Below are 228,885 nucleotides of genomic sequence, written 5' to 3'. Positions count from 1 at the left end.
TGAAACGAACGTGCGTAGCGGCGGATTGGGCGCGCGCTATCTCGGCATCGGAGTGTCTCAGGAGTACCGGGTCGATCAGGTGACGGTCAATCTGCGTGCCGTGGATGTGCGTAGCGGACAGGTACTCTCGAACGTGATGACGACCAAGACCATCTACTCGATCGGGCGCAGTGCCAACGTATACAAGTTCATTGAGTTCAAGGAACTGCTCGAAGCCGAAGCGGGCTACACGACCAACGAGCCGGCGCAGCTGTGCGTACTCTCTGCGATTGAAGCAGCTGTTGCGCATCTGATCAATCAGGGTGTGGAGCGGCGGCTCTGGCAGGTCGCCGCCGCCCAGTAGTCAAGGAATGGCATTCAGCAAAGCCGCTTAACAGCGGCTTTTTTATTCCAAACAAAACGCCTATTCAGATGATTTTTCAATCCTTTGATTGATGTTCCTTGCGACGCTTTTGATCGACCATTGAATCAAGACGTTCAATGCCGAGTCGCTGCAGATGAATTACTCAACACCTTCGCTTGCGCCGCTTCTTTTTTGCCTGGTGGCAACTTTATTTACCTTTTTTGTGCCGCCTGTCAAAGCTCAGGGCTCAGCCGATCTGGCTCCATCGGAGTTGATGTTGTCAACCGACTTGAATGCTCCAGGGTCACGCGGCGCTGGCGCGGAAAACAGCTTCGCCACGATACATCAGTCCGGTAACTTGCTCGACGCCCATATTGCGCAGACGGGCGCAGAACTTGAGGCTGTCATTCTGCAAACAGGTTATCTCAATTCCGCCTTGATCGATCAGGACGGCTTTGGTCACGAGGCCGCCATCCTGCAGTCGGGCTCGAACAATGAAGCGCTGATCAAGCAACAGGGGGCGTTCAACAATGCCCTTATCGAACAGACTGGATCGGATAAAAGTGCATCCATTGCGCAGTCCGGCCAGCTTGTAAACATATTGGTTCGCCAATATCGCTAACGTGCACTTCCTTATTGATTCCAGGATTCATCAGGAGAAACAACATGTTCAAGATCAAACCGCTGGTTGCCGCTCTGCTTGCACTTGGTGTCGCTCAGGCTCATGCCGCGAACAACAGTGAGGCTTACGTTATTCAGGAAGGCGACGAGCAGCAGGCGACTATCTATCAGGCCGGTGCGCATCAGTACTCCAGCACCGTTCAGGAAGGTGAACTCAACCGGGTCAACGTCGACCAGTTCGGTCGTGGCCAGGAGCTCGACGCCTATCAGGAAGGCAAGGGTAATACCCTGGACTCGCTGCAGACCGGCCGCGGCAACTCGGTCGACACCTCCAGTATCGGAGACTGGCACGATATCGACGTCGAGCAGCGTGGCCTGGGCAATGATCTGAAGGTCCGGCAGACCAAATGGAACAACGATGCGGTGGTCGTGCAGCATGACTATTACAACGACGCTGTAATCGACCAGTCCGGCTGGAACAACAAGGTTCTGGTGGAACAGGAAGGCTGGTACAACGACGCGCTGGCCGAGCAGGTGAACACCGAAAGCAGCAGAGCCAACATTTATCAGAAAGGCCAGGGTAACGATGCCACAACCTATCAGTCGGGCTCGCACAGCACTGCAACGATTGATCAGGACGGCACGCTTAACCAGGCGCGCGCGGTCCAGACCGACTCCCGCAACCTGGCGGAAATCGAGCAGGACGGCGTGACCAATATCGCGTCCTCATCGCAATCAGGGACCGACGGTATCGTCAATATCGATCAGGTGGGCGGCGGCAACTACGCTGACGCATCGCAGTCGGGTTCTGATAATGATTCGAAAATCGATCAGGCTGGCGGTGTGAACATTGCGTATAGCGCACAGGGCGACCACGATAACGATTCTTCGATCGACCAGACCGGCACTGGCAACTGGGCGCGCTCCAGCCAGTTTGGTGATAACGGCACCGTCGATATCGAGCAGACTGGTGAATTCAACGTCGCTACTGCCGAGCAGCTTGAGAGCGGCAACGACGCCACCATCTTCCAGGACGGTTTTGCCAACAAGGCCACTACCGGACAGTGGGGCTCGGACAACATCGCCGCCGTTGAACAGTACGGCGATCGTAACGTGGCTACAGCGACCCAGTGGGGCAGCGACAACCTGGCGGACATCTACCAGAGCGGCTCCCGCAACGTCGGGGTAGTTGGTCAGTCAGGCAACTACAACGAGGCGCTGATGACCCAGACCGGAACGGCGAACGTTGCGTCCATCACTCAGTAAGCAGCAATAACCAAGCCGCCGGCCATCGCGCCGGCGGCTTGGTTCATATCAGCGACTACCACCAGTGCTCGATCTGCACCCCCACGTTCGATCCATGCCGGGCATCGGCAAAGGCGCCGCTGGTAGACAATGCGGTTCCCGCGGACAGCTCGTCCGCCGCGCGCTGCGCTGCGCGGTTCCAGGACGCATAGGTGTAATACAGACGTATCTCAGGACGATCTGAAAAGCCTGGCCCGGTAGGCGACCAGGTGGGTGCGAGAGTGAACTTGCTCAGCTTGCGCGTCCCATCTTCCGCATCAACCTGATCGTGTCCGAGTTCTGCGACCAGCTTGAATTGCTCGCTGAGGGCGTAGGTGGGCCGTATCCCGACCGACCACCATTCCTGATCGCCACCATCCCGGCGCTGGTCTTTCTGGTAGACCAGTTGTACGCCGCCGCCAAAACGCCTTGTGGTCTGCCATTGCAGATATTCCACCACGCGCCAGGTGCGGGCCTGAGGGCCGACCGACTCATTGCCGGTGTAGCCCAGGGCGTTGCCCGGCACGCGTCCGTACTGCAGCGCCAGCGTGTTGGTGCCACCCAGCACCTCTTCCTGGAGATGCTGCACCGTAAGCGCCCAGCCGCTGGTAGCATCCCCCTCGTCAGGCTCGTCGACATAGCTGAGGCCGAGCTCGATTTCGCCTTGCTCACCCGCGCCGATGGCGCCCAGGCGCACGTCGTGCCGGTAGTGATAGCGCTGGTTGAGAATGCTGTCCTCGCGCAGATATGCATAGCTCAGTTCGAGATCGCCCAGCGGGAGCTTTTCGATGCCCCCGCCCAGTGCGCGCTGGTCCCAGTAATAGAAGTCGGTCAGGTAAATGTCGTTGCGGTTGTAATACCGTCTGCCAAACCAGACGGATGCTTCCCCCAACGCGGGCACATCGTCCCATTCGCCATACAGCTGGACCATGCGTGCGCTGCCGTGCTCGCCGGTGAACGTAGGGGAATGGTTGTAATCGCTGATCAGCTCGGCCATGCCGGTCAATCTCAACGACGAACCGTTGTCGAATGCCAACACCTGCTGTGACAGTATGAGCTCGATCAGCTGCTCGCATTCGTTCCCCAGGCGGTACTTGCTCAGCGCTCCGACCAGCTGGAAGCAGGCCTGGGTACCTCCGGACGTCGATTCGCCCATCCCGCTGCGCAGATACCCGCTGAATTCCAACGCATACCCCTGTGCCGACGCGCCGCAGGCCAGCGCAAGTGCCCCCGCCCGGACAGATCGTTTGCAGTTCATCTTGCCTCCCGTCCATTAGCCAGCGGTTTTCAGGAACGGCGGCATCCGGGCGTCAGATCCGGACGCTGCTTTCGCTCAAGGGTAGTTCACCGGCCGGCATTGCGCAGAGGGGAAGCGGTCAGTCGCGTGCGACCGGGGCGGACGAAGCCGGCAGCACCCTGGCGGCCAGCAGCAGATTGATGAGCGCACCTGAGATGGCGTAGACGGCAACGCAGGTAATGACATCGGCGCCGAGGGCGGCGCACCCGAGCAGCAGCGACAAGCGTACCGCCGCACTCCAGCAGGTGAGCTGCAGGTGGAAGCGCTGCATCCGCAGGACTGGAAGGGCGGCGAGACAGGGCATGGTGATCAATGTCACGTAGAACCATAGCGCCAGCCAGCGGGCCTGTTCGCCAGCCGGGCGCCACTCGGCACCGAACAGCCATTCGAACAGTATCGGCCCCGCGATGATGACCGAGAGCATCGGTAACGCGGCGGTGGGTGCGAGACCCAGCATGGCCTTGCGGAGCAGGGGTCGTAACGCTTCTCCGCGGCGTGAAGCCTCCGCTAGGCGAGGAGTCAGCACGTCGGTAATGGCCTTGCCGATCAAGGTAACCGGAGCCGTTACCACCACGCGGGCGAGGACATAGAATCCTGCAGCAGCAGCGCCGAACCAGGTTCCGAGTATCAGGACGGGCAAACCCAGTGAGAGACTGCTGACCAGAATCTGCGGCGCGCGGTACACCGGGAAATCGAAGTGGGTCGCGGCGAGTTGGCGCAGAGCCGTGGTCGACTCATGCCTGCGCTGGAAGGCTTCGACGACGACCCGGCGCAGCGATGCGAGATACCACGCGCACGCCACCACCTCTGCAAGCAGCGCCATGCCGACCAGCGTCCCCGCGACAGGAAACGCCAGACCGCCGCCGATCTTTCCGCCATTGGCCGTTACGGACTGAGCCACCGAGACGCGCGCGGAGACGGGAAAGCGCCCAAGGCGATGAGCCCATTGCTCGAGTACCTGGCGCAGTGCCCCGAGTAGCATGAATACCGGCAGCAGGAGCAGCCACGATGCCGTCATTCCGGTGCGTTCGAGCAGAGGCTGGCCGACCCACACGCAGGCGAGTGTCAACAGAGCAAGGACCAGTGCAATGGTCAGCGAAAGCACGCTCAGCCCCTGCGCATCACGATCCTCTCGCGGCAGTACGATCGCCAGCGGGTAACAGAGCGCCGCCACCGGCACCAGCATGGAGACCAGCGCGAGGAAGCTGCCGGCAGCGCCGTAGGCCTCGGGCCCGAACATTCGGGTGATCAGCGGCGTTGCGGCCAGAGTCAGTATTTGCGCGGTGGCGGTTCCACCAGCAAGAACCGCGACATGGCGCAGCGAGCGACCGCTCAGGTGCGTCAGCGAATTGCGCATGACGGCGGTGCCAATCATGCCAGCCGCGCCGCGTCGAGATCGCCCCAGTCGTCGTGTTGTTCAGCAGCTACCGACACCGGCGCAGTCTGGGGGTCCATGACCGGCACGGGCCGGGGCGGTTCGGGCCACCTGAAGAGTGATCCCAGCGTCCAGTCCCACTGTTCAGGCAAGAACCGGCATTCGCCTGCGCCCGGGGTGAAGGTAAGCTCGCCCACATGAATCTGGCCTTCGAACAGGTACATGTCGACGCGGCAGTAGCCGAACGGGCGCGCGAGGCGCTTGGCCAGCCTGACCATTTCCGGGAGTTCGGCGGGCGGCTCGATGATCTGCGGGTCCAGACTGCCCGGCAGCCGACCGCCGATACGGAACGGCATAACCAGCCAGTCCACGGAATACAGGTTTTGCGTAGTATCACCGAAACGGCCATCAATCACCTGGAGAAAGCTGAAGCTTCGACCGTTGGCATCATTGAAGACGTGGATCTTGTAGTCGGGCGCGGGCTTGCCGCTGATCAGCAGCGCTTTCTCGAACAGCACGCGCGGGCGAATATCGTGATAGTGCTTCTCATGGTTGTACTCGGAGAAGTCCACCTTCAGCCATTCATTGGCAGCTTTCGACAGTTCGACCACGTCGCAGCAGGACTTGTCGTTGATGATCCGCAGGGCGCCGCAACTGTGATTGGCCTTGATGACGAAGGAATCGGGAAGCATGGCAAAGTGCTCCGGTCGCACCTCGTCAACCACAGCGTACAGCGGAACATTGTACTGATCGCCAACCACGTCACGGATGTAATCGCGTACCAGCACCTTGTCGGCCAGCCGCGAGAACTCCGGTCTCGGGTAACGCATGCGATGAAAGATCTTTTCCGAGAAGGCGCGGGGGTTGTCGAAATTGCAGAACCGGCGGTGAATCCGGAAGTACTGCCACTGGTACAGTGCGGTCTCGCGCAAATCATCGATCAGATCGACCGCCGGCGGGAGGAGGGGCTGAGCTTCCTGCTGGCCGTGGACAAGGCTTTTCAGTGCCATGTTTCGCTCCTTGTTATGGTGGTCCTTCAGGCGACTCTCGCGAGGGTTCGCCTGGCTGCCACTCTGACCCTAACGTGAGACATATCGTTGCCCCGCAGATCTAACGGATGGCTAACGCAAGCATGCCGTTCGTCGCCAGCAAAGCAAACAGTCCGAACTACTGGCAGTTTGAGATGACGAAGCTTCAAATGGACTGAAAATGTCGGTCAAACAGGGAAGTCACCCCATGCCAGCGTCACTGCCTTCGCCCCGCCGCGTACCGCCCCGTTACCATTTTGGTTGCGCCGAGTTCTGTCCGGAAACGCTGCAACTGTCAGTGCTGGGCGAGACAGTAACGCTTGAGCGGCGTCCGCTTCGCCTACTGCACGTTCTGCTGCAGAATGCTGACCGCGTGGTGCCCCATGAGGAACTGCTGCAGGTGGTGTGGGATGGCCGCATCACGGTCCGCAACGTACTGCCCAATGCCATGACCAAGCTACGCAAGGCGCTTGGGCGCGATGCCAAGCTGATCGTCACCATTGCGGGAGTGGGTTACCGACTGAACGGTCCGGTACGCTTCGATGGCGTCGGCTCGGCGGAGGGGGCAGTAGTCGACCGGGCGACCCGGATGGCACCAGACAGCAGCCTGACGACGCTGGATGTATTGCCGCTGCGCATCCGCGCTGCGTCGACCGACGAGCCAGCCGACGCGACCTCCCGGCCGGCGTCGGAAGCCCTTTCCCGATCGCTCATCGACGTCCCCTTGCCGAAGCGACTGGAGGCCTTTCGTCAGTTTGCCGCGTCCGTCGCCAAACGCCATGAGGAGGGTCTGGGCTACACCGGCATCTCGGGCGTCAACGTCAATTTCTTCGCCGATGGGCGCCTGCTTCTGCTGGCGCGTCGGCCGCGCGACACAGCCCCCCCGGCGCCGGCGTACGCGATCAACCCCTACCGCGCCCCGGAACTGTATCGCGGGTATCCCGGCGATGCCCGCAGCGATATCTACTCGCTGGGCGTGATTCTCTATCAACTGTGCAGCGCGGATATCCATCGACCGTTGCTGGGTGACTGGCGCATCGATGTACCCGATCCACGCAGTCAGGCACTGATCGAGGCAGCCACCTGTCCTGATCCGAGCAAAAGGGCCGCGTCCGTCGCCGAATGGCTGGATGCCGCTCCAGCCGAGGGGCCGTCGACCGGGTGGCACAGACTGCTTGGGTTGCCCATCCGGAGGCCCCGCCGCTCGCGGGTCTGAGAGCCTGACTGTCCGGCGGCGCTTCAGGCGTCGAGAGACGGTCCGATCATGTTCGCGAGCTGGTCATAGACCTTCGGGCCCGCCACCAGGAAGGGGTTTCCCTCGGTCAGCCCGTTGCCGCGAAAGAAATCGTTTCGCCGGCCGCCAGCCTCGTCGATCAGCACCAACCCCGCCAGACAATCCCAGCTCTTGAGTTGCGTTTCGTAGTAGCCAATCAGCCGGCCCGCTGCGACATAGGCGGTCATCAATGCGCCCGAGCCGTTGCGAATGAACATGCCGCCTTCATCCAGCAGGCACTGCAGAAACGGCATGAAGTGTTGCTTGCCGGTCGGGTGGAAGGTCCCCGTGCCGGTCAGACCTTCACGGACATGTTGCGCCTGGCTGGCACGCAGCGGCGTGTCGTTGACCCAGGCGCCACGTCCTATGCAGCCATGAAACAGCTCGTCGTGATTCGGATCGGCAATGGCTCCGATACAAGGCTTGCCATCGAGCATCATGCCGACCGATACGCACCAGGTATGCAAGCCGTTGACGAAGCACGCGGTGCCGTCGATCGGGTCGATGACCCATACGCAGCGGGCCGACAGATTGGCCTGGCCACTTTCCTCGCCAAGAAAGCCGTCTTCCGGAAACGCCCGCTCCAGCTCGGCACGGATGAACGCCTCGAGTTCGCGATCGGCGATGCTGACGACATCCTGCTCATCAGCATTCTTGAACTCCACGGTCAGCTCGCGGCGGCCGCTGTAATACGCCATGCCCCGCTGAGCGGCGTCCAGCGCGACATGGCGGGCGAATGCGTAGCGAGAGGTCAGATCGATGTCGATGGCGTGCGGGTCGAGCGGAGACGATGTCATGGCGGTCCTGATCCGGATCGGTGATTGATGATCGGTGGGCGGGATAGTAGAGCATCCCACCGAATTTCGAGCGTCGCGCAGCCGCTAAGTTGCACCGTCAGACAACCCGTCGGTTGTCTTCCTGGGGCATCATGCCCCCAGCAATGTCGACGGCACTGTGCGTCTCCTGTGCCCGGTCACCCCGCGCCAGTCGGCCTCAACGCCACCTCGCGTCGGTGGGCCGCATAGAGCAGCAGCATGCCGATACACATTGCCACTGCCGCCATCCATAACGCCCCATCGTAACGTCCGGTAGCCGTGGCGATGTACCCCGCTATCGCCGGCGCAATGATCTGCGCGATGCCGTAGCTGATGGTTAGTCTGGCCATCGCCTTGGCCGGGTTGGCGGGAAAGCGTCTGCCGATGATCGACAGCGTCAGGCTGACGATGCCCACGAAGGTATTGCCGAACAACACGGCGGCAAGCAGGTTCGAGGCGGTTGCGTCGCTGAGAACCGGCAGCACGATCGACACGATCTGCAGCGCGTAGGCCAGCAGCAGGGCAGGTAGGCCGCCCGTGAGGTTGGCAATGCGGTCCCAGAGAAAGGTCGACGGAGCAGCGGCGACGCCGAGCAGCACCCAGACCCAGCTTCCCCAGCCGGCGAATGCCGGCAGCCGTTCCAGGATAGCCACGATGAAAGTGGCGCTGATGACGTAGCCGGCGCCGGCGCAGAAGTACGCGGCAATGAGCAGGCGGGTCCAGCGGCCGTCCGGGGCCGGCACCGTCGGGGTGTGGCCAGTGGACTGCGCCGCCACCGGTGTCGGGGGCGGCAGCCACAGCCACGCCGGCACGGCAAAGAGCAGCCCAAGCAGTCCCAGCCCAAGCCACTGCTCGGCCCAGTCGAAGTGACCGATCATCAGGCCTACTGCGGCGCCCGAGACGGCTATCCCGACTCCCAGGCCGGCAAAATGTACGCCCAGCTCAGGTTTGTGCTCGTGGCGGATCAGCCAGTTCAGTGCCAGCCCTGAAGCCAGCAGCAGACCTGCCGTGCTGGACAGGCCGGAGAAGTAGCGCAGCAGCGTCCACAGATAAACGTTGTCGGTCAGCCCCATCGCAGCGGTGGTTACTACGCCGAGTACGAGACCGATGCGGTACAGCACGAACTTGCGTTGCAGGCTTCCGGTCGTGGCGGCAATCAATGCGCCGGTGATGTATCCGAGATAATTGAAGGTAGCCAGCCAACCACCAGCCAGATCACTGAGCCCGGCGCCTTCGCGCATAACCGGCAGCATCGGGGTGTAGGCGAAGCGCGCGAGTCCGACCGTGAGGATCAGTGCACAGATGCCCGCAAGAATGACCTTCACCGGGCCAGGGTCTGGGCGAACGACGGCGAAAATGGATGTAGTGCCTGGCATGGGGCGTCCGGGTGTCAGAACTGGTTGGCCATGCTAGCCGACCTGCCAGTGATATTGCATCTGGCGCGCAGTAGCGGCGGCCGTGTCCGGGCCGAGGATGCGCCCTACCAGGTGCAGGCTCATGTCGATGCCGGCTGAGATACCCGCGGAGGTCAGGAGATTGCCCAGATCGACGAAGGGAACCGATTCGAGCACCTGCAGATCAGGATAGGCGCTGCGCAGATCGGGTATATCTTCCCAGTGCGTAGTCACGCGCCGGTTCGCCAGAAGACCGATCTTCGCCAGCAGAAACGCGCCGGTGCAGACCGATGCGACCAATGCCGCGCGCTGCGTCGCCTGGCGGAGCCATGCCAGCGTCGCTTCATCATTGAGCGGCTGGTCGACGACGCCGCCGGGAATGATCAGCAGGTCGGCAGCCGGGACGTCGTCGAACCCGTGATCGGCGATTACCGTCAGGCCATGCCGCGCGGGCAGAGGCGCGGTGGCGGCGGCAACGGTCTGCACGTCGAACGGCGGGTGGGCCATCAGCCCATCGCGTTGTGCTACCCGGGAGGCGACGGAAAAGACCTCGTACGGGCCGGCGAAGTCGAGGATCTCGACATCAGGGAACAGCAGAATCTGCACGCGCAGCGGGCGCTGTCCAACTTCTCGTGCGAGCCATTCCCTGTCTTCGGCGCTCATGCATGTACTCCTGCAGTAGCCGGCGCTTGACGCGCCGGGGGCTGCGGCCGTAAGGTCAGGCTCATGACTAACCCGACGTCGTTGCACGCAACCATGATTATGACCGCCATTGGAGCTTTGGCGGGTTAGCCTACGTCCCCAAACCCGCCTGGAAGGCGGGTTTTTTCATGATTCGTCTCCCAGGCACCCAACGAGCCAGGAGAGCCGAACATGCAGTCCCCCGCATCCCTTGTCACACAGGAACCGGACCAGCCTCCGCCATTCGCGTCGGTGCCTCGCGCATCATCGCCGCCGCCGGACGATCTGATCAAGGCCTGCGTTGCGCGCATTCTTGCCGCACCGGTGTACGACGTTGCCATCGAAACCCCGCTGCAGCCGGCCGCCCGGTTGTCGTCACGCTTTGGTAATCAGGTGCTGCTCAAGCGCGAAGACCTTCAAACGGTGTTCTCATTCAAGATCCGCGGCGCGTATAGCCGGGTGGTGCGGCTGAACCGTTCGGCGCGCAGCCGAGGCGTGGTGGCAGCCTCTGCAGGTAATCACGCACAGGGCCTGGCCCTGGCGGCCCAGTACCTGGGCATTCAGGCACGGATCGTCATGCCGACCGCGACGGCGCAGATCAAGGTCGACGGCGTTCGCGCCCGAGGCGCTCAGGTAATCCTGTACGGGGACTCCTTCGCCGAGGCATTGCGGCACGCGCTGGAGTTGGCAGGGGCATTGCAACTCGAATTCATCCCGCCCTATGACGACCCCGATGTGATCGCGGGTCAGGGGACGGTAGGCATGGAGCTGCTGCGGCAGTGTCCGGGTCAGCTGGATGCGGTTTTCGTGCCGGTGGGCGGCGGCGGTCTGATCGCCGGTGTCGGCGCGTACATCAAGTATCTGCGTCCTGATGTCCGTGTCATCGGTGTGGAGCCCGAGGATTCCAATTGCCTTCAGGCGGCGCTGGCTGCCGGGGAGCGGGTCGTGTTGGGGGAGGTCGGTCGCTTCGCCGACGGTGTTGCCGTGGCGCAGGTTGGCGCCTTCAACTTCGAGCTGTGTAGACGCTGCGTGGATGAGGTCATCACCGTGAGTACCGCCGACCTCTGCACCGCGATCCGTGACATTTTCGAGGACACCCGCTCGATCGTCGAGCCGTCCGGCGCGCTGGCGGTGGCGGGGCTCAAGCACTTTGTCGCACGCGAGAACTGCAGAGGGGCGGTGCTGGCAGCGATCAACTCCGGTGCCAATGTCGACTTCGATCGCCTGGTGGATATCGTCGAGCGTTCCGGACTGCGTCAGATCATGGCCTGAGGCGAGCCAACTGAACCGCCATTGCCGACATGCTGTCAGAGCTCCATTACCGCAGCGGAAGGCAATCATGCAGACGATCGAACTGGGCGGGAAGAGGGTACCGCGCATCGGCCAGGGGACCTGGCGGATGGGTGAACGGGCAGACCAGAGGCAGGCGGAGGTCCGCGCGCTGCGCTCCGGGCTGGATCTCGGTCTGACGCTGATCGACACCGCCGAGATGTATGGCGAGGGCGGCTCCGAAGATGTGGTGGGCGAGGCGATCCGCGGTCGCCGTGATGAGATCTATCTGGTCAGCAAGGTGTATCCCCACAATGCCAGCATGCAGGGCGTTCAGACGGCCTGCGAACGTAGCCTGCGTCGCCTGGATACCGACTGCATCGACCTGTACCTGCTGCACTGGCGCGGCCAGTATCCGCTGAGTGATACCGTCGAGGGCTTCGAACGGCTGCGCGAGCAAGGCAAGATCCTCCGTTGGGGCGTCTCGAACTTCGACGTCGCTGACCTGGCGGAACTCGACGATTCACGTTGCGCCACCAACCAGGTGCTGTACAACCCCGAAGCGCGCGGCATCGAACATGACCTGCTTGGTTGGCAGGCACAGCAGGGAATTCCGCTGATGGCGTACTGTCCGGTGGGCCAGGGCGGCGCGCTGCTGTCGGACCCTGCGTTACGGCAGGTCGCCGAGCGGCACGCGGTCTCTACCGCGCAGGTCGCCCTGGCGTGGGCGCTACGCCAGCCCGGCGTGATCGCCATTCCCAAGGCGGTCGGTCTCGAGCATCTGCGGCAAAACGCTGAAGCCGATGCCGTCCGACTCGATGAACAAGACCTGGCGTTGATTGACGCGGCGTTTCCGCCGCCCAACGGCAAGCGGCCGCTGGAGATGGTATGAATTCCCGCGGCGGTGCCTATCTCGATCTAATTTCGCTGACCCAAGCGCAGGCGGACCAGCCGGTATACGTAGATCATCGCAATGATTGCCACTACGGCTATGGATACCGGGTCGAGATAATCGGCGACCTTTTCGTACTGCGCTTCAAGGATGAATCCGGCCAGCGCCAGCAAGGCCGTCCAGATCAGCGAGCCGGCGGTCGAGTAGCCGATGAATCCGGCCATTGGCATCCGGGCAAGGCCAGCCGGCACTGAAATCAGTGTGCGGATGGTAGGCAGGAGCCGGCCGAAAAACACTGCACTGCGGCCGTGACGCCCGAACCACTGATTCGCCTTTTCGATGTCCTCCGGGCACATGGTCAGCCAGTACCCATGCCTGCCTGTCCAATGCATCAGCCGATCCTTGCCCAGCCGTGCACCTGCGTAGTACCAGGGAAGAGCACCGGCGACCGAACCGGCGGTTCCGGCCACGACCACCCCATAGATGTTCAGCTCGCCCTTGGCAGCCACAAAGCCGGCCAGGGGCATGATCAACTCGGACGGTATGGGCGGGAAGATATTCTCCAGCAGCATCAACAGGAACACGCCGGCGTAGCCAGCGCGAGACACCACATCGACGATCATTTCGAACATCTTTTACCACTCCGTGAATTGAAAATCGCCCGCCCCGCTGAACTGGACAATCAACCGCCAGCGCGCGCCTCGCAGCGCTTGCGGCGTTCATCGACCCGATTGGCGAACCAGGCGGTCGTCAGCTCACGGGTAATTTTCGGACTCTCCAGCCTGATGGTGGGGATCATGGCGCGTGCCAGGGGTCTGCCCTCCATCCTGTCGGCGTATTCGTAGAGTCGCTTGTACAGACGGGTGTTCTCGAATTCGAGCGAATCGCCTCGCTCCAGATCGCGGCGAATGGCGCCGTCGTTCATGTCCAGCTGACTGGCCAGCGATCGCACAGCGCGCTCCGTAGCGCCTGCCTCGCGGCTGCCGTGGATGATCAGGTCACCGTCCAGCGCCAGCTTGATGCCCGTGGCATGCGTGACGGCATGCTGAAAAGCCGCGTTGCGGCTGGCGTACCAGCCGGCATTGAAGTCCGCATAGCGGAACACCGGCCGGTCATAGTTGACCGGATAGTCCAGCAGGTGCGCGATGCCAAAGAACATCCCACCTCGGCGGCTGAAGACCTCTTCGCGAATCGACGTGTCGATCGAGTAGGGATACTTGCTGCGGTATGACTCGGCGAAGGGGATGCTGACCTGCATCGGTCCGCCAGTCTGCACCGGATTTAGCCCGGCGAACAGTTGCCGGCCAAGCGGTACCATGCCGATGAAGTCGTCGAAAATTGCATTGAGCTCCTTCTCCGTGCGCACACGGGCCAGCCGCTCCGTATAGGTCTTGCCATTGGGCGACTTGAGATTCAGCGCTGCGTTGACCACGAATTTCGGCACATACAGCCGCGCTGCCCGGCGGTCGATTTCCTCCCGGGCGATCCTGGACAGACCCGGCACCGGCGGCGCCACCTGAAACGTGGATTCCTGCTGCGTCACTGCCAGCACCGAACAGATATTGCGCGTCGAGGGCTCGATATCCAGTGTGGAGAAGGCGGTAAAGATGTCTGCCGCCCAGCCCTGACGGTCCGGAATTTCGCTGGGAATCAGGCGGACGATACGTGCGCGCACCTCGTCTGGCTGGTAGGCCGGTCCCTGCGCGGGGCGGGTCCCGCAGCCGACCATCAATACGAGCGACAGCAACCAGAGCAGGTGCCAGCCATAGCCGCGAACGTAACGCGATCCGTGGCTGCAGCGGTGGAAGGGCGTGCGGGTACGGAAGATGGGCGTCATGTCTCGCTTCAGTCGCAGGTTGTAATCGGGTTGCCGCCAGACTTCAGAGCGGCGCAGCAGCATGCCGCACTTCTTCGGCCAATGCCAAGATCTGCTCGGCAAGCACGTCAGGGTGGTCCTCTGGCGTGAAATGCAGCCCGCCATCAATCCGGTGCAGTGGCGCTCCGAGATCGCGGGCGAAGCGCTCGCCGTATTCGATCTTCTGAAACGGGTCTGCGGCGCCCCATACAACGCGGGCTGGTATCGCCAGTCCTGGCAGCGCGTCCTGGATGGCCAGCGTGTCGTGTACGTCGAGTGCCTCGACCTGTCGGATCAGGCTGGCGGCGCCGCCATGTCTGGCGTAGGGCTGCCAATGCTGTGCCAGCGATTCTGCGGCCATGGCCTTGTCGTCATGGCCGCGAATCATCAGCAGCCGCAGGATCTGCTTGCCGGCTGCGCCGGGGAGATGACTGATGATCGGTCCGCCTGCGCTCAGTGCCTTGACGCTGGGGATGGGCCAGGAGTCGTAACCGATCGCGTTGGTAAGCAGCAGCCCGGCGCACAGGTCGGGACGTCGCACCGCGGTAATCTGTGCCACGCCACCGCCAAGGTCGTGCCCGACCAGCAACGCACCGCTGATATCCAGGTGATCCATCCACTGCGCGAGGTACTCGGCCTGGTGGGAAATAGACAGATCCTGCCCGACACCGGCGGGAATCGACTCGCCATAGCCGATCATTTCGAACGCCAGACACCGCACACCCTCGAGCTTCGGCATGACATGACGCCAGAGGGTGGGCGAGGTAGGGATACCATGCAACAGCACGACCGGCAGCCCCTCACCCTGCTCGAGCCAGCGCATGGTGACGCCCTTTACATTCGCGGTCTCGCTGCGCATTTCCTGCTCCCGGGGTTGCTTCAGATGTTCATGTGGACTCGACAACGCGGGCAGTGTTCAACCTTACGATCCGTTCGATGGATTCGGCGTGCTGGCATGACAGTGCATGCGGCTCGGTCAGCGGAGGAACGCCACCAGCGCCTCCCTGAAGGCGGGCTTGGTCAGAATGTTGGTATGGTTGCCCGGCATGAGCTGAAGCCGCGCGCCCTCGATGGCTCGCTGGAGTACCTCAGGCTGATGGGCAAATGGATCGTCGTTCCCGGCAATGATCAACGTTGGCGAGTCGATGCGATCGAAGGCGATGCGCTTGTTGTGGAACGCCAGAGCCTGAGCAGCCAGCGCCTTGCGATCAGCCCATAGCGCATCGGCCATTATCCGGAAACCGGCAAGCATCGGATCGCGTACCGAAAAGACGCTGGGCGCGAGCATCGCCTTGGCCAGTCTGCTTCCGAAACCATTCTTTCGACCGCGTCCCAGGCGCGTTGTATGCGCGCCGATCCCACCGACAGCCAGGCGCCGTATCCGCGGATCTTCGGATGCGGCGATCAATGCGACGGTAGCGCCCATCGAATAGCCGACCAGATCGACCTGGTCCAGTGACAGATGATCCAGCAACGCAGATACATCCTGCGCCATGGTTGCCTCGCCATAGCGTGCCGGGTCATGGTGTTTCGTGGAGCGTCCGTGACCGCGCGCATCGAGGGCGATGACCTTGTGTCCGTTGGCGGTGAGCCGACCGACAATGCCGGTCCAGAGCCAGTTGGCACGTGCGTTGGCAACGTAACCGTGATGCAGTACCACCGGCGGCCTGCTGCTGCTGCGGCGGCCCCACTGCTGGTAGAAGATCCTGGTGCCATCGAAAGACGTGAATGTGCTCATGTGCTCCCCCAATTCGCTGCCGCCGCTGCAACCCAGACAGGCGCATGCTATTCGAGGAGGTGTCGAGGCAAAAGTTTCGATTGTCTCAGGGTGAGCTGGAAGCTCGGGTTGCGTGCCAGATCGCTCTGTCGAGCTGAGCCTGGGTGAACGGCTTGGACAGACGCGTCAATCCGATCTCCCTGGCTGCAGCGAGTTCGGCGTATCCGGAGGCAAGAATGATGGCAACGCCCGGGTAATTGCGCCGGATCTCGGCCACCAGCTGCAGGCCGGTCATATGCGGCATGGCATGATCGGTGATCACCAGGTCCACACGGATATGCTTGAGCAACACCAGCGCCTCCCGCGCTGACCGGGCCATCAGCACCTGATGCTCCTGCTCTCGCAGCATGTCGGCAGTGCTCATCAGCACCAGATGATCATCGTCAACGGTGAGGACCGTCAGCGGCGCAACCTGCGGTACCGGTTCGGCGGGGGTTGCGGGGCGGGGTTGGTACTCGGCCTGGACATCCAGGGCCGGCAGCCAAAGCGACGCTACCGTTCCTTTCCCGGGCTCGCTGCCGAGAACCAGTTGCCCCCGTGACTGTTCAGCGAAGCCATGCACCATCGAAAGGCCCAGGCCGGTGCCCTTGCCGATGCCCTTGGTGGTAAAGAACGGCTCGGTGGCGCGCTTGAGCGTGGCATCATCCATGCCTTCACCTTCGTCCCGGACGTCCAGGCAGACGTAGCGCCCGCCGGGAAGCGTATCGGTAACATCGTCGACGATCGTCTCGCGCGCCGTGATGCAGATCCGGCCCTTGCCCCCCATTGCATCGCGCGCATTCAGGGCGAGATTGAGCAGAGCGGACTCAAGCTGGTTGGGGTCGGTCTCGACTAGCGGCAGGCGCTCGGCAAAGTGCGTTTCGATGGTAACCATTGCGCCGAGCGAGCGCTCGAGCAGCTCTGCCATGCCGGCGACCAGAGTCCGCAGGTCGACGTGTTCGGAGCGCAGATCCTGTTTGCGGGCGAAGCTCAGCATGCGCGAGGTCAGCGCGGCACCGCGCTCGACGCCGGATCGTGCGTTATTGACCAGGCGTACCAGCGAGGGGTCGTCCGGCATGCGCTTGCGCAGCAATTCCAGGCTGCCCTGAATCGCCATCAGAAGATTGTTGAAATCGTGCGCAATGCCGCCGGTGAGGTTGCCCAGCGCTTCCATTTTCTGTGCGTGCTGCAGCGCCTGCTCGGCACGCTTGCGAGCGGTGATTTCCACTGCCTCGAGAACGATCGCAACCACTTCGCCTGCTTCGCCCAGTACCGGACGCATGGCGAAGTCGAACGAGCGTACACCGGTCGGCAGATTCACTGTCATGTCGAGACTGACAACATTGCCAGCTGCAACCTCTCCGACTGCCTCGCGAACCTGCTCAGGCACTCCCGGCGTGGCTGTGAACCAGGGGGTGTCCCAGAACAGCAGGCCAGTCACCTCCTCGGCGCGCGCGCCGATTCCGCTTAACGCGGTGGAGTTCATGTACAACAGGCGTCCGTCTGGCGCGATCAATCCCTGATACATGTGCGTGGTTTCCGAGACCGCACGGATATGCGCCTGGCTCTGGGCCAGCGCGGCGGTGCGTTCAGCCACCTCGGTTTCCAGCGCTTCGCGAAAGCGCTGCTCGGCAAGACGCATTTCCGTCTCGGCACGGACCCGCTCGATGTGCGCCCAGGAGCGTTCGATTACCTCGGTGACCAGCGCCATTTCGCTGGCGGTCCATAGGTGGGGTTTGTCGTCGTGCACCGCCATCAGCGCCGTGAGCCGACCTTGCTTGACCAGCGGCAGGCATACGGTCGCGGCAAGGCCCAGGCCGAGAAAGGTGTCGGCTTCTTCGGCAGGCAGCTGTGCGCGCACGTCATCCAGCACCAGAGGCTTGCCGGAACTGAGGTTGCGCACTGCCAGTTCACCGAAGTCCGCCAGATTGTAGTGTCCGATGATGCCGCTCGCGCCCGGTTTGGCCCAGTTGCCGCGGATGGTGAAGCCGTCTTCGTCGGGATCCATGTCGGCGTAGGCGCACAGCGCTACGCCCATATGGCTGCCGAGCATGGTGGTGGTGATTTCCAGTACGGAATCGGCATCAACCCGGTTGGCCGTAGCCTTGCCCAGGCTGTCCAGAAACCGTGCGCGCTCTTCCGCGTGTGCCCGTTCGGTGACATCGTACCCGGCGATGAAGATGCCACTGACCTCGTCATCGCTTTGCGCAATCGGCTGAAAGACGAAATCGACCACCCGCGTCTCGTGTGTCCGGTCGGGCCCTCGGAGGAGTTCCACAGCGGAGGTGCTGGCGTAGGCCTGACCGCTGCGGTAGACCTCGTCGAGTCGATCAACGAACCCCTGGCGGACGATCTCGGGCAGCGCCTCGCGCATCGGCAGGCCGACCAGTGGCCGTTCTCCGACGAACTGTCGGTACGCTGGATTGGCGAGTTCGAATACGTGGTCAGGGCCGCTTAGCATCGCCATCAGGCTCGGCGCCTGCGCGAACAGACGCTCCAGCCGCGAGCTTTCAAACTGCAGCCGCGCCCGGGTATTGACGCTGTCAGTGGTCTCGACCACTACGGCAATGACGCCTGCCGGCTCGCCGTACTCGCCCAGTACAGGGGAATAGTCGAGGTTCAGCCAGACCTCCTCGGCGCCGCCATCGCGCAGCAGCGTGAACGGCTGATCGCGATAGGACAGCGTATCGCCAGCGAGGCAGGCGCGCATGACCGTGTCATTGAAGTCGGCGATCTCTGGCCAGCCCTTGCGCACCTCGGAGCCGAGCAGCTCCGGATGCCGTGCGCCGGCAACCCGGGAATAGGCATCGTTGTAGATCATGATCCCGTGCGCGCCCCATAGAAGCACCATGGGGACCGGCGACAGCAGGACCACGCCGGTCACTGTGCGCAGGCATTGCGGCCAGGTCTCGAGCGGGCCGAGATCCGTGGCAGACCAGTCATGGCGGCGAATGAGCTCGCCGGTTTCCCCCCCGCCTCGCAGGAACGAGTAAAAGTGCGGGTGGTCTGGCGCGCTGGAGTCGACGCTCGTCATGTGTGGTATCCGGACCTTGGTCAGCCAAGCATAAGCCACAACACACATGTTGAACAAAGCGAAGCGGGGCGAGACGGCGATTCCGGCGATGATTAAAGCCGGCAAGCCCACGGCCGATATATACGTTGCAGGTTGCCGATTCCGCCATTCGGGACGGAGTGGCCCCAGCGTCACAAGCATGGCACGCTCACCCATGGCAGCAGGCTGTGAATTGCTCTAGATTAGGCACCCGATCATGCGACCAAACCTGCACGAGCCGGAAGCTCCGGCCCCTTCCGGACCCCGCCGGGCCTCTTCGCTATCCAACAATAACGCGCTGCATGTCATTCGAGAGACTCCCATGCGTTCATCACGATTCCTACCGTTTGGGTTGACCCTGCTCCTGTCCGCCGCCGGCAATGCTCAGGCAATCGAGCTTTTCAATGGCAAGGTCGCGGTCAACGGCTTTGGCACACTGGGCATCGCCCGAAGCACGGACTCGGACGCCGAGTTCATCCGGGACATTACGCAAAAGAGTGGCACCGCGGGTGACTGGGACGGCGACGTCGACAGTCGCTTCGGGTTGCAGTTGCGCGGAACCCTGACCGACTCACTCGATGCGGTGGTGCAAGGCGTCTCGCGCTACGACCCTACCGGCAGCTACGAACCCAAGCTGACCTGGGCCTTTCTGCGCTACAACCCGGACCCTGCGGTGACGTTGCGCCTCGGTCGGGTGGCGCTCGATACATACATGCTGGCCGACTCCAGAGACGTTGGATATTCGTACCTCTGGGTGCGCCCGCCGGTGGATTACTACGGCACTCGCCACCTTACCCATATCGACGGCGGGGACATCGTACTGCGCCGGCCCCTGGGCGATGGACTGCTGTGGGGCAAGCTGTACGCGGGTCTGGCAGACGAGAAGATCAACTCGGATATCGCCGGCGTGGTGCTCGACGCCGCCGATAGCCGCGTCTACGGCGGGCATATCAACTACGAAATCGGCAGCTGGCGCTGGCAGGCCGGCGTAGGTGCGATCGATTACAGGCTGGAGGCGCCGGAGAGCTACCTTCGAGACCTGGATCAGTTGCAGTTCTTCCTCCCGCAGCTGGCAGATGCGCTCCGCGAATCGGTGGAGCCCACGACCATCCAGATGAGCTCGTTGGGGGTCGCCTACGACCGTGGTCCGCTGCAGATACAGGCCATGCTGGGCCAGTTCAACCGCCCCGGTGACGAGACCGACCTCACCTCGGCGTTCGTTACAGCGGGGTATCGTCTGGAGCCGTTCACGCCGTTCGTTTCCCTGTCCGGTTCACGCACCCGTGGCATACCGCTGAACGAGTTGGGTCTGCCGTCGAACGACAAGGCCGGTCTTACGCAGCAGACGCTATCGCTCGGCGCACGGTATGACGTTGCTCGCAATGTCGCGCTGAAAAGCCAGGTAGACTTCATCAACGTCGATCAGGTCGGCCTGACCTGGCGCCATGTCGACCCTGACTGGGACAAGGACACGACCGTGTTCAGTCTCGCTCTCGATTTCGTTTTCTAGGGGGGAATATGAAGAAATATCCGCTTCTTCTCGCCCTCCTGGCGGTATCGCTCTTGGTGCCGGCCTCGCTACGTGCCGAGCTGGTTGTCATCGCAAACCCGGAATCTCGTGTCAGCGAGCTAACCCGCAGGGAACTGATCAACATCTTCATGGGGCGTTATCGCAAGTTGCCGTCGGGCATCGCTGCATTGCCCGTGGACCTGGGTCCGCTCAGAGCGGAGTTCTACCGGGAGCTGGTCAACAAGGACATGGCCGAGATCAATTCGTACTGGGCCCGGCTGATGTTTTCCGGGCAGGCATCGCCGCCGCTGCAGATCGAAACTGAGAAGGATCTGCTCGACTATGTGCGCCGCAATCCGGGCGCTATAGGATTCGTCGACAGCGCCGAGGTACCGGACGATCTGGTGGTGGTCATGAGCTTCGCGGGTCAACCGGCCCCGTGAAATCTCTGGTCAGGCTGTTTCGCACCCGGCTGGCGCTGCGCAGTGCAGCGCTTACGCTTATTGCGGTCGGTGTTCTGGGTGCCGTGTCGTTGATCGGCGCCATGCTCGTCAGTGAGCGGCGCGAGCGCAACGAACAGCACCAGCGTCTGGAGGAGTTGCTCGACACCGTCGAGCGTACGGTCCAGATCGCCTGTTTTCTGGATAACCGCGATCTGGCGGCCGAAGTGGCCAGCGGCCTCATCAGCAATGGCGTGGTCGGCAGGGTACAGATCGTGCAGGCGGGGGCGGTCATGCTCGAGATGGGTACTGCCCAGGCTCAGGCAGCCAGCCCACTTGAACGGTCGGTCATGTCACCGTTCGTGGACGATGAAGAAGTCTGCCGCATCGTGCTCACGCCCAATGTCGAGCAGATACGGCAGTCGGTATATGAAGCCTCCCTGTTTACCGCTGTGCTGCTCATCCTGCAGTTGCTCGGTATCGGCGCGGCCGTGGTCTGGGTAATCGTTCGGCTGGTCACCCGGCCGATCCGGGACGTGTCGCGTCGTCTGCGCGAACTGGACGGGGAGAGCGGCGAGAAGCTGGTGGTGCCCCCTGGCAACGAGCGCGACGAATTGGGCCGGCTGGTCATGAGCGTCAACTCAATGATTGACCGGTTGGTCTCCTCGCTTCGGGGCGAGCGTGAGTTGCGCGTGCAAAGGGAAATCGAGGAGCGACGCTTCAGAACCATCTTCGACAACGTCGAGACCGGTATCTTCGAGGTCGACAGGGCAGGCCGACTGTCATCGGCCAACCCCGCGTTCAAGCGCATGTTCGGTCTCGCTGCGGACATCGACCTTGGTGCGCAGGCAGTGCGGCTCTGTGATTTGTGCGAACTGCCCACAAGTGACGTCGAGGAGGTGCTCGCCACCTGCGAGATGGATCGCAAGGCGCAGCAGCTGGAGGTGCGCATCGGCAGTGACGAGCGCCCGCGCTGGATCGCCATGCTGTTCAATGCCTACGAGCGGGACCGCTACCAGGGGGTCGCCAATGACGTGACCGACCGGCACCTGGCGACCCAGGCCGCCGAAAAGATGGCACTGACCGATTCGCTCACCGGCCTCGGCAACCGCCGCGGCCTGGCTCGTCGCCTGGACCAGGCGCTCAGCCACTTCGAGCTGGATCCTGAACAGCGCTGCGTGCTGATCATGCTTGATCTGGACCGCTTCAAGCAGGCCAACGATACGTTTGGCCACGCGACTGGCGACAGGATCCTGCAGCATGTCGCCGGGCTGCTCAGTGGTCTGGTGCGCAAGGATGACTTCGTGGCGCGCCTGGGCGGCGATGAGTTCGTGGTGTTGCTGCAAGGTCCGGTCAAGCGCGAAGGGCTGGAACAGATGCTGCTGCGCTTCCTTGAGCTGGTCAATCGACCGATTCCTGTAGACGGGGAGCAAACCGCGCAGGTTGGAGCCAGCCTGGGCATCGCCATGCCGGGCGGGGATACCCACAGCGCCGAGGTACTGCTCAGCCATGCGGATGCCGCGATGTATCAGGCCAAGCGTGCCGGACGCAATCGCTATCAGTTCTACGGCGATCCGATCTGAGCGCGCGGCGTACCTACGGTCAACCGGGCTGGGTGCTTCGCCACAATGCTGCGCCCCCGCTGATGCCGGCGGCGTCCGGTTTGATCACTACGCTCTCGGGCAGATCAAGATCGACCAGGCGCGCATTACCCCCCGCGAGAATGATGCTATCCGGGCGCAGGATGCGTTGGAGGATGTCCAGGGCATAATCCAGCCGCGCGTTCCATCGGGTTCTGCCGACGCGCTTGAGCGCCTCATCGCCGAGGTACTGGTCGTAGGTCAGGTTACTGCGAATGGGGTGATGGGCGATTTCCAGATGCGGCATCAGCTCGCCATGCCGGAACCAGGCGGTGCCGAAGCCCGTCCCGAGCGTGATCACCAGCTCCAGACCGGTGCCCTCGATCAGCGCAAATCCCTGCATGTCGGCATCGTTGAGCAATTGTGTCGGCTTCCGCAGTTGCCGGGCGATCGCCTCTTCGAGCGGATAGTCCACCCAGGGCGCGTTCCCCAGATTGGCAGCGGTCAACACGCGGCCATCGCGCACTGCGCCCGGGAAGCCGACCGCGATCCTGTCATAGGCCGGCAACGGCTGTACCAGGTGGCCGACCAGCTCGAGCAGCCTGTCAGGAGGGCAGGGACGGGGCGTCGGCACCCGGACCCGTTCGCACAGCGGCGTACCCCTCTCATCGAGTACCGCGGCCTTGATCGACGTGCCGCCTATATCGATTGCCAGTATTCCGGGGGACATTGGTGCTCCGTGTGGTCAGCTCACGCCGGTGGGGCCATCCAGTACGATGCGTACCTTCCTGGCCAGATCGCCCGGCATGTAGGGCTTTGAAATGACATCGAATTCCGTACCGCCGAGATCGGTGCGTTCGATCGAGTTTTCAGCATAGCCCGTCGTCAGCAGAACCTTGATCTTCGGCTTGCGCCGGCGGACTTCTCGAGCGAGCATCACTCCGTTCATGCCGCCCGGCATGATCAGGTCGGTGAAGAGCAGGTCGAAGTGCCTGCCCTGATCGAGAATGGCCAGCGCTTCCCGGGCGTTCAGGGCAATGTCCGACTGATAACCGTAATCTTCCAGCACCATCCGGGCGAGCTCTGCCACGTCCGGACGGTCCTCGACGATCAGGACGGTTTCCTGTCCGTTTCGGTCTTCCGGTCGAGACTCCGCGCCCTTGGCCGAGACGCTGCTGTCATCAGCCGGGAAATACAGCCGCACGGTGGTGCCGACGCCTTCTTCCGAATAGATGCGTGCACTGCCACCGGATTGTTTGACGAACCCGTACACCATCGACAGGCCCAGTCCGGTGCCTTTGCCTTCTTCCTTGGTGGTGAAGAAGGGATCCATCACCCGATCGCGGATGCTCGAGGGCATGCCGGAACCGTTGTCGGTGATTGCCAGACTGACGTAGCGTCCGGGCATCAGTCCATCGTAGGACATGCTGGCCAGGTCACTGACCACGATGTTCCGTGTCTCGATGCTGACCGAGGGCTGCTGACGGCCTGACAGCGCATCGCGGGCGTTGAGCAGCACGTTGAGCAGAGCGACCTCCGCCTGCGTCGGGTCGATGCGGCAGTTCCACAGGTCAGTTGCCAGCGCCGTACGCAGTTCGACGCCGGGCAGCGTGCGCTCGGCCATTTCGTCGGCGTTGCGGATCAGCGTGTTGAGATTCAGGACCCGACCTTCCAGCTTCTGCTTGCGTGAAAAGGCGAGCAATTGCTGTGTCAGCGTGCTGGCTCGTTCGGCTGCCGCCTTGGCATGGCTGGCGCTGCGCACCAGTCGCTCCTGCTCGAAGTGAGGCTTGGACGCGGTACGCTGAATGATGTCGATGTAGCCCATCATGACCTGCAGCAGATTATTGAAGTCATGGGCTATGCCGCCGGTGAGCTGCCCCAGGGCTTCCATTTTCTGTGCCTGGCGCAAGGCTTCTTCAGCGTCGCGCCGACGGCTGACATCCAGCTGCGAAGCGAAGAAGTAGATCAGCTCGCCGTCATCGTTGTATACCGGCGAAATGAACAGGGCGTTCCAGAATGTCGAGCCATCCTTGCGGTAGTTGATGATTTCGACAGAGATTTCTTCACGGGCCTCGATCGCCTCGCGAATACTGGCGACCACGCTGCGGTCGGTCTCGGGCCCCTGCAGGAATCGGCAATTGTGCCCGAGAATTTCAGCAGGACGGTACCCGGTCATTTCGACGAAGGCGTTGTTCGCGAAAATGATCGGGTTGTCGTCCTGGTTGGGGTCGGTGACGATCATCGGCATGCGCGTCGTTTCGACGGCGGCGAAGAAGATGTCCTTTCCGGGCTTGGTGATGTCCAGTGGGGAAGAGGAGTTGTCAACGCGGGTATTGGCGGGTTTGAAATCGTCGGACAAGATTGCGTTCTCGAGCTTGGACGTCAGGGAAAGGATCGGCGATGGGGCGATAGTCTAGGCAAGCGCAAAAACTTTTTCCACGCAGGGAGCGTCTCGTGTCCGTGTCGGGCGTCATCCTGCCTGGTTATGCCGCACGATCACCGCCTATGCGGTGGCGCACATGACATGTCTTTTGGCTGATACAGCCTTTGGTCGATGGCAGGTGCCGTCTACGCTGGAGCGCGACAATCATAACAAGGATCATCCCATGCCCCGCCTCACGCTCGCCGGCCTGACGCTGCTCACATTGGCAGCCTCCCAGGTTCATGCCCAGCCGACGCTGCCACCACCCGAGTCGGTGCGTCTGGACCAACTGCGACTGATGCAGGGGTTCCCGCCGCCAGCGGACAAGCAGGTGACGGCGGCGACCTTTCTCAGTCAGTACCCGCAGATCCGCTGGGCTTTCCACCATATGCGTGAGCTGATTCCCACGCGCGCCATTCCCAGGGGCAACGGCGGCGTGGCCGAGTTGCCGCGCGGTGAGGACCTGACCAAGGCTATCGAGGCCATGCGCTTCGAGGGGCCGGACGGGGAAATGACCTTTGCCGAGTATCTGGAAAAGACCTACGCCGACGCCACCATCGTGCTCAAGGATGGCAAGGTCGTTTATGAGTCCTACCACGAAGGGATGCCGGACGATCATCCGCACATCATGTGGTCGATGACCAAGTCCTTTGCCGGGCTGTTGGCCACGCAACTGATCGAAGAGGGCGTGCTCGACGCAGAGGCGCAAATCACCGATTACCTGCCGGAGCTTGCCGAGAGCGGATGGAACGGTGCGACGCTGCAGCAGCTGCTGAACATGACCGCGGACATCGATTACAGCGAAATCTACGCCAACGCCGATTCCGATGTGGTCAAGTACGCTCTGGCCGCCGGCATGATGCCGGCCCCGGAGGGCTACGCCGGGCACCGTGATCTGTACAGCTATCTGCCTACTATCGGGCCGGTTGAGGAACACGGGCGGTACTTCCGTTATCGCACGGTGCATACCGAGGTGCTCGGCTGGATACTGCGCCGGGCGACCGGCAAGCACATGGCCGAACTGATCAGCGAGCGGATCTGGCGCAAGCTCGGCGCCGAGCATGACGCGTACATTCTGCTTGACCGCAATGGCACCGAATGGGCCGGTGCTGGCATGAACGCCACGCTACGCGACCTGGCCCGCTTCGGCGAGATGATGCGCCGCGAGGGCGAGTTCAACGGGCAGCGCATCGTCAGCCAGGCGGTGGTACGCAGCATTCTAGAAGGCGCCGACCGGGAAGCCTTCAAGGCCTCGGGGCGCGACTATCAGCCCGGTTACTCCTACCGCAACCAGTGGTGGATCAGCCACAACGATGACGGTGCCTACGAGGCGCTGGGTGTGCACGGCCAGATGATTCATGTGAACCCGGCGGCAGGGCTGGTCGTGGTGCGGCTTTCATCTCACCCGGTAGCGACTACCGGACAGACCTTCCCCATGACGCGTCCGGCATTACAGGCACTGGCTCAGCTGCTGCGCTAGACCGGATGCCGGGCTAGTCGTCGCTGTCCAGCGCGTCGAGCATCTCGCGCGGCACGTCGCGGCGATGGGCCAGGCTGGTATCGCCGGTGTCGGGATGAAAGACAATGACCACCTCGCGCCGCTCGATCTGCCGGCGCAGGCGCTCGACCCGCTGTTCGAGCGATGCCTCGTAACCATTGTCGGTGCCGTCGCGGGTGACGAAGTCTTCCAGCAGGCGTTGCAGCGTCTCGGTGTCGAGCAGCTCGTGGGGTATCAGCATGGGTCTACTTCCCGGATGACCAGTACGAAGGGTGGTCCGCGCAATGCTACACTGCCGGGCCTGTCGAGTTGAACCAGGCCGTCATGATCACCGATCCGCTGTTCTATCTGTGCGCCATCCCTGCCGTGCTGTTCTATGGCATTGCCAAGGGCGGCTTCGGCGGCAACATCGCGATCCTCTCTGTGCCCCTGATGGCGCTGGTGATCTCCCCGCAGAAAGCGGCGGCGATCCTGTTGCCGATTCTCTGCGTGATGGATCTGGTGGCGCTGCGCACCTTTCGTGGCCGCTGGGACGCACCCAACCTGCGCATCATCATTCCCGCTTCACTGGTCGGCGTGGTGCTGGGTGCGCTGACCTTCCGCGTGCTCAACGATGCCCATATTCAGGTGATGATCGGCGCCATCGCGGTGATCTTTGTGCTGAATATCTGGCTCAGACGCAGCGTGCCGCCACCGCAAGGCGTGAGCCGGATGCGAGGTGGGTTCTGGGGGATGGTCTCGGGGTTCACCAGCTTCGGCATTCACGCCGGCGGCCCGCCGATCAACATCTACCTGTTGCCGCAGCGGATGGAAAAAACCATTCTCATGGGCACCATCGCGGTGTTCTTTACCGTGGTCAATCTGGCCAAGGTACCGGCGTATGTGTACCTGGGCCAGTTCACCTCGGATAACCTGCTGACCTCACTGGTGCTCTTGCCACTGGCGCCCATAGGCGTGCGGATGGGCTTCTGGATGTTGCAGAAGACCAACGAGCAGCTGATATACAAGCTCTGCTACATCTTCCTGTTCATCACCGGCGGCAAGCTGCTGTACGAGGGCATCCTGACGCTGACGGCTGCCTGATCAGTTGCGCTTGCCGCCGCGAATGAGCTCTCTGAGCAGAAAGCGCGACGGGTGAACCGCCTCACTGACGGGCCTTGGCAGGGGAAGCGGTTCGCCGTCCAGCCAGGCCGCGATGAGCTCCCCACTCAGCGGCGCACTCAGCAGTCCGCGCGAGCCGTGCGCGGCGTTGACATACAAGCCGTCCAGCCAGGCCGCCGGGGTGTCGATCCGGCGTGCGGCATCCTTGCGGAGGATGGCGTAGTGCTGATTGAACGCTTCCGGATCGACCACCGGGCCGATTACCGGCAGATAGTCCGGCGTCGTGCAGCGCAGCGCCGCGCGGGCCTGCAGACTCGCCGGGTCGAGTGAGTGCGCCTCGACAGCGTCGGCGAACGCCGCGGAGAGGCTGGGCAACAGTTCCAGGTTGGAACGGCTTTCTTCAACGCTCGGGTCGCAATCGAGCCGATCGAAGCGAAAGCTGGCGCCGACATGGTGCTCCCCGCCGCGAGCCGGCGACACGTAACCCTCGGCACACAACACGCTGCGTAGCGAGCGGCTGGCCTCGGTAGCGGGCAGGTGGGTGATCTGGCCACGGATCGCCTTGAGGGGCAGATGCGCAGTCTGCTGGAAGTGTCGGCTATCTGCTGCCGCGCAGACGACCACCACCGACGCGCTGGCAATCGGCGCGGCACTGGCAGAAGTGGCGGTCCACCGGTCCGACTGCTGATCCAGGCGCATGGCTTCGTGACACGTGAGCAGGCTGATGTTGGGATGATCCAGCAGGGCGCGACACAGCGCCGGGGGGTGTACCCAGCCGCCGCCAGGAAAATGCAGACCATTGCGATCGACCCGGATGCCAGCCAGTTCGCTGGCCTGAGCGCTATCGACCCAGCGCAGGAACGAAGCCGGGTAGCCATTGGCGGCGATGGCTCGCAACCGCGTTTCCTCCTTCTCATCCGCCGCCAGCTGCAGGATGCCACATGGGTCCCAGCCCGATTCGCCTTGCCGCAGTCGTTCGCGCAAGAGCCGCAGGCAATAGGCGTAGCTGGTCTGCACGAAGCGCGACAGCGGCGTCGGGTGGGCCGAGAGCTTGCAGTACAGAATGCCCTGGGGATTGCCGGACGCTTCCTGCGCCTCACCGGCGTGACGCTCGATCACGCTGACCGTCCAGCCACGCTGGGCCAGGGCGAAGGCCGTGCTGCAGCCTGCCAGCCCGGCGCCGATGACCAGGGCGCTGCGCTCGCCAGAAGGGCGAAGGGGGCGGGCGTACCAGGGCGGGCTCCAGGTAGATTCGTCCACCTGTTCCAGCTGGCCGGCAAGCATCTCCCGCTTGCGGCCGTACCCTTTTACTTTCTGCATGGCAAAGCCGGCCGCCTGCAGGCCCCGGCGCACCTCGCCAACGCTGGTAAAGGTCGCCACCGTCGCGCCAGGCGCGGAAAGACCTGCCATCAGCTGATACAGCTGGGGCTGCCACATCTGCGGGTTCTTCGCCGGAGCGAAGCCATCGAGAAACCAGGCGTCCACCGCTGCATCGAGTTGCGGCAAGGTGTCCAGCAGATCGCCTATCAGCAGCGTCAGGGTCACGCGCCCGCCATCGAAACAGAAGCGCTGCCATCCACTGGCCATATCCTCGTATTGGGCGAGCAACTGCTCCGACCAGTGACGAAGCTCCGGCCACAGCGCCAGAGCGCGCTGCAGGTCCTGTAGCGCAAGCGGGAATTTCTCGGTGCTGACGAAGTGCAAGCGGCAACCCTCTGCCGCGCTCTGATCCCATAGCTGCCAGGCGCAGAGAAAGTTCAAGCCGGTGCCGAAACCTGTTTCGGCAATGCAGAACGCATCGCCTGGACCGAGTGCTGCCCAGCGCTCATGCAGCCGATTGTGGTGGAGGAATACGTGGCGCGTTTCTTCCAGACCTGACTCGCGGGAAAAGTAGACGTCACCAAACGCAGCGGAAAACGGCTGGCCGTCGTCTGTCCAGGTCAGGTCTGCTTGGGGTGGGGAAGAGGTCACAGCGGCTCCGCCGAAATCGATCGGCGCTTATTGTAACGCCAACTGCCGGCGTCAACGTACCGCGGAGAATCAGCTCATGTTGGGAAGAATGAGCAGCAGCCAGGTTGCGAGAAATACCAGCGCCACCGTCGACCATTTGGCTTTCGGGAATCGTTTCATAACGTACCTTGTTGTTCTTGTTTGGGGCGGCTTGCTCAGCCGCCGGCACATCCAGTCCGTCAAATCATCCTTCAGACACCAACCCGGTGCCTCTCAATCCGGATGAACGCATAACGCCCAGGTATAGCGTGGGAGTCAGCTGCCACAGATCCGTTCCATCATCGTAGATGTCATTCGGACGATCTATTAGATGAATTGGCTACAACGACCGCGACCATTGTCGCCATCCACTATGACGACGCCGTGACGCTGCAGTGGTCGCGGCGATTATCGAACAACGACGGGGACAAATCCACGGATGGCCTTTGGCTGGCATGCGCGGGCAGTCAGGGCTGCGGGCCGTGAAGCCGATCTGTTCGCGCCGCCATGATCGCATCGTTGCGCAGCACGCCGCCTCTGGAATGCGTCCACCAGGATACGGTTACCTTGCCCCATTCAGTCAGCAAGGCAGGATGGTGGTCGTGGGTCTCGGCGAGCTCGCCAACGCGGTTGGTGAACCCCAGCGCCCCGGCGAAGTCGGCGAAGGTGTACGTGCGCACCAGTCGCGCCACGCCTTCGGTCTCGACGAGTTGCCAACCGGGCAGTTCGCCAAGCAGCGTTCTGATTTCGTCGCGATCCAGTGGTCGCAGCGCGTTCTGTTCAAGGGTGTCGTCGGCGAGGGCCATGGGTACAGTCCGTTTATGAGCGTCCAGTGAGCGTAGCAGTTCGTGCAAGCGGTACTGCTGCGGTGGGTTTCAGCGGTATCATCATCACTTTTCGGCAGCGGAGGCGTGATGGCGCGTAAATGGTGGGCAAGGGCGTTGCGGTTCATGGGCTGGCGCCCCGATAACACCTCGCACCAGGAAAAGCTCATCTCCGCGGTTGGCGCCACGCTGTCGCTGCTGCTGGTTTACTGGGTGACGCACCTGGGGCTGGCAGGTGAAGGCGCCCTCTGGGTGACCGGGTCAATGGGTGCGAGCGCCGTGCTGGTGTTTGCCATGCCACACGGCGTGCTCTCCCAGCCCTGGTCCGTCATTGGCGGGCATGTGGTGTCTGCCGCCTTCGGTGTCGCGTGCCTGCTCTGGTTGCCGCCTGGGCCCTGGGTCGCTGCGCTGGCAGTTGGCGGCAGCATCGTGCTGATGATGTACGCCCGCTGCCTGCACCCACCCGGTGGCGCGACGGCGATGATTGCGGTCCTCGGTGGTCCCGCGATCGAGTCGTCCGGTTTTGGCTTCGTGTTCTACCCAATTCTGCTCGATGCAGCGGTGATCATCGCCGCAGGCATGCTGTTCAACGGTCTTTTCGCGTGGCGGCGGTATCCGCTGGCGCTATCGCGCTTCGAGGTCAGCCGGGCGCCGGGTATCGCGCCGGAGGACTTCCAGCACGCCCTCAAGCAGATGAACCTCTACACCGATATCGAATTCGACGATCTGCTCAAGGTGATGGACCTAGCCGGCAAGCATGCCCGCGCTGAGGGCCTGAATGATCGCGACCTGTTCGAGGAGGCCTTCTACAGCAACGGCCTGCCGGGTGAGAACTGGTCGGTGCGGCAACTCACGCAGATTGTCCATACCCGGCCGGGGCGCGCGGGCCGGGTGCGCTATAGAATAGTCAAGGGCAAGGGCGAGGGCGGCAACGGCATCGCCAAGACCACGGAATTCCTGCGCTGGGCTCGTTATCAGGTCGAGCAGACCGAAAACGGCTGGCATCGCATCCCGCCGAAGGCACCTGCAGAGCAGCCTGCAACCAAGGTCTAACCCCGATCATACATAGGTCGTATGGCCGCAGGGGTGACCGAGGCGGAGACTACGGGCATGGTCTAGGAGCATCAGAGCGTGCTGGCGACGCTGGCATGGTCAACGTGCAGCTCCCCCGATAGCGGCTCCAGAGCTCTCGTTCGCCGCCGCCCCGCAAGGGCCGGCGGCTTTTTTATGTCCTGACGCATCACCGCTTCCTTTACCCGCTGTAGGAGCGGACCTGGCCGCGAAGAAGCATGCACGCAGCCCCTTTGCACCCAGAATCTCTCCGCTCTCTCTCCCCGTAGGAGCGGGCATGACCGCGAAGAAGAATGCACGCAACCCTTCGCGCCCAGATGCGCTCCTACATCAAAACCCCAGGCCAGCCGGCCCCGTTGCCCAAGCTCACCAATACAGTTCCCCCCGTCACCGCCGCCTCATCTGTGCCTATCGACACCCCCATCCGAGCCCTACAATAGTGCAGTCCGACACACCTCTTCCCTCGAGTCCCTCCATGCATATCACTTCCGGCCGCTGGGTTTACGGTTTCCTGCTGGCGCTGACCACCACCATGCTCTGGGGCGTACTCCCGATCATGCTCAAGGAAGTACTCAGCGGCATGGACCCGTACACGGTTACCTGGTACCGCTTGTTCAGTGCAGGCATCGTGCTGTTCATCTGGCTCGCCGCCCGCGGCAAGCTGCCCTCGGTTCGTGCGCTGTCGACCACCAACCGCTGGCTGCTGGTCGTGGCCATCCTCGGGCTGGCCTGCAATTACGTGCTGTACCTGATGGCGCTGAACCGCCTGACGCCCGGCACCATGCAGCTGATGATCCAGACCGCGCCGATCATGCTCATGCTCGGCAGCATGCTGGTGTTCCGCGAACGCTTCGGCATTGGCCAGTTGATCGGCCTGCTCACACTGCTGGTCGGCTTCGGGCTGTTCTTCAACCAGCGCCTGGAAGAACTCTTTACCCAGCTCACCGACTACACCCTCGGCATCCTGATCACCCTGGCGGCCGCGTTCACCTGGGCGCTGTATGGCCTGGCGCAGAAGCAACTGCTGAGCATCTGGTCGTCGGTCACTGTCATGATGGTGATCTACCTTGCGTGCTCGGTGCTGCTGTTTCCGCTGGCCTCGCCGCTCCAGGTGCTCGAGCTGACCCCATTGCAAGGCTGGTTCCTCGTCGGCTGCTGCCTCAACACATTGGTCGCCTACGGCGCTTTTGCCGAAGCACTCGCTCACTGGGAAGCATCGCGCGTCAGCGCTACCATCGCGACGACGCCCTTGTTCACCTTCAGCATGGTCGCGCTGGGCGCGATGATCTGGCCGGGCGTGGTAAAACCGGAGCTGCTCAACAGTCTGGCCTATCTCGGCGCGCTGCTGGTCGTCAGCGGATCAGCGCTGATCGCACTGGCGCCGAGCCTGATCCAGAACCTGCGCAACCGCCGCTTGCGGCGCGTCGCTGAAGCCCCGCCGCCACCGGCCAGCTGAGGCTAACAGGCAATGGTATCTGCCACCCGAATAGGTGATTGGGTTGGCAATTGGAAAAGCCGTAGCGCTGTAATATGCTCGATCACAGGCCAGGGACGCCTTCGACATACCCGCCTCACGGCACGGACAGCCGTTTCCTTCCCCAGCCAAATTTACGGATGTTCGCGATGCCCGTCAGCGCAGGGTAGGGCGGTAGCATGTCTGACGCCAGTCAGCCCAGCGGGCTCTGTACCCCGGCGAAGGCCTGACCGAGCACATGGGTATAGATCTGTGTGGTGCGTACATCCGAATGGCCCAGAAGCGTTTGTACGGTACGAATGTCACTGCCGCGCTTGAGCAACTCGGTGGCAAAGGTATGGCGGAATGTATGGCAGCTAGCGGGCTTGGTCACCGAGGATCTCCGCACAGCCGCCCGCACAGCCTTTTGAACAGAGCTCGCATGCACATGATGGCGGACCATTTCCCCATCGGCATCAAGGCACACGCCGCGAGAGGTGAACAACCACTGCCATTCGAAGGACATGCCTGCGTTGGGGCATTTGCGCTTGAGCGCAAAGGGAAGGCTGACCGGGGACCTGTAGAGCTGCTGCTGATGCCTCCATTCGTAGTGAATCGACTCCGTGTGCCGTTGCAGAGGAACGATCAAGGCGGTGGGCAAGAGCGTGGTCCGGTCCTTTGCACCCTTGCCGTCGCGTACCGTGATCACGTTGCGGTCGAAGTCCAGGTCCTTTACCCGGAGCCGCGCAGCTTCAACCACGCGCAAGCCGGCGCCGTACATAAGCGATGCCAAAAGCCGATACGGCTCGTGCAGCAGCCCGATGACCTCCATCGCTTCGGCATGGGTAAACACGGTGGGAATGCGACCGGGACGTTTCACCCGAACCACATCGCCGATCTCCCCGAGCGGTGTCTCCAGCACCCGAGCGTAGAGAAACACAATGGCGTTCAACGCCTGGTTCTGCGTCGCCGCTGCCACGTGGCGCTCGACCGCAAGCCAGGTGAGAAATGCATTCACCTAGCTCGGGCCCATCTCCACCGGATGGCGCATTTTGTGCAAGCGAATGAAATAGCGAATCCAGTACCAATACGACATCTCGGTGCGGATGCTGTAGTGATGCAGACGGATCACCCCACGAAACTGCTCCTGCAGGCGCGGCGCGGAAGAGGGTTGGCTCATACCGAATCCTCTGCTGTATGGACGTACAGTAGTATTAAAATCAGAAAATGTGGAAGTCAAGCGATTACGGCCAATGGTGTGACGCGGTCGATAGGTCGTTGATTCGAGTGCTTTTTGGATGAGCCCTCATTGCCGGGAGGGTGGAGTTATCGAGAAGCAACCAATATGCAATATGATGGAATTCCATCTAATCACTGTTAAGCATTCATAGCCATGATCACTAGAGAGCAAGCTGAAGAGTTGGTATCCAGGCAGGTATGTGGCCCGCATGAATGGTTGACTCCTGACGATGAGATTGTGATAGTCGATAGCGCAACCATAGAAAAGTCTTGGGGTTGGGTATTCTTTTATACCTCTAAAAAATGGAGCGAGACAGGGGATATACAGTATGCCATGGCCGGAAACGCCCCCGTCATTGTCGAGCGCGATACAGCAAAACTAATAGAAACCGGTACGGCTTATAGCGCTGAGCATTACATCGACCGTTATGAGCTGACGGGTGATCCACATGGTTAACAATCGCAGGCACAGGGACAAAATTTCCGCTGCGCTACAATTTTGCGCGTGCTGCGGGCGTTAAAAAACCATGGAAAAAACCGAGCTGATATTCAACTTATTCCTGTTCCTCTGCGCTGTCCAACTTCTATTTCCGGTGCTAGCAGGAAAGATCAAGAGGCGCTTCCGAGAACTTGGCTACCGGATGAACTCTGAGCCCATATGGTCGATGTTCAATGTCTCAAAATTTTGGGCTGAAGCGCGCAGCAAATATGAAGAGTTTCAGGACCCATTGATTACGAAGTGGCTTAAGCTTCGGACGGCTTGGTGGGGGCTTGCGATTGCCACATTTGCGTGCGTCTTGTTAGTTGGTTTTTAACAAATAGCTCAATCACGTTGCGGGCCTTCGGCCCTCCACCGGACGCCCTTCTCAGGGCGCCGCTTAGCTTGTCGTTAAATGTATATGAATATCGAGCCGTTTTTTGACAAGCACACTGATGCGTTGATTTCTGAGCTACAGGAGCTGATCTCTAGAGGTTTGCCTGATGGTGTTAGGTGTATTCAGGTAATGGTATTCAGAGAATCTTTACCTAGCGTACCGTTTAGGGTTTATTTCCTAAATAGGTTTCAAGGCTCTGCCAAAGGCATTAAACCCTTTGAGCTGTTAACCAAAATTGGTGCCCTCATCGATGATGAGGAGTATGTATCCAGAGAAGATGCTATATGCGATTGTCTTGAGCTAGAAAATGAGAGTGATCAAGACTCTTGCATGGACTCCGTGTATGAAAAATACGACGCCGAAAATCTGCTTGCAGCAAAGTGGCTTGCAAGTTGTTGGCAAAAAGCCGGGGGCTCAGAGCTCTCTGTTCCAGCCTTTGTCGTCGAAGAAGATTTTCAATTTAATCCTATCAATTTAAAAACAGGCCAACCCGTAAAACACATGGCTGAGTACAACGGCGTATTCGATGGGTAGCCAGAAAGCATTTAAAAAGTGGGTGAAGCTGACCGGTACTACGCTGCGCTCCGTCCCGGCAGCTTACCCAAGGCGTTAGAGTTTCAAGCAGCTATGAAAAATTTAATATCACTTGTCATTGTTTTTTTACTTTCTGGCTGTGGCGTGCCGCCAGAAACTGTTTGCGATGACGAAGATGAGATGAGTCAATTTTTCTGCGAGGCATCAAAACACTATTATCCTGGTTGGCAATATGAAGAGAGCGGCGCTTTCTATGTCACGAACGATCCCGCTGATGAAATCAGAACTCGCGCCACTTTGGAGAAAACACTAGTCGAAGGTGCACGGGCGAGCAAACGAATTGATATTGGCGGAATAGAGCCTACAGTGACTAGAAATAGCCTGCTTGCTGTACTTGATAACTTGGGCCAGTCCAAAATTAACTTAGAGGGCTTGCATGTGGTTTACCTGGGACCAGAATCACAAGCGCAAGAAGTGTTGTATACTTTGAAATCGTCGGGAGCAAAAGCGAAGTTTGTTATTTTTGAAAGCAAGTAAAGCTATAACAAGTCAGTGTAGGCCGACCCGCGTAAGCATCGGCCTTGAAAAATAGGCCTCAAAGCGCTCACGGGTCGGCTAATTTGGGCGTTATATGGCTGCTAATTCATGAAACGCGTGATCGGCCTGGTAATGTTCATCCTGGGGCTCGGTGTAGGTGCGGCGCTGACGAAAGGAATCGATTTAACGTCAAGCGACTCCACCGAAGTGTGGACTGCTAGTGTCGCGCTTATCTCTCCGGGTGGGGTGGTCATTCCGGCCGGAACTGAGCTTGTTGTGGTCGAGTATATGCCCGAAGGATTCGTTACCTAAGCTTGGCGTCAACGTCGAAGGTGCAGCGCTACAAATGTTTGATCGCCGAAGTGAGCCCGCAGCCTCGTTGAATGCTCCTCAATTCTTCTATGAGACTGGCTATGAACAGTAGGCCATATAACCATGCGCAGCAGCTCGCGCCCTGCGGTCGCCGGACGGCCCTGACGGGCCGCCGCTGTGCTTCACGTTATGCATCACGTCCGTCTTGACGTACGTGTCGGGAGGCGTACACTTGGTGAAAGTTGAACACGCAAGGGGTGCATCATGACCGGAATCACAGCAACTGAGGCGCGCAGCAACCTTTACCGGTTGATTGACGAGACGGCCGAATCCCACCAACCAATCGTCATCATGGGCAAGCGAAACAAAGCGGTTCTAATCTCGGAGGATGACTGGTCTGCCATTCAGGAAACGCTTTACCTACTTTCCGTACCGGGTATGCGTGAGTCTATTCGTGAGGGAATGGATACCTCCGTGGACGAATGCGATGAGGAGCTGAACTGGTGACATGGAAGTTGGTTTACACCAAACAAGCCCAGAAGGACGCAAAGAAGCTGGCTTCCAGCGGCCTCAAGCCAAAAGCCCAAGAGTTGTTGGCACTAATTGCAGAAAATCCGTACCGCAAGCCGCCCCCGTTTGAGAAGCTCATTGGTGATCTTGCGGGTGCCTATTCCCGCCGCATCAATATCCAGCACCGCCTGGTATACCAAGTGCTCGAAGACGAAAAAGTGGTAAAAGTCCTCCGCCTCTGGAGCCACTACGAATAATGCATAACCAGGCGGTCTTGTCGGACAATTTCTCCACCGCTTCGCAGCTACAAAATTGCCTCAAAGCTCACGTTGTGCGACACAAGAACAAGAGGGAGCATTCGCGATGAAGGTGTACGGGGACTTGCAGTCGGGCAATTGCTACAAGGTCAAACTGCTACTCAGCCAGCTTGATCTCCCGCATGAGTGGATTCACGTCGACCTCCTGAACAAGGAGACGCACGGGCCGGAGTTCCTCGCCAAAAATCCTAACGGGAAGATTCCCCTGCTTGAGCTTGAGGGAGGCCTATACCTTCCCGAGTCCAATGCAATCCTCCACTATCTCGCCGACGGCACACCGCTGCTGCCGACGGCGCGCCTCGAGCGCGCGCAGGTCCTTCAGTGGCTTTTCTTCGAGCAGTACAGCCACGAGCCGTACATCGCGGTAGCGCGCTACATCGTCCGCTACTTGGGTAGGCCGGAGCGCTTTGAGGCGAAGCTCCAGGAGAAGATGGCGCCGGGGTATGCCGCACTGCGCGTAATGGAGCAGCATCTTGCCCAGCGGACGTACTTCGTTGGTGAGCGCTACAGCATCGCGGACATAGGGCTCTATGCCTACACTCATGTCGCCCACGAAGGTGGGTTCGATCTTGAGCAGTTCCCGGCGGTTCGGGCCTGGCTCAGCCGCGTCCGGGGTCAGCAGCGCTACGTCGACATGCACGGCGAAGCCGGCGATCCCGGCATGAGTATCGAGCCGACAGCTTAAAGGCAGCCGCTCACGCTCGCTGTCTAGTGGTCACTGGATGAACACTCGATCCAAGCCTCGATGAGCTCGATTTGTTTGAGCGTCTGCGATCGCTGTGCTTGGCCGGGGGAGGGTGGCTTTCAAGGTTGGCGCTGATCGCGCTAGGGCGTTCAGCCGGGTTCTCTTTGGACGAAATCGCGCGCATGTTGGGTGCTGACGGCCGCCCCGAAATAGACCGGCAGCTGTTGGCAGACAAAGCAGAGGGGCTGGAAGCTCCATTCGAAAGTTGAGCGCGATGCGCGACGGTCTTCGACACGCGGCGGTGTGTTCTGCGCCAACCCATATGGAGTGCCCAACGTTTCACCGCCTACTCGGCTTGGCAGCGTCTGGAGCGATTGGCGGGCATAGCAAAAAGCGAAAAGCTCTTCTTAACCGGCGGCCTGAATAAACATCACACGAACCAAATGGCTGAACCGGGGGAGGAGGGCTATGGAAAGCACCGTGCTGGTGATAGCAACGTGGGCGGTGTTGTGTCTGGTCCTGGTCGCTTATGTTATCTATCGCATCCTTACTGATAGGCCGTCCGGAGCGACGCGTCATCCCTTATACCCGCTGGTGAGCAACCCAGGGGACGGCATGATGCCCGGGAAAGAGCCTGTCCTATTGGCTGGCTATGTATCGCTCGTTCTCGCGTTGATCGGCTTGTTGGCGGTGTTGTACCTGGACGTAGTGCACAGGAACTCCACGGTCATCAGCAGCGTCAGCGGTGGTCTCTGGGTGTTGGGGCTGCTCTTGATAGCGGTCGGCAAACGTAAGCAGGATCGAAGTTGACTCGACGTTCGCGTGTCGAGTGCGCCCACCTTCGCCTGATCACTCGATGCGCTTCAAGCATCATTTAGCACTGCATGTTTAGGAAGGAGACCCTGTCTTCAGGGCCTCCTGTGATCGTCTCCGGACCTAACCGGCTCTTAGGCCCTGCGCAATGCGATCGCCAATGTTCTGGTCAATCTTGCGCCAGTACTCGATCGCACGTGACAACACCGGCTCCTGCACGCCATCCATGAGATGGCCCACGACGTTGCTGACCAGACGGCCCCGCGCGGCATCGTCGAAGACTTCGCGCACCATGGTGCCGGCCTGACCGAAGTCATCGTCTTCAGGGTGCAGCGTGTACGCCTGGCGCACCATGTTGCTGCTCGCACTCCACACGTCTACCGGCGGGTTGAGGGTTGGGTCCGCAGCCGGGCCGCCCTTGGAATTGGGAGCGTATACCGGGTCTGTGACGTTATCCATGCGCATGGCGCCGTCCTTGCTGTAGCTGTGCACCGGGCTCTGCGGGCGGTTGACCGGGATCTGCTTGTAGTTCACCCCCAGCCGCGCGCGATGGGCATCGGCGTAGGCGAATACCCGGCCCAGCAGCATCTTGTCCGGGCTGAGTCCGATGCCGGGTACCAGGTTGCTCGGCTCGAAGGCGGCCTGTTCGATCTCGGTGTGGTAGTCGGTCGGGTTGCGGTCGAGCGTGAGCTTGCCGACCGGTATCAACGGATAGTCACCATGCGGCCAGACCTTGGTGAGGTCGAACGGGTTGAAGCGATAGTTATCCGCGTCGGCGAACGGCATGATCTGCATGTGCAGCGTCCAGCTCGGGTGTTCGCCACGCTTGAGTGCTTCATACAGGTCGCGGGTGTGGTAATCAGCGTCTTCGCCGGCCAGCTTGTCGGCTTCTTCCTGGGTCAGGCATTCGACGCCCTGGTCGGTCTTGAAATGGTATTTCACCCAGAATTTTTCACCCTGGGCGTTCACCCACATGTAGGTATGGCTGCTGTAGCCGTTCATGTGACGCCAGGTTTTCGGAATACCACGGTCGCCCATCAGCCAGGTCACCTGGTGGGCCGACTCGGGGGAGAGCGTCCAGAAGTCCCATTGCATGTCATGGTCGCGCAGGTTGGTATCGGCACGACGCTTTTGCGAGCGAATGAAGTGCTGGAATTTCAGCGGGTCGCGCACGAAGAACACCGGCGTGTTGTTGCCGACCATGTCGTAGTTGCCCTGGCTGGTATAGAACTTGATCGAGAACCCGCGGGGGTCGCGCCAGGTATCCGGGCTGCCCCGCTCGCCTGCCACCGTGGAGAAGCGCATCAGCACATCGGTTCTGGTGCCCGGCTGGAATACGGCGGCTTTGGTATACGCACTCACATCGTGGGTCACTTCGAAATGACCGAACGCGCCACCGCCCTTGGCATGGGGCTGGCGCTCCGGAATGCGCTCGCGGTTGAACTGCGCCATCTGCTCAATCAGATAATGGTCATGCAGGACAATCGGCCCGTCCGGGCCAATTGTCAGCGAGTGCTCGTCGCTCGAAACAGGAATGCCCGCGTCGTTTGTCGTGGGCTTTGGCTTGTCGTCAAACATATAAGGACTCCGTACGTTTATGGCGGGCCGATCGACAGGGTTACGCACTGCCGGACCGTCGGCCCGTTACGGTCATCAACTCCTACGTAGCTGATGTGTCCTGACTGGTATAGATGCGTAAAAACGATCCATCCACTACAAGCTGATCGAGATCTTCTATCGATGCGATTGAGCATTCGATTCAGCTTGCTCCCTACAGCATCTTCTCCGGCTTCACCGCCTCATCAAACTGCGCCTCATTCAGGTAGCCCAGCTCCAAGGCTGCCTGCTTGAGTGTGGTGCCTTCGGTATAGGCCTTCTTCGCGATGTCCGCTGCCTTGTCGTAGCCAATGACCGGGTTGAGCGCGGTGACCAGCATCAGCGAGTTGTCCAGATGCTCGCGCATGCGCCGGGCGTCCGGCTCAAGCCCCTCTATGCAATGTTCACGGAAGCTGTTGCAGCCGTCCGCGAGCAGGCGGACGCTCTGCAGGAAGTTGTGAATGATCACCGGTTTGAACACATTTAGCTGTAGCTGGCCGTTGCTGGCGGCAATGGTGAGGGTGGTGTCGTTACCGATGACCTGGCAGGCGATCATGGTCAGGGCTTCGCACTGCGTCGGGTTGACCTTGCCGGGCATGATCGAACTGCCCGGCTCGTTGGCCGGCAGGCGCACTTCAGCGAAGCCGGCGCGGGGGCCGCTGCCGAGCAGGCGCAGGTCGTTGCCCAGCTTCATCAGGGTGACAGCAAGCTGCTTGAAAGCAGAGTGCAGCTGCACCAGCGGTTCGTGCCCGCTGAGCGCGGCGAACTTGTTCGGTGCGCTGGTGAAGGGCAGGCCTGCGAGCGCCGCCACTTCTTCGGCAAGCCCTTCAGCGAAGCCTTGCGGAGCGTTGAGGCCGGTGCCGACGGCGGTGCCGCCCTGGGCCAGCTCGCACACCAGCGGCAGAGCTTGCTCGATTGCGGCCAACCCCATGTCCAGCTGCGCAACGAAGGCGGACAGTTCCTGACCGAAGGTCACCGGGGTGGCGTCCATCATGTGCGTGCGGCCGATCTTTATCAGCTGCGCGTGCTGCCGGGCCTGGGCATCCAGTGCGTCGCGCAATGCACGTACAGCTGGCACTAGTCGCTCGCCGGTTTCCTGCACTGCTGCAACGTGCATAGCGCTGGGGAAGGTGTCGTTGGAGCTCTGCGACTTGTTGACATGGTCATTCGGATGGACCGGTGCCTTCACCCCCAGTGGTTCACCGGCCAGTTCGTTGGCGCGGTTGGCGATCACCTCGTTCACGTTCATGTTGCTTTGCGTTCCGCTGCCGGTCTGCCAGACGGATAGCGGGAAGTGGTCATCCAGGCTGCCGGCAAGGATCTCGTCGGCAGCCTGCTCGATCAGAGACGCCACCTTGTCATCGAGATTGCCGAGCTGGCGGTTGGTGCGTGCGGCGGCTTTCTTGATCAGTGCCAGTGCATGCACCACGGCAAGCGGTATCCGCTCCTCGCCGATGGCAAAGTGGTGCAGAGAGCGTTGGGTCTGGGCGCCCCAGTAGCGGTCGGCCGGTACCTCGATGGGGCCCATGCTGTCGGATTCGGTGCGTGTGCTCATGATCTCTCCGCGGTGGTGAAGGGTGGCTGTGGGTGTCAGTATAGAAACCCTGGTCCTGACTGGAGTCGACATCGTGCCCGCTCTTTTGTTGCTGATGATCTGTCTGACGGCGTTCCCCGTCGCTGCGGATGACGCGAGCCACCGCGCCAGTGCCGAGCGCTTCCTCAAGCTCGCCAATGCCGAGCGCATGACCCAGCCGGTGTATGACGAGGTCGCCCGCGCGCTGCATGGGCATTTCGCCCAGTCAGGCGGGAGCATGCGTCAGGAGAAGGTGCTGCGCAGCTATCAGCAACGTGCCCGTGCGGAGGTCGACAAGCACCTGGCCTGGCCGGTGATCAAGGACGAGTTGGTGGATGTCTACCTGCCGCTGTTCAGCGAGGCGGAGTTCAACGAACTGTCGGACTTCTATGAGTCGGGGGTGGGTCGCAAGCTGCTGGAGAACCTGCCGCAGCTGACCGAGGGTTCGATGGAGGTCGTTCGCAGCCGGACCCGTGATCTGATCTCGCCGCAGGTCGATGCCATGCTCGTTGAGATGGCCAGGGAGATCGAACCTGGGCAGCGCGGCCTGCGCTGACGCGCCGCGTCGTTTACACTAGCGCATCGTTCGAACCTATCGGAGTACGACCATGGGCCCGACCCAGTCCGCACTTGAACAGGCCCTGCAAGGCCTGGCGCCCAGCCACCTCGAGCTGGTCAATGAAAGCCATATGCACAGCGTGCCGCCCGGATCCGAGTCGCACTTCAAGGCGGTGATCGTCAGCGAGGAGTTCGCGGGTCTCAATGCGGTCAAGCGGCACCAGGCGGTCTACCGCACGCTGGGTGACTGGATGTCACGCATCCACGCGCTGGCGCTGCATACCTACACCGCAGAGGAGTGGGCCGCGCGCATGCAGGCACCGGATTCACCCAATTGCCTTGGCGGCAGCAAGTCCGACCGGCACTGATTCACCGCTGGCGGCAAACTTGCTAGACTCCCGCGCTTTCAATGGTGCGCCCTTTACGTGGGCGATTACTGAACACGAGGTAAGTCATGTCCCGCATCGTCGTCGTGGCGTTGTACAAGTTCGTCACGCTTGAAGATTACCAGCAGCTGCGCCAACCCCTGCTCGATACGCTGACCGCCCACGGCGTCAAGGGCACGTTGCTGCTCGCACTGGAAGGCATCAACGGCACCATCGCCGGTTCGCGCGAGGGTATTGACCAGGTACTCGCCTGGCTGCGCCGGGGTCCGCGTCTGGCCGATCTGGACTGGAAGGAGTCGCTCTGCGACGAAATGCCTTTCTACCGAACCAAGGTCAAGCTGAAGAAAGAGATCGTTACGCTCGGCGTGCCGGGCGTGAGTCCGAATGAGAAGGTCGGTACTTACGTCGAGCCGAAGGACTGGAATGCGCTGATCAGCGACCCTGAAGTGCTGCTCATCGATACGCGCAACGACTACGAGGTGTCGATCGGAACCTTCGAAGGTGCGGTTGATCCGAAAACCAGAACATTCCGTGAATTCCCCGAGTACATAAAGCAGCATTTCGACCCGGCGAAGCACAAGAAGGTCGCCATGTTCTGCACTGGCGGCATTCGTTGCGAGAAGGCTTCGAGCTACATGCTCCAGGAAGGTTTCGATGAGGTGTATCACCTCAAGGGAGGCGTCCTGAAGTATTTCGAGGAGGTGCCGGCGGAGGAGAGCAAGTGGGATGGCGAATGTTTCGTGTTCGACAACCGGGTGACCGTGCGGCATGACCTGGCACCGGGCTCGTTCGATCAATGCCATGCTTGCCGCCACCCGATCTCCGGTGAGGACCTCGCGTCGCCGCAGTATGAACTGGGCATCAGCTGTCCACATTGCTACGACAGCCTGCCGGAAAAGACCCGTCGCCGTGCGGAGGAACGCCAGAAGCAGATCGAGCTGGCGCGCCGGCGCAACCAGCCGCATCCGATCGGCCTGCCGCAGGAACTGGCCTCGCCGAACGCCAAATCGTGACGGAGTGATCGCATGTCCCAGCGCCTGATCTATGTGATGGACCCGATGTGTTCCTGGTGCTGGGGTTTCGCTCCGGTCATCGATTCGATTCTCGCGCTCGCTCCGGAACTGCCGCTGCATCTGGTTGCCGGTGGGTTGCGGCCGGGCAATGGTCAACCGCTGGACGAGCGCACCTGCGCGGCGCTGGCCGAGCACTGGCAAGCGGTCGAGGCAGCCTCCGGCCAGACGTTCCTGTCGCCTTCCGACTTGCCCGATTCATTCATCTACGACACCGAACCGGCGTGCCGCGCACTGCTGGTTGGCCGAGGCCTGGATGCTGGCCGCGCCTGGCCTTTCGTCCGGCTGATGCAACACGCGTTCTATGCGCAGGCGCTGGATCTGGGGGATGCTCGGGTGTTGCTGGAGCTGGCGGTTCAGGCCGGCTATGACCGGGCGCAGTTCGCCGAGGCGTATGGTTCGGAGCTGGCGCGCGCGGCGATCGCGGCGGATTTTTCCTGGACCCGGGACCTGGGCATCGCCGGCTTCCCCACGCTACTGGCCGAGCGCAACGGACAACTGGCACTGCTCGCCAACGGCTATCAGCCTCAGGACGTGGTCCTTCCTCTGTTCGAGCGCTGGCTGGCAGCTGGTAGAGGTATCGCGTCGGCGTGATCAGCCTGTCGATGGTCATTCATCTGGCGCTGCATGCGCTGCTACCGCTTGCAATCGCCTGGCTGTTCTTTCGCGGCAGCTGGAAACGTGCGTGGGTGATCATGCTCGCCACGATGCTCGTGGATCTGGACCATTTGCTGGCCGACCCCATCTTCGAAGCCAACCGCTGCTCGATCGGTTTCCATCCGCTGCATACCTACACCGCGATCGGGGCGTACCTGTTGATGTCGCTCTGGTCACCAACACGCCTGGTGGGCCTCGGCCTGCTTGTTCACATGCTGGTCGACGCCAGCGATTGCTGGCGGATGTCCGGTTTCGCGATGCCGTGATCCGGCTCAGGCCGGGGCAAGCGCGTTCCATGCCGACGGCGCCGATACCGCATTGCCTTGTGCGGCATGGAAACCGAGTTCGCTCAGAGCGGCGAGCTCCTCGCTGGTCTGGACCTGCTCCGCTACACAGGGCAGCTCGAGCTGGCGGGCCATGCTGAGTATCGCGCGCAGATACAGGCGGCGCGATGGATCGCTGTCCAGGTCACGAATATGGTCAGGATCGACCTTGATGTACGCCAGACCCAGTGTCGCCCAGCTGGCCAGGGCAGCCAGATCCCGACCGCAGTGTTGCACGGCTATCGCACAGCCGAGTCGGCGCAGGCGCTGCAGCTGCGTGATGAGCTCGGGGGCGGGCGAGACGCGGCGAACGTCGATCTCGATGGTCAGCCAGCGGCACAGCTCGGGCCGCCCGGCCAGCATGGCCTGTAACGCGGGCAGTGCGTCACGTTCGAGCAGGCTGCGCGCGGTGATGCTGACCGCGAGCGGGGCCGGGCGCCGCTCGAGCTGAGCGAGCGTCATGGCCACTACGCAGCGGTCAAAGTCAGCCGCCAGCCCCAGCCGCTCCAGGCGCGGCAGGAACTCGCCGGCCGGCAACAGGCGTTCGTCGTCTCCGAGGGGCAGACGGGCCAACAGCTTGTGGCGGACCGTTGTGCCATCGACCAGCGTCCTGATTGCCTGAAAATGCAGAACGAAGCCGCGTTTTTCACAGGCGTCACCAAGCATTGCTCGCCAGCCATCGGGGGTAAGCTGTCCGAGGATGCCGAGCTCTTCGGCTGCGATGATGCCGGGTTCGATGCCGCGAGGGGTGCTTGCCGACTGCTCGATTGCCTGATCGATGCGCTCGAGCACCAGGCTGCGCTGATCGCCAGCCCGATAGCCGGCGATGCCCAGGCTGACGGGGGAGGCGCCCGCATCGCTCGCCCAGTCCAGCGTCAGTGCCAGAGCACCGAGTCGCTCGGCGATGTCTTTCAGCTCGGCGGGACGGCTGCCGGGGGCAAGCATCACGAACTCGGCACCGCGCGAGCGGCAGCAGCTCCAGTGCGGATACTCTTCGGTCAGCGCACGTAGCGGTGCGGCCAGCTGGTGAAGCCGCTCATCGACCGCTACCGAGCCTATCTGCTGATTCAGTTCATCCAGCGCGTTGACCCGCAGCGCGAGTACCGCTCCGCCCGGCGCATCGTGGTCCAGCGCACTGGCCAGCGCCCGCTCGAAGGCCAACCGATTGGGCAGGCCGGTGAGTGCATCTTCGAACGCCTGGCGGCGCAGCTGCTCGGCCGAGGCGCTTTCCTCGGCGAACAGCCGCTTGAGGCGGCTGGTCATCAGGTTGAGGGTGGCGCCGATCTGCCTGAGCTCACGGGTGCGCGGCAGGGGCTCCACCTGATAGTACTCGCGGCGGCTGGCGGCTTCGGCCTGTCGGGCCATGGTATCGAGAGGACGTAGCTGACGACGCAGCAGGACGATGCCGGCAGCCGAGCTGATCGATGCGCAAACCAGCAGCCAGGCCAGCGTCTGCTGCGCCGCATGCCACAGGCTTTCGATCGCCAGATGCGGGTCACTGGTGACCTGTACCTCACCGAACTGTTGCCAGCCCTGCATGAGCAGCGCCTGCCCGCGCTCCGGGTTCAGATTCGCCAGGCGCGAGAACCACAGCGGAGCGGGCAGCGCCTGCGCGACGCGTTCGCGTTCGACGAGCACGCGGCCATCGGCGGCGGAACGAATGCTGATGTGGCGGAAATACCCGCTGTCGAACATCGAGCTGACCATCAGCTCGACCATCGGCGCGTCATCCAGATGGGGTGTCAGAGACAGGGCTAGGGCACTGGCAGCATCGTCGGCATGCGATTGCAGCTGCGCTTGGAGCTGACCGCGGGAATGCTGAAGATTGATCATGAAGCTGCCGGCAAAGGCGATCGCCAGAATGAAGCAGATGGCCAGGCTCAGTTGTTTTACCAGCGACATGGTGTGTCCTCTTTTCTTATGGTGACCGCGGGCCGAAAAAGCCCTCGTCACTCATCTTCCGTGTCAGTTCCTGCCATCGCGGCAGCGGTGTGGTGGTCGCTGCGCGGCTGTCGAAGCTGGCGCTGCCCAGCCATAGTCCGCGGGCGTTGAAACTGTAAACCGGAACCAGATCGTCCCGTTGCGTAGCGGTGAGTATCGGGTCGATCAGGTTGTCCAGGATCAGCGGCGTGCTGGTCGGGCTGGCGTAGTACGCCAGTACCATGTGCGCCTGATCCTGCTCGGTCGCCTTCACATAGGTTAGCCGCAGGCGCGTCTCATCAATGCCAAGTTGACGCAGTGTGAAGTATTTGGCAATGGTGAAGTCCTCACAATCTGCCGCGCCGGCGACGAGTGACTGCATCGGGCTGGCCCAATAGTCGCTCTGGTTCCAGATTGCCAGGTCGTGCTCGAACCGCAACCGTTCGTTGAAGAAACGATTGACCGCGTCGAGTTGCTGATCAACGTCCAGCGAGGCGTATTCGTCCATCAGCGCTTCCCATTGCGCCAGTCGTATCCGGCCGCGGTGGTCGGGCTGGTAGAGTTCGCCGACACGCTGCATGAGCTGCGAAAGATCCCACGGGCCGGAGCTGGACGCAGCCGCGAACGGCAGAAGCCCGGCCAGGCCGAGCATCAGTATCAGCCGCTTGCACGGCATTCGGAACAGGATAGTCAACCAACCCGGATGGGTTGGCCTGCAGGCCGGCCCGGGCGCGCTATGGTGCAAGGCCAGCGCTCGGGACGGTCAGTGGCGGGGCGTCAGCAAAGCCGGCTTTGGCTTGTCTTCGGGTGCATGGAACAGCAGGAACAGCTGGGTGAGCACATCGGGAATGTGATCCATCATGTCCTCGACCACATCCTGATCCTTGGCGATCTCGATGAACTCCGGCTGATCCTCGAACAGGCCGGACCCGACCATGATTGGCAGGAGCAGCTCGCTGACGGTTTCCTCATCCTGGCTGAACCAGGCTTCCTCACGCAGAAACACACCCTCGAGAAAGCCGACACACCAGCTGCGCAGATCCGAATAATCGGGCTCGTCACCCAGTGTCAGCTCGCACGGTGGCTCGAACTCTTCATCGCTGGCCAGTTCGCGGGCAATCTGCGACTTGAGCTCGATGAGGGTGCTCTCGATTTCAGCCTTCTGCTGTTCACTGGCGTAGTTTGGCTCTTCGGCGAACAGCTCAGGCATCCACTCGTCCTCGGGCACCTCGACCGGGCTGATGCACAGCGCAGTCAGATAGCCATGGCCGGCAAGAAAATCGAGCGCTTCGTCATGCAGGTCGTCAGCATCCAGAAACTCCTGCAGGCGGTCGAGTCGGTCGGCAAAGGACATGGGCACACCTCACAATGATTGATGGGCAGATTGTACGCACGAACCCGAATATTTGCCAAAGCGATGAGTGAATGCGGCAGGCGACACGAATCGACCAGCCGGCGCTGGTATAATCGCCGCTTTGCCGGCGTCAGCCGGCCTCGATTCAGGCAAGGGGAACCATGCGCGAGCAGGCTTTGCAGCGGCTGCGGGACGTCTTCGGCTACAACGCGTTTCGCGGTAACCAGGCGGACATCATCGAGCAGGTGGCAGGCGGCGGCGATGCGCTGGTACTGATGCCCACCGGCGGTGGCAAATCGCTGTGCTATCAGGTTCCCGGTCTGCTGCGTCCCGGGCTGACGGTCGTGGTCTCGCCGCTGATCGCGCTGATGGACGATCAGGTCGCCACGCTCAACGAGCTCGGACTGCGCGCTGCGGCGCTCAATTCCACGGTCGACGAACAGGGCCAGCGTGACATTGCCGCGAGCATGCGCAGCGGCGAGCTGGATTTTCTCTACATGGCGCCGGAGCGCCTGCTCAAACCTAGAACGCTGCAATTTCTGCAGTCGCTTGACATCGCCCTGTTCGCCATCGACGAGGCCCATTGCGTCTCGCAGTGGGGGCATGACTTCCGGCCCGAGTATCTGCAACTGGGGCAATTGGCTGAGCTGTTCCCCAGCGTGCCGCGCATGGCCTTGACTGCCACGGCCGACGAGCGCACCCGCCAGGAAATCATCCAGCGTCTGAAACTCGAGCAGGCTGCCTGTTTCATCTCCGGTTTCGACCGACCGAACATCTTTTACCGCATCGTGCCGAAGGACAAACCCCGTCAGCAGCTGCTCTCGTTTCTTGCGCAGCACAAGGGCAATGCCGGCATCGTCTACTGCCTGTCGCGCAAGAAGGTCGAGGATGTCGCCGCCTGGCTGATGGGGCAGGGCTATCCGGCGCTGCCCTATCACGCGGGTCTGGCGTCGGACCTGCGCGCCAGTCATCAGCGGCGCTTCCTCAATGAGGAAGGGCTGATCATGGTCGCGACCATCGCATTCGGCATGGGTATCGACAAGTCCAACGTGCGTTTCGTGGCGCATCTCGACCTGCCCAAGAGTATCGAGGCGTATTACCAGGAGACCGGCCGGGCAGGGCGTGATGGTCTGCCCGCCGATGCCTGGATGGCGTACGGCCTTCAGGACGTATTGATGCTCAACCAGATCATGGCCAATTCCGAAGGCGACGAGCGCCACAAGCGCATCGAGCGGCACAAGCTCGATGCCATGCTCGCGCTGTGCGAGATCACCACGTGTCGGCGTCGATCCCTGCTGGCCTACTTCGGCGATGAGCTCGAGGAGCCCTGCGGTTACTGCGACAACTGCCAGGATCCGGTCTCCACCTGGGATGGCAGTGAGGCGGCGCGCATGGCGCTCTCGACCGTATACCGCAGCGGCCAGCGCTACGGCGTCGGCCATCTGGTGGACATCCTGCTCGGGCGCGACAATGAAAAGATACGCACCGCCGGGCACCAGCATCTGTCTACCTACGGCATCGGCAAGCAGTGGAGCGAACAGGAATGGCGTTCGGTGTTCCGTCAGCTGATAGCGCGCAACCTTGTGGAGATCGACCTCGACGGCTTCGGCAGCCTGCGCCTGACCGATGCCTGTCGGCCGCTGCTTCGCGGGGAGCAGGGCCTGGACCTGCGCAAGGATGTATCCAAACCGGCTCCCACTTCCGGGCGCTACGCCGAGAAGGCGGTCATTGCCGAAGCGGACCGTGGAATGTGGGAGTCATTGCGCGCGCTGCGCAAGCGCCTGGCTGAATCGCACGGCGTGCCGCCCTACGTGATCTTCCCGGACTCGACCCTCGTGGACATGCTGCGGCAGAAGCCGGGAACACTGCAGGACATGGCGCTGGTCAGCGGTGTGGGCTCGCACAAACTCGAGCGCTATGGCGCCGATTTTCTTCAGGTGTTGCTCGGCGATAGCGGCGAACGGGGGGCGGATATCGACAAGGCGCAGGAAGCGCAGACGCTGGCGCTGGCCGGCATGGGCGCCGATCAGATCGCCCGTCAGCTCGGCCAGCCGGTAAAGCAGGTCTATATGCAGCTGGCGCAGGCGATCAGCGCTGGTCAGATCGAGTTGCACCACGCCATCGATCTGCCGCCAATGCAGCTGCAGCGTATTCAGGATGCCTTCCTCAACGAAGCCGAAGAAGACCTGCCGGGCGTGCGTACCCTTGCAAGCCAGCTCGACGAGCCGGTGGAGGAAGGCATCCTGCACTGCATCCGCGCGGCGTTGATGTTCGAGATCAGCGGCTAGAAGGTCTGGCCGAGCTTCAGATACAACGCACTTTCGCCTTCCTCGTTACCGCCCAGGCCGAGCATCAGCGGCCCGAGGAAGGTATCCAGGCCGAGCAGCACGCTGCCGGCAGTGATGTACCCGGTGTCGAAGCCGCCGTCTTCGCGATTGTAGACCCGTCCGTACTCCAGTGTGCCGCCGAGGTACACGGGCATGTTCACCGGCACGTAGCGGCCCGGATTCAGCCGGCGGTAATACACGCCGCGAAGCATGTTGTAGTTCTGTCCAGCCAACCCGTTCTGTCTGAAGCCGGAGAAATTTCCTGGTCCGCCAAGGGTGAAGGCACTCTGAGCAACCTGAATCTCGTTGTTGGTGCGCCCCAGGAAAGCGCCGAACTGGAAACTGTCCGAGCCGCTGGACAGGGCCTTGTTGGCGCGAAGTTCGAATTGCTGATAACGCTCGTCCGCGCCCAGATCAGGCTCGGACTGCCGCCACAACAGACGGGCCTCATCACCTGAGCGAGGGAAGTTCACATCGTCGAGCGTGTCGCGATCGAGCTGAATGGAGTAGAACGCCTCCTCGAAGCTGAACGATGGCGAGCCGGGGTCGCCAACGCGCACGTCGGCTTCACCCCAGTAGCGTGACAGGCCCAGCCGTATCTCCCCGTTGTTGGATATCTGTCGGCCGACATTGAGACCACTACCGTAGCGCTGCTGTCGGTAATCGACGACGGGGTCGTTGTCGATAATCACCTCGACATTGCGCGACTCGGCATCCAGGAAGGGCGCGATGAAATAGCGTGAGCCGTAATCAAGCGGTTGATAGAACTCGGTATACAGCAGCTGGTGCTCGCCGACCTGCGCGCGCGTCAGCCACTCTGCGCCCAGCGGGTTTACGCCGTTCACGCGGAAGCTGGCGCCAAGGTTGAACTGGCTGCCGCCACGGAAGTCGTCCACCAGGTTCAGGCCCAGGCGCAGGTAGTCGGTGCCGGTTTCCCGCCCACGGGTCCGCACCAGCAACGTATTGCCGGTTGCCCCGTGGACTACTTCGTAATTCACCCGGCTGAAGTAGTCCGTCCCGTAGATGGTGCCCATATCGGTTTCCAGCCGGCCCAGATGCAACGGCTCGCCGATGGGTTGGCGGATCATGCTGCGAACGACCTCATCAGCCACCTTGCCGGTGTTCTCCACCTCGATCGCATCGATCCGCGGCTGCCGTTGGGGCCTTGCGCGTGACAGGTTTCCACCGACCACCTGTTGTTCGGCGGGCGCGGTGAAAGCCTGCAGACGGGCCGAGCCTTCCAGGCTTTGTTCGCCTGCTGCGATCGCATCTCGCACTTCGGCGAAGCTGCTGAAACCGATGTCGCCCAGTTCGGGCTGGATGAGCAGGTCCTGCGGGCCGAGTGTGGCCAATTGCTCTTCGGTGTTGCGACGGGTCAGCAGGCCGGTGGTCTGGTCCATCACATCGATGATCGACTTGAGCTGGTCGGCAGATTTGAGTGGCGTGCCGATATCCACCACGATCACTCGGTCCACGCCCATCTGCCGCGCAACGTCCACAGGCAGGTTGTTCGACAGCACGCCGTCGACCAGCAGACGCTCGTCCACCTTGACCGGGGCGAAGAAGCCGGGCAGGGCGATGCTGGCGCGGATGGCAAGCGGCAGATGGCCCTTGTCGAAAACGACCGCTTCGCCGGTAGCGATATCGGTGGCGACGGCGCGGAAGGGGATTGGCAGCTTGTCGAAGTCGTCGATATCGTTGGTGTGGACCAGCAGCGTTTCCAGTACCAGCCCCAGATTCTGTCCCTGCAGGATGCCCAGCGGGAAGGCCAGCCGGCCGCGGTCGAAGCTCAGCCGCTGTTTGACCAGAAAGTCGCGGTCATCCTGCTTGCGGCGAAACGGCACATCCTCGCGGGCCGGGTTGTCGCTGAGAGCGTCCTGCCAGTCCAGGTCCAGCGCGATCTTTTCCAGCTCGGCGGCGCTGTATCCCGCGGCATACAGTCCGCCGATCACCGCACCCAGGCTGGTGCCGGCTATGGCATGGATCGGAACGTTCTGCGCTTCGAGTTGCTTGAGTACGCCGATATGAGCCAGGCCGCGAGCGCCCCCACCGGACAGAACCAGCCCGGTGCGGATTTCCTCTGCCTGCGCCATGGGCGCGAGGACCAGCAAAAGCACGCTAATAAGGCGTTTGAACATGATGAGTCCGGGGATGCTGAAAATCGAATCGTGCGATTGTATACGAGCGCTTCGCTGGTGGGGATGACCTGTCCTGCGAGTGATCCCTGGCTAGATGATCACCTTGTCGCGCAACTTGCGCGCGGCCTGCTCCAGCGCCTTGACCACCTCGTCCTTGTCGTAGTTGCGAATGTGATTGGTATCCAGATACATCGAGAAGCCGGGCAGCTCGCGCTCGATGAAGGTCGGGGCAGCGCCGAGATCGCGACGGAGTCCGACCACCTGATAGATCTGCACCGGCTTGGAGAAGCCCTTCACGGCCACCTGGCCCTTGTCGCGGCACATGATCAGATCCTTGATCAGCGAATAGGTCTCGTGAGGGATGAGGATCTCGCCGGCCTCGGCTGCCGATTCCAGTCGGCTGGCAAGATTCACTTCGCGACCGATGATGGTGTAGTCCATGCGGTTATCGGCACCGAAGTTGCCGACCGTGCAGTAACCCGTGCTCAGACCCATGCGAATTTCGAGTGGTTTGGTAATGCCCTGGCTACGCCACTGCTGGCGCAGTACCTTCATGTGCTTGCGCATGGCGATGGCCATCGAGACCGCCGCTTCCGCATCCTGCTTGGCGCCCTGACTGACCGGGTCACCGAAGAACACCATGACACTGTCACCGATGAACTTGTCGATCGTGCCGCCATATTGCAGGGCGATGCGCGACATCTCGTTCAGATAGTTGTTGAGCAAATCAGTCAGCGCCTCGGCTTCCATTTCCTCTGCGAGCTCGGTGAAGCCGCGGATGTCCGAAAAGAACACCGTAAGCTTCTTGCGACGGGTTTCCAGCGTGACGGTCTGCTGGCCCGAAAAGATCGATTCCCACACCTGTGGCGAAAGGTACTTGGAGAGGTTGCTGGCGAGTCTGCTGGTCTTTTCCTGATCGGCCTGGATCTTCTTCTGAGCCAGCTCCAGACTTCTTCCCTGACGGTATACGAATGCCGCTACCACCACAGTGAACGCACCGCCGCCAAGCAAACTGGCAAAGGCTACCAGCGGCGACGTAGCCAGCACCGGGTCGGGAGTGAGCACAACCGAAGCAAGCGAGAGCCCGGCCAGTGTAATGAGCCAGGCAGCCAGCATGTACAGCGGGCCGCCGATGATGATGCTGGCGAAGCTGATCAACAGCAGAAACACCATGGTCGGCACCAGACTGAAGCCGACCAGGGTGATGAACACGCCGGTGTGCAGCCCGTCGAGCACCAGCAGGGCGAGACGACTCGACAGGCCTTGCAGGGAAGCCAGCCTGTCTGTCGCAAGGCGGGTCAGGTGCGGATAGACCAGCGAGTAGGCAACCACGCCGAGGTTGAGCGGCGTGAGACCGTGGTCATAGCACATAGCCAGGAAGGTGAAGGCGACGCACAGATAAGCCATGACGCGCGAATAATGGCCTTCCAGCGGCGGTCGAACAGGCGTGAGTCGGGTGTTGAGGCTCATGATCAGCAGTTTCCTTGGCCAGACGGGCGGCCATGGCTGATCAGTCTTTGTTATGGGCGAACTTGCTGCAGCGAAGCTCTGGGATCTGATCGGCCAGGTGAGAATCCCGACCGATCATAATCCTTGTGCCTTCGAGGGGAAAGTCTCGAGGCGAATCAGGAGGCTTCCTGAACCGCCTTGTAGATCGAATTGCGCGGGCGCGCGAATACGCGACGCATCATCGGCTCGAAGAACTCCAGTGGCTCGGACTTGTAGTCCGGATCAAAGGCCGGTGCATCGTACTTGGCGCAGAATTCGGCGGTGTACTGATACAGCGGATGATCCTTGAACTGCTCGCGCAGATGCCGATCCATGCCCAGATGGTGAAAGAAGTAATAACCCTGGAACACGCCGTGCTTCTCGACCATCCACAGGTTCTCTTCGGAGACGAACGGCTTGAGAATGGCCGCAGCGACATCCGGATGATTGAATGAGCCCAGCGTGTCGCCGATGTCATGCAACAGGGCGCACACCACGTACTCTTCATCGCGACCGTCGCGGTGAGCGCGGGTAGCTGTCTGCAGCGAATGCTCCAGGCGATCGATGGGGAATCCGCCGTAATCGCCGTCAAGCAGCTTGAGGTGAGTCATGATGCGCTCGGGCAGGCCCTTGGAGAACGCCTTGAAGTGGCCGGAAATGATGTTCCAGTCTTCAGGGGTGCCTTCCTGCATGGCGCGGAATTGTGCGCGTTCTTCACTCATGGCTCATCTCCTCTTGTTCGGCTTTATCAGAGAACTATAGAGCGTCGCGGCCGCTGCGACTGTCGCAGTGCTGACAATCGCCTCAGAAACGGATACGTCCGGTGAGAGCATCGCGCAGCATCACCCAGTCGCCCATGAAACTGTACAGCGGATACTTGAAGGTGGCCGGCTTGTTCTTTTCGAAGAAAAAGTGGCCTACCCAGGCGAATCCGTAGCCCGCCACTGGCAGGACCAGCAACCAGGTCCAGCTCTGCGTGATCAGGGCGTAGGCGAGGATGGTCAACACCAGCATGCTGCCGATGTAGTGCAGCCGGCGGCTGGTGTCGTTGGCATGCTCGGCCAGATAGAAAGGGTAGAACTCTTCGAAAGATGCGAAGGTCTTCGGCGCCGGCTGCTCCAGCGTTGATGAGTCCTGCATGGCGTGCCTCACGTGGTAGGAATGAGCTATGACTTCATTCAACTATAGTGGAGGCGAATCGAGATGCCATGACCAGCGCGGCCAAAGCCTTGCCCTTGTGTGCGGAGCGAGGCTCGGCCTATCATCCAGGCCATTGAAATAACGATAAATTGTGCCGCAGCCACGGTTGCGTGCCGGGAAACTCATGTCGAACACCGAACGCACCACATCGTCGAGCTGGGCCAACGCCATCGTCCAGGCGCTGGCACTCGGCGGGCTCGATGGGCGTGAGATGTTCAGCGAGTTGCAACTCGATCCCTTGCTGCTCGACGACCCCGATGCGCGCATACCGCAGGATCAAATGACCCGCCTCTGGCAGCGTGCGGTCAGCCGCTCGGGGAATCCGGCGATCGGTTTGAACATGGCGCGGGTTATCCGCCCGGCACATTTCAACGTCGTGGCCTTTTCACTGATGTCCAGCAGCAGCCTGCGTGAAGGCTTTCTGCGCATTGTCCGTTACCAGCGCATCATCGGCGAAGCAGCCGACATTGCCCTGCAGCCGCAGCCGGACCACTACCGTCTCGAACTGGCCATCCATGGCGACACCCTTCCGGCTGCGGCGCAGAGTCATGACGCGGTGATGGCCTATGCCATCGCCTTCTGTCGCTGGATGACCGGGCAGCAGCTGATTCCGTTGCAGGCCAGTTTCGTCTATCCACAACCGGCAGACACCGGCCCGTACGAGGCGCTGTTCGGTTGCCCGCTGGTATTCGATGCGCCGCGCTACAGCCTGAGCTTCTCCCGTGAGGTGATGGAGGCGCCGCTGGCGACCGGCAACGCCGCGCTGGCGCAGGTGCACGACCGGCTTGCAGGGGAGTATCTGGCACGGTTCGAGCAGTCACGGGTCACGCACCAGGCGCGCCAGGTGCTGTGTCGCCTGCTGCCGCAGGGTGAGCCCAAGCGTCTGGCAGTCGCCAGCGCGCTGCGGATGAGTACCCGCACCCTCCAGCGGCGGCTGCAGGAAGAAGGCAACAGTTTTCAGCAGCTGCTTGACGAGACGCGCCGTGAACTCGCGCTGCAGTATCTCGGCCAGCCGCAGCTGACGTTGCTGGAGGTCGCGTATCTGCTGGGTTTTGCCGATCCGAGCAACTTTTTCCGCGCGTTCAAGCGCTGGTTCGGTATGCCTCCGGGCCAGTACCGTGAGCAACTCAAGACGCGCGGGGAACCCGGCACGAATGAGGTGAAGTGATGGATGCGCTAGATGCTCTGCACCAGCGTGTATCGGTTCCTCGCCTGGTCGGCCCTGCGCCTACCGCAGAGCAGCGCCAGGCCATGTATCGCGCCGCCCTGCGCGCGCCCGATCATGCCTACCTGCGCCCCTGGCGATTTCTGGTGGTGGAAGGCGACGGCCTGTTGGCGCTTGGCGAGCTGTTCGGTCGTGCGGCGCTGGCCAAGACAGACGGCGACCTGTCCGAGGACGTGCTGACGCGCTATCAGGGGCTGCCGTTGCGCGCTCCGCTGCTGATCGTGGCGATCTGTGCGCATACCGAGCACCCCAAGGTACCGGCTATCGAGCAGGACATGGCGTGTGCGGCGGCCGTCAGCAACATGCTGGTGGCGGCGCACGCGCTGGGGCTTGGCTGCGTGTGGCGCACGGGCGATCTGGCCTACGACCCGATCGTCATGCAGGGGCTGGGACTGGCACCCAACGAAGCGATCGCAGCGTTTCTCTATGTCGGGCATCCTGCGGGCGAGTTGAAGCGTGTGCCGGAGCTGGATCCTCAGGATTTCTTCGTTACCTGGCCACCGCCGCAGGGTAGCGCCACCCGTACCTGAAGCCCCCCGCCAGGCGCGTTGGTGAAACTCAAACTACCGTTGTGGCGGGCAATGGCCCTGCGGGCAATGGCCAGCCCGAGCCCATGACCACTGTCCGGCGGCTGCCCGGCTACCCGCGCAAACGGCTCGCCGAGCCTGCCCAGCCAGTCTTCCGGGACACCAGGCCCGCGGTCGCGAATCAGGATTTCGCAGCGGTTGCCGCTTCGCCTCAGGCTGACTGCAATGAGCCCTTCAGCCGGGGAAAAACGCAGCGCATTGCGCAGCAGGTTATCCAGAGCGCTGGCCAGTTGATCTTCCCACCCATCGATGCGGCAACCGGTCGTCCCGTCCAGTTCGATTCGCTGCTGATCGGCAGCAAAGCGGGCGTCGTCTACCGTCGCCGCTACGAGCGTATCCAGTTCCACCGGCTGTGCGGGTGCATCCTGTGTATCCAGCCGGCTCAGGGTAAGAATGTCATCGATCAGGTGATCGAGCCGCGTGCACTCGCGATCAAGTCGCGGCCATAGCGGATCATCTTCGGCGGGTCGCTGCTTGCTGCCGATTGCCAGCCCTATCCGCAGACGCGCCAGCGGCGATCGCAGCTCGTGGGAGATATCCCGCATCAGTTGCTGTTGACTGTCGAGCAGGCTTTGCACACGACCAGCCATGCTCTGGAAGCTGCGCGAGAGGTCGCCGATCTCATCACGACGCTCGACGACGCCCGCGAGAGACGCTTGTTCGAATCTGCCATGCCCAAGCGCCTGCGCTGCCCTGCCAAGACGTTGCAGAGGGCGCGTCAGATAGCGGCTGAGCAACAGGCTGATGATCGCCAGCACCGCCATGGCCAGGACGACGTTGGCGATCAGCGCGAAAGGGGTGCGTTGCCAGCGAAACAGGGTAGGCGGCGGGACATAAACCATCAGTTGGTAATCAACGGTTCCGGAGTTCCAGGCCAGCTGAAACAGGCGGCCGTGCCGTGGCCGCTGTTCCCCTTCTGCCGGAGCATGGTCGAGCCCGAACCGGTTGGAGTTGGGCAGCGTACCAGCCAGGAGCGCGACGTTGGACTGGTCATACAGCTGAGCGCGCAGTCGATACTCGCGGCGCTGTTCTTCGAGCCATTGCTGGGCCGCGGCGGCTCCCTCGCGTTCATAGCGGGTGACCACGCCTTCGGCGAAGTCACGCAGTTGCGGGTGAAACTGCAGCAGGAGCCAGTCCTGCTGAAGAGCGCGGCTGACCAGAAAGCCCGAGCCACCGACCAGCAATGTGGCCAGCCAGAGAACGGCAAAGACTTTCCAGAACAGCCGCATTGCAATCAGTTGCTATCGTGCGACTGATGCTTCTCGCCGTACTTCTTCTTCATCTCTTCCTTGCGTTCCTTGTGCATCTCTTCCAGCTTCTTTTCCTGTTCGTCGTTGAGCACTTCGCTCATGCGCTTCTTGCCTTCTTCCTTGATTTCCTTGTGCTTTTCCATCTGCTCTTTATAGATGGACTTCACCTGCTCCTGCTGCTCGGGTGTCAGATCGAGCTTCTCGGTCAGGCGTTGCATGTGTTTCTCGCCATGTTCCTTGTCCATATGTGCACCGGCCATTGTTGGTGCAGACATGACGGCAGCCAGCGCGAAGGCGCTCGAGATAAGGATCTTTTTCATGGGTGTATCTCCTTGCGATACAGACCGGCGTATCCGGTCAGTCCTAGAGGAGTCTAGTCATTGCTGTGTCAGCGCGCGTCCGGGGTAGGTAAAGACTGTGTAAAGCCTAGAGCGCGTCGTCAGCTATACAGGTAGCCGCGCCCCCGGACCGACTGGATGCGGTTCCGACCGTCGGCATGCAGGCCGAGTTTGCGGCGCAGGTTGCTCATGTGCATGTCCAGGCTACGATCATGGGGGCCGAGCGATTTGCCCAGCGCCTGCCGGGAGAGCGCCTGGCGGTCGATGAGCTGCCCGGGCCGCTCGATCAGGGTCCGCAGGATCAGCGCTTCGGTCTGCGTCAGTGCGAGTGGATCGTCACCCAGCCAGGCCAGCAGCGACTCCGGATCAAGTCGCAGGTCACCCACCTGCAGCACCGTGCTGGGGGCGGGCTGCCCGTGGCTGCGGCGGAGCAGGGCACGCAAGCGGGCCACCAGTTCACGGGGATCGCAGGGTTTGGGCAGGTAGTCATCGGCGCCGAGTTCCAGACCGAGAATCCGGTCTATCGGTTCGCCGCGCGCGCTGAGCATAAGCAGCGGCGTATTGCTGGTCTGGCGGAGTGTGCGAAGGACTTCCAGCCCGTTCATGCCCGGCAACATCACATCCAGGATAATGGCGTCGAATTGGCCGCTACGGGCAGCCTCCAGTCCGCCGGGCCCATCGTGAGCGCACTGCAGCGAGAAACCTTCGTCCGACAGCCAGGCAGTCAGCAGATCGCACAATTCGAGATCATCATCGATGATCAGCAGCGGGTGCTCACTCAATTGAGCCATTCCCTGCGCTGGCCCCTCCTGCCCGTTCTACCGAGAATGAAGCCGATCAGCAGACAGCCCGCCACTGTGCCCCCGCCGATCATGAACCAGCGCTGCCGCTGCTCTTCACGCTGCACAGCGGCAAGCAGATCGGTTTCCTGTAGTTGCTCGCGCAGCGCGCGGTTTTCTTCGCGGGCCTGCTGCAGCAGGTCGCTGCTGCCGCCCGCCAGCTGATCCGCCAGGCGCTGACGCTCGGCTTCGACCCGCGCGAGCTCTTCCTGGAGTACCCCGAGGTCCTGCGGGGTGGACTGCTCAACCCGCTCTGCGCCAGCTGGAATCGACTCGGTCGGAGCAGGGGCTTCGGCTGCTGTCTGCGCGAGCGCGAAAGAGGAGACGAAACACAGACATAGCGAGCATGCGAGCAAACGGTGGTGGTGCATCGACTGACTCCTTGTCAGGCCGGAAAGACGCGCTTGAAGGGTTTGACGGTTACGTGCTCGTACACGCCGGCGCTCACATAGGGGTCGGCATCGGCCCAGCTCTGCGCTGCGCCAAGGGACTCGAACTCGGCGACCACGAGACTCCCGGTGAAGCCTGCCGCTCCGGGGTCGTTGCTGTCTATCGCTGGATGCGGGCCAGCCAGCAGGAGCCGGCCCTGCGCCTGCAGCGTCTGCAGGCGTTCGAGGTGTGCGGGGCGGGCGTCGGCGCGCCTGGCGAGACTGTCCGGTACATCGCGAGCCATGATGGCGTAGAACATGTCGAGTCCTTGTTTTGAGTGCTGTCGATAACTTATGCCATTCGATTAGGCGTTGTCAGCGTTCGCAGCCCATAATGGACAAATAAATTCATGCGTAACAATGCCCTGGAGTCCAATTTGCTTGCCGATCTGCACATGCACAGTACCGCCTCCGATGGCGTGCTCCAGCCGGCCGAGCTGATGGCACGCGCGGCGGATGCCGGCATCGAGCTGATTTCATTGACCGATCACGACTGTCTGGACGGGCAGGCTGAGGCCCGGTGCGCGGCGCAAGCCCGAGGAATGCGCTGGATCAACGGCGTCGAATTGTCCGCCCAGTGGCAGGGACACACCCTGCATGTACTGGGCTATGGCTTCGACGGCGAATCGGCGTCGTTGCTCGAAGCGATCGAAGGGGTACGGCTGGGTCGCTGGAAGCGCGCCGAGCAGATAGCCGACAAACTTGCAGCCAAGCGCATGCCCGGCGCGCTCGAGGGGGCGCTGCAGGTTCAGCGCGACGCCGGTTCCGACCTGAGCAGTCCGCCCGCCCGGCCGCATTTTGCCGACTGGATGGTACAGGCCGGGCATGTGCAGGATCGCGGCGAGGCGTTTCGTAAGTGGCTGGGTGCTGGAAAACTCGGCGACATCAAGCAGCATTGGCCAAGCCTGACGGAAGTCGTGGGAACATTGCGTGCCGCTGGCGGGGTGGCCGTCATGGCGCATCCATGGCACTACGGTTTCACCCGGCAGCGGCTGCGTCGGCTATTGCGCGACTTCGCCGAGGCCGGCGGCCAGGGCATCGAAGTGGTCAATGGGCAGCAGCCGGTTGATCAGGTCGCCTATCTTGGCAAGCTGTCGAGTGAGTTCGGCTTTCTGGCCAGCTGCGGCAGCGATTTTCATAATCCCGACTCGCCCTGGATGGCGCTCGGACGCATGACCGCCATGCCGCCGGACTGCACCCCTCTGTGGGATCACCCGCGCTTTGCCGCGGCTACGGCCTAGATCGAAGGAAACGCATTGTGAGCCAGTTCTTCAGTATTCATCCGGACAACCCTCAGCCGCGGCTGATACGCCAGGCGGCGGACATTATCCGCGCCGGTGGGGTGATCGCCTATCCGACCGATTCAGCCTACGCGCTGGGCTGTCATCTCGGCGACAAGAATGCGCTCGAGCGCATCCGGCGGCTGCGTCAGCTCGATGACAAGCACAACTTCACGCTGGTGTGCCGTGATCTGTCGGAGCTGGGCGTGTATGCCAAGGTCGACAACGTCGTGTTCCGCCTGCTCAAGGCCAATACTCCGGGTCCCTATACCTTCATTCTCAATGCCACGACCGAAGTGCCCAGGCGCCTGATGCATCCCAAACGGCGGACCATTGGCCTGCGCATTCCCGATCACCAGATCACGCTTGCACTACTTGAAGCTCTGGGCGAGCCGATGATGAGCGTTACCCTGATGCTGCCTGGCGACGAGCTGCCGCTGAACGATCCGCAGGACATCAATGACCGGCTCGGCAAGCAGCTGGACCTGATCATCGACGGGGGTGCGTGCAACCTGGAGCCAACCACCGTCGTCAGTCTCGAGAACGGCGATGTCGAGGTGCTTCGGGTCGGCCTCGGCGACCCGGAGCCCTTTGGAGGTTCGCCTGCCCGCGACGATTTCTGAGGGCAGATGGCGAAGCGGCTGACGGCCCGGCCAATACGGGTATAATCGCCCGCTTATCACTGGTATGTTGCCTCAGTCCAATCTCTGTCAGGAGTTCCCTTTGAGTTCCGTTGAATCCCAGCGTCGTGTTCTGTCTGGCATGCGTCCTACCGGGCGCCTGCACCTTGGTCACTACCACGGCGTACTGAAGAACTGGGTAAAGCTGCAACATGAATACGAGTGTTTCTTCTTTGCTGCCGACTGGCATGCACTGACCACTCACTACGAGAACCCGCAGGGCATCGAGCAGGCCGTATGGGACATGCTCATCGACTGGCTGGCCGCGGGAGTCAGTGGAGGCTCTTCGACCCTGTTCATTCAGTCCCAGGTGCCCGAGCATGCCGAGCTGCACCTGCTTTTGTCGATGGTCACCCCGGTCAGCTGGCTTGAGCGCGTACCGACCTACAAGGATCAGCAGGAAAAGCTCAAGGACATGGACCTGGCTACCTACGGCTTCCTCGGTTATCCCCTGCTGCAGAGCGCGGACATTCTGATCTACCGTGCCGGACTGGTCCCGGTAGGTGCCGATCAGGTCGCGCACGTGGAGATTACGCGCGAGGTCGCCCGTCGCTTCAACCATCTGTATGGCAAGGAAATCGGCTTTGAGGAAAAGGCCGAAGCGGCCATGCACAAGATGGGCAAGAAGGCGGCCAAGATGTACGCCAACCTGCGCCGCGCCTATCAGGAGCAGGGTGACGCCGAAGCGCTGGAAACTGCCCGGGCCCTGCTCAAGGAGCAGCAGAACATTACGCTGGGCGACAAGGAAAGGTTGTTCGGTTTCCTCGAAGGCGGTGGCAAGGTGATCCTCCCCGAGCCGCAGGCCCTGCTGACGCCGGATTCGAAAATGCCAGGGCTGGACGGTCAGAAGATGTCCAAGTCCTACGGCAACACCATCACCCTGCGCGATACGACCGACGAGGTCAGCGAGAAGGTCCGGCGGATGCCGACCGACCCGGCGCGTGTCCGCCGTACCGATCCGGGCGAGCCGGAGATCTGCCCGGTGTTCCAGTTGCACAAGGTCTATACCGATCAGGCGACTCACGACTGGGTCAGGCAGGGTTGTCGTACCGCTGGCATCGGTTGCCTGGACTGCAAGAAGCCGGTGATCGATGCCATCGCCGCCGAGCTGGCGCCGATGCAGCAGCGGGCTCGGGAGTACGAAGCCAACCCGGATGCTGTGCATGTGATCCTGAATGAGGGTACGGAGCGCGCGCGCGATGCTGCGCGCGATACCCTGACCGAAGTTCGGCAGGCCATGGGCCTGCACTACCGCCAGTAACGCAATCATGACCGAGCCAGAGCAGGACCGCCCCGCAAATTCCGTCATCGAGGATCCCGTAGCGGCCGCGGCAACTGCTCAGGCGCTGGTCCAGCCCGGCAGGCAGCAGGAACTGCCGTTCGCCATGGTCTATGGCCAGGCTGTTACCGAGATTCCGCAGGACCTCTACATTCCCCCGGAAGCGCTTGAGGTCTTTCTCGAAGCCTTCGAAGGTCCCCTCGACCTGCTGCTCTATCTGATCCGCAAACAGAACATCGACATTCTCGACATCCCCGTCGCCGAGATCACGCGGCAGTACATGGGTTATGTCGAGCTGATGAAGGTCGTGCGGCTGGAGCTTGCTGCCGAATACCTGGTAATGGCCGCGATGCTGGCCGAGATCAAGTCGCGCCTGTTGCTGCCCAGGCATCAGGAAGACGAGGACGAGGAGCACGATCCGCGCGCCGAGCTGATCCGGCGGTTGCAGGAGTACGAGCGGTTCAAGCAGGCCGCCGAGGATATCGACAGCCTGTCGCGGGTCGGACGTGACGTGCACCTGGCCAGCGCTGAGGCCCCGGTAGCGCCGGCGCAGCGCGCCCACCCGGACGTCGACATGCAAGAGCTGCTGCTGGCGTTGTCCGAGGTGCTGCGTCGGGCAGACATGTTCGAAAGCCATCAGGTTACCCGTGAACTCCTGTCGACCCGCGAGCGTATGGCCGACATTCTCGATCGGCTCAAGGGCGGACACTTCGTGCCCTTTGTCAGTCTGTTCACGGTCGAGGAAGGCCGCCTGGGCGTGGTCGTCACCTTCATGGCAGTGCTCGAACTCGTCAAGGAGCAATTAATCGACCTGGTGCAGACAGAGTTTCTGGCACCGATTCACGTCAAGGTGAGGGGAGAGGATGAACCAGCCGCCGCTTGAACACATTCTTGAGGCCGCCATGCTGGCAGCCGGCAAGCCCCTGTCGCTGGACAAGTTTCGCGAGCTGTTCGACGAAGAACGGGTGCCCTCCAACGATACGCTGCGTACTGCGCTGGCACGGTTGGGAGAGGCCTATGCCGATCGATCCTTCCAACTGAAGGAAACGGCCAGCGGGTGGCGCCTGCAGGTGCGCGAATCCATGTCACCCTGGGTCAGCCGCCTGTGGGAGGAGCGCCCCCAACGTTATTCCCGCGCGCTACTCGAGACGCTCGCCCTGATTGCCTATCGCCAGCCGATTACCCGCGGCGAGATCGAGGACATTCGGGGTGTGGCGGTGAGTAGTCACATCGTCAAGACGCTGTTGGATCGCGAATGGGTCCGGGTGGTTGGCCATCGCGACGTTCCAGGCCGGCCGGCGATGTACGCAACGACCAGACAGTTTCTCGATCACTTCAACTTGCGTAGCCTCAACGAGCTGCCACCCTTGGCGGACATCCGCGACCTCGATCAGCTTGAACCGGAGCTGGCGTTGCAGGATGAGGGCGTCGATGCCGCCGAAGATCGGAATACGCCGTGGATGCCCGTCGAGCCGCTCGCCCCGCTGGACCGGGCCGCTGGAGAAAGCAGTTTCCACAATCTGCTCGCGGAACTCAATTCGATGGAAGCGAACCTGAAAACCGACTTTGATGATCTCGAACCGGACACGCCTGACGACGGCCCGGATGAGGACGACTTCGAATCGGACGACGACCGGCCCTGAACTCCGCTGGAGCTGGTTCATGGCCGGTGCTATCCTGCCGCCCTCTGTCCCACATGAATTACGCCGGGAGGTGCTTGCAATGACAGACTCAGATGAATCGATGGTCCCTGTATCCGGGGAAAAGCTGCAAAAGGTCCTGGCCCGGATGGGGCTTGGCTCCCGCCGTGAGGTCGAATCCTGGATCCAGGCTGGACGCGTCAGCGTCAACGGTCAGCCGGCCACGCTTGGCTGCCGCATCGACAGTCTCGATCAGGTCAGCGTCGATGGACGTCCGTTGCGCCGTGATCTGGCCAGCGAAGTATCCCGCCGCGTCCTGATCTACAACAAGCCCGAAGGTGAAGTGTGCACCCGCGACGACCCTGAAGGCCGTCCGACCGTCTTTGCGCAACTCCCGCGGCTCAAGCAGGGGCGCTGGATCAACATCGGCCGACTCGATATAAACACCAGCGGCTTGCTGCTGTTCACCACCGATGGCGAACTGGCCAACCGGCTGATGCATCCCTCCTACCAGATGGACCGGGAATATGCGGTTCGCGTGATGGGCGAGGTCGATGAGGAAATGATCGAACGGCTCAAGGAAGGCGTGATGCTTGACGACGGTCCGGCGCGTTTCACCGATATCGTTTCCTCTGGCGGCGAGGGTATCAACCGCTGGTACCACGTCTGTCTGATGGAAGGCCGCAACCGCGAGGTCCGTCGTTTGTGGGAATCCCAGGGCGTGCGTGTGAACCGGCTCAAGCGGGTCCGCTTCGGGCCAGTCTTTCTCGGTTCTGAGCTGCCCGTCGGGCGCTACCGCGAAATGAAACAGAACGAGATCGATACGCTTAGTGCGGAAGTAGGCCTTGAGCCGATCGCGTTGCCGGTCATGAGCGTGAACGAGAAGGAAAAGCACAAGCGACAGGCGCGCAAACCTTCCATGCATCAGGCGCGTACGGTCAGGCGTACCAAAGTGCCGCGTCAGAGCTCCTGAGCAAGCGCTCTCGGACTGGATCGCCGACAGAAAGTTCAATTTTCTGTCGGTAAAATTGTAAAAATGCGTTGAGTGGTGGCTCATTGACGGTTTAGAGTGCGCGATCGGAACTCTAAGTTGACAGTGAGGTTGACATGCGTGCGCGCAATTCGTCCGTCCAGGGCGGCCGTAAGGGATACGGTTCTTCCAAACCATTCACTCGCCACCCCCTTACCGCGCTGATGATTGCATCGGGCCTGATGCCCGGTTGGTCATACGCCAACAACATTGTCGATGATGGCCGAACGGCTACCGATATAGCGGTGTCCGGGTCGGTTACCGACATCACCACCGGAACGGTTCGCGGCAAGGCCGGCTTCAACTCTTTCCACCATTTCGAACTCGACCAGGGCAACACCGTCAATCTGCATGTGCCGGGTGCGGCGAGCCATCTGGTCAACCTCGTCCATGATTCCCGCACCGTCATCAATGGCACGCTCAACGGGCTCAAGGGCGGCAAGATTGGCGGACACATCATCTTCGCTGATCCGCATGGTGTGGTGGTCGGCAGCAGCGGCGTGGTCAATGTCGGCAGCCTGACGGTCAGCACGCCCAGCGCCGCTGCGATGGACGAGATGCTCCATCATGCGACCAGTGGATTGTCCTCGGCCAGCGCGGCGGATGAATACGTCGACAAGCTGGTGACGGGCGATGTACCTATGGCGGATCTGGCCGCTGACGGCAGCAACGCCATCGTCATTCAGGGCATGATCAATACCAATGGCTCGATCAATCTTCACGGTGCTTCCGTGCTGGTGGGAGCTACTGCGCATCTTGAGGCCGGCACCGATGCGGCGCGGGCGGTGTTCAACAGCACGGTCAATACCGACGGCGTAGCCATTGGTGACGGTGTCTCCCGGCAGAATGGTGCCATCGTCATTACCGCCAGCAACGGCGTGGAGATTTCCGGCGAACTCGCGGCGCTGATGAGTGACGACAGCGGCGCGAATGTGCAGATAGCTGGACGCAAGTCGGTGGTCCTCAAGGGCGACGCGCAAATCGCCACGAGCGGCAAGGCCGGCAAGAACAGCGGTGACGTTACCATCGAGGCGCCGTCGATCAAACTGCAGGACAATGCCCGGGTCGTGACCCGGGCGACGGGTGCCGGTGAGTCCGGCGCGATCAATGTTCACGCCCTCAGCGACATCAGCTGCACCTTCTGCGACGAGGCCGCGACGCCTGAAACCCTGGATCAGCTGAAATCCGGACTGGCCACACAGGCCAATCCGTGGCTGTCAGCCAATCTTGGTACCGCTGAAGTGGTGATCGGGGAAAACGCCTCCCTGGACGCTGGCCATACCGATGCGACCAAGGCGGGCGACGTCAGCATTCAGGCCTACGCCGTCAATCGGCAGATGGCGGGCTACGCCAAGGCCACGGCCAGCATCGATATCGACGGGTCCGTCAGCGGACGCGACATAGCCATCGCCGCAGACGCGCGATCTGGTGTCTCGCGGGATATGCTCGGCATGATCCTCAACAGCTATGGCATGAAGCAGGATATTGCCAGACTCGCCCAGCTGAACAACTGGACCGAGGAGGAGACATGGGCAAACATCCTCGACACCCTGTATGAGCCGATCAAAGCCTACGCCGGCACGACCGATACCAACGCCTTTCTCTCGACTCCGACCAATTTCACCGAGCTGACCATGCTCGTGCCGAATCTCTCGGCTTACATTGCGCAGGCAGACGCGACCGTGGATATCGGTGCAACCGCCGACATCGACGCCGGTAATGACCTGGACATCTGGGCGCTGAGCAACCGCAACGTGGACAGCTCCACCTGGAGCATCCCGGTGCTGGGCTCGAAGATACCCTTCGGTTTCGACGCCGCGTACGGGCAGATATCCGGCCTGACGCAGGTCAAGGTTGCATCCGGCGCCACACTGAACGCCGGCCGGGACATGGCACTCGCCGCACACAGCGACAACACGCTGAACGTCACTGCTGCCGCCGAGAACAGCGTCGATGGCAATGGCAATGCGCTCAAGACCATGGGTCTGGGCTTCGGTATGGCGATGAGCGATATCGAGACCAGCGTCATCGTCGCCGACGGGGCGAATGTTACGGCCGGACGGGATGTCGATGTGGCCGCCCTGACCGAGCAGAGCATCGAGAACGACGTCAGTTTCAAGGCCAGCGGTGAGGGCGCCACGGGCGGCCCGGCAATCGGCATTTCGATTCTGAAAAGCAAGACTCGCGCAGAATTCAATGCCGACCTTGTCGGCGCTCGCGATCTCAAGCTGACCGCAGCCAACGTGGTGTCCCGCCAGATCAGTTCCGTGACGGTATCCGCCGGCGCCGCCGTGCCCGGCTACCTGGACAAGTTGAAGGCCAGGGCCAAGGAACAGGTTGCAAAACCGGTTACCGACTACGTCGGCACCGCCGTCAAGAACTTCTTTGGTATCGCACCCAGCGCGGAGACGACGCCTGAAGCGACTGACAGCAAGTTCCGTCTGGCCTCGGCACTGGGCATTACGCTGGCCGATCACGAGGTCGAGGCAGTGCTTGGCAAGGGTGGATCGGCGCCGAATATCGATGTGACCGGTGATGTCGCCGTGCAGGCCTGGCAGGATCAGAAGAACCTGCACAACAGCGCCCAGAGCAAGGTCAATGCCTCGGCCAAGCGCGACGACGGAACCACCGACGGCGCTGCGGTCAGCCTTAGCGTAGCGGCGGTCTATACCGAGCTCGACAGCAAGACGCATGCTCTGGTTGGTGATGGCACCACCGTCACTGCCGGTCGTATCGGCGTCGGGGCCGAATACCGGCAGCCGATCGGGCTGCTTGGCCTGGATCGCTGGGCATCGCTGAAAAACGTCTATGCCAACCTCAAGCTGCTCGCGGGCGGGCCCAATGCTGTGGTGGGCAAGATCGCTACCCAGTATGCCAACTCCACCGGTGAGGCTGACAAACTGGGCATGGCCGGCTCGCTGTCTGTATTGCGCAACACGATCGACACCACGGCCTGGATAGGCGATAACGCCACTCTCACCGCGACCTCGGCTGACGATGCCGCCTGGTCGAACAATGTATTCGAGGATCTGTTCCCGGCGATCGACAGCACAGCCGTGCTCGAAGCGCGGCGCAACGCCTTGCGCGCCGTGAGCATGGACTGGAACGCACCGCTTGCCGTGCACGCGGAGAACCAGCTCGAACAGCTGGCAATCGCCGGCAACTTCGACGCTCTGTTCGGCCTTCAGGGCAATGATGGCGGTGCAGTCGGGGCGGGCCTGAACCTGCAGTTGATGAACAACCGTGCCGTTGCCGGTATCGGCGCAAACGGCACCATCACCGCGGAGGCGGTGGATGTCAGCGCTTTGCAGGACGATTTGATCATTGGGGTCAGCCCGTCTGCAGGCAAGGGTGCCAGCGTGGCCGGCAACGGTTCGGTGGTGGTCAGTGTGATGGACGGCAGCGCGCATGCCTCGATCCATAACAGTACTGACGTAACCGCTGATCGTGTCAACGTCGAGGCCGAGCATCAATTGGGTCTGTGGAGCGCTTCCGGCGCCATTGCCGCCTCGGAAAACGTCGGCGTTGGCGTTGGGGTTGCGGTGAACGTCGTCAACACTGACGTCTACGCTCTGATCGGAGACAACAACGCTCGCACCAGCGACGTGAACAACTGGCGTCCCGAGTCGATGGGGGACGGCCTCGACGCTGCCAGTCGCGGTGCCTGGCTGGTCAACGATCTGGATCTCAGCGCACACAGCTCCGGCCAGAGTGGTGCTTTCGCCATCGCCGGTGCGCTGTCGCGTTCCGAGCAGGAACAGCAGCAGCAGGATCAGGTCGCTCAGCAGAGCGGCGGCGCTGACAAGGGTGCGCAGGACAAGGCGGGTAGCCTGGGCGAAGCGATCAAGATGTCGCTGACCAACGGCCTGGCCTTGATCACTGGCGAAGTCAGCAGTGCCAAGACCAAGGCCGCGGGTGCCGGCGACGCCGCCATGGACAAGCTGTCCGAGTACTGGACCAAGGTGCAGAACCTGTTCAGCGGCAGCAGTTCCGGCAATCAGGATGGCAGCAATAATCCGGCCGAGGGCTTCAGCCTGGCGGCGGCAGCCTCTGCCAGCGTCAACGTGTCGGCGCAGAAGAACCGCGCGCATCTCGGCGATATCGTGCTCGACCCGCGCGATGCCGGGCAGGGTAGCGAGGTCGATGTCCTTTCGCTGAACCAGACCCACCAGTTCAGCGGTTCCGGAGCTGGAGCCCTGACGCTGTCCGGCGGCGACAAGAGCAAGCACAGCTCGGCACTCGCTGGCGCCATGGCCTACAACCACCTGAAGAACATCACCGAGGCGCAGGTCGCACGCGTGACATTCAGGGCCAACGACCGGCTTGATGTTACCGCTGCCAGCAGTGGCGATCAGATCGCGCTCGGGCTCGGCCTTGCCGCTGCCACTCAGGGCGAGACCAACGTCGCTGTAGCGCTGTCGGGTTCGGCTGGTGTGTTCGAAAACCAGACCCGTGCCAGCGTCATCGACGCCGTGATCAATCAGCGTGCCGCGGCGCCGGGCAGCATCGGCGTCAACGCCTATGACCGTTCGCGTTCTCTGCTGGGCGGTGGCTCCTTCGCCTTCAGCAAGGACAAGGGTGGCAGCGGCGGCGGCTCGTTCGTTGTTGGCGTCATGGGCAATCAGCTCGAAGCCGAATGGCTGGGCAGCACGGCCAGCGACTTTGCGACTCTGGACGTGAAGGCCAATAGTGCCTCACGCGTACTGGCCGGCGCTCTGGGCGTTGCGGTCAGCACTGGCCAGGAAAGCGGTGCGGGTGCTGGCTCGGTGTTCGTGGTGGTCATGAATAACCAGGTCAAGGCCACAGTAGACGAAACCGACAATCGCGATTCGTCCCTGACCGGCGGCGCCGTGACGGTTGCGGCGGCCAGCGTGCCGGGTATGGACGCGCTGGATGGCGTGTTCAGCCACGATACCGCGGCGGGCACCACGACGGCCGAGGCCGGTCTCGACCTTGACGGCACCAGCACCACTGCCGACATCGACGTCAAGGCTGAAACCAACGATGGTCTGTTCAAGGAAGACGGGGTCGATACCAACGCCGGTGAAGGCTCGGCGACGGCCGAGACGACCACGCACAATCTCTTCGACAACGGCTCCATTGCCGGCGAAGCGATTCTGGGCATCGCCGGGGCGCTCGGCGCCACAGGCGGCAAGGCCGGCGTCGGCGGCGCCTTCGGCGTGGTCTACACAGGCAGCGAGTACGCAGCCAGTGTGGCCAACACCGACATCAACCTGACGGGCGACCTGAACATCGCCGCGCGGAACGAGACCGACGTGCTCGCCGCCGCGATCGGCGCAGCCGGGGCGCAGAATGTGTCGGTGGCCGGTTCGGCCGCGGCCCTGGTCGGCCGCGGTACCGTCAGCGCGAACCTGGACATGACCGGTCGTACACTCAAGGCGGACGATCTTGTGGTACAGGCCTTGAAGACAGGCGGGTTCTATTCGCTGGCAGGCAGCATTTCGGGCAGCACCAACACCGCTGCAGTGGGTGCGGCCATCAGTATCAACGACATGGAGCAGTCGGCCACCGCAGCCATAACCAATGGCACCTACGCGCTGACTGGCGATGCAACGCTGAGTGCTGCGCAGCAGAGCCGCATCATCACCGCCGCCCTGTCCGGGGCCGTGTCGGCGAGCGGTACGGGGGTCGGCGCGGCATTCACATACAATCGTATCGCTGACACCACCCACGCGCTGCTGCAGAGCGCCGCACTTACCGCGAACGATATGACGATCTCCGCCAGCCAGCCCAATCTGGGCGCGAGCATCTGGTCGCTGGCGTTCAACCTGGCCGCCGGCGGCGGCACGGCGGGTGTAGGCGCCGGTGTAGCGGTCAACCTGATCGATGCAGAGCGCTCGGCGAAGCTGGCAGGCAGTACGGTCAACCTGTCGGGTGATGCGAGCATGACGTCCGCACTGGACGGTGAGATATGGAGCATCGGTATCGACGCAGCCGGTGGCGGGACTGCCGGTGTTGGTGGCTCCTTCGCTGCAAACAACATCAACGGTTCTGACGCCGTGGTGATCGAAAATTCGACCCTCATCGCCACCGGAACGGGCCAGGCCCTGGATCTGGACGCCAGCGCTGGTAACGGTCTGACCATCGCTTCGCTCGCCGGCTCGGTCACCGGCGGCGGAACCGCGGCGGTCGGCCTGGCCGCTTCGGTCAACCGCATCGCAGCCGACCGTACGGCGCTGATCAGCGGCAGTAGCATCACCGATTTTTCCGACGTCAACCTGAAGAGCGGTGTCGAGCAGGCGATCTATTCGATTGCAGTGGCCGGCGGCGGAGCCGGAACCGTGGCGGTGAACGGCGCTACCACAACCAATATTCTCGCCGGTACCGAACGCGCCGCTATCGAGAACAGCGTACTCACCGTCGGCAGCCTCGATGTGACGGCCGCGCAGGGCAAGCGCACCATCTGGGGTCTGGGCGCGGTCGTCAACGGCGCTGGTACCGTTGCTGTGGGTGCCGCCAACGTCAACAACATCATCCTGGCCAAACGCGTCGCCGAGATCCAGGCATCGACGCTGAATATGACCGGTGCGCTGAATGTTGCCAGCGGCGGCGATGCGCTGATTCGCTCGGCTGCCCTGGGCGGCGGCGGCGCAGGTACCGCCGCGGTCGGCGCGTCGGTGGCAGTCAATGTGGTCGAGGGCGAAGAAACGGCGCGGCTTGACGGAGTCACCGTCAGTGGCGCCACCGGGTTGACCGTTGAAGTCACTCACGGCGAGGCCGATATAAAGACCCTGGCTGGTAACGTCCAGGGTGGCGGTAGCGGTGCCGGAGCAGGTGCGGTGGCGGTCAGTACCGTCGCCCAGACCCGCCAGGCACTGGTGAACGACAGCGTTCTCAGCCTTGCGAGCGGGGCCTCGGCGCGTGTCGAAGCGCTGACCACGGCGCGAATCGACACGCTAGCCCTGAGTGGCGCTGGCGCTGGCGCTGGCGCCGCGGTGTTCTCCAACACCAGCAATAACATCGATGCCAAGACTTATGCCCGGGTCACAGGCAGCCGCGGCTCGGCTGGCGCCATGCACATCAAGGCGCGCGACGCATCGGCCATCAACTCCCTCGCCGGTGGTGTAGCCGCTGCGGGGAACGTGGCAGTGGGCGTCGCTAGCGCGGTCAACCGTATCAACAACGACATCCAGGCCCAGCTCAGCGGCAACCGCGCTGGCGTCGGGTTCAGCCTGGCCGATCTGGCGGTCCAGGCCGAGTCGGATGCAGCGATCCGCACAGCATCGGTTTCGGCGGGTTTCTCGGGCACCGTGGCGGTCAACGTAGGGGTGTCGACCAGCCTGTTGAACACCGCGACGCGTGCATTGATTGATGATGGCGCTCGGGTGGTCGCGCAGAACAATGTCATCGTCACTGCGCTCAACCGCGACGTGATCAACTCCTATGGCGGCATCGTCGCCGGTAGCGGCAATGCGGCGGTCGGCGGCCTGGCCAGCGTAAACCTGATTCAGAGCTCCACCGAAGCGGCGATTCGCGGGACGACCACGCGCGTCACAGCCCTTGCCAAAGGGGCCGGTGCAAGCGTGGACAACGGTACGGTTAGCAACGCGCCAGACCCGGACGCCTGGGCTGATGCCGAGCAATTCAATCCGGAACTCGACCTGAGCACCGGTAGCGAAACCGTGCGCGGACTGGCTGTGCGCGCCACCTCCCTGCAGCAGGTCGGACAGGTCAGCGCCAGCGCGGCCGTGGCTCTGGTTCCGCTGTACAGCGGCGCAGTGTCCGGCCTCAACAACACCAGTGTACTGGGCGGCTCCACGCTGGCTGCGATCGATCAGGCGCAGATCAACCAGGACAATGTCGGTGCCGACGCGGCGCAACAGGTAAGCCTGGGTGCCTACAGCCATAGCTACACCTTCGGTGGCGTGCTCAACGGTGCGTTGTCGCTGGGTGCGTTTGCTGGCGCGGTCACCGTGGACAGCGGTGTCATGAGCCGCGATGTCACCGCGCGGGTGCGTGGAGCAACCTTGACCAGTCGCGGCGCAACGGATGTCGAGGCCGCGTCGACGCAGGCGGCCAGCAGCATCGTGGTCAGCGCTGCCGGCGCGATAGTGGGTCTGGCGGGCAGTGGCAGCATTCTGGTGCTGGAGAACAACACCGAGGCGCTGGTTGACCGTGCTAGCCAACTGACCGTGGGCAGCCTGTCACTCGACGCGTCTGCGATCAATTCACTGGCGCCAAGTGCGAATACTGCCAGCGGCGGCGCGGTAGCCGGCGGTGCGGGTGTGGCCTTCGGTTACAACGGCAGTACGGTCCGCGCCTGGCTTGGCGCGCAGGACGGCAGTACCGAAGGAAGGACGCGCGTCATCACGGCCGGAGCCGTAAACGTCGAAGCTGACAGCGTTACCCGGATACTGGGCAACAGCATCAGTGCCAGCGGTGGTGGTGCGGCCATGGCAGGTTCGGTCAACGTTTTCGTTGTGGAGAACGTCACTGAAGCCGGTGCCGGCAAGCTGGATCTGGGCAGTGCGGGCGCGCGTGCTGCCAGCCTCAGCATCGATGCCTATGACAAGCTGATCGCTCTGAGCAATGCTGGCTCCGCTGCGGTGGGCGGCGTGTCCCTGGGGGCTAGCGCAAACGTGCTGGTCGCCAACAACGCCACCCGCGCGATGGTGCTCGACAGCCAGATCTATACCGCGGGCAAGGCCGATGTGCTGGCCCGTCGCGACACCGATGTCCAGCTCTATACCGTCACCGGTGGCGTCGGCGGCAGCGCTGCCCTCGGTGGTAGCGTCGGCTTGCTGCTGCTCGGGTCCGGTGCGACTGCGGTTGATGGGTCGGATCCGATGAGCGAGCTGGATAAGGACGGTAATGGCACGCTGTCGATGGTCAACAGCTTCACCGATCGCGACGCCGAAGCTACCGAATACCAGACCATGGTGCTGGATGCCGATACCGGCGAGTACGTCCTGGTCACTCGCAGCAATGCTGGCGACATCGTCACCGTCAACGCCAGTGGCAATGTCGGTGCTGCCGGCGACCGACTCAAGAGCGGGACCACCTACAAGCATGAAACGCTGGCTCGGGTCTCGGGCGGGCGACTCGATGCCCAGGGCGCGGTGAAGGTCGAGGCTGCGGACTATCTGGCGACGCGCAATCTGGCCGGCTCGGCACAGCTCTCCGGCACCGCGGCGGTGGGCGCCGCCGTGGCCTATACGTTGTCCAACTCGCGCGTCAATGCTGAAGTCAACGGTCTGGTCAACGCCGGCTCGCTGACCATCAACGCTCTGTCCGGTGCGCTCGATGCAACCAAACCGGCGGTGAAGGTCGAGACCTACACCGGCGCAGGAGGTTTTGGCGTCGGGCTTGGCGCGGCAGTGTCGGTGGCGGAGATGAACAATATCGTCGGCGTCAGTCTGGGCGGAGTGCAGACCTACAGCGGCAAGCTCGACGCGTTGGCGCAGGATGATCTGGATCTCTCGGTCTATGCCAACGGCGCGGCGGTGGGTGCTGCTGCGGTGGGCATCGTGGTCGGCACCGGCATCCGCAACAGCGGAGTAGGCGTTGCGGTAGCCGACAGCTCTCGACTGACGGCTACCGGCATCGAGCTGGAAGCGAAGGGACTCGGTGGCAGTTCAGTGCAGAGCATTGGCGCCGCCGGCGGTCTGTTGGGGGCCGGCACTGCCGTCGTATCGGTTGCGCTGGACGGCACCAGCGTTCAAACGCGGGTTGGCGACAATGTGCTGCTTCACGGCCGTAGCGCCGGGGTATTGGTCAAGGCCAGTGCACTGCCGGAGGTATACGCCAGCGCGATCGGCGCCACGGTCGGCGGCGGTGCAGGGGTCGGTGCATCCTATGCCCGGGCCGAGGCGTCCACCCTGGTCAACGCTGCGCTGGGCAATTTCGTTGACGTGCAGGGCAGCGGTGGTCTGACCGTGCTGGCTGGGCTGGAGAACAACCGCTCCGGCACGGAGATCGATCCGAATCGGGCAACTGTTCGCGCCGAAGCGGTCGCAGGGAGTGGCGGAATCTATTTCAGCGCCAACGGTACGGTGGCCGAGGCGATCAACGCCTCACAGGTCTATGCCACCACCGGAACGGATCTCAAACTGCCCTCCGGTCGCGTCGAAATCAACGCGTCAAGCCGCACGCAGCAGTACGCCGACGCACTGGGCATCGCCGTGGGCGGTCTGGCAGTCGGCGCCTCGGTGGCGGAAGCGAAATCCACGACTGTCACGCATGCCAAGCTGGGCGACCGTGCGAACGATCGCAATCGAGGGTCGTTGGTTGACGACTTGATCGTGACCGCCATAGGTGAAGACATCAATCAGGCGAAGAGCGTCGCCGGAAGCGGCGGGCTGGTCGCGGGCAACGCTTCTGTGGCGATTACGCGTACCCATGGCACCACCCACGCGGAAATTGGTCAGGCCGTGGACGTCGCCATGCTCAGTCTGGCACTGACCTCCAAGTACACCGCGCTCTACGGCACGCACGCCGATTCGGTCAACGCCGCACTGGCCGGCGCGAGCGGAGCCGCGTCGAAGAACTACATCACCACGAACAGCAAGGCCTCCGTCGGCCGTGACGCCAAGCTCTACGCCGATAACGACGTACTGCTCAGCGCCAACAGCAATATCTTCAGTCGACATCTGGGCGAGGCGGCCTCTGGAGCGGGCGGCGGCGTCATCAGCGGTCAGGCGGTGTTCAACACCACCACAGTCACCTCCGACACCCTCGTCGATATCGGCGAGAACGCGGCGCTGCTGGCAGGCGCAGGGGCCCAGAATGCTCCGGGCAAGTTGATTGCTCGCGCCTTCACGCGGCACGAAGTGGACGAAGAAATCACCCTCAGCACCGGGGGCCTGCTGGCTGGCGGTGGCGTGGAAAACACTCACACCGCGGCACTGACCAATCACGTCCGCGTGGGCAACAACGCTCAGCTGACCTCATTCGGCCAGCTCGGTCTGGGGACCTATACGATCTCGGCCGCGTCCATCGATGCGCTAGCCAGCACCTGGGGCGCAGCGGGTATCGCGGTGGCCAAGGCGAAATCCACTGTCGTCAGTAACCAGACCGTTGAAGTCGGCGACGGGGCAGACCTCTCGGCGCTTTCCAACATCGAGCTGTCCGCCGGACGCGACCCGGAAGGCCTGTGGCAAACCCGGATCAATAGTAACGCAGTGGCGCACAGCGTGGTGCGTGGAATCATCGCCATTCCGGACGCCACCGCCGAGTCCTACATCGTCAATAGCGCCAATGTCATGGTCAAGGCGAACGCCAACGTGCTGGCGGCGCGCAATATCACGGTCGGCGGCTACAACGGCATCAATCATGCGGGCGCTGACGGCGAGGCTCGTGGCTACCAGCTGGGCTTCATTCCGGTGACGAGCCGCGACAGCCGTTCCAATGTGCTCAAGGACAGTGCGGCAACCCTGAACGGCAACTTCCTGGCCGGTCGGTACAACGAGCTGCTCATTAACATCGATGCCAGTGGCAACCTTACCCAGAACGCCGGGTTGCCGGTGCTGTGGGTGAATGAGGCGAGCTTCAACCCGACCCAGTTCCTCAATTCGATTCCAGGCATGGACGAGGTCACCAAGCGCATCCTCGGAAATACCATCGCCAACAGTGTCACCGGCGCTATTGCGCTGGGGCCAATGCTGGCGGCGGGCGGCAACATCACCATCAACGCCGATCGTCTTGCGGGCAACGCCACGCTGACGGCTAACGGCGGGCCGAAGATCGAGGTGATCAACCGTAGCAGCAAATATCTGCTGGTTGGCGATGCCCTGATCCCTGACCAGCCGGGCGGACGCGTGCTGTTCACCGGCGGTGCCGGGGCAGCGCAGTTTGCCGGGGCGACTATCAATCAGGTCAACGCCGACCGTCGCGCGTCAATCCGTATCGACAACAGCTACGCTGGCTCGTCGGGTAACGTCAGTTATGGTCCCGCGATCTTCCTCACCGGGGATCTCTACAACCTTGGCGGCCTGATTCACATTTCCAACGCGAAGGGCTCGCTGGGCCAGTTCGGCTCCACCTATGGTCAGCAAGTGCTCGTGGAAGTGCCCGAAGGCTCGATGTCGGTATTCCAGCCTAACGACTACTGGCCGGTAGGCGGCAACCCGTTGTCGGAGTGGAAGAACTTCGCGGGGGTGCCGGGCTCTGCCAACTATGCTATTCAATTGGTCGCCAACTACGTGTACGGCCCCGGCGCATTGCTGGTCAACAACTCCGGGGTGTTGCTGCAGGGTCCCATTTACGGCAATGCGTCCGGCAGTAGCGTGGTGCTGTTCGGCGCCTGCCTCCCGGCTTCGCTGAGCGCCGGAGCCAACTGCAACGAGGGTACGGCCAAATCGTATACGGGCTTCGCCGTCCAGTTCCGCGGTATAAGCAATGCCGACTCCTGGATGCCGGTCATCCCGGTCCTGAGTCTGCACAAGAGCGCGGCCAATTACGAGATGGCCGACCTGAGCGGCAGCGCGGCGAGCAAGCGCATCGTGGGCGGCCAGGTGGGTATCCAGGCCAAGTACATCGATATCAACGGCACCATCTCCAGTGGCCTGGCGACCAACCGATCGATCACAGTCGGTGCCAGTCTGGATACCTGGCTGGCCAGCCATCACTGCGCCACGAACACCTGCGTCACCGCAGTAGATATTCCGGTCGAGTATCTGAGCGCCAGCGGCGGCAGCAAGCTGATCAATGCCAAGTACGACTTCGTCAACCAGCGCATTCTGGTCGATGACGTCAATGCATCGGGCGGTGGCTTCGTCTATATGAAAGGCGGGATCATCAGTACCAATCCGCTCGGTCGTATCGAAGTCAACAACGGCTACGGCCAGGTCAGCGTAAACAATCTGTCCAGCGCCCAGCTGCAGCTGGGCAATATCGATACCGGTGCCGGTTCGGTCGGCATCGTGCAGATTGTCGACACCTTCAAGTCGCCAGCTTATGGTCAACCGGCAACGACCTGGTATGTGCACACGCAGGGCAGCGGGCTGTCGATCTTCGACAATCGCAACGGTGGCAGCTCGATCTCCAGCGCATATCTTGTCAGCAGCAGCGGGGCAAACAGCGCTACCTATAATCCAAGCGCCAACCTGCGCTATCAGTGGTCGCAAACGGCTACCCTGCAGCGTCAGATCGAGCGGACCGAGAACAGCATTTCGTCAAGTGACTGGGTCTGGTCCTATCCTCAGCCAAACGATCCGTGGCAGCTGAACGCCGGTTCGGTGGTGCAAGGCAATGCTGGCCAGGGCGTTTACGAGCAAAACATCAGCGGCTCGCTGGGCTCCGAATTCCGCCAGGGTGTCAATTACCATGGTTGCGACGACAGCATCGGGTCGAACTGCAACTGGGACTTCAAGGCCAGCGGACAGTACCCGGCCGATCATGCGCGCAAGGGCGAGTTCTATTCCAACTGGACCTATCGCTTCCCTGAGTGGGCGTCGATCACCGTCAGTCATTCGGTCAAGGCGGACAATCCGTTCCAGATCGCCTTTATCGGCAATGCTACGGGTTCGATCAATGCATCCACGACCAATGATCTGTTGCTCGGCGGCAAGCTGAACAACCCGGGCGGCACCACCACGCTGACGGCCGGCGGCAGCATCCTCAACATGCCTGAGGCGAACATATTCGCCAAGGACGTGGCGCTGACAGCGGGCGGGGCGATTGGTAACGCAGCCAGCGCGCTGCAGGCCAGCCTGGCCGCAGGCGGATCATTGCTCGCCAAATCGGGCGCGATGGGCATCAATATCCAGTTGGGATCGGATGCCCTGGTCCGCCAGATCAACGCGGGCGACGGCACCGGTGACGTGGTCATTCGCAGCCTTGGCAACCTGTTCGCCAGCCAGAACCTGGCCGCGACCGACGCACATGTCGTCGGTCGCAACATCGACCTGACGAGCACCAGCGGTAGCGTCGGCGAGAGCGGCAGGGCGCTTCGTATCCACGCCAAGGAAGTCTACAGCGCGAATTCCAGTAGTACTCACGGGGTGGTCAATGTGACGGCTAACCGTGACATCTTCCTTCACGAGATTACGGGCGACACCTGGGCTGGCAAGATCGCATCGGAAACCGGCAATGTATGGCTCAAGGTGGAAAATGGCTCGCTGTACGACGCCGGTCGCAGGCTGGCTTCCGACACGCTTGATGACACGCAGCGCGAAGCGGTCTGGCAGAAGCTGAGTCTTACCGAAAGCTTCGGGGCTCAGGCGAATATCTATCGCACCTCGGTGCAGCCGTTCGAAGATCAGGTTAATGCCAGCTACCGCGAGTTCTGGCGCCTTTCCGCGCTGGGTATCGTGAGTAACGGCGTTTTCGAACTCGACGCCGCCAACCTGGCATTCCTGCGTCCACTTGCGGAGTTGCGTCTCGGCGAGACCGGCCTGACCGATCAGCAGGTCGCGGACTACGCTGCCGGACGGTACGCCGAGCTGGAAGGTTTCTTCACGGCGAAGGTTGATGCGAACTGGCGGCAGCGAGCCGAATTTCAGAGCTTCGATACCGCTTTTGCCTACACCGCTTCGGCGGAGCAGGTGCGGCAACTCACTGAAAATGCCATCTGGACGGAAGGCGAGCTTCGCTACGCTATCGACAAGACCGCCCTGGGCCCGGCGTCGGGTACGGCGGTTGGCTCGGCTGACCCGAACCTGTCCGGTCGCACCGTGACGGTCCAGGTCGGCAAGAGCATCGGGCAGCTGGCGGACAGCCTGACGATTGACGCCGCGAAGCTGCGTTCCGGCGACCTTACCGCTCAGGAAGCGGCGGCGCTGGCAGTGGCCAACGCGCCGGGTGATGTGGTTCTCAATCGCAATGCAGGCGGTGACATAGTCAGCCTCACCGTGAACCGTACGCTGCCGTTTTATGTCGCAGCATCCGATCGATTCGATGCGACGGTTGGCGGCTCGATGTACCTGCAATCAGCCGGTGATCTGAAGGTGGGTTCGGTGAATGTCGCCGACAATGCCCGGCTCGCGGCTGCGGGCAGCATTCTCGCCGCCTCTGGCGCCCCAGGCAGCTTCACCGTCGGACAGGACATCACGCTGCTTGCCGGTACAGGTAGCCTTGGTACCGCCGACGCGGTGAGCAATATGCTTACGCTGGATGTGGGCGGGCGTCTGCTGGCTGCTTCTGCCGGCCAGGATGTGGCGCTGCGCTGGACCAATGGGGACTTCCGCCTTGGACAGGTATTCGCGGTAGGCGACATCCATCTGGACGCGCTCGCTGGAAGCATGCTGGGTCAATTCGACGGTCTGGCAATCAGTGGCCGCAACATCAACCTTTTCGCCCGTGACGACATCCGTAGCCTCAACGGAGCTCTGCAGGTCGAACTTGAGTCGGCCAGCAGCGGGCGGGTGTCGGCGCAGGCGGGTGGGGACGTATCGCTGACCAGCGGCAAGGCGCTGTCGGTCTCTCAGGTTTCTGCAACGGGTGCGCTGAGCATTGCCTCGCTTGCCGAGCTGCTGGTGCAGTCAGCCACTGCCGGCGGCGACCTGACGCTGAATGCAGACGGTGACATGACCCTCGGCCAGGCGCAGGCTGGCGGCGATCTCTTCGTCAATGGTCTGGGTGCGGTCAGCCTGCAGGATTCTCTGAGCGCGAGCGCCGATCTGACCCTCAGTGCGGCGTCGCTTGTCATGGCGCACGGTTCGACGATGAAGGCGGCCGGCACGCTCGCGCTGAGCACCGACGGCGATATGGTGCTGGGCCAGCTGCAGTACACGGGCGATGGCTCAACTGATCTGTTCAACCTCAGAGCCGGTGGATCGCTGACGGTCAACGGGGACGGCCAGACCAACCTGCTGGCCTCTGCTGCGGGCCGTTCGATCATTGAGGCTGGCTTGGGCATCGGGACCTCGGCAGCTTCGCTGCTGGTCAATCTGCCCGAGCTGACCGAAATCCGCGCGTTGGCTGGTGACATCCATCTCACCCATGCGCAGAACCTGTCGGGCAGCCTGATTCAGGCTCAGGCCGGCAGCGTTTCACTCATCAATGATGGTGGCGAGCTTGACTACGGCACGCTCGATGCTCGCAATTCATTGAGCTTCGGCGGGGGCAGCCTGACTGCAGGGCGCGTGACCGCGCAAACCGGAAACGTGCTGGTCCGCGCAACAGGCGATGCGGATGTCGATAACCTGAGCAGCGCCGGCTGGCTGGATGCTGAAGTCCGCGGCGCTGCGTCGCTCGGCCAGCTCATTGTTGGAACGCAATCCCGGCTCGATATAGGCAATGATCTACAGCTCGGTTCGCTGACTTCGGGTGGCGATGCGCAGCTGGCGCTGGGTGCGGCTGGGCTGATCGACCATCTCGATGTTGGCGGTGATCTGATGGTGTCGGTCATCGGCGCGCTTGAGCTTAACGAGGGCACCGTTGCCGGTGACGCAACGCTGCGCCATGTAGGCGCAAGCGGGACGTCTCTCCACTATGGCGAGCTGGCTATAGGACAGACCCTTACGGTGTCCGGTGCCGGTGACTGGACGGGCGATTCCGCGCGGGTTGCAGGTGACATCAGCTTCGACGTGGGCAACGCCGAACTGGGATTGCTGGAAAGTACTGCAGGAGAGCTGACGCTCACAGTCGATGGGCGGCTGACTGGGCAAACACTGCGAACCGGGCGTGGAAATATTGCAGTTACCGCTGATACCGCGTCGCTCGCCAATGTCGATGCCGCGTCTTCGATGAAATTGCAGACTGGCGGTGACATGACGATCATCAATGGCCGCAGTGGCAGCTCAATGGTGATCAGTGCAGGCGGGTCGGCAGCACTGGATCACTTGGTAGCGGGCGGTCACGCACAGTTCGACATCGACGGTGACCTGCGTCTGACGTCGCTTGTCGGCGCCGCCAACGCAGAGCTGCATCTGGGATCTGCTGCGCAGATCACCACACTGGACCTGGGCGGCGACCTTGCATTGTCAGTAGCAGGGCCTCTGGATCTCGATCTGGCTCGGGTTTCGGGCCGCGCTTCCCTGACACATACCGGCAGCGCCGGGACGGCGCTGTCCTACCGGCAGCTGAACATTGGTGAAAGCCTCGCAGTGTCAGGCGCTGGCGACTGGTCAGGCGCGCTTGCCCAGGTATCTGGCGACGCCCGTTTCGATGTTGGCAGTGCACGGCTCGGGTTGCTCGAGAGCACCACAGGCGTGCTATCGCTCGAAGCGGCCGGTTCGTTCGCAGCGGATGAGCTCCACAGCCGTCAGCAGTGGGTACAGCTGGTCGCGCGTAGTGCTGACCTGGGTAACGTCTCGGCCGCCACGACGCTCGATGCTCACACCGCTGGAAATCTGACCATCTTGACCGGTCGCAGCGGCGCCAACATGGCGTTGACTACCGAAGCAGGCTCGCTGGGCACCATCCGCTTCGGTCAACTGGCGGATGCCAACGCCGCGGGTGTGCTGGACGTGGCTCACCTGCAAGCCGGTGCAGATATGCTGGTGCAGACCGACGGCGATGTATTCGGCGGCAACGCCGAGGCGGCTGGTGAACTGCGCATGATTGGTCGGAATCTGTTCTTCGGGCGCGCCCAGAGCCTCGGTACCGATGTATACCTGCAGGCCACTGGCGCCGCGCCGGAAGGCAACGGCAATATCACTGGCCTGCTGGTCGATGCCAAGCGTGACGTTGCGATTCTTGCCAACGGTAATCTCAACATGCCGACCGTTCGCTTTGGAGGCACCTATTCGCTGAAGGCGGGACGCGACCTTGTCGTAGGCGTTGGGCAGGACCTCAACGTCGGTGGCACGGCCGAGGCCGGGCGTGATCTGACCTTCGTTATCGGCGGCAGCGTTGATCTCGAGGGTGTGACGGCGGGCCGTCATGTCAGCATCCGCTCCGGGGAATACATCAACATCCATGACAGCGTCACTGCGGGTGGGAACATCAGTCTGAATGCCAACGGTGGCGACATCACTGTCGGCAACGGCATTACCTCGACCGCTCAGCCCTATCTGGGCCAGGCGCTGCGCGGAGATGTTCTGCTCAATGCAACGGGCAACATTTCCAGTGGACTGGTCCGGGCGGCGGACGGCAAGGTTGTCGCTGACGGAAACAATCTCTCCTTCGGCAGCATCAATTCTGCTGAAACCGTTGACCTTCTTGCACTCGGCGCGATTCGCGTCGGCAACAGCGTCAGCCAGGGCGATCAGCAATGGACTGCCGGGGCCGGGATCGGCTTCGACAGCCTGCTGACACAAGGGCAGGCGCTGCTGGACAGCCTGTTGGACACGCGTGGCGGCAGCATCCAGGCCGCTCGGGGTATTGTCGCCAACGCAGGCTGGCGCAACGGAGTCGCGACGCCAGCGTCGCTGGTGCTGCAGCAGACTGTCGCACCCACGCTGAGCCTGTTTTCCGGCAACCTGATCAAGGTGATGGATGCACAGGTTGGCGAATCGGCTGATCTGCACGCACAGCACATCGAGTTAGTCGGCAAGCATACTGGCGCAGGGCAACTCGACCTGACCGTAACCGGCTTGAACAACAATGGGTTGGCGGGAGAGACCTTCCGCGCCGGGCTGGACGCGCGGAAAATCGTCGTGAGCCTGCTGGATACTGCCTTTACGGAGTTCGATACCACCGCAAGCCAGGTCGATTTCGTGGACGCGCGCAACGTGGATGTGCTGCTGCTGACCACGCCTCAGGCGGTAGTGAGCGTGGACAACGTCTCTCCGGCGCATCGCTTGACTGCCGATGTACAGGTGCATGAGATGGACAAGAAGTTCTGGCTCAAGCAGAACGGCATCGAAAGCTACACCGATGGATATGTCTTGCACCGCAACGCGACGCACCTGGTTCGTGTGCCCAACTTCGCCGAGGGTCATGTCGACGGTGGTGTGGACTACCAGGCGATTACCTCGGCCGATCACGCGGACATCCTGCTCTCTCGGCAAAACGTGCGTCTGCGGCTTGGCCACCTGATGAACCGGACGGCCGGGTACGTCACACCCAAGGCAACCATCAAGGACCAGGATCCAGCCGTAGCCCCGCTGAATACTGACTGGCAGGCCTTTCAACAGGCCGCTCAAGGAGAGCAACAAACGTGGGGAATCTGAAGCGTAAAACATTGGCCAGGAAAGGAATCGTGCTGGGGGTCATGGTCGGTGCCGAGTTGTTCGGCGGCTCGGCATGGGCCCAGGCCCTGCCCCCGGGGCAGGTCGATCCCGGGCTGGTGCGTGATCAGATTGAGGAGCAGCAGAGACAGCGAGTCATCGAGAATCGTGCCCGGCGCATCGAGGTGCCGGCGCTCCGCGGCGAGCAGCCGGCAGAAGGCGATGCGCTGCCGTCGGAAAGTCCTGAGTTCGAACTGGAGAGCATCTCGTTCAATGCCTCGACGTTCCTCGAGAAGGCCGAGCTCCAGGCGGTTGCCGAGCGATATGTAGGTCGGCCGATAACCTTTGCCGATCTGAATGAGCTGGTTCGCACCATCAACAGCCAGTACAGCGAAGCGGGACAGCTGACCGCGCGAGCGATCATTCCGCCGCAGTCGTTGGAGAACGGCATCCTGCGTATCGTCCTGGTCGAATCGAAAGTTGACGGTGTGCAGTTCTCGGGCGAGCGCAGGGTTCGCGACGCCTTCTACCGCCAGCGTTTGCAACTTGAAGAAGGTGCCACGCTTGATAGCCCTATGCTTATCGAGTCGATCCGCCGCTTCAATGCCACGACTCCTGGCCCGCAGCTCAGCGCGGGACTTGCTCCCGGCGAGCGCTTCGGCACGACCCGGGTGGACATCGAAGCGTTCGAGCCGGACCCCTGGGCCTGGTCGCTGTTCGTCAACAACTACGGTAATGAAAGTACGGGTCGTGAGCAGTACGGCGGCACACTGAACTGGTTTTCACCTACCGGCGTGGCAGACAATCTGGGGGTGATGCTGGTCGCCACCCGCGGCACTCAGTACTACAACCTGCGGTACTCGCGACCGGTAAACCGCAGCAATGGTGTCGCCTGGGTCGAGGCTGGCGCAAACAGCCTGCAGATCGAACGTGGTCCGTTGGCCGATCTGAACATCGAGGGTGATTCGACCAACTATGGGCTGGGCTATGACCACCCGTGGCAGCTGTCGGAAAAGTGGCTGCTGTTGGGCGGGGTGGCCTATACATTCCAGAATTCCGAGACGACAATCGAAGGCGTTCCGCTGAGTGAAGTCGATATTCAGGAAGCCGTACTGAGCGGTCGCTTCGAGTACCGCGCGGCGCCCTGGTATGTCAGATACGAGCAGCGCGTGCGTCAGGCTGCGACTGACAACAAGGTCACCGGCGACAGTGGCAGCTTCACTCTGCTTGATGGTGATACCTACGCGGCACGGCCGCTGGGAGAGCGCTTCGAGCTGGTCGGCAAGTTGGGCTGGCAGTACGCGACCAAGGACGACGAGCTGCCGTCGGCCCTGCTCAAGCAGTTCGGCGGATTGAGCAATATGCGCGGCTACGACCCGGGCATCATAGCCGCCCCGTGGGGAGCGCATGTTTCTCTGGAAACGCATTGGAATATCAGCAAACGCTGGCGTCCCTATGTGTTTCTCGATTACGGACGCGCCATGCAGCTGGGCAGCGAGGATGTCGATCTAGCCAGCGCCGGACTCGGGCTGAACATGCAGTGGGGCAAGCATGTATCAGCCAATCTCATTGCGGCCGCGGCAATGGAAGAGGTGGTACCAGATCAGGACAGCGGCCAGGCGATGCTACAGATCGTCATTCGCTAGAAATCATCAAAGTGTTTTGGAGAAAAAAGGATGTCAACGCTGCTGCTGTACAAGGAAATCAAGGCACTCAATCGCGACGAGCACAAGTCGCTGAAGCTGAAGACTACCGGCGATTGCCGTTTCGCCGAGTCGACACATATCGTTCCCCTGGCTGGCCTGGAATTCTTTCAGGCGGCACGTGCGTATCCGATCGTCTTCGTCGGCGAGGGCGAGAGCACCAGCCCGATCGCTCTGCTCGGGCTCAAGGAAGGCCAGAATAGCTACCTGCAGAAAGATGGTCAGTGGCAGGCCAACACTTATGTACCGGCCTTTATTCGCCGCTATCCGTTCGTGCTGGCGCAGGGCGAAGACGAGCAGTTCACCGTCTGTTTCGATGAGGCCTACCGGGGCTGGAACAGCGAAGAAGGCCGCGAGTTGTTTACCGAGGCGGGCGAAAACAGCGATTATCTGAACGAGATGATTCAGTTCCTGCAGAACTTCACCGCTGAGATGCAGCGTACCCGGCAGTTCGTTGCAACCCTAATCGAACTGGATCTGTTGGCACCGCGCACCCTGAAGCTGGCCCATGCCAGTGGTGAGACCTTCATGCTGCGCGACTTCCTTGCCGTGGATGAGGAAAAGTTTTTGCAGCTGGCGGAAGACAAGGTTCTTTCGCTGCATCGGCAGGGCTTTCTGGGCTGGATCTACGCCCATCTGATGTCACTCGGTAACGCCAATCAACTGTTCGAGCATTACCTGGAATCCAAAACCAGCGCCTCGACCAGGCACTGATAGTCGACAAGGAGCCGAGCCCTGCGTTCGGCTCCTGAATCGGGTCAGACCATCACCCGGTTCCGTCCGGACTGCTTGGCCAGGTACATCAACTTGTCACAGCGGTCGATGAGGTCGCGGCTGGTCTCTTCAGGCTGGCGCATGACCGCACCCAGGCTTACCGTCATGCATATCGGCTGACCATCAATTTCAAACTGCATCGCTTCGATCGCGCGACGGATGCGTTCTGCAACGATGCGCGCTGAAGCAAGATCGGTATTGTTGAGCAATACCACGAATTCCTCCCCTCCCAGCCGGAACAGACTGTCGACCGCCCGGAGACAGTCGTGCGTGCAGCTTGCCATCGCCTTCAAAGCCTCATCGCCGTAGGCGTGGCCGAAGCGATCATTGATCTGCTTGAAATGATCGATGTCGACAACAAGCAGCGATAGTGGCGTGCGGTGCCGAATGGATAGCTGCACTTCCCGATCCAGAGCCTGGCTGAGCGCCAGGCGGTTGCCGGTATTGGTGAGCGTGTCGCTCAACGCGCTGCTCACCGCCTCGTGATACATCAGAGCATTGCGCAACGGATATAGCAGGCTGCCAATCAACGTCTCGAGACTCGCCAGCTGGACTTCACCAAAACGCTTCTGGCGGCTGAACTGCAGGTCACCGAGATACTCGCCGGCGTGGGTAATGCGATAACTGCAACGGTGCGTGGCACTCTGACCGTAGCGGAGATGAAAGCGCCGGCCATCATTGCGATACTCCATGCCGTCCACGGCCAGACAGCGAGCCAGCTCCTGGTGGAAGATGTCCAACAGACGATCAAGCTCCAGCGTGGTCTGCAGTAATTGCGTCAGACGTTGCAGGACGGCGGCTACCGGCACAGGCCGCGATACGGCCCGCTTCGGCGGCGCAGCCGCAGAGTTGGCCTGGCTCAGCTTGAGCCTGGCGGAGTCGAAGTCGATAGTATTGCCCTGGATTGATGACATCACGGGTGTCCTTGACGTGAAGCAGCGAATGGCGATACCTCTGCAGGTTGTGTGCCATCACGGGCAAGGCTATTTAATTCAGAGGGTTACGGCGGTTCGAAGGCGTGTGAACCAAGGAGGGCGGCAAGATCTTGCCGCCTGCTGGAGGGCCGTTGCGACGTTCAGCGCTGCCGCGTCAGATTATGGGCGCCCCTGTTGCGCATCCAGCGCCTGTCCGTTCACCGAGGCGCTTTCAGGACCCAGTAGATACAGGAAAGCCGGAGTGATCTCTGCGGGTTCAGGGTTCTTCTCCGGCGGCTCACCAGGGTAGGCCTTGGCTCGCATGGCCGTCCGTGTGGCACCGGGGTTGATGCTGTTGACGCGTATGGCACTGGTGCCATCCTGTTCGTCCGCCAGTACCTGCATGAATCCCTCGAGTGCGAACTTGCTTACTGCATACGGGCCCCAGTAGGCACGGCCCTTGCGGCCAACCGTGGACGACACGCAGACAATTGACGCGTCACTCGCAGCACGCAATAGCGGCATCATCGCCTTGGTCAGCATGAACGGGGCGTTGACGTTTACCTGCATGAGCTGCAACCAGGCGTCGGTCTTGACGTTGTCGAGCATCGTTCGCGGGCCCAGCAACGCGGCGTTGTGCACGAGCCCGTGAAGTTTGCCGAATGTCTCGAACAGCTGGTCGGCCAGATCGTCATAGTCCTTTTCGACCGCCGTCTCGAGATTCAGTGGGCAGATGGCGGGTTGAGGATGACCGTTAGCCTCGATCTGGTCATACACTTCTTCAAGCTTGGCGAGCGTCTTTCCCAGCAAAACCACCGTTGCGCCATGGGCCGCGCAACTCAGCGCGCAGGCTCGACCGATTCCATCTCCGGCTCCCGTAATCAGAATTACCCGACCCTTGAGCACGTCTGCGGGCGCTGAATATTCGAACATTTGCTACTTCTCCTTGAGGCGCTGTTCCAGCCACGGCCGAAGATCGGCGGCGCTGGTGACACTGTGCGACGCTTCCCACAGGGCGGGGTCGTCGCCGATCGGCAAATAGCCATACAACGCAGCGACGGTCGGCATGCCGGCGGCGCGTCCGGCCTGAATGTCGCGCAGATGATCACCAATGAAAACCGAGTGTTTCGGTTCGACCCGCATCGCACTGCATGCCTTGAGTACCGGCTCCGGGTGGGGCTTGCTCATGGTCACCTGATCGGGACAGACCAGCGCGCTGCAGCGCCGTGCCAGGCCCATCTCTTCCATGAGCGGCATGCTGAATCGGCTTAGCTTGTTGGTGACAACGCCCCACGGCAACTGTTGATCGTCCAGCCAGTCGAGGAGCGGGGAAATACCCGGGAAGGGCCGGGTGAACAGCGCCAGGTCAGCTTCATAGCGATTCAGAAAGTCGTCGCGCAGCTCGTCAAAACCGGGTTGATCCGGGCGGATGTCGAACGCTGCGCAGATCATCCCCACGGAGCCATTGGACACGGCAGGCCGCACCCGCTCCGGATCGACTGCGCAAAGCCCGCGATCGGCCCGCATTGCCTGGATGATGGCCATGAAGTCACCGGCAGTATCGAGCAGGGTGCCATCCAGGTCGAACAGGACGCTGGTGAGCATGATCAGACTCCGCGCTGGCAGTGAATCATGTAGTTCACGTCAACGTCGGGAGCCAGCTTGTATTGACGCGTCAGCGGGTTGTACGTCAGACCGGTAATGTCCTGCAGCGCCAGCCCGGCATCCCGGCTCCAGGAGCCGAGTTCGGCAGGGCGGATGAACTTGGCGAACTCATGTGTCCCCCGTGGCAGCATCCGCAGCACGTACTCCGCGCCGACAATGGCAAACAGGAACGCCTTGGGATTGCGATTGATGGTCGAGAAGAAGACATGGCCGCCGGGCTTGACCAGCTGCGCGCAGGCACGAATGACCGAGGATGGGTCAGGCACGTGCTCGAGCATCTCCAGGCAGGTCACGACATCGTATCGGCCGGCGTGCCGCTCTGCGAAGGCCTCGGCGGTGCTCTGTTCGTACTCCACCTCGACGCCTGATTCGAGCTGATGGAGGCGAGCGACCGCCAGTGGCGCTTCGCCCATGTCGATGCCGGTTACCTTCGCACCGCGCAGCGCCATCGCTTCGGCAAGGATGCCGCCGCCGCAGCCGATGTCCAGCACTTCCTTTCCGGCCAGCGGAGCGCGTTGATCGATCCAGTTGGTTCTCAGCGGATTGATCTCGTGCAACGGCTTGAACTCGCTATTGCGGTCCCACCAGCGGCTGGCCAGTGCTTCGAACTTGGCGATTTCTGCCCGATCGACGTTAATCGTCATGCTGATCCCCCTGTTTGATGTCTCGCGCCCATTCGCGGGCTTCGGCGAGGATGCCCGGCAGGTCCATGCCGAGCAGTTGTCCGTCCTTCACACGGGCCTTTCCGGCTACCCATACGTGGGACACCTGAGCCGCGGAAGCGCTGTACAGAATCTGCGATAACGGGTTGTATACCGGCTGCTGTGCGACGCCCGACAGGTCGATTGCCACGATATCGGCCGACTTCCCCGGCTCAAGCGAGCCGATCTCATCGCCCAGGCACAGCGCCCGCGCACCGCCCAGCGTGGCCATGTGCAGCGCGGTATGCGCATCCACGGCGGTAGGCTGTCCGGTGAGCCCCTTGGCCAGCAAGGCGGCGGTGCGCATCTCGCCAAGCATGTCCAGGTCGTTGTTGCTGGCTGCGCCATCGGTACCCAGCGCCACGTTGACACCTGCATCGAGCAGCCGCTGTACAGGGCAAAAGCCGCTTCCCAGTTTGAGGTTCGATTCCGGGCAATGGATGACGCTTACGCCTAATTCTCCCAGCATCGTCACGTCGTCATCGTTGACCTGGGTCATGTGCACGGCCTGCAGGCGCGGGGTCACCAGATTCAGCTGGTCGAGCCGCTGCAGTGGCCGCAGCCCGGTCTGGCGCACACCTTCCTCGACTTCGAATGCGGTCTCGTGAATATGCATCTGAATCGGCAGGTCCAGCTCGTCGGCAAGCGTGCGGATCCGGTTGAGCACCTCGTCGCCGACGGTGTAGGGCGCATGCGGGCCGAAGGCAACCTGCACCAGACCATTGTGCTTGACCTCGTCGTGCAGCCGCAGCCCCTTGCTGATCGCCTCGGCGCTGTCCTTGGCCCCGGGAATGGGATTGTCAATGATGGGGAAGGCTACCTGTGCGCGTATGCCGCTTTCCATGGCAACTCGTGCCGTTACCTCAGGAAAGAAATACATGTCGGCGAAACAGGTGGTGCCACCGCGGAGCATTTCGGCTATGGCCAGTGAAGCGCCGCAGCGCACGAAGGCTTCGTTGACCCATCGTGCTTCAGCAGGCCAGATGTGGTCGTTGAGCCAGCTCATCAGGGGCAGGTCGTCTGCCAGGCCGCGAAACAGGCTCATCGCCGCGTGGGTATGGGCGTTCACCAGGCCGGGTATCAGCACCTGCTCCCCAAGCTGCAAGCGTTTGTCGGCATTGATGTCGGCAGCGCTGGCCTGGCTTGGCAGGCCGACGATGCGGCCCTGGTGGATGGCCAGGCAGTGGTCCTCGAGAATCACCCCGGCAGGTACCACGGGCACGATCCAGCGCGCCTCGATCAACATGTCGATGCGTTCAGGTAGCGCAGTCATCGGTAATTCGCTCTGTTTCATAGCCGCGCAGTATAGCGCCGGGCCTGCTGGCATGCAGTCACAATTCATTACGGAAGCAGTCAGGAGCGGTATACTGCCGGTTTGCTTCTGGAGTCCGGTATGCAGCCTCAACAACAGCTCGTCGCAGAACCTCAGGTGCGGGCCATCGAATGGCGGGGGGACTCGCTGCGCCTGATCGATCAACGTCTGCTCCCGGGTGAAGAAAGCTATGTCGACTGTTCAGATGCAGCCGAGGTGGCCGAGGCGATCCATGTGATGGCTGTGCGCGGAGCGTCCGCAGTCGGCATCGCCGCTGCTTACGGCATCGCGCTCGCGGCGCGGCGGCTGGGTGAGGCAGAGGACTGGAGCAAGGCTCTGGAGGCGGATTTCACCCTGCTCGCGGCCACGCGTCCCGCCACGATGCACCTGTCATGGGCGCTGCGCATGATGCGCGAGCGCCTTCAGCGGCTGCTCCCCGGTGCGGATGTCCCGGCCGAGCTCGCTCGTGCGGCGGTGTCGATACATGAGAGCGACCTGGAAGCCAATCGCACCATGGGCAAGCTCGGCATGCAGCTGATCCGCCGGCATCACAAGACACGTCAGCGATTGCTCACGCACTGCAACGCAGGTGCCCTGGCCTCCGGAGGCTATGGCACTGCGCTCGGAGTGGTGCGTGCGGCGCACGATGCCGGGCTGGTCGAGCAGGTCTATGTCGATGAGACGCGTCCATGGTTGCAGGGTGCACGTCTGACCGCCTGGGAGCTGGCGCGAGAGGGCATTCCGGCGGTGCTGAATGTCGACGCCGCAGCAGGCCATCTGATGAAAACGATGGATATCACCTGGGTCATTGTCGGCGCAGAGCGCATCGCGGCGAACGGAGACGTGATAGCCAGGATAGGCACCTACGCGCTATCGATCCTGGCCATGCATCACGGGCTGCGTTTCATGGTTGTCGCGCCCAGTTCGGCGATCGACCCGGCGCTCGAGGTCGGGGATGATGCCCAGCTTGACGAAGGCGATTCCGACGACGTGCTGATCGTCGGCAATCGTCGGCTCGACGCCGGTGTGCCGGCCTTCAATCCCGCCTTCGACGTCACACCTGCGGATCTGATCGACGCCATCGTGACCGAGCGCGGCATTGTCGAGCGCCCTGATGCGCGAAAGCTCGCTGATCTGGTCAGTCATCGCCATCTGCACTGACCGGACCGTGCTTGTTCTGCACTCGCCCTGGTCCCGCTTCCACCTGTCATGCGGCTCCCTGCACAGCACTCTGTGTGGTATGATTTCCGGCTTTGACCGAGCCTCTGCCACGGGGCCGCATGCGCCGCACTAACGCTAGGGGCAGCGTCAGGTTGCCGACAATAAAAGGAATGCCGTTTCATGGGTGAACTGGCCAAAGAAATCCTTCCAGTCAATATCGAAGATGAACTGAAGCAGTCGTACCTCGACTACGCCATGAGCGTCATCGTCGGCCGCGCGCTGCCCGATGTGCGTGACGGTCTGAAGCCGGTTCACCGTCGTGTTCTGTTCGCCATGAGCGAGCTGAACAACGACTGGAACAAGCCATACAAGAAGTCCGCGCGTGTCGTCGGCGACGTGATCGGTAAATATCACCCGCACGGCGACTCTGCCGTATACGACACCATCGTCCGTATGGCGCAGCCGTTTTCACTGCGCTATCTGCTGGTCGATGGTCAGGGCAACTTCGGCTCGGTCGATGGCGACAACGCCGCGGCGATGCGTTACACCGAAATCCGCATGACCAAGCTCGCCCATGAGCTGCTGGCGGATCTGGACAAGGAAACCGTCGACTGGGTGCCCAACTATGACGGCACCGAGCAGATCCCGGCGGTCCTGCCCACCAAGGTGCCGAATCTGCTGGTCAACGGGTCCAGCGGTATCGCGGTGGGTATGGCGACGAACATTCCGCCGCACAACCTGACCGAAGTCATCAGCGGCTGTCTGGCGCTGATCAAGAATCCGGACATGACCATCGACGAGTTGATGGAGCACATCCCGGGTCCGGACTTCCCGACCGCGGGCATCATCAACGGCCGCGCGGGCATCGTCGAAGCCTACAAGACCGGCCGTGGCCGGATCTATGTACGAGCGCGCTGCGAAATCGAAGACATCGACAAGGTCGGTGGTCGCCAGCAGATCATCATCAGCGAGCTGCCGTATCAGTTGAACAAGGCTCGCCTGATCGAGAAGATCGCCGAGCTGGTCAAGGAAAAGAAGCTCGAAGGCATCAGCGAGCTGCGTGACGAGTCCGACAAGGATGGCATGCGCGTGGTCATCGAGCTGCGTCGGGGCGAAGTCGCCGAGGTGGTGCTGAACAATCTGTACGCGCAGACGCAGATGCAGAACGTCTTCGGCATCAATATCGTCGGCCTGCTCGACGGCCAGCCGAAAATCCTCAATCTGAAAGAATTGCTCGATGCATTCATTCGTCACCGCCGCGAAGTGGTTACCCGCCGCACGGTGTACGAGCTGCGCAAGGCGCGCGAACGCGGTCACATTCTCGAAGGGCAGGCGGTCGCCCTGTCGAATATCGACCCGGTCATCGAGCTGATCAAGCAGTCGCCGACTCCAGCGGAAGCCAAGGAGCGTCTGATCGCCCACGCCTGGGAGCCAGGCGCGGTGGTCGAGATGGTCGAGCGCGCCGGCGCCGAATCCTGCCGCCCGGACGGTCTGGCCGAACAGTTCGGGCTGCGCGAGGGCAAGTACTACCTGTCGCCCGAACAGGCCCAGGCCATTCTGGAACTGCGACTGCACCGTCTGACTGGCCTCGAGCACGAGAAACTGCTGACCGAGTATCAGGAAATTCTGGTGCAGATCGGCGAGCTGCTGCGCATCCTCAACAGCCAGGAGCGGCTGATGGAGGTCATCGTTGAAGAGCTCGAGCAGATTCGGGACAACTACGGTGATGCACGGCGCACCGAGATCGTCGCGTCGCGCCTGGATTTGAGTCTGGCGGACCTGATCACCGAAGAAGATCGCGTGGTGACCATTTCTCATGGCGGTTACGCCAAGAGCCAGCGCCTTGCCGACTATCAGGCCCAGCGCCGGGGTGGCCGTGGCAAGGCGGCGACCGGCGTCAAGGACGAGGACTATGTCTCGCATCTGCTGGTCGCCAACAGCCACACCACGCTGTTGCTGTTCTCCAGCAAGGGCAAGGTCTACTGGCTGAAAACCTACGAAATTCCCGAAGCTTCGCGTACCGCGCGTGGTCGTCCATTGGTCAACCTGCTGCCGCTGTCCGAAGGCGAGCGCATTACTACCATGTTGCCGGTGGATATCGACGCGCTGATCAAGCAGGCCGAAGAAGAGGGCACTGCCGGCGACGAGACGGATGCAGCCTCGGTCGTGCTTGAGGTGGAAAGCGAGGAGGGCGACGACACGGTCGCGCCGATCGAGAAGACCCGCGGTCCCTTCGTATTCATGGCCACGGCATGCGGCACGGTGAAGAAGACGCCGCTGAAGGAGTTCGCCTTCCAGCTGCAGAAGGGCAAGATCGCCATTCGTCTGAGCGAAGGCGATGAGCTGGTCAAGGTTGCCCTGACTGACGGAAACAGTGATGTTCTGCTGTTCGCCTCCAACGGCAAGGCGGCGCGTTTCGACGAGGCCAAGGTTCGCTCGATGGGTCGTACTGCAGCCGGTGTGCGCGGCATTCGGCTGGCGGAAGAGGCTCGCGTGGTGTCGCTGATCGTCGCTGCGGAGGGCACCAGCGAAGGCGAAATCCTGCTGGCCACCGAGCGCGGCTTCGGCAAGCGGACGCCGCTGGAAGAGTTCACCAAGAAAGGTCGTGGCACCCAGGGCATCATCGCGGTGATGACCAACGAGCGTAATGGCAATCTGGTCGGTGCGGCACAGGTACTCGAGAACGAAGAGATCATGCTGATTTCCGACCAGGGTACGCTGGTTCGTACCCGGGTTTCCGAGGTGCGCGTGATGGGGCGCAACACGCAGGGCGTGACGCTGATAAAGCTGGCTCCGAGCGAGAAGCTGGTCGGCCTTGAGCGTGTGCAGGAGCCATCGGAGCTGGAAGAGGGTGACGTGATCGAGATGGTCGGCGAGCTTGACGAGGGCGCGCCGGCATTGGGTGATGAAGATATTGTCGACGGCGGCGACGAGACGCCTGCGGCCGACGACCGGGATCAGGAGTAATTCTGACGTGAGCAACCGACTGTTCAATTTCTGTGCAGGTCCGGCGGCGTTGCCGGAGCCTGTGCTCCAGCGGGCTCAGGCGGACCTGCTGGACTGGCAGGGAAAGGGCTTGTCCGTGATGGAAATGAGCCATCGCAGCGACGAGTTCGTCGGTATCGCCGAGCAGGCGGAACAGGACCTGCGTGATCTGTTGACGATACCTTCCGACTACAAGGTGCTCTTCCTGCAGGGCGGGGCCAGTCAGCAGTTCGCTCAGATTCCGCTGAACATCATGCCCGAGGGCGGAAGCGCGGACTATATCGACACTGGCATCTGGTCTGCCAAGGCAATCGAGGAGGCGTCCCGCTATGGGCACGTCAATATCGCCGCATCGGCGAGGTCGACCGACTACTTCGCGATTCCCGGGCAGAATGACTGGCAGCTGTCCGACAAGGCCAGCTATGTCCATTACACGCCGAACGAAACCATTGGCGGTCTCGAGTTCGGCTGGATTCCTGAGGTAGACAAGCCGCTGGTTGCAGATATGTCGTCGACCATTCTGTCGCGTCCGCTGGACGTGTCGAAGTTCGGCCTCATCTATGCGGGCGCGCAGAAAAACATCGGTCCCAGCGGGCTGGTGGTGGTCATCGTGCAGGAAGATCTGCTGGGCGACGCGCGCGCCAGTTGCCCGACCATGCTCGATTACAGCGTGGCGGCCAAAAACGGCTCCATGTACAACACCCCGCCAACCTTCGCCTGGTATCTGTCGGGCCTGATCTTCCAGTGGCTGAAGGAGCAGGGCGGCCTCGAGGCGATGGAACGGGTCAATCAGGCCAAGCAGCGCAAGCTGTATGCCGCTATCGACGCCAGCGGGTTGTACAGCAATCCGATCAATATCGCCGATCGTTCCTGGATGAATATCCCGTTCCGGCTGGCTGATGATCGCCTGGACAAGCCATTTCTTGCCGGAGCCGAACAGCGGGGCCTGCTGAACCTGAAAGGTCATCGTTCAGTTGGTGGCATGCGTGCCTCGATCTACAACGCGGTGCCGGAGAGCGCAGTCGATGCTCTGATCGACTACATGACCGAATTCGAAAAGCAGCACGGTTGATCATCATGTCAGACGAAGCTCAACTCAAGGCCCTGCGCAATCGCATTGACTCGATCGATGAACGGATCATGGAGTTGATCAGCGAGCGCGCGGCCTGCGCTCAGACTGTGGCCCAGGTGAAGCAGAAGTCACTGCCGGAGGGCACCAAGCCCGTGTTCTACCGGCCGGAGCGCGAAGCCTGGGTGCTCAAGCACATCATGGAGCTGAACAAGGGCCCGCTGGACAACGAAGAAATGGCGCGTCTGTTCCGCGAGATCATGTCCGCCTGCCTGGCGCTTGAGGAGCCCCTGCGTGTGGCGTATCTCGGTCCTGAAGGCACATTCACCCAGGCAGCTGCGATCAAGCATTTCGGGCACTCTGTCATCAGCGTCCCGATGGCGGCTATCGACGAGATTTTCCGTGAAGTGGCAGCAGGTGCCGTACAGTTCGGCGTGGTTCCGGTGGAGAACTCTACCGAAGGTGCCATCAACCACACGCTGGACAGCTTTCTCGAACACGACATGGTGATCTGCGGCGAGGTGGAGCTGCGCATTCATCACCACCTGCTGGTCGGTGAGAACACCAAGACCGACAAGATTTCGCGGGTGTACTCGCACGCGCAGTCTCTGGCCCAATGCCGGAAATGGCTGGACGCGCATTACCCCAACGTCGAGCGTGTTGCAGTCAGCAGCAATGCCGATGCCGCGCGCCGGGTAAAGGGCGAGTGGAATTCGGCGGCGATTGCCGGCGACATGGCATGTGAACTGTACGGGCTGACCAAGATTGCCGAAAAGATCGAGGATCGTCCGGACAACTCCACGCGCTTTCTGATCATCGGCAGTCAGTCCGTGCCCCCGACTGGCGACGACAAGACCTCGATCATCGTGTCGATGCGCAACAAGCCGGGTGCATTGCACTCGCTGCTACAGCCTTTTCACACCAATGGCATCGACCTCTCGCGGATCGAAACGCGGCCGTCCCGAAGCGGCAAGTGGACGTACGTGTTCTTCATCGATTTCTTTGGCCACCACGCCGACCCGTTGATCAAGGATGTACTGGAAAAGATCAACGAGGAGTCGGTGGCGCTGAAGGTGCTCGGGTCCTATCCGAAAGCGGTTCTCTGAAACGCCGCCTCAAGCCATGGGTGACATGCTGCAACAGACAGCCAACGTCGCTTGTGGCTTGAAGCTTTTAGCTTGAGGCTTGTGTAATGAGTTGTGATTTTCTCGCCCTGGCCCAGCCGGGCGTTCAGAAGCTATCCCCCTACGTTCCCGGCAAACCGGTTGAGGAACTGGCGCGCGAGTTGGGTCTGAATCCGTCAGACATCGTCAAGCTCGCGAGCAATGAAAACCCGCTCGGCCCGAGCCCGCTGGCGGTCCAGGCCATCCAGGCTGCGCTGCCTGAGCTCACGCGCTATCCCGACGGCAACGGCTTCGCGCTGAAACAGGCACTGTCCGAGCGTTTTGACGTCCCTCCGGCGATGATTACGCTGGGGAACGGCTCGAACGATATTCTCGAACTGATCACCCGTGCCTTTGTCGGCCCTCAGCATGAGGTGGTGTTCAGTGAGCACGCCTTCGCCGTCTATCCGATCGTGACTCAGGCCGTTGGGGCCAAAGCGATCGTCGTGCCAGCAAAAAACTGGGGGCACGACCTGTCCGCAATGGCCGATGCGCTCACGCCTGCCACGCGGCTGGTGTTCATTGCCAACCCGAACAATCCGACGGGTACCTGGATCAGCCGTGGCGATCTCGAAGCGTTTCTGGAGCGCGTGCCTGAAAACGTCATAGTGGTGCTGGACGAGGCATACACCGAGTACGTCGAAGCCAGCGATATGCCGAGCGGGCTCGACTATGTCTCCAGCCGTCCGAATCTACTGGTCTCGCGCACCTTTTCCAAAGCCTATGGCCTGGCGGCGCTGCGCGTCGGATACGCCATAAGCGACCCGGCTATTGCCGATGCCATGAATCGGGTCAGGCAGCCGTTCAATGTCAACAGTCTGGCACTGGCTGCGGCGGTGGCTGCGCTGGGAGATGTCAACTATCTTGGCGAAAGCCGTGTCGTCAATCGGCAGGGAATGCTGCAGCTGGAAGCCGGCCTCGCCGACATGGGACTGGACTGGATTCCATCGCGCGGCAACTTCATCGCCGTCGATCTGCGGCGCGAGGCGGCTCCTGTGTTTCAGGCGCTGCTGCGCGAGGGTGTAATCGTGCGTCCCGTGGCCAACTACGGTATGCCGAACCATCTGCGCGTCACGATAGGCCTGAAGAACGAGAATCAGCGCTTCCTCGACGCGCTGGCCAGGGTACTTGCCAGTGTCTGACGTAAGCGCACTGTCACGCTCGAACGCCATAATCGGCCGTCTGGCCGTGGTAGGCCTGGGTCTGATTGGTGGCTCCTTCGCCAAGGGGCTGCGAGAAAGCGGGCTGTGCGGCGAAATTGTCGGGTGCGATCCAGACCCGCTGACGCGACGCCTGGCTCAGCCGCTGGGTGTGGTCGACCGAATGGCGGCGACCCTCGAGGAGGCGGTGCATGAAGCGGACGTGATCATGCTTGCCGTCCCGGTTCTGGCCATGGAGAGTGTGCTGTCGCATCTCGCCAAGCTTGATCTGGGGTCTGCGGTGATCTCCGACGTTGGCAGCACCAAGGGGGCGGTCGTCCGCGCTGTAGAGCAGGCATTCGGCGACGTGCCCGCGCTGTTTGTGCCCGGGCATCCCATAGCTGGCTCGGAGAAGAGTGGCATCGAGGCGGCGCGAGGCACTCTGTTCGGTCGGCACAAGGTCATTCTTACGCCGCTTGAACACACCAGTGATCAGGCGGTCGCACTCATCACGCGTTTGTGGCGTTCATTGGACGCCGATGTCGAGCTGATGACTGTCGAGGACCATGACGAGGTGCTTGCCGCGACCAGCCACCTGCCGCATCTGTTGGCGTTTTCGCTTGTCGATACGCTGGCCGCGCGCAGTGAAAACATGGAGATATTTCGTTACGCGGCGGGCGGCTTTCGCGATTTCACCCGCATCGCGGCGAGTGATCCGGTGATGTGGAGAGACGTCTTCATGGCTAATCGCGATGCGGTACTGCGCAGCCTCGACGCCTTCACTCGCGATCTGACGCGGTTGCGCGAAGCTGTCGCCGAGCGGGACGCCAACGCGCTGCTGGGCGTCTTTACCCGCGCCAAGTCGGCGCGAGAACATTTCAGTACGATACTGGCCAAAAGAGCCTATATGGAACCTATGCAGACTCAATCGATCCGTTTCATTGCCAGTCCGGGTGGCCGCGTGCAGGGCTCCGCCCGGGTTCCCGGTGACAAGTCCATCTCCCATCGCTCGATCATGCTGGGTTCGCTGGCCGAGGGTGTCACCGAGGTCGAAGGCTTCCTGGAGGGCGAAGACAGCCTTGCGACTCTCCAGGCTTTCCGTGACATGGGCGTGGTGATTGAAGGTCCGCACCAGGGTCGAGTGACGATCAATGGAGTCGGCCTGCATGGGCTGCAGGCGCCGCCCGGGCCACTGTATGTGGGCAACTCCGGCACATCGATGAGGCTGTTATCCGGTTTGCTGGCTGCGCAGGCCTTTGACACTACTCTTACTGGCGACACATCGCTGTCCAAAAGGCCCATGGCACGTATTGCCAAGCCTCTGCGGGAAATGGGTGCCGAGATCGACACGGCCGCGGAGGGGCGACCGCCACTACGCATCAAGGGTGGGCACAAGCTGATGGGCATGGACTACGTGATGCCGATGGCCAGTGCCCAGGTCAAGTCCTGCATGCTCCTTGCAGGGCTCTACGCCGCCGGCAGCACCTCGGTCACCGAGCCAGCGCCGACGCGTGACCACACCGAACGAATGCTTCGCGGTTTCGGCTACCCGGTGCGCGTAGACGGTGCGACGGTGACCATCGAGCCCGGTCACACGCTCACGGCCTGCAAGATCGACGTGCCTGCAGATATTTCCTCTGCGGCCTTCTTCATGGTCGCTGCAAGCATCGCCGAAGGCTCCGACCTTCTGCTGGAACATGTCGGCATCAATCCCACCCGTATAGGCGTCATCAACATCCTGCGTGCGATGGGGGCGGACCTGACGCTGCAGAACGAGCGGGAGGTCGGCGGAGAGCCGGTCGCCGACGTGCGTATCCGTCATGCACCGCTCAAAGGCATCGATATCCCGCTGGATCAGGTGCCGCTGGCCATCGATGAGTTCCCGGTACTGTTCATCGCCGCCGCATGCGCCGAAGGACGTACCATCCTTCGCGGCGCGGAAGAGTTGCGCGTCAAGGAGTCGGACCGCATCCAGGTCATGGCTGACGGGCTCCAGACTTTGGGTGTTCGCGCCGAGGCGACCGCCGACGGAATCATCATTGACGGTGGAGTCATTCATGGCGGCAAGGTGGACAGCCACGGAGATCACCGCATCGCGATGTCATTCAGCGTTGCCTCGCTGCGCGCGCAGGGCGACATCGTCATCACCGACTGTGCCAACGTCGCAACATCGTTCCCTGACTTCGTCGGACTGGCTCAGTCCGTCGGTATCCAGGTGCGGATGGAGGAGAGCGAATGATTCAACAGACTGTGCCGGTCATCACCATCGACGGGCCCGGTGGATCGGGCAAGGGCACCATCGCCGGATTGCTGGCCAGGCGTTTGGGCTGGAATCTGCTCGATTCCGGCGCGCTCTATCGCCTGCTGGCGTTTGCCGCCCGCAACCACGGCGTGGATTACACCAATGAAGAAACGTTGACGCGGCTGGCGGCGCACCTGGATGTTCAGTTCGTGGCGGGCGAAGGCAGCGAGCAGCACATCGTCCTGGAAGGTGAGGACGTGACCCGCGCTATCCGCGGCGAAGAAGTCGGTGCCGGTGCCTCACAGGTCGCCGCGCTGCCTGCCGTTCGCGCCGCGCTGCTGGAGAGGCAGCGTGCGTTCCGCGAGGCTCCTGGACTGGTCGCGGATGGTCGCGACATGGGTACGGTGGTGTTCGCCGATGCCCAGCTGAAAGTGTATCTGACCGCCAGCTCGCAGGAACGCGCCGAACGGCGCCACAAGCAGTTGCTGCAGAAGGGTCAACCTGCTAGTCTGGCGAGTCTTCTTGATGAGATTGTTGCTCGAGATGAGCGGGATATGAACCGTGCTGTTGCGCCCCTGAGGCCCGCAGACGATGCGATTCTGATCGACTCCACCAGCATGAACATCGAAGAAGTCCTAGAACGTGTCCACGCAGAAGCGCTCAAGCGCGATCTGGTGGGCTAAGTAGTCCCCCACCGGGTAACCAGCGCACCGGCGGGGGTGTTTTGCATAATCAACCCACGCAAGCTGGTAGCGTGGCGGGCAAGTTGGCTGCAGGGCGCGCGATTTAGCGGCCAGGCGGTTGCTGCCTCTTTACTTTTTTACAGGAATCCAAATGAGCGAAAGCTTTGCCGAACTTTTTGAAGAAAGCCTGAAAACCCTTGATATGGAGCCAGGCTCCATCATCACCGGTATCGTTGTGGACATCGACTCTGACTGGGTCACCGTTCACGCCGGCCTGAAATCCGAGGGTGTCATCCCACGTGAGCAGTTCCTTAACGATCAGGGCGAGCTCACGATCAATGTGGGTGATGAGGTACACGTTGCACTGGACGCCGTAGAAGACGGTTTTGGTGAAACCAAGCTCTCCCGTGAGAAGGCCAAGCGCGCCGAATCCTGGAAGGTCCTCGAAGCAGCTTTCGCCGCAGAAGAAATCGTCAAGGGTGTCATCAACGGCAAGGTCAAGGGTGGCTTTACCGTCGACGTCAACACCATCCGCGCGTTCCTGCCGGGTTCGCTGGTCGATGTCCGCCCTGTGCGCGACACCACCCACCTGGAAGGCAAGGAACTCGAATTCAAGGTCATCAAGCTCGACCAGAAGCGCAACAACGTTGTCGTTTCCCGTCGCGCAGTACTCGAAGCCGAGAACAGCGCCGAGCGTGAAGCCCTGCTGGAAACTCTGCAGGAAGGCCAGGTCGTCAAGGGTATCGTCAAGAACCTCACCGATTACGGCGCGTTCGTCGACCTGGGCGGCGTAGATGGCCTGCTGCACATCACCGACATGGCCTGGAAGCGCATCAAGCATCCTTCCGAAATCGTCAACGTTGGTGACGAGATCGACGTCAAGGTCCTGAAGTTCGACCGCGAGCGCAACCGCGTATCGCTGGGCCTGAAGCAGCTGGGCGAAGATCCATGGGTCGCTATCACCGGTCGCTATCCGGAAGGCACCCGCGTCAATGCCAAGGTCACCAACCTCACCGACTACGGCTGCTTCGCCGAGCTGGAAGAGGGTGTGGAAGGCCTGGTACACGTGTCCGAAATGGACTGGACCAACAAGAACATCCATCCGTCGAAGGTCGTACAGGTCGGCGATGAAGTGGAAGTCATGGTTCTGGACATCGACGAAGATCGTCGTCGTATCTCCCTGGGCATCAAGCAGTGCAAGATGAACCCGTGGGAAGAGTTCTCCAGCAAGTTCAACAAGGGCGACAAGATCTCCGGCTCGATCAAGTCGATCACCGATTTCGGTATCTTCATTGGTCTGGACGGCGGCATCGACGGTCTGGTTCACCTGTCCGACATCTCCTGGAACGAGACTGGCGAAGAAGCAGTACGCCGTTTCAAGAAGGGCGACGAGATCGAAACCGTCATCTTGTCGGTCGATCCGGAGCGCGAGCGTATCTCCCTGGGCGTCAAGCAGCTGGAAGACGATCCGTTCTCCAACTTCGTTTCGCTGAACGAGAAGGGCACCATCGTTACCGGTACCGTCAAGGAAGTTGACGCCAAAGGTGCTGTAATCACTCTGGGCGACGACATCGAAGGCACGTTGAAAGCTTCCGAAATCAGCCGTGACCGCGTGGAAGACGCGCGTAACGCACTGAACGTCGGCGACGAAGTCGAAGCCAAGATCATCAGCGTTGACCGCAAGAGCCGCGTCATCAGCCTGTCGATCAAGGCCAAGGATGTGGAAGACGAGAAGGAAGCCATTCAGGGTCTGCGTCAGCAGGAAATGGCTGCCGCTGGTCCGACCACTATCGGCGACCTGATCAAGCAGCAGATGGAGAACAAGGGCAACTGATAGACGCCTTTGTCCTTCTGAAAAGGGCGACTTCGGTCGCCCTTTTTTGTGCCTGGATGAAAGAGCACGGCGTGCGTATCTGGCTGTCAATTGCGCGCGGCGTGGCTCAAGCGGCGGCGTTGCGGCCTCGCTTCCCGCTCGAAGCCGGATGCCTGTGGCCTGAACTCGGTTGCTTGCGGATGTCAAGCGTGGTAAAACCGAACGAAACGGATCTAGCCGCTTGAAAAAAAAGGAAAAACCATGACCAAGTCGGAGTTGATCGAGCGCATAGTGGAGCAACAGGGGCAGTTATCGGCCAAGGACGTCGAGCTGGCTATCAAAACCATGCTCGAACACATGTCCCAGGCGCTAGCCACCGGCGAGCGAATCGAAATACGCGGGTTTGGCAGCTTTTCTCTGCATTATCGAGCGCCGCGTGTCGGTCGCAATCCCAAAACCGGCGATGCCGTCGAGCTCGAAGGTAAATACGTTCCGCATTTCAAGCCGGGCAAGGAACTGCGCGACCGGGTTAACGAGTCTTTGGAAAACGCCTGACCTGGCAACACGCCGCAGGGCGGCTGCGCTATACTCCAGATCAATTGACAGATTGGAGTGCTCTAATGCAATGGTTGAAGCGCGCTGCGCTGGTCATCGTCCTTCTGATCGTGGCTCTGGCGACGCTGGATTTCATGCTTGAAAACCAGAAAGAAGTCACCCTGCAATTCCTCGAAGCTCAATCGCCCGCACTGCCTCTTTCGCTGTTCATCGTCGTTGCGTTCATTCTCGGTAGTCTGCTGGGTATTTTTGTCGGCTGGCTGATCACCACAAGGCTGCGACTTCGGTTGCGGGCCCAGAACAACGAGCTCAATCGCTACCGTAAGGAAATCGACAACCTGCGGACCCAGGCAATTCAAGGCTGATCCATGCAGGAACTGTTGTTCCTCGCCCTGTTCGTGGTGGCCCTTGCAATTGGATGGTTGCTCGGCCGCCGCGAAGCGATCAAGGTCGGCTTCCTGGTCAAACCCCATGGTAGTGCTCTTGATCGCCAGTATTTCATCGGCTTGAACTATCTACTCAACGAACAACCCGATGAGGCCATCGAAACCTTTATCCGCGCGCTCGAGGTCAATCCCGAGACAGTCGAAACGCACATCGCGATCGGCAAGCTCTTCTGTCAGCGGGGCGATGTGGAGCGCGCGATCAAAGTGCATCAGAACCTTCTTGCGCGCCCTAACCTGACACGCGAGCAGGGCGATCGGGTTCAGTTCGAGCTTGCCCGGGACTATCTCGCGGTCGGCCTGCACAACCGGGCTCAGCGATTGCTGGAAGAGCTGATCGAGGCAAAATCGCCTCTGCGCGCCGAGGCCCTGGCTGACCTGGTACGAATCTACGAGCGTGAACGGGACTGGTCAAACGCCGTTGAAGTAGGCCGCAAGCTGGTCAAGGAGCGCCCGGCCTTTGCCGTGACACTGGCGCACTACCATTGCGAGATCGCTCAGGCCGCGCTGCGGCGGGACGAGATACAGGTTGCGCGTCGACATCTCAAGGACGCACTGGCGTCGCACCGGGCCTGCACGCGCGCGATGATCATGCTGGCTGAACTCGAGCAGGGCCAGGATAACCCGATAGAAGTGGCGCATTGGTTGGAGCAACTCGCCGAACATGATGGCGATCTGGTCCCCCAGGTCTTGCCGCTCGCACGACGCTGCGCGGATAATGGCGCCCTAGATCTGAGCGCTTATCTGGACGGCGTTATCGGCGAGAGTGATCCCCCGCAGGTGGAAACAATTCTGGCGCGTGCGGACCAGTACCAACGCGAGCAGGGCGTTATCGAAGCGAGCAGATACGTCGTAGCCAACATACAGCAGCAGCCGTCCTTGCACGGTTTGCGATATCTGATCGATTTGCATAGCGACCAGGTAGGCTCTCGCGGTCGCGAAAATCTGTTGATTCTCCGCGGTGTGGTCGAGGGATTATTGCAGGACAAGCATCAGTACCGTTGCCAGGCTTGCGGCTTCTCGGGACGCCGTCTTCACTGGCAATGCCCAACCTGCCACGGTTGGTCCACAATCCGGCCGATAAAGACGCCGGTCCCGGTTGCCGCTGGCAAGCCGGAGCACCTCTAGACAGGAAAGAAGTATGCCGTTTGAAAGCCCCATTATCGTCGCATTGGATTATCCCGATGCTGAGTCAGCCCTCGCGCTCGCCGACCGTCTGAATCCGCAGCGCTGCAGGGTGAAGGTGGGCAAGGAATTGTTCACAGCCAGTGGGCCATCAGTGGTTGAGGCGTTGCAGTACAAGGGCTTTGAAGTATTTCTCGATCTCAAATTCCACGACATCCCGCACACCACCTCAAGCGCCGTGAAGGCTGCTGCCGAGTTGGGCGTGTGGATGGTCAACGTGCATGCGAGCGGCGGTCGCAGCATGATGGAGGCCTGTCGCGAGCTGCTGGAGCGTTACCCAGGCAATAGGCCGCTGCTGACGGCAGTCACTGTTCTGACCAGCCTTGAGCAGAGCGACCTGCAGGAAATCGGCCTGGATATCGAGCCGATGGTGCAGGTACAGCGCCTGGCACGGCTGACTCAGGAATGCGGTCTGGACGGTGTGGTCTGTTCGGCACGCGAAGCGCGGGCTCTGCGAAGCGCTCTGGGCGACAACTTTCTGCTGGTAACGCCCGGAATACGCCCGGCGGAAGCGCATGCTGACGATCAGAAGCGCATCGTGACGCCGGCGCAAGCCCTCGAGCATGGCAGCTCATACCTCGTCATAGGTCGGCCCATCACGCGTTCGGATGACCCGGCCGCTGCGCTGGAAGCTATACTGGCGTCCTGCTAGGGATGTGGGTGTCGACTTTCTCGGATCGCATCTGATCGTTTGACGTTGACGGCCCTTCCGCAGAAACGGGAAGGGCCTGCGTACTCAACTCATCTGTGACTGCTGATAATTCTCGATACCGATCTTGTCAATCAGGCTGAGTTGCGTTTCCAGCCAGTCGACATGCTCTTCTTCCGACTCGAGAATCTTCTCCAGAAGCTCGCGACTGCCATAATCTCCGACGCTCTCGCAGTAGGCGATGGCGACCTTGAGGTCAGGGATACCCTTCAATTCCAGTCGCAGGTCGCACTCGAGTATTTCGCGCGTGTTCTCACCAATCAGCAGTTTGCCAAGATCCTGCAGGTTGGGAAGGCCTTCCAGAAACAGAATGCGCTTGGTGAGCAGATCGGCATGCTTCATCTCGTCGATCGACTCGTGATACTCGTGATCGCCGAGCTTGTCGAGACCCCAGTCCTGCAGCATGCGCGCGTGCAGAAAGTACTGGTTGATGGCAACCAGCTCATTGCCGAGGATGGTGTTCAGATGCTGGATGACCGTTCTGTCGCCTTTCATGACTGCAATCCTCAAGATGCGATTTCAATCGCTCAGTGTGGTCTCGAGGTGGGTGCGTGTCAAATGCGTGAGAGCGGGTAAGTGTCTGATGAGAAAGGATTAATAACGATTATCACTAATGGGAGAAAGCTAAGCTGCCACCCACTGCTGTGGCATGGCCGTCGTGTGGCTGCTGCTCACGGCGCTTTCGGCGAGCAGGGACTTGCAATCACGCCCGCACTTTCCGCATTGATTGGCTACATCCAGGGCAGCGCGCAAGTCGCGCATGCTGCAGGCGCCGTCAGCGATAGCATCGCGAATCTGATGATCGGTCACGCCCTTGCAAAGACAGATGTACATGCAGCCTCCCGGAGGAAAACGTCGGTGATGGCTGCATCGTAGTGGGAATGAGAATGGTTGTCAAAGCGTTTCAGCTTAAAAAACGTCGTCCAGGATCGCTTCGATGATACCGGTCGCGACGGCGACCAGAATCAGGTCACGGCCAGCCTGACGCCATTCGTAGCCGGGATATTGTGGAAGTCGACCGCTCAGACCGGGGTCGAGCTTCTTGGCTATGCCAGGCGGCAGGGGCTTGCCTCGCTGCAGGTTCTTCTGAATGCCCGGGGGCAGCGTCCGGACCGAGCTGTTTGCGGATAGTCCGTATTCACGTAGCACTTCCCTGATGACCGATTCGGTAACCGAAGGCGACTCGCGGTGATGCCCCTTCGCGCTCTCGCGATGATGACCCTTTCCGGGCTTGTCATGCGGCGGTTGCGCTTGCACAGCGAGGCAGACCGAGACCGTCAGCAGTGCGAGCGTAGCGCGACCCAGTGATTGTTTGGCCATGGTGGTTCTCCTTCAGGCTATATGGCCGCCAAGGTGACGTGCCCGCGATGATCATAGCCGAAGCGCCACGCCAGCACACCATGGTCTTGCGAACGGTTGTGAACGCGTTCCCGGTTCGGGCGATGGATGGATAATCAGTCTGAATAATCGATATGAGCTGGCTTGATAATGTCTGCAGGCCGCGCCCGGTCTGGTTCGCTCACGCAGTAGAGGGAGGCACTTCAGAAGGTGTGTAACAGCGTGTGTGCCCGGCCCGTGAGAGCGCTTGTAAAGCGCTTGCCCTGCAATAGAATCGATGTGCACCTCGCCAACGCAACAGCGCAGTGCCAGCTTTAGGAAGAGACGCAATAACTACAACAAGGCAAGCCCTGCGGGAGCTTGCACGGTTCTCAGCGGGGAGAGAAGCATGAGTCAGTCCGGCGTTCTTAAGCGCTCCACCATTCTTATCCACGGTTCAGTGGGTATGCCCCTTGCCATCATCGGCTATCCATTGGTCGTGTACCTGCCACCGTTCTATGCACAGGAAGTAGGGTTGAACATGGCGCTCATGGCCATGGTACTGGTGATCGCGCGCATCTCGGATGTCATCACCGACCCCCTCATCGGCACGCTGAGCGATCGCTGGCAGACGCGTATCGGTCGACGCAAGCCCTGGTTGCTGATGGGTGTCCCGCTGATGTTGGCAGGGACGGTCATGATCTTCATGCCGCCGCTCGGCGTTGGTGTCGGCCATCTGCTGTTATGGACCGTCATCATGTATCTCGGCTGGACGATGGTCACGCTGCCTTACGGGGCCTGGGGGGCCGAGTTGTCTCCCGAGTACCACCAGCGCAGCAGGGTCACCGCTTCGCGGGAAGGTTTCGTCCTGGTAGGCCTGTTCTTGGCGGCGCTGGCACCTGCGATCGTTCAGAGCCTCGGTAAGCGCTATCAGGCGGGGGACACCGACGGCGCCATGATGAATTTTGCGGTCTGGTTGCTGGGGCGCGACGGCGAGCTGGGTATCGGCTACGGCCCCATTCTCGCGGCCATGGCCTGGCTGTTGCTGATCCTGCTGCCGCTGACCGTGTTCATGGTCGTTACCATGGTCAAGGAAGCTCCGCCCAAGTCGGTGCAGCGCACCGAGTGGAAACAGGGTCTGCGCGTCCTGAAGAATAACGGACCGTTCAAGCGCATGATGCTGATGCTGCTTATCATCGTGACGGGCGAATCCTTTCGCAATGCGTTATCGGTGTTCTTCATGCAGCACGTGCTGCAGATCCAGTCTTACATCGGGATGATGTACCTGCTGTATTTCGGCGTCGGGATTCTGGGCATTCCATTCTGGCTGATTCTCGGCCGCCGTATTGGCAAGCACCGCGCGTTCTGCGTCGCGGTGGGCATGTCCAGCGCAGCCATCCTCGGCATGTTCTTCCTGCAGGCAGGTCAGTTGGTACCATTCGCCATCATGTTCGCCCTGAAAGGTTTCTGTTTCGCTGCCTTCCAGTTCCTCCCGTTATCCATGCTCGCCGACATCGTTGACCTCGATACGGCGCGCAGCAAGGAGCATCGCACCGGACTGTTCTTCGCGATGTCAGGCATGGCTCACAAACTGGCGATGGCCATCGGTCTGGGGCTCTCGCTGGGATTGTTGTCACTGGTGGGCTTCGATGCCCAGGCAACGGTCCACACCGATCAGCAATTGTTGGCGTTGAGAGTGCTGTACATTCTGGGTCCTGTGGCGTTGTACATGACTGCGTTCGCCATTGCCTGGAAGTATCCGCTCACTTCCGAACGCCAGGAGCGCATCCATCAGTGGGTACTGCGCCGCAACGCACGCCTCGAGCTCGCCAGCGAGCGTCCCTGAACCTGAGCCGGCAGAGCGGCCGGCTCTTTGACTGAGCCATGTCATTCACGATATGCGCGGATGACATGGCAGGAGGAAACGAGATGAGCGATAACCTGGCAGGCAAGGTCGTGGTGATCACCGGAGCCAGCAGCGGGATCGGGGAGGCTGCGGCGCGCTATCTGGCCGCCGGCAGTGCCCGCGTCGTATTGGGTGCACGGCGCGTAGAACGGCTGAGAGCGATCGTTGCCGAGATCACGGCAGCGGGCGGCGAGGCGACCATGCTGGCTACCGATGTCACCCACCTGACGGAGATGCAGGCACTGGTGAATCATGCGGTGGAGCGTTTCGGTCGCGTCGATGTGCTGATCAACAATGCCGGGCTGATGGCAGTGGGGTCGATTCTCAAGGGACGCACCGATGAATGGGAGCGCATGATCGATATCAACATCAAAGGGGTGCTCAACGGTATTGCCGCGGTGCTACCTGTCTTTCATGCCCAGCAGAGCGGACACGTGATCAATGTGGGTTCGGTCGCTTCTCACAAGGTCGCCCCGGGCGGGGCGGTGTACAGCGGGACGAAGTTCGCCGTGAAAGCAATCACCGAAGGCTTGCGTCAGGAGTCGGGCGCCATCCGTTGCACTCTGATCTCGCCGGGCGCCATCGATACCGAACTGCCCTCGGGAACCTCGGACGAGGCCACGCTGAAACGTCTGAAGGAAGCCTATCAGGCGGCCTTGCCGGCGGAGACCATCGCCCGGGCGATGGCCTACGCCATCGCTCAGCCGGCGGAGGTAGATGTCAACAAGATCATCGTCAGACCGACGGTGCAGCCGTTCTGATCCACTGCCCCGGCTGACGCCGGGGCCATGGTCGGGTTGCTCAGTGGTGGTGACCACCAGCGCCGTGGGCATGCCCGTGCGCAATCTCTTCTTCCGTCGCTTCGCGTACATCAAGGATCTCGACATCAAAGGTCAGATCACGCCCAGCCAGTGGGTGGTTGGCGTCGACCTCGGCCTGAGACAACCCGACCTTGACGATGGTTACCTGGCGCGGACCCTCGTCGGTCTGGATAACAGCGATCATGCCTGGCTTCCATTTCTTCGCGCCTTGCAGATGCTTGACCTGAACCTTCTGGATCGCGTTTTCCTGTTTCGGGCCGTACGCGTCTTCGGCGTTCAGGCTGACACTGAACACGTCGCCGGACTCGTGACCTTCCATTGCACTGACCAGACCGTCGAGCAGGCCCGGCTGGCCATGCAGGTACAGTACGGGCTCGTACTGACGAGAATTTTCGATTTCGCCGTTGGCGTCAGAGACGGCGTAGTGAAACTGGACAACGGTGTTCCGGGCAATCTTCATGGTAATGATTCCGCTGGGGCGATAACTGAAGGCGGGCATTATCCAGCGTTGTGCCGCAGATTTCCATGCCTAGCGTGCGTCACCCCAGAGCTCATCCAGCCGCGCATCGCGGCCACAGCGGCTGCGATAGAAGTTGTAGCGAATCGGATTCTTCTCGTAATAGTCCTGGTGATAATCCTCAGCGGGATAGAAGTCGGTCTGTGGTAGGAGCTCGGTGACGATCGGCTTGTCGAAGCGCCCGGAGGCTGACAGTGCGCTCAGTGACGCCTGCAAGGTGCGCTGCTGTTCCTCGTCTGCGTAGAACAGCGCGCTGCGATACTGCGGGCCCCTGTCGCAGAACTGGGCGTTGGGTGTCACCGGGTCGATGGTAGGCCAGAATGCTTCCACAAGCTTGTCGTAGCTGGTCTGCCCGGGGTCGTAGAAGACCGCGACTGCTTCGATATGATCGGTTCCGCCAGCAGAGACCTGCTCGTAGGACGCGGTCTGCGCATCGCCGCCTATGTAGCCGGACACGGTGTCCACCACGCCCGGGATCTTGTCGAAATCGGCCTCGGTACACCAGAAGCAGCCGCCGGCAAACACTGCCATCTCGCTCCCCGGCGGACCCTCGCTCAGTGGCTCGTTTGCCACGGCCAGGCTACTCAGGGCCAGCGCCATGAACGAAATGCTGGATGCCCAGCTCCGCGGGCTCATCCTCGCAGCTCCGGAAGATCGTCGCCGGATGGCACGAAGCGGAGGGCTACGCCGTTGTTGCACCAGCGTTCGCCGCGTGGGGGAGGGCCGTCATTGAACACGTGGCCCTGATGACCACCGCAACGCGCGCAGTGGTATTCGGTACGCGGCCAGATCATGCTGAAGTCCTGCTTCTGACCCATCGTCCCTTCGATCGGCTGGGTGAAACTCGGCCAGCCGGTGCCGCTGTCGAATTTTGCATCGCTGGTGAACAAAGGCAGATGACAGGCAGCGCATACATAGGTGCCCTCATCGTATACCTTGTCCAGAGGGCTGCTACCGGCACGCTCGGTCGCCTCTTCGAACAGGACGTCATAGGCCTGAGCTGAAACCTTGTCCTTCCAAAAGGAATGTGGTCGGTCGAGCGGTTCGAATTCCACCTTCACCTCCTGCATTGACGTTGCGAAACTGAAGCGGGTCGCCAGGGGCAGCGCCGGCAACGCGAGTAATCCGGCGACTAACGTACGACGTTTCATGATCTACCTCGCACAAGGGATGAAGGCCAGCATATTCCGTGGCTCAGCGCTTGTCAGCGAGCCATCATTTCAAAGCGTGTCCACTGACGGAAAATCGATGGCCGGTTTGATCAGGTTTCCAAGGTAGTTGCTGAAGTGCATCCACGCTATACAAGCGACCGCCTCGAACAGCTTCTCGTCAGTCATCCCGGCGCTGCGGGCGTCGGCAAGATGGGCTTGACTCAGCGCGCCGCTTGATCGGACCAGCCTTGCAGCGAGTCGGGTCAACGGATGCTCATCCGGACGGTGAATGGCCTGGTTGATATCTGTCGGCGACAGATGTCGCTGTTGGGCCAGCCAAGCGTGCGCGCTCTGACAGTACTCACAGCCATTGAGCGCACTGACCGTCAGAGCGATGCGCTCGCGATCAGCGGGGATCAGGGAGGTGCGTTGCAGATGCTCCGTCAGTCCGAGATAGCTCTGCAGCGTAGCAGGGGAGTGGGCCATGCTGGCAAGAAGATTGGGTAGGCGTCCGTAGGAGCGCAGCGCCCGTTGCAGCACGGCCTGCGCTTCAGGCGAAGCCTGTTCGAAGGAAAGCGGTGGTACCAGCATGGTGAGGCTCCTTGCATTTGACTGTTTGGCCACTTTATCGAATGATCGCTGGACGAAAGGTGTCAACAAGATCGGTTTTAGATGCAGAGAGTCCGAAATGGATGCGGTGTCAACACTGTTAAGCAGGTTCAAGGTAAACAGCCGTACCTTTTTCAGCGGGCCGCTGTGTGGGGAAACCGCTGACTACGGTCATGATCGGACAGGTCATGTCCACATCATTCATCATGGCGAGGTTGTCCTGGAGGTACGCGGAAGCGTGTATGCCCGCTTCATCGGGCCGGCAGTAGTGCTCTTCCCCAGGGCGGTGCCGCACCGACTGAGGCCCGCGGCGCAACCTGCACGGATCAGCTGCGCACGCCTGGAAGCCAATCGATTCGAGGAGCATCCGCTGATGCGATTGTTGTCGGAGGTGGTCGTTCTCGAAGGCGAGGCGCACCGGACGACGGCTACGGTGATCGATCTTTTGGAGGTGGAGGCAGAGAGTGCCCTGCCTGGACGCAGAACGACGATGGACCGCTTGTTCGACCTGGTGCTGATCGGCCTGCTCCGTCATGAGATTGCCACGCCCCATGCGCACGCCAGCCTCCTGCAGGGGCTCGCGCATCCGGCCCTGGCGCGGGCTCTGGCCGCAGTGCATGAACACCCTGAGCGTCGCTGGACGCTGCCGACCCTTGCAGCAGAAGCCTGCATGTCTCGCTCAACCTTTGCCGAGACGTTCCAACGGCTGCTCGGCTGCACGCCGCTGGCCTATCTGAGACAGTGGCGGATAGGCCTCGTCCAACAAGGTCTGCGCAACGGAATAGCGTTTGCGGTGCTGGTGGATCAGGTCGGTTATGACGACGCCTCAGCACTACGGCGGGCGTTTCGCAAAGCGACAGGTTGTACGCCGGGCGAATGGCTTCGGACTCACGGCACCGCTGACTGGTAAGCCGACATCTGGTGCTGCAGTCACCGAGCCAGTATCTTAATGGCTCCGAAAAATAATAGAGATACTGTCATGCTCCGTTCACGATACCCGGCCGTTCGCCGGTTGCATTTGGGAATCCTTCTGGTTGCCGGCGTCCTGGTCAGCCAGCTGGCCGTTGCCGAGACGGCCGCCGGCCCCATCAATGCCAAGCGCCTGACCCTGCTCGATCAGGCGATGCAGAAACAGATCGCCGACGGGAAACTGGCCGGTGTCGATACCCTGATCTTCCACAAGGATGAAGTGGTTCATCGTCAGATGACCGGTTACAAGAATCTTGCCGACAAGGCGCCGCTGACCGACGACACCCTCTACAAGATATTCTCTCTGACCAAGCCGATCACCGGCACGGCGTTGCTCATGCTGTACGAAGAAGGCAAGTTTCAGCTGGACGATCCGGTCGAACAGTACATTCCCGAATTCAAGGGTATGCAGGTGGCGGTGAAGGATGGCGCCGATGGGCGGCCTGTTACCGAGCCCGCCGACCACCCCGTTACCATCCGCGAGCTGATGAGCCACACCGGTGGTTTCACCTATGGCCGGTTTTCCCAGTCGCAGGTGGACAGCCTGTACGTCAAGGCTGACGTGCTCGACCCGAACTCGACCCTGGCGGACATGATCCAGAAACTGAAGGACATTCCGCTGCGCCAGCAGCCCGGTACGCAATGGCATTACAGCGTGTCGGTGGATATTCAGGCGCGTCTGGTCGAAATACTGTCCGGAAAACCGTTCGACGTCTTTTTGAAGGAGCGCATCTTCCAGCCGCTGGGTATGAACGACACGGACTTCTATGCGCCCGGCGACAAGGCTGATCGGCTCGCTACCTCCTACCGTCCGACGGAGGAAGGCCTGCAGCCAGTGCCGAACGACCCGTTCCTGAGCAAGCCACAGTTTCTCAACGGAGGCGGCGGGCTGGTTTCGAGCATGGATGATTACCTGCGCTTCGCACGCATGCTGCTTGGCGAAGGGGAGGTCGACGGGGTCAGACTGCTAAAGGCGGAAACCGTGCAGATGATGCGCAGCGACCAACTCCCCGAGGGCGTTGATGGCCCCAACTGGGCTCCCGGCAATCGCTTCGGTTTGAACGTCGCTGTCGTGACCGATAGCGAGAAGGCTGGCTATCTTCCAGAAGGCACCTACTGGTGGTGGGGTATTCAGGGAACCTGGATGTGGGTTGATCCTGAAAACGACATCATCACCCTGGGCATGATGCAGAACACTGATTACCAGCACTCGCGCGTGGTGCACAACACGGTGAGCCGCATCCTCTACGCCCCGGCCGAGTAAGGCTACCTGCCCGGCCTCCCGGCCGGGCTATCTGCTGCGCTCAGGTCGAGTCTGCCGGGCTGGCATCCATTACCTGCTCCAGCGGCAGCTGCGCATGCACGTTGATGCTGCCCTGCGCGGCGAATATCACCAGATGATCTGCTGCGACACGAATCCCGACCTTCTGCCCCAGCGGATGATCTGCATGGCTGGGCAGAATAGCCTCCAGTACACTCCCGGTCGGCAGCTGAAGCCGGTACAGGGTGGCCGCGCCCAGAAAGGTCTTGGCGATAACGGTGCCGGCCAGCCCGCTGGTGTCGTCGCTGACTATGTCGTCAGGGCGTAGCAACACATCCACGGCGCTGCCGGTTGGCAACTGATAGGCACGGTTCCCACGAATGATGCCGAGCTCGGTCTGCACCGTGTCAGGTGTAAGCAGCTGGCCACGAATGAAATAGCCTTGCCCGATAAAACTGGCAACGAACGGGGTAACGGGTTCGTGGTAGAGGTTATAGGGGGTGTCCCACTGCTGCAGACGGCCTTCCTTGAGCACCCCGACATGATCGGATACCGAGAACGCCTCGTTCTGATCATGGGTGACCAGCAGTGCGCTGATGCCACGCTGCTTGAGGATGTCGCGCACTTCGCTTGACAACCGACGGCGCAATTCGCCGTCGAGGTTGGAAAAGGGCTCATCAAGCAACAGCAGTCTGGGATCGGGAGCCAGGGCGCGAGCGAGCGCGACTCGCTGCTGCTGACCGCCGGATAGCTCATGCGGGAAACGCTTGCCCAGCTGCGATAGCTTCACCAGATCGAGCAGCTCCTGGACGACGCGCTTGCGATCCGGATGACGGTGTATGCCAAAGGCGATGTTGTCCTGCACCGAGAGATGCGGGAACAGCGCATAGTCCTGAAATACCATGCCGACGCGGCGTTGCTCAGGTGGCAGACGGTGGGCGGGTGAAGAGATGGTTTGCCCGTCCAGCCGGATTTCTCCGTCGGTAACCGGCTCGAAGCCGGCGATTGCACGCAGCGTCGTGGTTTTGCCACAGCCGGAGGGCCCGAGCAGACAGCCGATGTCTCCGGCGCGCAGGTGAATGTTCAGATCGGATACGACCTTGTGACCTTCATACCCGCAGCCGAGCCGATTGAGCTCGAGGATGATGCCGTGGTCGCCCATGCGCGCCTCTGTTAATCGACGAGGAGAAATTCCACCAGCGCCTTCTGGGCATGCAGCCGGTTCTCGGCCTGGTCCCACACTACGCAGCGGGAATCGTTCATGACGTCCGCGTCCACTTCCTCGCCACGGTGGGCGGGGAGGCAATGCATGAACAGCACGGACTCATCAGCCGCATCAAGCAACTCAGGGGTTACCTGATAGGGTTTGAAGCGCTTCAGGCGGGCTTCGGCCTCGTCTTCCTGGCCCATCGAGGCCCACACGTCGGTGTTGACCAGATGCGCTCCAGCCACAGCCTCCCGTGGATCGCGGGTAATGGTTACCCGGTCGCCGGCCTGATCGAGAAACTTGCGGTCTGGCTCGTAGCCCTCAGGACAGGCTACCCGGAGCTGGAAATCGAACTGTACGGCGGCTTGTACAAAGGTGTTGCACATATTATTGCCATCGCCGATCCACGCCACCGTCTTGCCCTGGATCGAACCGCGGTGTTCAAGGAACGTCTGCATGTCGGCGAGCAGCTGGCAAGGATGCAGATCGTCGCTCAGGCCGTTGATCACCGGCACCTTCGAGCAGCTGGCGAAGGTCTCCAGCGTTTCGTGGGCAAAGGTCCGAATCATCATCGCGTCGCACATGCTCGAAAGCACCCGAGCGCAGTCGTCGACCGGCTCGCCCCGGCCAAGCTGTGTGTCCCGGGGAGACAGAAAAATGGCCTGGCCGCCAAGCTGGATCATGCCGGCTTCGAAGGAGACGCGAGTGCGGGTGGACGCCTTTTCGAAGATCATCCCGAGCACGCGGTTTTTCAGTGGCTCGTAAATGACGCCCTGGCGGTGCAGAGATTTGAGCTCGATGCCACGCTTGAGCAGGCTGGTCAGTTCCGCAGGGGAACAATCCATCAACGAAAGGAAATGCCGTACAGTCATGATGCTACCCGGTTACTTCGGTCGGCTGACGACCGGAAACAGTTAGCCTTACCGTGGCCTGACGGCCCGGTAAAAGCCTTGTCCGAAAAAAGAGAAGGGCCGATCTTATCGGTAAAATCCGGCAAAAGGCAAATGCCGCCGCCTATCTTCACGTTAACGGCCGCCCCGGCATGTGAGTGATGAATGACGGGGCATTTAGCGTATTGTCGAGGACTCGCAGCGGGCCTAAAGTGAGCTCTGCCCAATAACAACTAAGCGAAGTCCGTCATGCCTGCGACACACTACCGTGCCTGCCATTTATGCGAAGCGATCTGCGGTCTCGCGATCGAGACAGAAGGGGAAGCCATCGTTTCGATCAAGGGAGACCCACAGGACCCTTTCAGCCGCGGCCACATCTGCCCGAAAGCGATAGCCCTGCAGGATATCCAGAACGATCCGCAGCGCCTGCGTGGGCCGGTACGCCGAACCGGGCAGGGCTGGGAACCGATCGGCTGGGAGGAGGCTTTCGAACTCGTGGCTACGCGCCTCGCGGCGATACAGCAGGTGCATGGAAAGAATGCAGTGGCGGTCTACGCCGGCAATCCGAATGTGCACAATTACGGCTCGATGACCCATGGCAACTATTTCTTTGGCCAGCTCAAGACCCGTCAGCGCTATTCGGCCACCTCTGTCGATCAGTTACCCCATCATCTTGTGTCGCTATGGCTCTACGGTCACATGCTGATGATCCCTATCCCCGACATCGACCATACCGACTACTTCCTGATGCTCGGAGCCAATCCCATGGCATCGAACGGGAGCATCATGACCGTCCCTGATGTAGGCAAGCGAATCAAGGCGCTCAGGCAGCGTGGCGGCAAGCTGGTGGTGATCGACCCGCGGCGCAGCGAAACCGCCGAGGTAGCCAGCGAACATGACTTCATCCGCCCTGGCAGCGATGCGGCGCTACTGCTGGGAATTCTCAATACGCTATTCGAAGAGGGGCTCACGAAGTCGACTCCAGTCGTGCAGGCAGCGATCGGCCTGGACCTGGTTCGCGCGTCGGTGCAGCCGTTCAAGGCGGAATTGATGGCCGAACGCTGTGGTATCGACGCCGGGCGCATTCGCCAGATCGCTCGGGAGTTCGCAGCCGCAGAGCGGGCCGTGTGCTACGGCCGCATGGGTGTGTCCGTGCAGCGCTACGGCACCCTGTGTCAATGGGTTATCCAGATCATCAATCTGGTGACCGGTAATCTGGATCGTCCCGGGGGAGCGCTGCTGCCCGAGCCGGCCTTTGACGTCACGCGCGCCAAGCCGGGGCATTTCGATCAGTGGAAGAGCAGGGTGTCCGGGTTGCCGGAGTTCAACGGGGAGATTCCGGTGGCGGCGCTGGCCGAGGAGATCCTCACGCCTGGCGAAGGCCAGATCCGTGCGTTGATCACCACCGCCGGCAACCCGGTGCTGTCGACGCCCAATGGGCGCCAGCTTGACGAGGCGTTCAGTGGCCTGGACTTCATGGTAAGCGTCGATATCTACATCAACGAGACTACACGTCACGCTGACGTCATCCTGCCGCCGACCTCAAGCCTTGAGCATGACCACTACGACATCACGTTCAACAACTTCGCGGTCCGCAATGTCACGCGCTATAACGAGCCGGTGCTGCCCAAGCCCGAGGGTGCCCTGCATGACTGGGAGATATTCGTCGGCCTAGGCCGGGCATTTGCCAGCATCACCGGACAGGAGGCGCGGCAGACCATCGCACCTGCTCAAATGGTCGACGCTGCGCTGAAGGCTGGACCCTACAAGGATCGCCTCAGTCTCGAGGTGCTGAAGGAAAACCCGCACGGTATCGATCTGGGCCCGCTGCGTCCGAGCCTGTTGTCACGTCTGCAGACGCCAAGCGGGTGCATCGAGGCGGCCCCGGCGCACATGCTCGCGGATCTTGCGCGCTTCTCGGCCGATAGCGAGATGCCAGGCGGCCTGCAGCTCATTGGTCGACGACATGTACGCAGCAATAATTCGTGGATGCACAATTATCAGCGGTTGATCAAAGGCAAGCCGCGCCATCACCTGTTGATGCATCCGGCCGATATGGCTGCACGCGATCTGGTAGACGGTCAGTCGGTACGGGTCAGTTCGCGTGTCGGCGAGGTTACTGTCATGGTACAGGCCAGTGACGACCTGCGTCCTGGTGTGGTGAGCTTGCCGCACGGCTGGGGACACGGCAGAACTGGGGTGAAGATGGACATCGCTGCGGCCAATGCCGGCGTCAGCGCCAACGATTTGACCGATCATCAGTTTCTCGATCCGGTGACCGGAAATGCGGCGCTCAATGGTGTCCCAGTAGAGGTGGTGGCAGCATAACGTCGGCCTTTGCTGTACACTATCGGCTTTTTTGCAGGTCGAGTTCTGGCCTGCCGGACCGCGTCTTTACGAGGAGTGTCATGGATATCATCGATACCATCAAAGAACAGATCGCCAACAACCCGGTGCTGATCTACATGAAAGGCGCACCGAACGCACCCCAGTGCGGTTTTTCCGCACGTGCGGTACAGGCCCTGATGGCCTGTGGCGAGAAGTTCGCCTACGTCGACATTCTGCAGAATCCGGACATCCGCACGAATCTGCCGAAGTACGCCAACTGGCCGACCTTTCCGCAGCTGTGGATCAACGGTGAACTGGTCGGTGGCAGCGACATCATCCTGGAGCTGCACGAGTCCGGTGAGTTGCAGACCATGATCAAGTCGGCGACCGCGACAGAGCACTGAGTCGGTTGTTTCAGAAACCGCGCCCGAGCAATCCGGCGCGGTTTTTTTTTCAATGCTCCCGTCCGCGGTCAGTCAAACAAACCTTCGAATGGCAGAAAGTCGAGCAGCGCGCCCTGCTCGAATACGGCTCCGGCACGAATCAGTACCAGCCCGTCCGCATGGCTGGCATTGCTGAGAACTCCCGAGCTCTGGTTGCCGCACAGCTGCAGTTGTCTGCCCTCAATGCGTGCCCGGGCGTATTCGTCGCGGGTTCCGGCTCTGTCCCAGCGGAACCCGGCCGCTATGGGGAATACCAGCGGCTCGGTTCGTTTGACGCCCAGCCGCGCCAGCAGGTACGGCTTTACCAACAGCACGAAGGTCACCAGTGACGCTGCCGGGTTGCCGGGCAGGCCGAGTACCGGCTTGTCGTCGAACTGGCCGAGGGTGAAAGGCTTGCCTGGCTTGATGGCCAGCTTCCACAGGTCGACCTGACCCTCATCGCGAAGCACCTGGCCGAGATAATCCGCTTCACCGACTGACACCCCGCCAGAGGTAATGATCACGTCAGCTTCACGCGTCAGTTCGCGAAGCCGGGTACGGGTCAGCTCCGGGTCGTCCGGCAGAATGCCGCCGTCAACGACCTCCTGTCCGAGGCGCTGGAGCGCCGCGCGGATAGTGAAGCGATTGCTGTTGTAGATCTGCCCCGGGCCGAGCGGTTGGTCCGGCTCGACGAGTTCATTGCCGGTGGAGAGCACCGCCACGCGCAGAGGCCGGCAGACCTTGACCTTGGCCATGCCGACCGAGGCGATCACACCGAGGTCCTGAGGCCGCAACACATGGCCAGCCTGAAGAACGGTCTCCCCGGCGGCCAGATCCTGGCCGCGGGGCCGGATATTCTGCCCGGGGCGCAAGGCGTTGGAAAATCGCGCTGCGCCGTGTTCTTCGCGCACGTTCTCCTGCATCTCGACGCAATCGGCCCCTGCGGGAATCGGAGCGCCGGTGAAGATGCGCGCGCAGGTGCCGGGCTGCAGCGGTTGAGGGGCCATGCCGGCGGTGATGCGCTGGCTGATCGGCAGGCCGCTATCGATGCCGCGCCGCAGATCTTCACTGTGGAGGGCATATCCATCCATAGCACTGTTGTCCCACGGGGGCACGTCGGCGCTGGCGATAACCGGATCGGCGAGCACCCGTCCCAGCGCGGAGCAAAGTTCAACGCTCTCGCATGGGCGTGGCGGCTCGCCTGCTGCGCTGTGCAGCAACTTGCGCAGCGCATCGGCCACTGGCATCAGGCTCATGAACGTGTCTCGCAGGCAGGTCCCTGTGCAAGATGCTGGACAAAGTTGCAGGGCCGCGTGCGGCTATCCAGTTGTTCCCGAAGAATGCGGTTCCAGGCGGTACGGCACGCGCCGGTCGAGCCAGGCATGCACACTACAAGCGTACGGTTGGCGAGTCCCGCGAGCGCGCGGGACTGCAGAGTAGACGTACCGATTTCCTCCCAGGATACGTGGCGAAACAGCTCGCCAAAGCCGTCCACGGTCTTGTCCAGCAAGGGTGCAACGGCTTCAGGGGTGCTGTCCCGCCCAGTGAATCCGGTGCCGCCGGTAATCAGGATGACCTGTACGTCCGGACGGGCGATCCACGCCGACACCACGGCACGGATCCTGTAGATGTCGTCCGGTTGCAGCTGCCTGTCCATGACGCGATGGCCGGCCTCGGCAGCGCTGTCGACGAGCAGCTGACCGGAGGTATCGGTGTCCTGTGTGCGGGTGTCACTGACGGTGAGCACCGCGATGTTGAGAGCTGAGAAGTCGCCACTGGTGTGGGCCATCGAGTGGATCCTTTGGCTGAAAAAGCAGGCAGTGTTATAACACAGAGGCCACAGCGAACCGGAGGCCGCAATGACCCTATCAGACAGCTTCACGCTCAGTGCCGTGCTGCTTGCCGGCGGACAGGGCAGTCGGCTCGGGGGGCGTGACAAGGGCCTGATGGACTGGCATGGCCAGCCGGTGGCGCAGCGGTTGGCGGCGCGTCTGCGCAGCGTCGCGGCCCCGATAATGATCAGCTGCAACCGCAATCAGGAACAGTATAGACAGTGGGCGGACGCGCTGGTGACCGACGATGTGCCGGACTTTCCCGGGCCGCTTGCGGGCATCCTCGGTGCGATCAGGCTGTGCCGAACCAGCCATCTGCTGGTGATTCCCTGTGACCTTCCACAGTTGCCCCCAGAGCTGCTCGAAGATCTCGCATCCCACGCGCGCCAGGAGCCTGAGTGCGTCTGGCTGGTCCGGACGGGAGAGCATTGGCAGCCGCTGGTGAGCATCATTCCGGCGTCGCGATGGGCGTCGCTGTCGCAGGCGTGGAAGGATGGCCAGCGCAGCCCACTGCGCTGGCTGCTGGCGCAGTCGCACCGGGTACTGCAATTGCCCGAAGGCGACCCCCGGTTGCACAACGCCAACACGCCTGAGGATTGGCTGGACTGCAGCTCGATTTTCGCAGACGGCGAGGTACGCCGTTAACTCCGTGGAAACGCGAAGATTTTCCGGTCAGCCCCTTGTGCTTGACGGTCGTTTCGGTAAAATGCCGCCTCACCACGGAGCGTAGCGCAGCCTGGTAGCGCGTCTCGTTCGGGACGAGAAGGTCGCTGGTTCGATTCCAGTCGCTCCGACCACATTCCCGTGTGCTGCTCGTACAGCACGCCATAAAAGCCCGCCCTGTGCGGGCTTTTTATTGCCGAGTTTTCCTTCTTTTCTTCCTCGCGCCTCTCGACGCGCAGTGTCGGACCGCATCCGGTCGATGTCCCGCCCCTGTGCAATTCAGCCCGGCGTTGCGTCCCGACCAGCGCGGCGGCTACCCTTCAGCGATATCGTTTCAGACCGTCAGGTGGCCCCATGCAAGCAATGATCGATCTCAGTCGCCCCGGCACCCGTGCGCTGCTGGTCGTGCTGGTTCTCCTGTGTGCAGGCCTTTCCTGGCTCGGACTGCTGGACGCGCGTTGTGCCGAATACGTCGATGGATCGCTGCTGCAGGCTGGTCTGGCATTCGCTACGGCACGAGGGCTGAACGCGCTGATTTCGGTCATGCAGTCGACCACGTTGAGCTTCAGCCTGTTCGCCGGCGTGCAGGTGACGCTCGGTGAACTGCTCGATCCATTCAACGATCTGGTGGAGCAGTACTCATCAATGATGAAGCTGGCGATCGGTTCGCTGGTGATTCAGAAGGTGCTGCTGGACATCGTCTCCGACACCCTGTTCAAGGTGTTGTTGAGCCTGTCAGCCTTGGCTCTGGTGGGTAGCGTCATGCTGCGATCGGCGCTCTGGACCCACTGGCTGCTGAGAGTGTTCGCATTGTTGCTGTTTCTACGCTTTGCGCTGGTGCTGGCGGTGGCATTGAACGGTCTGGTGGATCGGGTGTACATCGCCGATCAGACCCGTGCCGAGCTGGCAGTGCTGGGTTCGGTGTCCACCGAGATCGAACTGATAGACCAGCCGGTCTCGGGTGGCGGAAGCGGGGCGGATACCAGCCTGCGCAGCAAGATGTCCAGACTGGGCGATCCGCAGACCTATCGTGAGATGCAGCAACAGCTGGAGGACCTGTCCATGAACGTGGTAACGGTGATGGCGCTGTTCTTTCTGCGGACGCTGATTCTGCCCCTGCTGTTTCTTTTTCTGCTCAGCCGCGCAGCGAGGCTGATCTGGCGGCTCGAGGTGGTGGCTTTGCCTCAGTCCCGCACCCGCCTCACGGCATCGACCCAACCCTGATACAGCGCTTCGCGCTTGGCCTCGGGCATCACCGGATCGAACGTGCGCTCACGTTCCCAGCGTTGGGTAATGGCTTCGAGGCTGTCGAACAGGCCGATCTGCAAGCCTGCCAGATAAGCCACGCCAAGTGCCGTGGTTTCAGTTATCCGTGGGCGGTCGACCTGTACCCCAAGGATATTGGCCAGCGATTGCACCACCCAGTTGTTCACCACCATGCCCCCGTCGACGCGCAAGGCTGCAGTACTGTTGCCGCCGTCGCTGGTCATGGCGTCCAGCAGATCGCGGGTCTGAAAGCACACTGACTGCAGACCGGCCGTCACGATCTCGCCAATACCGGTATCGCGGGTCAGCCCGAAGATGGCGCCGCGTGCCTTGGGGTCCCAGTATGGCGCGCCGAGCCCGGTGAAGGCCGGCACAAGATACACACCGCATTGTTCGCCCGTCTGCTCGGCCAGCGCTTCGGTTTCACCGGCATGCTGGATCAGCTTGAGTCCATCGCGCAGCCATTGAATCGCCGCACCGGCCACGAAGATACTGCCTTCAAGCGCGTAGGTCGCCTTGCCATCGAGGCGATACGCCACGGTGGTCAGCAGGCGATTGCTCGAGCTTACCGGGGCGTCACCGGTATTCATGATCATGAAACAGCCGGTTCCATACGTGCTCTTGACCATGCCCGACTTGAAGCATACCTGCCCGACCAGCGCGGCCTGCTGGTCCCCGGCCACGGCCGTCACGGGGATGGACGCGCCCAGCAGCGCTGCGTCGGTTGAGCCGAAGTCCGCGGCGCAGTCCATGATCTCCGGAAGTACGGAACGAGGGATGTCCAGCAGTGCCAGCATCTCCTCATCCCAGTCCTGCGTATGAATGTTGAACAGCAGGGTACGCGATGCATTGGTGGCGTCGGTGCGGTGCACCTTGCCGCCAGTGAGACGCCAGAGCAGGAAGCTGTCGACGGTGCCAAAGCGCAGTTCGCCGCGCTCGGCCCGCTCGCGTGCGCCCTCGACGTTGTCCAGCAACCAGCGCAACTTCGTCCCCGAGAAATAGGGGTCGATGAGCAGGCCGGTGCGCTCGGTCACTCGAGGCTCGTGACCCGCTTCGCGCAGAGCGTTGCAGAACGCTGCCGTACGACGGTCCTGCCAGACAATGGCTTTGTACACGGGATCGCCGGTAGCAGCATCCCAGAGCAGCGTGGTCTCACGCTGATTGGTGATGCCGATCGCGGTGACGTCGCTGGCGGTCAGTGACGCCTTCTCCAGCGCCTGGCGGCATACCGCAAGGGTACTGCTCCAGATCTCCTCACCGTCGTGTTCTACCCAGCCATCATCCGGGAAGTACTGCCTGAACTCCTGTTGAGCGCTCGCCAGCGGCTGGGCCTGATCGTCGAAGACGATCGCGCGGCTGCTGGTGGTGCCCTGATCAATGGCAAGGATGTGGCGTTTCATCGCAATGGCGTCCTCTTTGTTATTGTGCTGCGATCAATCGCTGCGGCCGATGTCAGCGAATTCGCCCTGTGTGTGTTGGGCCAGATCTGCCGGCGCCAGTTCAATTTCGAGCCCGCGGCGGCCGCCGCTGACGAAGATGGTGTCGAATCCCTGAGCACTGCGGTCAACGAACGTGCGTAGACGCTTCTTCTGCCCCAGCGGACTGATGCCGCCGACGAGGTATCCGGTGCTGCGCTGGGCCGCCACCGGATCGGCCATGGCAGCCTTCTTCACCCGGGCCGCAGTGGCCAGATTCTTCAGGTTCAACTTGCCATTTACCGGCACGATTGCCACCAGCAGTTCGCCCGTTTCACTGGCCGCTAGAAGTGTCTTGAATACGCGCGACGGGTCCAGCGACAGTTTGTCTGCTGCTTCGGTCCCGTAGGATTCGGCCTTGGGGTCGTGCTCGTAGCGGTGCAGGCGATAGGTCACCCTGGCCTGGTCGAGCTGCTTGGTTGCCGGCGTCATGCGATGGTCTCTTGATGGCTGCATTGAATTCTCGCCGTCGTTATATGCTCTAATCAAGTCAGATTGCCATGGCAGGGGAGAGGCGAGGTGCTCGAAGCACATCCGAAGGAGACAGGGCGGGGGGCGGTCACGCCGCGGGGCGATGCGTACGACGTACTGGTGATAGGCGGCGGTATCAATGGCGTCGGTATCGCGAACGATGCTGCCGGGCGGGGTCTTCGGGTGTTGCTGTGTGAACAGCACGACCTCGCTGCCCACACCTCATCGGCGAGCAGCAAGTTGATCCATGGCGGCTTGCGGTATCTGGAGCACTACGAGTTTCGCCTGGTTCGCGAGGCGCTGGGGGAGCGTGAGGTCCTGCTGCACAAGGCACCGCACATCATCTGGCCGCTGCGTTTCGTGCTGCCGCATCGAGACCATCTGCGGCCGCGCTGGATGCTCCGCGCGGGCCTGTTTCTCTACGATCATCTCAACCGCCGCACCACCCTGGCCGCCTCCCGGGCGCTGGACCTCAACGGCCAGGGTCCGCTGCAGGCCTCCATTCGACACGCTTTCGAGTATTCCGACTGCTGGGTTGATGATGCGCGGCTTGTCGTCCTGAATGCAATGCAGGCGCGCTCACTGGGCGCGGACATTCGGCTTCGCACCCGTTGCGTCAAGGCCCGCCGGGAAGGTGAAGGTTGGCAGGTCGATCTGCAGGACGCAGCAGGAGCCGTCCATACGGTCCGAGCCCGCGCCCTGGTCAATGCGTCCGGTCCCTGGGCGGCGCGGGTGATCGAGCGGGTCGCCGATAATCGCTCCCCTCACGGCGTTCGGCTGGTACAGGGCTCGCACATCGTCGTCCCGAGGATGTACCCCGGCGATCAGGCGTACATTCTGCAAAACAGCGATCAGCGGATCGTGTTCGTACTCCCCTATGAAGAACGCTTCACATTGATCGGCACCACCGATCGCGAGTATCAGGGCGATCCCTCTACCGTGCACCCCAGTGAAGAGGAAGAGTCCTATCTGATTGGCGTGGTCAACGAGCACTTCAAACGACAGCTTCGGAGGGAAGACATCTGTCATCGATATGCCGGGGTTCGCCCGCTGGTGGACGATGAGGATGCCAACCCCTCTGCAGTCACGCGGGACTATACGCTGACAGTGCAGGACGCCGAAGGGCAGGCGCCGCTCCTGAGCGTGTTTGGCGGCAAGTTGACGACCTACCGTCGTCTGGCGGAGTCGGCACTTGAACGGCTTGCACCGTGGTTCAAGGACATGGGGCCGGCCTGGACGGCCAGCCATGCGCTGCCGGGCGGAAACTTCGAATCGGCAGCGGCATACCTCGCCCAGCTGCAACGCCAGTATCCGTGGATGGAGCAGGATGTGCTGGCCCGTTACGTCCGCAGCTACGGAACGCTTTGCCAGTCATTCCTGCGTGGCTGCAACGCGGCGGAGGACCTTGGCGAAGCCTTCGGCGCAGGGCTGACCGAACGTGAGGTCAAATACCTTCGTGAGCGGGAATGGGCGGTTACCAGTGACGACGTTCTATGGCGACGCAGCAAGCTCGGATTGCATCTGACCGAGTCACAAAAGGCGCGGCTTGCCACCTACCTGGGCGAGAGCCAGACGGTCAGCAGCTAACGCCCGTCGTCGGTGAGCGGTCAGTCGGCGATATGGACCACCAGCTTGCCGAAGTTGCGGCCTTCGAGCAGGCCCATGAATGCCTGAGGCGCGTTCTCGAGGCCTTCGACCACGTCCTCCTTGACTGTGACCTTGCCTTCGTTGACCCAGGGCGTCATGACCTCGAGAAACTCCGGGTAACGCGGCCCGTAGTTATCGAAGATGATGAATCCCTGCATGCGAACACGCTGACTCAACAACAGGCGCATCAGCAGCGGCAGGCGATCCGGGCCATCGGGGAGTGAGGTTGCGTTGTACTGGGAGATGAGCCCGCATACGGGCACCCGGGCATGGGCGTTGAGCAGCGGCATTACCGCATCAAATACCTTGCCGCCCACATTCTCGAAATACACGTCGATGCCGTCCGGGCAGGCCCTGGCCAGCTGGGCAGGCAGATCGTCACGCTTGTGATCCAGACAGACATCGAAGCCGAGTTCGCTCTGCGCATAGCTGCACTTTTCGGCGCCCCCGGCGATGCCGACTACGCGGCAGCCCTGCAGCTTGGCAACCTGGCCAACGACGGCACCCACAGGCCCGGTGGCGGCCGCCACGACCACTGTTTCTCCGGCCCTGGGCTGGCCAATATCCATCAGCCCCATGTACCCCGTGAAACCCGGCATACCCAGCACGCCAACAGCCTGGGACGGGCGTGGCATGCCAGGGTCCTGCTTGAAGATCATGCTGCCGTCCGAGAGCGTGTAGTCCTGCCAGCCGCCGGTATATGCCATCACCAGGTCGCCCGACTGATAACCGTCCAGGTTTGACTCGACTACTCGGGCAACCGTACCGGCAGTCATGACGCCGCCCACTGGCACCGGATCGGCGTAGGACTTCGCGTCGCTCATGCGCCCGCGCATGTAGGGGTCTAGCGACATCCACAGGTTCCGCAGCAGCATCTGCCCCGGTCCGGGCTTGGGGACCTCGGACTCGACCATCCGGAAATTGGTGTCGACTGGCGCGCCCACGGGCCGGGAGGCCAAAAGGATCTGGCGGTTTACGGTGGCTGATTGAGGCATGGTACCGGGCTCCTGAGGGTGGTGAACGGAACCCAGCATGGTAGCCGCGGCACCCCTGGTCAAGCGGACTGGGCCGTGCTGATGAGCGCCTATTGATCAGGCGGTGATGACTTCGCCCATCGGGTGTGACTGCATCCAGGCCTTCACGAAGTCACTGGCTCGACCGTTGCGATGGGGGTACGCTAACTGCCATATGCGTGCCAGTGTGCCGATGCTTGCCCCGGTGCCGAGTCTTACGCCCTGTGTTTCATAGATCAGCCAGGCCATTGCTGTGGCATAGGCCAGATTGAAGCCAAGCTCTGCATGCGGATCGCGCAGGAAACAGCGCTGACTGGCCAGGCCGCGCAGCAGGCTGGCCTGATCCGGTTGGTGTGCCAGATGGTCGTCCCATAGCCGGGTGTGCAATTCTCCGCTTATGGCGAACGGACCGATACCCGATGACGGATGGCGTGAAGGAGGCAGGCTGGCCAGGCATAGAAGGGTGCCGAGCAACAGTTTTTCGGCATCGTCCGAATCGATACCCAGGTAGTGTAACGTCGGACGAATCACGGCCGCTCGCAGCCCCTGAGGTTGAATCAGACCAGCAAGGCCGCAAGGCAGCAAGGCGGATCGTTCGGATTCGACAACATCGGATGGTGCGAGGGTGATGGCACTTGCTGTCACGTTAACACCTGAGCTTGTAAGCGTAAGCTCAAGCATAGCGCTAAAGTGACAAACTAAAACTCTGTTTTTAAATTGTTTTAGGTCGGCATCAGACGCGGATATTACTCGCGGATATAACAAAAAAAGATGGTGGCACATGCAGGACCATAGCAAAACGTCCCGGGCGGAAGCGTTTGACGAGCCCGCTCTTCTCGCTCAGCAGCGCGGCTTTGCCCGGCTGCGCTTCGATGCCAGCCTGGAACCCGGCTTCCTGCGTTATATGCACCATCGCATGGCCGATCGGTCGCACCTGGTGGCGTTCATTTCCGCTTTTTTCATGCTGCTTTTCGCGTTGATAGACTGGTGGTACCTTCCGCCGGAATACGCGCGCTATACCATTCCGGCGCGTCTGGTCATCCTCCTTCTGGTTTGCGGCACCATCTGGTACGCCGCCCGGCCGAACAAGGTTCCACCACGTCGTGCCTTTGTTGCCGGCGCATTTTCCTATACGTGCTCGGGCCTGCTGGTCGGTGTGGTCATCGCCGGTACCCGTTTGATGGAAATGCACGTTCCCGTCACCCATGACGGGCTCTATCTGGTGCTGCTCTGCGGATTTTTCCTCGTTGGTCTCCCCACGCGACATGCCGTGTTCGGCTCCTGGGCGATCGTCATCGGCTATCTGCTCGCCGAGCATGCAGTCGGATCGCCCCGCATTCGGATCATCGCAAGCGGATTGTTCCTGGTCTCCTTTGCCATGATCGGCAGCTTTGGCGCCTATATCTATGAACACATGATGCGCAGCGCCTACCTCAACGAGTGTCTGTTGAAGGCGGCGCGGATTCGCGCCGAACGAGAAAGCCAGAGCAAGACACGATTCCTTGCTACAGCAAGCCATGACTTGCGTCAGCCGCTTCATGCCATGTCGCTGTTCATCGAGCATCTGGACGAGCGCGTTACCGAGCCAGAAGCCCGGCACACGGTGCGCAGGCTGGCAGACTCCACGCACTTGCTTCAGGCCATGCTGAATTCGCTCCTGGACATCTCGCGCCTCAGCGTGGGCATGGTCCGGCCGCAGCTGCGGCCTATCAATCTCCTGCCGTGGCTGCAGAGCCTGGTCGACAGCGTCGAAACGTCGGCAAAGGAGCGGGGTATCACCGTGCAACTCATTTGCCCGCGTTACAGCGCCGTGTACAGCGACCCGCTGCTGCTCGAACGGTTGATGCGCAATTATGTGAACAATGCGCTGATGCACTCCGGCGCCAGCGAAGTCCGCATCGAGGTCAGTCGCATAGGCCAGCGTACCCGCCTGGCCGTGGTCGACAATGGCTGCGGCCTCGACGAGGAAGAAAAGGACAGGATCTTCGAAGAGTTCACCCAGTTGCGCAATCCCGCCCGTACGCTGGACAAGGGCGTGGGCCTCGGCCTGTCGATCTGTCGTCAGCTGCTGCATCTGCTTGAATACCCCTCGGGTGTACAGTCTGCTCCGGGGCAGGGCGCACGCTTCTGGATCGAGGTGCCGCCGGCGGACTGGAGCGAAGCGTCAAGGGTTGCAGCCAAGCCACAGGCGAAGGAATCGCTGCATGGACGAGTGGCCATCGTGGAGAACGATCTGATCAGCCGCGAGGCGACCGAGACGCTGCTGCGCCACTGGGGATGCGAAGTCATCAGCTACGATTCCCCGGAAGCCGCCTTCGCCGGCATACAGGATGCAGCTCCCGATCTGCTGTTGAGCGACTACCGTCTGGAAGGATCGATGGATGGATTGGAACTGATCCGCGCTTTGCGCGAGCGTCGATGGTTTGCCGGTCCGGTGGTGCTGATCACCGCCGATACCAGCGAGGAGCTGCTCGAGGCCGCGCGACTGGCCGACGTCGCAGTGGTTTACAAGCCGGTATTGCCCGCGCGCTTGCGCCGAACGGTGCAGAAGCTGATGGCCGAGCTGGTCAGAAGCTGATCAGCCCAAGCTTGCGTGCGTTACTTACGCATTCTGTGCGGTTGTGGCAGTTCATCGCCGCAAAAAGCGCCTTGAGGTGAGTCTTTACCGTGTCTTCCGACAGCGACAGGCGCTGACAGATCAGCTTGTTCGGCAGGCCTTCGGCGAGCAGGTCCAGAATTTCCAGCTGACGTGGTGTCACGCCCATTTCCTTGGCACTGCTCTGGCGGTCGAGGGGGCAATTTTCATTCGCGATCACCACCTGTTCGCCAAACAGTAACCGAGTAGCGGCCTGAAGCAGCATCTGGCCATCGGCCGTCTTGCTGATGAAGCCTGCCGCTCCGAGCTGCAACGCTGCATCCATGTCGCTCGGACTGGTGCTACCGGTGAGAATGGCAATGGGTACCAGTGAGTCGATGGCGCGCAGCTTCTGCAGGAGCGCCAGGCCGCTGCTGTCGGGCAGATGGAGATCAAGCAGGATCAGATCGAAGGTGTGCCGGGAGACCAGCGCTTCAGCTTCGGCAGCATTGTGAGCGTGGTCCAGCGTGACCTCCTTGCACAGGTTGGTCAGGGTCAGGCTGAGCCCGTCAAGGTAGATCTGGTGGTCATCAATGAGCAACAACCGGGTGTCCGGTGGCAAGGTCAGGATCGGCATGCCTGGTTACCTCAAGCGAAGGCGCTCGCACAGCCGGGTGCCGAGAGCGAGGCGCTGCTTTCTTGTTATGTTTGCACGATGATATTCCAAGCTCTGTGCACTTTCTAGCGAGTCGTTCACAGATGCCTGCGCAGATAGGCGATCAGCCCGAGATTGACCGCCAGCACCGCAACGCTGGCGCCGATAACCGCAGGCCAGCGCGCGGCCTGCCAGAACACCTCGAGGTAGTAGATGCCCAGGGCGGCGCCGAAATAATACGACACCGAGTACAGTGAAGCGGCGCTGGCCTTGGCGGTCGACGCTTTCTGGTTCACCCAGGTGTTGGCCAGCGAATGCGTGAGGAAAAAGCCGAAGGCGTTGAGCAGCAAACCGAGAATGATCAGCCATAACGACGCCGACAGGGTCAGCAGGCTGCCGGCGATCAACAGCGCCACGCCAGCAGCCATGCCGCGGATAATGCTGGCGAACGGGACCCGCCCTGACAGGCTCGCCGAGAACGTCCCGGCAAGATACGTGAGGAACAATAGCCCGAGCCAGCCAGAGCCGAGCGACCAGGGCGGTGCGCTCAAGCGAAAGGTCAGATAGGTATACAGATTCAGGAAGATCATGAAGTTCAGCCCGCCCAGTGCGAATGCAGGCAGCAGGGCAGGGTTGCGCATGTGCATGGCGAAGCCAGACAGGCTGCCTCTGACCGACAGCGCCCGTGGCGTGAAGTCGCGCTCCTTTGGCAGCAGTCTGGCCACGATGGCCAGCCCGAGCAGCCCGGCGCTCCCCATGCAGATGAATACCGCACTGAGGCTGAAATGGTCGCCGATGAAGCCGCCCAGCAGTCGTCCTCCAGACCCGCCCAGCGTATTGCCGCTGATATATAGGCCCACAGCACCGACCAACGCTGCGCGCGTCATGCTGTCGCCCAGATAGGCGATGGCTACTGCCGGCAGAACGCCGAGCGCCAGACCCAGGGCGGCGCGCAAGGCGATCAATGTATTGAAGTTATCTACCCACGCCATGCTCAGCGTAAGCAGGCTGGTCGCACCCAGGCCGACAAGCAGAGGTAGCTTGCGTCCGAAGGCGTCGGAGACCGGTCCGTGAGCAAGTAGCGAGAGACCCAGCGTGAAGCTGGTGACCGTAAACGCCGTACCGGCCTGCAGCTCGCTGACGCCGTACTCTCCGGCAATCTGCGGTAGCAGCGGATGTATGGCGTACAGGTTGGCGAAGATAACCAGTGAGGCGACGACCAGCGCAAGACAGGCGCGACGGTAGTCAGCGGTTCCTGCCTCGATGCGGCATGTCGTTTTCATGCCCGCATCGTCACCCGGCGGACGATGCAGACAGACCTATTCTTTCTCTTCAAAGGCGCAGAGGGTAAAGACGGGAATGTCTGCATCCTGCATCTTGCGCGAGCCACCCAGATCAGGAAGATCGATGATCGCGGCGGCTTCGTACACCTCAGCCCCCATCTGCTTGATCAGGCTGGCAGCAGCCAGAAAGGTGCCGCCGGTGGCGATAAGGTCGTCGAGCAGCAAAACCTGATTGCCTGGCCCTAACGCGCCCTTGTGTACTTCCAGGTGCGCCTCGCCGTACTCGGTTGCATAGCCTTCGCGAAGCGTCTCGGCAGGAAGTTTGCCTGCCTTGCGAAACAGTACCAGTGGCTTGTTGAGCTCGTAGGCGAGAACTGCGCCGAGCAGGAAGCCACGCGCATCAATTGCACCGATGTGCGTAACCGGTGATTCCACATAGCGCTGGATCAGGCTGTCGGCGACCATGCGCATGGCCCGCGGCGAGTGATACAGCGGCGTGATGTCACGAAAGACGATACCTGGCTTCGGAAAATCCGGCACCGGCCGAATCAGGGACTTGATGGTGTACTCGTCGAAAATCATCTATGGGCTCTTGGGTCTAGTCGCTCTGGCCGCCGGCCAGCGCGCACAGTTGGGTATGGTCCAGAAGTTCGATCTGTTTGCCTTCGGCGGCGATCAATCCCTGTTGCTGGAAACGGGTGAATACGCGCGATACCGTCTCGACCGCCAGCCCCAGGTAGTTGCCGATCTCGTTGCGCGACATGGCCAGCCGAAAAGCCTTGGCCGAGTACCCGCGTGCACGGAAACGTGCAGACAGGTTGATCAGCAGGGTAGCGATACGTTCGTCAGCAGTCTTCTTGGATAGCAGCAGCATCATCTGCTGGTCGTCGCGGATCTCACGGCTCATCAGGCGCATCAGCTGCTTGCGTAGCTGGGGCATGGTGGCCGTGAGGTCGTCGAGTCGCTCGAATGGAATCTCGCAGACAGAGGTGGTTTCCAGTGCCACCGCGGAGAGCGGATAGACCTGGTCGTCCATTCCGGATAGTCCGATGAGCTCGCTCGCCAGATGAAAGCCGGTGATCTGCTCTTCGCCGGAATCGGACAGGCTGAAGGTCTTGATCGCGCCGGAGCGAAGGGCGTAGATCGACGTGAAGGCATCGCCCTGACGAAACAGCATCTCCCCTTTCTTCAACGGCCGCCCGCGCTTGACGATATCGTCCAGTGCGTCCATCTCGTCGGCCTGCAGCGCGAGCGGCAGACACATGCCGGACAGGGAGCAGTCCTTGCAGTGTGCCTCGGGAAGCGCGCGGAATTTGATAGCGTCGTTCATGGGGGAAGGGTCCGGGACAGGTGCTTGTAAGCGCAAGGTTAACCGAAGGATGCGCTGTGTTCCATCCTGCACAGGTCCGATTGCGCAGGTCGGTGTACAGGCAGGGGGGTCAGTGATGCGTATGCGCGTTGCCGGTCTCGTGCGACGGGACAACCGGATCATCGTCCGAGTGCGCATGAGCACCGTGTCCGCCGCGCATGACCCATGCAGTGTGAGGCCCGGGAATGGTCCAGATGCCGAACAGTATCACCAGCACGGCAGCGGTGATGCGAACCGGCCGCCGGCGCAGCAGCGCGAGCATCTTCTGCGCAGCCAGTCCCGTTGCCAGCAGCGTGGGCAGGGTGCCGAGACCGAAGGCCAGCATCAGACTGGCCGACACCGGTGCGCTGCCCTGACTGCTGGCCCAGATCAAGGTGCTGTAGACCAGCCCGCACGGCAGCCAACCCCAGACCGCGCCGAGCGCGATGGCCTGTGGCATATGAGTAACCGGCATGAGCCTGCGAGCGACCGGTTGGAGGTACTTCCACAACCCCCGTCCGACCGCTTCGATGCGCGTCAGCCCGGCCCACCAGTTGGCCAGATACAGACCCATGGCAATCATCAGCAGACCGGCTATCACTCGCAGCGCAGGTCCCAGCCCGGCGTCCCGGGCCAGCCAGCCCAGGCTGCCCAGCAGGGCGCCGGCCGCGGAGTAGCTGGCGATGCGACCCAGGTTGTAACCCAGCAGCACGCGCCAGAGAGGCCACCCTTGACGCTCCTCGGCGGGGATCGCCATTGTCAGTGCGCCCATCAGCCCGCCGCACATACCGATGCAATGCCCCCCGCCAAGCAGGCCAAGGGCAAGCGCGGTCAGCAGCAGGGGAATGAGTTCGCTCACGTGCGCGGGGGCTCGCGCTGATCAGCCGGTTCGGCGCCGGGGTCGTTCTGCTGTGCAGCGGTCGGGGGCTGGTCGTCCTTGTCCTGCTCTTCACCTTTTTGCGCGGCGAGGTGCGCAGGATCCTCGTCATCGAACAGGATGCTGTGCGCGGGCCCGTCCAGGTCGTCGTACTGGCCATTGTTGACCGCCCAGGTGAAGACCCAGATGGCGATGATCACCAGCAGAATCGCAACCGGTACCAGAACGTAGAGAAACGTCATGCAGGCTCCTCCGTAAAACGGGAAGGCGCAGTGGCGGCGGGGCGGCGATGGCCGGCCACGCGTACCAGCCGCAGGGCATTGAGCACCACCAGCAGCGAGCTTGCTGACATGCCGATCGCCGCCCAGGCCGGCGTGACCAGACCCAGTGCAGCAAGGGGCAGCACTCCGGCATTATAGGCACTGGCCCAGAACAGATTCTGTACCATGATTCGCCGGGTACGACGGGCGCCTTCCATGGCGTCAAGCAGCACATGCAGGTGACCACTGAGCAGCACCGCATCGGCGTTGGTCTTGGCCAGGTCGGACGCACCGCCCATGGCTACGGAGATATCGGCACTGGCCAGAACGGGAACGTCGTTCACGCCATCACCCAGCATCAGTACCCTGTCGCCCTCCGCCTGGCGCTGCTGCACGAAAGCGAGCTTGTCGTCGGGGCTGGCGTTGCCGATCGCCTGATCGATGCCCAGTTCGGCTGCTACACGATCGACCACGCTGGCATGGTCGCCGGAAAGCAACGTGACCTTCAGGCCGCGAGTTTTCAAGCCGTCGATGAGCTGACGTGCATCGCTGCGCAGCCTGTCGTTGAGCACGAACCAGGCTATGGGACCGGCCGTATCGCCAAGTAGCAACCACTGCCCGTCGCTTTCCGGATAGTCCGGAGCGGCAGTCCCCGACAGCGCGCAGACGAAGTCGGGCTTGCCGATTCGCAGCGTGCGGGCGTGACAGTCGCCCTCGAGCCCCTGTCCGGGATAGGCCTGAACCTGCTCTGCGAGCTCAATGGCGCGACCGAAGGCCCGCGCGATGGGGTGTTCGGAGCGCGCTTCGAGCATGCGCGCCCAGGCCAACGCCTGATCCGCGCCATACCCATCGAAGGGGACGATGCGTTCCAGGGTCATGCGACCCTCGGTGAGCGTGCCGGTCTTGTCCACGATCACGTGGTCCACTCGGGTCAATCCTTCCAGCACGTGGCCGCGTGTCACGAGCAGGCCAAGCTTGTGCAGGCTACCGGTCGCGGTGGTCAATGCAGTCGGCGTGGCGAGCGACAGTGCGCAGGGGCAGGTGGCCACGAGCATTGCCAGAACGATCCAGAACGCGGTCTGACCGTCTGCATACCACCACCAGGCGGCCCCCACCACCACGGCCGCGGTCAGTACGCAGATCAGGAAATACTGCGCAACCTGATCGGCAAGCCGGCCCAGCCTTGGCTTGTCGGATTGCGCGCGCTCGAGCAACCGGACAATCGCCGACAGGCGAGTCGCATCGCCTATGGCGTCCACCCTGATACGCAACGGACCTTCAACGTTGAGCGTCCCGGCGACGACGCGGTCGCCGGCGGTCTTAGACAATGGCAGGTATTCTCCTGACAGTGCCGACTCGTCGACACTGCTGACGCCTTCGGTAATCACACCATCAGCGGGTATGCTTTCGCCCGGGCGCACCTCCAGCACATCACCGGTGCGTACTTCCTCCAGCATGATGCGTTGGCGTTGGCCGTTCTCCGCCAGGCGAACGGCGCTGGGGGGAAGCAGGTTTACCAGCCGCGCCGTACTCTCGACCGTACGCTGCCGCGCCCGGCGTTCGAGGTAACGACCGGCGAGAAGGAAGAAAGCAAACATCGTGACGGAGTCGAAGTAGACCTCGCCCTGATTGGTGACCGTGGCCCAGATGCCGGCCAAATAGGCGCCACCGATCGCAAGCGAGACTGATACGTCCATGGTCAGGCGTCGGGAACGCAAGTCGCGCCAGGCGCCCTGAAAGAAGGGGGAGCAACTGTAGAAAACCACAGGGGTGGTCATCAGCAGGCTGGCCCAACGCAGCACCGTAGCCATCCGGGGCGTCAGGTCCTGATTGAATTCTTCGTACAGCCCCATGGTCGCCATCATGACCTGCATGAACATCAGGCCAGCGAGGCCGAGGCGACGTAGATAGCGGCGATTTTCCTCTGCGATCTGCGCACTGGCCCGATCCGCTTCGTACGGGTGAGCGCCGTAGCCGATGCGCTTGAGCTCGGCGAGCACGGCAGACAGCCTGGTGGCTGCGGTATCCCAGGTTACGCTCAGTCGATGGTTGCCAAGGTTCAGACTGACCTGGGTGACGCCGGGCAGCTTCGATAGACGTTGTTCGATCAGCCAGCCGCAGGCCGCGCAGGAGATGCCTTCGATGAGGAGCTCGATCTCGCGCTGGTCGCCGCTTGCGCTGACGTAGCGGTCCTGCACATCGCTGCGGTCGAGGAGCTCGAGCTCCTCCTGCAGCACCGTAGGCAAGGCTTCCGGGTTGGCAGAATTCTCGGTGCGGTGACGGTAGTAGGATTCGAGCCCGCTGGCGATGATCGACTCGGCTACAGCCTGACAGCCGGGACAGCACATCGGCCGTGACTGTCCGAGTATCTCGCAGAACCACGGCGCGGCGGCGGGGACCGGCTCGCCGCAGTGAAAACAGCGGGTGGGTTGTGACATGTCAGCGGTGGATGAGCTGGTACTGCTGACCTGCCGCGACCTGCACCTCGTCGGTCAAACGCCAGCCGTTGTCGCCGGGCAGTTGGGCGTCGCTGAGATCGAGGTAATAGCGCCCTTCAATGCCGCTTTCGAGCTGGCCGGCGTACTGGTCACGGCCAACCCGCCCAAGGGTGATGGCACGATCGCGCTCGGCATGGCTGGGCGAAATGAACTCCAGCCGCAGCTCGTCAGGCGGCGTCTGCAGATCCCCGTCCAGCTCCAGACGGATCTCGCCGGTCAGCTCGTCGATTTCGAAGGTAGCGTTGAGCTTGTACTGCCGTGCAAGCTGGTCGCGCCCCAGATGCATGTTTATCGCCCGGCCTTCCTTGTAGTAGTTGTCCCGCACCATGCTGTCCTGGTTGGCCATGGCAACGATCAGCAGACCGATGCCCAGCACAACCGACAGCACCAGTATGGCGATGATGAACCATGCCCAGACCTGCTTGTACCAGGGACCGCCTTGGTCTTCTTCGTGCATATGTTTACCTGAGTTTTGGGCCCATGAAGCGGCTTTCCGAGGTGTCCGAGACATCCTGGTCATCTTCTGCGGTGACGCGGAATTCGATTGCCATGTTCGTACCGTCCATGAATGCCGGATCCAGCTGCACGGTCACCGGCAGTTGCAGCATGCTGTTCGCGTCGACGGTCAGGCGGTTGGCTGGCAATCCCATGCTCAGCTCGGGATGCCCCTCGACGGACAGGTCGAACGTGCGCCGCTCGGAGCTCTTGTTGAAGACCTTGATGATATACACGTTCTCGATATCGCCACCACGCGCTTCGCGATACAGAACGTTTCGATCACGCTCCACATCGACAGACACCTCGGCCAGGCTGACCACGGTGAAAATGAACAGGCCGATCATGGTGACCAGCGCCACGCCATAACCGATCAGGCGGGGCCGCAGCACCTGCGTTTCCTCCCCGGCCAGATTGTGTTCGGTGGTGTACCGGATCAGCCCGCGAGGGTAGTTCATCTTGTCCATGATCGTATCGCAGGCATCCACACAGGCCGCGCAACTGATGCACTCCATCTGCAGGCCGTCACGGATGTCGATGCCGGTCGGACATACCTGAACGCACATGCTGCAGTCGATGCAGTCACCCAGGCCGACAGCCTGCGGATCGACACCTTTCTTGCGTGGGCCGCGGCTCTCGCCACGCGCCTCGTCATAGGAAACGATCAACGTATCCTTGTCGAACATGACGCTCTGGAACCGGGCGTACGGACACATGTGCGTGCACACCTGTTCGCGCAGCCAGCCGGCATTGATGTAGGTGGCGGCAGTGAAGAAGAACACCCAGAACAGCGCCCAGCCTCCAACCTGCAATGTGAACAGGTCCGCGACCAGTCCGCGGATGGGAGTGAAGTAGCCGACAAAGGTCAGCGCGGTGATCAACGAGACCGCCAGCCAGATTGAATGCTTGGCGCTGCGGCGGGCGAACTTGTCCGCGGACATCGGCGCCTTGTCGAGCTTGATGCGTGCGTTGCGCTCCCCTTCGGTAACGCGCTCGGCCCACATGAAAATCCAGGTCCAGACGGTCTGCGGACAGGTATAACCGCACCATACTCGCCCTGCGAACACGGTTATGAAGAACAGACCGAAGGCGCAGATGATCAGCAGGAAGGACAGCAGGAAGAAGTCCTGGGGCTGGAAGGTGGCAGCGAAGATATGAAACTGCCGGGCGGGCAGATCGAAGAGTACTGCCTGTCGATCACCCCATTGCAACCAGGCGGTGCCGAAATACAGCATGAACAGAAACGCAACGCCGGCCAGGCGCACGTTCTTGAAAAATCCCTGATACGAGCGCGTCTGGATCTTGTCGCGCTTGGCGTACAGGTCGTAGGTTTCGACCTTCCCCGGTGTAACGTCTTTGACAGGAATCTGTTCGCTCATTGGCAACCTTCGGTCAATAGAGGGGGAGGGGGGATCCGGCCGGAGAACTCCGGCCGGAGTATTGCCGCATATGAAGACTATATGCGTGGACCTTTCGGCACCATGCGACGCAGCGTCGCGGTGCGCTTACTGCTCGGTGCGGTCAGAGTCCGTGTCGACGGTCTCGCCTTCTTCCTGGGACAGGCTGTACACGTAAGACGCCAGCATGTGAATCTTGTCGTCCCCGAGGTGAGCCTGGGACGGCATGTTACCGTTACGGCCATAACGGATAGTCTGCTGAACCTGCAGCATGCTGCTGCCGTACAGCCATACTTCATCGGTCAGGTCAGGCGCGCCAAGCATATGGTTGCCTTTGCCTTCCGCACCGTGACACGCCACGCAGTTGCTCTGGAAAATGGTCTTGCCAGCTTCGATGTCGGCGTTTTCGCTTTCGCGACCCGACAGGCTGCGTACGTAGCCGGACACGTCACGCACACCCTTGTCACCAACGACGGCTAGCCATGCCGGCATAGCTGCCTGACGACCCTGATACAGCGTCTCCTTGATGCGATCGGGCGTGCCGCCCCACAGCCACTCGTCGTCGGCCAGATTCGGGAAGCCGAAGGCGCCGCGTGCATCCGAGCCATGACATACCGAACAGTTGGTCGCAAACAGCCGCTGCCCGATGCGCAGGGCATCGGTGTCCTTGGCGACTTCCTCGACCGGCATCTCGGTGTAGCGAGCGAATATCGGAGCGAACTGCTCCTGCATGCGCTCGACTTCCGCTTCGTACTGGTCGACCTGGGTCCAGCCGAGCAGGCCACGGTACTGGCCCAGACCCGGGTAGAGGATCAGATAAACCGCGCCGAAGACCAGCGTGGCCAGAAACAGCATGAACCACCAGCGGGGTAGAGGATTGTCGTATTCCTCGATGCCGTCGAAGGAGTGGCCTACGGTTTCGTCGGTCTGATCAGGACGTTGGCCCTTGCGAGTGGCGAACAGCAGCCAGGTGATCAGCCCCAGGCAGATCAGGGTCAGCAGGATGATGTACCCGCCCCAGAATTTAGTCATTTCCTCTTACTCCTAGCGTCTTCTTCTTTCTGCTCGCGGGCCTTTCGTTCGCTTTCGGTTTCGTCTGCAAAGGGCAACTGAGAGGCCTCATCGAAGTCCTTTTTCTTGTATGAGCTGTACGCCCACAACACGACGCCCACAAAGGCCAACAGCACGAAAATGGTGGCAATACCGCGGAGAGTGTTGATGTCCATGGTCTTACCTGCGGTCCGACAGAACCGTACCCAGGTGCTGCAGGTACGCGATCACCGCGTCGATTTCGGCTACGCCTTCCACTGCCTCACGCGCGCCAGCGATATCTTCGTCGGTGTAGGGAACGCCCAGCTTGCGCAGCGCTTCCATCTTTCGGGCGGTCAGCTTGCCGTCGAGAACGTCGTCCTGCAGCCACGGATAGGACGGCATCTTGGACTCTGGCACCACGTCACGCGGGTTGATCAGGTGAGCGCGATGCCAGTCGTCGGAGTAGCGTCCGCCCACGCGGGCAAGGTCCGGCCCGGTACGCTTCGAACCCCACAGGAACGGATGTTCCCAGACGCTTTCGCCAGCGACCGAATAGTGCCCATAACGCTCGGTCTCGGCGCGGAACGGACGGATCATCTGCGAGTGGCAACCCACACAGCCTTCGCGGATGTAGATGTCACGACCTTCCAGCTCAAGCGCGGTGTAGGGACGCAGACCTTCGATCGGCGTGGTGGTTTCTTCCTGGAAGAACAACGGGACGATCTGGGTCAGGCCGCCGAAGCTGATCGCCAGGACCATGAACGCCACCAGCAGGCCAAGGTTCTTTTCTACAATCTCGTGTTTCATCTACGTATTCCTCAGGCGATCTGCGCTTCAGCGTCGGCTTCGAGAACCTTGGCCTGGCGGACGGTTTGCCAGACGTTGTAGGCCATGATCAACATGCCGGTGAGGAAGAACACACCACCGATCAAGCGAACCACGAAGCCCGGATGGCTGGCCTCAAGTGCTTCAACGAAGGAGTAGGTCAGCGTGCCGTCGACGTTCACCGCGCGCCACATCAGGCCCTGGGTGATACCGTTTACCCACATCGACACGATGTACAGCACGGTGCCGATGGTCGCGAGCCAGAAGTGCGCGTTGATCAGGCTGATGCTGTGCATCTGCTCGCGACCGAACACCTTCGGGATCAGGTGGTACAGCGAGCCGATGGAGATCATGGCAACCCAACCCAGTGCACCGGCGTGTACGTGGCCGATGGTCCAGTCGGTGTAGTGCGACAGCGCGTTGACGGTCTTGATCGCCATCATCGGACCTTCGAAGGTCGACATGCCGTAGAACGCCAGCGAAACCACCAGGAAGCGCAGGATCGGGTCGGTACGCAGTTTGTGCCAGGCGCCCGACAGGGTCATCATGCCGTTGATCATGCCGCCCCAGCTCGGTGCCAGCAGAATCAGCGACATCACCATGCCCAGCGACTGAGCCCAGTCAGGCAGAGCGGTGTAGTGCAGGTGGTGCGGGCCGGCCCAGATGTAGATGGAGATCAGTGCCCAGAAGTGCACGATCGACAGGCGATAGGAGTAGATCGGGCGGTTGGCCTGCTTCGGTACGAAGTAGTACATCATGCCGAGGAAGCCCGCAGTCAGGAAGAAGCCTACCGCGTTGTGACCGTACCACCACTGAACCATTGCATCCGCAGCACCGGCATACATGGAGTACGACTTGGTCAGGCTGACCGGCATCGCCATGCTGTTGACGATATGCAGAACCGCTACCGTAAGAATGAACCCGCCGAAGAACCAGTTACCAACGTAGATGTGCTTCATCTTTCGCTTGGTAATGGTGCCGAAGAACACCAGTGCGTACGACACCCACACGACAGCAATCAGGATGTCGATCGGCCACTCGAGTTCGGCGTATTCCTTGCTTGAAGTGAGACCCAGAGGAAGCGTGATCGCAGCCAGCACGATAACCGCCTGCCAGCCCCAGAACGTGAACGCCGCCAGCTTGTCCGAAATCAGCCGTGCCTGGGACGTGCGCTGTACCACGTAATAGGACGTGGCGAACAGGGCAGAGCCACCAAAGGCAAAAATCACTGCATTGGTATGCAACGGGCGCAAACGGCCGAAGCTGGTCCAGGGCAGATCGAAGTTGAGTTGAGGCCAGACCAGCTGAGCGGCAATGAAGACGCCCATGGCCATGCCAACGATACCCCAGACCACCGTCATGATGGCGAACTGGCGTACTACCTTGTAGTTATAAGCTGTCGGAGTGGTAGCTGTGCTCATGCGAGATTCCACGGATAGCAATGGGTTTAAGGGGTTCAAAACGGCCGCAAGTATGAGGAAACCCCGGTCTGTTTGCAATGACGCAAGTCAATGGAAACAGTGTGTTGGGACCTCTCTGGAGCGCGCTTCTTGACGCGTGTTTCCTACTCTCCAATCACGAATTGGGGCGGACCTTGGCGCATCAACATGGTGCAAGAGTGGAGTCTGTCAGCGGGTACAACGGCTGACCGACGCCTGGACCTAGTAGGAGTTGTTACAGCGATGGTCCGGGTAGCGCCAAGGGTAATACCCTGACTGGTTGAAGGGAAGTTGAAGCGGCGTAAACGGCTGTGGCATCTTGTCGCATCGATGAAGCAGAGGTTCTCAAGAGGTACTGCATGAGCATTTCGCTGCTAATCAATGAGCCGCAGACAGGCCCCTGCTCCGTCACCATGCTGCTGGCGCATGGTGCCGGCGCGCCGATGGACAGCCCCTTCATGCAGTCCATGGCCGAATATCTGGCCGGTTCGGGACTGAGGGTAGCGCGGTTCGAGTTTCCTTACATGGCCGATCGTCGGCGCGAAGGCAGGAAGCGTCCGCCCAACCCTATGCCGCAGCTACTCGACGCCTACCGCGAAGCGGCTGGGCGGCTGACCGGACCGCTGGTGCTCGCAGGCAAATCCATGGGCGGCAGGGTGGCGAGCATGCTTGCCGATGAGCTCGGGGCCCTGGGCCTTGTATGCTTCGGCTATCCGTTTCACCCGCCGGGCAAACCCGAGAAGACGCGCGTCGAGCATCTGCGAGATATTGCCACGCCCACCCTGATCCTGCAGGGAACGCGAGATCCCCTGGGTCGGCCGGAAGAGGTGAGTGAGTATGTACTTGCATCGCAACTGCGCATCGAGTGGCTCGATAGCGGCGATCATGATTTCAAACCGCTCAAGGCGAGCGGGCGGACCCAGCAGGATCTGATGGAACAGGCGGCTTGCGCCGCCGTTCGCTTCTGCTGCACCCAGATGGATTAGAGACCCAGAGCCGCCGGCAACACCGCAGCGGACATGGTTCCCCAGCGCCGTCCTTTCACCACGATCGGCACATACAGTACGAATACGATCACCGTGGACCCCGGCATCACGAACGTGCCCAAGTTCAGATAGGTGCAGCTGGACATGATGCGCAGGTCGTTCTGGTTGCTGACTGCAAATCGCTTGTAGTTGCTGCGCGCGGCGTCCACCTTCGGATCGCCAGTGGGCGGTTGCGAGGATGCGCTGCGGCTGGTTGCGAGGTAGCCCTTTTCGTTGACTGCCGCCATGTAGACGATGCCGTCCTTGCCGCCCTTGTCCCACTCGTCGAGTAGCGGACGGATGCGCTTGATGAACGGGTCGGCCCAGCTGACGTCATGTTTGGGCGGGTTGGTGTTGGGGATGGCTGTGTAGCGCTGGTCGAACAGGTCCACCCCGCTCGCTGCGATGTCGTTGAGCCGGCTTTCCAGCTCGGCCCGGCGCGACATCAACAGCTCGGTGACTGCTTCCATTTGTCCTTCGCCCAGCCGGAAGCCAGCCAGCGAGCGCAGCGTCAGATTGGTGTTGTCCCGCAGTGCGTCAGCCTGGGTGAAGGTCTGTTCCATGTGCTTGCTGATGGTAATGCTCAGTTCACGGATTTCTCCACCGTGGCGGAATGTCTCCGCGTTTGTAGCTGTAAGCTCTTCGAGCGCAGCGCTGACCATCAGCAGGTCGTCGTTGGCGCCCTGAAAGTCTTCGACCATGGCGTCGAACTGGTCGGCTGCGCTGCTGACGGCGACCCCGGTAGACTCGGTCTGCTCGATCATGCCGCGGGTCTGCTGCTCGGCGCCGGCCATCGCCTTGGTCATCTGCTCCATCAGGCCGCTGATCTGGTCCGCGGCGCTTCCGACCTTGAACGAGAGATTGCGCACTTCATCGGCCACGACCGCAAAGCCGCGGCCCTGTTCACCGGCGCGTGCCGCTTCGATGGCGGCGTTGAGCGCCAGCATATTGGTCTGAGCGGAAAAGTCCTGCACGGTGGTGAGGATCTCGCGAATCTTGCCCGACGTGGCGTTCAGCGCGTTGACGTTGTCCTTGAAGCCTTCCATCGCCGAGCTGATCAACTGCATTTTCTGCCGCGCGTCACCCATCTGCACCTTGGACTGACGAGCGACTTCCAGATTGCGAGCATTCACCGCCGTCACGCCACTGGCTCGGGCGGAAATGTCCTGCAGTGCGGTGGTGGTCTGCTCGCTGGCGTGGAAGATCAATTCGGAGAGCTGCTGCTGCTGGGTCGCGTCCCGCGCTGCCTGCTCCGCCAGCAACCGGCTGGTCGCCGAAGCCAGTGCGGTACGCAAGCTGTTGTTCTGCAGTTCGAGCATGACCTCGCGCAAGCGGTCGTTGAGTCTGTCGAACAGCGAGACGCTGTCGTCCCGGCCAGGCTCGCCTGCACTGCGCACCCGCAGATCGATCTGAGCACCATTGGCATTGGCCAATCGCTGCTCGAGCGAGGCGCTTCCAGCCTTGCCGGGCCTGGTCTTGACAGCAAGCAACACTGTGACGGGGGCCAGGCAGACGGCAAGCCACATCAGCGGACCGCTGGCTAGCCACAGCAGACTGGCGATGAAGAAAAGCTGGCATAGCAACAACGCCGTCCAGACTGCTCCCGACGGAACAGCCTCGCCTGCCGATGCGCCTGATGGCTTAACCGAATCTTCCTTGGTGTTCATGTCTACCCTCGATGCGCCTGGGACTAAACAGCTGTCGTTATAGGTCTTGTTAGCTGATGCGGGATTGCCGGATTCAACATCCCTTAACAAGGTTATCGGCAGCGACCCATAAATCCCTATAGGCTTTTTCGGCCATTTTGTGCGCTTAACTGGCGCGTGCGGATAATCGATCAATTGGCCAGGGAGGGCAGCCAGAGGGAGATCTGCGGAAACAGGATCAGGATCACGGTGGCACACAGCAGAATCAGAATGAACGGCGGCGTGCCTCTGATCACGTCGAAGTACGGTCTGCGAAATACCGCCATCGCGGTGAAGATGTCGCATCCGAAGGGTGGTGTCGCTGAGCCAATCGCCGCTTGAAGCGTGACAATGACGCCGACATGGACCGGATCGAGGCCCGCCGCGTTGACCGCCGGCATGAACAGCGGCGTGAGAATCAGGATGACCACGATCGGGTCAACGAACATGCAACCTATAAAGAAGGAAATGGCAATCAGGCCCAGCACCATGGTCGGATTGTCTCCGATCGTGGCAATTACCGGGTCGAGAATGGCCTGGGGGATGCCGGCAAACGAAATGACGTAGGTAAACGCGGTGCCTGCGGCCACGAGAATGAATACAACCGCTGTAATCAGCCCGGTGGAGAGCGCGACGTCCCAGAGCTCGCGCAGCTTGACCGCGCGCAGGATAACGATCTCCAGTACCAGTGCATACAATACGGCAATCGCTGCCGCTTCCGTGGGGCTGAAGAAACCACCGTATATGCCGCCCACTACGACAACCGGAAACCCGAGGGGAAGTATTGCCTTTTTCGCTGCGGTCCAGCGCGCCGACCAGTTGGCGCGGGGCTCCGGCTCGATGCCCATGCGAATCGAGCCGATCCAGCAATAGATGGAGAACAACACGAGCAGCAGGAAGCCGGGAAGGATGCCGGCGATGAACAGATCCCCGATGGACGCCCCCGACACAACGCCGTAGATGATCATGCCGATACTAGGCGGGATCAGCAGCGCAATGTCGCTGGCGTTGATGATCAGTGCAAGGGTGAACGAGTCCGAATAGCCCTTTTCAAGAAGTTTTGGGCGCATCGGCCCGCCCATCGCCACCACGGTGGCCTGGGTTGAGCCTGAGACGGCGCCGAACAGGGTGCAGCTGGCGGCGGTGGTGATGGGCAGCCCCCCGCGCAGGTGCCCAACGAAGCTCTGAACGAGGTCCAGCAACCGGTTCGCAGTGTGCCCGCGCGTCATCAGGTCGGCGGCGAAGATGAACAGGGGCACTGCGGCCAGGGCCCACGAGCGCACGCCGCTGATCATCTGCCCCATCAATAGCCCGACGTTGTTCATGTCCAGCACGAGGAACAACAGCATCAGCGATGCGGCGAGCAGGGGCACCATCATCGGAAAGCCCAGCGCCAGCAGCACGAACATGGTGATGAAGGTAATAGTCAGCATAGGCAGGCCGGTGTCTCAGACGCTTGAGGTGTCGGGTACATCGTCGTACCGCTCTTTTTCCGAGAACGACCTGTAGGTGTCCTTCGACATGAGGTTGCGTGCGACGGTCAGCCAGTACTGGATGCCCGCCAGGGCAAAACCGATCGGCGCGGCAAGATAGGGAATCCACAGAGGTATCTGCAGGGCAGAGGAGAGGCGCCCACGGCTCTGGATTGCGCTTACATAATCCCAGGCGTGCCAGGCCAGATAAAACATCAGCGCGCCGGTGGTGATATGGATGAACATCAGCAGCAGCTTGCGCGGACGGCCACGGAGCTGATCGTAGAAGGCTGACATCGAGATATGGCGCGCCTTGCGTACACCGTAACCAAGCCCGGCGAACGTCATGATGACCATGCTCATGCGGGTGAGTTCGACCTGGCCGGTCACACCGGTGCCCAGGAGCTGCCTTCCGAGCACATGCACGATCAGCAAGCCCGAAAGAAACAGAACGGTTCCACCGAGGATGATCTCCTCGATGCGCTCGGCTGCGCGATCGAGTACGCCCAGTCCTTTCTGCAGTGATGCCTTGAACGAGTTGCTGGCCGATCGGTCGGCAGGCTCGGGCATTCGTCGATCCCCTTGGCAGTCGTAGTTGCACTCAGACGACTTCTATACGAGCGAATGAATACTTTCCGCGGCGCGCGGGTCACACAAGGGCAAAAGCGCGCCGTCTCGTTTCTTTGTGACCATAACCCATGGAGTTAGTTTTTGCACGGCGTGGACATATCAGGGTCCTATGTTATGGTTATAAGAGTTATCCAGAACAATGCAAAGGGAGCGTTCCATGAACTGGCGTAATAGTTGTATCGGTGTAGCAGCCTTGGCCCTGGCGGCCTGCGGATCGGAGAACAAGGAAGAAACCGAAGTTTCTGCAGGTGTGGAAGAGCAGACTTCTACCGGACAGGTCGAGGTATGGCGCTTCGGTCTGGAAGAGATCGAGGGTAGTGTCCAGCACGAGTATGGCAAGCGCTTCTCAGAGCTGGTCAGCGAGCGCACCGACGGCGCAGTCGAAGTTCGGCTGTTTCCGTATGGGCAGTTGGGTGGCCTTACCGATATCTACGATCAGGTGCAGTCCGGCGCAATCGAGCTGGCGTTCGGCTCCGGCTTCCTCGGCGGCACCGTGCCCGAGTCGCAGTTGTTCAGCCTGAATTTCGTCCTCACCGAGGACGAGAAGCGCAATACCGAACTTCTCAACGACCCTGAATTCCGCAAGCACGAAGCCTTGGTGGAGGCGTTCAACGAACGCGAGCTGCACCCTCTGGCAATCGTTCCGGAAGGCTGGCAGGTCTGGACCGCCAACAAGGAGATCCGCACACCGGAAGATTTCGATGGCGTGGCCATTCGAACCATGGATAACCGTTTGCTGCGTGAGACCTACAGCGCTTACGGCGCCGATCCGACCACGATGGAATACGGCGAAGTCTTCAGCGGCCTGCAGCTCGGACAGATTGACGCCAACATCCAGCCGGTTTTCGCGCACGAGGAGATGGACTTCTATCAGGTTCAGGACTACATGATCTTCGCCAATCAGGCGCAGTTCATTGCCACGTTCATGGCCAATCAGGATTGGTACGAGGCGCTTTCGGAGGATCGCAAGGCGCTGGTCGAGGATGTGGTCACCGAGCTGGTTCCCTACATCCATGACGTCCAGACCCGACTGAACAGCGAACGGTTGAGCAAGATCACCGAGAACAGCGAAATCCAGGTCATCGAGCTGACCGAGGAAGAGCGCGCCGCCTTCCGTGAGCGCAGTATTGCAGTGCGCGATACGTTCGTCGAAATGGTCGGCGACCGGGGCAAGACGCTGATGGAATACCTGCTGGAGAAAGTAGGTGATGAAGGCAACGCGGCCGCGGCAGACGCAAACGAAGGGGCTGCGACAGAGGAGTCGCAGGAAAGCGAGCCGAGCGATCAGGCCGAGGCTGCAGAGGAGGAACGCGAAGCGGCCTGATGCCGAAACTGGCGGAAGGGAATAGGAGTCGAACCTACCAGACGCGCCTGGCGCATCTCACCGGGTTTGAAGTCCGGGCGCCCCACCGGGGACGATGCCCTTCCGTGTGCCAAGGCTAACACACAGGACCGGTCTTGGAGCCGGTTCATAACGGCTGCGGATGCTACTTGATCACTGCAGCCGGTGTCTGTCCAGAACCCGCTTTTCCCAAGCGGGTTCTCTCGTTAGCATTATCGCTTCTTATATATATACCCGGATGCCCTATGACTCAGCCAAGCCGTACTGCCATCGAATCTGCGCTGGCCCAATATCGCGATCCCTATACGGGCTCGGATCTGTTGACCAGCGGTTGCGTTCGCTCGCTCGATATTGACGGCGGCACGGTGCGCGTCGAGGTTGTGCTTGGCTACGCGGCGGACGGCTTGACCAGTGGCGTCGAGCAGATGCTCCAGGTGGCAATGGAGAACGTCGAAGGCGTCGAGTCGGCGCGAGTGACCGTCGGTTGGCAGGTCGATGCTGCACCCGCACAGGGGTCGCTGCCTGGCTTGCACAACGTCAAGAACATCATAGCGGTGGCGTCCGGCAAGGGTGGCGTAGGCAAGTCGACTACTGCTGTCAATCTGGCGTTGGCTCTGGCTCGAGAGGGCGCCCGGGTTGGCGTCCTGGACGCCGATATCTATGGCCCCAGCATGGGGTTGATGCTCGGGCTTGCAGACGGGACGCGGCCTGAGGTGCGCGGCGGCAAGACATTCCTCGCGCCCAGAGCGCATGGGGTGCAAGTGATGTCGATGGCCTTCCTGGCGGACGACAGTACACCGATGGTCTGGCGCGGGCCTATGGTTTCCGGGGCCCTGATGCAGCTACTGACGCAGACGGAATGGGACGACCTGGATTATCTGGTGGTCGACATGCCCCCGGGCACAGGCGACATCCAGCTGACACTCGCGCAAAAGGTACCGGTCACTGGCGCGGTGATCGTCACCACGCCGCAGGATCTGGCGCTGCTGGATGCCCGCCGCGGCATTGAAATGTTCGGCAAGGTGAATATTCCGGTGCTCGGTGTCGTCGAGAACATGGCTGTTCACATCTGCTCCAATTGTGGTCATTCCGAGCATTTGTTTGGCGAAGGCGGGGGCGTGCGGCTGGCCGAGCAGTATGGTGTGGATCTGCTGGCCTCGATGCCGTTGTCGATGATGATTCGGGAGCAGGCCGATGCCGGACGGCCAACCGTGGTCGCGGAACCCGAGTGTCAGATCAGCATGATCTATCAGGACATGGCCAGGCATGTGGGCGCGCGGATCGCCACGCGAGCGAAGGAGGGCCGTGGCGTGCCGAATATCAGCATCAGTGACGACTGACGAGCAGCTTGTCAGGCTTTTGTCGCTTGCGATAAACGGCTAACATGCTCGCTCTTTTTTGATCAGTCCAGGAATCACCATGAGCATCAAGTCCGACCGCTGGATCCGTCGCATGTCCGAAGAGCAGGGGATGATCGAACCCTTCGTCGAGCGCCAGGTACGCGGCGCGGAAGGCAGCCGGGTGATCTCCTATGGTGTGTCGAGTTACGGCTACGACGTCCGTTGTGCCGATGAATTCAAGGTGTTCACCAACATCCACTCGGCAACGGTCGATCCGAAGTTCTTCGATGAAAAGAGCTTCGTCGATATCAAAAGCGATGTGTGCATCATCCCGCCGAATTCTTTCGCACTGGCGCGTACGGTCGAGTATTTCCGTATCCCGCGCAACGTGTTGACCATTTGCCTGGGCAAGAGCACCTACGCTCGCTGCGGCATCATCGTCAATGTCACACCGCTCGAGCCTGAATGGGAAGGGCACGTGACACTGGAATTTTCGAATACCACGACGCTGCCTGCGAAAATCTACGCCAACGAAGGCGTCGCGCAGATGCTCTTCTTCGAGTCGGACGAGGCGTGTGAAACCTCCTATCGGGATCGCGGCGGCAAGTACCAGGGCCAGCGGGGCGTGACGCTACCGCGCGCTTGAGGTCTACCACCATCGTCTAATACACCTCGCTGCGCAGGTTGCTCATGCTGACTCAAATTCCTTCGAGGAGGCGCCCGTGAGTCTGCTGCGCACGCTTGGTTTCTGCTTTCTATTTATCATGGTGCCGTTGGGCGGGCTGCTTGCGGCGTATCCGGACGAGATCGCCGGGGGCTTGAGTGGCCTGTTCGGGACCGAGGTCACGCGCGGCCATCTCGGCATCGGCTTCCTGTTTCTGGCCGCCATTTGCATGCGTGTCGATCTGTCCATCCGCCGACGTGCGCAGGCTCGCTCCGCTGTAGCTGCATAAAAAACGCCGGTTCCAAGGGAAGCCGGCGTCAATGCAGTCAATCGGTCAAACGAGAAGCAATCGACTTAGAACGACTTTGAGGCGGAGAACGTCAAGGCCGAGTCGCACGAGTCGCTGTCGCTGTATGCGCAGTCGTCGCCCAGATCGGTGTCGCTGTACATCAGGGCCAGATCAAGTCCGAGAACAGTCTTGCCGATGGACACCGCCCAGTCGGAATATTTCTCGTCGCCGCCGACACCATCCAGCGGATCCTTGGTATCGCTCACGCCGTAGTGCAGTCCGAGGCCCAGCCCGTAGGGCAGGTCGAAGCCGTAGTCGATGAACGTGTACAGTTGGCTGGACGGATCGTAAGCGTACTTCGCGCCGACAGTGAAACCATACAGTCCAAGACTGCCGATCACTTCCTGTACGTCGATGCTGCTGTTGCCGGGATAGGTGTAAGTAGCCCATTGCAGATCGTAGCTGATGTCGTCGGTGATTGAGCTGCCGAAACCTGTGTAGTAATCGAACTCAACGCTCGAGCCACCGAAATCCTCCCCGTCCACATTGGACGCCCAGGCACCGATGTACAATCCGCTTTCATGCGCGATGTCCAGACTGCCCTGTACCGCGCCGGCCCCGTCTGTCTGCGACTGGCCGCGCCAGATGTAATCGGTGGCCAGGGTGGCGGTCATGCTCACGTCCACTTCGCCCACCGCGGTATCAAAGGCTTCGGCATGTGCCAGGCTTGCGAAGCCGATGCTGCTGGCTGCGGCTACAACGGCTGCGATTTTTTTCATCATTCTGTAGTACCCCATGTCTAATGTGATTCGATTGCAAAACAAAACTGTTGGCATGGAGTGCTAAGCATATTGCTTGCCACTTTCGTAAAAGCCATTCGATTCAATGCCTTGCTGACGTTGAAGGCTGCCCATCGGGCCCCATCTAGCCGCGGTCGCGGCCACCGCTGCGCTTGAACAGTGCAAGGCGGTACTCCAATGGTGCAACTGTGCCATCAGTTGGCGCACCTGCCTGAATCGACACCTGTGAATCGAGCAGGCGATCAAATGGAACCGGCGTGGCGCAAAGGTTCTCTATGAGATATCGCGGTTCAATAACTGGAGGCCCCATGGATACGCAGAACAAAGATATGGCAACGCTGTTCGAGCAGCTCGGACTGGACTCGGACGAAGCAAGCATCGACAACTTCATCGCCGAACACCGGCCCCTGCCGGACGAGGTGAAGGTGACGGAGGCGCCTTTCTGGAGCGAAGGGCAGGCTGCGTTCCTGCGTGAATCGTTGATGGACGACGCCGACTGGGAACCGATCGTGGACGAACTCAACGTGCGCCTGCACGAGAACATCAGCGAATAACAGTCATTCGGCGCCTGAGGGGAACTACCCTCTTAGCCGTCCGTCCACTGATATGTACACACTAGGCTGGAGAACGTTATGGGCAACAGCACTGAAGACAAGCTCAAAGGCAAGTTCAATGAAACCGTCGGTAAGGGCAAGCAGGGCGTGGGCGAAGCGACCGACGATGACAGCATGAAGGGCGAGGGTAAGGCCCAGGAAGGTGAAGGCAAGCTGCAAGGTGCCAAGGGCGAGGCCAAGGACAAGATCAAGCAGGGCGTAGACAAGGCCTGACACGCCTTCCTGTTTTACTGCACAAGCCGGTGATTCACCGGCTTGTTGCGTTGTGAGGAAGACGATTGCACATATGTCCCATCCTTCTAATGTCGCCAAGTTCGCCTTGATCCCCGCGCTGGTGGGAGTCTTGTCGTCAGGGGCCTTCAGCCCCGCCCATGCGCAGAACGCCGCCGGTGATGCCGAACAGCTGATTCACCTGGTAAACCAGTATCGTGAAAGCGGCGCTTCCTGCGATGGTGCCCGGCGTGATGGTGCGGCACCGCTGGCACCCGATGACCAACTGGCACAGGTGAATCTTGAGCCCGGCAGCAGCTGGCAGAATGTCTTGCGAGAAGCCGGTTATCAGGCAGCCAGGGTCCAGGCCCTGCAATTATCCGGACCTCGCGATGCGGAGGCGGCCATGGACGCGCTACGCGATCGCTATTGCGCCTTGATGCTTGACTCTGCGTTCTCCGATATCGGCGTGAGCCGGAACGGCAATCAGTGGCAGCTGGTGATGGCTCAGCCACTGGTTGCGGACGACATGGGTGACTGGCGAGCCGAGGGCAAGGCTTTGCTCGAAGAAGTGAACAGAGTGCGTCAGCAGGCGCGCCAGTGCGGTGATCAGTCGTACGAGGCTGCTGCACCGCTGAAATGGTCGGATCTGCTTGGAGAGGCGGCGCTGGCGCACAGTCGCGATATGGCTGAGCGGGGATACTTTTCTCATGGCTCGCCCGAAGGCAAACAGGTCAGCGACCGTGCCGTTGAGCAGGGCTATGACTTCCGCCAGATTGGCGAGAACCTTGGCTTTGGTCAGAGCACGCCGGGCCAGGTGGTCCAGGGCTGGCTTCTCAGCCCCGGGCATTGCGCCAATCTGATGAAGCCGGGCTATACCGAAATGGGCGCTGCCTACGCCCTGGAGCGCGCAGATAATGCCATCTACTGGACGCAAGTTCTTGGCCGACCACGCTGATACAGGCATGCCGGAGGTCCTGATCGTTGGCGCAGGTCTTGCCGGGCTGAGTTGTGGCGCCTTCCTTGCTGACGCTGGTCTGCGGGTAGAGGTGCTCGAATCGAGCTCCGTCGCGGGCGGGCGCGCCCGCAGCTGGTCAGATCCTGGCACCGGCTATGCGGTTGATATAGGCCCGCATGTACTGCTGAGCAAGTACCCGAACATGCTTGCGCTGCTCGAACGGTTAGGCAGCGCCGAGCAGATATGCTGGCAAACCGACCATCTACTCACGGTACTCGATGATCGGCGGCCCATACGTTTCAAACAGGCGCTGCTCCCGCCCCCACTGCACTACCTGAACAATCTCGGTCGGGTGTTGCCTACCGTGCCGCTCGGCAGGCTGCTGAGTAACATCCCCATCACCTTGCGCACCATGGGCAGTAGCCCTTCGGACATCCTCGACCTGGATGACCGCACCGGCATTGCGCACCTGCACGCCAATGGCGTGAGTCAGCCGTTTATCGACTGGTTCTGGGCGTCTGTGTCGATGGCGTTTCTGAATCTTCCTGTGGAGCAGTGCTCTGCAGCCTCGCTGATGCGCATTTTCTGGCAGGCGCTGGGGCACAACGATGTCACCTTTGGTTTCCCGAAAGTCGGCTTGAGTGAGCTGTACGTGCCTCAGGCTATCGAACGGATCGAGCGCGCAGGCGGATGCGTACGTTACGACCAGCGCGTGACCGGCGTTTCCGGAAGCCCCGATAGACCAGACGGAGTGAGACTCGGAGACGGCAGTAGCAGGCACGCTGATCAGGTGATCCTCGCGGTGCCTCCGACAGCCATCCCGACATTGCTTCCTGCGTCGCAGAGGCTCGTGCAGGTGGCCAGGCAATTCGAGCCCAGCCCGTACATAAGCTGCTATCTGTGGTTCGATCGCAAGTTGACCGACGCGCGTTTCTGGGCGCGGCCGTGGTCATCGAAGGAGTTCAACACCGACTTCTACGATCTGAGCAATATTCGTGAAACGGGTACCGGCCCGGGTTCCATGATTGCCACCAATATCATCTGGAGCCACCGTGCAAAGGGAATGTCCGATGAGGCGGTGATCCAGGCAACCATCAACGAGATCAGCGACTTTGCTCCGGAAGTCCGCAGGGCGCAGCTGATCGGTTCGGCCGTGCATCGGATACCCATGTCCGTTCCCTGTGCACGCCCGGGAATCGAGCGTTTGCGCCCGGCCACGACGGCTGTTCAGGGTCTGTATCTGGCAGGTGACTGGACCGACACCGGGTTGCCGTTCTGCATGGAAAGCGCGGTGCGCTCGGCGGCGCTGGCCGCGGAAGCGGTGTTGACCGCACGCGGCCGGACTCAGCAGCTGGCTCTGCCAGTGCCAACCCCTGGCGGCCTGATGCGGCTGACGAGCAGAAGGCTCTGACGCCTCAGATGCCAATCGACGCCTGAAGCTCCCAGATGCGCAGGTTCGCAAAGGGCTTGCGGTCGGCAAGAAATCCCAGCGGGCCAGCTGGTGCGAAGTCCCATTCGGCCTTGCCGGTCAGCGTCTTGCCCCGCACGCTACAGCGTGTGCGTACCGGAGCGCGGGCGCCTGGCTGCACAACGAACCCGCCTAACGATGGACGTCCAGGGATCTCGAATTTCGGCTCGAACCGAAGGCTGGCTACCTGAGCCCCGTCGAGTTGCATCTCGCCGGAGAACGTACCGCGATAGGCTGATCCGACTGTCTCGAATTCCGCCATCTGTTTGGGAATGTTCCACAGCGAACGACCACCTGCACAGCTGATCGGATCATCCACCCAGATGCACGGCACGGTTCCGGTCATGGCAAGCATCCCCTGGCCGCGCACCGGCACCACAATCGCCAGTTCGTCATAGATGGCGGTGCCCCCGGTATAGGCTGCCCACACGGCCATGACCAGTGAATTGCCCGCGAACGCCGCATAGTCCACACCTTCCGGTGCTGGGGGCAGCTGCGCTGTCGGCAGGCGCCATACGGAGGCGCACGCCGAGCCGCTCAGGTGCCATGGTGCCGGCGGGATGTCGGTGTTGCTGATGGACTCTGGGTCTTGGTTCGACATGGGTTTCTCCTCGCTAGACAGATACCCTTGAGTATGGCTTCCGTGCGAGACAAGGGAGCAGATAACCGGCTCCATCCGTCCGAAGCCGGTATACGCCTGGTTCAGAGTTTCCGGTTGTCTGTGGCAATCGAATGCCGCAGGGCAGGGTGAAGGAGCAGGACTCCGCGGGAGTCCTGCCGGGGCGCATCAGTGGCGGTCGTCTACACCATCGTCGCCGTCGCCCGCTTCGTCGTAGTCCGGGTCTTCACCGGGCCCACCTTCGCCGGCGTCCACCATGGTCACATCAGGCTCTTCGGATTGCGGCCGCTGCAGACCGTTCTTGTCTGACTGTTCTTTGTCGCTCATCGAGTCTCCCCCTTGGTTGGTCTTCCCCGTTGGAGAGAGGGTCCAAGCGTTAGTTCAGGGGGCGGAGCGACGTTTCGGACGGGTTGCGGCCACGCCCCTCAGCGCGGCCTGTTCATGCGGAACAGCGAGTCGGGTGCCAGCAAAAAGTAGTCCGCCGGGCCGCCACCGCGCAGCACGGGCTCGGCCGCGGCCGTGTCGTAGCGGCCGTCCTTGAGCAGAGCCTGGTCGATGTGTACCGCCACCACCTCGCCAAAGACCATCCAGGTCGGCACGGCATGGCCATCTGCACGCTGCAGCTGCACTATCTGCGTGGCCTTGCATTCGAACGATACCCGCGCCTCCTTTACCCGGGGCGGGGCGATCAGGGACGACGGAGCCGGCGTCAGACCGCCCAGTTCGAACTCGTTGACCTCCGGTCCGACACTGGCGCAAGTCTGGTTCATGGCTTCGGCCAACTCTCGGGTAACCAGGTTCCAGACGAACTCACCTGTCTCTTCGATATTGATCAGGCTGTCCTTTCGTTGGAGCGAAGAGAACCCGATTATCGGAGGGACGTAATTGAAGGCGTTGAAGAAACTGTAGGGAGCCAGATTGACCTGCCCCGATGCGTTCTGCGATGAGATCCAGCCGATCGGCCGCGGGCCGACGATAGCGTTGAACGGGTCGTGGGGGAGTCCGTGACCCCTGGCAGGTTCGTAGTAGTACATGTCATCGGGCATATGTTCTCCGGGGTTACGAGCGGCGCCAGACGCTGGCGAGCCAGGGTTGCTGTTCACGCGGCAGTCCGTCGGGGCGATAATAATGTTCCAGCTCGGTGAAACCAGCCTCGTTCATGATGCGCTGCCAGGTCTCCCAGCGGTAGTAAACCGCATATCGATCGCCATTCCAGCCTTCCTCATCCTGACCGCGGGGGTTGGAGCAGAAGAGCACCCCGTTCGACCGGAGTGATGCGTGCAACTGCCGGAGCACCTGAAGGATATTCTGGCTGGGAATGTGAAAGAGTACGGCGTTGGCGAAGATCCCGTCAAAATGATCCCCAGGCAGGTCCAGCTCGAGAAAGTTCTGCAACCAGACGTCACAGCCGCTCGACGCTCTTGCCATCGCGACGAATCGTTGGCAACCGTCCAGCCCGGTGGCCAGATGCCCGAGTGCAGTGAGCGTTCGCAGGTCGCGGCCTGGACCACAACCGAAGTCCAGAAGCCGGTAGGGTGCTGCGGTGCGGACATGGCGGAGGAGGGCGGCAATATTCTGGCTCACGTCATGATCGAGGGTATTGTCACGGAATGCTTCCGCGACCTCCTCATAATGGGCTAGCGTGGTTGCGCTGGCTTGTCGCAGCATCGGGTCTGTGAGCTGATCGGGGCGAAGGGGCATGCGGGTCGGGCCTGAAATGTAGACACCCCATTGAAACCGACCTGGTTACGCGCGACAAGCGAATGCCCGACGTATGTCGGGCTGATCGTAGCTTAAGACCCGGCCTGTCTTCTGAACGGAACCACGTCCGCGGTTCGCGGAGCTTCGGCGTGAAGGGGCTGGCGCCCGGGCTGCGAGCCAAGCGTGTTGACCGCTTCGCGCAACTCTACCACCGAGTCCATCATCATCTGCGATATGCGGATGCAGGCTTGCAGAGGATTCTTGCAACGGCGTCTTTCGGCGTTGATTTTGAAGACAATCCCTTCCAGTCGACGACGGCGGTCCTCCGGTGCATCGCGTAGAATCTCATCGGTCATCCGTTTCCTGAGGCTCTCCAGCTCTTCCGGTCGCTCGGCAGCCATCGCTTTGAGCTCATCGAAACTCGGCAATGCGTTGAGTGGTCTGGCCATGAATACGTACCTCGAGAAAAACCTGTCGGTTTGCCCGGTAGCGAATGATCATGACCCCTACGTGCGCGCTCCCTTGCCCAAGACTGCCTCGCAGGTACGTCAGCCGCCACTTCCAAACGGACTCTGAACACGGCCGGTGCAGGCAATGCAGCGCTGCGGGCCGTACAGTAATGACACGTTAATGGCGCAGTAATTCCAAACAAGCGAAGCGGCGTTAGCTGCAACCTTTCTGGGACGCTCAGGTATGTTGCGAGGTCGGGGTGTGACGCGCAAAGGTGCCTGCCCGCGAAAGCGCTTCGGCCACCGCGCAGATCCGTGCATGCGTCTTCGCGTTCAGGCCGTTCCAACGGGGGCGGGATGTGATCCAGGAGAGCACCGGGCGGCAAGCCAGAGGTAGGCCTGAGTTGAAGTCGTGCTCCCATTCCTGTAGCCTTTTCGTTAATTGAACGTTCAATCAATAAACGCGAACGCGACATCATGCCTATAGTTGGAATGAAAGACACCCGCCGACAGCAGCTGATTCAGGCGGCGTTGGAATCCATCGCCGAAATCGGGTTGCAGAACACCACGATCGTCACCATCAGCCGCAGGGCCGGGATGTCGTCGGGCATCATCAGCCACTATTTCGGTGGCAAGCAGGGATTGATAGAGGCCGCGCTGCGTTATCTGCTCGACCAGCTGGGCAAGGATTTCCGCGAGCGTATACGCGCCACCGATGGATCGCCGGAACAGCGGCTGCTGTGCATCGTGGAAGCCAACTTCACCGAATTCCAGCGCTCGGAGCTGGCCAGCCGCACCTGGTTGAGCTTCTGGGCCAGGGCGCTGCACGAGCCTGGCTTCAAGCGGCTGCAGCAGATCAACAACGCGCGGCTCTACAGCAATCTGCGTTATTCGTTCGCACAGAAATTGCCCGCGCAGGAGGCGACCGAAGCGGCGCTGAAGGCAGCGGCGATGATTGATGGGTTCTGGCTTCGTGGCGCATTGAGCCCGGAGCCGGAACAGAGTTTTGCCATGGGTGAGGCCCTCTGCAAGCGCTATGTGATTGGCGCTCTGCAGCAAAGCCCCCGTTAACCGGAGAGCATTTATGTCATTGCCCCGTTACCAGAATTTCGTCAATGGGCAGTATCTGGCCAACCAGAGCGGCGAGACCTTCGATGTAGTCAACCCGGCAACTGGCCGCGTCATCTACACGATGGAAGTGGCCGACGAGTCCGTTCAGTTGGCCGCGATCAGAAGTGCGAAGAATGGCTTTGCGGCATGGTCTGCGATGACCGGTGTCCAGCGTGGGCGCATTCTGCTGCGCGCCGTTGCGCTGCTGCGTGAGCGCAATGATGAGCTGGCGACTGTCGAAATCCGCGATACCGGCAAGGCCTGGCAGGAGGCTGTGGCGGTCGACGTGGCTACGGGTGCCGACAGCATTGAATTCTTCGCCGGCCTCGCTGCGTCCATCGAAGGCAATCAGCAGGATCTTGGCGGTGACTTCTATTACACCCGTCGAGAGCCGTTGGGTATCTGTGCCGGGATCGGTGCCTGGAATTATCCACTGCAGATCGCCTGCTGGAAATCCGCACCCGCGCTGGCGACTGGCAACAGCATGATTTTCAAGCCGTCGGAAGAAACACCGCTGGGTGCGCTCAAGCTGGCGGAAATCTACATCGAGGCGGGCGTCCCGGCCGGCGTATTCAACGTGGTGCAAGGTGATGGACGCGTTGGAGCCTGGCTGACGCATCACCCTGATATCGCCAAGGTCTCGTTCACCGGCGAGGTCGGCACCGGCAGAAAGGTCATGGCCGCTGCCGCCAGCACGCTCAAGGAAGTGACCATGGAGCTGGGCGGCAAGTCGCCGCTGATCATCTTCGATGACGCCGATATCGATAACGCCGTCTCGGCAGCCATGCTGGGCAATTTCTATACCCAGGGCGAAATATGCACCAACGGTACCCGCGTATTCGTCCACGAAGCGGTGTACGACACATTCATGCAGCGTCTGCTTGAACGCACCCGCAACAACATTCGGATGGGCGATCCCATGGACCGGGACACCAACTTCGGTGCGCTGATCTCGGCCAGACATCGGGACCTTGTGCTGGGTTACATCGAGAAGGGCCTCGCCGAAGGCGCCACGCTTGCGTGCGGCGGCAAGGCAGCGCAACCAGCCGGCGCGGAAGGCGGGTTCTTCGTCGAGCCAACGATCTTCACTGATTGCGCAGACCATATGAGTATCGTGCGGGAGGAAATCTTCGGGCCGGTCATGTCGGTGTTGACCTTCAGCGACGAAGACGAAGTCATCTGCCGCGCCAACGATACCGAGACAGGCCTCGCCGCGGGCGTGTTCACCAATGACATCCGCCGCGCCCATCGGGTGATCCATCGGATGCAGGCTGGTATCTGCTGGATCAACGCGTACGGGGCATCGCCTGCGGAAATGCCGGTCGGCGGCTACAAGCTGTCCGGCATTGGTCGGGAAAACGGACGCGTGACCCTCGACCAGTACACCCAGATCAAGTCGGTATACGTGGGTATGGCCGATCTGGAGAGCCCATTCTGAGGGGACATTCCATGACCCAGACATACGATTATATTGTTATCGGTGCCGGCTCGGCGGGCTGCGTGCTCGCCAACCGTCTGAGCGAAGACGGCAAATGCAGTGTTTTGCTTCTGGAGAACGGCGGCAGCGACCGCAGCCTGTTCATTCAGATGCCTACCGCGCTGTCGATCCCGATGAATACCAGCAAGTACAACTGGCAGTACGAGAGCGAACCGGAACCGTACCTGGATAACCGACGCATGCATTGCCCCCGCGGCAAGGTGTTGGGAGGCTCTTCATCGATCAATGGCATGGTCTACGTACGCGGTCATGCCAGGGACTTCGACGAGTGGCAGGAGGAGGGCGCCGAAGGGTGGGATTATCGGCATTGTCTGCCGTACTTCAAGAAGGCGGAGACCTGGACCTTTGGCTCCGACAGCTATCGTGGCGATCGCGGTCCGCTCGGGGTGAATACCGGCAACCAGATGAAGAATCCCCTGTACCGAGCCTTCATCGATGCTGGCGTCCAGGCCGGCTACCCGGCCACCGCAGACTACAATGGCGCCCAGCAGGAAGGCTTCGGCCCGATGCAGATGACCATCAAGAACGGCGTACGCTGGTCTACGTCGAACGCTTATCTGCGCCCGGTGCGCAGCCGGTCCAATCTTACGGTCGTTACCCATGCGCTGGTGCACCGGGTCGTGCTGGAAGGCAAGCGGGCCACGGGTGTGCAGTACGAGCGCAAGGGCGAAGTGCTGACCGTGCGGGCTGATCGGGAGGTGATCCTGGCGGCGGGCTCTATCGGCTCGCCGCATCTGCTGCAACTTTCGGGCATTGGCCGGCGCGATGTGCTGGAGAAGGCCGGTATCGATGTGGTGCACGAGTTGCCGGGCGTCGGCGAGAACCTGCAGGACCATCTGGAATTCTATTTTCAGTTTCGCTGCCTGAAGCCGGTTTCGCTCAATCGCAGGCTCGGCATGCTCAGCCGATTGCAGATCGGTGCCCAGTGGTTCTTTTTCAAGACAGGGCTGGGCGCGACCAACCACTTCGAGTCCTGCGGCTTCATCCGTTCCAGAGCCGGAGTGGAGTGGCCCGACATTCAGTACCACTTCCTTCCCGCTGCCATGCGCTACGACGGCAAGGAGGCGTTCGCCGGGGACGGTTTTCAGTTGCATGTCGGGCACAACAAGCCGAAAAGCCGTGGACATGTGCATGTTCGATCACCCGATCCACGCCAGCATCCCGAGATCCTCTTCAACTATCTGAAGGAAGAAGAAGACCGGGAGGGCTTCCGCGCCTGCGTACGCCTGTCCCGCGAAATCATCCATCAGCAGGCCATGGACGAGTATCGCGGGGACGAAATTCAGCCGGGGGCGCACGTTCAGAGCGACGAGGAGATCGATGCCTTTGTGCGCAGTGCGGTGGAAAGCGCGTATCACCCGTCCTGCTCCTGCAAGATGGGGACTGACGACATGGCGGTGGTTGACCCGCAGACGCGCGTGCACGGCATTCAGAATCTGCGTGTGGTCGACTCGTCGATTTTCCCGACCATACCCAACGGCAATCTGAACGCGCCGACGATCATGCTCGCCGAGCGCGCAGCAGACATCATTCGGGGCTTCGAGCCCATGGCTCCATCGAACGCACCGGTGTCGATGGATGAACAGTGGCAAGCACGCCAGCGCCCGAGGGAGGCGGCGCGGGTACTCGCCTGATTTGCGCGGGCGCAAGCCCGCGATTCATGCAAACCGTCAGGATTTTCCTATTGCCGCCAGGGCGCTCAGCGCCGTCGACCAGCGACATATAGGCAAGCCCTGTCCGTGCAATGCGGAGGTTTGTGTCCTTTACAAACGGAAGGAAACAACCATGCTCTCAATGACTCTCATCAACCGGCCTGGCTGGAGGTTCGCATGACGCTCTGGCTATCGATAGGGATGCTGTTCACCTTCGGCGCAATCGCGCTGATTCTTGCCAAGTGGTGGAACCTGCGCTGCATCGGCGTTACACCGGTACACACGCTGACCTTTGTGGCGATCCTGTTCACCTCGGGCCTGGATGTGGGGCTGATCATGTTCCCGCTCACCGAATTTGCGGGCTACGCCGATACCGCGGAAAGCCCGGAGTACAGCTTTGCCAACCCCCTGGCCATCGAATTCGGCTTCTGGGGCTTCCTCATCTGGGGCTTCTACTTCCTCACCTGCTTCTATTTCTGCATCATCGAGCCGCGGGTGAAGTTCTTCGAGTTCCGGGTGGTCAAGTTCGTCAACAACGCGGTGATCATCGGCACCTGCGCCTTCACTGCCTACCTGTTGCTGGTGAACCTGCCGTGGTACCTGCCGCAGCTTGGCGACGGCGAAACGGTATTGCCGGTGTTCTACCTGATCGTGATGGCGGCGATCGGTGCGGCCGTCTATTCGAGCAGCGACATCAAGTATGTGCGAATACTCAGCCTGAGTTCATCCGGCTTCTTCCTGCTGCTGATCGCCGTGATGTGGGCGCGGGCCTTCCTGACCGATCGCGGAGACATCAGCGACTTCACGCTGGGAACGGGGCTGATCGGTGAGTATTTCAGCAATCTGCATCGCTTCATGCTGCCGATCAACGAATATCATGAGTTCTACCTGTTCTGGTGGTTCTCGTGGAGCATCATGATCGGGCAATTCACTGCCCGCTTCGTCGGCGGCCTGCGTACCTGGCAACTGTTCCTGGCGATGCTGTTCTTCCCGTCGGTGGCGATCGGCGTATGGTTCGTGATCCTCTTCCACTATCACCAGGAAGGCTTGAACATCGCTACCTGGGTGAGCATGGCGATGATCAGTGTCGGGGTGCTGATGGTTGTCAATTCACTGGACTCGCTGATCCGCCTGTATTCCGAGAACCTGAATCTGACCGCCCGGCGAGTGGGGCGCGGCCGCTACTATCTCGGCAACTTCGTGCTGATGTGCGCGCTGACCATCCTGTTCCAGCTGGATTTCCTCGAGATCGAGTGGGTCGGTGCGCTTGTCATCGCGATCTACTTCTCATGCTTTGCCTACATCCTGCTGAACAAGCGCAAGGAAGTGATGTCCATCCAGGCCTCGCCCAGGGACAACGAACTGGACTTCCGCAAGATCGAGATGGTGCACTAGGCAGCTCGCGGGGGGGCGTCAAAGCCCCCCGCCGGCGCAGCTCAATGCACGCCGGTCCTGGAAAACAGGTTCATCACCACCACGCCCGCTACGATCATCGCCATGCCGATGATCGCCGGCGCGTCGAGTTTCTGTCCGTAAACGAGCCAGGCGGCAAGCGTGATGAGCACGACCCCGAGCCCTGACCACACTGCGTATGCCACCCCAACGGGGATAGTGCGCAGCGTCAGAGCCAGAAAGTAGAACGCGATGGCATAGCCGATCGCGACGATGACCAGCGGGCCGGTCCGGGTAAAGCCGTCACTGGCTTTCAGCGCCGAGGTGGCGATCACCTCGGCGACAATGGCAGCGAACAGCAACAGCCAGGTTTTCATTCAAGCCTCTGCCATCAGGTGCAGCGATAGAAGCCGCTGTAACCTGTGTCCGCTCCCTGATTCAAGATGAAGCGCATCGTTGCAGGCGCTTCATTCTGGCCATCCTCCAGTTGCACGGCCTCGCCGGTCTCAAGGATCCGCACTTCCATGCCCTTGGCTTCTAATACCCCGCCAACCCGCAGCTGGTCAAAGCGCTTAGCGCCTGCGGGGGTGAGCAGCACCAGACGGTCATGCAGCTTGATCAGACCATGCAGCGCACCCTCAGCTGCCGTCTCGCCCACCACCAGAACAGGGGGGCTGGCCTCGGTGTAATGAAAGCTGCAACGTGGCTCGGCCTGCATCACCCGGTAGACCTCTGAGGTTCCCATTGGGCCTGGATCGGCTTCGCTCAGATCGGGGTTCCAGATCGCATCCTCTGGCGAGACGACCCTTGCCCCCTCCGCAGCCCAGAGCATTCCGCTGCAAAGCGCGAGCAGCAGCCCGGCGAAGAGGGCAGGCGCGGGCCCGGACCGCTTGAGATCATTCAGTGTCAGCATTTGCATCGTTCAGCGCCTCGATCAGGTATTTCATTTCGGAAATTTCACGACGCTGCGCTTCGATGATCTCCTCGGCAAGCTTGCGCACCCGGGGATCCTCGATCTGCGCACGCTCGCTGGTCATGATGGCGATCGAATGGTGCGGGATCATCGCCTTCATATATTCGACCTCGTCCACGGTGGTCTGGCTGCGAACCAGCCAGAGACATACCGCGAAGACCAATGCTGCACCAATGTATATGGCGACGTTGATCATCTTGTTGGCGTACATGCTGAGCATGAAGCTCAACATTATGATTGCCATGACCGCGCCCATCAGAAGCGCCATCCAGCCGCGTGTCTCGCTCCACATTACATGTTCGAGGGTATAGGTGTTGAGATACATCAGCCCGAACATGACAATCGTCGAGGTGGCGATCATGGCGGCGAAGCGCCAATAGGACATGTGCATGGGTCCTCCTGAGTCTTGTTGGGAAACCGCTCCGTCTCTGATTGCGACTCGCACTGTGCAGCGGAAATTCCCTGAAAACATGCGCGCCTTTTGCTCGCCCGGATGCAACGTGAGGTCGGCTATGCTATCCAAGCATCATAATCATCAACATGGAGAACCCGATGAGCCAGCCTCACGGCCCCGAATTCGACAACAGCTACGCTCGGCTTCCTGACAGGTTTTATGCCCGGCAGGCGCCGGAGCCGGTTCGTTCGCCCGGTCTCATCCGAGCGAACCAGGCGCTAGCGCAGCAGCTTGGCATCGATGTCGCCTGGCTGGAGTCCGAAGAAGGCCTGCAGGTGCTGGCTGGCAATACGCTCGCACCGGGCTCCGATCCGATCGCCACGGTGTACGCCGCCCATCAGTTCGGGGGCTGGAACCCGCAACTCGGGGATGGCCGCGCCGTGCTACTTGGCGAGGTGGTCGATCGGCGGGGGCAACGCTATGACCTGCAACTCAAGGGGTCCGGCCGCACGCCGTACTCGCGGGGCGGTGATGGCCGTGCGCCGCTCGGTCCGGTGCTGCGCGAATATGTAGTAAGCGAAGCCATGGCGGTCCTCGGCGTCCCGACGTCCCGTGCGCTGGCCGCGGTGACCACCGGGGAAACGGTCTATCGTGACCGGGCGCTGCCCGGCGGAGTGCTGACCCGTGTATCGAGCAGTCATATTCGCATCGGCACCTTTCAATTCTTTGCTGCCCGGGATGATCATGATGCGGTGCGGGTGCTCGCCGATCATGTGATCCAGCGCCATTATCCCGATGCGGCAACGGCCGAACGACCCTATCTGGCCCTGCTTGAAGGTGTGATCGCCAGGCAAGCCGAGCTGATTGCGCACTGGCAGCAACTCGGCTTCATCCACGGGGTGATGAATACAGACAACATGCTGGTATCCGGCGAGACGGTCGATTACGGCCCCTGTGCGTTCATGGATCGCTACGACCCCAAGGCGGTGTTCAGCTCGATCGATAGCGCCGGCCGTTATGCCTATGCCAATCAGCCCGGTATCGGCCAGTGGAACCTCGCCTGGCTGGCGCGGGCGTTGCTGCCGATCATCGACCCGGACGAGAGCAGGGCAGTGGAGCTGGCGCAACAGGCCATCGATGGCTTCGTGGCCCGCTACAAGGAAGCCTACGCGCAGCGGATGTGTGCCAAGCTGGGTATCGCCCGGGTGGATGACGAGGCCGCGTCGCTGGTCGACGATCTGCTCGAACGCATGACCACGGCAGGCGCCGACTACACGCTTACCTTCCGCCGGCTCGCCGAACTGGCTGCGCCGAATTCCGGGTTTCACAGCGTCGAACATATCTTCACGCTCCCCGATGTGCTGGAGCCCTGGCTGGAGAGATGGCGGGAATTGCTTGAGCGTGAGACCAGCTCCGCTGCGCAGCGCCAGCAGCAGATGCTCCTCTGCAATCCGGCCTTCATACCGCGCAATCATCTGATCGAAGAGGTGATCCAGGCCGCCGTCGAGCGGGGAGATTTCGACCCGTTCCATCGTCTCGTCGAGCGTCTGGCCAGGCCCGGTGAGTACGCCGAGGCCGATGCGCGTTATGCGATGCCGCCGCGCCCCGAAGAAATGGTCTTGCAGACTTTCTGCGGGACCTGACCCAACAAAAGGACGATCCATGCTTGAACCCGGCGGAAAGGGCCTGCGAACCCGGCTGTTCCAGATCATATTCGAATCCGATACACCCGAAGGCAAGGCGTTCGACATAGCGCTTGCCGCACTGATCGTCATAAGCGTTGCAGTGGTCATGCTGGACAGTGTCGCCGCGTACCATGAGCGCTACGGCGCTCTGTTCTACGGGATCGAATGGACTGTCACGGTGCTGTTCACCATCGAGCTGGGTCTGCGCATCTACTGCCTTCAGGCACCGGGTCAGTATCTCAAAAGCTTTTACGGCGTCATCGACATCCTCGCGATCCTGCCGACCTGGCTAGCGCTTTTCGTCCCTGGCGCGCACATGCTGGTGGTTGTCCGGCTGCTCCGTACGCTAAGGCTGATTCGTGTACTGGAGATGATGTCGCTGGCCGGGCAGGGGAGTCTTTTGCTCGGTGCCCTTCGACGCAGTCGGGGGCAGATCATGTTGTTTCTGTTCGCCGTATTCATGGTCGTCATCATCTTTTCAACGCTGCTGTACATGATCGAACCGCCCGAGGCCGGGTTCACCAGCATCCCGAAGTCGGTCTACTGGGGCATCGTGACGCTGACGACGGTCGGATACGGCGACATTACCCCGGTTACACCCATGGGGCAGTTCCTGTCGGTTCTGATCATGTTGACGGGGTATTCGATCATTGCCCTGCCGGTGGGGGTCTTTTCGGCAGAAGTGATCACTGCGCTGCGTGCGGAGCGGTATTCGGACGAGTCATGCCCAGGCTGCGGGCGCAGCCGGCATGAGCCGGATGCGAACTACTGCAAGTTCTGCGGTACCTGGCTCAACGAGGAAACGCCTGACCCGCGACAGCGCCGTTAGGCGGCTGTCGCGGGATCGTGTTGTTCAGCCTTCGAGGTTACCGGAGCAGCTGCGGGCCGACTCGATGAGGCGCTGTTCCATGTCACCGTTCATGCCCTGGCTCATCTGTTCCAGTTCTTCCTGGCTGAACTCGTTGCTGGCTTCATCGGCGGCACACTCGCAGAATGCCTTCGCCTGCGTAGCATCATGAGACGCCTGAGCATTTTCGATGCATTCGGCAACAAAGCCGGTGCGCGCACCGCTGGGCCAATCGGCGACGGCGGGAAGCGTAAACACGAGTGATGTGGCGAGAACAAGCAGTTGACGGTTGCGCATGACAGACTCCAGTCGGGTTGTAGCCGGCTCGGTAGCCGACGCTTACACCTTCTGAATCACTGGCGGCGGGGTAGTTCCTCAGGATATGAAACCGAAGCAGAATGACGCTCGGACGCCTGGGAGAGCTTAAAGACGGGCTGAGGGATTCACGGCGATGAGATCGGAATGACTGGCGGGGGAGTGTGAGGTCTTGCAGGTCACCATGGAAACGTTGCAGCGGAGTGCTCAGAATGGCACCCCGCTAATCGTCGTGCATCAGAAGCACATGCCGTGCTGAACAAAACCGCGGTCGACTTCTTCCGGATTGAACCGGCGTGGCTCACCGCGTTCGCTGACCCGTTCCTGGTAGGTGGCAATCACCTGCTCGGAGCGCTGCTGGCTGTTCTGGCTGGCCTGGTAAGCGATCGGAAAATCGCTTGCAACGTAAGTGGCATCTCCCAACATATCAATTCCCTCAACAAGGTCTACGGCTGGCTTGATCTTCAAGTGCCTTGTATCCATGAGAGCTATGCCGGGAGAAAGAGTTCCGGCCGGTTCAGTGCCTTTGGTCGGCAATGAGACATTGTTGGCGTTGTCGGATGACGGCAGCTCGGCAGCCGGTCGCGGAGCGGGGAAAGATTCGTCCATGAAAAGTCTCGATAGCGTGATGTCGTTCTCTTCTGGCAGGCGTCCCGCGAGCCGGATGAGCGACCTGGTTGCCCGGATATGCTGCCATGAGTGGCATACCTGGGATCGATCAGGCGCAATGATGCCGAATTGGCATGAGGCTGCCAAGCAAATTCGCTGCGTCAGTCCCGGGGCCTGTAAAAGAAGAAATCGCCGGCGGCATGTGTGCGCTTGAACGTCGCCGCCCAGGAAGGCGAAACACTGCGGTCATGAAAGAACAGCGCGCCCTTTGTTCGGTCCTTCAACTGGCCATTGAGCGCCCGTCGTGCGACTTCCTTGGCCTGGGTATAGGATGCTTCCTCCTGCACCGAATCCGGTCGACCATCGCACCACCAGGAAAACTGACAGTTCCCTGCTTCGGAACCCTGCTTGACTACCTCGCACACGCTTCGGGGGAATTCATCGGTTTGCAGGCGATTCATCACGACGCTGGCCACCGCTTCCATTTCCTCGACTTTCTGCCCCTTGGCTTCCCAGTAAATGGAGCGGGCAAGGCAGGTGATCGCATCGTCCAGCGGCGCTTCGCCAGCCGGGTCCACAGCCTGAACCTCGCTTTTGGTGATGACTTCCGAGCGCGACGCTTTCGGTGGGCTACCATCTTCAACCGCTTTCTGCTCGAGCGTCTCTGCCTTCTCTATAGCCTTTTCTGCCTGACGCTCCTGCTCGGCTGCGTTTGAGGCGCCGATCAGTGCCAGGGCAAGCAAACCGGTTGAGATCCATCTGAGTTGCATTGCGGTGTCCTCGTTTTCGACCGGAAACAGTGCGTGCGATGGTCGGCAGTAGCGGTTTAAAAGCACTCTGTCATTGGATATGTTATCGCTTCGTTGGTTCGCCATATCTGTCATTGCCCGCGGCTGTCCCGAGCCGAGCCCGTGCGTGGTATAACAAACCGCCATGCCATGCGTGGCCCGTCGGACAGCATCCGTGCCGACTGCGTGTATGTGTTTGCCGCATCGGCGGAACTCGATGGCGGTGGCGGTGTCCCTCCTTGTGGCAAACCACAGGGAGGACGTTCAGGCCATGAGCCTTCCAGGAGAATTCAATGTCCCTATGGCAGACCTCCCGCTGCAACCCTTATTCCTTTCTCGTCGCCTCGCCAGCTGACGAGGAACTCTCGAACTGCGCCCGCTGATAGCTTATCTGGCCGGGCCTCACCCGCTTTTTTGTGAAGACCACCATGCCCAATAATCGCTCGTACACAACACCCCTTTCACCCGCCGTCGGTCCGCGACCTGCGCGTACGTCCGTGATCCGTGCCGGCCTCCTCGGGACGCTACTGGCATTCTCGGCGACGACGCTGGCCCAGGAAGGCGAAAGCACCGTACGCTGGGTCAGTGATGAGCTGACCACCTATGTTCGCAGTGGACCGACCGATGGCTACCGTATCGTTGGCACGCTGGCTTCCGGCGACAAGGTCGAGCTGATCAAGACACAGGGTGACTACAGTCAGGTTCGTGGTGAATCCGGCACGACGGTGTGGATTCGTTCCGCCGACCTGCAGGACTCGCCTGGCCCGGCAGAGGCCGTTCCGCAGCTCGAAGAACAGGTCACCGCGTTGAGTCAGGAGCTGGCAACGATCGAACAGACCTGGCAAACCCGCGTAGAAGGTATGCAGGAAACGCTGGAGGCGCGACGCATCCACATCGAAGAGCTGGAACAGACTCGTCAGGCGCTGCACGAGGAGCTCGTCGCCACCCAGTCGCAGCTGCGCGAGGCTCAGGCGCAACTGGGTGATGAAAACAAGGAAGTACTGATGCGCTATATGGTCTACGGCGGTGGTATTGCTGGCGCGGGGCTGCTGGTCGGATTGATCCTGCCCTCACTGACGCGCAGCCGCAAACGCAACGACGGCTGGGTTTGAGCAGCTGTTTTTTCCTCCGGTATGCCAGTCCGGCGCGGCTGGCATACCATGACCTACAGATCCAGTGAACGGAACACAGCATGCGCCCCAACAAGATCGTTAACGTATCGGTAAATCCCAAGGGCAGCCTCGAGACCCTTTCCCAGCGTGAAGTCCAGCAGCTCAGCGAAGCCGGAAGCGGCGACACCTACAAGCTGTTTCGCCAGTGTGCCCTGGCCATCCTCAATACGGGCGCGCAGATAGACAATGCCAAGACCATTCTCGAGGCGTACGAAGACTTTGAAGTGCGCATTCACCAGCAGGACCGTGGCGTGCGCCTCGAGCTACGCAATGCTCCGGCGGACGCCTTCGTCGACGGCGAGATGATCGCCAGCACCCGTGAAATGCTGTTCAGCGCATTGCGCGACATCGTCTATACGGAGAGTGAGCTTGGCAGTCCGCGTATCGACCTGCAGACCTCGGCGGGCATTACCGACTATGTCTTTCATCTGCTGCGCAACGCACGCACCCTGCGCCCTGCCGTCGAGCCGAACATGGTGGTGTGCTGGGGCGGCCATTCCATCAGCACGGAGGAATACAAGTATTCCAAGAAGGTCGGGCACGAGCTCGGTCTGCGTAATCTGAACGTCTGCACCGGGTGCGGGCCGGGCGTGATGAAAGGACCGATGAAGGGCGCCACCATCGCGCACGCCAAGCAGCGTATCAGCGGCGGCCGGTATGTCGGTCTGACCGAGCCGGGAATCATTGCAGCCGAAGCGCCTAACCCGATCGTCAACGAACTGGTGATCCTTCCTGATATCGAGAAGCGACTCGAAGCCTTCGTCAGGGTAGGGCACGGAATCATCGTCTTTCCCGGCGGTGTCGGCACCGCCGAGGAATTTCTGTATCTGCTGGGTATCCTTCTGCATCCGGAAAACCGCGAGCTGCCGTTCCCGCTGATCCTCACCGGTCCGCGTAGCGCTGCCCCCTACCTTGAACAGCTGCACGCGTTCGTCGCCGCCACCCTCGGCGAGGCCGCACAAGGTCTGTATCAGCTGATCATCGATGATCCGGCGGAGGTCGCCAGGCAGATGACCGAAGGTCTGCGAACCGTTTGTCAGTTCCGCCGCGAGCGCAACGATGCCTTCCACTTCAACTGGCTCTTGAAAATCGAAGAGACCTTTCAGCATCCCTTCGACCCGACCCACGAGAACATGGCCGGCCTCGAACTGAACCTGCAGATGCCACGGCACGAATTGGCGGCGAACCTGCGCCGCGCGTTTTCCGGCATCGTCGCCGGCAACGTGAAGAACCATGGTATCCGTCGTATCGAAGAATTCGGCCCTTACGAAATCCGCGGCGAATCGGCGATCATGCGTCCGCTCGACGCGCTGCTGCGTGCCTTCGTCGAGCAACATCGCATGAAGTTGCCAGGTGGGGCGCCGTATCAACCCTGTTACCGAGTAGTGGATTAAATCAGCGCACAGAGGTAGGGATGCTCAGTCGTTTCCGAGGACGGTGCATGGTGTTCGCCATGGCAGCGGTGGCACAGGGCGCTGCCGCGGATCGTCAGTCACTGGATGCCGAAGTGTTGCGAGTCATGCAGGCGCATGACATTGCCGGCATGTCGATCGCTTTGATAGTCGACGGCCGCACGTCTCATCTCCATTACGGGGTCGCCTCCCGGGACGACCGCAGGCCGATCGATTCCGACACGCTGTTTGAAATCGGCTCGCTCAGCAAGCTCTACGCAACGGCGCTGGCCGCCTATGCCCAGCGCCAGGACAGATTAGCCCTCACGGATCATCCTGGGCGGCACCTGCCCTGGCTGAAGGGCGCGCCGCTTGATCAGGTCACGCTACTCGACCTGGCGACGCACAGCGCAGGCGATCTCCCGCTGCAGGTGCCTGATGACGTTGAGACGCCTGCGCAGCTGGAGCAGTATTTCCAGAACTGGTTGCCAGGTCATGCCCCGGGACGTCGCAGAACCTATTCGAATCCGGGCATCGGGCTGCTCGGCATGGCTACCGCCAGCAGTCTGAACATGTCCTATCGCCATGCACTGGAGCAGATGTTGTTGCCCAGGCTGGGCCTGAACGACACCTTTCTCGAGGTTCCCGAGTCGCAGGAGTCGCGCTACGCCCAGGGTTACAACAAAGCCAGCGAGCCGATCCGACTGGAGCCGGGGTTCCTCTCGGACGAGGCCTACGGGATCAAGTCGACCAGTGCCGATCTTCTCCGTCTGGTGAGTATTCATCTGGGCGCCACACCCGCTGAGCCGGAGTTGGCCGAGGCCCTTGCCGAAACCCGGAGCGGTCGCTACCGGGTTGGACCCATGACCCAGGCGTTGGGATGGGAGCGCTATTCCTATCCCGTCGAGCCAGCCGACCTGCTCGCGGGCAACTCCATCGACATGGTGCTCGGGACGCATGATGTAACGCCGCTCGATTCGCCCGATACCAGTCCCAATGTATGGATCAACAAGACCGGATCGACCAATGGCTTCGGCGGTTACATCGCAATGGTGCCAGCTGAGCGCAAGGGCGTGGTGATTCTGGCGAACAAGAACTTTCCTGCCGAGGCGCGGATTCGTCTCGCCCTGCATGCACTGGGCGAGCAGTAGATGGTGCCGTAGCCGGCGTGCGTCGGGGCGTCCGGCCATGAAAAGGCAGGGCATTTCGGACATAAACCGGTCCCGACCCGCTTGCTGAAATAGCGTTTTCCGGCAGCGATGCCAATCGCCTCGCCTGGAGTCGATTTCACCTGGAGCCCGGAATCACGGGACGAACCGCTGCGCTTGGCGGGTGTCGTGAACGGGGCTCGGTATCGAAACCTGCGCGTGCCGGCCCGCAACATCGTCGCCAAGGCGACAATTGGCCTGAACGCCACCTGCTAGCGTCATTCCTAGCGACCAACTGTCTTGCCCAAGAGACAGCAAGGTCGCCTCGATACAAAAACAACAACATTGAGAAGGAAGCTGTCATGCAGATCGAGCCATACGGCCTTCGAGGCCGCGTTTTTGCGATCCTGAGCGTCACCGCCAGTCTTGCACTGTCCGGCTGCCTGAGCGGGGGCAGTGATAATGACGATCCACCGGTCGCCGAACCGACGCCTCCCGCGCAGAACACCTATTCCGTGGACATACAGCGAACGCAGTTCGGTATTCCGCACATCACCGCTCAGGATTACAAGGGGCTCGGGTACGGTGTGGGCTATGCATTCGCCGAGGACAACATCTGTTCGCTCGCCGAGGAGATCGTGTTCGCCAACGGCGAAAGTGCCCGCTACCTGGCCAACGGCAGCGTAGCCAGCGACATTTTCTATACCTGGTACAACTCCGCTGCGCAGCGTCAGACGTTCTGGGATGCGCAGAACCAGCAGGTGAGGGACGCCGTATCCGGCTATGCCGCAGGCTACAACCGCTATTTGCGCGACACCGGCGCCGCGAATATCGACCCCGCCTGCGCAGGTCAGGCCTGGGTCAGGGAGATTACCGAGCAGGATCTGCTCGCCGTATACGGGAAGGGCGGGCTACGAGGGGGGCTGTCCAACTTCGTCGGTCCGATCGTTGCAGCTCAGCCGCCTGGGACCGCCGCCAGCGTCAACAGCGACAGCGGCTTCGACATGACCACTATCAACGTTGCCAACGGCGGCAGCAACGCCTATGCGCTTGGATCGGAGCTTACCGCCAGCGGCAACGGCATGCTGTACGGTAACCCGCATGAGCCATGGGACGGCGTCCAGCGCTTCTACGAGTTCCATTTGACGTTGCCTGGCGAGCTGGACGTCATGGGCGTAGGCCAGCAGGGGCAACCCTTTCCGAACATCGGTTTCAACAAGGATGTCGCCTGGAGCCACACGGTCTCGACTGCCAAGCGTTTCACTTTGTATCAGCTTGCGCTGGTCGATGGCGACCCGATGAAATACCTGTCTCAGACTGCAGACGGACAGCTCGAACAGCGTGATATCGAGCGGGTGGACGTAAGCATTCAGCTGGCCAATGGCAGTACGCAGCAGGGCAGTGTGTACCTGTCTCACTACGGCCCGATGATTGCGGTGAATCTGGTCAACGATCAGCTGCCGCCCTGGGGTGGTGCAGGTATCGCCTTTGCCATTCGTGACGCTGCCTCCGAGAATCCGCGGGCAATCAATCAATGGCTCGCAATGGACAAGGCTACCAGCGTCGAGGATCTGGTCGACAAGCTCCAGACCATCGTCGGCTTGCCGTTCGTCAATACCATCGCAACCGATCGCTACGGAAAAGCGATGTACGCCGATATCTCTACCGTGCCTCACGTCACCACCGAGAAGTTCCAGGCCTGCATCGATGGCCAACCCGCGTTGCAGGCTCTGGCCGCTGCGGGGATCCCTGCCCTGAATGGCGCGACCGCAGCCTGTGAATGGGGCGAGGACGCCGACTCCCCGCAAAAGGGCATCTTTGGTCCGGGCAATCTGCCTGTGCTGGTACGCAACGACTACGTGGCAAATTCCAACGACAGCTACTGGCTGAGCAACCCCGATGCGCCGTTGACGGGCTACTCCCCATTACTGCGGCGACGTCTGCTGCCTTACCCCGGTGCAACCATTGGCGAAGCGGTACCGTTGCTGATGCGCTCGCGCATGGGGCTTGTCCAACTCGAGGATCGTCTGGATGGCAGCGACGGTCTGGGCGCTGCCGGCTTCACGCTCGACCAGCTCCAGACACTGGTCTATGGCAACCGCAGCTATGCAGCAGAACTGGTGCTGGACGACGTGCTGGATGATTGTCTGATCGACCCCATCATGCCTACCAGCGACGGTGGAACCGTGGACGCCACCACGGCTTGTCAGGTACTCGATGACTGGGACCGGCGCAACAACCTCGATAGTCGCGGTGCGCATGTGTTCCGTGAGTTCTGGAAGCGCGTTCCGTTCCAGGAGACTACCGCCAACGTATTCAGCGTACCGTTCGATCAGAACGATCCGGTCAATACGCCGAGGGGACTGGTGATCGATAGCGACACCCGCACCGCGCTGGGTGATGCCATCGCCCTGTTCCAGAGCAGGAATGTCGCGCTTGACGCGTCGCTGGGCGAGATTCAGTTCGTCGTCGATGCAGGCAACAATGATGAGCGCATTCCCATGCACGGTGGCATCGGGCGGGAGGGTGTGTTCAACGTGGCAGAGGGCCCGGGTCCGGACGATAGCGGCAATTACACGCCGATCAACAAGGGGCCTACCTACATGCAAACGGTTACGTTCGACGAGAACGGGCCCGTTGTAGAGGCGCTCCTGGCGTACTCGCAGTCCGCAGACACGACCAGCCCCAACCCGGGACCAGACACGACGCTATTCGGACAAGAACTGGATCGCGCTACCCTTCAGCGCCGCACAGATTGCCGAGCAGGCGGTGGGTCCCAAGCTTGAACTGAGAGAGTGATGGTGCGAGCCGGCTTCGGCTGAAGCCGGCTCATCGCTGGAGAAGCGTTGGAAGGCGCGTTTCGTGCGCTTGCGTGATCCGACGCGAATCCGCTACAGTCTGAACACGTTTCAGGAGACCTGTATGTCAGCTAGTGTCGCTCGACCGCTTTCGATTATCGCCACGGCTTCGGCCGGGGTGACGGGCGCGCGACCGAGTCTGGCCGACGTTGCAGTCTATTTTGGGTATTGGTTTAGCCGCATACGCGCCTGATACCCCGCAGGCGCCCATTCAGAGGGTCGCCACCACGCAGTTTCGCAAAACCCCGGTCGGCAACCCGACCGGGGTTTTTTATTGGCTGTTTGTTTCTATTCACACGAGGATCTGCCCATGTATCGCACCTATCGACTGTTTTCCTACCGCAGCTGGCGATTTACCGGCGCGTCCGTCGCACCACATCCAGTACCCAGTCGAACGTCACGATAATGCCGTGGCGGAGCACCGCCACGGCCGAGGAAAATAGCTCATGAACGCTCCCATCCCTGCCGCAAACGTAATTAACCTGTCCGATACCGCTCCCGTTTCGGTTCGCGCCCGACGGTCCACCCAGCCGCTGCCATCGCCAGCTCAGCTGCGCCACCAAATTCCGGTCAGCGATTCGCTGGACCAGCGTATTGCTCGCCAGCGCGATGCAGTGCGCGCCGTACTCTGCGGTGAAGACGACCGCCTGCTGGTCATTGCCGGTCCCTGTTCGCTCCATGAGCCGGACTCAGCGCTCGAATACGCCGAACGCCTCGCGCACCTGTCCACCCAGGTGAATGACACGCTGCTGCTGGTCATGCGTGCCTATGTGGAAAAGCCGCGCACGACGATTGGCTGGAAGGGCATGCTGTATGACCCACACCTCGATGGGCGCGGCGATATGGCCGAAGGCCTTGCGCTGTCCCGCCGGCTGATGCTTTCAATGATCGCGCTCGACCTTCCGGTAGCCACTGAACTCCTGCAGCCGCTGGCGGCGGGCTATCTCGACGATCTGCTTGCCTGGGCGGCAATTGGCGCCCGCACCAGTGAGTCGCAGGTGCATCGCGAACTGGTCAGCGGATTGGACTTGCCGGTGGGCTTCAAGAACGGCACCGACGGAAGCGTGAGCATCGCTTGCGACGCAATGGGTTCGGCTGCCCATTCTCATCAGCATTTCGGTGTGGATGAGCTGGGCTGCCCTGCACTGATCCGGACACAGGGCAATCCGGACGTGCATCTGGTCTTGCGTGGTGGCTCTGCAGGCCCCAATTACGGGCCGGATCACGTTTCAATGGCGCGAGCGGCACTGGCGAAGCGGGGTATCGACGCGAGGCTGATCGTCGACTGCAGTCACGCCAACAGTGGCAAGGATCCCCTGCGCCAGCCGGCTGTGCTGGAGTCGGTGATCGAGCAGCGCCTGGCCGGAGAAACTGCTCTGCGGGGGGTGATGCTCGAAAGCCATCTGTTCGACGGCTCCCAGCCGCTCACCGGACAGCTGGCTTACGGCGTTTCGGTTACCGACGGGTGTCTGGGCTGGACGAAGACCGAACAGGCACTGCTGCATGCGGCGGACAGGCTGGCTGGCAAAGCGGCTGCGCTGAGGTAGACTCATCTGACCCACCGCCCGGGATCCTCGATGTCCAAGCCGTCACGCCGCCGTTCCTATGCTGTGCTTGCCTGTCTGGCCATGCTCATGCATGTACTGGGTATGCCGGCGCTGGCGAGTGCTAGTGCCGAGGTCAGGCTGGCGTACGGTATCGGAGGCCACTGCCTGGGCGCCACTGCCTCGATCACTGCCGCCGCGCAAGCCGATGCGCATGACCATCACCTCCATCCGCCTGGGTCTGCATCGTTGGTGCAGACCGAGCAGGATGCCCACGCACCGTCCTCGGTTGACCCGGCTTCCCCGTGTTGCTGCGCCTCGGCGCAGCCTGGCGTCGCACTTGCCACAGCAGCTGTCGACACGGTGCTCCCCATCCTGGTACCGGCGCGCCCCATGGCTGCCGACATACGCCGTACTTCGCCACGCCAGCTTCGGCCAGCGATCAACCCCCGAGCCCCGCCCGCACAGCTTCGCCTGACCTGAATACACCGTTCCGCCTTTCCCTATCGTCGGTCTGTCTCGCGTCGGGAGAGGTATCAGTTCCTGCCCTGTACAAGGCGCCACACTCATGTCCATCGTTCTTCAGGATCCGACCGAGCAGGCCGGAGCCACACCGCGCGGGAATACGGACAAGCTCCTGCTTGCTCTGATCACCCGGCTGCATTTCCTCGCAGGGTTGTTCATCGGACCCTTTATCCTGATCGCCGCGTTGAGCGGTCTGCTTTACGCGTTGACCCCGCAACTCGAATATCGGCTTTATCAACACCTTCTGTTCACTGACAGTCGCGGTGCAGTCCAGCCACTTTCGCTTCAGGTCGACGCTGCGCAGCGATATCTCGGCGAACCTGCGGCTTTGGCGGCCGTTCGCCCGTCACCTGGCCCCGGCCTGACCACTCGGGTGATGTTCAGCGTACCGGGCCTGGACGCTTCCGAGCACTGGGCAGTGTTCGTCGATCCAGTCACAGCCACGCCGCTTGGCGAGCTGACCGTGTATGGCACCACCGGCGTACTGCCCTTGCGCAGCTGGCTGGGGGACCTGCACCGGCGGTTGTTTCTCGGCGAGTGGGGTCGGCTGTATAGCGAACTGGCCGCTTCATGGCTCTGGTTGATGGCAGCTGGCGGCCTGCTGGTCTGGCGCGCGCGGGTACGCCATCGCCGCGGGAGCATGCGCAGACCAGAGTTGCAGCGTTGGCACTCATCCCTCGGCCTGTGCCTGCTGCTCGGAATGCTGTTCTTTTCTGCGACGGGCCTGACCTGGTCGAAATGGGCGGGCGACACTATCGGGGTGGCGCGGGCATTCGCCGGAATGGCGACGCCGGCGCTGAACACTCGACTGGACACCAGCGCGCCCGCTGATATGCATGCCGAGCATCACGCGCCTTTGCCTGGCGTCGCGCCGCAGAGCCCAGTCGATCTCACGCCGCTCGACCAGGTATTGCTCGGCGCCCGCCGGGCTGGCATCGATGCCGGGCGAATCGAGATTCGACCGTCCGGGGGGCACGACCGCGCCTGGACCGTTACCGAGATTGATCGAAGCTGGCCGACCCAGGTCGATGCGGTGGCAATCGATCCGCGAAGCATGCAGGTGGTCGACAGGCTGGAGTTCGCGACGTATCCGCTTGCGGCCAAGCTCACACGCTGGGGAATCGATGCGCACATGGGTAGCCTGTTCGGCTGGGTGAACCAGCTGTTGCTGGTACTGACCGCGGCAGGCGTTGTGATCATGGTAATGCTCGGCTATGCAATGTGGTGGCGACGTAACACACGCAATGCCGGGGCCCTGTCTTCAGGATTGATTACGATCTGGGGGCGGATGACCCGGCGTTCGAGGTGGGGGGTGGCAACTGCGGCCCTCTTGCTTGCCCTGGTCATGCCCGCGTTCGGTGCGAGTGTGTTGTTACTGCCGCTGTTTGACTGGGTCTCGGCGAGAGGCTCGGCGCGTTCGCCGGTTCGCAAAACACTATGAGAGGGCAGGGGGCGTCGAACGGCGACGCCCCCTCTCGCTTCAGTTAACTGTTGCCGGTGCTATCAGGTTTGCTGGAGGGATTGGAGCCAGCAGTGGCGCTGGAGCTACCCGCACTTCCAGACGTGGTGGACGAGCTGGGGCTGCCTGAAGTGGATCCGCTGCTGGAGCTTCCGGAACTGGAGCTACCTGGCTTGCTGGTGCTCCCGGAGGTTCCGGCTGGCGTCGGGTTGCCCAGGGTGCCGGAGCTGCCGACGCCGCCTGAGGTACCGGAACCGCTGGACGATCCTGACGCGGCCGAGCTGCCGGTGGTACCGGACGCGTTGGAGCCCGTCGCACTGCCGGACGGCGTCGCCCCGCGCGCGGCGGATGCCTCGTTACCCATCTGCGTGGAGTCGGGCATTGAAGTACCCGAGGATTTGAAGTCAGGGCTGTGCACTTCCGAGTCCATCGGCATGTGGCTGTAGCGCTCCTTGTCCGCACCCTGCGACCCACCGTGCTGAGATTCGGTCAGCATGCGCTTGAGTTCGCAGCGTCCGTTCACCGCACGCATGATTGCCATGCCCCCCGTTGCCAGAAGGACCAGGCTGCCCAGGCCCCGAGCGCGTAACCCTTTTTTGACCATCATCAGACCGGTTACCGCCGAGGCCGCGCGTTCCCAGCCCTGTACGTTCTCCGGCCCGTTCTTGTTGGAAATCTGATTGAGCAACTGTTGGATTTGCATGGATGATCCCCGATTGTTGAGTGTAAGCAGATGACCGGCAGCCGAGAGGGTTGTTCCGGCCGTCCGCAGGCAGCCGACGAGCAACCGGTGCGACGCTTGCCTTCAGAAGTCCAGGCTCGTCTGCACGCCGTAGCTGCGCTGCTTCTCGTTCAGGGGCTCGCCGCCGGAGGGGGCGTAACTCAGCTTACCGGCAACCAGACGGGCCGGCGCAGTAAAAGGGTGTTCGCCGATCTGCTTCGCATCCTGAATATGCAGCACCTCGATCCCGCGCACCTTCAGCACGTCTGACACGAGAGAGCGGTGACAGCGCCACCACAGCACTTCGGCGCACATCATCGAGGTGCGACGCTGACCGGCCAGCTCAAGAAGGATGCGAAGCCCCTCGTCGAATTCTTCGCTAGCGATGTGATCGGCGTAGCCACGGAAGGATGCGTTGCGCCAGCCGGTGTTCGGCGTGTCGGGCGCGGCCCGGCGTCGCCCGCCGAGCTGAGGAATGAGACGATACTCGATACCGTGCTCGAGCAGACTGGCACGCAAGGCATCTTCGCCGAAATGCGGCAATCGTCGCGAGCCAGGGAAACGTCTGACATCGGCAATGGCTTCAATATCGTAATGCTGGAGCAAAGCAATAAAGGCTTCGATCGAGTGAGTTGAATGTCCGATCGTCCAGACGGTGTGTGGTGCATTCACAAGTAGGCGGCTCCTGTCGTTGGCCTGCGTCTCGGTTGGTCATGCAGCCGGGCGATCCGTTTCGAGCCTCCGGGTCCGGATGGTTCGTATTAGCTGCTAAGACAGAGACGATGCCGGGGCGTGGCGGTTCAATGAAGCGTCCGACGCGTTCCGCGTGGCCAGTCCAGCGCGGGTGGAAGAGAGTACCTACGTCACGGTTTGAGCCCAGCGAATCAGCGCTTCGCCAGGGTCCGATTGTGCGGCGCCACTCGCGCAGCCTGATCAAGCAAAATGAGGCAGGTGGCCGACATGTCGGCACGATATTCCTCCGATATCATATTGATTTTAATGAGAAAAATACCGTCCGTCGGCCACTGGTCACACCACGAAACTTTGACGATCCAGATCCCCTCCATTGTGCGAAGGCGCCTGATACTCAGGCTGCTTTTTCCACAAGTGGAGGACATCATGACCAACGATTCCAAAGGCAATCCAGGCAACTTCGCAAACGATCGCGAGAAGGCTGCGCAGGCCGGTCAGAAAGGCGGTCAGAATAGCGGGGGCAACTTTGCCAACGATCCGCAACGCGCGTCGGAGGCTGGCCAGCGAGGCGGCCAGAACAGCGGAGGCAACTTTGCCAACGACCCGCAGCGCGCGTCCGAAGCAGGCAGCAGGGGCGGCCAGAACAGCAGCGGCAACTTCGCCAATAATCGCGAAAAGGCCTCTGAAGCCGGCAAGAAAGGTGGCCAGAACAGCCACGGCGGCGGTCGAAACAGCTGATCGCCAAAGCGGGGGCGGGCGCTCCCGCTTTTCTTTTGTATCTCAGCGCTTGCCCATCGAGCGGCGCGTGCCCTTCGGCGCCATGCCGATGCGCTTCTCATGATGCGCCGTGCTGTTTCGGTTGTGCCATTGCGGCGACGCCTTCTTCTTCTCCAGCGCCTCATTCGAGAACAGCGATTTCATGTCGAGCCGTTTGGCTATCTGTTCTGCAGTGCCATCAACTTCTTTTTCGACGGTGCCAGCAGCATTGGGTTCGGTGTGCATTGGAGAATCGATCTGGTGTAGGGGCGGCGAGTATACCGGGTCTCGCAGCGGTCGGCGCGTAATTGTCGGCCATTCATCCGACTGACTTTCGTACAGTCCGATTGAGAAATTCGACGATGCGATCCACTGCGTGGTCAGCTGCCTGAAACACACCGGTGTTGACCTGGAATACATGCCAGAGGCCGGGATACAGCTCGAGCTGTACTTTCACCCCCGCAGTACGCGCTTTTTCAGCCAACCTGAAGCTGTCGTTAAGCAGCATCTCCTCTTCGCCCACCTGAATCAGCAGGGGTGCCAGACTGGACAGATCGGCATTAATTGGCGATAGCCCCGGTGCGTCTCGCGCTACGCCGGGCGGGCAGTACGCCCGAATCGCTTGCTCGATCCAGCTGAGGTTCAGTAGCGGGTCGCCCGCGGACGGCGCATGCAGCTGGTTAAAACTGAAATCGACCACTGGAGATAGACACACCAGGGCGGCGGGAGCCGGCATGCCCAGCTCACGCAGACGCAGCGCGGTGACCAGCACCAGGTTGCCGCCAGCGGAGTCACCGGCCAGCGCGATCTCCGTCGGTTTAAAACCTCTGGCTAGAAGTGCCTGAAACGCAGCGACGGCATCGTCACGGGCTGCTGGATAAGGGTCCTCCGGCGCCAGCCGATAGTCCAATGCACACACGCTCACGTCACCGCGCGCGGCGATGCCCGCACACAGGGTGCGATGGGTCGCCGGAGAGCCGATCAGATAGGCGCCGCCGTGCAGATACAGAACCACCGGCGGGCCACCGGAATCCGGTCGATGCCATTCACAGGGGCGTCCGGCGATTCGCTCGGCACTGCGGCTCACGCCTTTGGCGGTCGGCATGCCACTGGTCATGAGCCGTAGCACTGCGCGCTGGGTAGCGATCGGTACGGGCGGACGGATCATGCCGCGAAACAGCGACTTCATCGAGCCGCGCAGAATGGCCCGAAGCAGCGGTTGATCGGACGCCGGAGCAGTGTAATCAGCGGGCACATTCATAATCGGATACCTCTGGTGTGCGGGTCAGCCGTCGATAGGCGAACGTGTAGCCTGGCCAGTTGTTGGTCTGCTTGCCGTCGGCAGTCTGATACCAGCTCGTGCAGCCGCCGCTCCACACCGTGGTGCTCGCTGCCTTCTGAAGCTCGACATTGAAGGCCTCCTGGGCCTTGCGCTTGACGTCCATGTAGCGAAAGCGGTGATGCTGCAGTATTGCCAGGCAGCCAAGCACATAGCGGAACTGGCTTTCCAGCATGTAGACGATCGAATTGTGGCCCAGATTGGTGTTGGGGCCATAGAGGATGAACAGATTGGGAAAGCCGCTGACGCTGATGCCTTTATACGCCTCCGCGCCGGTTCGCCAGACCTGATTGAGTTCCAGGCCGTTGCGGCCAGTAATGCGCATCGGAGCCAGAAACTCCGTGGCTGCGAAGCCCGTGCCGTAGATCAGAACGTCAGCGTCATATCGGCTGCCCTCCGCCGTACGCACCCCGCCCGGCTCGACGGCTTCGATGCGCTCGGTGACAATCTTAACGTTCGGCCGGTCGAGCGCAGGGTAGAAGTCATTGCTTATCAGAATGCGCTTGCAGCCGATGGGGTAGTCGGGCACCAGTCTGGCGCGCTTGAGCGGGTCGGTCACACCGCGCTGCAGATTGTTATAGAAGGCTTTTTCGGTTGACTGCATCAGCTTCGGGTAGCTGATAAAAGCCAGCGCACGGGCTTCATGTGCGAGGTACTGCAGCCCCCGCGCAGCCCGCTGCAGGGCTGGCCAGGCTCGCAAACGCTGATGCTCGGTGCTGGTGTACTGGCGGTCGGCCTTGGGAATGACGTACGGCGCGCTGCGCTGGAATACCGTGAGCTGGCTGACCGTCGGCGCAATCTGCGGAATGAACTGGATAGCTGACGCACCGGTGCCGATTACTGCGACCCGTTTGCCGGCAAGATCGACGTCATGGCGCCATCTGGCCGAATGGAAGGCTTCGCCGGCAAAGCTGTCGAGGCCGGGAATCGAGGGGTACAAGGGGCGGTTGAGTTGGCCGCAGGCGCTCACCAGCGCGCGAGTTGTCAGCGCCGTACCGTCCGTGGTGCTGACATGCCAGAGGCCCTCAGGCTCGCTGAACCGCGCTTCGACCACCTCGCATCCCAGTCTGATGCGCGGACCCAGATGATACTTGCGCACGCAGTGCCGGATGTACTCGTGGATCTCGGCCTGCCTGGCATAACGGGTCGACCAGTCCGGTTTAGGCTCGAACGAAAACGAATACAGATGCGACGGCACATCGCAGGCAGCACCCGGATAGCTGTTGTCGCGCCAGGTGCCGCCGACGTCATCGGCCTTTTCCAGAATCAGATACTCGCTGATACCGGCCTGGTCGAGTTTGATACCCAGGCCCAGGCCAGCGAAGCCTGCCCCGATAATCACCACTGCCAGCGGCCTTGCCGATGTGTTGTGCACGTCCATCGTCCGCTCCCGTCGTATCGATCCTGCGCAGCGCTCGGCTGCGGTCTCCGTGAATACTAACCGCAGCGGCCGAACGGGTTAGCCCCTCCGATGGGGGAGGCTTCGGGGAAATGGCCGAACGGTTACACTGTCCTACCACGCTACGAAGGCCAGACGATGACGGCACCCAGTTTCATCCGCTACGCCAATACCGATACGTTGAGCCTGCGCCAGCTCGACGAGCTCAACGGCGTCCCGAAAGGAACGAGCTTCCGCGCATTCAAGGCCTGCCGCGAAGAGCTGGTCGAAGGGGAGGATTACTTTCTCCTGCAGGCCGACCGCCACGAAGGTCTCATCAACGAGCTAAAGGCTGCCAACTGCACCTACGCCACGACGGTGAACCTCATCCTGTTGACTCGCGCGGGTTATCAGCGCATGAGAGCGGGTAGCGGCAAGAGGCCGTAACCCGCTGAAATGTATAGGTAAACTTTTGTATATTGACTAAAGGTCTTGATCGTTGCGCCGATACATGAGCGAAACCCGTCTCCGCTCTCTCGGCCTAGTGCCACTGGAACCGTCATGCTTAGCAAGTCGATACGTGCCCGTACCCTGGCGCTCTTAGCCGGTAGTCTCACCCTGCTTCTAGTCATCGCTTTGGTCAGCTTCAGCGTACTGTCCTCCAAGGTCGACGCGTACATGCACCTGGTGCAGGGACCGCTGCGCGCTAGTGAGCTCATCGATCGAGCCAACAGCCAGTTCAAGACTCAGGTGCAGGAATGGAAGAACGTATTGCTGCGGGGGGGAGATCCCGCTGCGTTCGACAAGTATTGGGCGGCGTTCCAGCTACAGGAGCAGAATGTTCAGGCCACGCTGGGCGACCTGGCCGCGCTGCAGGGCATTCCCGTCGAGGTCCAGGCTGCTGTTGCGCAGCTTCGAGTTGAGCATTCGCGGCTCGGCGCCGCGTATCGCCAGGGCCGCCAGGCGTTCATCGCAGCGGCTCACGACCATCAGGCGGGGGATAAGGCTGTAAAAGGCGTCGACCGCGCAACATCTGAACAGATGGCGCTGCTGGTTCAGTCGCTGCGTGAGAGCGCGGACCGGGAGGCAGTTCAGATAGCACAGAGTGCTGACCGGGCAATGTTGCTGGGAATCCTTGTCATGGTGCTGTCCGGTATTGCCTTGATCATCATCAGCGGTTGGCGAATCGACCAGGTACTGGTAACGCCCATCCGCTTGCTAATCGAGCGTATCGATGCGCTCAGCCGCGGTCGGCTCGGTGAGCAAATCATGACAAACCGCAGCGATGAACTAGGACAGTTGACCGGTGCCGCCAACAGGCTGCGCACGTTTTTAGGCGAAACCTTCCACCAGTTGCAGAGCAGCGGTGCCGAGCTTGATGAGGCGAGTGGAGCATTGAACTCTGTCGCGACCACCATGGGAGCGGGAACTCGAGAGCAGTTCAGCCGAACGGACCAGGTTGCCACGGCGATGGAAGAAATGTCTGCCACCGCGCAGGAAGTCGCTCGTCATGCTGCAGCGGCGGCCAGCTCGGCCGATGGCGCCGACCAGGCCGCGCAGCACGGGGAGGGTGTGATGCAGGCTACTGTGATTTCGATCACCAGAATGCGCGAGGAGATTGCAGCGACAGCGGCGGTCATCCAGCAGCTGGAAAGCGACAGTGGCCGAATCGGTCAGGTGCTCGATGTCATTCGAGGCGTTGCTGAACAGACCAATCTGCTGGCGCTCAACGCGGCCATCGAAGCAGCACGCGCCGGGGAAGCCGGCCGTGGATTCGCCGTCGTTGCTGACGAAGTGCGGACCCTCGCGCAGCGAACCGCGGCGTCCACTGCTGAAATCAATCAGATCATCGGGGCGGTGCAGCGAGGCGCAGTCGACGCTGTCCATGCAATCGACGCAGGCCAGAAGCTCAGCGAAAAAGGTCTGGAGGAAGTAATCCAGGCCGGCGCGGCGCTGCGCCAGATCACCGAAGCAGTCGAGGCGATCCGAGAGATGAACCGTCAGATCGCCACCGCCGCAGAAGAGCAGAATGCGGTAGTTGACGACATGACACGCAACGTCGCGCAGATCAGGGATATTGGCGAGACCAATCAGCAGAACGTCGGCCGCACTGCCGCTGCAAGCGAACGACTGCAAATTATCGCCGCCAATATGGCAGAGCTGACCGCCAGAATCCTGCGATAGGCAAGGCACGGTCCGCAAGGCATGTGTTGGTCACCCCGGCGGACCTGCCAACTGTTCGACTCGCCCATCGCGGCCCAGGCGGTAGCGAGCCAGATCCTCAGCGAGAAACAAGCGTCCGCCGTACACCGATGATGCTTCGCAGCGCAGGTCCTCGATCGATGGGCTGCGCTCGGGGTTTGTCTGATAGCGGGCGCTGAAGTGCGTCAATAGCAGATTGGGGATCGTCATCGCTTCGGCAAAGCTGGCAACGGAGATGGCGGTGCTGTGTCCGAAGTGGGTCTTCCCTCGGGCAGCGATATCCTGTGTATAGGTCGCCTCATGGACCAGCACATCCGCTGAGCGGCACAGGTCGCTCAGAAGCTCCGGTCGGTCGTTATCGCCCCCTACGACGATGCGTCGCGGAGGTCGGCCAAACGTCAGATACTCCTCGCTTCGCAGCCTTCGGCCGTCCAGTACGGCATCCTTCCCTCGAGCCAACTCGCCCCAGATGGGGCCTCGCGGCACTCCGCTTCGGACCAGCTTGTCGACATCGAGCTTCGGGTCGGGCCGGGTCTCGGTAAAGCTGTATCCAAAACAGGGTACACGATGAGACAACTCACCGCGTTCGACGTAAAGACTGACGTTGCGCCATTCGGCGAGTTGCTCGGTTGCGTGAAAGCGCAGCTCGAATGGCAGATGTGTGTGCGACATGCGCAGTGTGGCAAGAATCCAGTTTTCTATGCCCGCTGGCGCGATGATGTCCAGTGGTTCACGGCGGCCCGACATACCGGCACTCGCGAGCAGGCCGGGCAAGCCGTAGCAGTGATCGCCGTGCACATGCGTGATGAAGATCGCCGTCAGGCCATGCAACGAAAGCGGAGTGCGAAGCAACTGGTGCTGCGTGGCTTCGCCGCAATCGATCAGATACCAGCGTTTACCGGTCTCTTCAATCAGCGCCAGGCCGCTGACATTGCGCGAGCGGGTGGGTGTGCCTGAAGACGTGCCAAGAAACAACAGATCCATGAGGGCTCGCTCATTTGAACTAACAGCACATTGCTGCTTCGGATGTGGTTGAAGCGGCAGGTACCAGGAATGACGTCAGCTCAGTCTACCCTCGTTGCAACCGCTGCGAGGCCGTTCCATTGGTATCATGGCCCGAAACCACCAAGGAGTTGCTCCATGCCCCAGAACGCACTGCTCAAACCCGTCAGACTCGGACCCCTGGACCTGCCCAACCGTATCGTCATGGCGCCACTGACCCGCCAGCGCGCGCTGCAGCCCGGTAATGTGCCTGGGCCGTTGAATGCCGAATACTACGCGCAACGGGCCAATGCCGGGCTCATCATCAGCGAGGCTACACAGATCTGTCCGGAAGGGCAGGGCTATGCATGGACGCCGGGCATTCACAGTCAGGAACAGGTTGAAGGCTGGAAGCAGGTTACTGACCGGGTTCACCGCGCAGGTGGGCGGATTTTCATGCAGCTCTGGCATGTCGGTCGTATCTCGCATCCGCTCCTGCAACCAGGCGGAGCGGCTCCGGTGGCGCCCTCGGCCATCCAGGCTCAGGCCGATTGCTTCGTTGTCGAGCCGGACGGTTCTGCGCACAAGGCGCGTACTGCCATGCCTCGCGCGCTGGAAACATCGGAGATCGCCGGCGTTGTGGAGGCCTATCGTGCAGCGGCAGCCAATGCCATGGCCGCCGGGTTTGACGGGGTCGAAGTGCATGCGGCCAATGGTTACCTGCTCGATCAGTTCCTCTGCTCGGACAGCAACCAGCGTACCGACCAGTACGGTGGCAGCCTGGAAAACCGTGCTCGCCTGGTACTGGAGGTGATCGACGCGGTCATTGCCGAGGTGGCAGACAGCTCACGGGTAGGTATCCGTCTTTCTCCGATGGGCACCTTCAACGACGTTCATGATGCTGATCCGACGGAAACCTTCAGCTATCTGCTCCAGCAGCTGAATGACAAAGGTCTGGCCTATGTTCATGTAAACAAGCCGGACTGGGCAGGTGGCACCTATGAGGGATTTGACGAGCTGTATCGCTCGCTCAGAGATACTTACAGCGGCACGATGATCCACTGCGGAGGCCACACGGCCGAGTCGGCTGAAGCGACGATTGTCAATGGCGAAGCGGATCTGGTGGCGTTTGGTCGTGCCTATATAGCCAACCCGGATCTGGCGGAGCGTATAGAGGTGGGAGCAGACTGGAATGCGCTGGATGGCAGTACGCTGTATGGCGGCGGCGCGAAGGGTTATACGGACTACCCGACGATGCGCTGAAGGAGCAAAAAAAAGCGGGCAACCAGAAGGTTGCCCGCCAAAGGTTCATGCACTCGGACCGTAGTCGGAACAGTTGCCCTTGCCCAGATACTTTTCCAGCAACTTCCACTGTCCCTTGTCCGTGCCGTCCTTGTACGGCTCGGCCGACAGGGTATAGCCGCCCCAGGCCCGGCCAGCGGCCCAGTAAGTCATCGGTATGCAATTCTGCTGCAGGTAGCCCAGCAGGTTATCCATCGCCTCCAGGTAGCGCGGATCGTCCGGAATGCCGGACTCGCCGATCTGCCCGCGCTTGCCGTTCTTCTTCAGCCAGTTGATGAAAGGCGTGGCCCGCTTCACACCGACCATCGGATCGACCGTCAGATCCGTGCTGTATTTCTGGCCGCTCGCATCGGAATCCAGATAGAGGTGGGCGGAGAACACCAGATTGTCCATCGGATCGTTCAGCTTCAGCAGCTCGTTGCTGTGAGTTGCCCAGCGCGCGGCGCTTGACCAAGACATGCCTTCCACATAGATAGGGCGCTGGCGATCGTACTTGCGTACCCCGTCGATGCCTTTTTGCGCAGCCACCAACCAGGTCTTGTCGGCGTCACCGTACGGCTCGTTCATGATGTCGTAGGCGTACAGCGAGCTGCGGCCCTGCCATCTCTTGGCAATCCGCTCCATCAGGTTCTGGTAGGCGGCATAAGGAACCTCAGCGCTTCCTATCACGTTCTTGCGATACCGGCCATAGTTATGAATGTCCAGGATGATCGCCATGTTCGCCCTTGTAGCCTGGGTAAACATAGTATCGATAAGACCGGCGTAAGTTGGGTCAAACTCGCCATTGAGAACCGGCTGCAGGCGCTCCCACTTGATAGGGAAACGCACGGATTTGACTCCTTTCAAACTCCACTTATCAAAATCACCCTCTCTCGGGAAGAAGTAGTGAGTATTATGTTTCCCGGGCAACTCGCTGCTGGTAAACTCGGCACCGGCGATGTTTAAGCCGATAAGTTCAAGCATGCCGGTGCCAAGATTCGGATCTTTGTTAACTACGTTTCCGGTGGAGCCGGAACTGGTATTGCTGCCGCTTTCGCCAGTTCCGGAAGTGGCACCCTGGGACGGCGAAGGACTGGTCAGGGTCGGTTGAGTTGGAGACTCGGTAATCAGCTGCAACGGCTGCTCTTCAGTGACAGTCTGGGTAGGCTGAGGGCCGCTGCTGGTGGTGCTTCCACCGCCGCCACCGCCACCGCCGCCGATACAGCCCTGCAGGCTGCCTGCTGCCAGAGTGAAGGCGAGTATCGATAGCCAGCGCCGGGCAGAATTCCGAGTTCCGAGAGTCATGAGTAGATCCTTTTTTATGTAGATCGCAGCGGGGCAGGTACTAACGAACTCCTGCCAAAACGCTCCTGTGTTACGTTGATGTGAAGTGGGCAGGTGCGATCTTATTTAAAAAAAAATTAAAAAAAAGGGAACTACGTAATGTTTTTGAGGTCGCTGCCGATATTGGCGACGAGCGGTTTGAGTTTATATAGCCTTTGATATTCAAATGATACTTTATGGCCACTATTCTTTAGTTTAAACTTATCGGTCAATAAGTTGGCACTTTCAAGTTACACTTCTCAAAACGTCATTTCGTTGACTATGTGGTCAATGTGGTTGTCCACTTTCATATAATTGTTTCATGTTTTCTTAACTTTCTACGCATTGTCAGCCGTTAGTGGACTCGACTGACGGCGCGCCTGTCGGACAGCACCGCACAAGCTCGCCATTCCTGCCATAGTGGTGCCATGACCACCGCGATTTTCTGCTTCAACGCCAGGCTTAATCGCTTCCTCGCAATGGAGCACAGGGCGCATGCGTTCAGCCGGCGCTGCGCTCGGCATGCGAGCGTGAAGCACATGGTCGAGGCGCTCGGCGTGCCGCACACCGAGGTGGGGTTGGTCGTTGTAAACGGGGCGGCAAGCACGCTTGACGCAGCGATCGGCGACGGAGACCGAATCGACGTGTTTCCGTGGGGCCCGGCATGCCTTGCACCGAACTCCAACGATCCTTATGCCGGTACGCCGCGGTTCGTTGCCGACTCGCACCTGGGCGCGCTAGCGCGCTTGCTGCGAATGACCGGGTTCGACACCCTCTACGACAACTGTTACGACGACGCCGAGCTCGCAGCGCTTGCCTGTCGCGAGCATCGGATCGTGCTTACGCGGGACCGTGAGCTGCTAAAACGGCGTGTGGTCCGGCTTGGGTGTCACGTCGACGCCATCGAACCTCGTGAACAGCTGGTTGAAGTGCATCGGCGTTTCGACCTGCGAGGACGCATGCGGCCCCTAAGTCGTTGCCTGGGTTGCAACGTGACATTTCGGCGGGTAGACAAACGTGACGTGCTCGATCGTCTGCCGGAGCGGGTGATTGCGCGGCACGATGCCTTCTTCGTCTGTGATGCCTGTGAGCGAATCTTCTGGGAGGGCACGCACTGGGTGAACATGCGCCAACTCATCGACCGCCTGGTCGGATCAGCTCATGAAAAATGACTGAAGCGGTCAGTCGCCGTCGGGCTTGCGCAGCAATGCACCCAGCCCTTCGAAAGCCTTATGTGTGGCCGGCCTCGTTTGCGGGGAGGCGGTCGACGACTCGCTGAAATACTGCTGATCGGTGTAACGGGCGTGTTCGTTATCGTGGCAGAACAGACATAGCAGCTCCCAGTTCGAGCCGTCTTCGGGGTTGTTGTCATGATTATGGTCGCGGTGGTGCACGGTCAGCTCGCTGACGCGCTTGCCGGTAAACTCCCGTGCGCAGCGACCGCACACCCAGGGATACATCTTCAGCGCCTTTTCACGATAGCCCGCTTCGCGGTTTCGGCGATCACCATGGGACGACATCATCGACTCCTCGTCTGTACGGCTTGAGTGTAGCGCTCAGCCGGGTCCGGAGGAGGACTTTTTCGTTCCGATCCAGATCGTATGCCTGGCTCCACGATTGCCGTGCGCATACACCTGGACCTGCTCGGTGCTGAAACCGGCCTGGACGAGGCGGGTGGAGAACTGGCGATCCATGCTGGCTGACCATACTGCCAGCAATCCGCCCGGGCGAAGGGCCCGTGAACACGCAGCGAGACCGCCCGCCGAATATAGCCAGGTGTTGTGCTGATGGGTCAGCCCCTCGGGGCCATTGTCAATATCGAGCATGATCGCATCGAAGCTGGTCGCAGATGCCTTGAGCACATTGACCACATCATCGTTGATAAGCTTGGTGCGGTTGTCGTTCAGCGGTAAACCGGCGCGCTCGCCCAACGCGCCGCGGTTCCATTCGATGACGCCGGGGACCAGTTCCGCAACGCTGACCGTTGCGTCGTCACGCAGCTGCTTGAGCGCGGCTGCCAGCGTAAAGCCCATCCCCAGTCCGCCGATCAGCACCCGAACGTTCTGGCGCGAGGCAATGCGTTTACAGGGGATCTCCGCCAGCGCATCTTCGGAACCATGCATGCGCGTATTCATCAGCTGGCCGCCCTTGCCGCTCTGCAACTTGACGACGAAGTCCTCGCCATACTCGAACAGGCAGAGCGCTCCGCCGTCGTTGGGAATCGGAGCGGTATCGAGCAGGACGAAGCGTTTCATTGGCGAGCCGTTCGGGGAGGGGCCGCAGAGTATGCCGAGAATCGAAGCGTCAGGCCACGCCGACGATTCAGCCGCGCCGTGGGGAATCCTGGTTCATCTCGAGTTTGCCGGTCGGCTCCGAGCGCTTGCAGATTGCGCCGCGGCGCAGCCAGCGGCAGCGGATACGTTGTCTGGAAGCATGTTCTGTGGTCTGTGCATCGATCATGGGAATCTCCTGAAAAGGTGCGGGTCCTGCCCGCTTGTGCCCACTATCGCCGATGCACCGTTAACGAGTGGTTAACATCCTCGGCGACGGGCTCTGCCGGCGCCGGCATCTCGATCAAGGTGACCTCCACGCGGCGTCCAGCACCAGCAGGCTCATTCAAGTAGTCCCAGCCGAGCCGCTCGGTAAAGCGCTCGGTAAGTTTCAGGCCTAGCCCGAAACCGGTATCGGCGGATGTTTCTCCTGCATCACGCGGCGTGTTGACGATCCGCACGAAGCCGCCGCGCTGAAATATTTCCACCGTACCCTCCCGAGTATGCTGGAACGCATTGCGGATCAGATTGCCGAGCACAATGCGGGTCGGCGATTCGGGCAGATACTGTTGGGATGCGGACAGATCGAGGCTCAACTGCACCCCGGTTGAGAGCAGATAGCGCAAGCCGTCGACCAGCTCGGCGATCAGCTGATCGAGACGAATGTCGCTGGAAGGGTGCGTAGCGCGGTCATCCCGGCCCAACCACAGCAGCGTCTCGGTCACGTTCTTCATGGTCAGGCTGGCACGATCAATACGATTGACGATTTCCGTTTCCCGCGGATCCGGTGCGTGAGCTGATGAGCTCTGGATCTTCCGCAGGAGCTCCACATTGTTGCGTACTACGCTGATGGGCGTTCGCAGCTCGTGGCTGGTGTGGCTGAGGAACGCCTGCTCGCGCTGCAGCCCCTGCTGCGCGGTGTCCAGGCTGTTGCGCATCAACTCGGCGAACCGGTTCAGCTCGGGGTAGACGAAGTCCGGCACGGGCTCGTTGAGGTTGCGCTCGTTGAGGCCTGCGGCCCAGCTTCCCAGCGCTGCAATGGGTGTGGAAATCCTCCTCCACAACAGAATCACGACCAGGCCTACGACCAGGGCACTCCCCAGACCAATGAGCGCCAGATTGACCAGCCGACCCTGTGCCGGGGACAGAATACCGGCCATGCGGGGCGGAGAAAGCAGCTGCTGGGTGACAAAGCGCTCACCCGCTGGCGTAGCTTGCCTGACCGCGAAATACAGCCGGCCAAACTGTTCATCCCCACCGACGTGGGCCTTGTACAGCTTGCCCATGTCGGAGGGCTCGTCGCCAAAGGCTTCCCGGATCACTGCTGGCTGCTGCGCCCAGGTCCGGGTGACCACGTATTCCTCGCGTGGGCCGGGCACGCCGAGCTGATACGCTACGCTCTGCATCGCCGCGCGGCCCAGCTGACCAGCCATGATGTTGTCCATGCCGCTGACGTAGGAGCGCGCAGAGATGAAGGTGTACCCCGCGACCAGTGCCAGACCGAGCGTCAGCAGGGTGATCAGCACCAGGCCCTTCAGCCCGAGCAGGCGCATCATGGCGCCGGCTCCCGTATGACGAAGCCGTAACCTGCAACGGTGTGCAGCAGTGGCTGGTCGGCATTGCCGTCGAGCGATTTGCGCAGATGGTGCATGTGCACCTTCAACGCGTTGCTGTCGGGTGCATCCTCGCCCCAGACGGCCTGCTCGAGTTTCTGCCTGGGCAGCGCCGAAGGTGATGCACGCAGCAGCGCCTCGAGAAGCTTCCAGCCAATCGGTGATACCTTGAGTGTGACACCGGCGCGGGTTACTTCATGGGCAGTGAGGTCCATTCGCAGGTCTGCACACTGCAGCATCTTCACCTGGCCGCTGCGGCGGCGGGTCAGGGCGAGGAGACGCACCACCAGTTCCTGCAGTTCGAAAGGCTTGACCAGAAAGTCGTCGGTACCGGCGCGAAACCCTTCGAGTTTGTCCTTCAGCTGATCGCGTGCAGTGAGCATCAATATGGGCACATCGTTACCGTCCGCGCGCAGCTGCTGACACACGCTGAGCCCGTCGAGGCGGGGCAGGTTCAGGTCGAGCAGCATGGCGTCGTAGTCATTGTCCTGACCAAATTTCAACGCGGTAACGCCGTTGTCGGCGTGGTCGCAGCGAAATCCTTCCAGTTCGAGATACTCCATGACGGTTGCCGCGAGATCGCGATCATCCTCAACCAGCAAAATGTCCAGCATGCCTTCACCGCCTCGTTGTTCATGCACGGCCGGGGCATCCGGTCCTGCGCGTCCGCCCATCATCGGCAGCGTTGTGCCGGCGATCAAGCGCGGCAGGGTAAATCGTTCACGGTTAAGGCGTGGTTAACCTGGTTCTGCAACCGCGGGGCGAACAAAAAACGAAGCTTCGGCTTAACCGCTCATTAACGGTGCTACCCCCATTGTGCAGGCATCGGGGCCCGTCAGCGGTCCGCGTACAGGAGATTTTTCACATGAACGACGTCACTACCGCACAGGACTCATCACCAGGCTCTACCACCAATGAGCTGCGATTGGAGTGGAGCGCCGCCGGCGCCTGCGCGCAGACCTGGCGGCCCGATGCCCAGGCTCCATACCGCGTGACATGGCGTATTTCTGGCCAGTCCGTTCCCGCCGCGGCCATCAATCGTTGGCATGGCGCCTGGGCAGCGCGCAGGCTACCCGGCGTCACCGGAGGTCGATTGGCGGACATGCATGCCGCGTTGTATGTCGTGACGGCGATCAACGCCGTGCCGACCGTCGCAACAGCGCGCTCGCGGCCGTCCGCCGGCTGGTTCTGGATGAGCCGTGGCGGTTACGGCCGGCAGCGTGTTTCGGCTGCCGAGGCGCACCACCTGATGGGCAGGCTGACCCGGCGTTCCCGCCGCCTGATTGGCAGGGCCGGCGCAGTACTTATCCTGTCTGGCGCGGGGCTGAGCGTCTAATCCGATGTGTCAATTGCGCAGACTGCTCGAACCCGGCGGGGGGTAGACGATGCTGCCCTGCAGTTCGCTGACCCGCTCCGGCTCGAAGCGCGGAAGAGGCATATCTCCAGCCTCCCGCCACTGCTGGACCTTGTCTTCGGCCGCACGCACGACGTCTTCGGACGGCCCCGAGTCCGAGGCGAGATAGACGGTCTGAGACGGAAAGGCGAAGCCGGTGCCGCTTTCCTTGACGATGTCGGCGATGCGCAGATACAGATCCTCCTGCACTTCAAGAAAGTCGTCGTAGTTGCTCGCCAATACGTAGGCAAAGATCTCGAGATTTACCGAGATTGAGCCGAACCCGGTAAAGCGTACCCGGGCGGGATCGGGGTCGACCCGGGGGTGGGCGTACAGCATCGAGCGAATCTCCACCAACAGGTAGCGGATCTGGTCGGGGGTGGTTTCGTACCTCAGGCCCAGCGCCGGGTGGAACCAGAACCGATCACGGTGGGCATAGTTTTCGATGACGCGCGCCGACAGGTCGCCGTTGGGAATCACCACCATGGTGCGATCCAGCGTGCGGATGCGGGTCGAACGCATGCCGATCTGCTCGATGGTTCCGACGATGTCACCCACCTTGCAGAAGTCGCCAACGCGCACGGGTTGGTCGAAGATCAGGCTCAGGCCACCGACCAGATTCTCCACCGTTTTCTGTGCGCCCAGCGCGATTGCAATACCGCCGATACCCAGCGCCGCCAGGCCGGTGGTCACGTCGAAGCCGATGATGTCCAGTACACTGATGGTCCCCAGTGCGACCAGCAGCACCTTGAGACTGCGTCGAAAGAACATGATCGCCGACAGGGCGCCCATGTTCGCTCGGCGGGTCATGCGCGACTGCAGGGCGCTGGCGATCACATCGACCAGCCGCCAGGCAAGCAACAGGATGGCAAACCAGGCAACCAGTACCGTGACCTGGCTGAAATACTGACGCACGATGATCGAGATGCCAGCGCGCTGCGCCGACGCAACGAAGATCATCACCGCCAGATAGACCTGAACTGGCAAGGCAAACGCCTGCACCAGACCCTCGGGATAATCGGGAAAGCGGCGTTTCAGAATACGCCGCGCCGCGCCGGTCACAGCCGCCACGATGAGCCGGCTCAGCATGTAGGCCGCAACGGCCAGCGTTACCATGGCCAGCCAGTGCCCGATCGGTACACCCTGCCATTTGCGCTTGATCAGCACGCTGGGCAGCAACTGGTCCACCGTCGTGTGCATGTCTTCGTCGAGCGTCTCAGGGAGGTATTTCAGGGTCTCCGAGGAGATCCGCCATAATGGCTCGTCCGTCTCCTGCGTACGCTCGAGATACAGCGGCACCGTTTCACCGGCCAGCGCCACCGACCCGATGCGCTCCATGTGCGGCGCCAGGCCATCGTTCAACTTGCCCTCCGGCTGTTCGCTCAGGGCCACCGAGGGCTGGACGTCGCCCCCCTGGTCCAGGGCAATGCGCAGACGGCGGGCGATTTCTGCTCCGCCCTGACGCGCAATTCGCCGCGGCAGGCCGGTCAGATCCAGGTATTCGGCGGCCTCGTCATAGCTGTCTTCGGCCATCGCATGGATATAACCGCTGAAGGCGCCGCGCGGTGTGGTGCGCCCGAGCGGGTCGGCCGGCACCTCTGGCGCGTCGGCTGCCTCCTGTTCAGCAGGATCTGTCTCGCCGGGGGTTTGCGCCGCCAGGGGAAGGCTGGTGAGGCATGTCATGACGAGCAGCAGACGCAGCAGCGAACGGAGCGAAAGGTGGCGACAGGTTGTGAGCATAGGCATTGTGGTGTTCCGGCAGAGCGTGACGGCGCAGGAGATGTGCTTGAAACAGAGACCGCCCGGTGGCCCGATTAGCTCCCCTGCGTCGAGACCGAGCGGGCCGGCGCCAGACGGATCGCAGCGTTATCGGCTCGCACTCGCGGCTGCAGTGCCGGGTTCCGGCCCCTGCCAACCACCCCCCAGGGCGAGATACAGCGCGACCTGCGCGGTGGCCAGAGCTGCCCGTGCTTCGACCACCTGGCGTCGCGTTTCGAGTGCCCCACGTTGCGCATCGAGTACCTCTGCCAGGTTCGCTTCGCCGAGTTCATAACTGCGATGAGCCAGGGCCTGGGCCCGTTCCCGGTGTGCGAGAGTGCGCTGCAATGCCCTCTGACGACGGCGTTGCCCTTCAACGTCGACCAATGCTCCCTCGACGTCCTCCAGCGCCTCGGCGATCGCCTGCTGGAAAGCCAGATAAGCCTGCTCGCCGGTGACGTCTGCCTGGGCTATTGCCGCCTGCCGGCGCGAGTAGTCCAGCAGTGGCAGGGCGAAGGTCGCACCGATGCGGGCGAAATTGGAGGCAGATGAAACAGCATCGCCCACGGCGAGGCCCGAGCGGCCTGCCGCTGCCTGCACGGATAACTGCGGGAAGAGGTCCCGGCGTGCCGCCAGGCTTTGCAGGTCCGCGCCCTGCAGGCCCGCCGCGGCGGCAATCAGGTCAGGTCGCCGGCGCAACAGATCGATCGGTTGGCCAGGTGCAATGGCTTCGTCGGCGATTGGGATGATTGCGCCCGCGCCGCCGCGCATCCGTGCGGCAGTCGTGCCCGGGGGCACAGCAAGCAGCGTATCCAGGGCCAGCTGCGCTTGCGCCAGGGCGGCTTGTGCCTGATGACGCTGCGCGACTATCGATTCGCGTTCTGCAGCGCTCGCTTCGACGTCCAGCCGGGTAACCTCTCCGGCTTCGAACAGCATTCGGGAGATATGCGCGAACTGCCCGGCGACCTGTTCGCCTTCTTCAAGCAGCGCCAGTTGCGCCTGCATGGAACGGATACGGATATACCCCTGCGCTGCGCCGCCAGCAACGCTCAGTCGCGCTGCGATCGACTCTGCCTGCGCTGCGCGTACCTGCTGGCGGGCACCCTGCGTCCGTGCCCGATTGGCTCCGAACAGGTCCACCTGCCAGCTCGCTTGCAGAGCCAACTCCCACATGTCGATCGAGACGCCCTCGTCGAGATCGAGGTCGAACTGCTGGAGTTGCTCACGGGCGGCTGCCGGCGGATCCACATCGATCCATTGTCGACTGGCCGAACCGGGCAGGTCGAGGACCGGAAACAGGCCCGCGCGGGCCTGTCGAAACTGCGCCCGGGCAGCCTCGATGCGAAGCATAGCCAGCTGTGCGTCGTAGTTGGCCTCCATCGCCCGTGTAACCGCTGCCGTGAGCTGCGGATCATCGAATCGATCCCACCAGCGTGCCAGGGCCGTCGGTTCAAGCGACGCGCGCTCGCTGGCGTGGAACCAGTCGGGCGGCAGCTGCGGGGTCTCATGTTGCGGCGCAGTCGAACACCCTGCCAGATACAGACTCAGGACAGATGACACCAGCGTGAAGCAGATGCGACGGATCATGCCGTTTCCTCCTGGCGCACCCGCATCAATATTGCGTACAGGCATGGCACCGCGAGCAACGTCAGCACCGTGGCAAAACTCAGCCCGCCCATGATGGTGACGGCCATGTTGGCGAAGAACGGGTCGAACAGCAGCGGCACCATGCCCAGCACCGTGGTACCGGCGGCCATCGCCACCGGGCGCAGGCGCGAGGCGGAGGCTTCCACGATGGCCGTCATGCGCGGCACGTCCTCGGCGATCTGCCGGTCGGTTTCGTCCACCAGCACCACCGCATTCTTGATCAGCATGCCGGTCAGACTGAGCAGCCCGAGCAGCGCCATGAAGCCGAAGGACTGTCCGGCCAGATGCAGGCCAACGCTGACCCCAATGATCGACATCGGTACCACCGCCCAGATCATCAATGGCTGGCGTACACGCCCGAACAGCAGCACGGTAATCAGCATCATTCCCAGATAGGGCAGGGCGATGGTGCCGATCAGAGCCGCCTGCGCCTCGCTAGACTGCTCGTGATCACCGCCCCATTCGAGGGTATAGCCAGGCGGCAGATCGATCGACTCGATGATCGGGCGGATGCGCTGGAAGGCGGCGTTGGTGTTTTCCCCATCGCGCGGTTCTGCACGTATGCCGATGGTGCGCTGACGATCGAAGCGACGAATCAGGGTGTCCTGTGGTTGAACCTCGACGCCATCGGCTACCTGCGCCAGAGGCAGATAACTGCCGCTGGCCGGGCTCCAGATCAACCGCTGCAACAGGCCGTCCGGCTGCAGTCGATCCTCGGCACTGGCGCGTAGCAGGATCGGAATCAGCTCGTCTTCTTCGCGGAACAGGCTGACCTGCGAGCCTTCGCTGGCGACTGCCAGCGACCGCGCCACCGATTGCCGGGTCAGCCCGGCCTCGGCAAGGCGGTCCAGATCCAGCAGCGGCCGAAGGACCGAGACACGCTCGCGCCAGTCATACCGCACATTGATGACCTGACCTTCGGTTTCCAGCAGGCGAACACCGGTCTCGGCCAGCTCTCGCAGCGTCTCGATGGACGGCCCGCTGATGCGGGCTTCGAGCTTGGCCTCCGGGTTCGGCCCGAACAGAAATTGTGTCGCCGCGACGTCCATCGCGGGATAACGGCTCGGCAGTTGCTGGTTGAGCTCCCGTACCAGAGATCCGATGGCTTCTGCATCCTCCACGCGCACCAGCAGGTGCAGCAGCGACGAGTTCGGTTGTTCTGGCGTATAGGTGAGCATGAACCGCGACGCACCGGCGCCGACAAAGGTCGATACGTCGGTGACGCCATCAAAGGATTGGACGAAGCTGCGCACGTCTTCCGCTGTTCGGCTGGTATCCCGAATGTGTGTGCCCTGCGCAAGGAATCCGGTGACGTAGAACAAGGGTGTGCTTGAGGGCGGGAAGAAGCTCTGCGGCAGACGGGAAAAGGCGAAGCCGCTGGCCACTGTCATGAGCACCAGCGCGACCACGGTTATCAGACGAAACCGCAGGACGAACCGGGCGACCGTCCGGAAGCGATCATACAGCGGGCCGGAGTAGCTCTCAGCCCCGTCAGCCTCGGCGTCAGAGCGATTGCCTAGCAGCAGCTCGCACAGCAGGGGGACCACCAGCAGGGCGATGATCCAGCTGAGCAGCAGCGAAACCGCGATGACGTAGAACAGCGAGAAGAGAAACTCGCCGGTGGTGTCCTGCGACAATCCGATGCCTGCGAAGGCCAGGATGCCGATGATCGTCGATCCCAGCAGTGGAATCTGCGTCTGCTCGAGGGTCTTGCGGGATGCCTCAAGAACGCTCAGCCCGCGCTGGCGTTGCACCAGTACGCCGTCACAGACCACTACTGCATTGTCCACCAGCATGCCCATGGCAATGATCAGTGCTCCGAGGGAGATGCGTTCCAGCTCGATGCCGCCGATCCACATGACCAGCAGCGTCCCGAGTACTGTGAGAAACAGCACGGCGCCGATCACCAGCCCGGCACGCAGGCCCATCGCCAGGCAGAGAACGCCAACGACGATGCCCACCGAGAGGAACACGTTGAGCGCGAAGCTGTTGACGGAATCGTCGACCACCCGGTGCTGTTGATAGATCGGATGCAGGGTCGCGCCCAGCGGCATGTTCGGGGTTTCGGCCTCGATGGTCGCTTCGACTCGCTGTCCGACCTCGACGATGTTGCTGCCGGAAATACCGCTTATGCCCAGGGTGATGGCCGGCTCGCCATTGAAGCGGACAATCTGTGCAGGGCGCTCGGCATAGCCGCGCTCGATGGTCGCTATCGAGCCGAGACTGACGGTGGCCTGACCGCGTCCTACCGGGAGCGCGCGCAGGGTGTCGAGTGTGTTGAAGTCTCCGCTGGGGCGCAGCCGCACATACAGTTCACCTGCGGGCACCCCACCCGCGTCCACCACCGCATCCGCGTCCGCCAGCGCAGCGACGATCTCTTCCGGCGACAGGCGCAGGGCAGCCAGGCGGGCTTCATCGACCAGCACGCTGATGCGCTCTTCCTGCTCCCCTGCCAGCTCCACCTGACCGACGCCTTCGGTGGTCAGCAGTGCCAGCCGCAGGGACTTGGCCGTGTCGTGCAGTTCACGCAGCGTCAGGCCCTCACCGGTCAGCGCGTAGTACACGCCGAATACGTCGCCGAAATCATCGTTGACGACAGGCGGCGGCGCGTCCGGCGGCAGATCGCCGCGGGCGCCGTCCAGCTTGTTGCGCAGCTCATCCCATATCTGCTCGAGCTCGTCACCGGTGTAGCGATCCTGAATTTCGACCTGAATCTCCGACATCCCGGGCATGGATCGGGAGCGGATCTCCTTTACCTGCGTCATCTGCTGGATAGCGGTTTCCAGCGGCTCGGTGATCTGCTGCTCGACCTCCAGCGCCGTGGCGCCCGGATACTGGAGGTTGACGATAGCCTGCTTGATGGTGAACTCGGGATCTTCCAGACGCCCCATTTCAAAGAACGCCATGGTGCCGCCAACCAGGCACAACAGGACCAGAAGCCAGACATTGACCGGCTTGTAAATGGCGTAGCGCGCGAAGTCCATGGGTCAGCGACGCTCCTGCGCGCGGACGCTGAGTCCGTCGGAGAGCTGACTACCTCCGGCTACGATGACCGCGCTCCCTCGTTCAAGACGCTCACCGCGAATGACCACGTACTCCTCGTGCAGGCTGACTACCTCCACGTCGCGTCGTTGCGCCTGGCCATCAACGGCTATCCAGATGAAGTGATCGCCAGCGGGGGAGCTCATCAACGCCGAGAGCGGTACGCGAAACCCTTGGGATTCGTCGGTTTCCTGCGCAGCAGGCCGGTTCAGGCGCACCCGCACGGCCATCCCCGGGAGCAGGGTGTGCCCCGCCGGCGGCTCGCCCTGGAGTACCAGTTGGTAGGTGCGCCCGCCGGGGGAGGGCTGGGTGCTGTGCTCCTTGTAGCGCAGTTCGATGCTGGCTCCGGAGGTGACCAGTTCGCCTTCGGCCTGCAGTGTCCGGTCGAGCGGCAGCGCGGAGGCCGCCGTCTCCGGAAGATCGACACGCACCTCGATTGGGCCGTCGCTCTGGATCGACAGCACAGGCGTACCGGCTGAAACGACCATTTGTGGCTCGACCAGTTGCGCGGCGACGGTGCCGGGAAAGGGGGCCTTCAATGTGGCATGTCCGAGATTGCGCCGGGCGGTGTCGCGTGCAACCTGAGCTGAAACGACCTGCGCCTGCAGCTGCTCGACAGCCGCCGGAGCAAGGATGCCCTCAGTCTGAAGCGTCCGCTTGCGCGCCAGATCAGCCTCCAGCTGTGCCACCCGTGCTTCGGCTTCGCGCAGCTGCAGTTGATAGTCGGTGCTGTCCAGCTCGGCCAGTGGCTGGCCACGTTCGATCTGCCCGCCCTCGTCGATCAGAAACCGCTCGACGCGTCCGGGGACCTCGAAAGCGAGCTGCGAAGACTCCGCGCTGCGCACCACGCCAGCAAAGCGCAGCGGACCGCTGGAGGCATCGGCTGGCTGAAGGGATTGCACCAGGGCTACACGGGGAGGTGCGTCGGCCGGGCCTTCCTCCGAGGAACAACCGGTCGCGAGCGCAGAACAGACAATCAGGGGACACAACAGCCGGAAAGCGGAGACGTTCGTAAGTGACATCCATGATCCTTATCGAAGGCGGTGGGCAAGGGGCGTTCAGATGCCTATCGATAGGGCCGTTGCAGCGTGTAAAAGTTCACCAGTGGGACAGTTTTGCAGGAATATCCGTCGGCCTGCTGAAGGTGCTGTGACGCATCACCTTCAGCGGTTGCGCACGTATCAGCTGAGCTCGTTGGCGAAACGCTGGACCGCGCCTACCACTTGCTTGGCGCCCGTCTGGATCTCCACGATGACGGTACCGGCCTGACTGGCCAGGGCCAGACCCTGAGCAGCCTGCTCCCGGCTGGTCGACATGTCCCGGACCGCTTCATCGGCCAGCGTCCGGTTCTTTTCCACCACGCTGACGATCTCTTCGGTGGCTGCGCTGGTCCGACCAGCGAGTTGACGCACTTCGTCCGCTACCACGGCGAAACCGCGTCCCTGTTCACCGGCCCGCGCCGCCTCGATGGCCGCATTGAGCGCGAGCAGGTTGGTCTGCGCGGCGATGCCGCTGATGGTCTGTACGATCGAGTTGATCAGCAATGATTGCTTGCCCAGCGCTTCGATACTGTGGGTCGCCGACTCAACCTCTGCAGCGACGCGTTCCATGGTCACCACAGTGTCCTTGACCACCGCTGCACCGCGTTCTGCGCTCGCATCGGTCTGTCGGGAAATGTCATAGGCGATCCGCGCCGCCTCCCTGACTTCCTCTTCCCGGGCCACCTGGTCGCTGACGACGCTGGCGAACTTGACGATCTTGTACAGATTGCCTTCGGCGTCGTAGACCGGGTTATAGCTGGCCTCCAACCACACGTCGCGGCCGCGACTGTCAATCCGTTGAAAACGGCTGGAGATGTATTCGCCGCGGTTGAGGGTCTGCCAGAAGGACTTGTACTCCTGTGACGAACTCAGCGCCGGGGTGCAGAACATGCTGTGATGTTTGCCAACGATCTGCTGAAGCGAGTAGCCCATCCCCTGCAGGAACTGCTCGTTGGCAGTGATGATGGTCCCGTCCAGCTTGAACTGGATGACGGCTGTCGAGCGGATGAGCGCCTTGATGAACTCCTCGTTTTCCTTCCCGCTCTGGATGTCCCGAGTCACCTCCCGCGCATGCCCCTTGATCGACTGCAGCCGGCCGTTCTGATCGCGCAACGGGAACCAGTCGATGTGCAGCCAGACCAGACTGCCGTTGCTGTGAATGTAGCGGTAGTCGTCGGCGATGGGTTCGAATCGGGCGATCGCGGCGCGGAAATTGTGGAAGCAGGGGAGCTTCGCCACGTAGGAAGGGACCAGTTCGGACAGGGGGCGGCCCTGCAATTGGTCGGCCCGATAACCAAGTGCGCGGGCAAAGTTGTCGTTGACCGAGGTCACCCGGACCTGCGCATCGAGCTCGATGAGCAGGGCATGGGCATTCATCTGGTCTGCCAGCTGCCGTGCCATGAACAACTCCGCTTCCTGGTTCTGCAATTGCTTTTTCAACTGATGATTGAACATGGCGATCTCTGACAGTGGGCATGCATAGGCTGCTATCGGCCCGGGCTGCCGTTTCTCTACCTCGTCGGCCTTGCCCGGATCGCCCGTTGCAGGAGCACCGGCGACCCACCGTCTCCGAAGCCGGTGGGTCGGACGGGGTTCAGTGCAATGGCAACTGTACGTTGCCGGTCAGCTTGACCGCGCTGGGTACGCGCGAAAAACCCAGTGTGTACTGCGGATGGAAGCCGTAAAGCATCAGACCGACCTCATCGCCATAGCGCAGCTCGGTGCTCACACCGACCAGTTCGGTATCGCGCGCGCCGGTCCCGCGCAGCGGCAGGATCTGATCGCCCAACAGCTCAGGGCTCAGGCGGAAGCGACGCTTGACGCCCACCCCGACAAACACCCGGGGATCCAGTGCAGCGTCGCCTTCTATGGTCAGATTCGCCAACGGCAGGCCAGCCAGCACCTGATCACTGCTGGCTCGGTACAGCGGAACGAAGCGAGGAGCCGTGCCAAGATCGGCGAGCAGTGCCGGTGGTAGGGTTTCGACCATTTCGGTGAGGATCGCGGTAACGCGGTCCGGGTCGACCGTGACCAGCCCGGTCAGTGCGCTGGTAAGCAGGCTGGCAGTATCCGCTGACAGTAGGCTCAGGACGTCAGCCAACCTCGCAGGATCAAGCTTGCCTAACAGGTTCAGTATCACGTCAATCGACGGTGGGCCGACGAGCAGATTGCCGCTGTCCATCGATACCTCCATGCCGCCGGTAGGCATGTCGTCGGCGACTACACTCTTGCCATTGCCCTGGGTCAGGCAGACCCGGGGAATGTCCACATTGCGCTGCAGCTTGCGCAGTTTGGCGTCGAGAAAGTCGTAGGAGAGGTCGGCGATCCGGTAGCGGGTGTCGCCACACTGCACGTCGTTATATAGCCCACCCAGGTTCGTCAGCCCGCCACCTGAACCGTCCTGCAGCGCAGGCAGCACGTGCCCACCCTTGGTGACCAGCAGGTAGGCATCATTGCCGGCCTCACGCAGGCAGTTGAAGTTCCAGGTCGCCTCATTGGCGTTGAACAACGTGTCGTTGACGCCCTGAATGAACAGCGCATCGACAGCCGGTGTACCAGCGCCGTCGCTGCGGGGTTGGCAGTACGCGCCCAGGCCGTGGCCGGCCAGGCGCTGCGCCGCTGCCTCGCTGGCCGTGCCCGAGAGCGACTCGGCATAGGACTGAGTCACCCACGGCGCCTGATCCGTCGCGGCAACACCTGTGAGAAACGATAGCCATGCCGTTTTTGGTACGCCTTCCGGGGTCAGGCTGTATGACAGGTCGTGCCAGGTGATGACGGGCACCAGCGCGTCAAACCGCGCGTCCACGCTGGAGCCGACCAACTGGAAGCCGCCGCCATAGCTGACGCCCAGCCCCCCGACCAGGGGGTCGCCGCGTAGATATGCCAGATGCGGCGCGAGATTGGCTTCTGCCCAGTCGAGCATCGCCTGAATGTCGCGGCCCTCGACGTCCGGGTCCTGAACATTAGCCTGGCCGCCGCTGTCGCCAAAGCCGCGCTGATCGAAGGTCAGGACGAAGTAACCCGAGTCCCATGCCTTGCGCGCAGCTTCGGTCAATGCGTCAGTCTCGCTCAGATCCGTCGAGCGGCTGCCGCTCCAGCCGTGGCTATACATGAGTAGCGGTGCAGGTTGACCCTGCTCCAGCCGCGGCTGGTAGAGGGTCATCGCGATCTCGGTTCCATCGAACGAGGTAATGGTGATGTCGTACTTCTGTTGGGCGATGGCGGCTCCGCCGCCGCTGATCGCGCCGGCGATCGGCCGGTCGTTGCCTGCAGCGTTCGCGGGGAGAGTGATTGCGCCGGCCAGCGCAGCACTGGCGATTGCAAGGCTCAGGGCTGCGCCGCGAGCGGCACCGAGGAAGGGCTTGCGAGTCATGATTGGCACCTCATTGTTGTTCTTTTTTCGAAGTGATATGCGAGTGGATCACACTCGGGAGGCTCTGCCAGAGCCTGACTCTGAGAACGAAGCGGCGAGGGGGAAGTTCCGGCTCCGTTGGAGCACTGCCTTGGCGGCTGGGCCTGCGACCGCCTGGTCAGGCCCGTGCCAGACGGGCGGAAAACGAAAGCGCAATTAGAGCATTTACTCGACAGACGGGTCAGAGCCGCTGTCGATCCGGGCCATGGCCTTACGGACGTCTCCGGCCTCGCCTGGCCGCACCAGCCGATCGACCTCCTCACCGTCACGCATGAAGATCAGGGTGGGCCAGAGCTTCACCCGGAACGAGCGACCAAGGCGCCGGCCGGGGCCGTCCTCGATCTTCAGATGCTCGACGCCAGGGTGACCGTCGAAGGCGGCTGCGATAGCGTCCTGGGCGGCGCGGCAGTGCCCGCACCACGCGGTACCGAATTCGATAACGACCGGTCCTTTCCGCGCGTCGACAGCATCGCGAGTTGGCTCTTTGTCGGTGTAGGTGTGGTTCATTCCCATTGTCGATTCTCCTGTTTCAGGCCAGCGTTCAGCTTTTTGACGTCTGTGACCGCCGCTCTCGCCGGGTGAGCTGCCAATAACTTTCCCAGCGTTTACGCAGCGCCTTTGGCGACTCGGCATACAGCCGGCGCCCGAGCCGCAGCGCACGGCTTTGCAGAAACTCGCGTCGCTTGTCGATCGCCGCGCCGATGCGCTCACGTTGTGTCTCGTCGCCGAACAGGTCCGGTTGCTCTTCCATCAGCAGACAGAGCATGGCCAGGTCATGCTCGTCGCCAAGCATCTCCGACAGTTCCTTGAGCAAGGCGCAGCGCAGCTTGAAGTGTTCCGGCCAGCCAAGCAGCAACAGTCGGGTGTGGTACCAGTGATCCTTCACGCGCTTGCGCCATTCGTGAAGGTTGTGTGCGCTCGGGTCCTTCGCGGCTACGGAGAGCGCCTTGCGCCCGTCACGGTAGGTTCTTTGCAGACCGTCGACGTACAGATCGAACCCGCTGGGCTTCAAACTCCATTTGGCCATGTCTGCTTCGAGCGACTCGACTGCGGCAAGCGCTTCGACGATCGCGTCGTCCTCCGAGCCGCTCGCGGGGCTTGGTTTGCGCGAGGCCAGACGCTTGCGCACGGCTCGCAGTTGCGCCTGTTGAAACAGGTCGGTATCGGTTGCTGCCAGGGCATCCCAGCTTTCGACGATCGCGGTGACGTCTCGCGATGAAGACAGCAGGCGTGCCGCATCACGGATACGCTGGTTCTCCCGGTCAAAGTCCTTGCCGAGGGGTTTGCGCACCAGGCGCAGGACCGCACGCATCTCCTTGAAACGCTTGCGAGCCTGGTGGACGCCGCGGGCGCGCTCGCCCTTGGGCGCAGTGAGTGCAGAGCGTGCCTTCCCCAGGCGCTTGCTGACGACGCGGAGGATCTCCCTGGGTGCCTTGCGATCGGGACGAAGATGGTACGACATCACAACTCCTGACTTGATTGAGAGACGGTATTACCCGATACGTTAGCGTGTAGTGTGCCTGGTGCGCCGGGGGTGACCGTGTACTGAAAGCTCGGCCCAGTCTGTCGGGTCAATCCGTTTGGCAATCTGATCACCGTTAAAGTTGCTCTAACCGCTCTCGCCTGTGTGACTAAACGTACGCCGACGCCAGGGTGGCGACGAGCGCGCAAGCGATGACCAGGAACCAGGCTGGCACCTTCCAGAACACCAGAGCGATCAATGCCGCGACCGCCAGCGCAAAATGCTCAGGACGCTCGATGCTGCTGGTAAACACCGGATCATACAAAGCGGCCAGGAGTAGCCCGACAACCGCCGCGTTGATGCCGCTCAACGCCGCCTGCGCACGAGGATTGCCGCGCAAGGCCTGCCAGAATGGCAGCGCGGCGAACACCAGCAGAAACGACGGCAGGAAGACGGCCAGCAGGCAGAGCGTGGCGCCCAACCAGCCGTTGATGGCGGCCCCAAGAAAGGCGGAAAAGGTGAACAGCGGTCCCGGCACCGCCTGCGCGGCGCCGTACCCTGCCATGAAGGTTTCGCCGCCGACCCAGTCGGGCACTACCTCGGCTTGCAACAGTGGCAGTACAACATGCCCGCCGCCGAAGACCAGTGCGCCGGCGCGGTAGAATGCGTCGATCAGTTCTATCGCGCCGCCGGGCAGCGCTGCGGACAGCAGCGGCAGCACGAGCAGCAGCGCGGCGAACAGGCCTAGAAAGCGCAGCCCAGTGCGCCGGCCTATAGCGCAGGGCAAGGCGTCCTCTGCCGCAGCCTCAGCCGGTTTGAACAGCAGCAGGCCGAGGCAGCCTGCCGCGAGGATGACCGCCACCTGGCCCCAGGCATGGGGAATAAGCAGGACACCACCGGCCGCCAGTGCCATGAGCGTCACGCGGGGCCGGTCCGGACACAGCTTGCGCGCCATTTCCCATACGGCCTGGGCGACCACGGCCACTGCAGCGGTCTTCAAGCCCTGCAGTGCGCCGGCTGGCAGCAATTCCGGATGTCGGGCAATACCCAGCGCGAACAGCACCAGTGCGATGGCCGATGGCAGGGTAAAGCCGAGCCAGGCAGCCAGCGCACCGGCGTAGCCGGCTCGGGACAACCCGATGGCAATGCCGACCTGGCTGCTCGCCGGGCCCGGGAGGAACTGACAGAGCGCGACCAGATCGGCATAGCTGCGGTCACTGAACCAGGCTCGTCTGGAGACGAACTCTTCACGAAAATAACCAAGATGCGCAACCGGGCCTCCGAAGGAGGTCAGTCCCAGCCGCAGAAATATGCGAAAGACTGACCAGGGGCTGGTCGCAGACTGAATCGGGTCGGCCATCTCTCTGGATCCTTGACAGGTCTGGGCGCGCCACAGGCTAGCTGATGAATATGAACAACGCGCGATACCACCGTTGGCGTTACCGCGCTCGGGTCACTCTGCCGCTTCGGCGATCTTCTGCTCCACCAGCTCGCGTAGTGGTGCCGGGCCCAGTCGGCGCAATTGTGTGCCATTGACGAAGAACGTCGGGGTGCCGCGGATCCCTACCGCCTTGGCATCGCTCATGTCCATCTCGAGCACCGCGTCGATAGCGGAATCCATCATGTCCGAGCGTGCCTCCTCTACGTCCAGACCAGCGCGCTCTGCCGCATCCCAGGCAGCGATCACCTGCGGATCATCGTGCCAGGCCGGCTGGGCGGCGAGTACAGCGTCCAGCACGGGCTCGAACAGCTCCTGTCTGCGCGCCGTCTCAAGAATCCGCGACACCTCTTCCGAGCCGCGATGGAACAGCACGTAGCGCAATACCAGCTGCACGCTGTCGGGATAGTCCGCCAGGATGCGCTTCACTTCCGGATGAAAGGCCCGGCAGGCTTCGCATGACGGATCAAAGAACTCGACGATGGTCACCGGCGCCGTACGCGGGCCGATCGACGGCGAATGAAAGCGCGTGAGCTGGCCGCGGTCGGCGGCGTGAGATGAGGTTTCGGAGGGTGTCGGATGCGCTGCACGCTGCGGCACGTCAGGGGTGGCCCGGACGAAATAGTACACGGCAAGTGCGACGCTGATGAGGATCAACGCGGTGAAGCTGAGGACGATCGATTTGCGATTCATCGGTTCTGCTTTTCCTGTTCGGTTGACTGCGCCGGGCACCAAGGTGAGGACGCCCGGCGCAGAGACTGTTACTGCTTGGTAATCGAGATCACCGAATTGTTCATGCCTTTCGACGTGAATTCGAAGCGGATCTCGTCACCTTCCTGCACCTGATCGATGTGTTCAGCGGTCGCGTTGAAGCGCATGGTCATCGCCGGCCATTCCAGTTCCGGTACCGGAGCGTGGGCGATGGTCAGCATGCCCTTGTCCGGGTGAATCTTCTTCACGGTACCGGTAGTGGTGATCGGCTGCGCGGAGGCCTCGTCGTGATTCTCGCCATGCTGTTGAGCGTCATGGCCGGAGCCATGCTGCATCTCGGCGTGCTTGCCAGCCGTTGCGCTGGCAGCCAGCGCAAACGAGAAAGTCAGGGTAAGGCAGAATGAAAGCGTGTTTTTCATCGGGTCTCTCCAGAGGGGTTACTGACGGCTTGGGTCGAGCGGCGGCGCATCAGCAGGTAGGCCGCGGGTAAAACGAACAGGGACAGCAACGGGGCGGTGATCATGCCGCCCACCATGGGCGCGGCGATGCGACTCATGATTTCGCTGCCGGTGCCGCTGCCCCACAGAATGGGCAGAAGTCCGGCGATGATGGTCGCCACGGTCATGGCCTTCGGCCGGACGCGCTGCACGGCACCTTCGCGGATGGCGTCCAGCAATGCGCCGCGGTCGGTTGCGCCATCGCGTTGCCGCTCGGACCAGGCGTTGGTCAGATAGAGCAGCATGATCACGCCGAATTCGGCCGAGACGCCGGCCAGCGCAATGAAGCCGACGCCGGTGGCCACCGACAGGTTGAAGTCCAGCAGATACAGAAACCAGATCCCGCCGGTCAGAGCGAAGGGCAGGGTGGTCATGATGAGCAGCGCTTCGCCGACCCGTGCGAAGGTGAAATAGAGCAGCACGAAAATGATCAGCAGTGTCGCCGGTACCACCAGCATCAGGCGCTGATTGGCGCGCTCGAGGTACTCGAACTGTCCGGAGTAGCTGATGCTCATTCCCGGGGCCATCGACACATCGGCCTCGATCCGCTGCTGCAGCTCCTGCACCACCCCGGCTAGATCGCGACCCCGTACATCGATATACACCCAGCCAGTCAGCCGCGCGTTCTCACTCTTGAGCATCGGCGGGCCATCGCTGATTCCCACGTCGGCGACGGTACCGAGTGTGATCTGACTGCCCAGCGGCGTATAGATAGGCAGCGCCTGAAGCTCGGTCAGGGAATCTCGCCATTCTCGCGGATAGCGCAGGCTGATCGGATAGCGCGCGAGCCCTTCCACCGTCTCGCCAATGGTTTCCCCGCCAATCGCGCCGGCAACAATGGACTGCATGTCGGCGATGTTCAGGCCGTAGCGCGCAGCCGCGGCGCGATCAATGTCGACATCGATGTACCGTCCGCCGGTCATGCGTTCGGCGAGCGCCGACGTGATCCCCGGTACGGTCCTGGCTACCTGCTCGATCGCCTGCGTCGCCTCGTCGATCTGTGCCAGATCGGTGCCGTATACCTTCACACCGATCGGGCTCTTGATGCCGGTGGCGAGCATGTCGATGCGGTTGCGGATGGGTGGAATCCACAGATTGGCCAGCCCCGGCACCTGGACCGCGCGATCCAGTTCCTCGACCAGTTTCTCCGGCGTCATGCCCTCGCGCCACTGGTCACGAGGCTTGAACTGGATGGTCGTCTCGAACATCTCCAGCGGTGCGGGGTCGGTTGCGCTGTCGGCCCGGCCGGCCTTGCCGAATACCCGGGCCACCTCGGGGACGGTCCTGATCAATCGGTCGGTCTGTTGCAAGAGCTCGGAGGCTTTCTGCGCGGACAGGCCGGGCAGGGCAGTGGGCATGTACAGCAGATCGCCCTCATCCAGCGGCGGCAGGAATTCCCCACCGAGCTTGCTGGCCGGCCAGAGTCCGGTGAGAAATATCAGTACGGCGACCAGCAGCGTCACCCTGGGCCAGCGCAGCACCGCGTCGAGCAGCGGCTGATACACCTTGATCAGCCCGCGATTGAGTGGATTGCGATGCTCGTCGGGAATCCTTCCGCGGATCCAGTAGCCCATCAGTACCGGCACCAGCGTCACCGCCAGCCCCGCCGCGGCGGCCATGGCGTAGGTTTTGGTAAACGCCAGCGGACCGAACAGCCGACCCTCCTGGGCCTGCAAGGTGAACACCGGGATGAACGACAGCGTGATGATCAGCAGACAGAAGAACAGCGCAGGGCCGACTTCGACCGCTGCGTCGACGATCACCTTCCAGTGGGCATCTCCCTTGAGCTCGCTATCAGGATGGCGCCGGTGCCAGGCTTCGATGTGCTTGTGGGCATTCTCGATCATCACGATGGCGGCATCCACCATGGCGCCGATGGCGATGGCTATGCCGCCAAGCGACATGATGTTCGCGTTCACACCCTGGCGCTGCATGATGGCGAAGGCGATCAGGATGCCGACCGGCAACGACACAATGGCGACAAGCGATGAGCGCAGATGCCAGAGGAACAGGGCGCAGACCAGCCCGACCACCACGAATTCCTCCACCAGCTTGCGACTCAGGTTGCTCACTGCGCTGTCGATCAGCGTGCTGCGATCATAGGTGGTGACGATCTCCACGCCCTCCGGGAGCCGCTTCTGCAGCTCGTCCAGCCTGGCTTGCACGGCGCGTATGGTTTCCCGGGCATTCTTGCCGCTGCGCAGGATGACCACCCCGCCTACCACTTCGCCCTCGCCATCGAGTTCGGCGATGCCGCGGCGCATTTCGGGGCCTAGCTGAACGTGGGCGACGTCGCCAAGCGTTACCGGTACGCCACCGCGGTCCAGCCGCAGCGGAATCGCCCGGAAGTCGTCCAGCGATTGCAGATAGCCTGAGGCACGGACCATGAATTCGGTTTCGGCCAGTTCCAGTACGCTGCCGCCGGTCTCACGGTTGGCCTCGTCTATGGCCTGGGCGACCTGTTGCTGGGTGATGCCACGGCTGGCCATGCGGATGGGGTCGAGTACCACCTGATACTGCCTGACCATACCGCCGATCGGCGCGACTTCGGCAACGTTGGGCAGGGTCTTGAGCTCGTATTGCAGGAACCAGTCCTGTAGCGAGCGCAACTGTGACAGGTCGTGCGCGCCGGTGCGGTCGACGAGCGCGTACTGGTAGATCCAGCCGACCCCGGTGGCGTCGGGGCCGAGGGCGGGCCTCGCCGAATCGGGCAGGCGCGTCTGGACCTGACTCAGGTACTCCAGCACGCGTGAGCGGGCCCAGTACAGGTCGGTATCATCCTCGAACAGCACGTACACGTAGCTGTCGCCAAAAAACGAATACCCTCGCACCGTTTTTGCTCCGGGTACCGACAGCATGGTGGTAGTCAACGGGTAGGTGACCTGGTTTTCCACGATCTGCGGAGCCTGACCCGGGTAGGGCGTGCGAATGATCACCTGCACGTCGGACAGATCCGGCAGGGCGTCGACCGGGGTGTTCTGTATCGACCAGATGCCCCAGGCCACGGAAAACAGCGTAGCGAGCAGCACGAGAAACCGGTTGGCCACAGACCAGCGGATGATTGCCGCGATCATGGCTGGTGCTCCCCGTGGTTGTGCTGCTTATGCCCGTCTCCCGAAGCGCCGTTGGGCAGTTGCTCGATTCGCTCGATAGTCAGCCCGTCGTCGGACTCGCTCACCCCGACACGGACCCGATCACCTGGCTCGATGCCTTCCAGCAGCTGCATGTCGGCTACCGGAAACGGCATGGTCATGCCGGGCATGCCGAGCGTCTCGAACGGTCCGTGCTCGAGCCCCAGCATGTCGCCGTCGATACCGATCACCGTCCCTTCCGCTTCATGCAGGGCGGAGGGGCCGGGGTCTGCAGGTGCCGAGGACGCGCCAGGCGTCTGTGCCGTCAGCCCGCGAAGACTGGCTTCGGAGTCGAGCAGGAACTGACCGGATGCAACCACCTGCTGCCCGGATTCGAGGCCCTCGAGAATCTCGGTCCTGTCTCCGGATTCCCGACCAACGCGAACTTCCACAGGCCGAAAGCGGCCTTCACCCTCGGCCAGCATGACCAGATTGCGGCGTCCGGTACGGATGACTGCTTCGCTGGGAACCATCAGCGCAGTGGTTTCATCACTGCTCAGGCTGACTTCGGCGGTCATGCCGGGACGCAGGCGGCGCTCCGGATTGGGCAGCTCGGCCCTGACGCGTACGGTGCGGCTGTCGATGTTCGCGCTGGGCAATACAGCGGTGATGGTTCCTTCCAGATGCTCTCCGCGAAAAGCGGGAAGACGCGCGGTCACCGATTGTCCGGGGCGCAACTCGGCCACCTGCGCTTCCGGCACTGCCACCTCGAGCCAAACGGTGTCCAGGCCATTGATGCGCACCAGAGAATCACCCGCGGCAACGGTCATGCCTTCACGGACGTCGAGTTCCTGCACGACGCCGTCGATCGGGCTGGAAATGGTCCAGGTAGTGCTGGCGCGCCCGCTGCGTTCGAGCGCCTGAATCGTCTCGGCGGGCATGCCGACCAGACGGAGTCGCTGCCTCGCTGCGGCAAGCAGGTCGGGTACGTCGAGGTCGCGCAAGGCAAGGTACTCCTCCTGCGCGGTCGCCCATTCAGGGATGAATACGTCCACCAGAGGCGCGCCTTGCTCGATGATGTCATCAGGGGCGAGGTCATATACCCGCTCGACGAACCCGGCGCTGCGTGCCTGCACCTGCGCCACCTTGCGCTGATTGTATTCCAGCGTGCCGACCGCTTCGATCGACTGGCTGATGCGCTCTTCCTGCGCCGTCGCCAGCCGCATGCCGAGATTCTGCATGATGCCTGGATCAATGCTGATCGAGGCGCGATCACCGCCCTGATCTGCATAGCGCGGCACCAGATCCATGTCCATGAACGGCGACGGCCCCGGGGCGTCGAATTTCTGCTGCGGATACATGGGATCGTACCAATACAGCACTTCACGGTCCGAAGAGCCGTCCTGTTGTGCATGAACGGCAATGGCGAGCGTCATCACGGGCATCGCCATCAGTAACGCGAACCGACCGAGTCTGGAAGTCATGGGGTGTCTCCGAAGGCAAAGTGCAGGCGGGCACCACTCAGGGCGCGGTCGCGGGCCAGGTCAATGGCAAGCAGGCGTGTTTCCACACGCTGCGCGCGAGCCTCGATCACCGAGCGCAACTCGCCCCTGCCACTGCGATAGTCCGCCATGGCCAGCTGCACCTTCTGCGTTGCCAGCGGCAAGGCGGTTTGCTCCAGGCGGGCGACGCCGCGATCGAGTCGCTGGTACTCGGCGATCTCTTCGGCAAGCTCGCGCGCGTGCTGACGCAGCAGGTCCTCGCGCTGGGACTCTACCGTGGCCAACCGGGCGCGTTCGGCTTCGATGCGTGGGGTTTGCCGGGTGCCGGTGAACACGGGCAGGTCCATGCTGACGCTCAAGCTGATCATGTCGCCGAAGCCGCGCCCACGACGTTGATAGTCGACGCCCCAGGCCCAGTCCGGAGTCTTGTCCGCCACGGCTTCGGCGATGTCGGCTTCAGCGCGCCGCGTCATCGGGTCAAAGGCCTGCAGCTCCGGATGCCGCTGCAGGTTGTGTTGGTAGTGCTCAAGGTCATCGGCCCAGTGCGGCCAGTCCCCGGTCAAGGGTTGTCGCGCTGCATCGCCGATCCAGCGGTAAAGTTCCGCGCGGGCGGTTAGCTGGTCACGCTCGAGCAGGTCCTGCTGATCGGCAAGGTCGAGGGCTTCCTGGCGCGGGCCAACCCGGTCAGCTGACAGCCCCGCGCCGCCGGCAAGGCGTGCGTCGACCGCCCTGGCGAGTAGCTCGTTTTCGCGGTACAGCTCGCTGAAGAGATCGAGTTTCCGCTCGACTGCCAGCGTCATGATCCAGGCCTGGGCTGTCTGCTGCCTGACCTGCAGGCGGGTCAGACGCTGCTCGACATCGGCCAGCGACACCGCGGCTTCCGCGGCGTCCATGCGTGCCTGACGCTTGGCCCGGTTGGGTACTTCCTGCATCAATCCGAGCATCTGCATGGACATGGGCTCTGCGCCCATCTGCCAGCGGTCGTCGCCTTCGATCGGCAGGTTCTGCAGGCCCAGCCGCAGCTGCGGGTCAGGCAGCTCGCCCGCTGGAATAGCGGCGCTGCGTGCCGCAGTCAGATTGGCGCGCTGCGCCTGAAGCGCAGGCGCTTCGGCTTCGGCAAGTTGTAGCGCCTGCTCGAGGGTGAGCGCGACGCTCACACCCGGCAGTGCCAGCAGGCCTGCCAGCAGGACCGCGGCACAGATGCGGGCCCGGGGGGTTCGGCTTGTCATGATTGGATTCCGTCGCTATCCGCGCGCGACGGCCAATGCAGCCGGCACGCAATCGTCCAGCCGGCGCGTCAGTGCGCCGGCAGTCGTTCAGGCAGACAAGGAATCAGCTACGGGGAGGGTGCCAGAGCGGCTCGGGTAGCGGGAGCGGGAGAAAGCCGGCTTCCGCGATCAACGGGGGCAGGGCAGGCGTGAGCGCATGAGACTTGCCGAAGTGAAGCTGCAACAGGCCGCTCGTCTTGCACTCTTCACCGGAGTCACACACCAGTCCATTGCTGTCGTGATCGTTACAGGCAGCCATCACATGCTGCATGTCGGCGTCAGACATCATCGAATGCATGTCATGCGAGCTCATCGGAACCGGGTCGGGCGTGTACGATCCTGCCTGCATGAGCACCTGCGCCATCCCGTTGGCGGGAAGCGCAATGGTGAAAAACAGGGCAAGGAACAGCCGCATGGTCCGGTTCATTGGGCGACTCTACGACAGTCCGTCACACGTCGCAAGCGGCGACGCCTGCAGGTAACGCGGCTTTGACATAACTGGAAATGCTTTGCAGGGTCCAGGCTATTGCGCGCGTTGCGGCGGGTGATACTTTAGCGCCGTGAAGCCGGGCCCCTCTGGCGGTGTATACCGCGATGTCGGAATCACAGTCTGTTCAACTTGACTGTAAGGAGGGGCTCATGACCGCCCTAGAACCGTTTCTGCTCGCCGAGTTTCTCGGAACCGCCACCTGGTTGTGGCTTGTCTTTCTAGCTGTCGTTTTCTCTCTGCTGGCCTTCGATCTGGGTGTCTTGCATCGCGACGATCGGGAGATTGGCGTGCGTGAAAGTCTCTTGCTGTCTGCCGGCTACATCAGTGCCGGCCTGCTGTTCGGCCTCTGGGTATTCTTCCAGAAGGGCAGCGATGCGAGCATGGATTACCTCACCGGCTTTCTCATCGAAAAATCCCTGTCGATGGACAACGTCTTCGTCATGGCGCTGATCTTCAGCTTCCTGGCGATTCCGCGGCAGTATCAGCACAAGGTGTTGTTCTGGGGAATCATGGGCGTGATCGTGCTGCGCGCGCTGATGATCGGCCTGGGCGCAGCATTGATCCACGAATTCAGCTGGATTCTCTATGTCTTTGGTGCCTTCCTCGCTGCGACCGGTGTGAAGATGCTGTTCGCCAAGGTCGACGACCACCCCGACCTGGAGAAGAACGCCTTCGTGAAGTTCCTGCGCAGGCATTTGCGCGTAACCGATCGCTTGCACGCACAGCGGTTCCTCGTAAGGCAGCCTGACGCAAGCGGCAAGAACGTGCTGTGGGTGACGCCGTTGTTCCTGGCGCTGATCCTGATCGAGTGTGCCGACCTGGTATTCGCGGTGGACAGCGTGCCGGCGATCTTCGCCATCACCCAGGACCCGTTCATCGTCTACACCTCGAACATTTTCGCCATCCTCGGTCTGCGTGCTTTGTACTTCGCTCTGGCAGCCATGATTCACCGCTTCGCCTATCTGAAGTACGCGCTGGCTCTGGTGCTGGTGTTCATCGGCTCGAAGATCTTCCTGGTCGGCATCATCGGCAAGATCCCCTCGAGCATATCGCTCGGCGTGACGCTGGGTCTGTTGATCGGTGGCGTGCTGGTATCGCTGTACAAGACCCGCGGCGCGGCTCCGATAGCCATCGAAGTGAAAGCCGACGTTTGACCGTGAAAGGGAGGCCGCGCAGGCCTCCCGATCAGGACCCCCATCTGGAGATACACACATGAATGTTCCCACTCGCAATGCCGCCTTGCTGACCCTTGGCCTCGCACTGGCTGCCTTGACCGGCTGTGACGCCGCAGAGGAATCGGCGCAAAAGCTCGTGGACGAAACGGTAGAGAAAAGTACCGAGCTGGCGCGACAGTTGGTCAGTGAGGCGGTTGGCGACACCGTCGAGCAACTGAACGAGCAGTTGGACGACGCCCAGAAGAGCGTCAACGAAACCCTTGGCAAGCCCGCGGACGACGAGCCGAGCGGAGACCAGGCAGCTGACGACGCTGCGAATGAGGAGGAAAACCGAGGCTGACCCTTTCGTCGAATTCGGCTAATGACGCGCAGTCAGGGGCCGATAGGAAAGTGTGCGCAGGCCGGGGGAGATTTCATAACACCTGGCCGCGACGTCCGAACCTCTACCTTGCGGGTAATCTCATGCTTCAATTGCGCCGTTTTTCCATTTCCCAGCGGCTTGCTGCCGCCACCCTCATTGCCCTGATGCTCATTGCGGGTCTGGGCAGCCTGTTTGCCCTCGACTACCGCGCCGCGTTGCTCAATGACCGGGCCCTGAAAACGCAACACCTGGTCGAATCGACCCACGGCGTGTTGAACCACTTCCATCAGATGCAGGTACGCGGAGAAATGACTCAGCAACAGGCGCAGGACGCCGCCGCCCGGGTCATCGAAGGTCTTCGCTACGGTGAAAATGATTATTTCTGGGTGCATACGCTGGATCTGATGATGATCATGCATCCCTTCAGCACCAAACTGGTAGGCAACAGCATTGCGGAGGTGGCCGATCCGAATGGCAAACGGCTGTTCAGAGAGATGAATAACGTCGTCTCTGCCAGCAAGGCTGGGTTTGTCGACTACTATTGGCCCAAGCCAGGCGTTACCGAGCCGGTGGCCAAGATTTCCTACGTGGCCCTGTTCGAGCCGTGGGGCTGGGTGCTTGGCTCGGGCATCTATCTCGACGATGTGTCGGCAGCGTTCTGGGCCGAAATTCGTACGCTCCTGTTGCTGGCGGGTGGCGGCCTCATCGCGCTGCTGTCGATCAACCTGATGATCGCCAGAAGCATCACCCGGCCCCTGCGCCAGGCCATGCAGGCGATGAACGACATCGCCACAGGTGAAGGCGATCTGACGCGACGGCTGGACAGTCAGGGCAATGATGAAGTGGCTGGGCTGGCGCGGGGATTCAATGCCTTCACCGACAAGCTCACCAAGGTCGTTGACGATCTGCGCACCGGTGTTGCCCTCAACCTCACGATTGCCGACGAAGTCGGTAAGGCAATGGTCGTGGCGGAGAAGTCTTTCGATCAACAAAAGAACGAACTCGACACCATTGCTTCTGCTGTGGAGGAGATGAGTGCTACTGCCCAGGAAGTGGCCGCCCGCATGACCGATTCGTCGGTCGCCGCGCGGGAAGCCGGGGCGCAGAGCGATCTGGGCCATCAGACGGCGGATGTGACCTCGAGCATGATGGGCAGGCTGGCCGGCGACATTACACTTGCCAGCTCATCCATAGCCGAACTGGAAACCAGTTCACGGTCGATCGGTTCAGTTCTGGGCGTCATTCGCGGTATCGCCGAGCAAACCAACCTGCTGGCGCTCAACGCAGCCATTGAAGCAGCGAGAGCAGGAGAGCAGGGCCGCGGCTTTGCAGTCGTTGCCGATGAGGTTCGAACCTTGGCCAGTCGCACGCAGTCTTCCACAATGGAAATCGAGAAGATGATCGACTCGCTGCAAACCGGTACCTCCGGTGCGGTAAAGAAGATGTCCGACAGCTTCCGCCAGTCGGAAGAAATGCAGGTCCAGGTCGAGCATTCACGGAGCGCGCTGGTGTCCATCGGCGAGGCCATCAGCACCATTACCGGCATGACACAGCAGGTTGCAGCAGCCGCAGAAGAACAGTCGCATACCTCGAACGAGATTGCTCGTAGTCTGACGCAACTGGCCACCTTGGGTGATCGGGTCATGCGCGAGTTGAAGAGCACCGTGGGCAATACCGATCAGCTCAAGCGTACGGCTATCGAACTCGACCGTCTGGCTGGTCAGTTCAGGACCGCCAATCACAGTTGATGCTGGCCGCGGTCGTTCGCCAGGGAACATGCTGTATCGGGCAGCATGTTTGACGCAGGCGGCTGTTTTTGACGGCTTGTCAGGCGGCGCCTCGGGGCAGCTCAACCTTGAAGAGCGTGCCGCCTTCCTCGCTGGAAAGCACGCTTACCGAGCCGGCATGGGCGGCGACCAGCTCATTGACGATGTAAAGCCCCAGACCGACATGCTTCCCGCCGTTGGCCGGCTGGGAGTGGCCTCTCGCGGATAGCTGAAATATTCGACTGTGCTGGCTGCGGGGTATGGGAACACCGTGGTTGTGCACGCTAAGTGTCACCGCGCTGGATCGACCGTCGCAGGTGACGACAATCTCACCGCTCGCAGCGCCGTGCTCGAGTGCGTTGCCGATGAGGTTCTGACATATCTGGCCTACCCGGCCGACATCCCAGTGACCCGAACAATCGCCCCTGGCGACCTCTCTGATCGAGTGGTCAGGATGCGAGCCGCGAAACTCCCTGGCGATCCGGCCCGCTATCTCTGCCAGGTCGGCCGGTCGCCTGTCTATCCGGATCCCGCTGCCGATCCTGCTTTCGGTAAAGTCCATCAGGTTGTCCAGCATCTCCGTCATGCGTTGCACGCTGTCGAGCATGTGGGTTCCGAGCTGAACATGCTGCGCGTTGCCATCCTTCGTATCCTTCAGTTTCCGCGCGCCCATGCTGAGAAACTGCAGGGGTGAGCGAAGATCGTGTCCCAGCATGCCGAGAAACACATCGGAGTTCTTGTTGATGGCAGCGGAGTATCGCGCTATGGATTCGGCCAGCGCCTGATCCATGGCTTCATTGAAATGAATGATGTCCTCCATTTCTCCGTGCTCGGACGGGCGACCATGCCGGGTCCATAAGGACAGCACGCTAGCGCGCAGCGCGCGGTATTCGGACACCAGCATGGTGAGTGAAAACCCCGAAAGCAGGCGTTCATCTGCGTGCGTCTCGGCTGCGGTCTGCGAATTTTTGTCTGGCCCGTTCCCTTGGGATCTTTCCTTTCGCGTCGCATCGCTCTGCTCGGTTGCCATATCCCCGACTATCACCAGCAGCATCTGTTCCGCGTGATCACGCAGATCCGTCACATTCATGTCGCCGTCAGGCGGTTGTATCGTTCGGGCAAAGTCTTCCCATTCCTTGAGAATAGCTTCCATGTTTGAAGCTATGAATTCGTGCAAACGCATGTCGCGGTCTCCGAAGCGGTTTCGTGCAGCTTAGTACAGGCTCACGAAGAGCAGCCTCGCTCATGTGGTTCGTGTGGTTCATGTGATGGGCCGGTTTGGAAGGGGCGGCGGGTCGCCTCGTTGTGCAGCCACCCTCGTGCAGGCACCAGCATCCGGTGAGGCTTACGCCACCACCGCGTCGACCGGCAGCGAGCAGCGAATCTCGAAGACATCCGCCTCCAGCGGCCAGAGCTCGAGGCCCTCGGTGACGAGTATTCCATCCAGCAGAGTATGCACCTTTGCGCGATGCATTATCTTCAATGGGTTACGGCCCAGTATCACGGCGCCGTCGGCGATCATTGCATCGACGTGCTTGCGCATCTGGGGGAACCGGCGACGATCGGCTTGCGTGGCAGTCATCAAACACTCCTCGGCGTCGCTTCGTTGACGCTCGCTTGGTTGATGGTGAAATGCCAGCATTCTTCGTGCCAGTTCGGCTGCTTCGTGCTGTGGAGCCTTGGCGCACGTCGGGGGCGAAGAGGAGAAGGAAGGGAAGGGGACGCAGGCAACAAGGGACGCTGGCTGAAGGCTCAACCAGCTATTGGGTATCAGACCCGCGGAGACGGGAACCGTGGTGCGCGCTTTTCCTTGAAGGCCGCTATGCCTTCCGCGGCTTCGGCGCCGCCGAGCGCATCGGCCATGTGCTGTTTTTCCCGCTCGAGTTGACGCTCGAACGCCTCTCGATCCGGCTCGGCAAGTAGCTGGAGAATTACCCGTTGCGACTCCCGGGCGCCGTCAGCCAGCTGACGACCCATTTCCAGCGCGACATCAAGCGCCTTGCCGGGGTCGACGACGCGATTGACCACACCGGCATCGGCGAACCGTTCCACAGGCAAGCGACCGCCGAACAATGCAATTTCTGCCGCCAGCTGGTGGGGCAGGGACTGGGCCAGAAACGCCGAGCCACCACCGTCCGGGACCAGTCCCGCCTTGACGTAGGCCAGCGAAATGTACGAGCCCCGGGCGGCCACGATCAGATCCGCCGCGAAAGCCAGGGAGGCACCGGCACCTGCTGCTCCGCCCTCGATGGCGGCAATGACCGGTTTGGGGCAGTATTTCAACTTCAATACCAGATCGTGCAACCGCTGAATCAGCGCGGCGCGTTCATGCACGGGCAATGCTGCGCGGGTTTCCAGCGAACGCAGGTCACCGCCGGAGCAGAAGAAGTCCCCGGAACCTCGCAGGACGAAATTGGCGATGCCCGGATCCTCCAGCGCCTCGTCAATGTGCTTTTCCATCAACACATACATGGCCGTTTCCAGCGCGTTACGCTTGTCCGGTCGATTGAGCGTCAGCACAAGTGTCGGGCCATGGCGCTCGGCCAGGACGGTGTCTGGGTTGGTAGGCGAACTCATGACGGCTCCTCTCATGTTTGATCAGCCGAATATACCGGTTTGGGTGACTCGGCCCGACTTCATAAGCGAGTTGAATGATTACTGATGGTCCGCGTCTGCGAAGCGCGCCGTCATCGCCGAGGCGTCGCTGGAGAACGTCATCGCGTCGCAGACGAGAACCGCTGTACACCGATCCCGGGTCACTCGGGATTGGCACTCGCTCTCGCTGCCGATGACAGCGTCAGGCTCTCAAGAGCTCGCGAATGGTCGACGCCAGTGTGGCGATGGCAAACGGTTTGGTCAGAACCGTCATCGCGCTTTCCTGGTTCGCGGTGTCGAATAGCGCGTGTTCGGCATAGCCGGTGATAAACAGTACGGGCAGCCCGGGGCGGCACACCCGTCCTGCATCGGCCAGCTGGCGTCCATTCATGCCCCCTGGAAGCCCAACGTCCGTTACCAGAAGGTCGATCCGTATGTCAGACTGCAGAGTCTCCAGCCCGGTCAGACCGTCAGCCGCTTCCAGAACCGTGTAACCCAGGTCCTGAAGTACGTCGCTGACCAACATCCTCAAGGTCGCCTCGTCGTCTACCACCAGCACCGTTTCGCCGGTGTCGGAGCCGCTTAACGAAGACTCCTCGCGCAGCCCGGTTTCCAGCCCTGCTTCACCCAGATGGCGGGGCAGATAGATCGACACCTGGGTACCCCGGCCGACAGCCGATGTTATTCGCGCCTGCCCACCCGACTGCTTGGCGAACCCGTAGATCATCGAGAGCCCGAGTCCTGTGCCCATGCCAATCGGCTTGGTGGTAAAAAAGGGATCGAAGGCCCTGGCGATGATCTCCGGCGGCATACCTGTCCCACTGTCACTGACACGCAACCGCAGGTACTCTCCAGGAGGAAGATCGCGTTGCTTGCCAGCTTCGGCGTCCAGCACGCAGTTACTGGTTTCAATGACGATGCGCCCCCCTCCCGGCATGGCATCGCGCGCGTTGATACACAGGTTGAGCAGGGCGTTTTCCAACTGTGACGGGTCGACGAGGGCGGGCCACAGATAGTCGTCGCCGGCACATTCCACCGCCACGCCGGGTCCTGCGGTGCGCCGTATGAGATCGAGCATGCCCTCTATCAGCAGATTAGCGTCGACTGCGCGCGGGGCCAGTGTCTGACGGCGTGAGAAGGCCAACAGGCGGTGGGTCAGCGCCGCAGCGCGCTTGGTCGCACCCTGCGCTGCGCTGATGTACTTCCCGGCGTCCTGGTGGCGCTTCTGCTCGATGCGAAGACGGATGAGATCCAGACTTGCGGAGATGGCGGTCAGGAGATTGTTGAAATCGTGCGCCAGTCCACCGGTCAATTGCCCCACCGCTTCCATTTTCTGTGCCTGGCGAAGCTGGCCCTGAGCCTTTTCCAGAGCGGCTTCCTGTTCCTTCTCGCCTGTGATGTCACGGCCCGTGGCGTAGGTCAGTGTACCGGCCGGCGCGGCGGCCCAGGAGATCCAGCGGACTGAACCATCCTTGTGCCGATAGCGGTTGATGACGCGCAGCTGCTCGCCGCGCCCCGTTCGCTCATAGGCATTCACCGTGCCGCTGTGATCCTCGTCCACGACGAACTCGTTGACATGGTGGCCCACCAGTTCCTCCGGAGCGTAGCCAAGCAGAGTCGTCCAGGCAGGGTTAACTCTGCGAAATATGCCGTTGAAATCGATGATCAGCATCAGATCGGGTGCGGTGTCCCACATCAGATCACGTTCCTCGGTACGAACCGTCACCTCCTCGGACAGGCTGGCATTGAGCCGCTGCAGTCGTGTCTCGGCCAGTTCCCGCTCGCGCTCGGCGACTACCTGTGCGGTCACCTCAAAGCCCTGGTTGAACAGGCCGACGATCTTTCCTCCTTCCCCGCGAATCGGGCTGGCGGTGAATGTCCAGAACGTCGTCTCGGGCTGGCCGCGCCGAACCATCGGCAGTTCGATGCGCTCCTGCGCAAAACCGCGACCGGTGGCCATGGCCTGGAGGAAGGGGGATGCGACCGCCTCCCAGGTAGCGCCCCATACATCAGCCACGGGGCGGCCCAGGGCGTCCGGATGCCGGTCTGCCATCGATGGTATGTACGCGTCGTTGTACAGCATCCGTAGCTCCGGACCCCAGAGGATGGTGCCAAGCACAGGCGAGTTCAGACAGGTCGAAACGACCGTGCGTAGCGATTGAGGCCAGCTGTCGGGCGAGCCCAGCGGCGTGGTGGTCCAGTCATGGGCACGCATGAGCGCACCCATTTCGCCACCACCGGCCAGAAAGGAATGCGGGTTACTCATAATCAGCTCATAGAGATGTGTTGGCGCTCATCTGGCAACAGCGCTTGAATTACTTCAGAACAGGCGAGAGCCAGCTAGTTCGGTGCTGCTGACACCAGACGCAACGCATCGCTGCTCGATTCTCCAGGCGGCAGACCAAGTCTCGTGTCTGCCGAGCTGCGCTCGGGCGTTGGAGTGAGGCGGCGGTACATCTGGCACGCGGCTCGGTAACCGGCGCTCAAGCAGATGAGCCCTGGGCGCAGCGAAGAAGCGCAGGAGGAGGGCCTGACAGGAGGGGCGGGCACTGAAAGGCCGCGGTTAAGCGGCCTCCAGGTCATGCGGACATCGGCAACGATCAGCTCTTGAAGCGGTCGTTCGGCTTGTTGGTTTTGTCCAGCGTGGCGTCGCGGCGAGTGGCGTCGTTCTGCACATCGACATCCGTGTGGCGGACGGTATCGCGAATGGTTTTTTCTCGATCGGACGACTCTTTGCCGACAACAACTTCCTCGACCACGCGCGCACGTTTTTCGACGACGGCTTCTTCTTCGGTTTCCTGGATCTCGAGCGAACCGGATTTAAAGTTTTTCAGCTCCTCGGGATTTGCCGCCCGATCAACCGGGCGCCGTTCCACGTGAGCATGTTCTTCGTGCAGGCGTACGTTTTCCTCAACGGGATGTTCGGTCACGCGCGACACCACACGGACCGTGCCCTTGTTCACTTGACGCTTGCCTACCTTGAGGTCCTCGTCGATGACCGGAATGGAAGCGCGCTCGCCGCTGTGGTCGACCGAGCGATCGGTAGCGCCGGACTTATCTCCAGCGCCGATATGCTTGCCGGCGACGTGCTTGCTGGCGCCGTCGGTGTTCCAGGTGGCAGAGCGCTCGTCGATATCGATTGCGCCGTTGCGCTCGAGAATGGCCTCAACTTCTTCAGCCTGGTCGTCATTCGCTGCTTTAACCGTGACCAGGGCCGCACCCCGACGATACGCCTCGGGATAGGCAGTCCCATGGTGATGCGGGCGATGGTTCTCGTCTTCGCCGAACAGTGACGCGAAAAAGTCACTGACCTTGTCGCCAAAGGATTCATCCTGGTCACCGCTGCGATCGGCAGTCGTGCTGCGGGTGGTGCTGGAGGGATCGTTATTCAGCTCGGACGCTGAAATATCGACCTCTCGGATGTTCTTGGTCATCAGTTGCGATTTCGCCGCCTGTGCTTCTTTGAGCGTGTCGAATGCTGCTACCAGAGTGTGTCTCATGGTCATCTCCCGAGGTTGATGTCATTGGTTTCAGTTTGGCGCGAGGCACGCAGCTCAGTCCGGTTTTGAAAGGTCGCCGTCGCTGTGCTTGATCACCACATTCTCGTTTCTCAACGTCACTTCCTGGGTGTAGGGCACATCTTTCACGTAATGCTGTATATGCAGTTCTTCCTTTAGAAGAAGCCGCTTCTCAACAACCAGTACTTCCTCGAGCACAGGAACGATGGTGGTGCCGTTTTCGGTACGGACCTCGGGTGGATGCTCGATGTCGACTGCATGACCCTTCGGCACCCGCTCGACCGACGCACCCCGACTCTGAAGCATTTCCGAAACCAGATGGTTTTGAGCTTCCACATGCTTGTCTATCGTCGTGACACCGGTAGTGACCGACCTTTTTGACACGGTGGCCCGCTCTTCCAGAACCGGAATTGAGGTCTTTGCGGTGCGTCTGTCGGAATCGTCCATCAGGGGGTGTCCTGCCTCTCGAAGTTTCGTGGCTGCTGTAGATGCAGAGTGACTGCCAGCGGCATCGTTCAACTCGACTGCCGAGAGGAATGGAAGATAGACGAGCGGTAGAAAGCGCCCAGGGCAGCGCCGTTTCGCTTAGCTGACGGCGGTGCCTGCGCTCACTGGGTGGTCGCTGCGCAGTTCGGGCCGGGGAAGCTCGAGCGTGAAGGCGCTGCCCTGATTGGGGCCGTCGCTGGAGACGGCAATGCTTCCACCGTGCAGCTCGACCAGTTGCTTGACCAGAGCAAGGCCGATGCCGAGCCCACCGCCAGCATGACCGATATGATCCTCCACCTGCTCGAACATCCGGAAGATTGCTGCGGTGGCATCCAGCGTCAGACCGAGGCCGTTGTCGGCCACGGTCACGCGATACGCGTCAGGGCCGTCTTCGACGGTGATCTCGATACGTCCGCCCTGGGGGGTGTATTTGGCGGAATTGTTGAGCAGGTTGGCGATGCACTGGGTGATACGGACCGGATCGGCGACTATCTCGATGCGCTGTTCAGTCATGTGCAGGACCAGCGCATGGCCCTGCGCCTCGATTGCCGGCCGTGCCATCTCCACGGCCGCGACTACGGCGTCCCTCAGATCGAAGGTCGAGGTGCGCAGTTCGATCTTGCCCTGGGTAATGCGTGATGCGTCCAGGAGGTCGTCGACCAGGCGCACCAGATGCGTCATCTGCACCTGCATCAATCCGTTGATCTTTTCCGCCTGGGCTTCGTCCGGCTTGCGCAGCAGCAGCTCGAGTCCGCCCTGCAAGGCTGCGAGCGGGTTGCGTAACTCGTGAGCCAACACCGCAAGAAACTCGTCCTTGCGGGATGCGGCCAGCCGCAGGGCGTCCGCCTGCGCCTGCAGCAGGTCGCGCTGTTCCGCGATCATCTGACGCTGACGGTATATCTCGAAGAACACCTCGGTCTTGCTGCGCAGAATGTCGGGCTCGATCGGCTTCTGGATGAAGTCGACGGCGCCGGCTTCGTAGCCCTGAAATCTCCTTTCGGCACTGTGGCTTCCGGCCGTGACAAAGATGATCGGAATGCGCCGTGTCCGCTCATTACCGCGCATAAGCTCCGCCAACTCGAAACCGCTGAGTCCAGGCATCTGTACGTCGATCAACGCGAGCGCCACATCATGGGTCAACAGCAGCTCAAGTGCCTCGTCGCCCGATGTTGCCAGCAGCAGTTCGAGATCGTCGCGGCGCAGCAAGGCTTCAAGGGAGAGCAGGTTTTCCGATAGATCGTCTACCAGCAGAAATTTGACCGGCGAGTTCATGTCGGGATGCTCATCAGATAGGACGAGATGTCCGCGAGCGTCATGACCCGCGCACCCGGTGTCAGCGTCAGCGCCGCGTCGGGCATCGCCCGCGCGTAGGCTTCCTCCGGCTCCTGGACAATCACTGTGCCGCCGGCGTGCGAGATTGCCTGGAGGCCGCGTGCGCCATCACGGTTGGCGCCGGTCAGCAGGATGCCGATCAGCTCTGCTCCCCACACGTCGGCTGCGCTCTCCATTGCTACATCGATCGAAGGGCGTGAGAAAAGGACTGCGTCGTCATTGGACAGCACTATGGTCACCCGGTCCTCG

The 228,885-nt window shown here is 61.6% G+C and carries 203 protein-coding genes, 2 tRNA genes and 3 pseudogenes (2 of these 208 running past the window's edge); 94 read left to right on the top strand and 114 right to left on the bottom strand.

The genetic code is table 11. The features are described from left to right. The 3 genes from KEM63_RS11390 to KEM63_RS11380 form a co-directional block, all read left to right on the top strand. On the top strand, positions 1 to 343 hold the 3' end of the coding sequence (locus tag KEM63_RS11390; protein ID WP_223651739.1) for a CsgG/HfaB family protein. 443 nt of this gene lie to the left of the window's left edge; only the last 343 of its 786 coding nucleotides appear in the window; its start codon lies beyond the left edge, outside the window; the stop codon is at positions 341 to 343. Between the two features lie 154 nt (positions 344 to 497). Next, a complete protein-coding gene (locus tag KEM63_RS11385) occupies positions 498 to 965 on the top strand; it encodes a curli production assembly protein CsgB (RefSeq protein WP_223651737.1) in 468 nt (155 codons plus the stop codon). A gap of 44 nt (positions 966 to 1,009) precedes the next feature. Then, positions 1,010 to 2,230 carry a hypothetical protein gene (locus tag KEM63_RS11380; protein WP_223651736.1) on the top strand — a complete coding sequence of 407 codons (1,221 nt, stop codon included), beginning with the start codon at positions 1,010 to 1,012 and terminating at the stop codon, positions 2,228 to 2,230. A 55-nt stretch (positions 2,231 to 2,285) separates the two neighbouring features. Here the strand turns inward: KEM63_RS11380 and KEM63_RS11375 are convergent, their stop codons facing one another. From KEM63_RS11375 to KEM63_RS11365, 3 genes are all read right to left on the bottom strand, one after another. After that, positions 2,286 to 3,506 (bottom strand): maltoporin, encoded by a 1,221-nt coding sequence (locus KEM63_RS11375; protein WP_223651734.1) that lies wholly within the window; start codon positions 3,504 to 3,506, stop codon positions 2,286 to 2,288. A 118-nt stretch (positions 3,507 to 3,624) separates the two neighbouring features. Then, complete coding sequence (locus tag KEM63_RS11370; RefSeq protein WP_223651732.1) at positions 3,625 to 4,920, bottom strand: lipopolysaccharide biosynthesis protein; 1,296 nt, start codon at positions 4,918 to 4,920, stop codon at positions 3,625 to 3,627. After that, on the bottom strand, positions 4,917 to 5,930 hold the full coding sequence (locus tag KEM63_RS11365) for an ATP-grasp fold amidoligase family protein (protein ID WP_223651730.1): 1,014 nt from the start codon (positions 5,928 to 5,930) through the stop codon (positions 4,917 to 4,919). Before KEM63_RS11365 ends, KEM63_RS11370 begins: the two co-directional genes overlap by 4 nt. Before the next feature lie 226 nt (positions 5,931 to 6,156). On the opposite strand from KEM63_RS11365, the gene KEM63_RS11360 reads away from it, so the two are divergent. Continuing rightward, on the top strand, positions 6,157 to 7,164 hold the full coding sequence (locus tag KEM63_RS11360) for a winged helix-turn-helix domain-containing protein (RefSeq protein ID WP_223651729.1): 1,008 nt from the start codon (positions 6,157 to 6,159) through the stop codon (positions 7,162 to 7,164). 23 nt (positions 7,165 to 7,187) lie between these two features. On the opposite strand, the gene KEM63_RS11355 is transcribed toward KEM63_RS11360, so the two are convergent. The 3 genes from KEM63_RS11355 to KEM63_RS11345 form a co-directional block, all read right to left on the bottom strand. After that, on the bottom strand, positions 7,188 to 8,018 hold the full coding sequence (locus KEM63_RS11355) for an inositol monophosphatase family protein (RefSeq protein WP_223651728.1): 831 nt from the start codon (positions 8,016 to 8,018) through the stop codon (positions 7,188 to 7,190). Positions 8,019 to 8,194: 176 nt separating this feature from the next. Beyond that, positions 8,195 to 9,412, bottom strand: coding sequence for a YbfB/YjiJ family MFS transporter (locus KEM63_RS11350; protein ID WP_223651727.1), 1,218 nt, complete (start codon positions 9,410 to 9,412; stop codon positions 8,195 to 8,197). Between the two features lie 33 nt (positions 9,413 to 9,445). Further along, positions 9,446 to 10,093, bottom strand: coding sequence for a DJ-1/PfpI family protein (locus KEM63_RS11345; protein ID WP_223651726.1), 648 nt, complete (start codon positions 10,091 to 10,093; stop codon positions 9,446 to 9,448). Between the two features lie 210 nt (positions 10,094 to 10,303). Here KEM63_RS11345 and ilvA point away from each other — a divergent pair. Together ilvA and KEM63_RS11335 are read left to right on the top strand one after the other, a co-directional pair. Beyond that, positions 10,304 to 11,365, top strand: a pseudogene (ilvA, locus tag KEM63_RS11340) (threonine ammonia-lyase, biosynthetic); the annotation flags it as partial. 85 nt (positions 11,366 to 11,450) lie between these two features. Then, on the top strand, positions 11,451 to 12,272 hold the full coding sequence (locus KEM63_RS11335) for an aldo/keto reductase (RefSeq protein ID WP_223651725.1): 822 nt from the start codon (positions 11,451 to 11,453) through the stop codon (positions 12,270 to 12,272). Between the two features lie 26 nt (positions 12,273 to 12,298). On the opposite strand, the gene KEM63_RS11330 is transcribed toward KEM63_RS11335, so the two are convergent. The 5 genes from KEM63_RS11330 to KEM63_RS11310 form a co-directional block, all read right to left on the bottom strand. After that, entirely contained in the window at positions 12,299 to 12,904 is a 606-nt protein-coding gene (locus KEM63_RS11330) for a DedA family protein (protein WP_223651724.1), read from the bottom strand. 50 nt (positions 12,905 to 12,954) lie between these two features. Next, on the bottom strand, positions 12,955 to 14,001 hold the full coding sequence (locus tag KEM63_RS11325; protein WP_223655866.1) for a DUF1615 domain-containing protein: 1,047 nt from the start codon (positions 13,999 to 14,001) through the stop codon (positions 12,955 to 12,957). 151 nt (positions 14,002 to 14,152) lie between these two features. Continuing rightward, positions 14,153 to 14,986, bottom strand: coding sequence for an alpha/beta fold hydrolase (locus KEM63_RS11320; RefSeq protein ID WP_223651722.1), 834 nt, complete (start codon positions 14,984 to 14,986; stop codon positions 14,153 to 14,155). 117 nt (positions 14,987 to 15,103) lie between these two features. Further along, entirely contained in the window at positions 15,104 to 15,865 is a 762-nt protein-coding gene (locus KEM63_RS11315) for an alpha/beta fold hydrolase (RefSeq protein WP_223651720.1), read from the bottom strand. Positions 15,866 to 15,950: 85 nt separating this feature from the next. Next, positions 15,951 to 18,917, bottom strand: coding sequence for a PAS domain-containing protein (locus KEM63_RS11310; protein WP_223651718.1), 2,967 nt, complete (start codon positions 18,915 to 18,917; stop codon positions 15,951 to 15,953). A 340-nt stretch (positions 18,918 to 19,257) separates the two neighbouring features. Here KEM63_RS11310 and KEM63_RS11305 point away from each other — a divergent pair, with 340 nt between their 5' ends. The 3 genes from KEM63_RS11305 to KEM63_RS11295 are packed head-to-tail and all read left to right on the top strand — an operon-like array spanning position 19,258 to position 22,468. Further along, entirely contained in the window at positions 19,258 to 20,445 is a 1,188-nt protein-coding gene (locus KEM63_RS11305) for a porin (protein ID WP_223651716.1), read from the top strand. An 8-nt stretch (positions 20,446 to 20,453) separates the two neighbouring features. Further along, on the top strand, positions 20,454 to 20,888 hold the full coding sequence (locus KEM63_RS11300; RefSeq protein WP_223651714.1) for a type 2 periplasmic-binding domain-containing protein: 435 nt from the start codon (positions 20,454 to 20,456) through the stop codon (positions 20,886 to 20,888). Further along, positions 20,885 to 22,468, top strand: a complete 1,584-nt coding sequence (locus tag KEM63_RS11295; protein ID WP_223651712.1) for a sensor domain-containing diguanylate cyclase — start codon at positions 20,885 to 20,887, stop codon at positions 22,466 to 22,468. Before KEM63_RS11300 ends, KEM63_RS11295 begins: the two co-directional genes overlap by 4 nt. Before the next feature lie 19 nt (positions 22,469 to 22,487). On the opposite strand, the gene KEM63_RS11290 is transcribed toward KEM63_RS11295, so the two are convergent. Continuing rightward, positions 22,488 to 23,195: an ROK family protein gene (locus KEM63_RS11290; RefSeq protein WP_223651704.1), complete on the bottom strand. Its 708-nt coding sequence runs from the start codon at positions 23,193 to 23,195 to the stop codon at positions 22,488 to 22,490. A 15-nt stretch (positions 23,196 to 23,210) separates the two neighbouring features. Next, positions 23,211 to 24,764, bottom strand: a complete 1,554-nt coding sequence (locus tag KEM63_RS11285) for a hybrid sensor histidine kinase/response regulator (protein WP_423747860.1) — start codon at positions 24,762 to 24,764, stop codon at positions 23,211 to 23,213. A 307-nt stretch (positions 24,765 to 25,071) separates the two neighbouring features. Here KEM63_RS11285 and KEM63_RS11280 point away from each other — a divergent pair, with 307 nt between their 5' ends. Further along, positions 25,072 to 26,367, top strand: coding sequence for a serine hydrolase domain-containing protein (locus KEM63_RS11280; RefSeq protein ID WP_223651700.1), 1,296 nt, complete (start codon positions 25,072 to 25,074; stop codon positions 26,365 to 26,367). 13 nt (positions 26,368 to 26,380) lie between these two features. Here the strand turns inward: KEM63_RS11280 and KEM63_RS11275 are convergent, their stop codons facing one another. Then, positions 26,381 to 26,626, bottom strand: a complete 246-nt coding sequence (locus KEM63_RS11275) for a YheU family protein (RefSeq protein ID WP_223651698.1) — start codon at positions 26,624 to 26,626, stop codon at positions 26,381 to 26,383. A gap of 83 nt (positions 26,627 to 26,709) precedes the next feature. Here KEM63_RS11275 and KEM63_RS11270 point away from each other — a divergent pair, with 83 nt between their 5' ends. Continuing rightward, positions 26,710 to 27,468 carry a sulfite exporter TauE/SafE family protein gene (locus KEM63_RS11270; RefSeq protein ID WP_223651696.1) on the top strand — a complete coding sequence of 253 codons (759 nt, stop codon included), beginning with the start codon at positions 26,710 to 26,712 and terminating at the stop codon, positions 27,466 to 27,468. On the opposite strand, the gene mnmC is transcribed toward KEM63_RS11270, so the two are convergent. Then, complete coding sequence (gene mnmC, locus KEM63_RS11265) at positions 27,469 to 29,457, bottom strand: bifunctional tRNA (5-methylaminomethyl-2-thiouridine)(34)-methyltransferase MnmC2/FAD-dependent 5-carboxymethylaminomethyl-2-thiouridine(34) oxidoreductase MnmC1 (protein ID WP_223651694.1); 1,989 nt, start codon at positions 29,455 to 29,457, stop codon at positions 27,469 to 27,471. 485 nt (positions 29,458 to 29,942) lie between these two features. After that, complete coding sequence (locus KEM63_RS11260) at positions 29,943 to 30,281, bottom strand: 4a-hydroxytetrahydrobiopterin dehydratase (protein ID WP_223651692.1); 339 nt, start codon at positions 30,279 to 30,281, stop codon at positions 29,943 to 29,945. Positions 30,282 to 30,389: 108 nt separating this feature from the next. Between KEM63_RS11260 and KEM63_RS11255 the strand changes: the two genes are divergently transcribed. Continuing rightward, a complete protein-coding gene (locus KEM63_RS11255; protein ID WP_223651690.1) occupies positions 30,390 to 31,352 on the top strand; it encodes an HPP family protein in 963 nt (320 codons plus the stop codon). Between the two features lie 493 nt (positions 31,353 to 31,845). Then, positions 31,846 to 32,826 (top strand): DMT family transporter, encoded by a 981-nt coding sequence (locus KEM63_RS11250; RefSeq protein WP_223651688.1) that lies wholly within the window; start codon positions 31,846 to 31,848, stop codon positions 32,824 to 32,826. A 211-nt stretch (positions 32,827 to 33,037) separates the two neighbouring features. On the opposite strand, the pseudogene KEM63_RS11245 reads toward KEM63_RS11250, so the two are convergent. Beyond that, positions 33,038 to 34,003: pseudogene (locus KEM63_RS11245) on the bottom strand (integron integrase). A gap of 213 nt (positions 34,004 to 34,216) precedes the next feature. Here KEM63_RS11245 and KEM63_RS11240 point away from each other — a divergent pair. The 9 genes from KEM63_RS11240 to KEM63_RS11200 all read left to right on the top strand — a co-directional run bounded on the left by KEM63_RS11240 (position 34,217) and on the right by KEM63_RS11200 (position 38,642). Next, the gene (locus tag KEM63_RS11240) at positions 34,217 to 34,519 is read left to right on the top strand and encodes a YrhB domain-containing protein (RefSeq protein ID WP_223651687.1); all 303 of its coding nucleotides are present in this window, start codon (positions 34,217 to 34,219) and stop codon (positions 34,517 to 34,519) included. Between the two features lie 436 nt (positions 34,520 to 34,955). Then, positions 34,956 to 35,471, top strand: a complete 516-nt coding sequence (locus KEM63_RS11235; protein WP_223651685.1) for a hypothetical protein — start codon at positions 34,956 to 34,958, stop codon at positions 35,469 to 35,471. 18 nt (positions 35,472 to 35,489) lie between these two features. Then, positions 35,490 to 36,008, top strand: a complete 519-nt coding sequence (locus KEM63_RS11230; protein ID WP_223651682.1) for a hypothetical protein — start codon at positions 35,490 to 35,492, stop codon at positions 36,006 to 36,008. A gap of 108 nt (positions 36,009 to 36,116) precedes the next feature. Further along, on the top strand, positions 36,117 to 36,320 hold the full coding sequence (locus tag KEM63_RS11225; protein WP_223651680.1) for a hypothetical protein: 204 nt from the start codon (positions 36,117 to 36,119) through the stop codon (positions 36,318 to 36,320). A gap of 264 nt (positions 36,321 to 36,584) precedes the next feature. Further along, positions 36,585 to 36,827 (top strand): type II toxin-antitoxin system Phd/YefM family antitoxin, encoded by a 243-nt coding sequence (locus KEM63_RS11220; protein WP_150277869.1) that lies wholly within the window; start codon positions 36,585 to 36,587, stop codon positions 36,825 to 36,827. Beyond that, on the top strand, positions 36,824 to 37,087 hold the full coding sequence (locus tag KEM63_RS11215) for a Txe/YoeB family addiction module toxin (protein ID WP_223651678.1): 264 nt from the start codon (positions 36,824 to 36,826) through the stop codon (positions 37,085 to 37,087). The genes KEM63_RS11220 and KEM63_RS11215 overlap by 4 nt, the downstream gene beginning before the upstream one ends. 106 nt (positions 37,088 to 37,193) lie before the next feature. Then, on the top strand, positions 37,194 to 37,832 hold the full coding sequence (locus KEM63_RS11210; protein WP_223651676.1) for a glutathione S-transferase family protein: 639 nt from the start codon (positions 37,194 to 37,196) through the stop codon (positions 37,830 to 37,832). A gap of 71 nt (positions 37,833 to 37,903) precedes the next feature. Further along, positions 37,904 to 38,101: a MerR family DNA-binding protein gene (locus KEM63_RS17030; RefSeq protein ID WP_423747792.1), complete on the top strand. Its 198-nt coding sequence runs from the start codon at positions 37,904 to 37,906 to the stop codon at positions 38,099 to 38,101. A 199-nt stretch (positions 38,102 to 38,300) separates the two neighbouring features. Then, entirely contained in the window at positions 38,301 to 38,642 is a 342-nt protein-coding gene (locus KEM63_RS11200; protein ID WP_223651674.1) for a hypothetical protein, read from the top strand. Between the two features lie 126 nt (positions 38,643 to 38,768). Here KEM63_RS11200 and KEM63_RS11195 read toward each other — a convergent pair whose 3' ends face one another. Both KEM63_RS11195 and fumC read right to left on the bottom strand, forming a co-directional pair. Beyond that, complete coding sequence (locus KEM63_RS11195) at positions 38,769 to 40,223, bottom strand: catalase (RefSeq protein ID WP_223651673.1); 1,455 nt, start codon at positions 40,221 to 40,223, stop codon at positions 38,769 to 38,771. 193 nt (positions 40,224 to 40,416) lie between these two features. Continuing rightward, entirely contained in the window at positions 40,417 to 41,796 is a 1,380-nt protein-coding gene (gene fumC, locus KEM63_RS11190; protein WP_223651672.1) for a class II fumarate hydratase, read from the bottom strand. A 73-nt stretch (positions 41,797 to 41,869) separates the two neighbouring features. Between fumC and KEM63_RS11185 the strand changes: the two genes are divergently transcribed. The 5 genes from KEM63_RS11185 to KEM63_RS11165 all read left to right on the top strand — a co-directional run bounded on the left by KEM63_RS11185 (position 41,870) and on the right by KEM63_RS11165 (position 44,751). Next, complete coding sequence (locus KEM63_RS11185; RefSeq protein WP_223651668.1) at positions 41,870 to 42,370, top strand: DUF2059 domain-containing protein; 501 nt, start codon at positions 41,870 to 41,872, stop codon at positions 42,368 to 42,370. A 52-nt stretch (positions 42,371 to 42,422) separates the two neighbouring features. Then, positions 42,423 to 42,740: a BolA family protein gene (locus KEM63_RS11180; protein WP_223651666.1), complete on the top strand. Its 318-nt coding sequence runs from the start codon at positions 42,423 to 42,425 to the stop codon at positions 42,738 to 42,740. An 86-nt stretch (positions 42,741 to 42,826) separates the two neighbouring features. Beyond that, the gene (gene trhO / locus KEM63_RS11175) at positions 42,827 to 43,771 is read left to right on the top strand and encodes an oxygen-dependent tRNA uridine(34) hydroxylase TrhO (protein ID WP_223651664.1); all 945 of its coding nucleotides are present in this window, start codon (positions 42,827 to 42,829) and stop codon (positions 43,769 to 43,771) included. A gap of 12 nt (positions 43,772 to 43,783) precedes the next feature. Next, the gene (locus KEM63_RS11170) at positions 43,784 to 44,422 is read left to right on the top strand and encodes a DsbA family protein (protein WP_223651662.1); all 639 of its coding nucleotides are present in this window, start codon (positions 43,784 to 43,786) and stop codon (positions 44,420 to 44,422) included. Further along, a complete protein-coding gene (locus tag KEM63_RS11165; protein ID WP_223651660.1) occupies positions 44,419 to 44,751 on the top strand; it encodes a DUF6122 family protein in 333 nt (110 codons plus the stop codon). Before KEM63_RS11170 ends, KEM63_RS11165 begins: the two co-directional genes overlap by 4 nt. 6 nt (positions 44,752 to 44,757) lie before the next feature. On the opposite strand, the gene KEM63_RS11160 is transcribed toward KEM63_RS11165, so the two are convergent. The 3 genes from KEM63_RS11160 to KEM63_RS11150 all read right to left on the bottom strand — a co-directional run bounded on the left by KEM63_RS11160 (position 44,758) and on the right by KEM63_RS11150 (position 48,082). After that, positions 44,758 to 46,710, bottom strand: a complete 1,953-nt coding sequence (locus KEM63_RS11160) for an EAL domain-containing protein (RefSeq protein WP_223651658.1) — start codon at positions 46,708 to 46,710, stop codon at positions 44,758 to 44,760. Positions 46,711 to 46,726: 16 nt separating this feature from the next. Continuing rightward, entirely contained in the window at positions 46,727 to 47,380 is a 654-nt protein-coding gene (locus tag KEM63_RS11155) for a transglutaminase-like cysteine peptidase (protein ID WP_223651656.1), read from the bottom strand. Positions 47,381 to 47,491: 111 nt separating this feature from the next. After that, on the bottom strand, positions 47,492 to 48,082 hold the full coding sequence (locus KEM63_RS11150; RefSeq protein WP_223651654.1) for a UPF0149 family protein: 591 nt from the start codon (positions 48,080 to 48,082) through the stop codon (positions 47,492 to 47,494). A 161-nt stretch (positions 48,083 to 48,243) separates the two neighbouring features. On the opposite strand from KEM63_RS11150, the gene recQ reads away from it, so the two are divergent. Then, a complete protein-coding gene (gene recQ, locus KEM63_RS11145; protein ID WP_223651653.1) occupies positions 48,244 to 50,370 on the top strand; it encodes a DNA helicase RecQ in 2,127 nt (708 codons plus the stop codon). Here the strand turns inward: recQ and KEM63_RS11140 are convergent. The 4 genes from KEM63_RS11140 to KEM63_RS11125 form a co-directional block, all read right to left on the bottom strand. After that, positions 50,367 to 52,547 (bottom strand): patatin-like phospholipase family protein, encoded by a 2,181-nt coding sequence (locus KEM63_RS11140; protein ID WP_223651652.1) that lies wholly within the window; start codon positions 52,545 to 52,547, stop codon positions 50,367 to 50,369. The genes recQ and KEM63_RS11140 overlap by 4 nt on opposite strands. Positions 52,548 to 52,637: 90 nt before the next feature. Further along, positions 52,638 to 54,017, bottom strand: a complete 1,380-nt coding sequence (locus tag KEM63_RS11135; RefSeq protein ID WP_223651651.1) for an adenylate/guanylate cyclase domain-containing protein — start codon at positions 54,015 to 54,017, stop codon at positions 52,638 to 52,640. Positions 54,018 to 54,172: 155 nt separating this feature from the next. After that, entirely contained in the window at positions 54,173 to 54,757 is a 585-nt protein-coding gene (locus KEM63_RS11130) for an HD domain-containing protein (protein ID WP_223651650.1), read from the bottom strand. 82 nt (positions 54,758 to 54,839) lie between these two features. Beyond that, entirely contained in the window at positions 54,840 to 55,175 is a 336-nt protein-coding gene (locus KEM63_RS11125; RefSeq protein WP_223651649.1) for an Mpo1-like protein, read from the bottom strand. A 184-nt stretch (positions 55,176 to 55,359) separates the two neighbouring features. Between KEM63_RS11125 and KEM63_RS11120 the strand changes: the two genes are divergently transcribed. Continuing rightward, the gene (locus tag KEM63_RS11120; RefSeq protein ID WP_223651648.1) at positions 55,360 to 56,403 is read left to right on the top strand and encodes an AraC family transcriptional regulator; all 1,044 of its coding nucleotides are present in this window, start codon (positions 55,360 to 55,362) and stop codon (positions 56,401 to 56,403) included. Further along, positions 56,403 to 56,990 carry a nitroreductase family protein gene (locus KEM63_RS11115; RefSeq protein WP_223651646.1) on the top strand — a complete coding sequence of 196 codons (588 nt, stop codon included), beginning with the start codon at positions 56,403 to 56,405 and terminating at the stop codon, positions 56,988 to 56,990. The genes KEM63_RS11120 and KEM63_RS11115 overlap by 1 nt, the downstream gene beginning before the upstream one ends. Here the strand turns inward: KEM63_RS11115 and KEM63_RS11110 are convergent. The 5 genes from KEM63_RS11110 to KEM63_RS11090 all read right to left on the bottom strand — a co-directional run bounded on the left by KEM63_RS11110 (position 56,936) and on the right by KEM63_RS11090 (position 60,162). Next, on the bottom strand, positions 56,936 to 58,276 hold the full coding sequence (locus KEM63_RS11110; protein WP_223651644.1) for a sensor histidine kinase: 1,341 nt from the start codon (positions 58,274 to 58,276) through the stop codon (positions 56,936 to 56,938). The two genes, KEM63_RS11115 and KEM63_RS11110, sit on opposite strands and share 55 nt — an antisense overlap. A 5-nt stretch (positions 58,277 to 58,281) precedes the next feature. After that, positions 58,282 to 58,617 carry a Spy/CpxP family protein refolding chaperone gene (locus KEM63_RS11105; protein ID WP_223651643.1) on the bottom strand — a complete coding sequence of 112 codons (336 nt, stop codon included), beginning with the start codon at positions 58,615 to 58,617 and terminating at the stop codon, positions 58,282 to 58,284. Positions 58,618 to 58,736: 119 nt separating this feature from the next. After that, the gene (locus tag KEM63_RS11100) at positions 58,737 to 59,417 is read right to left on the bottom strand and encodes a response regulator transcription factor (protein ID WP_223655865.1); all 681 of its coding nucleotides are present in this window, start codon (positions 59,415 to 59,417) and stop codon (positions 58,737 to 58,739) included. After that, on the bottom strand, positions 59,414 to 59,845 hold the full coding sequence (locus tag KEM63_RS11095) for an SH3 domain-containing protein (RefSeq protein ID WP_223651641.1): 432 nt from the start codon (positions 59,843 to 59,845) through the stop codon (positions 59,414 to 59,416). Before KEM63_RS11095 ends, KEM63_RS11100 begins: the two co-directional genes overlap by 4 nt. A 14-nt stretch (positions 59,846 to 59,859) precedes the next feature. Next, on the bottom strand, positions 59,860 to 60,162 hold the full coding sequence (locus KEM63_RS11090) for a YciI family protein (protein WP_223651639.1): 303 nt from the start codon (positions 60,160 to 60,162) through the stop codon (positions 59,860 to 59,862). Positions 60,163 to 60,279: 117 nt separating this feature from the next. Between KEM63_RS11090 and KEM63_RS11085 the strand changes: the two genes are divergently transcribed. From KEM63_RS11085 to KEM63_RS11045, 9 genes and pseudogenes are all read left to right on the top strand, one after another. Further along, the gene (locus KEM63_RS11085) at positions 60,280 to 61,143 is read left to right on the top strand and encodes a PHP domain-containing protein (protein ID WP_223655864.1); all 864 of its coding nucleotides are present in this window, start codon (positions 60,280 to 60,282) and stop codon (positions 61,141 to 61,143) included. A 17-nt stretch (positions 61,144 to 61,160) separates the two neighbouring features. Then, a complete protein-coding gene (locus tag KEM63_RS11080) occupies positions 61,161 to 61,805 on the top strand; it encodes an L-threonylcarbamoyladenylate synthase (protein ID WP_223651635.1) in 645 nt (214 codons plus the stop codon). A 100-nt stretch (positions 61,806 to 61,905) separates the two neighbouring features. Next, positions 61,906 to 63,123: a tryptophan--tRNA ligase gene (locus tag KEM63_RS11075; protein WP_223651634.1), complete on the top strand. Its 1,218-nt coding sequence runs from the start codon at positions 61,906 to 61,908 to the stop codon at positions 63,121 to 63,123. Between the two features lie 124 nt (positions 63,124 to 63,247). After that, complete coding sequence (locus tag KEM63_RS11070) at positions 63,248 to 64,024, top strand: segregation and condensation protein A (RefSeq protein ID WP_223655863.1); 777 nt, start codon at positions 63,248 to 63,250, stop codon at positions 64,022 to 64,024. After that, entirely contained in the window at positions 64,005 to 64,784 is a 780-nt protein-coding gene (gene scpB / locus KEM63_RS11065; protein WP_223651633.1) for an SMC-Scp complex subunit ScpB, read from the top strand. Before KEM63_RS11070 ends, scpB begins: the two co-directional genes overlap by 20 nt. Before the next feature lie 79 nt (positions 64,785 to 64,863). Further along, positions 64,864 to 65,742, top strand: a pseudogene (gene rluB, locus KEM63_RS11060) (23S rRNA pseudouridine(2605) synthase RluB); the annotation flags it as partial. A 146-nt stretch (positions 65,743 to 65,888) separates the two neighbouring features. Next, on the top strand, positions 65,889 to 84,827 hold the full coding sequence (locus KEM63_RS11055; protein WP_223651632.1) for a leukotoxin LktA family filamentous adhesin: 18,939 nt from the start codon (positions 65,889 to 65,891) through the stop codon (positions 84,825 to 84,827). A gap of 29 nt (positions 84,828 to 84,856) precedes the next feature. Continuing rightward, positions 84,857 to 86,470 (top strand): ShlB/FhaC/HecB family hemolysin secretion/activation protein, encoded by a 1,614-nt coding sequence (locus KEM63_RS11050; RefSeq protein ID WP_223651630.1) that lies wholly within the window; start codon positions 84,857 to 84,859, stop codon positions 86,468 to 86,470. Positions 86,471 to 86,500: 30 nt separating this feature from the next. After that, positions 86,501 to 87,241: a SapC family protein gene (locus KEM63_RS11045; protein ID WP_223651629.1), complete on the top strand. Its 741-nt coding sequence runs from the start codon at positions 86,501 to 86,503 to the stop codon at positions 87,239 to 87,241. A 44-nt stretch (positions 87,242 to 87,285) separates the two neighbouring features. Here KEM63_RS11045 and KEM63_RS11040 read toward each other — a convergent pair whose 3' ends face one another. From KEM63_RS11040 to KEM63_RS11020, 5 genes are all read right to left on the bottom strand, one after another. After that, positions 87,286 to 88,215 (bottom strand): GGDEF domain-containing protein, encoded by a 930-nt coding sequence (locus KEM63_RS11040; RefSeq protein ID WP_223651627.1) that lies wholly within the window; start codon positions 88,213 to 88,215, stop codon positions 87,286 to 87,288. A 180-nt stretch (positions 88,216 to 88,395) separates the two neighbouring features. Then, positions 88,396 to 89,148 carry a YciK family oxidoreductase gene (locus KEM63_RS11035; protein ID WP_223651624.1) on the bottom strand — a complete coding sequence of 251 codons (753 nt, stop codon included), beginning with the start codon at positions 89,146 to 89,148 and terminating at the stop codon, positions 88,396 to 88,398. Positions 89,149 to 89,151: 3 nt separating this feature from the next. Further along, positions 89,152 to 89,820, bottom strand: a complete 669-nt coding sequence (locus KEM63_RS11030; protein ID WP_223651622.1) for an HAD-IA family hydrolase — start codon at positions 89,818 to 89,820, stop codon at positions 89,152 to 89,154. Positions 89,821 to 89,822: 2 nt separating this feature from the next. Further along, complete coding sequence (gene ubiG, locus KEM63_RS11025) at positions 89,823 to 90,524, bottom strand: bifunctional 2-polyprenyl-6-hydroxyphenol methylase/3-demethylubiquinol 3-O-methyltransferase UbiG (RefSeq protein ID WP_223651620.1); 702 nt, start codon at positions 90,522 to 90,524, stop codon at positions 89,823 to 89,825. Then, on the bottom strand, positions 90,514 to 91,854 hold the full coding sequence (locus tag KEM63_RS11020) for a TRZ/ATZ family hydrolase (protein ID WP_223651618.1): 1,341 nt from the start codon (positions 91,852 to 91,854) through the stop codon (positions 90,514 to 90,516). The genes ubiG and KEM63_RS11020 overlap by 11 nt, the downstream gene beginning before the upstream one ends. Before the next feature lie 120 nt (positions 91,855 to 91,974). On the opposite strand from KEM63_RS11020, the gene mtnA reads away from it, so the two are divergent. The 12 genes from mtnA to pyrF all read left to right on the top strand — a co-directional run bounded on the left by mtnA (position 91,975) and on the right by pyrF (position 106,983). Next, entirely contained in the window at positions 91,975 to 93,054 is a 1,080-nt protein-coding gene (mtnA, locus tag KEM63_RS11015) for an S-methyl-5-thioribose-1-phosphate isomerase (protein ID WP_223651616.1), read from the top strand. 180 nt (positions 93,055 to 93,234) lie between these two features. Next, a complete protein-coding gene (gene gyrA, locus KEM63_RS11010; protein WP_223651614.1) occupies positions 93,235 to 96,021 on the top strand; it encodes a DNA gyrase subunit A in 2,787 nt (928 codons plus the stop codon). A 7-nt stretch (positions 96,022 to 96,028) separates the two neighbouring features. Then, the gene (gene serC / locus KEM63_RS11005; RefSeq protein WP_223651611.1) at positions 96,029 to 97,111 is read left to right on the top strand and encodes a 3-phosphoserine/phosphohydroxythreonine transaminase; all 1,083 of its coding nucleotides are present in this window, start codon (positions 96,029 to 96,031) and stop codon (positions 97,109 to 97,111) included. Between the two features lie 5 nt (positions 97,112 to 97,116). Then, positions 97,117 to 98,214 (top strand): prephenate dehydratase, encoded by a 1,098-nt coding sequence (gene pheA, locus KEM63_RS11000; protein ID WP_223651610.1) that lies wholly within the window; start codon positions 97,117 to 97,119, stop codon positions 98,212 to 98,214. Between the two features lie 86 nt (positions 98,215 to 98,300). Next, a complete protein-coding gene (gene hisC, locus KEM63_RS10995; protein ID WP_223651608.1) occupies positions 98,301 to 99,413 on the top strand; it encodes a histidinol-phosphate transaminase in 1,113 nt (370 codons plus the stop codon). After that, positions 99,406 to 101,649, top strand: a complete 2,244-nt coding sequence (locus tag KEM63_RS10990; protein WP_223651606.1) for a bifunctional prephenate dehydrogenase/3-phosphoshikimate 1-carboxyvinyltransferase — start codon at positions 99,406 to 99,408, stop codon at positions 101,647 to 101,649. Before hisC ends, KEM63_RS10990 begins: the two co-directional genes overlap by 8 nt. Continuing rightward, positions 101,649 to 102,335, top strand: coding sequence for a (d)CMP kinase (gene cmk / locus KEM63_RS10985; protein WP_223655862.1), 687 nt, complete (start codon positions 101,649 to 101,651; stop codon positions 102,333 to 102,335). Before KEM63_RS10990 ends, cmk begins: the two co-directional genes overlap by 1 nt. A 151-nt stretch (positions 102,336 to 102,486) precedes the next feature. Further along, complete coding sequence (gene rpsA / locus KEM63_RS10980) at positions 102,487 to 104,169, top strand: 30S ribosomal protein S1 (protein WP_093393568.1); 1,683 nt, start codon at positions 102,487 to 102,489, stop codon at positions 104,167 to 104,169. Between the two features lie 240 nt (positions 104,170 to 104,409). Further along, a complete protein-coding gene (gene ihfB / locus KEM63_RS10975; protein WP_083726708.1) occupies positions 104,410 to 104,703 on the top strand; it encodes an integration host factor subunit beta in 294 nt (97 codons plus the stop codon). A 65-nt stretch (positions 104,704 to 104,768) separates the two neighbouring features. Next, on the top strand, positions 104,769 to 105,068 hold the full coding sequence (locus KEM63_RS10970; protein ID WP_223651604.1) for a lipopolysaccharide assembly protein LapA domain-containing protein: 300 nt from the start codon (positions 104,769 to 104,771) through the stop codon (positions 105,066 to 105,068). Positions 105,069 to 105,071: 3 nt separating this feature from the next. Next, the gene (lapB, locus tag KEM63_RS10965) at positions 105,072 to 106,274 is read left to right on the top strand and encodes a lipopolysaccharide assembly protein LapB (RefSeq protein ID WP_223651602.1); all 1,203 of its coding nucleotides are present in this window, start codon (positions 105,072 to 105,074) and stop codon (positions 106,272 to 106,274) included. A gap of 13 nt (positions 106,275 to 106,287) precedes the next feature. Then, on the top strand, positions 106,288 to 106,983 hold the full coding sequence (gene pyrF, locus KEM63_RS10960; protein WP_223651600.1) for an orotidine-5'-phosphate decarboxylase: 696 nt from the start codon (positions 106,288 to 106,290) through the stop codon (positions 106,981 to 106,983). 84 nt (positions 106,984 to 107,067) lie between these two features. Here pyrF and bfr read toward each other — a convergent pair whose 3' ends face one another. The 3 genes from bfr to KEM63_RS10945 form a co-directional block, all read right to left on the bottom strand. After that, the gene (bfr, locus tag KEM63_RS10955; RefSeq protein WP_223651598.1) at positions 107,068 to 107,535 is read right to left on the bottom strand and encodes a bacterioferritin; all 468 of its coding nucleotides are present in this window, start codon (positions 107,533 to 107,535) and stop codon (positions 107,068 to 107,070) included. Positions 107,536 to 107,664: 129 nt separating this feature from the next. Further along, positions 107,665 to 107,874 (bottom strand): bacterioferritin-associated ferredoxin, encoded by a 210-nt coding sequence (locus KEM63_RS10950; protein WP_223651596.1) that lies wholly within the window; start codon positions 107,872 to 107,874, stop codon positions 107,665 to 107,667. A gap of 75 nt (positions 107,875 to 107,949) precedes the next feature. Then, positions 107,950 to 108,360 (bottom strand): anti-virulence regulator CigR family protein, encoded by a 411-nt coding sequence (locus tag KEM63_RS10945; RefSeq protein ID WP_223651593.1) that lies wholly within the window; start codon positions 108,358 to 108,360, stop codon positions 107,950 to 107,952. A 406-nt stretch (positions 108,361 to 108,766) separates the two neighbouring features. Between KEM63_RS10945 and KEM63_RS10940 the strand changes: the two genes are divergently transcribed. Beyond that, a complete protein-coding gene (locus KEM63_RS10940) occupies positions 108,767 to 110,203 on the top strand; it encodes an MFS transporter (protein ID WP_223651591.1) in 1,437 nt (478 codons plus the stop codon). An 83-nt stretch (positions 110,204 to 110,286) separates the two neighbouring features. Further along, complete coding sequence (locus KEM63_RS10935) at positions 110,287 to 111,024, top strand: SDR family oxidoreductase (protein ID WP_223651589.1); 738 nt, start codon at positions 110,287 to 110,289, stop codon at positions 111,022 to 111,024. A 40-nt stretch (positions 111,025 to 111,064) separates the two neighbouring features. Here KEM63_RS10935 and KEM63_RS10930 read toward each other — a convergent pair whose 3' ends face one another. From KEM63_RS10930 to KEM63_RS10915, 4 genes are all read right to left on the bottom strand, one after another. Continuing rightward, entirely contained in the window at positions 111,065 to 111,544 is a 480-nt protein-coding gene (locus KEM63_RS10930) for an FKBP-type peptidyl-prolyl cis-trans isomerase (RefSeq protein WP_223651587.1), read from the bottom strand. Positions 111,545 to 111,613: 69 nt separating this feature from the next. Continuing rightward, positions 111,614 to 112,237, bottom strand: coding sequence for a peptide-methionine (S)-S-oxide reductase MsrA (gene msrA, locus KEM63_RS10925; protein ID WP_223651585.1), 624 nt, complete (start codon positions 112,235 to 112,237; stop codon positions 111,614 to 111,616). Beyond that, a complete protein-coding gene (gene msrB, locus KEM63_RS10920; RefSeq protein ID WP_223651582.1) occupies positions 112,234 to 112,752 on the bottom strand; it encodes a peptide-methionine (R)-S-oxide reductase MsrB in 519 nt (172 codons plus the stop codon). The genes msrA and msrB overlap by 4 nt, the downstream gene beginning before the upstream one ends. 69 nt (positions 112,753 to 112,821) lie before the next feature. Then, the gene (locus KEM63_RS10915; RefSeq protein WP_223651580.1) at positions 112,822 to 113,343 is read right to left on the bottom strand and encodes a carboxymuconolactone decarboxylase family protein; all 522 of its coding nucleotides are present in this window, start codon (positions 113,341 to 113,343) and stop codon (positions 112,822 to 112,824) included. Here KEM63_RS10915 and KEM63_RS10910 point away from each other — a divergent pair. Further along, positions 113,342 to 114,271, top strand: coding sequence for an AraC family transcriptional regulator (locus tag KEM63_RS10910; RefSeq protein ID WP_223651579.1), 930 nt, complete (start codon positions 113,342 to 113,344; stop codon positions 114,269 to 114,271). The two genes, KEM63_RS10915 and KEM63_RS10910, sit on opposite strands and share 2 nt — an antisense overlap. Before the next feature lie 69 nt (positions 114,272 to 114,340). Continuing rightward, complete coding sequence (locus tag KEM63_RS10905) at positions 114,341 to 115,594, top strand: serine hydrolase domain-containing protein (RefSeq protein WP_223651577.1); 1,254 nt, start codon at positions 114,341 to 114,343, stop codon at positions 115,592 to 115,594. 40 nt (positions 115,595 to 115,634) lie between these two features. Here the strand turns inward: KEM63_RS10905 and KEM63_RS10900 are convergent, their stop codons facing one another. Both KEM63_RS10900 and argF read right to left on the bottom strand, forming a co-directional pair. After that, positions 115,635 to 116,753, bottom strand: a complete 1,119-nt coding sequence (locus KEM63_RS10900; RefSeq protein ID WP_223651575.1) for an ABC transporter ATP-binding protein — start codon at positions 116,751 to 116,753, stop codon at positions 115,635 to 115,637. Between the two features lie 11 nt (positions 116,754 to 116,764). Next, a complete protein-coding gene (gene argF, locus KEM63_RS10895) occupies positions 116,765 to 117,670 on the bottom strand; it encodes an ornithine carbamoyltransferase (protein WP_223651574.1) in 906 nt (301 codons plus the stop codon). Positions 117,671 to 117,937: 267 nt separating this feature from the next. Between argF and KEM63_RS10890 the strand changes: the two genes are divergently transcribed. Together KEM63_RS10890 and grxD are read left to right on the top strand one after the other, a co-directional pair. Beyond that, positions 117,938 to 120,016 carry a molybdopterin oxidoreductase family protein gene (locus KEM63_RS10890; RefSeq protein ID WP_223651573.1) on the top strand — a complete coding sequence of 693 codons (2,079 nt, stop codon included), beginning with the start codon at positions 117,938 to 117,940 and terminating at the stop codon, positions 120,014 to 120,016. An 80-nt stretch (positions 120,017 to 120,096) separates the two neighbouring features. Then, positions 120,097 to 120,420 carry a Grx4 family monothiol glutaredoxin gene (grxD, locus tag KEM63_RS10885; RefSeq protein WP_223651572.1) on the top strand — a complete coding sequence of 108 codons (324 nt, stop codon included), beginning with the start codon at positions 120,097 to 120,099 and terminating at the stop codon, positions 120,418 to 120,420. A gap of 68 nt (positions 120,421 to 120,488) precedes the next feature. On the opposite strand, the gene KEM63_RS10880 is transcribed toward grxD, so the two are convergent. Beyond that, positions 120,489 to 121,694, bottom strand: a complete 1,206-nt coding sequence (locus KEM63_RS10880; RefSeq protein ID WP_223651571.1) for a molybdopterin molybdotransferase MoeA — start codon at positions 121,692 to 121,694, stop codon at positions 120,489 to 120,491. Beyond that, entirely contained in the window at positions 121,691 to 122,227 is a 537-nt protein-coding gene (moaB, locus tag KEM63_RS10875; RefSeq protein ID WP_223651570.1) for a molybdenum cofactor biosynthesis protein B, read from the bottom strand. Before moaB ends, KEM63_RS10880 begins: the two co-directional genes overlap by 4 nt. 70 nt (positions 122,228 to 122,297) lie before the next feature. On the opposite strand from moaB, the gene mobA reads away from it, so the two are divergent. The 3 genes from mobA to KEM63_RS10860 all read left to right on the top strand — a co-directional run bounded on the left by mobA (position 122,298) and on the right by KEM63_RS10860 (position 124,157). Next, a complete protein-coding gene (mobA, locus tag KEM63_RS10870) occupies positions 122,298 to 122,915 on the top strand; it encodes a molybdenum cofactor guanylyltransferase MobA (RefSeq protein ID WP_223651569.1) in 618 nt (205 codons plus the stop codon). Positions 122,916 to 122,990: 75 nt separating this feature from the next. Next, positions 122,991 to 123,067: transfer RNA gene (locus KEM63_RS10865), tRNA-Pro, on the top strand. A gap of 220 nt (positions 123,068 to 123,287) precedes the next feature. After that, positions 123,288 to 124,157, top strand: coding sequence for a hypothetical protein (locus KEM63_RS10860; RefSeq protein ID WP_223651568.1), 870 nt, complete (start codon positions 123,288 to 123,290; stop codon positions 124,155 to 124,157). On the opposite strand, the gene glpK is transcribed toward KEM63_RS10860, so the two are convergent. Together glpK and ybaK are read right to left on the bottom strand one after the other, a co-directional pair. Further along, entirely contained in the window at positions 124,118 to 125,599 is a 1,482-nt protein-coding gene (glpK, locus tag KEM63_RS10855) for a glycerol kinase GlpK (protein ID WP_223651566.1), read from the bottom strand. The genes KEM63_RS10860 and glpK overlap by 40 nt on opposite strands. Before the next feature lie 33 nt (positions 125,600 to 125,632). Next, positions 125,633 to 126,106: a Cys-tRNA(Pro) deacylase gene (gene ybaK / locus KEM63_RS10850; RefSeq protein ID WP_223651565.1), complete on the bottom strand. Its 474-nt coding sequence runs from the start codon at positions 126,104 to 126,106 to the stop codon at positions 125,633 to 125,635. Positions 126,107 to 126,193: 87 nt separating this feature from the next. Between ybaK and glpD the strand changes: the two genes are divergently transcribed. Then, complete coding sequence (gene glpD / locus KEM63_RS10845; protein WP_223651564.1) at positions 126,194 to 127,732, top strand: glycerol-3-phosphate dehydrogenase; 1,539 nt, start codon at positions 126,194 to 126,196, stop codon at positions 127,730 to 127,732. A 20-nt stretch (positions 127,733 to 127,752) separates the two neighbouring features. On the opposite strand, the gene KEM63_RS10840 is transcribed toward glpD, so the two are convergent. Then, complete coding sequence (locus KEM63_RS10840) at positions 127,753 to 128,787, bottom strand: NADP-dependent oxidoreductase (protein ID WP_223651553.1); 1,035 nt, start codon at positions 128,785 to 128,787, stop codon at positions 127,753 to 127,755. Positions 128,788 to 128,883: 96 nt separating this feature from the next. Next, entirely contained in the window at positions 128,884 to 129,450 is a 567-nt protein-coding gene (locus tag KEM63_RS10835; RefSeq protein WP_223651550.1) for a hypothetical protein, read from the bottom strand. 136 nt (positions 129,451 to 129,586) lie between these two features. On the opposite strand from KEM63_RS10835, the gene KEM63_RS10830 reads away from it, so the two are divergent. Continuing rightward, positions 129,587 to 131,383 carry a hybrid sensor histidine kinase/response regulator gene (locus tag KEM63_RS10830; RefSeq protein ID WP_223651548.1) on the top strand — a complete coding sequence of 599 codons (1,797 nt, stop codon included), beginning with the start codon at positions 129,587 to 129,589 and terminating at the stop codon, positions 131,381 to 131,383. On the opposite strand, the gene KEM63_RS10825 is transcribed toward KEM63_RS10830, so the two are convergent. From KEM63_RS10825 to ccoN, 13 genes are all read right to left on the bottom strand, one after another. After that, complete coding sequence (locus KEM63_RS10825) at positions 131,373 to 132,017, bottom strand: response regulator (protein ID WP_223651546.1); 645 nt, start codon at positions 132,015 to 132,017, stop codon at positions 131,373 to 131,375. The genes KEM63_RS10830 and KEM63_RS10825 overlap by 11 nt on opposite strands. A gap of 116 nt (positions 132,018 to 132,133) precedes the next feature. After that, positions 132,134 to 133,318: an MFS transporter gene (locus tag KEM63_RS10820; RefSeq protein ID WP_223651544.1), complete on the bottom strand. Its 1,185-nt coding sequence runs from the start codon at positions 133,316 to 133,318 to the stop codon at positions 132,134 to 132,136. A gap of 36 nt (positions 133,319 to 133,354) precedes the next feature. Further along, positions 133,355 to 133,900 (bottom strand): adenine phosphoribosyltransferase, encoded by a 546-nt coding sequence (locus KEM63_RS10815; RefSeq protein ID WP_223651542.1) that lies wholly within the window; start codon positions 133,898 to 133,900, stop codon positions 133,355 to 133,357. Positions 133,901 to 133,916: 16 nt separating this feature from the next. Next, entirely contained in the window at positions 133,917 to 134,648 is a 732-nt protein-coding gene (gene fnr, locus KEM63_RS10810) for a fumarate/nitrate reduction transcriptional regulator Fnr (protein WP_223651533.1), read from the bottom strand. Between the two features lie 109 nt (positions 134,649 to 134,757). Next, positions 134,758 to 135,525, bottom strand: a complete 768-nt coding sequence (locus tag KEM63_RS10805; protein WP_223651531.1) for a sulfite exporter TauE/SafE family protein — start codon at positions 135,523 to 135,525, stop codon at positions 134,758 to 134,760. Beyond that, positions 135,522 to 135,785 carry a cbb3-type cytochrome oxidase assembly protein CcoS gene (gene ccoS / locus KEM63_RS10800; protein WP_223651529.1) on the bottom strand — a complete coding sequence of 88 codons (264 nt, stop codon included), beginning with the start codon at positions 135,783 to 135,785 and terminating at the stop codon, positions 135,522 to 135,524. The genes KEM63_RS10805 and ccoS overlap by 4 nt, the downstream gene beginning before the upstream one ends. Then, positions 135,782 to 138,241, bottom strand: a complete 2,460-nt coding sequence (locus tag KEM63_RS10795; protein WP_223651528.1) for a heavy metal translocating P-type ATPase — start codon at positions 138,239 to 138,241, stop codon at positions 135,782 to 135,784. Before KEM63_RS10795 ends, ccoS begins: the two co-directional genes overlap by 4 nt. Before the next feature lies 1 nt (position 138,242). After that, positions 138,243 to 138,758, bottom strand: a complete 516-nt coding sequence (locus KEM63_RS10790; protein WP_223651526.1) for a FixH family protein — start codon at positions 138,756 to 138,758, stop codon at positions 138,243 to 138,245. Between the two features lie 4 nt (positions 138,759 to 138,762). Beyond that, positions 138,763 to 140,175, bottom strand: coding sequence for a cytochrome c oxidase accessory protein CcoG (gene ccoG, locus KEM63_RS10785; protein ID WP_223651525.1), 1,413 nt, complete (start codon positions 140,173 to 140,175; stop codon positions 138,763 to 138,765). 126 nt (positions 140,176 to 140,301) lie between these two features. Beyond that, positions 140,302 to 141,225, bottom strand: a complete 924-nt coding sequence (gene ccoP, locus KEM63_RS10780; protein WP_223651523.1) for a cytochrome-c oxidase, cbb3-type subunit III — start codon at positions 141,223 to 141,225, stop codon at positions 140,302 to 140,304. Continuing rightward, complete coding sequence (locus KEM63_RS10775) at positions 141,222 to 141,419, bottom strand: cbb3-type cytochrome oxidase subunit 3 (RefSeq protein WP_223651521.1); 198 nt, start codon at positions 141,417 to 141,419, stop codon at positions 141,222 to 141,224. Before KEM63_RS10775 ends, ccoP begins: the two co-directional genes overlap by 4 nt. Before the next feature lie 4 nt (positions 141,420 to 141,423). After that, positions 141,424 to 142,032: a cytochrome-c oxidase, cbb3-type subunit II gene (ccoO, locus tag KEM63_RS10770; protein ID WP_223651519.1), complete on the bottom strand. Its 609-nt coding sequence runs from the start codon at positions 142,030 to 142,032 to the stop codon at positions 141,424 to 141,426. An 11-nt stretch (positions 142,033 to 142,043) separates the two neighbouring features. Further along, positions 142,044 to 143,471, bottom strand: coding sequence for a cytochrome-c oxidase, cbb3-type subunit I (gene ccoN / locus KEM63_RS10765; protein ID WP_223651517.1), 1,428 nt, complete (start codon positions 143,469 to 143,471; stop codon positions 142,044 to 142,046). Positions 143,472 to 143,848: 377 nt separating this feature from the next. Between ccoN and KEM63_RS10760 the strand changes: the two genes are divergently transcribed. After that, complete coding sequence (locus KEM63_RS10760; protein ID WP_223651515.1) at positions 143,849 to 144,475, top strand: alpha/beta family hydrolase; 627 nt, start codon at positions 143,849 to 143,851, stop codon at positions 144,473 to 144,475. On the opposite strand, the gene KEM63_RS10755 is transcribed toward KEM63_RS10760, so the two are convergent. The 3 genes from KEM63_RS10755 to KEM63_RS10745 all read right to left on the bottom strand — a co-directional run bounded on the left by KEM63_RS10755 (position 144,472) and on the right by KEM63_RS10745 (position 148,241). Further along, positions 144,472 to 146,181 carry a methyl-accepting chemotaxis protein gene (locus tag KEM63_RS10755; protein WP_223651513.1) on the bottom strand — a complete coding sequence of 570 codons (1,710 nt, stop codon included), beginning with the start codon at positions 146,179 to 146,181 and terminating at the stop codon, positions 144,472 to 144,474. The genes KEM63_RS10760 and KEM63_RS10755 overlap by 4 nt on opposite strands. 170 nt (positions 146,182 to 146,351) lie before the next feature. Beyond that, complete coding sequence (locus tag KEM63_RS10750; protein WP_223651510.1) at positions 146,352 to 147,632, bottom strand: TRAP transporter large permease; 1,281 nt, start codon at positions 147,630 to 147,632, stop codon at positions 146,352 to 146,354. 15 nt (positions 147,633 to 147,647) lie between these two features. Continuing rightward, the gene (locus KEM63_RS10745) at positions 147,648 to 148,241 is read right to left on the bottom strand and encodes a TRAP transporter small permease (RefSeq protein WP_223651508.1); all 594 of its coding nucleotides are present in this window, start codon (positions 148,239 to 148,241) and stop codon (positions 147,648 to 147,650) included. Between the two features lie 217 nt (positions 148,242 to 148,458). On the opposite strand from KEM63_RS10745, the gene dctP reads away from it, so the two are divergent. Next, entirely contained in the window at positions 148,459 to 149,625 is a 1,167-nt protein-coding gene (gene dctP / locus KEM63_RS10740; RefSeq protein WP_223651507.1) for a TRAP transporter substrate-binding protein DctP, read from the top strand. 9 nt (positions 149,626 to 149,634) lie between these two features. Here dctP and KEM63_RS10735 read toward each other — a convergent pair. Next, positions 149,635 to 149,729 (bottom strand) — tRNA-Sec (locus KEM63_RS10735). Between the two features lie 159 nt (positions 149,730 to 149,888). Here KEM63_RS10735 and apbC point away from each other — a divergent pair. The 3 genes from apbC (at position 149,889) to KEM63_RS10720 (ending at position 151,936) form a co-directional block, all read left to right on the top strand. Further along, positions 149,889 to 150,983 (top strand): iron-sulfur cluster carrier protein ApbC, encoded by a 1,095-nt coding sequence (apbC, locus tag KEM63_RS10730; protein WP_223651503.1) that lies wholly within the window; start codon positions 149,889 to 149,891, stop codon positions 150,981 to 150,983. A gap of 79 nt (positions 150,984 to 151,062) precedes the next feature. After that, the gene (gene dcd, locus KEM63_RS10725) at positions 151,063 to 151,629 is read left to right on the top strand and encodes a dCTP deaminase (protein WP_223651501.1); all 567 of its coding nucleotides are present in this window, start codon (positions 151,063 to 151,065) and stop codon (positions 151,627 to 151,629) included. Positions 151,630 to 151,705: 76 nt separating this feature from the next. Next, complete coding sequence (locus KEM63_RS10720; RefSeq protein ID WP_223651499.1) at positions 151,706 to 151,936, top strand: hypothetical protein; 231 nt, start codon at positions 151,706 to 151,708, stop codon at positions 151,934 to 151,936. Between the two features lie 65 nt (positions 151,937 to 152,001). Here the strand turns inward: KEM63_RS10720 and KEM63_RS10715 are convergent, their stop codons facing one another. Beyond that, complete coding sequence (locus tag KEM63_RS10715) at positions 152,002 to 152,718, bottom strand: TorF family putative porin (RefSeq protein WP_223651497.1); 717 nt, start codon at positions 152,716 to 152,718, stop codon at positions 152,002 to 152,004. A gap of 326 nt (positions 152,719 to 153,044) precedes the next feature. On the opposite strand from KEM63_RS10715, the gene KEM63_RS10710 reads away from it, so the two are divergent. From KEM63_RS10710 to KEM63_RS10695, 4 genes are all read left to right on the top strand, one after another. Then, entirely contained in the window at positions 153,045 to 153,290 is a 246-nt protein-coding gene (locus KEM63_RS10710; RefSeq protein WP_223651495.1) for a DUF2789 domain-containing protein, read from the top strand. 78 nt (positions 153,291 to 153,368) lie between these two features. Continuing rightward, positions 153,369 to 153,563: a CsbD family protein gene (locus KEM63_RS10705; RefSeq protein ID WP_223651493.1), complete on the top strand. Its 195-nt coding sequence runs from the start codon at positions 153,369 to 153,371 to the stop codon at positions 153,561 to 153,563. A 73-nt stretch (positions 153,564 to 153,636) separates the two neighbouring features. Beyond that, positions 153,637 to 154,518: a CAP domain-containing protein gene (locus KEM63_RS10700; protein ID WP_223651491.1), complete on the top strand. Its 882-nt coding sequence runs from the start codon at positions 153,637 to 153,639 to the stop codon at positions 154,516 to 154,518. Further along, positions 154,502 to 155,929, top strand: coding sequence for a hydroxysqualene dehydroxylase (locus KEM63_RS10695; RefSeq protein WP_223651489.1), 1,428 nt, complete (start codon positions 154,502 to 154,504; stop codon positions 155,927 to 155,929). Before KEM63_RS10700 ends, KEM63_RS10695 begins: the two co-directional genes overlap by 17 nt. Positions 155,930 to 155,933: 4 nt before the next feature. Here KEM63_RS10695 and KEM63_RS10690 read toward each other — a convergent pair whose 3' ends face one another. From KEM63_RS10690 to KEM63_RS10670, 5 genes are all read right to left on the bottom strand, one after another. Further along, on the bottom strand, positions 155,934 to 156,587 hold the full coding sequence (locus tag KEM63_RS10690; RefSeq protein ID WP_223651486.1) for an acetoacetate decarboxylase family protein: 654 nt from the start codon (positions 156,585 to 156,587) through the stop codon (positions 155,934 to 155,936). Positions 156,588 to 156,773: 186 nt separating this feature from the next. Continuing rightward, positions 156,774 to 156,932 (bottom strand): hypothetical protein, encoded by a 159-nt coding sequence (locus tag KEM63_RS10685; RefSeq protein ID WP_223651484.1) that lies wholly within the window; start codon positions 156,930 to 156,932, stop codon positions 156,774 to 156,776. A 98-nt stretch (positions 156,933 to 157,030) separates the two neighbouring features. After that, positions 157,031 to 157,651, bottom strand: coding sequence for a flavin reductase family protein (locus KEM63_RS10680; RefSeq protein WP_223651482.1), 621 nt, complete (start codon positions 157,649 to 157,651; stop codon positions 157,031 to 157,033). 13 nt (positions 157,652 to 157,664) lie between these two features. After that, the gene (locus tag KEM63_RS10675) at positions 157,665 to 158,306 is read right to left on the bottom strand and encodes a class I SAM-dependent methyltransferase (RefSeq protein ID WP_223651480.1); all 642 of its coding nucleotides are present in this window, start codon (positions 158,304 to 158,306) and stop codon (positions 157,665 to 157,667) included. A 92-nt stretch (positions 158,307 to 158,398) separates the two neighbouring features. Further along, complete coding sequence (locus KEM63_RS10670) at positions 158,399 to 158,755, bottom strand: DUF3135 domain-containing protein (RefSeq protein WP_223651478.1); 357 nt, start codon at positions 158,753 to 158,755, stop codon at positions 158,399 to 158,401. 477 nt (positions 158,756 to 159,232) lie between these two features. Here KEM63_RS10670 and betI point away from each other — a divergent pair, with 477 nt between their 5' ends. The 4 genes from betI to KEM63_RS10650 all read left to right on the top strand — a co-directional run bounded on the left by betI (position 159,233) and on the right by KEM63_RS10650 (position 164,410). Further along, complete coding sequence (gene betI, locus KEM63_RS10665; protein ID WP_223651476.1) at positions 159,233 to 159,826, top strand: transcriptional regulator BetI; 594 nt, start codon at positions 159,233 to 159,235, stop codon at positions 159,824 to 159,826. Positions 159,827 to 159,845: 19 nt separating this feature from the next. Continuing rightward, positions 159,846 to 161,303, top strand: coding sequence for a betaine-aldehyde dehydrogenase (betB, locus tag KEM63_RS10660; protein ID WP_423747859.1), 1,458 nt, complete (start codon positions 159,846 to 159,848; stop codon positions 161,301 to 161,303). A gap of 11 nt (positions 161,304 to 161,314) precedes the next feature. After that, positions 161,315 to 162,997: a choline dehydrogenase gene (gene betA / locus KEM63_RS10655; RefSeq protein ID WP_223651473.1), complete on the top strand. Its 1,683-nt coding sequence runs from the start codon at positions 161,315 to 161,317 to the stop codon at positions 162,995 to 162,997. A 195-nt stretch (positions 162,998 to 163,192) separates the two neighbouring features. Continuing rightward, positions 163,193 to 164,410 carry a BCCT family transporter gene (locus tag KEM63_RS10650; RefSeq protein ID WP_223651471.1) on the top strand — a complete coding sequence of 406 codons (1,218 nt, stop codon included), beginning with the start codon at positions 163,193 to 163,195 and terminating at the stop codon, positions 164,408 to 164,410. Between the two features lie 41 nt (positions 164,411 to 164,451). Here KEM63_RS10650 and KEM63_RS10645 read toward each other — a convergent pair whose 3' ends face one another. Genes KEM63_RS10645 through KEM63_RS10635 form a run of 3 tightly spaced genes read right to left on the bottom strand, consistent with a single transcriptional unit; the run spans position 164,452 to position 165,771 of the window. Then, complete coding sequence (locus tag KEM63_RS10645; RefSeq protein ID WP_223651469.1) at positions 164,452 to 164,784, bottom strand: DMT family transporter; 333 nt, start codon at positions 164,782 to 164,784, stop codon at positions 164,452 to 164,454. Positions 164,785 to 164,798: 14 nt separating this feature from the next. Then, positions 164,799 to 165,326 carry a hypothetical protein gene (locus KEM63_RS10640; RefSeq protein ID WP_223651468.1) on the bottom strand — a complete coding sequence of 176 codons (528 nt, stop codon included), beginning with the start codon at positions 165,324 to 165,326 and terminating at the stop codon, positions 164,799 to 164,801. Next, the gene (locus KEM63_RS10635; RefSeq protein ID WP_223651466.1) at positions 165,304 to 165,771 is read right to left on the bottom strand and encodes a DUF305 domain-containing protein; all 468 of its coding nucleotides are present in this window, start codon (positions 165,769 to 165,771) and stop codon (positions 165,304 to 165,306) included. The genes KEM63_RS10640 and KEM63_RS10635 overlap by 23 nt, the downstream gene beginning before the upstream one ends. Before the next feature lie 161 nt (positions 165,772 to 165,932). On the opposite strand from KEM63_RS10635, the gene KEM63_RS10630 reads away from it, so the two are divergent. Then, positions 165,933 to 167,417 (top strand): protein adenylyltransferase SelO, encoded by a 1,485-nt coding sequence (locus KEM63_RS10630; RefSeq protein WP_223651465.1) that lies wholly within the window; start codon positions 165,933 to 165,935, stop codon positions 167,415 to 167,417. A 19-nt stretch (positions 167,418 to 167,436) separates the two neighbouring features. Further along, on the top strand, positions 167,437 to 168,288 hold the full coding sequence (locus KEM63_RS10625; protein WP_223651464.1) for an ion transporter: 852 nt from the start codon (positions 167,437 to 167,439) through the stop codon (positions 168,286 to 168,288). Between the two features lie 24 nt (positions 168,289 to 168,312). Here KEM63_RS10625 and KEM63_RS10620 read toward each other — a convergent pair whose 3' ends face one another. The 3 genes from KEM63_RS10620 to KEM63_RS10610 all read right to left on the bottom strand — a co-directional run bounded on the left by KEM63_RS10620 (position 168,313) and on the right by KEM63_RS10610 (position 170,000). Then, positions 168,313 to 168,603 (bottom strand): hypothetical protein, encoded by a 291-nt coding sequence (locus tag KEM63_RS10620; protein WP_223651463.1) that lies wholly within the window; start codon positions 168,601 to 168,603, stop codon positions 168,313 to 168,315. 255 nt (positions 168,604 to 168,858) lie between these two features. Further along, positions 168,859 to 169,230, bottom strand: coding sequence for a hypothetical protein (locus KEM63_RS10615; RefSeq protein WP_223651462.1), 372 nt, complete (start codon positions 169,228 to 169,230; stop codon positions 168,859 to 168,861). A 161-nt stretch (positions 169,231 to 169,391) separates the two neighbouring features. Next, the gene (locus KEM63_RS10610; RefSeq protein ID WP_223651461.1) at positions 169,392 to 170,000 is read right to left on the bottom strand and encodes a cell wall hydrolase; all 609 of its coding nucleotides are present in this window, start codon (positions 169,998 to 170,000) and stop codon (positions 169,392 to 169,394) included. Positions 170,001 to 170,446: 446 nt separating this feature from the next. Here KEM63_RS10610 and KEM63_RS10605 point away from each other — a divergent pair, with 446 nt between their 5' ends. The 8 genes from KEM63_RS10605 to KEM63_RS10570 all read left to right on the top strand — a co-directional run bounded on the left by KEM63_RS10605 (position 170,447) and on the right by KEM63_RS10570 (position 180,561). After that, positions 170,447 to 171,130 (top strand): TIGR04211 family SH3 domain-containing protein, encoded by a 684-nt coding sequence (locus KEM63_RS10605; RefSeq protein WP_223651460.1) that lies wholly within the window; start codon positions 170,447 to 170,449, stop codon positions 171,128 to 171,130. Positions 171,131 to 171,210: 80 nt separating this feature from the next. Then, entirely contained in the window at positions 171,211 to 172,584 is a 1,374-nt protein-coding gene (ppnN, locus tag KEM63_RS10600; protein ID WP_223651458.1) for a nucleotide 5'-monophosphate nucleosidase PpnN, read from the top strand. Positions 172,585 to 172,604: 20 nt separating this feature from the next. Further along, on the top strand, positions 172,605 to 173,732 hold the full coding sequence (gene ampC, locus KEM63_RS10595; RefSeq protein ID WP_223651456.1) for a class C beta-lactamase: 1,128 nt from the start codon (positions 172,605 to 172,607) through the stop codon (positions 173,730 to 173,732). 359 nt (positions 173,733 to 174,091) lie between these two features. After that, on the top strand, positions 174,092 to 176,515 hold the full coding sequence (locus tag KEM63_RS10590) for a penicillin acylase family protein (RefSeq protein WP_223651454.1): 2,424 nt from the start codon (positions 174,092 to 174,094) through the stop codon (positions 176,513 to 176,515). Positions 176,516 to 177,033: 518 nt separating this feature from the next. After that, complete coding sequence (locus tag KEM63_RS10585) at positions 177,034 to 178,134, top strand: 3-deoxy-7-phosphoheptulonate synthase (RefSeq protein ID WP_223651452.1); 1,101 nt, start codon at positions 177,034 to 177,036, stop codon at positions 178,132 to 178,134. Positions 178,135 to 178,164: 30 nt separating this feature from the next. Continuing rightward, positions 178,165 to 178,614, top strand: a complete 450-nt coding sequence (locus KEM63_RS10580; RefSeq protein ID WP_223651450.1) for a hypothetical protein — start codon at positions 178,165 to 178,167, stop codon at positions 178,612 to 178,614. Between the two features lie 85 nt (positions 178,615 to 178,699). Next, positions 178,700 to 180,097 carry a PepSY-associated TM helix domain-containing protein gene (locus tag KEM63_RS10575; RefSeq protein WP_223651448.1) on the top strand — a complete coding sequence of 466 codons (1,398 nt, stop codon included), beginning with the start codon at positions 178,700 to 178,702 and terminating at the stop codon, positions 180,095 to 180,097. 68 nt (positions 180,098 to 180,165) lie between these two features. Beyond that, positions 180,166 to 180,561, top strand: coding sequence for a hypothetical protein (locus tag KEM63_RS10570; protein WP_223655918.1), 396 nt, complete (start codon positions 180,166 to 180,168; stop codon positions 180,559 to 180,561). Positions 180,562 to 180,920: 359 nt separating this feature from the next. Here the strand turns inward: KEM63_RS10570 and KEM63_RS10560 are convergent, their stop codons facing one another. Then, positions 180,921 to 181,508 carry a DUF488 domain-containing protein gene (locus KEM63_RS10560; RefSeq protein ID WP_223651446.1) on the bottom strand — a complete coding sequence of 196 codons (588 nt, stop codon included), beginning with the start codon at positions 181,506 to 181,508 and terminating at the stop codon, positions 180,921 to 180,923. A gap of 447 nt (positions 181,509 to 181,955) precedes the next feature. Between KEM63_RS10560 and KEM63_RS10555 the strand changes: the two genes are divergently transcribed. Next, positions 181,956 to 182,267 (top strand): con-10 family general stress protein, encoded by a 312-nt coding sequence (locus tag KEM63_RS10555; protein WP_223655861.1) that lies wholly within the window; start codon positions 181,956 to 181,958, stop codon positions 182,265 to 182,267. A 42-nt stretch (positions 182,268 to 182,309) separates the two neighbouring features. Here the strand turns inward: KEM63_RS10555 and KEM63_RS10550 are convergent, their stop codons facing one another. The 3 genes from KEM63_RS10550 to KEM63_RS10540 form a co-directional block, all read right to left on the bottom strand. Continuing rightward, positions 182,310 to 182,531, bottom strand: a complete 222-nt coding sequence (locus tag KEM63_RS10550; RefSeq protein WP_223651444.1) for a hypothetical protein — start codon at positions 182,529 to 182,531, stop codon at positions 182,310 to 182,312. 73 nt (positions 182,532 to 182,604) lie between these two features. After that, a complete protein-coding gene (locus KEM63_RS10545; protein WP_223651443.1) occupies positions 182,605 to 183,546 on the bottom strand; it encodes an alpha/beta hydrolase in 942 nt (313 codons plus the stop codon). Beyond that, positions 183,530 to 184,999 (bottom strand): flavin-containing monooxygenase, encoded by a 1,470-nt coding sequence (locus tag KEM63_RS10540; RefSeq protein ID WP_423747858.1) that lies wholly within the window; start codon positions 184,997 to 184,999, stop codon positions 183,530 to 183,532. Before KEM63_RS10540 ends, KEM63_RS10545 begins: the two co-directional genes overlap by 17 nt. A 162-nt stretch (positions 185,000 to 185,161) precedes the next feature. On the opposite strand from KEM63_RS10540, the gene KEM63_RS10535 reads away from it, so the two are divergent. After that, a complete protein-coding gene (locus KEM63_RS10535; protein ID WP_223651441.1) occupies positions 185,162 to 185,449 on the top strand; it encodes an ORF6N domain-containing protein in 288 nt (95 codons plus the stop codon). 114 nt (positions 185,450 to 185,563) lie between these two features. Then, positions 185,564 to 187,186 (top strand): methyl-accepting chemotaxis protein, encoded by a 1,623-nt coding sequence (locus KEM63_RS10530; RefSeq protein WP_223651440.1) that lies wholly within the window; start codon positions 185,564 to 185,566, stop codon positions 187,184 to 187,186. Positions 187,187 to 187,216: 30 nt separating this feature from the next. On the opposite strand, the gene KEM63_RS10525 is transcribed toward KEM63_RS10530, so the two are convergent. Then, positions 187,217 to 188,188, bottom strand: coding sequence for a ribonuclease Z (locus KEM63_RS10525; RefSeq protein ID WP_223651439.1), 972 nt, complete (start codon positions 188,186 to 188,188; stop codon positions 187,217 to 187,219). 156 nt (positions 188,189 to 188,344) lie between these two features. Here KEM63_RS10525 and KEM63_RS10520 point away from each other — a divergent pair, with 156 nt between their 5' ends. Continuing rightward, positions 188,345 to 189,448: an alkene reductase gene (locus KEM63_RS10520; protein ID WP_223651438.1), complete on the top strand. Its 1,104-nt coding sequence runs from the start codon at positions 188,345 to 188,347 to the stop codon at positions 189,446 to 189,448. Between the two features lie 45 nt (positions 189,449 to 189,493). Here the strand turns inward: KEM63_RS10520 and KEM63_RS10515 are convergent, their stop codons facing one another. Then, positions 189,494 to 190,771, bottom strand: coding sequence for a glycoside hydrolase family 5 protein (locus tag KEM63_RS10515; protein ID WP_223651435.1), 1,278 nt, complete (start codon positions 190,769 to 190,771; stop codon positions 189,494 to 189,496). A gap of 446 nt (positions 190,772 to 191,217) precedes the next feature. Here KEM63_RS10515 and KEM63_RS10510 point away from each other — a divergent pair, with 446 nt between their 5' ends. Next, on the top strand, positions 191,218 to 191,961 hold the full coding sequence (locus tag KEM63_RS10510) for a Mut7-C ubiquitin/RNAse domain-containing protein (protein WP_223651433.1): 744 nt from the start codon (positions 191,218 to 191,220) through the stop codon (positions 191,959 to 191,961). 9 nt (positions 191,962 to 191,970) lie between these two features. On the opposite strand, the gene KEM63_RS10505 is transcribed toward KEM63_RS10510, so the two are convergent. The 5 genes from KEM63_RS10505 to KEM63_RS10485 all read right to left on the bottom strand — a co-directional run bounded on the left by KEM63_RS10505 (position 191,971) and on the right by KEM63_RS10485 (position 195,286). Then, complete coding sequence (locus KEM63_RS10505; protein WP_223651432.1) at positions 191,971 to 192,312, bottom strand: YajD family HNH nuclease; 342 nt, start codon at positions 192,310 to 192,312, stop codon at positions 191,971 to 191,973. Between the two features lie 33 nt (positions 192,313 to 192,345). Continuing rightward, positions 192,346 to 193,044, bottom strand: a complete 699-nt coding sequence (locus KEM63_RS10500; protein ID WP_223651430.1) for a spermidine synthase — start codon at positions 193,042 to 193,044, stop codon at positions 192,346 to 192,348. Positions 193,045 to 193,111: 67 nt separating this feature from the next. Further along, a complete protein-coding gene (locus tag KEM63_RS10495; protein WP_223651428.1) occupies positions 193,112 to 193,249 on the bottom strand; it encodes a hypothetical protein in 138 nt (45 codons plus the stop codon). Positions 193,250 to 193,292: 43 nt separating this feature from the next. After that, positions 193,293 to 194,615, bottom strand: a complete 1,323-nt coding sequence (locus KEM63_RS10490; RefSeq protein WP_223651426.1) for a sensor histidine kinase — start codon at positions 194,613 to 194,615, stop codon at positions 193,293 to 193,295. Continuing rightward, positions 194,612 to 195,286 (bottom strand): response regulator transcription factor, encoded by a 675-nt coding sequence (locus KEM63_RS10485; protein WP_223655860.1) that lies wholly within the window; start codon positions 195,284 to 195,286, stop codon positions 194,612 to 194,614. Before KEM63_RS10485 ends, KEM63_RS10490 begins: the two co-directional genes overlap by 4 nt. A 251-nt stretch (positions 195,287 to 195,537) precedes the next feature. Here KEM63_RS10485 and KEM63_RS10480 point away from each other — a divergent pair, with 251 nt between their 5' ends. After that, on the top strand, positions 195,538 to 196,008 hold the full coding sequence (locus KEM63_RS10480) for a hypothetical protein (RefSeq protein ID WP_223651424.1): 471 nt from the start codon (positions 195,538 to 195,540) through the stop codon (positions 196,006 to 196,008). 9 nt (positions 196,009 to 196,017) lie between these two features. Here KEM63_RS10480 and KEM63_RS10475 read toward each other — a convergent pair whose 3' ends face one another. The 15 genes from KEM63_RS10475 to KEM63_RS10405 all read right to left on the bottom strand — a co-directional run bounded on the left by KEM63_RS10475 (position 196,018) and on the right by KEM63_RS10405 (position 217,340). Further along, a complete protein-coding gene (locus tag KEM63_RS10475) occupies positions 196,018 to 197,811 on the bottom strand; it encodes a mechanosensitive ion channel family protein (RefSeq protein ID WP_223651422.1) in 1,794 nt (597 codons plus the stop codon). A 120-nt stretch (positions 197,812 to 197,931) separates the two neighbouring features. After that, entirely contained in the window at positions 197,932 to 199,410 is a 1,479-nt protein-coding gene (locus KEM63_RS10470; protein WP_223651421.1) for an efflux transporter outer membrane subunit, read from the bottom strand. Next, positions 199,407 to 202,454, bottom strand: a complete 3,048-nt coding sequence (locus KEM63_RS10465; protein WP_223651418.1) for an efflux RND transporter permease subunit — start codon at positions 202,452 to 202,454, stop codon at positions 199,407 to 199,409. The genes KEM63_RS10470 and KEM63_RS10465 overlap by 4 nt, the downstream gene beginning before the upstream one ends. A gap of 3 nt (positions 202,455 to 202,457) precedes the next feature. Beyond that, positions 202,458 to 203,534 carry an efflux RND transporter periplasmic adaptor subunit gene (locus KEM63_RS10460; protein WP_223651416.1) on the bottom strand — a complete coding sequence of 359 codons (1,077 nt, stop codon included), beginning with the start codon at positions 203,532 to 203,534 and terminating at the stop codon, positions 202,458 to 202,460. Between the two features lie 159 nt (positions 203,535 to 203,693). Beyond that, entirely contained in the window at positions 203,694 to 205,007 is a 1,314-nt protein-coding gene (locus KEM63_RS16965) for a methyl-accepting chemotaxis protein (RefSeq protein ID WP_223651413.1), read from the bottom strand. A gap of 139 nt (positions 205,008 to 205,146) precedes the next feature. Next, entirely contained in the window at positions 205,147 to 206,925 is a 1,779-nt protein-coding gene (locus KEM63_RS10450; RefSeq protein WP_223651411.1) for a CocE/NonD family hydrolase, read from the bottom strand. A 204-nt stretch (positions 206,926 to 207,129) separates the two neighbouring features. Beyond that, positions 207,130 to 207,477, bottom strand: coding sequence for a thioredoxin family protein (locus KEM63_RS10445; RefSeq protein WP_223651409.1), 348 nt, complete (start codon positions 207,475 to 207,477; stop codon positions 207,130 to 207,132). Positions 207,478 to 207,505: 28 nt separating this feature from the next. Further along, complete coding sequence (locus tag KEM63_RS10440) at positions 207,506 to 208,426, bottom strand: CHAD domain-containing protein (protein ID WP_223651407.1); 921 nt, start codon at positions 208,424 to 208,426, stop codon at positions 207,506 to 207,508. A gap of 169 nt (positions 208,427 to 208,595) precedes the next feature. Next, complete coding sequence (gene chrA / locus KEM63_RS10435; RefSeq protein WP_223651405.1) at positions 208,596 to 209,786, bottom strand: chromate efflux transporter; 1,191 nt, start codon at positions 209,784 to 209,786, stop codon at positions 208,596 to 208,598. A gap of 93 nt (positions 209,787 to 209,879) precedes the next feature. Beyond that, positions 209,880 to 210,557: a DsbA family protein gene (locus tag KEM63_RS10430; protein ID WP_223651403.1), complete on the bottom strand. Its 678-nt coding sequence runs from the start codon at positions 210,555 to 210,557 to the stop codon at positions 209,880 to 209,882. 68 nt (positions 210,558 to 210,625) lie between these two features. Next, positions 210,626 to 210,994, bottom strand: a complete 369-nt coding sequence (locus KEM63_RS10425) for a copper-binding protein (RefSeq protein ID WP_223651401.1) — start codon at positions 210,992 to 210,994, stop codon at positions 210,626 to 210,628. After that, complete coding sequence (locus tag KEM63_RS10420) at positions 210,991 to 214,146, bottom strand: efflux RND transporter permease subunit (RefSeq protein ID WP_223651399.1); 3,156 nt, start codon at positions 214,144 to 214,146, stop codon at positions 210,991 to 210,993. Before KEM63_RS10420 ends, KEM63_RS10425 begins: the two co-directional genes overlap by 4 nt. After that, positions 214,143 to 215,627: an efflux RND transporter periplasmic adaptor subunit gene (locus tag KEM63_RS10415; protein WP_223651398.1), complete on the bottom strand. Its 1,485-nt coding sequence runs from the start codon at positions 215,625 to 215,627 to the stop codon at positions 214,143 to 214,145. Before KEM63_RS10415 ends, KEM63_RS10420 begins: the two co-directional genes overlap by 4 nt. Beyond that, entirely contained in the window at positions 215,624 to 216,874 is a 1,251-nt protein-coding gene (locus KEM63_RS10410; protein WP_223651396.1) for a TolC family protein, read from the bottom strand. Before KEM63_RS10410 ends, KEM63_RS10415 begins: the two co-directional genes overlap by 4 nt. Before the next feature lie 103 nt (positions 216,875 to 216,977). After that, positions 216,978 to 217,340: a hypothetical protein gene (locus tag KEM63_RS10405; protein WP_223651394.1), complete on the bottom strand. Its 363-nt coding sequence runs from the start codon at positions 217,338 to 217,340 to the stop codon at positions 216,978 to 216,980. Positions 217,341 to 217,552: 212 nt separating this feature from the next. Here KEM63_RS10405 and KEM63_RS10400 point away from each other — a divergent pair, with 212 nt between their 5' ends. The 3 genes from KEM63_RS10400 to KEM63_RS10390 all read left to right on the top strand — a co-directional run bounded on the left by KEM63_RS10400 (position 217,553) and on the right by KEM63_RS10390 (position 220,687). Then, on the top strand, positions 217,553 to 218,557 hold the full coding sequence (locus tag KEM63_RS10400) for a TerC family protein (RefSeq protein ID WP_223651392.1): 1,005 nt from the start codon (positions 217,553 to 217,555) through the stop codon (positions 218,555 to 218,557). 58 nt (positions 218,558 to 218,615) lie between these two features. Continuing rightward, positions 218,616 to 218,918 carry a hypothetical protein gene (locus tag KEM63_RS10395; protein WP_223651390.1) on the top strand — a complete coding sequence of 101 codons (303 nt, stop codon included), beginning with the start codon at positions 218,616 to 218,618 and terminating at the stop codon, positions 218,916 to 218,918. A gap of 122 nt (positions 218,919 to 219,040) precedes the next feature. Then, on the top strand, positions 219,041 to 220,687 hold the full coding sequence (locus tag KEM63_RS10390) for a methyl-accepting chemotaxis protein (RefSeq protein WP_223651388.1): 1,647 nt from the start codon (positions 219,041 to 219,043) through the stop codon (positions 220,685 to 220,687). A 79-nt stretch (positions 220,688 to 220,766) separates the two neighbouring features. Here the strand turns inward: KEM63_RS10390 and KEM63_RS10385 are convergent, their stop codons facing one another. The 8 genes from KEM63_RS10385 to KEM63_RS10350 form a co-directional block, all read right to left on the bottom strand. Further along, positions 220,767 to 221,888 (bottom strand): sensor histidine kinase, encoded by a 1,122-nt coding sequence (locus KEM63_RS10385; protein WP_223651385.1) that lies wholly within the window; start codon positions 221,886 to 221,888, stop codon positions 220,767 to 220,769. Positions 221,889 to 222,050: 162 nt separating this feature from the next. After that, positions 222,051 to 222,287 (bottom strand): hypothetical protein, encoded by a 237-nt coding sequence (locus tag KEM63_RS10380; protein ID WP_223651383.1) that lies wholly within the window; start codon positions 222,285 to 222,287, stop codon positions 222,051 to 222,053. 188 nt (positions 222,288 to 222,475) lie between these two features. Further along, on the bottom strand, positions 222,476 to 223,282 hold the full coding sequence (locus KEM63_RS10375) for an enoyl-CoA hydratase family protein (RefSeq protein WP_223651381.1): 807 nt from the start codon (positions 223,280 to 223,282) through the stop codon (positions 222,476 to 222,478). A 220-nt stretch (positions 223,283 to 223,502) separates the two neighbouring features. Beyond that, positions 223,503 to 225,566, bottom strand: coding sequence for a hybrid sensor histidine kinase/response regulator (locus KEM63_RS10370; RefSeq protein ID WP_223651378.1), 2,064 nt, complete (start codon positions 225,564 to 225,566; stop codon positions 223,503 to 223,505). 334 nt (positions 225,567 to 225,900) lie between these two features. Further along, a complete protein-coding gene (locus tag KEM63_RS10365; RefSeq protein ID WP_223651377.1) occupies positions 225,901 to 226,800 on the bottom strand; it encodes a YsnF/AvaK domain-containing protein in 900 nt (299 codons plus the stop codon). Between the two features lie 54 nt (positions 226,801 to 226,854). Continuing rightward, entirely contained in the window at positions 226,855 to 227,265 is a 411-nt protein-coding gene (locus KEM63_RS10360; protein WP_223651376.1) for a DUF2382 domain-containing protein, read from the bottom strand. Positions 227,266 to 227,403: 138 nt separating this feature from the next. Beyond that, the gene (locus KEM63_RS10355; protein ID WP_223651375.1) at positions 227,404 to 228,576 is read right to left on the bottom strand and encodes a hybrid sensor histidine kinase/response regulator; all 1,173 of its coding nucleotides are present in this window, start codon (positions 228,574 to 228,576) and stop codon (positions 227,404 to 227,406) included. Further along, on the bottom strand, positions 228,573 to 228,885 hold the 3' portion of the coding sequence (locus KEM63_RS10350) for a chemotaxis protein CheB (RefSeq protein ID WP_223651372.1). It continues 260 nt past the right edge of the window; 313 of the gene's 573 nt are visible here — the last part of the coding sequence; its start codon lies beyond the right edge, outside the window — the gene reads right to left on this strand; it ends in the stop codon at positions 228,573 to 228,575. Before KEM63_RS10350 ends, KEM63_RS10355 begins: the two co-directional genes overlap by 4 nt.

The sequence above is a fragment of the Halopseudomonas nanhaiensis genome (assembly GCF_020025155.1).
In the GTDB taxonomy this organism is placed as follows: Bacteria; Pseudomonadota; Gammaproteobacteria; order Pseudomonadales; family Pseudomonadaceae; genus Halopseudomonas; species Halopseudomonas nanhaiensis.
Note: the sequence above shows the minus strand (reverse complement) of the source record. Positions and strands in the feature narration are given on the sequence as shown.

What these genes read in the sequence shown, in the direction of transcription:
- KEM63_RS11385 (WP_223651737.1), top strand. Translation starts at nt 498, where the DNA reads ATGAATTACTCAACACCTTCGCTTGCGCCGCTTCTTTTTTGCCTGGTG.
- KEM63_RS11380 (WP_223651736.1), top strand. Translation starts at nt 1,010, where the DNA reads ATGTTCAAGATCAAACCGCTGGTTGCCGCTCTGCTTGCACTTGGTGTC.
- KEM63_RS11375 (WP_223651734.1), bottom strand. Translation starts at nt 3,506, where the DNA reads ATGAACTGCAAACGATCTGTCCGGGCGGGGGCACTTGCGCTGGCCTGC.
- KEM63_RS11370 (WP_223651732.1), bottom strand. Translation starts at nt 4,920, where the DNA reads ATGATTGGCACCGCCGTCATGCGCAATTCGCTGACGCACCTGAGCGGT.
- KEM63_RS11365 (WP_223651730.1), bottom strand. Translation starts at nt 5,930, where the DNA reads ATGGCACTGAAAAGCCTTGTCCACGGCCAGCAGGAAGCTCAGCCCCTC.
- KEM63_RS11360 (WP_223651729.1), top strand. Translation starts at nt 6,157, where the DNA reads ATGCCAGCGTCACTGCCTTCGCCCCGCCGCGTACCGCCCCGTTACCAT.
- KEM63_RS11355 (WP_223651728.1), bottom strand. Translation starts at nt 8,018, where the DNA reads ATGACATCGTCTCCGCTCGACCCGCACGCCATCGACATCGATCTGACC.
- KEM63_RS11350 (WP_223651727.1), bottom strand. Translation starts at nt 9,412, where the DNA reads ATGCCAGGCACTACATCCATTTTCGCCGTCGTTCGCCCAGACCCTGGC.
- KEM63_RS11345 (WP_223651726.1), bottom strand. Translation starts at nt 10,093, where the DNA reads ATGAGCGCCGAAGACAGGGAATGGCTCGCACGAGAAGTTGGACAGCGC.
- KEM63_RS11335 (WP_223651725.1), top strand. Translation starts at nt 11,451, where the DNA reads ATGCAGACGATCGAACTGGGCGGGAAGAGGGTACCGCGCATCGGCCAG.
- KEM63_RS11330 (WP_223651724.1), bottom strand. Translation starts at nt 12,904, where the DNA reads ATGTTCGAAATGATCGTCGATGTGGTGTCTCGCGCTGGCTACGCCGGC.
- KEM63_RS11325 (WP_223655866.1), bottom strand. Translation starts at nt 14,001, where the DNA reads ATGGTCGGCTGCGGGACCCGCCCCGCGCAGGGACCGGCCTACCAGCCA.
- KEM63_RS11320 (WP_223651722.1), bottom strand. Translation starts at nt 14,986, where the DNA reads ATGCGCAGCGAGACCGCGAATGTAAAGGGCGTCACCATGCGCTGGCTC.
- KEM63_RS11315 (WP_223651720.1), bottom strand. Translation starts at nt 15,865, where the DNA reads ATGAGCACATTCACGTCTTTCGATGGCACCAGGATCTTCTACCAGCAG.
- KEM63_RS11310 (WP_223651718.1), bottom strand. Translation starts at nt 18,917, where the DNA reads ATGACGAGCGTCGACTCCAGCGCGCCAGACCACCCGCACTTTTACTCG.
- KEM63_RS11305 (WP_223651716.1), top strand. Translation starts at nt 19,258, where the DNA reads ATGCGTTCATCACGATTCCTACCGTTTGGGTTGACCCTGCTCCTGTCC.
- KEM63_RS11300 (WP_223651714.1), top strand. Translation starts at nt 20,454, where the DNA reads ATGAAGAAATATCCGCTTCTTCTCGCCCTCCTGGCGGTATCGCTCTTG.
- KEM63_RS11290 (WP_223651704.1), bottom strand. Translation starts at nt 23,195, where the DNA reads ATGTCCCCCGGAATACTGGCAATCGATATAGGCGGCACGTCGATCAAG.
- KEM63_RS11280 (WP_223651700.1), top strand. Translation starts at nt 25,072, where the DNA reads ATGCCCCGCCTCACGCTCGCCGGCCTGACGCTGCTCACATTGGCAGCC.
- KEM63_RS11275 (WP_223651698.1), bottom strand. Translation starts at nt 26,626, where the DNA reads ATGCTGATACCCCACGAGCTGCTCGACACCGAGACGCTGCAACGCCTG.
- KEM63_RS11270 (WP_223651696.1), top strand. Translation starts at nt 26,710, where the DNA reads ATGATCACCGATCCGCTGTTCTATCTGTGCGCCATCCCTGCCGTGCTG.
- KEM63_RS11260 (WP_223651692.1), bottom strand. Translation starts at nt 30,281, where the DNA reads ATGGCCCTCGCCGACGACACCCTTGAACAGAACGCGCTGCGACCACTG.
- KEM63_RS11255 (WP_223651690.1), top strand. Translation starts at nt 30,390, where the DNA reads ATGGCGCGTAAATGGTGGGCAAGGGCGTTGCGGTTCATGGGCTGGCGC.
- KEM63_RS11250 (WP_223651688.1), top strand. Translation starts at nt 31,846, where the DNA reads ATGCATATCACTTCCGGCCGCTGGGTTTACGGTTTCCTGCTGGCGCTG.
- KEM63_RS11240 (WP_223651687.1), top strand. Translation starts at nt 34,217, where the DNA reads ATGATCACTAGAGAGCAAGCTGAAGAGTTGGTATCCAGGCAGGTATGT.
- KEM63_RS11235 (WP_223651685.1), top strand. Translation starts at nt 34,956, where the DNA reads ATGTATATGAATATCGAGCCGTTTTTTGACAAGCACACTGATGCGTTG.
- KEM63_RS11225 (WP_223651680.1), top strand. Translation starts at nt 36,117, where the DNA reads ATGAAACGCGTGATCGGCCTGGTAATGTTCATCCTGGGGCTCGGTGTA.
- KEM63_RS11220 (WP_150277869.1), top strand. Translation starts at nt 36,585, where the DNA reads ATGACCGGAATCACAGCAACTGAGGCGCGCAGCAACCTTTACCGGTTG.
- KEM63_RS11210 (WP_223651676.1), top strand. Translation starts at nt 37,194, where the DNA reads ATGAAGGTGTACGGGGACTTGCAGTCGGGCAATTGCTACAAGGTCAAA.
- KEM63_RS11200 (WP_223651674.1), top strand. Translation starts at nt 38,301, where the DNA reads ATGGAAAGCACCGTGCTGGTGATAGCAACGTGGGCGGTGTTGTGTCTG.
- KEM63_RS11195 (WP_223651673.1), bottom strand. Translation starts at nt 40,223, where the DNA reads ATGTTTGACGACAAGCCAAAGCCCACGACAAACGACGCGGGCATTCCT.
- fumC (WP_223651672.1), bottom strand. Translation starts at nt 41,796, where the DNA reads ATGAGCACACGCACCGAATCCGACAGCATGGGCCCCATCGAGGTACCG.
- KEM63_RS11180 (WP_223651666.1), top strand. Translation starts at nt 42,423, where the DNA reads ATGGGCCCGACCCAGTCCGCACTTGAACAGGCCCTGCAAGGCCTGGCG.
- trhO (WP_223651664.1), top strand. Translation starts at nt 42,827, where the DNA reads ATGTCCCGCATCGTCGTCGTGGCGTTGTACAAGTTCGTCACGCTTGAA.
- KEM63_RS11170 (WP_223651662.1), top strand. Translation starts at nt 43,784, where the DNA reads ATGTCCCAGCGCCTGATCTATGTGATGGACCCGATGTGTTCCTGGTGC.
- KEM63_RS11160 (WP_223651658.1), bottom strand. Translation starts at nt 46,710, where the DNA reads ATGTCGCTGGTAAAACAACTGAGCCTGGCCATCTGCTTCATTCTGGCG.
- KEM63_RS11155 (WP_223651656.1), bottom strand. Translation starts at nt 47,380, where the DNA reads ATGCTCGGCCTGGCCGGGCTTCTGCCGTTCGCGGCTGCGTCCAGCTCC.
- KEM63_RS11150 (WP_223651654.1), bottom strand. Translation starts at nt 48,082, where the DNA reads ATGTCCTTTGCCGACCGACTCGACCGCCTGCAGGAGTTTCTGGATGCT.
- recQ (WP_223651653.1), top strand. Translation starts at nt 48,244, where the DNA reads ATGCGCGAGCAGGCTTTGCAGCGGCTGCGGGACGTCTTCGGCTACAAC.
- KEM63_RS11140 (WP_223651652.1), bottom strand. Translation starts at nt 52,547, where the DNA reads ATGTTCAAACGCCTTATTAGCGTGCTTTTGCTGGTCCTCGCGCCCATG.
- KEM63_RS11135 (WP_223651651.1), bottom strand. Translation starts at nt 54,017, where the DNA reads ATGAGCCTCAACACCCGACTCACGCCTGTTCGACCGCCGCTGGAAGGC.
- KEM63_RS11130 (WP_223651650.1), bottom strand. Translation starts at nt 54,757, where the DNA reads ATGAGTGAAGAACGCGCACAATTCCGCGCCATGCAGGAAGGCACCCCT.
- KEM63_RS11125 (WP_223651649.1), bottom strand. Translation starts at nt 55,175, where the DNA reads ATGCAGGACTCATCAACGCTGGAGCAGCCGGCGCCGAAGACCTTCGCA.
- KEM63_RS11120 (WP_223651648.1), top strand. Translation starts at nt 55,360, where the DNA reads ATGTCGAACACCGAACGCACCACATCGTCGAGCTGGGCCAACGCCATC.
- KEM63_RS11115 (WP_223651646.1), top strand. Translation starts at nt 56,403, where the DNA reads ATGGATGCGCTAGATGCTCTGCACCAGCGTGTATCGGTTCCTCGCCTG.
- KEM63_RS11110 (WP_223651644.1), bottom strand. Translation starts at nt 58,276, where the DNA reads ATGCGGCTGTTCTGGAAAGTCTTTGCCGTTCTCTGGCTGGCCACATTG.
- KEM63_RS11105 (WP_223651643.1), bottom strand. Translation starts at nt 58,617, where the DNA reads ATGAAAAAGATCCTTATCTCGAGCGCCTTCGCGCTGGCTGCCGTCATG.
- KEM63_RS11095 (WP_223651641.1), bottom strand. Translation starts at nt 59,845, where the DNA reads ATGCACCACCACCGTTTGCTCGCATGCTCGCTATGTCTGTGTTTCGTC.
- KEM63_RS11090 (WP_223651639.1), bottom strand. Translation starts at nt 60,162, where the DNA reads ATGTTCTACGCCATCATGGCTCGCGATGTACCGGACAGTCTCGCCAGG.
- KEM63_RS11070 (WP_223655863.1), top strand. Translation starts at nt 63,248, where the DNA reads ATGGTCTATGGCCAGGCTGTTACCGAGATTCCGCAGGACCTCTACATT.
- scpB (WP_223651633.1), top strand. Translation starts at nt 64,005, where the DNA reads ATGAACCAGCCGCCGCTTGAACACATTCTTGAGGCCGCCATGCTGGCA.
- KEM63_RS11055 (WP_223651632.1), top strand. Translation starts at nt 65,889, where the DNA reads ATGCGTGCGCGCAATTCGTCCGTCCAGGGCGGCCGTAAGGGATACGGT.
- KEM63_RS11045 (WP_223651629.1), top strand. Translation starts at nt 86,501, where the DNA reads ATGTCAACGCTGCTGCTGTACAAGGAAATCAAGGCACTCAATCGCGAC.
- KEM63_RS11040 (WP_223651627.1), bottom strand. Translation starts at nt 88,215, where the DNA reads ATGTCATCAATCCAGGGCAATACTATCGACTTCGACTCCGCCAGGCTC.
- KEM63_RS11035 (WP_223651624.1), bottom strand. Translation starts at nt 89,148, where the DNA reads ATGTTCGAATATTCAGCGCCCGCAGACGTGCTCAAGGGTCGGGTAATT.
- KEM63_RS11030 (WP_223651622.1), bottom strand. Translation starts at nt 89,820, where the DNA reads ATGCTCACCAGCGTCCTGTTCGACCTGGATGGCACCCTGCTCGATACT.
- ubiG (WP_223651620.1), bottom strand. Translation starts at nt 90,524, where the DNA reads ATGACGATTAACGTCGATCGGGCAGAAATCGCCAAGTTCGAAGCACTG.
- KEM63_RS11020 (WP_223651618.1), bottom strand. Translation starts at nt 91,854, where the DNA reads ATGACTGCGCTACCTGAACGCATCGACATGTTGATCGAGGCGCGCTGG.
- mtnA (WP_223651616.1), top strand. Translation starts at nt 91,975, where the DNA reads ATGCAGCCTCAACAACAGCTCGTCGCAGAACCTCAGGTGCGGGCCATC.
- gyrA (WP_223651614.1), top strand. Translation starts at nt 93,235, where the DNA reads ATGGGTGAACTGGCCAAAGAAATCCTTCCAGTCAATATCGAAGATGAA.
- pheA (WP_223651610.1), top strand. Translation starts at nt 97,117, where the DNA reads ATGTCAGACGAAGCTCAACTCAAGGCCCTGCGCAATCGCATTGACTCG.
- hisC (WP_223651608.1), top strand. Translation starts at nt 98,301, where the DNA reads ATGAGTTGTGATTTTCTCGCCCTGGCCCAGCCGGGCGTTCAGAAGCTA.
- rpsA (WP_093393568.1), top strand. Translation starts at nt 102,487, where the DNA reads ATGAGCGAAAGCTTTGCCGAACTTTTTGAAGAAAGCCTGAAAACCCTT.
- ihfB (WP_083726708.1), top strand. Translation starts at nt 104,410, where the DNA reads ATGACCAAGTCGGAGTTGATCGAGCGCATAGTGGAGCAACAGGGGCAG.
- KEM63_RS10970 (WP_223651604.1), top strand. Translation starts at nt 104,769, where the DNA reads ATGCAATGGTTGAAGCGCGCTGCGCTGGTCATCGTCCTTCTGATCGTG.
- lapB (WP_223651602.1), top strand. Translation starts at nt 105,072, where the DNA reads ATGCAGGAACTGTTGTTCCTCGCCCTGTTCGTGGTGGCCCTTGCAATT.
- pyrF (WP_223651600.1), top strand. Translation starts at nt 106,288, where the DNA reads ATGCCGTTTGAAAGCCCCATTATCGTCGCATTGGATTATCCCGATGCT.
- bfr (WP_223651598.1), bottom strand. Translation starts at nt 107,535, where the DNA reads ATGAAAGGCGACAGAACGGTCATCCAGCATCTGAACACCATCCTCGGC.
- KEM63_RS10950 (WP_223651596.1), bottom strand. Translation starts at nt 107,874, where the DNA reads ATGTACATCTGTCTTTGCAAGGGCGTGACCGATCATCAGATTCGCGAT.
- KEM63_RS10945 (WP_223651593.1), bottom strand. Translation starts at nt 108,360, where the DNA reads ATGGCCAAACAATCACTGGGTCGCGCTACGCTCGCACTGCTGACGGTC.
- KEM63_RS10940 (WP_223651591.1), top strand. Translation starts at nt 108,767, where the DNA reads ATGAGTCAGTCCGGCGTTCTTAAGCGCTCCACCATTCTTATCCACGGT.
- KEM63_RS10935 (WP_223651589.1), top strand. Translation starts at nt 110,287, where the DNA reads ATGAGCGATAACCTGGCAGGCAAGGTCGTGGTGATCACCGGAGCCAGC.
- KEM63_RS10930 (WP_223651587.1), bottom strand. Translation starts at nt 111,544, where the DNA reads ATGAAGATTGCCCGGAACACCGTTGTCCAGTTTCACTACGCCGTCTCT.
- msrA (WP_223651585.1), bottom strand. Translation starts at nt 112,237, where the DNA reads ATGAGCCCGCGGAGCTGGGCATCCAGCATTTCGTTCATGGCGCTGGCC.
- msrB (WP_223651582.1), bottom strand. Translation starts at nt 112,752, where the DNA reads ATGAAACGTCGTACGTTAGTCGCCGGATTACTCGCGTTGCCGGCGCTG.
- KEM63_RS10910 (WP_223651579.1), top strand. Translation starts at nt 113,342, where the DNA reads ATGGTGAGGCTCCTTGCATTTGACTGTTTGGCCACTTTATCGAATGAT.
- KEM63_RS10915 (WP_223651580.1), bottom strand. Translation starts at nt 113,343, where the DNA reads ATGCTGGTACCACCGCTTTCCTTCGAACAGGCTTCGCCTGAAGCGCAG.
- KEM63_RS10905 (WP_223651577.1), top strand. Translation starts at nt 114,341, where the DNA reads ATGCTCCGTTCACGATACCCGGCCGTTCGCCGGTTGCATTTGGGAATC.
- KEM63_RS10900 (WP_223651575.1), bottom strand. Translation starts at nt 116,753, where the DNA reads ATGGGCGACCACGGCATCATCCTCGAGCTCAATCGGCTCGGCTGCGGG.
- argF (WP_223651574.1), bottom strand. Translation starts at nt 117,670, where the DNA reads ATGACTGTACGGCATTTCCTTTCGTTGATGGATTGTTCCCCTGCGGAA.
- KEM63_RS10890 (WP_223651573.1), top strand. Translation starts at nt 117,938, where the DNA reads ATGCCTGCGACACACTACCGTGCCTGCCATTTATGCGAAGCGATCTGC.
- grxD (WP_223651572.1), top strand. Translation starts at nt 120,097, where the DNA reads ATGGATATCATCGATACCATCAAAGAACAGATCGCCAACAACCCGGTG.
- KEM63_RS10880 (WP_223651571.1), bottom strand. Translation starts at nt 121,694, where the DNA reads ATGAGCCTGATGCCAGTGGCCGATGCGCTGCGCAAGTTGCTGCACAGC.
- moaB (WP_223651570.1), bottom strand. Translation starts at nt 122,227, where the DNA reads ATGGCCCACACCAGTGGCGACTTCTCAGCTCTCAACATCGCGGTGCTC.
- mobA (WP_223651569.1), top strand. Translation starts at nt 122,298, where the DNA reads ATGACCCTATCAGACAGCTTCACGCTCAGTGCCGTGCTGCTTGCCGGC.
- KEM63_RS10860 (WP_223651568.1), top strand. Translation starts at nt 123,288, where the DNA reads ATGCAAGCAATGATCGATCTCAGTCGCCCCGGCACCCGTGCGCTGCTG.
- glpK (WP_223651566.1), bottom strand. Translation starts at nt 125,599, where the DNA reads ATGAAACGCCACATCCTTGCCATTGATCAGGGCACCACCAGCAGCCGC.
- ybaK (WP_223651565.1), bottom strand. Translation starts at nt 126,106, where the DNA reads ATGACGCCGGCAACCAAGCAGCTCGACCAGGCCAGGGTGACCTATCGC.
- KEM63_RS10840 (WP_223651553.1), bottom strand. Translation starts at nt 128,787, where the DNA reads ATGCCTCAATCAGCCACCGTAAACCGCCAGATCCTTTTGGCCTCCCGG.
- KEM63_RS10830 (WP_223651548.1), top strand. Translation starts at nt 129,587, where the DNA reads ATGCAGGACCATAGCAAAACGTCCCGGGCGGAAGCGTTTGACGAGCCC.
- KEM63_RS10825 (WP_223651546.1), bottom strand. Translation starts at nt 132,017, where the DNA reads ATGCCGATCCTGACCTTGCCACCGGACACCCGGTTGTTGCTCATTGAT.
- KEM63_RS10820 (WP_223651544.1), bottom strand. Translation starts at nt 133,318, where the DNA reads ATGAAAACGACATGCCGCATCGAGGCAGGAACCGCTGACTACCGTCGC.
- KEM63_RS10815 (WP_223651542.1), bottom strand. Translation starts at nt 133,900, where the DNA reads ATGATTTTCGACGAGTACACCATCAAGTCCCTGATTCGGCCGGTGCCG.
- fnr (WP_223651533.1), bottom strand. Translation starts at nt 134,648, where the DNA reads ATGAACGACGCTATCAAATTCCGCGCGCTTCCCGAGGCACACTGCAAG.
- ccoS (WP_223651529.1), bottom strand. Translation starts at nt 135,785, where the DNA reads ATGACGTTTCTCTACGTTCTGGTACCGGTTGCGATTCTGCTGGTGATC.
- KEM63_RS10795 (WP_223651528.1), bottom strand. Translation starts at nt 138,241, where the DNA reads ATGTCACAACCCACCCGCTGTTTTCACTGCGGCGAGCCGGTCCCCGCC.
- KEM63_RS10790 (WP_223651526.1), bottom strand. Translation starts at nt 138,758, where the DNA reads ATGCACGAAGAAGACCAAGGCGGTCCCTGGTACAAGCAGGTCTGGGCA.
- ccoG (WP_223651525.1), bottom strand. Translation starts at nt 140,175, where the DNA reads ATGAGCGAACAGATTCCTGTCAAAGACGTTACACCGGGGAAGGTCGAA.
- ccoP (WP_223651523.1), bottom strand. Translation starts at nt 141,225, where the DNA reads ATGACTAAATTCTGGGGCGGGTACATCATCCTGCTGACCCTGATCTGC.
- KEM63_RS10775 (WP_223651521.1), bottom strand. Translation starts at nt 141,419, where the DNA reads ATGGACATCAACACTCTCCGCGGTATTGCCACCATTTTCGTGCTGTTG.
- ccoO (WP_223651519.1), bottom strand. Translation starts at nt 142,032, where the DNA reads ATGAAACACGAGATTGTAGAAAAGAACCTTGGCCTGCTGGTGGCGTTC.
- ccoN (WP_223651517.1), bottom strand. Translation starts at nt 143,471, where the DNA reads ATGAGCACAGCTACCACTCCGACAGCTTATAACTACAAGGTAGTACGC.
- KEM63_RS10760 (WP_223651515.1), top strand. Translation starts at nt 143,849, where the DNA reads ATGAGCATTTCGCTGCTAATCAATGAGCCGCAGACAGGCCCCTGCTCC.
- KEM63_RS10755 (WP_223651513.1), bottom strand. Translation starts at nt 146,181, where the DNA reads ATGAACACCAAGGAAGATTCGGTTAAGCCATCAGGCGCATCGGCAGGC.
- KEM63_RS10750 (WP_223651510.1), bottom strand. Translation starts at nt 147,632, where the DNA reads ATGCTGACTATTACCTTCATCACCATGTTCGTGCTGCTGGCGCTGGGC.
- KEM63_RS10745 (WP_223651508.1), bottom strand. Translation starts at nt 148,241, where the DNA reads ATGCCCGAGCCTGCCGACCGATCGGCCAGCAACTCGTTCAAGGCATCA.
- dctP (WP_223651507.1), top strand. Translation starts at nt 148,459, where the DNA reads ATGAACTGGCGTAATAGTTGTATCGGTGTAGCAGCCTTGGCCCTGGCG.
- apbC (WP_223651503.1), top strand. Translation starts at nt 149,889, where the DNA reads ATGACTCAGCCAAGCCGTACTGCCATCGAATCTGCGCTGGCCCAATAT.
- dcd (WP_223651501.1), top strand. Translation starts at nt 151,063, where the DNA reads ATGAGCATCAAGTCCGACCGCTGGATCCGTCGCATGTCCGAAGAGCAG.
- KEM63_RS10715 (WP_223651497.1), bottom strand. Translation starts at nt 152,718, where the DNA reads ATGATGAAAAAAATCGCAGCCGTTGTAGCCGCAGCCAGCAGCATCGGC.
- KEM63_RS10710 (WP_223651495.1), top strand. Translation starts at nt 153,045, where the DNA reads ATGGATACGCAGAACAAAGATATGGCAACGCTGTTCGAGCAGCTCGGA.
- KEM63_RS10705 (WP_223651493.1), top strand. Translation starts at nt 153,369, where the DNA reads ATGGGCAACAGCACTGAAGACAAGCTCAAAGGCAAGTTCAATGAAACC.
- KEM63_RS10700 (WP_223651491.1), top strand. Translation starts at nt 153,637, where the DNA reads ATGTCCCATCCTTCTAATGTCGCCAAGTTCGCCTTGATCCCCGCGCTG.
- KEM63_RS10690 (WP_223651486.1), bottom strand. Translation starts at nt 156,587, where the DNA reads ATGTCGAACCAAGACCCAGAGTCCATCAGCAACACCGACATCCCGCCG.
- KEM63_RS10685 (WP_223651484.1), bottom strand. Translation starts at nt 156,932, where the DNA reads ATGAGCGACAAAGAACAGTCAGACAAGAACGGTCTGCAGCGGCCGCAA.
- KEM63_RS10680 (WP_223651482.1), bottom strand. Translation starts at nt 157,651, where the DNA reads ATGCCCGATGACATGTACTACTACGAACCTGCCAGGGGTCACGGACTC.
- KEM63_RS10675 (WP_223651480.1), bottom strand. Translation starts at nt 158,306, where the DNA reads ATGCCCCTTCGCCCCGATCAGCTCACAGACCCGATGCTGCGACAAGCC.
- KEM63_RS10670 (WP_223651478.1), bottom strand. Translation starts at nt 158,755, where the DNA reads ATGGCCAGACCACTCAACGCATTGCCGAGTTTCGATGAGCTCAAAGCG.
- betI (WP_223651476.1), top strand. Translation starts at nt 159,233, where the DNA reads ATGCCTATAGTTGGAATGAAAGACACCCGCCGACAGCAGCTGATTCAG.
- betA (WP_223651473.1), top strand. Translation starts at nt 161,315, where the DNA reads ATGACCCAGACATACGATTATATTGTTATCGGTGCCGGCTCGGCGGGC.
- KEM63_RS10650 (WP_223651471.1), top strand. Translation starts at nt 163,193, where the DNA reads ATGACGCTCTGGCTATCGATAGGGATGCTGTTCACCTTCGGCGCAATC.
- KEM63_RS10645 (WP_223651469.1), bottom strand. Translation starts at nt 164,784, where the DNA reads ATGAAAACCTGGCTGTTGCTGTTCGCTGCCATTGTCGCCGAGGTGATC.
- KEM63_RS10640 (WP_223651468.1), bottom strand. Translation starts at nt 165,326, where the DNA reads ATGCAAATGCTGACACTGAATGATCTCAAGCGGTCCGGGCCCGCGCCT.
- KEM63_RS10635 (WP_223651466.1), bottom strand. Translation starts at nt 165,771, where the DNA reads ATGCACATGTCCTATTGGCGCTTCGCCGCCATGATCGCCACCTCGACG.
- KEM63_RS10630 (WP_223651465.1), top strand. Translation starts at nt 165,933, where the DNA reads ATGAGCCAGCCTCACGGCCCCGAATTCGACAACAGCTACGCTCGGCTT.
- KEM63_RS10625 (WP_223651464.1), top strand. Translation starts at nt 167,437, where the DNA reads ATGCTTGAACCCGGCGGAAAGGGCCTGCGAACCCGGCTGTTCCAGATC.
- KEM63_RS10620 (WP_223651463.1), bottom strand. Translation starts at nt 168,603, where the DNA reads ATGCGCAACCGTCAACTGCTTGTTCTCGCCACATCACTCGTGTTTACG.
- KEM63_RS10615 (WP_223651462.1), bottom strand. Translation starts at nt 169,230, where the DNA reads ATGGACGAATCTTTCCCCGCTCCGCGACCGGCTGCCGAGCTGCCGTCA.
- KEM63_RS10610 (WP_223651461.1), bottom strand. Translation starts at nt 170,000, where the DNA reads ATGCAACTCAGATGGATCTCAACCGGTTTGCTTGCCCTGGCACTGATC.
- KEM63_RS10605 (WP_223651460.1), top strand. Translation starts at nt 170,447, where the DNA reads ATGCCCAATAATCGCTCGTACACAACACCCCTTTCACCCGCCGTCGGT.
- ppnN (WP_223651458.1), top strand. Translation starts at nt 171,211, where the DNA reads ATGCGCCCCAACAAGATCGTTAACGTATCGGTAAATCCCAAGGGCAGC.
- ampC (WP_223651456.1), top strand. Translation starts at nt 172,605, where the DNA reads ATGCTCAGTCGTTTCCGAGGACGGTGCATGGTGTTCGCCATGGCAGCG.
- KEM63_RS10590 (WP_223651454.1), top strand. Translation starts at nt 174,092, where the DNA reads ATGCAGATCGAGCCATACGGCCTTCGAGGCCGCGTTTTTGCGATCCTG.
- KEM63_RS10585 (WP_223651452.1), top strand. Translation starts at nt 177,034, where the DNA reads ATGAACGCTCCCATCCCTGCCGCAAACGTAATTAACCTGTCCGATACC.
- KEM63_RS10580 (WP_223651450.1), top strand. Translation starts at nt 178,165, where the DNA reads ATGTCCAAGCCGTCACGCCGCCGTTCCTATGCTGTGCTTGCCTGTCTG.
- KEM63_RS10575 (WP_223651448.1), top strand. Translation starts at nt 178,700, where the DNA reads ATGTCCATCGTTCTTCAGGATCCGACCGAGCAGGCCGGAGCCACACCG.
- KEM63_RS10555 (WP_223655861.1), top strand. Translation starts at nt 181,956, where the DNA reads ATGACCAACGATTCCAAAGGCAATCCAGGCAACTTCGCAAACGATCGC.
- KEM63_RS10550 (WP_223651444.1), bottom strand. Translation starts at nt 182,531, where the DNA reads ATGCACACCGAACCCAATGCTGCTGGCACCGTCGAAAAAGAAGTTGAT.
- KEM63_RS10545 (WP_223651443.1), bottom strand. Translation starts at nt 183,546, where the DNA reads ATGAATGTGCCCGCTGATTACACTGCTCCGGCGTCCGATCAACCGCTG.
- KEM63_RS10535 (WP_223651441.1), top strand. Translation starts at nt 185,162, where the DNA reads ATGACGGCACCCAGTTTCATCCGCTACGCCAATACCGATACGTTGAGC.
- KEM63_RS10530 (WP_223651440.1), top strand. Translation starts at nt 185,564, where the DNA reads ATGCTTAGCAAGTCGATACGTGCCCGTACCCTGGCGCTCTTAGCCGGT.
- KEM63_RS10525 (WP_223651439.1), bottom strand. Translation starts at nt 188,188, where the DNA reads ATGGATCTGTTGTTTCTTGGCACGTCTTCAGGCACACCCACCCGCTCG.
- KEM63_RS10520 (WP_223651438.1), top strand. Translation starts at nt 188,345, where the DNA reads ATGCCCCAGAACGCACTGCTCAAACCCGTCAGACTCGGACCCCTGGAC.
- KEM63_RS10515 (WP_223651435.1), bottom strand. Translation starts at nt 190,771, where the DNA reads ATGACTCTCGGAACTCGGAATTCTGCCCGGCGCTGGCTATCGATACTC.
- KEM63_RS10510 (WP_223651433.1), top strand. Translation starts at nt 191,218, where the DNA reads ATGACCACCGCGATTTTCTGCTTCAACGCCAGGCTTAATCGCTTCCTC.
- KEM63_RS10505 (WP_223651432.1), bottom strand. Translation starts at nt 192,312, where the DNA reads ATGATGTCGTCCCATGGTGATCGCCGAAACCGCGAAGCGGGCTATCGT.
- KEM63_RS10500 (WP_223651430.1), bottom strand. Translation starts at nt 193,044, where the DNA reads ATGAAACGCTTCGTCCTGCTCGATACCGCTCCGATTCCCAACGACGGC.
- KEM63_RS10495 (WP_223651428.1), bottom strand. Translation starts at nt 193,249, where the DNA reads ATGATCGATGCACAGACCACAGAACATGCTTCCAGACAACGTATCCGC.
- KEM63_RS10490 (WP_223651426.1), bottom strand. Translation starts at nt 194,615, where the DNA reads ATGATGCGCCTGCTCGGGCTGAAGGGCCTGGTGCTGATCACCCTGCTG.
- KEM63_RS10485 (WP_223655860.1), bottom strand. Translation starts at nt 195,286, where the DNA reads ATGCTGGACATTTTGCTGGTTGAGGATGATCGCGATCTCGCGGCAACC.
- KEM63_RS10480 (WP_223651424.1), top strand. Translation starts at nt 195,538, where the DNA reads ATGAACGACGTCACTACCGCACAGGACTCATCACCAGGCTCTACCACC.
- KEM63_RS10475 (WP_223651422.1), bottom strand. Translation starts at nt 197,811, where the DNA reads ATGCCTATGCTCACAACCTGTCGCCACCTTTCGCTCCGTTCGCTGCTG.
- KEM63_RS10470 (WP_223651421.1), bottom strand. Translation starts at nt 199,410, where the DNA reads ATGATCCGTCGCATCTGCTTCACGCTGGTGTCATCTGTCCTGAGTCTG.
- KEM63_RS10465 (WP_223651418.1), bottom strand. Translation starts at nt 202,454, where the DNA reads ATGGACTTCGCGCGCTACGCCATTTACAAGCCGGTCAATGTCTGGCTT.
- KEM63_RS10460 (WP_223651416.1), bottom strand. Translation starts at nt 203,534, where the DNA reads ATGTCACTTACGAACGTCTCCGCTTTCCGGCTGTTGTGTCCCCTGATT.
- KEM63_RS16965 (WP_223651413.1), bottom strand. Translation starts at nt 205,007, where the DNA reads ATGTTCAATCATCAGTTGAAAAAGCAATTGCAGAACCAGGAAGCGGAG.
- KEM63_RS10450 (WP_223651411.1), bottom strand. Translation starts at nt 206,925, where the DNA reads ATGACTCGCAAGCCCTTCCTCGGTGCCGCTCGCGGCGCAGCCCTGAGC.
- KEM63_RS10445 (WP_223651409.1), bottom strand. Translation starts at nt 207,477, where the DNA reads ATGGGAATGAACCACACCTACACCGACAAAGAGCCAACTCGCGATGCT.
- KEM63_RS10440 (WP_223651407.1), bottom strand. Translation starts at nt 208,426, where the DNA reads ATGTCGTACCATCTTCGTCCCGATCGCAAGGCACCCAGGGAGATCCTC.
- chrA (WP_223651405.1), bottom strand. Translation starts at nt 209,786, where the DNA reads ATGGCCGACCCGATTCAGTCTGCGACCAGCCCCTGGTCAGTCTTTCGC.
- KEM63_RS10430 (WP_223651403.1), bottom strand. Translation starts at nt 210,557, where the DNA reads ATGAATCGCAAATCGATCGTCCTCAGCTTCACCGCGTTGATCCTCATC.
- KEM63_RS10425 (WP_223651401.1), bottom strand. Translation starts at nt 210,994, where the DNA reads ATGAAAAACACGCTTTCATTCTGCCTTACCCTGACTTTCTCGTTTGCG.
- KEM63_RS10420 (WP_223651399.1), bottom strand. Translation starts at nt 214,146, where the DNA reads ATGATCGCGGCAATCATCCGCTGGTCTGTGGCCAACCGGTTTCTCGTG.
- KEM63_RS10415 (WP_223651398.1), bottom strand. Translation starts at nt 215,627, where the DNA reads ATGACTTCCAGACTCGGTCGGTTCGCGTTACTGATGGCGATGCCCGTG.
- KEM63_RS10410 (WP_223651396.1), bottom strand. Translation starts at nt 216,874, where the DNA reads ATGACAAGCCGAACCCCCCGGGCCCGCATCTGTGCCGCGGTCCTGCTG.
- KEM63_RS10405 (WP_223651394.1), bottom strand. Translation starts at nt 217,340, where the DNA reads ATGAACCGGACCATGCGGCTGTTCCTTGCCCTGTTTTTCACCATTGCG.
- KEM63_RS10400 (WP_223651392.1), top strand. Translation starts at nt 217,553, where the DNA reads ATGACCGCCCTAGAACCGTTTCTGCTCGCCGAGTTTCTCGGAACCGCC.
- KEM63_RS10395 (WP_223651390.1), top strand. Translation starts at nt 218,616, where the DNA reads ATGAATGTTCCCACTCGCAATGCCGCCTTGCTGACCCTTGGCCTCGCA.
- KEM63_RS10390 (WP_223651388.1), top strand. Translation starts at nt 219,041, where the DNA reads ATGCTTCAATTGCGCCGTTTTTCCATTTCCCAGCGGCTTGCTGCCGCC.
- KEM63_RS10385 (WP_223651385.1), bottom strand. Translation starts at nt 221,888, where the DNA reads ATGCGTTTGCACGAATTCATAGCTTCAAACATGGAAGCTATTCTCAAG.
- KEM63_RS10380 (WP_223651383.1), bottom strand. Translation starts at nt 222,287, where the DNA reads ATGACTGCCACGCAAGCCGATCGTCGCCGGTTCCCCCAGATGCGCAAG.
- KEM63_RS10375 (WP_223651381.1), bottom strand. Translation starts at nt 223,282, where the DNA reads ATGAGTTCGCCTACCAACCCAGACACCGTCCTGGCCGAGCGCCATGGC.
- KEM63_RS10370 (WP_223651378.1), bottom strand. Translation starts at nt 225,566, where the DNA reads ATGAGTAACCCGCATTCCTTTCTGGCCGGTGGTGGCGAAATGGGTGCG.
- KEM63_RS10365 (WP_223651377.1), bottom strand. Translation starts at nt 226,800, where the DNA reads ATGAGACACACTCTGGTAGCAGCATTCGACACGCTCAAAGAAGCACAG.
- KEM63_RS10360 (WP_223651376.1), bottom strand. Translation starts at nt 227,265, where the DNA reads ATGGACGATTCCGACAGACGCACCGCAAAGACCTCAATTCCGGTTCTG.
- KEM63_RS10355 (WP_223651375.1), bottom strand. Translation starts at nt 228,576, where the DNA reads ATGAACTCGCCGGTCAAATTTCTGCTGGTAGACGATCTATCGGAAAAC.